Source organism: Ruminococcus sp. YE71, assembly GCF_900119155.1.
In the GTDB taxonomy this organism is placed as follows: Bacteria; Bacillota; Clostridia; order Oscillospirales; family Ruminococcaceae; genus YE71.
In genome coordinates, this window is sequence record NZ_FPIR01000006.1 from 1 (window position 1) to 174,022 (window position 174,022).

Sequence of the window (174,022 nt, forward strand, 5' to 3'; positions counted from 1 at the left end):
TGTTCGGAGTGCTGAAAGAAGATCATGGCTTCAGAAGATTCCTTTGCAGGGGCAAAAACAACATCAAAACAGAGTTCATTTTGCTCGGGCTGGCATACAACATAAAGAAACTTTTTACGAAGATCTCGGGAAACCGACTCGGAATATCTCTTTTTGAACTAAAATCGGCATAAAACCAACAGAACAAAACACCCCCGAGTTCTCTTTTTGAAGAGGGCTTGGGGGTGTGCGCGCTGAAAATGCCTATTTTACAAAGCATTGTATTCGACGGGTTAGATGTGCGGATATTGAGAGGGAGTGCTGATGGTGCAACAGCTCCTCCCCCAATTCAAGACCCGCACTCACCCCACGTAAAAAGCCGCAGCTGCGTGGGCGGCTGCGGGCATAATGGTCAGAATTCGTAGGGGGTGATCTGGTATACGAAATAGTTGAGCCAGTTGGAGAAGAGGAGGCTCGATGCGGAGATCCAGCGGCTGACGGGTTCCTTGTCGGGGTCGTCGTCGGGGAAGTAGTTGGCGGGGACTTCAGGGGAGATGCCCTTGTCGGTGTCACGGATGTACTCTTCGGCGAGACGGTAAAGATCATACTCGGGATGACCGTTGACAAAGACATTTTTGCCGCCGTCGCTGATGATATACGGACCTGTCAGCTCCGACTCGGCGATGACCGACAGTTCGGAGACTTTGCGAACATCCTCGCTCCTGATGCCCGTGTAGCGGGAATGGGGAGCGTAGAAATTCTTGTCGAAACCGCGGACAAGCTCGCTGGTCGGATCGGTCAGGACGTGCTCATAAACGCCCGAGAGTTTCTTGTCAAGCTCGTACTTCGGCACGCCGTAGTGATAATACAGACCTGCCTGAGCCGCCCAGCAGAGGTGCAGAGTGGATGTTACGTGTATCCTGCTCCATTCAAGTATCGAGGACAGCTCGCCCCAGTAATCGACGTCCTCGAATTCGAGCTTCTCGACAGGCGCACCCGTGATGATAAGACCGTCGAAATACTTGTGTTCTATCTGGTAGAATGGCTGGTAGTTTTTCAGCAGATAGCCCATCGGTGTGTTCTTGTACTGGTGGGTGACGAGCCTGATGAACGTGACCTCGATTTGCAGCGGCGAATTGGAGAGCAGCCGAAGCAGCTGCTGTTCGGTATTCTCCTTGTCTGGCATGAGGTTAAGGACCGCGATCTTGAGCTCTCTGATGTCCTGATGGCTTGCTCTTTCTTCGGTCATCGCAAAGATATTTTCCTTTTTCAGCTTTTCGATGACCGGTAACGTTTCTTTTAACCTAATCGGCATTACTCTTTCCTCCGTTTCCTTTTGATCGTGGATCGTGTTTCGGTGCTCCGACGCCCGCAGACCGAAACAGATATCAGATATAGTACATATAGGTTTTGCCGCTGCCCGAACTGTCCTTGTATTCCTTAATGAGGTCTGCAAGGGTCATCTGCTCGGTAAAGCGGCGCATATAGCTATTCATTTTGTCCCAGAGGCAGCTGTTGACAGACGAACGGATGTCGTTCGCCTGCGCTTCGTCAGCCTCGTAGGTGTCGGCAAGGATATTGTTATCGAGAGCGTTCAGGATCTCGGAGAGAAATATCTTTTCAGCAGGACGCGACAGAAGGTATCCTCCGTGAGAACCTTTCTGACCCTTCACGAAACCGCCCTGCCGAAGCCCGAGAATGATCTGTTCGAGATACTTCTGTGAGATATTCTGACGCTCGGCGATCTCTGCCGAGGAAACCGTGTTCCCGTTCTCGGAATTCACGGCGATGTCGGCAAGCGCCACGATCCCGAGCTCGACCCGAGTAGAGATCTTCATTTCAACTGTCACCCCCATCCAGCAGTTTTTCCATCGTATTCCAACTGAGAAGTGCGCACTTCACACGGGCAGGCATCTTCGAGACATTCTGCAAAGCGCCTGCTTCTTCAAGCTCTTCCAGCTCGTCCTCGGTGATCTCTCCGCTTATCATCCTGCGGAAAAGCGCTGTGTAGTACTTGGCCTGTTCGGGAGTTTTTCCGATTATCAGCTCAAGCATGATGTCCGCACTCGCCTGCGAGATGGCACAGCCGATACCCGTGAACGAGCCGTCGGTTATAATGCCGTCGTGGATGTCGAGGTGGAGCTCGATATCATCGCCGCAGGTAGGGTTCAGACCCTTACAGACATGAGTCGCACATGGCATATCATGCCTGTGCAGAGGGTGCAGATTGTGATCGGCAAGCACCTCGCCGTAAAAGCTATCCGTCATATCCCATACGCCTCCTTATCGTTTTCAGTGTAGCAATAAAACGTTCGATATCCTGTTCGTCGTTGTAGAATGCGAGACTCATACGGGTGGTGGACTGCACGCCGAGATGCTGGTGAAGCGGCTGTGCGCAGTGATGACCTGCACGGATCGCAACATTATCGGCATCGAAGATCGCCGCGATGTCGTGGGGATGCACGCCGTCGATGGTGAAAGTCAGGATGCCGTGATGGTCGGCGGCATTGTCGGCGCCGATGATGTGAATGTGGGGGATCTTCTTCATCTCATTGAAAGCAAGCTCGGTCAGCTCGTTTTCGCGCTGTTCGATGGCATCAAAGCCGAGCTCATTTATATAATCGATGGCCGCCGCAAGTCCGACCGCACCGCCGACATTGACCGTACCCGCCTCAAACTTGTGGGGCAGTTCGGCGTAAGTCGCGCCCTCGCGGGTCACGTACTCGATCATCTCGCCGCCCGAAAGGAACGGCGGCATTTTTTCGAGGAGCTCTTTCCTGCCGTACAGCACGCCGATGCCCATCGGCGCAAGCATTTTGTGTCCCGAAAACGCAAGGAAATCAACGTCCAGCGACTGCACATCCACAGGGATGTGGGGCACGCTCTGCGCACCGTCGCACACGATGATAGTGCCGTTTTCGTGGCAGATCTGCGCGAATTCCTTTATCGGGTTCACACGTCCGAAAACGTTTGAGATCTGAGCTATCGCAAAAAGCTTTGTCTTTGGTGTGAGCGCCGCTCTGAACGCGTCAATCGTGTACTCTCCGAACTCATCACACTCAAGATAATTAAGCTTTGCGCCCTTCTCTTTAGCAAGCAGCTGCCACGGGAGAAGGTCGGAATGGTGTTCGGAAACTGCGACCAGTATTTCGTCTCCTGTAATGATATTCGCACGGCCCCAGGAGTAAGCCACAAGGTTCAGGCTTTCCGAAGCGTTGCGGGTAAAGATTATTTCCTTAACACTTTTCGCACCTATGAAACCGCGGACTTTCTCCCTCGAATCCTCATACGCGTCAGTAGCCTTGACGCTGAGATCGTAAAGACCTCTGAGAGGGTTCGCATTCTGCTCATAATAGTAGGTATTCACCGCATCTACAACACTTTTCGGCTTCTGCTGAGTCGCCGAATTGTCGAGATAGACGAGGTCTTTATACACATCAAAGACAGGAAAATTTGACTTTGAAAGTAAAGCCTTATTCATCATCATCACCCCATCCGAGTTTATCAAGAATTTGTTTTTCAGTCTGTTCATCGCCGATCTTTTTTATGATCTGAGCGATCTTGGACTTAGCAAGTAATGTAGTAATTTTCTCCTCGGGAATTCCTCTAGACTGCATATAGTAGACCTGATTTTCGTCAAGTCTTCCGATAGATGCGCCATGACTTCCGTCAACATCCTCTTCTGCACAAAGGATCAGCGGAACCGTTTTATTAACAACGTCGTCGCTCAGAAGAAGGACTTCCTCTTTTTCAGCGCCCTTTGCGCCTACAGCTCCGTTACGAAAATCTATCGTTCCCTTAAAAGTTTTCGCAGACTTTCCGTTAAGAACGCCCTTGACATTGATCTCCGAATTGCTCTTTCTGCCTGTCTGGACAGCAACGAGATTGACATCGAGCTTGTCCTCGTTATAAAGAAGATACGCAATATCCGCAGTAAACTGCGATTTTCTGCCGCTCAGATCCGTAAGTATCTCGCTTACGGTGTCTCTGCCGAGGTAAAGCTGAACAAGTTCAAAATTAGCATCGTCGGCAACATTTGCAGTGATTTTCGCAATCGTTTTCGCTTCCGAATCGAAGATCTGAACGAGCTTCACCTTAGAACCGACAGCCGCGTTGACCTGCACCTCTACATTCTCCGAAGAATCAATATATATCAGCGAATTCTTGCTTTCGCCCTCTTTTGCATTTATTTCATGCCGTGCCGCAGCCCTCTCTGATGTTTCATTTTCTTTCACATCAAGCTCAACGCCATTGACTTTGAGCCATGAAAACGTAGGCACAGGCAAAATATTCAGTTTATTGTTTTGCATAATTTTCACCCTATACTTCCGTGCATCTCAAGACCGATAAGGTTATTCATCTCCATCGCGTACTCGAGCGGAAGTTCCTTTGAAACGTTGTCCGCAAATCCGCGAACGATCATCGCTTTCGCTTCCTCTTCGCTCAGACCGCGGGACATCAGATAGAATACAGACTCGTCACTGATGCGTCCGATCTTCGCCTCATGCCCGATATCACAGTGTTTTGTGCGGATATCCATCGCAGGCACAGTGTCCGAACGCGAGATCCTGTCGAGCATCAGCGACTCGCAGCTTACAGAGCTCTTGCTGCCGTGAGCGTTTTCGTTTACGACCACCGCACTTCTGAACGTGCTCGTCCCGCCGCTTTTCGAGATGGACTTAGTGTTCATATACGAGGAGGTATCGGGAGCATTGTGAACGATTTTCGCACCCGTGTCAAGATTCTGACCCTCACCTGCAAAAGTGATTCCCGTGAACTCAGCGCTCGCTCCTCTTCCGTTTAATATACTCATAGGATAGAGATAACTTACGTGTGAACCGAAGCTGCCCGACACCCACTCTATTCGTCCGTTTTCTTGTACTAATGCACGCTTTGTGTTCAGATTGTACATATTCTTCGACCAGTTTTCGATAGTCGAATAACGCAGCGTCGCGCCCTTTCCGACAAACAGCTCGACACAGCCCGCGTGAAGTCCCGCTTCGTAATATTTCGGAGCTGAACATCCCTCGATAAAGTGCAGATATGCGCCTTCTTCAAGGATTATCAGCGTGTGCTCGAACTGTCCTGCGCCCTTTGCGTTGAGTCTGAAATAGGACTGGAGCGGAATATCCAAGTGTACATTTTTCGGTACATACACAAACGAACCGCCCGACCAGACTGCTCCGTGCAGTGCCGCAAACTTGTGGTCTGTCGGCGGTACGAGCTTCATAAAATGTGATTTTATTAAATCGGCATAGCGCTCATCGTGCATCGCACTTTCGAGGTCGGTGTAGACGACTCCCGACTCTGCCACTTCCTGACGCACGTTGTGATACACCAGCTCGCTGTCATACTGCGCTCCGACGCCTGCCAGCGATTCACGCTCAGCCTGCGGTATTCCGAGCTTTTCAAAGGTCTGCTTGATGTCGTCGGGAACGTCGTTCCAGTCGGTGTTCATGCGGCTCTTCTGACGGATGTAGGTCACGATGTTGTCAACGTTCAGACCCTCTATCGACGGGCCCCATTCCACCATCGGAGTTTTGTTGTAAATTTCAAGTGATCTCTGACGGAATTCTCTCATCCATTCGGGGTCGTTTTTCTCATCGGAGATCTCGGAGATTATTTCGGGAGTTATACCACTGTCCAAAAAATCTCTCTCATTTTCATCGTATCTGAAATCGTAGAGCGAGCGGTCGATCTCGGCTACCTGTGTTTTCTCTTTCATTCGCTCACTCCCTGACAATATATTTCTCGAAACCGTTTTCGATGACCTCGTTCACAAGCTCGCCGCTGCCCTCTGCAACGACCGTGCCTGCCGCAAGAATGTGGGTCTTGTCCACGTTCAGCGCCTCGAGGATCTTCGTGTTGTGTGTGATGACCAGCAGCGAACCGTTCGTCCTGCTTCTGTATTCCTCAATGCCCTTCGAGACCGTCTTGACCGCATCCACGTCCAGACCCGAGTCGGTCTCGTCGAGGATCGCCAGCTTAGGTTCGAGGATCAGCAGCTGCAAGATCTCAGCCTTTTTCTTCTCACCGCCCGAGAATCCCACGTTCAGGTCGCGGTCGGCGTAGGATGTGTCCATCTCCAGCAGCTCCATCGCCGCCTTGAGCTTCTTCTTGAAATCCCACAGCTTGAGGTGCTTGCCCGTCACCTGTTCGAGAGCGTTTCTCAGGAACTCCGACAGGGTGATGCCCGGTATCTCGATTGGGTTCTGGAACGACAGAAAGATGCCGAGTTTCGCACGCTTATCCGCGCTGAGTGCGGTGATATCGTTACCGTCGAACAGGATGCTGCCGTCGGTGACCTTGTATTCGGGGTTGCCCATTATCACCGAACCGAGGGTCGATTTTCCCGCGCCGTTCGGTCCCATGAGAACGTGAGTCTCTCCCTCACCGATGGTGAGTTCCACCCCGTGGAGCAGTTCCTTTTCCTCGGCAGAAGCCGTGAGCCCGTTTATTTTAAGTAATTCTGACATAGTATCTGTCCTTTCATATATTCATAGCATCAAGTGCTGTGATGTATTCAAGATTCGGCACGAAGACCCCTTTGTGGACCGTGCCCCTGTACACGGCCTTCCCGTTCCTGAACGCCGTGACCTGCGCTATCGGGAACGGTATCCAGCCGTCGCCGTCAAGCGGTGTCGTCGAAAACAGCAGTCCGTTTTCGAGCTTTTTATAGCTGAGTGTATTTTTCAGGTTCTTGTGGATGTACATGAGGTCGCCGTCGAAGATCATCAGGTTGAGCTTGTTTCTCGGCGAGTTCTCGGTGATGAAGCCGTTCACCGCCGCGAACCTCTCACGCTCGCTCAGTTTTCCCGACGCGAGCTTCTCGTTCATCATGTCGATGAACGCCAGAAACAGCCTCTCTGAATCGGTGTCTCCCCGCTGCTCTCTCAGGTATTTGTACGTCCTTTCGCCCGAATATATCGTTCCGTTGTGTATCATCGTCCAGGTCCTGCCCGAGATATCCGCTGCCGTGAAAGGGTGGCAGTTCTCGGTCTTTATCGAACCTATCGTCGCGTATCTGATGTGCGCGAGCATATTTTTCTGAGGCGTGAGCTCTTCGAGCACTTCGGGAAGAAGTTCGCTGTCCGAAGCCTTCACAGGCTCCTTGACGATATGCCTGCTGCCGTCCTCATACATTATGCCCCATCCGTGAGGGTTAGTCTCACTGTGGCTGAAAAACACCTCCGCATACTGCCGAAGGTCGGTGGGCGCCGCCCCCGAAAAACCTAACAGTTCGCACATTGAAAATCATCCTTTATCCGTAAATATCACCCGGGTCTATCCTTTCACACAAGCGATCATTCAGTTTCGTTTTTTCATATCCGAGCACTGCCAGCGCCGCCTCGTCCCCCTCGAAGAACTTCTCCATTTCGCCGATCACCTGCGAAGCCTTCTCCAGTATCGGAGTACCGCCGATGGTCACACCTTCGAGCGAATAGAGCGAAGCGTTCTGATGGTCGATGACCGCCTGTTCCTGACGTTCTTCCGTGAAGTCGAGATCGGGCTGTGCCGACAGATACATCATCAGCAAATGCGCGAATCTCAGGTCGTCCTCATTCACGCCTAGCGGTTCGGTGGGGTCGAGATCGAACATTCGCAGCTCGATGTGGCTCACGCCGTTTTTGAAGCTCGACAGGTCGTTGACGCCGCAGGGTTTCAGTCTTACGGGCAGGTAAAGCTCACTCGCGGAGAAAAGCATTCCCTTATCGACGTGTTCCCTGATGCTCGCGATGAAGTCATCGAGACTGCCGAATCTCAGCTTCGGTCTGAAGGAGTTCCAGTAGCCTCTCTCGCCGCTGCGGATAGAAGCGTATCTCGTTCTGAACGCTCCCGACGCGCCGTCCTCGTACAGCGAAGCGTCGCATATCGGGCTCGAAGCCGTCAGCAGCACCAGCAGCCAGCTGTGCGCCGAGATCTGCTTGTAGAGCCGCAGATAAAACGCGTCCCTGAATCTGCCGAAGTCCTCGCCGCCGCTTATGCTGCGCAGGTACTCGTCATCGAATGAGAAGTTGAAATGTATCCCCGAGAAGAGCATCAGGCGCTTGCCGTAACGGCGTTCGAGCTGTTCGCGGTACAGGCGTTTTCCCGAATGCTCGCCCGTGAAGTTCGCAACGGGGATGTCGCCCTCGTTCTCGAAGTGCGGAGGATTACTGTACAGCCAGATGGACTCATTCATCTTCGCCAGCTTTTTACGTGCGGCGTGGTCGAGCTTTTCCAGTTCATCCATAACCTCATCGATACTGTGACAGACAGGCGTTATCAGCTCGATCTGATTCTCGCAGAAGTCGCGGGTCATATGTTCATCATCGCCGAAGGGATGCGGCGTCTGTGCAAGTCTGCCGTCGCGGTCAACACGCAGCGTCTCACGCTCAAGTCCGAAACATCCTTTATAAAAAAGCCTATTATCCATCTTTCCTCCTTGACATCCCGCCGACTTTTGTCTATAATTAAAACGGAGGTGTCATTCATGCCTGAAACTGTTATCGAACGTCTTGCCGCCGCAGGACTTGACATCCACGGCTTAGAGGTGTTTTACCGCGGCGAGACGAGCCGTCGGCTCTTCGCCGATGATGTCCGCCGACCGATATATTCGGTCACGAAATCCATCACGTCCGCCGCCTTTGCGCTTGCCTGTGATGACGGTCTGCTCGCTCCCGAACTGCCCCTTGCCGACTATCTCGACAAGAGCGTCCGTCCGCTCGCATCCGCCGCTTTCCGCGGACTGCCTTTCAGCCGTTTTCTCACGATGACGGCGGGCAAATATCCTTTCCGTCCCGAGGGCGGCAACTGGCAGGAGCATATCCTGTCGCTCCCCGCCAACCATTCCGACACCGCTTTCCACTACTCGAACATCCCCGCCTATCTTGTGGGGGCGGCGGTGGAAAACGCTTTCGGCGGCGACCTCATGTGCGTGCTGAACGAGCGTATCTTCACGCCCCTCGGCATACCCGAACCGCCTTTCGTAAAAAGTCCCGAGGGACATTTCTACGGTGCGACGGGTGTCGGGCTCACGCTTCACGAGCTGACTCTTCTCGGCCGTTTCTTCCTGCAAAAAGGCAGATGGAACGGCGAACAGCTCATTTCTGAAGCTGCCGTTTCCCGTGCGGTCTCGCCTGCCGTTGAGACAGGTTCGGGTGACTGCTACGGTTATTTCTTCCGCGTGTCGGACAACTGCTTTGCGATGTGCGGCAAGTGGGGTCAGCGCTGTCTGGTCTATCCCGAGCAGGAGCTCGTCGCAGCCTATCTCTCGCACCAGCCCGACCGCTCCGAGGAGCTTCACGGCATCATCCGCGAGTTTACCGACAGTATCGCGGAGCAGGGTGTATTCCTATAAGTCCGCTATGAATTAATGCTATTGTATCATATATTTCCTACTATGTCAATAGGCTTTATTACTTTTTATGAATCCCTACAACGTAGATAGGTTTTATTTAAAAGTATTTGTTCAACATTTCCTATTGACTTGCTATGCTTTTCTAAGGTATAATTTTATTAGTTCTTGATTATTTTTATAAGTCGGGTGATGTTGATGAAAAGAGTAATAGTCGGGCTTTCGGGCGGTGTGGACAGTGCTGTCGCGGCGTATCTGCTGAAACTCGCAGGATACGACGTGATAGGCGTCACCCTTCGGACATGGGTCTCGGCGGACGGAAAAGAAAGCCGCTGCTGCGAGATAGATGATGCGCGTGAGGTCTCGGCACAGCTCGGGATACCCTACTACGCCGTCAACTGTCAGGCGGATTTCCGCAGGTACATCACCGAGCCCTTTGTCAGCGAATATGTCAGCGGCAGAACACCTAATCCCTGCATAATCTGCAACCGCGCGATAAAATGGGACAAGATGCTGGAGTTTGCCGACGTCATGCAGGCTGACCTCATCGCAACGGGACACTACGCCTGCGTCGAGCGCCTGCCGAACGGTCGGTTCACGGTCAGACAGGCAGATCACACGGAAAAAGACCAGACCTATATGCTCTATCGGCTGACACAGCAGCAGCTCGCCCGCACGATGATGCCCCTCGGCAGGCTTTCCAAGCAGGAAGTCCGCGGCATCGCAGAAAAAGCGGGTCTGTCGGTCGCCGACAAGCCCGATTCACAGGAGATATGCTTCGTCCCCGACGGCGACTACATCGGCTACATCGAGGAACACGTCGAAACGCTCCCGCCCGAGGGCAGCTTCGTGGACACTTCGGGCAAAGTCCTCGGCACCCACGGCGGCATCCACCGCTACACGGTGGGACAGCGCAAGGGGCTCGGGCTGTCCCTCGGCTACCCTGCTTACGTCAGGGAGCTTGACAGCGCATCCGACACGGTGGTGATAGGCGATGAGAGCTCGCTCTACTCGTCACAGATCCGCTGTTCCGACGCGGTCTTTATGGGGATGGAGGAGCCTTCCGTCGGCGAACGTTTCAGCGGTCTCGCAAAGATACGCTACCACCACTCACCCCAGCCCGCCGAAGCCGAACTTCTCCCCGACCGCACCCTCTCCCTCACATTCCGAACGCCCGTCCGCGCCGCCGCACGCGGTCAGTCCGCAGTCCTCTACTCCGAAAACGGCTCCGTCCTCTGCGGCGGCGTCATAATGTAGACCGCTGCGCACAAGATTTAGCGCAAAACAATCGTTTTTTGTCGTATTTCCAATAGTTTTTGTTTATAATATACAAGTGCTGTTTTATACGCTTTCTGAAAGCTATGCGAATTAACCGTTGATATTTCTTCATTTTTATGTTATAATTTTACCATATAGTAGAATACTATATCAATTTTTTACAGGAGAAATGGAGATGAGCTTATGAAAAAATTCGCAGCTATGGTGCTGGCACTCGTGATGTGCCTCGGAATGACGTCCTGCGGCGACAGCGGCTCGGAAAGCAAGGACAAGGAGGATACCTCTTCCGTTTCGGCTAAATCCGACAGTGAAAAGCCTGCCGAGACATCGGCAGCGGACAGCGCCGACAATGCCGAGACCGAAGCTACAGAACCCGCCGAACCCGAAGTCGAGGTACAGTCTGTAGAGGCGGCCAACGAACTGCTCGGCATCAAGTGCTCTTTCGATGTCCCGAAGTTCGAGGGATGGGAACAGGAAAAATACGAGGAAGACGGCGACCAGACAAGGGTAAAACTCAAGTATTCCTTCACGGCAGATGACGGAAGCAATTCCTACTGCACGATAGACGTATACCTGCTCGTAGACAGCACCAACGGTCTCGACTGGTTCATGGAGAAGAACGAGAACATCCCGAACACCGAATATATGGGCTATATCAACGGCCACACAAGGTCTCAGGACTGCCCGATGTACTTCTACGGCGAGGACTATCTCGACGGCAAGGTAAGAGTCGACGTCAACGTTTCGTGCATGGATGAGAATATGCCTCAGGACAAGTACGAGGAGATGCTGACCACCATCCAGAAATCCCTCAGAACAGAAGTCCTCGACACCAATAAGATCTACGACAGCGACGGAAATCTTCTGACCGTTGACGGCAAGTTAAAGATACCCCCTGTCGTTGAGATCGCGGGCACAAAGGCTGAAGTTCACTTTGCAACATATAACAGGACCATCGACGCACAGACCGAGTTCACGGCGGACGGCAACAACGTTGAGATGCACGAGAGCGGTCTTGTGAGGAGCGACATTTTCGATAAGTTCATCGAAAGCTACGCAAAGGATCAGCCCTACGACTGCGAGGTCAACGGACACGCCGCAAAGGGCAGACTCTGGAACGATTTCGGCACCCTGACCGCCGAATACATCGTTCAGTTCGACGACGAGACATTCTACCGTTTCTATGTCAGCTCGAAGGGTTCCCTCGACCTTGCCGCCATCAACGAGATGATGAACGGTGCAGAGCGCGGAACTCTCGAAGCTCAGCTGAACGGCTATCTCAGCGATTTCGTATCTTCTATCGAAACGCTCTGATAAACCGCATATCTTCAAGGCATAAAAAAAAGCACAGCGCGATTCATATCCGCTGTGCTTTTTGCTGTCTGCTTTTTTGTACAATATCAATAGCTTCTCCACTTCTTCTCGGGCTCGGCGATATCGACCTTGACCTCGTTGCCGTCGTACTTGTGGACAGCGTCTTTGAACCCCTCCTCGGCTTCGTCGAGATCTCTGTATCTCTCATTCTCCGCGTCGAAGTTGTGGACTGCTTCCTCGTATCCGTCATCGGGGTCGTCAAACTCGGGCATTTCGAGCTCCGCCTCGCCGTCGGATCCCGAGAGCTTGTCGGTATACTCGTCCTCGGGAGTGTCGAACTCGCCGTGCTTGATGTGGAAATCCTCCAGATGGCGTTCAGGCAGCTGAGAGAGCAGCTCCTCAGCCTGCGAACCGTCGTATTCCTCGTGGGGCTTCTGCGGCATCTTGTCCTTTGCGAGGGTCTGATTCGCCTTCTCGCTGTAAAGCAGGGTACGCTCATACTCCATCCGCTCAAGCTCCACCCTCTCAAGAAACGGGAAATCGGGCAGCTGCTTCATGAAAAGCACCTGCTCGGCGATGGGCTTCATAAGTACAGCCGCCACGGTATAGTAGCAGACCATTATCACTGCCACAACCGATACCGAGCCGAACAGCACGAACGGTATAAGCGTGAACGCGCCCATGAGAACGGGTGCCGCAACAAACCGCTCGGTATGCTCCACAGGCAGAAAAGGAACGCACAGCATGATGCAGACCCAGGTCGCCATATCAATGGTATTGTTGGCAAGGATGCCTGTCATCGGTCCGTCGAATAACTGCGCCGTTAATGACGCACCCATCGAGATGGATGTGAACAGTATCCCCGCCACCGCAAAAAAGAACGGAAGACTGAACCATATCTTCTGCCTGCGTCTCAGCATCGCATAGTATTCGCGCAGTTGTTTGAAGGTCATGAATTTGTGGTGGCTGTAGATGTCTCTCATTTCTTTTCTCCTTGTTGTTTATTTACCCGAAACATGAACGCTGACGATCTCGGGCGGATCGAACACCCTCACGGGGATGACGCTGTTGCCGAGTCCGCGGCTGACTATCATCGCAGTCTCGCCGTCAGTGAACTTCCCTTCCGTGTACTTCGGGAAAAAGCCCTGATCGGGCGCGACAAGTCCGCCGATGAAGGGCAGCCGCACCTGTCCGCCGTGAGCGTGACCCGTCAGCACCAGATCGGGCGAGTAAGTGCAGTAATCCGAAAAATACTGCGGCTCGTGCGCAAGAAGTATCACGGGCATACTGCGGTCAAACTCCGCCGAAAGGTCGCGCAGGGTATCGGTATAGAGGCTGTCGTCGTCCAGTCCGCAGAGCTGCACCCTGTCGCCGTTTATCCCGACAGTCACCGTCTCGTCATCGAGGATGACGGTGCCGCTGTCCCTTATCCCGTCGAACAGCTGACGCTTCTCATCGTCGCTGAGCCAGTGCTCGTGATTACCCGTGACGTAGTAGGTCGGGCAGATCGCCGCCGCCTGCTCACAGAAGTCCACTCCCACCGAAACGTTAGTGAAGCTCCCGTCCACAAGGTCGCCCGTTATCGCGATGATGTCGGGCGAAAGGGAACGTATCCGCTCGATGAGCCTGCGGTTCCCCCTGCCGAAACGTGCGTTGTGCAGGTCGGACACCTGCACGATGGTGAACCCGTTTTCTATGCGGCTGTCGGTAAAGTCATACTCGCTGACGGTCAGCCACTTGTTGTTCAGAACGCTGAACACGAACAGCACTGCGAGCACTATGCCCCAGACTTTCAGCCGTTTTTTCAGCTTTGTTTTCTTGTCCATATTTTTGTACTGTCAACCCTTTCCGAGCATACGTCCGAGCTGTTCCTTCACCCGTCCGAGATCGGAGTCGGTGAGTATCGGGATGAGCCTGTCTATCTCCTCGATGCTCCTGTCCCACCAGCGGAACTCCAGCAGCAGAGCGGTCAGTTCGTCGTCGAAACGTCTGCGCAGTTCCCTTGCAGGGTCGCCTGCAACGATGGTATAAGGCGGCACATCGCTGCCCACCACACTGCACGCCCCGATTATCGCACCGTCGCCGATGTGAACTCCCGGAAGTATCGTTGCATTCTGACCTATCCACACGTCGTTGCCGATGATGGTGTCGCCCTTTAGCGGCAGGTCGGAATGTTCGGGCGGCTCGGCGTTCCAGCCTTCGAGGGTGTAAAAAGGAAAGGTCGTTACCGCGTTCATCTGATGGTTCGCGCCGTTCATCACGAACTCCACCCCAGCGGCTATCTGACAGAACCGCCCGATGATGAGCCTGTCCCCGATGAAGTCGTAGTGGTGGGTCACATGGCTCTCAAAATCCTTGTCGGCAATATACGTGAAGTCCCCGACGATAATGTTCCCCCTCGTCACGGCAGGCTTGACATATATCTCGTTCTCGTACCCCTCTATCGGATAAAGGGTATTCGGATCAGGTGTCTTACCGTTCTTCATTTTCTGCTCCTTTTTCTGCGGGTATTAACCGGGGGAAACCCGCCTTAGCTTCGCACGGCTTGAAGAAAGGTTCTCCCCTTGCCGTGCGTAGCTAAGGCGGCCCCCATTCCAAAGACTTTTAATATGTTGGACGATAGTTGTGTTTTAGTAGATAGTCCCTTGACATTTCAAGAGATAACATCTGATGAATACGCTCCAGCGTCCGTCTTTTTGGCAAGGTCAAGCCATATAGTAGAAGAAATACAATCTTCCCGACCTATACAAATTTAGGAAGAAACACCACAAGCCAAAAAGTATTAAAAGTTTTAGTGAGGGGGTTTGGGGGAAGACCCTTTTTCAAAAGGGTCTCCCCCAATGCTATTTATGGTACTTAGCGTTCGCCGCGATGGAAAAAGCGCGGTAGACTTGTTCGCAGAGCATCACTCTTGCGAGCTGGTGGGGGAAGGTCATGGGCGACATGGACAGGCGGAAGCCGCAGGAGCGTTTCACCCTGTCCGCGAGCCCGAAGGACGACCCGATGAAGAGGTTCACCGCAGAGTAACCCCCGACAGCCGCGTCGGTCAGTTTCTTCGACAGCTCTTCCGAGCTGATAGTCTTGCCCTCGATGCACATGGCGATGTTGTACGCGCCCTTTGCGGTCAGGTACTTGTCCATCAGGCAGGCTTCCTTTTCGAGCGCCGCCGCTATCTCCTTGTCGGAGGGCGAGTCTGGCAGCCGCGATTCGGGCAGTTCCGCCACCGAGAAGGTGCAGTACGCCCCGAGCCGTTTGGTGTATTCGCTCACAGCGTCGCGCCAGTAGCCCTCTTTCAGCTTGCCGACGCAGACGATAGTCACTTTCAGCATAGTCTCCCTCCCGTCAGAATGCGATAGCCGAACCGCCGCAGGGCTTTGCCACCGTCAGCAGATAATCACGCCCGAAGGTCAGCGGCAGAAGCGCGTTCTTCGCCGAACGCTCGGCAAGCTCGGGAGTGTTGCTCTCCTCACTCAGGTGCCCCAGCACGAAATGCCGCGTCCCGTTCTGCGCAAGCTCCGCGAGCATACGTCCGCAGTCGGGGTTCGAGAGATGTCCGCACTCCCCTGCTATGCGCTGCTTGAGGTAGGGCGCGTAGCTGCAAGTCCGCAGCCTGTCGGGGTCGTAGTTCGACTCTATCATCACAAGCTCGCAGCCGATGATGCCCGTCCGCACTTCCTCGGTGACTCTGCCGAGGTCGGTGCAGACCGCCGCCGTCTTGCCGTCGGGGAACACCACCCTGTAACCGCAGCTCGCCTCACAGTCGTGGGGCGTGACGAAAGGCACGACCGTAAACCCCTCGACGCTGACGCTTCCGTTAAGGGTGCGGCAGTCGGCGCCGTCGGGCAGCTTGCCGCCGCTCATCAGCGAAGCGATGTTGTCCGCCTGCGCATAGAGCGGCACTCCGAGCTTTTTCACAAGCGTTTTAAGCCCTGAAACGTGGTCGGAGTGGGTATGGGTCACGAACACAGCCTTTACCGCTTCAAGCGGCAGACCGTTCGCACTCATCGCCTCAGACGCGCGCTTGAAGGAAACGCCGCAGTCTATCATGATGCCCGCGTGAGCGTCCCCGAGGTAAATGCAGTTCCCCTTGCTGGAGGAAAACAGCGGATATATCCTTGCCAAGAAAATCAACTCTTTCTTAAATGTTCCATTTGAATAAGAATTTGTGGTGCTGACTGCGGGTGCTCTCTTGAGGGAGACCCTTTTGAAAAAGGGTCTTCCCCCAAACCCCCTCACTAAAACTTTTAATACTTTTTGGCTTGTGGTGCTTCTTCCTTAGTTTGTACAGATCGGGAAGATTGTGATTCTTCTCTTAGGTAGCTTGCCCATTGCCAAAAAGACGTTCATGAGTGCATAACGCATTATTGAGCGTATTCATCAGATGGTCTCTCTTGAAGCGGAGAGAGTCTGTCTTCCCGACCACAACAAACTGCCAACATATTAAAAGTCTTTGGAATGGGAGCCGACTTAGCTACGCACGGCAAAGGGAGAACCTTTCTTCAAGCCGTGCGAAGCTAAGGCGGGTTTCCCCCAGTAAGATCCGCAGACAGCACCGCATAAAATGAGGTTATAAAAATTATATCACACTCTGCGGTGAAAGTCAAATTTCGCGCTTTACAATCCGCGCAAAACGTGTTATAATAATAAGGTACCCCATTTAAAGGAGAGAAGATATGAAAAAACAACTCGCCTGCTGTACGGCTGCGCTCCTGCTCACCGCCTGCGGCACCGATATAGAACAGAAGTCCTCGATGCCCGAGCGCGGCACGGAGAAATCGGCGGTCGCGGCTGTGACACCGATGACGGACACCTCGGAAGTGCCCGACATCTCCGAGAGCACCCCCGACGAACCTGCGGTCACTCCCGATTCGGCTTCGTCTGCCGCGGACAGCAAGACCGACGATAAAAAAGCTCTTCGCAAAAAGCTCCGCAAGGAGATAACCCTCGATTATCCCAAGACTGTCGAGCAGTTTGCGGAGATAAAGCTCTCCGATGCGGTAACGACCAACGCGAAGCTCACCGCTCCCGACACCCTGCTTGAGACCGACAAGGCAGGCGAGCACGAACAGAAGATAGAGCTTGAATACGAGGGCGAGAAATTCAGCTTCACTCTGAAATTCACCGTCGCCGATACTCAGCCCCCCGTCTGCCTGCTGGACGGCTCGGGAAACACCATCCTCACAGGCTCGGATCTCGACCTGAACAGCCTTGTCAGCTACGCCGATTACTGCGACCCCGAGCCGACGCTCAGCTATGCGGGCTTCGTGGACACCTCCACGGCGGGCGTTTACCCGATAACCGTCACCGTCACCGACCACAGCGGCAACTATATCAGCTGGGACCTCGACATCAACGTCTCGGACAGCAAGCCCGAACCCTACGTTGACGCAGGCGACCAGATAGAGTTCTCCGACTTCATGCAGATGTATGCAGGCGCCGACCGCAGTTTCGGCATCGACGTTTCGCGCTGGCAGGGAGATATTGATTTCGAGAAGGTCCGCGACGCAGGCTGTGAATTCGTAATTCTGCGAATGGGCTTCTCCTCCGACGGCACCGTCACCACCGACGAGTGCTACGACTACAACATACAGGCTGCCCGTGCAGCAGGGCTGAAGGTCGGCATCTACGTCTACAGCGAGGACACCGACCCCGCCGACGCGTTCGGAGTCGGCAAGTGGGTCGCGGCAAAGCTCGGCGGAACGGCTGTGGATATGCCGATAGCCTTCGACTGGGAGGATTTCTACAACTTCCAAAACTACAAACTCAGCATCCACGACATGGAAATGGTGCTCGACTCCTTCGCGGCGGGTCTGCGCGAGAGCGGCTACAGCACCATGCTCTACAGCTCGAAAAACTTCCTCGAACGCTTCTGGGTCAACCGCGACAAGTACCCCGTGTGGTGCGCGGCTTACCTTTCCTCAGACACATATGACGGAGCGCACATACTCTGGCAGCGCTGCGGAAACGGCATTATTGACGGTATAAACGGCGCAGTTGACCTGAATATATGGTACAAGTGACCAAACCGCGGCACCATATGTGGCGTATACGTGAAAAGAAACGGAACGTTCGGGAGCGGGCGCAAAATATTTGCCGAGTTTTGACAGAAAACTTTGTCAGACTTGCACAAATTCTTAATTTTTTTGAAATCAGGGAGAAAAAATGTACTCCAATTCGTTACAAAACGATAATAGTGTTACATAAAGGTTTCAACTGTCCGTTATTATTGCCACTGTAGATAACAAAGCGGTTACAAATTGTGAACTTTTTTAATAATGATGGTCGTGTGACAGCTTGACGAAAAATACTGTACGCAAAAAAAAGACTTGCAATTTTTAGTATAATATGTTAGAATAATAGAGGCGCGAAACTTAAATGAACTTTAAATTTGCCGCCTTTATTTTTTCTCAAAAAATACCGCCGTTTTTTTACTGTTATGAGATCACGCTTTGACGGCAAGAATAATAAGGCGCTTCAAAACTTACAGACGCCTGAAAAAAAGCTCAAGGGATGTGGACGACATTGGAAAAAATAGTCATTAAAGGTGGCTCGCCTCTCAAGGGAGAGGTGCATATCAGTGCGGCTAAAAACGCTGTGCTGCCGATAGTTGCTGCTACGATCCTCTGTGACGAACCCGTCATTCTGGAAAACGTTCCGCAGATAAGCGATATCACCTTTTGTCTGAAAATATTACGCTCGATGGGCGCAGAAGTCAAGCTCATCAATAAAAACAGGGTAATGTTCGACACTCGCTCGATCACTAACCCCAAGGTGCCCTACGAAATGGCGACCAAGATGAGGGCTTCCTCATACTTCCTCGGCGCTCTGCTCGGAAGGTTCCATGAGGCACACGTTGCGATGCCCGGCGGCTGCGACCTCGGCGACAGACCGATCGACCAGCACCTCAAGGCATTCAGGGCTCTCGGCGCGACCGACACCCTCGAAAGCGGCGAGGTAAGCCTCTACGCCGACGAACTCATCGGCTCGCTCGTATACTTCGATATGAACAGCGTCGGTGCTACCATCAACGCTATGCTCGCAGCCGTAAAGGCTGAGAGTCTGACAGTGCTCGAAAACTGCGCTAAGGAGCCGCACATCGTTGATGTTGCGAACTTCCTCAACAGCATGGGCGCTGACATCATGGGCGCAGGCACCGATACCATCAAGATAAGAGGCGTCAAGAAACTCAAAGGCATCGAGTACTCGGTCATCCCCGACCAGATCGAGGCAGGCACTTTCATGGCTGCCGCTGCGATCACAGGCGGTGATGTCCTCGTCAAGAACGTTATCCCGAAGCATCTGGAGAGCATCACTCAGGCTCTCAGAAAGATCGGCGTTACCGTTGACGAGTTTGACGACTACGTAAGGGTTCATGTTGAGGGCGAGCTCAAGGCAGCTAAGCTCAAGACCATGCCCCACCCGGGTTTTCCCACCGATATGCAACCGCAGATCTCCACTCTGCTGACGCTCGCAAACGGCGCAAGTGTTGTTACCGAAGCTATCTTCGACAACCGCTTCGCATATGCAAAGGAGCTTCGCAGGATGGGCGCTGACATTACCGTGAGCGGTAAGGCAGTACTGATAAACGGCGTTGATAAACTCAAGGGCGCACCCGTAAACGCGTCCGACCTCAGAGCAGGCGCGGCTCTCGTTATCGCAGGTCTTGCCGCAGACGGCACGACCGAAATAGGCAATATCCACTTCATCCAGAGGGGATATGAAAACATTGTGGAAAAGTTCAAGGAACTCGGAGCTGACATCAAGTACTCTCACTACCCCGACCTCGGCGAAGGCGAGATCAAGAGAGAGGCGTAAGATAAACGCTCGCAGGCGCGTAAATGCGCTATTGATTTGAAAACTATTTACCCGACTTACAGGGTATCGGATCATAATGCACCGACATCGCAGAGATGTCGGTGTTTTTGTTTTTTGCGGCAAAAAAAGGCGGCGTGGGAAGCCTGACATTGCTTTGACACGGTACCTTCTTTTACGGCTGCTCAATTGTCATTCGTCAACTTCCATATTTTATCCACTTAATGTTAATAATTGTTGGTTGATTTTAGTGACTTTTCGTGTTAATATTATGCTATAATGTTACGTAAACGATTGCATTCAATATTTTAGTCGCTTTATATTAATAAGAAGAGGAGAATCATAATGAAAAAATTTTTTTCGGCAGTTACAGCGGCGGCGCTGACAGCCGTGACGCTCTGCACATCAGCACCAATTGTTACGCAGGCAGATAATCCTATCGTCCAGACCTCGTTCACCCCCGACCCCGCACCCGTCGTCATCGGCGACGAGCTGTACGTGTTTACGGGCTGCGACCGTGAGGGCGATAACGATTTCTACTACATGACGGGCTGGCAGTGCTTCTCAACAAAGGACATGAAGAACTGGACAGACCACGGCAGGATACTCGAAGACACATCCTTCTCATGGTGCAACAAAAACGACGCATGGGCTTCCCAGTGCATCGAGCGCAACGGCAAGTACTACTTCTATTTCACGACCACCAACAAGGGCGGCGGCGGAAGAGCGATCGGCGTCGCAGTCGCCGATTCGCCGGCAGGCCCCTACCGCGACCCCATCGGCAAGCCCCTCTGCGGCCCCAACTGGGACTATATCGACCCGACCGTCATCCTCGACGACGACGGACAGGCATGGCTCATGTTCGGCAACCCCAAGTGCTACTACGTCAAGCTGAAGGAAGACATGGTGACCCTCGACGGTCAGATAAAGCAGTTCGACATGAACGCACAGCAGTTCGGCTCAAGCCAGAAGGGCACCACCTACGGCGAGGGTCCGTGGATATACAAGCACGACAGCCTGTACTATCTCGTGTGGGCGTCCTTCGTTGACGGCTTCGGCGGCGAGAGCCAGTGCTATGCGACGGGACCCTCCGTAACGGGGCCGTGGACGTACCGCGGCGTGATACAGGAAGGCTCAAACTGCTACACAACTCACGGCGGTATCATCGATTATAAGGATCATTCCTACTTCTTCTACCACAAGAACGGCATCCCCGGCGGCGGCGCTTTCAACCGCAGCGCTTCCTGCGATGAGTTCACCTACAACGCCGACGGCACTATCCCCGTCGTGAAGCTCACCAACAGCGGCCCCGACCAGCTGGAACCCCTCAACCCCTTCGAGAGGGTCGAGGCTGAGACCATCTGCTGGAGCGAGGGCATCAAGACCGAAAAGGATGACAACAATTCGGTGAACATCGGCTTTATCCAAAAGGGCTCCTACGTCAAGGTCGCGGGCGTTGACTTCGGTGAGGGCGCGGATAAGTTCACGGCTTCGGTCGCTTCTGCGGGAAGCGGCGGAACCATCGAGCTCCACCTCGACAGCAAGACAGGTAAGACCATCGGCACCCTCAAAGTCGGCAGCACGGACGGCTGGCACGACTGGGAGGAGCTCACCTGCGACGTTTCGGGCGCAAGCGGCGAGCACGACCTCTACCTCGTGTTCAACGGCGGCGACGGTTACCTCATGAACGTTGACTGGTGGAAGTTTGACGGCGCAGGTGCAAGCGCGGCGGCGACTGACAAGACCTACATCTTCAAGAACACCTTCGAGGGCAAGCTCGACGGCTGCACAGACCGCGGCGGCGCAAAGGTCGCGCTGACCATCGACGAGGCGTATGAGGGCAGCGGCTCCGTTTACTGCTCCGACCGTTCGGCGTCCTGGAAGGGCGTGGGCAAGAGCCTGAACTACAAGTTCAAGGCTGGCGAAAGCTACAGCTTCTCGACCGTCGTCAAGTACAACGAGGGCGCACCGACGACTAAGTTCCACTTCACGCTCCAGTACAAGGGCTCGGACGGCGAGATCTACTACGACAAGATCGACACCAAGACTGTCAAGAAGGGCGAGTGGACGCAGCTTGCGAACACAAGCTACAAGATACCCGCAGGCGCCAAGGAGCTTCTCATTTACGTCGAGACCGAGGGCGACTCGGACGACGACACCCCCGCAACGAATTTCTATGTGGATAATTTCTTCGCGGCGGTAAGCGGCACAGTTATCGAGGGGCCGACGGTAAGGACCACGAACTGGGGCGACGCAAACGTTGACGGCGTCACGGACATGAGTGACGTTATCCTCATCATGCAGTCTGTCGCCGCTCCCGACAAGTACAAGCTCACCGAACAGGGCAGGTACAACGCGGACGTGGTCGGCACCGACGGCAGTATAACAGAGGACGACGCGCTCGCTATCCGCAAGCACCTCGTTTCCATGCCCGAATGACCCGCAGACCGCACGCCGTATTTCTCAAATCAACAAAGTGCTTATCGGCACTTTCAAGAACAGAATATTATTTCTGAAAGCTCAACAACCTCAACTCAGATCGGAGGAAAATGAAATGTCAAGATCAAAAACGATTACCAAAAGATTATTGTCAGTACTGTCATCAGCAGCCCTGACCGCGTCCTGTCTGGCAATTGCGCCTGCGGCTCCCGCCATCACCGTCGAAGCGGCAGGTTACGCAGCCGCATACAATGCAGGCAGCTACCTGTTCCACGACACCTTTGAAAGCGGAACGGACGGATGGACGGCAAGAGGCGGATGTACGGCAGCCGTAAGCGGCAACGCTAAGTACGATGGTTCAAAGTCGCTGTTCCTTTCGGGCAGAACTTCTGCATGGAACGGCGGACAGAAATCGCTCAGCACCGACACCTTCGTGCCGGGTCAGAGCTACGCATTCAGCGCCTGCTTCACGAACCTGACAGGTTCCAACCCCACCGAGTTCAAGCTCACGCTCCAGTACAACCTGAACGGCGACCCGAATTATGACAAGATCGCTCAGGAGACTGCGAACCGCGGCGAGTTCGTTCAGCTGTACAACGCTGAATACACCATCCCCGCAGGTGCTGCCGACCTCGTTCTCGTAGTCGAGACCACCAAATCGACCTGCGACTTCTATGTAGATGAAATCATCGCCGCTCCCGCAGGAACTAAGATCGACGGACCCGTGTCGGTAGTTATTACCGCAGAGGATATCAGAAGAGGCGACGTCGATTTCGACGGCGAGATCACAGTGGCAGACCTCGTCAAACTCCGGAGAGTGATCCTCGAAGGCACAGACGACAAGTTCATCGCACAGAATGCCGACGTTGACCGGAGCGGCGTTATCGACGAAGCAGACCTTGCCGCGCTCCATTCGTACATTGTCGGCGAGATCACCGAATTCCCTGTTGTATCGGTATCCAATCATCTTTCGATGGCAGACTTCACCGCCCAGGTACAGCCCATCATCGTCGAGAAGGAGCCCGATTCCGCAAACTGGGCAAAGAGCGGCGTAGCTTACGGCGAGATCCAGAAGAAGAGCTACTATTCGACCACCTGCAACAGACAGAAGGATGTAAATATCCTGCTTCCTCCGAACTACGACCCCAACAAGCAGTACCCCGTAATGTACATCTTGCACGGTTACTATGAGGGCATCGACAGAATGCTCACAAAGGGCAATGCCGAGATGCACACCCGTGAGATGATCGGAAACGCTATCGCAGAGGGCGCGGCAAAGGAAATGATCTGCGTATTCCCCGATGTATTCTCAAGCCCGACTCTCAAATCCTGCACAGCCATGGACGAGACCAACAATCAGGCATACGACAACTTCATCAACGACCTCACCAAGGATCTCATGCCCTATATCGAGAACAATTACAGCATCAAGACGGGCAAGGACAACACCGCTATCACAGGCTTCTCGATGGGCGGACGCGAGTCTCTCCTTATCGGCATGAAGAGACCCGACCTCTTCGGCTATATCGGCGCTATCTGCCCTGCTCCGGGAGTTACAGGCTCCTTCAACTGGAGCGCTGACGAACAGCCCTACTTCCTGATGATAACCGCAGGAAGTGACGACAGGACCGTTTACGACAACCCGAAGAACTACCACAACAACTTCGAGAAGAACGGCGTTCCGCATATCTGGCACTATGTAAACGGCGGCTACCACGGTGACAACTGCATAAGAGCTCACCTCTACAACTTCTTCCGCATAGCTTTCCAGAACTAAGAGTTATTTCATCTGAAAAATAAGGCTGCGTGACCTGTACGGCTACGCAGCCTTTCTCTTTTTCAGTGCTTCAGCGGCAAAAAAAGACTGCGGATCGCTCCGCAGTCTTGATGTATATTTGAGTAGTAATTATTCCTTGACAGGGGTTCCGAGATCCATATCCTTGTAGGAAGTGATGATACCGTTCTCGTCGCGGGTGATAACGCCGTCGGGGAGAAGGTCGGAGTTGTCCTGCTGCTCGTAGGAAGCGCCGCCGGGGATGTTCTCAGCGGGAACAGGGATGATGTTGCCGTCCTCGTCCTCGAATACGATGTCAGCGATGTACCAGTCGATGTGGCTCTTTACCTGCCATGCCATAATGGTCATGAAGTTCTTTTCATAGTCCTTCTTGAACATAGCGCTGTCCTTGAGACCCGGACGAGCCATTACCTCGGTATAAGCCCACTGGTTTGCCCACTCAACTTCGCTGTCCTCGCCGCTCATGAGGGATGCGCAGCTCCACTCGATAAGGTTGCCGTCCCACTTGTCGTTGTTGTTGCAGCCGAATGCGCCGCCGTACCATGCAACGGTAACAGGGCCGAGACCTGCGTCGCCGTCAGCGTTCTCGTCATATACAGCCTGATCTCTTGCGATGCAGACAATATCCACCTTCATGGTGAAGATCTTCTCCATATCCTCTTCGTGACCCTTGAACATCTTGTTCATATCGAAACGGATCTTCGGAGTCCAGTAGAAAGGTCTGCCTCTCTTGAACACGTTCTCCTTCTCGAAAACTTCGTTCATCTTGAGCATGGGGATGCCTGCAACGTCCTCAACGGAAAGCTCCATATAAGCTTCATCGCCGTAATCATAGTAGCCCTCATCACCAGGCTTCTTGCCGTTAACTTCCTCGTTGAACATCTCAACGAAAGCATTTACATCGGTATCAGCATTAAACTTGAGCGAGCAGTTGTCGTAGTTCTTGAGTGCATCAGCAACGCCCGAAATAGGAGTGAACTGTGTGCCCGCAGAAGCAGTCTCATCAGACTTAGACTCGTCAGCGGTGCTCTCTTCGGCCTTGGACTCCTCTGCACTGTCAGCTGCGGACTCCTCAGCGCTGTCAGCCTTGGACTCCTCGGTGCTCTCAGCTGCACTCTCAGCAGCCTTGGTGGTGGTAGTGGTGCTGCCGGAAGAGGACGAATCGTCCGAACCGCAGGCAGTCATCATGGAAGCAGCAAGGATAGCAGCAACCGTGCAAGCTAAAATTTTCTTCATAATAATAACCTCCGAATTTTAAACAAAAGAATATTGCTTCTTTATAGTCAATTATAGCATAAAGCACGTATTTTTTCAATATGCGCTTTTCACAATAATAAAAAATGCTTTTGTTAAATTCACACAGATAACGTTTACAAAACCGTGCAGATTACACAAAAGATGCAGCGCTCCTCGGGGGTGTTTTTTCCCGGTGGAGAACCTTTCCAACGACTTATAAATATGTCATAAGATAGATGTGTTCGGGAAGATCGTGATTCATTTTATATATTGTTGCTCATTGCCAAAAAGACGGTGATAAGCACAAAAGACCGCGTCCGAAGACACGGTCTTTCTCGTTTTAAGCGAATTACGCAAATATCCGAAAATTACTTCTTGCGGGATACAACGATTGCTGCACCTGCGAGAGCTGCGATAGCGAGACCTACGCCTGCTGCTGCACCGCTTGCTGCGTTCTCGGTGTTGTCGGAAGCAGCGGTAGAAGCAGATGTGCTGGTCGAACCGCCTGTTGTAGAAGCCTTGCTGGTAGTGGAGCTGCCGGACTTGCTGGTAGTGCTCGTCGTAGAAGAAGTGGACGAGGAGTTGCTCGAAGTGGTCGAGCTGTTGCTGTCAGTAGTGCTGCTGGAGCTGTCACTCTTGCTGTCTTCCTTGCCGCTGGTCTTGCCGCCGGGGATCTGCTTGTTGATCTCGTCGGAAGAAACTACAGCCCACTTGCCTGTATCAGCTTCCTGAGTCTGGGAAGCGTCAACGTTGTTCGGCAGTACGGTACCTGCTGTCATGCTGAATACCTGATAGATGTTGCCGTTCTCGTCAGTCTCTTCGTAGGGGTGATACTCCCATGTAGACTCAGAGCAGTCAACGTGTACGGTAAAGGTAAGAGCGGAAACGTTGGTGTCGGTCAGAGTGATCTGAGCCCATTCACCGTTGTACTTGCTCGGGCCGGTGGACATATTGTTGATGTCGCAGGCGCCCCAAGCCATCTTCTGAGAGCCGTCATCCTCATACTCGAACTTCTTCCAGCCCTTCTCGTCATCCTTAGGCGAGTCTTGGTTCCAGGAAGTCTGAACGGTGTACATATAGCCCGAACCTACGCCGCCGTTGCCGTCGTAGATGTTGTTTGCAGAGCTGGTTACCTCGATAGTGAGCTTAGCGTTGGTAACATGACCTACCTGAATGTTGAATCCGAGGTTGTAGGTATCAACAGTACCGGTCTCCGTATTGGTATAACCAACGAGCTGAGCCTTCTTGTCCTTGAGTGCATTTGCATCAGGGTCAACAATAGCATCGCCTGCGATAGCAGCGATGTCAGCGCCGGAATAAACATAGGTAGCATCATAAGTAGCAGGATAGAAGCTGCCCGATACTGCTTCTTCCGCGGAAACGGTCATAGCAGTCATAGATGCAGCAAGTGCTAATGCAGACATACCTGCAAAGATCTTTGCAACTTTCATTTAAATCTCCTCCATATTATAAAGATCGAACCTAAAAGATACGGAAAAACCATGATAAATACAGTTATCCCGTTGATTCATATATCATTATAGCAGAATCCCGCCCGAAAATCAAGCTTTTTTCAAAAAAATCTTTTGCCATTATCGTCGAATTTGTCACAAACTTTTCACATATTTTTTGTGCAACAATTATAGAAAACGATTACCTTCCCGCCTGCGAGGCAAGAAAAAAAGAGGGCAGAAGCGCCCTCTTTCAGGATATTTTTTTCTGCATTATACCGCAACATCCGAGAATTCCACGCCGACCTGCTTGCCTTCATACTCGCAGGTGTACTTGCAGCCGACGTTATGGATGATAACGTTGTCCGAGTCATCGATCTCGAACACGCCCTCGACCGTCTTTGTGATATACAGCTTCTTTTCCACTCCCGGATAGTTGCTGTCATAAACGGTCAGCACGTACTTGCGGTGGTCTGTGCTGTCCTGTATCAGACCCGTAGCGTTAACGGTATGTGAGCCGTCAATCATGGTAACGACAGGCTCGCCCACCGCCAGAAGATGTTTCAGGTTCTCGAAGCCCTGCTCCCCGTTCCTGAGGTCGAAGGTCGCGCCCTCGTCCGCCCACTGCACGGCGTTGAGCCTGTAGAGCGCCTTGTAGAACTCGGTCTCCCACTCGGAGCACGAGGCTCTTATCTTTTCCTCGGAGCCCGCGATGTCCAGCGAAAGCAGTTCAACGCGCTTCCAGTGCAGGTTATTGGAATTGAGCTTATACTCCCTGACCTTCCAGCCCTCTTTCGCCACCTTGGCGTCAAGTTCGGAAGAAACTCTGAGGGTATTGCCCAGCGAATTGTAGTCGAGATAGCGCTTGACATCTGCAAGCTCGCCATTCTGGAGCGTCGGCACGAGGTTCGAGAGCGGCTGATGGTCTTTGAAACGCTTTTCGACATCAGTACCCTTGAAGCTGTAGCCTGCCGCCGCGTACTTTTGGGCGCTCTCCTCGAAGGGTTCGATATCGCCGAGCTTCATCGGCAGTCTGCCGACGTACCAGTCTCTCGCCATTATCGCGATGCCGTAGTCAAGGCTCGGGGTCTCGGAAGCGCGGAAATTCTTCACCGCAAGACCGTTCTTCACGGGGTCGAAGCCCGTATTGTACAGCGAGTAGCCGTGAAGCGCCTCGTCGCTCTCCGAGTAATCAACGATATCGTAATTAAGTGTGGTCACTATCTGCAAATAAACGTTTTCCAGCGCGTCCGCGTCGGAAGCCGAGTAGTACTTTCCGCCCGTTTCCGCCGAAACGTTCTGGAGCCAGTTTCTGTCAGCCTCACGTCCGAGGCCTACGGTCATGATAATGATATTCTTCTCGTCCGCTATCTTCGCCAGCTGTGCGATGGTCTTTGCGTTAGACTCATCCGAAGCGCCGTCCGAAAGCAGAACGATTATGTTTCGTGTATTCGTGGACTTGGTATTGTCGAAGGATTCCATACACTGCTGCAAAGCCGACTCGATATGTGAGCCGTCGAACACCTCATCCTCGTTCCGTATGCGTTTGAGCGCGGAGTTGAGCTTGGTGGTGTCCGTAGTAAAGCTCTGCATCAGCTTATACGAGCCCGTGAATTTCGCGATGGAGTATTTGTAATCCCCCTCGCCCTCTATCTTGCTGATAAGCCCCCTTGTGAAATCAAGGCGCTTGAAGTTGACGTCGTTCTCGGGGGATACCGAGCATTTCTCGACGGGGTACATCGAGCCCGAGTTATCCAGCAGGAACGCTATCCTCGTGAGGGGCGTCTTGTTTGCCGAGCCCACCACGCCGACCACATACGTGCCGTATTCCGTGATCTCCGCGTTGACTGTAGCCTTTTCGCTGTCGCAGGTGCTGTCTATCTTGGCATACTGCTGATTCGCGGGGTTGAACCTGAGCACCGAGAGGTCGCTCATGTCTATGCCCTGCTTCCTCAGCCTGTTCTTGTCGATCTGGAACGAAAGCGACGCGGTCTCAAACTTATAGTCGGACATTATATCGTAAGCCTTGCTGACGATGCCCGAGTTCGAGCTGATGCCGAAAAGGTTCAGCTCCGTCATCGAAATATTCGCAATATTTGCCGTACCCGTGACGTGCATCGACAGCTGCCCTTCCTTCAGCGTGTGATCCATCATACGCACGATATCACGGGTGGTGCCGTCGGTACGTTCTTTTTTGGGGTCGAGCCCCACGATGAGCTCGTAACCGTCAAGCAGAGTATCGCCGTCGGTATCGGGGTTCAGCGGGTCGGTGCCGAACTTGTTCTCTATCCCGTCCGACACGCCGTCCGAATCGCTGTCCTCATCGAGCGGATTGGTGCCGAGCTCCTTTTCCTCACCGTTTGTGAGCCCGTCGCCGTCGTTATCGTCATCATCGGCAAGCTCGGGTTCGCGGTAGGTGGTGTTTATCTCAAACTGAGAAATAAGGTTCTGTGCGAGAAGGATGGAATCGTTCTTTTTAAGCCTGCTGATAGTCACCGCGCTGACAGCGCCTGCGCCGACTATCGCGATACCGGCGACGACCGCCAGTATTTTCCTGCCCCGATCACGTTTCAACTGTTTCCCTGCCAGAGCCTGTGCCGCAGAGCGTTCGTTTTTCATCAGTGGCGTTCCTCCTTGACATCAGGCGGTTTTTTCCATAAAAAAAGCCGCACCAATAAGAATGTATTAACCTTTTATCAATTATATCATATATTGCGAAATATTTCAAGGCTTTTTTCACATATTTTTATTACAAACATATAAACTGGATAAGATATCGGATAAAATAATAAAAAATTCGTATATCCGTATTGCATTGAAAGAAAAAAAATGTTATAATAAAGGTTATAATAAAAATCGCGGTCGGAAGCGCGTTCTTTCCGCCGCACCCACCCCCTCAGCAAGGAGAAAAAAATGTCACAACCGATAAAAAAGCCTGTGACCGTCAGGCATATAAGAAGCAGGATGACGATGTTCTATACCGTGCTTATACTCACGATAGTCATCATCGGGAGCCTGCTGCTGTATTTCCATATCAGACACACCGTAGAGAAAAAACTGCGTTCAGAAGTCACCTCGCTCGCTTTGCAGATGGCTACCACCGTCAACAACTTCACCGCGTCCGCCGAGCTGGACTGCACCGAAGCCTTCAGGAGCGGCTGCGCCACCGACTTCGACCCCATCAGCGGTCAGATAGAAGAGTATGAGGCTCAGGCAGCCAAGACAGAGATGAAAAACCGCCTGCTGGGACTTTCGGCAGGCAAGAACTACAACGACTTTTTCTTCATCTACTCCGACTCGGAGACGGTGGGAAAGGTCAGCTCGGGCACGTCCGAACTTATCTCAAGGCTCGGGTATGAGCTTTTCAGCGACCGCCTCGGAAGTCAGGGCGACTGCTGGCTCTACTCCCCTGCCGTAAGCTCGGGAAAGGTGTTCTACCTCAGACGCGCCACCGACCATTCGCTCTTCGTGCTGTCCTTCTACGCCGAGAAGATGGAGACCCTCTTCCCCGACGCCGAGCTTATCAGCAACACCTACGCAGTGGCGACCGAGAAGAACGTCATCATCCTTTCCAACGAGGCGGGACTCGCAAGAGGAACAAAGATCCCCTCGGATATCTCCGAACTGTTTGACGACCAGAACGGCGAGTCGGTGCTCAAAAACAGCACCCTCGGCGCAAGCGTCGCCGTTGACGCAGGCTGGCACGTTATCGTTACCCTGCCGTCGCCCATCCCCGACCTGCCCACAAGGGCTGTACTGCTGGCTCTGGTAATGTACGTGGCGGCAGCGGCATCGCTCAGCTGGCTCGTCGGACTTGTGGCAGCCGCACCTTTCAGACGCGATGAGATAAAGGCTGAGGGCAACGAGTTCATCGACCCCATCACAGGCAAGCTGAACGAATACGGACTCGATGAGAACATAAGCGAGAAGATCGAGACTTCGCTGGTGGGCAGCACCTACGCGTTCATCGTACTCGGAGTCAAGGACCCCGAACAGGTGCGCTCGGCAGTTTCCTCAAAGTACTGGAACGATATCCGCTCAAAACTGATAGCCATGTCCGAGGAGTTCTTTGCAGAAAAGGAAAAAGAGATCCTTATCGGAAGGACGCAGGGCGACAGGATCGTTGTCTTTGCCGACTTCTCGGAATTCGATATTTTCAAGGCACACCGCACCCTCGAAATGACCTGTGCGGACTTCTGCTCATCTTTCAGCGGCTTCTCCGCAGGTGAGGACGGGGCGCTCAAACTCCACGTCAACGTCGGAGTCAGCGTATACCCCGACAGTGCCGACGATTTCGATTCGCTGCTCGAAAAGGCTTCAAAGGCATTTCTTGCAGCCAACAGACTGGACGGCGACAGCTTCGTGCTGTACGACCCCGCAAAGCACGAAAGTGAGGCGCTGTAAGACATTGAAGCTATCATTACGAAAAAAGATGCTCTGCCTGCTGTGCTCGCTGACACTGACGCTGACAGGCTGCATCATGGACGACGACGAGATACATGAACCAATAGTACAGCCCCAGAAGATAACCTTCTCATGGTGGGGCAGCGAGATGCGCAGCGACTACACCATCCAGGGGCTCGAAGTGTTCGAGAAGAAGAACGACGAGATCTCGGTAGTCCCCTACTCCAACGAGTTCACGGGGTACAAGGAGAACCTTGACGCTCTCATGATGTCGGGCAACGAGTACGACGTCATGCAGATAAACTCAGCGTGGCTGGATGAATACTCCCCCAACGGCGAGGGTTTCTACGACCTGTTCGAGCTGAGCGACATCATCCACCTGAGCAATTTCTCGGATGACGAGCTGAAATACGGCATCCGCAACGGAAAGCTCAACGCCATCCCCATTTCGCTGAACGCACAGACCTTCTACTACAACGAGAAACTGCTGAAAGACAACGGACTCTCCGTGCCGCAGACCTGGGACGATCTGTTTGCCTGCGCGGAAGTGCTCAAAAACAAAGACGTGCTGATGCTGGACGCGGCTCCGAAATCGCACTGGATAGCGCTGGTGGCTCACGAAGAACAGGTGTCGGGCAAAAAAGCCTTCGGCGGATTCAGCGAGGAAAACGCGAAGAATATGTTCGAGTTCGAGGCGGAGCTTGTTGACAAGGGCGTGTTCTCCCGCAGCGAGTATGTCAAGGAGAACTTTCTGAATAACAAGTCGGCAGGCGTCATCATGTGGGTCTCCGACGCACAGTACTACGTGTCCCCCATCAACGACCACGGAGGAAAAGCCGTCATCGGAGACTATGTCTGCGAGCCTAACTCGAAAAGGTTCGGCTGGTACGTTAAGCCCACCAGCCTTTACGCCATAAGCCGCACCAGCAAAAACCCTAAACAGGCGGCAAAGCTCGTTGACTTCCTGCTGAATAACGAGACTATGGCAATGTTACAGGGCACGGAAAAGGGCGTTCCGCTGTCACGCTCGGCTATCGAGACGCTTGACGCCTGCTCGAAGCTGTCGGGCGTTTCCTACGAAGCCAGCATGAAGATATCCGCGACACAGGAATTCGAGCTGATGGATCCCGAGCTTGAAGATACCGCACGCATCGAGGAGTTCTTCAGGCTGTTCGACCTGTACCACTACGGACATATAACAGCCGAGGAAGCCGCGGCGCAGTTCACGGCGGCATATCCGTTCAGCTGAGATATTACAGATATATAAAGGAACAACAGAATGAACAATATCAGACCTGCACGGGAAAGCGACGCTTCGAGAATCGCCGAGATGCTCGTCACCAATTACCGTGTGAATTTCTACAAGTTTTTCAAAAACGATGAATACTACTTCGGCGAGCTGAACGTCATCGACAAGGCTGCCGAATTCACAAACGACCCGTCGGCTGTCCGCGAGACCTTCGTCTACGACGACGGAGCGGTCAAGGGCTTCATCCGCATCAGCGGCACCGAGATAGTCAAGCTGTACGTGGAACCGACTTTTCAGAGCTGCGGCATCGGCGGCGCTCTGGTCGAATACGCCATCGGACAGTTCGGGGCAGACCACCTGTGGGCACTCGAATACAACGAACGCGGACAGGCGTTCTACCGCAGGCACGGCTTTGAGCTTACGGGCGAAAAAATGACTGAGGATGAGTGGGTACCTCTCCTCATGATGAGAAGAAAGTGAGGGTGAGCTTATGGGCTTCAATTTCAGGAAAAGCATCAATCTCGGCAACGGAATGAGACTTAACCTCGGCAAAAAGAGCGCTTCGGTGTCGGTGGGCAAAAAGGGAGTGCGCCATTCGATAAGCACGACGGGCAGACAGACCACGACGGTCGGCATCCCCGGTACGGGAGTTTCCTATACCCACACCACAGGCACGAAAAAGGCTGCTGCCGAAAAGAAGAAAAAAGAAGCCGCAAAGCAGAGCGCGAAACTCACCCGCGAACAGGAAAAGCTCGCAAAGGAAAGACAGCAGCTTGAGGCGGAACGCGCCGAGCTTGAACGTATGAAGCTCGAAAACGAACGTGCGAAGATAGCCGAGGAAAAGGCGGCTCTCGAACGTGAGCGCAGGGGCGAGACCGCAGAAACGCAGGAGAAGAGGCGCTTCTCGTTCAGAAAGCGCGAAGAAACTGCCGAGGCGACACCTCAGCCGCAGCCTGCACCGCAGACCCCTCAGCCCTCGAACCCGTATTCGAGCGGCAGAGCGAAAAAGAGCTATTGAACGGAGTGTTGGAGATATGAACATAGATAAGGCAAAGGTAAATGCCGCTGTCAAAAAAGTCAAGGAGATACGCGCCGAGAGCGAGCGCAAGAAGCGTGAGCCGAAAAAGGCGGATTTCCCCTATCAGGTTGGCAGCGAACGCGAGATGACCCTCATCGGGCTCGGACTTGCGATGGCTCTCGCTGTCCTCATGCCGAACAAGAAGAAAAAGCCGTTTGCCAAGCGCGTGAAGAAATGGTACGGCAGACTCGGCGGCATCCTCGGCGCGACTGTGGGTCAGCAGCTGAACATCGACAAGGAACAGGTCTACAAGGACGCTAAGCTCAACGCCCTTGAGATAGAGAACGCCGTGAAATTCGAGCTGTGAGGTAACTCTCATGAAAAAATATTTTCTCGAATACATAGCCTTCCTCGATGCGGCGCTGGCAGACCCCGACACCGACTACGCAAGGCTGATGCGCATACACAAGGAAAAAACACGCTATTTTCAGCATGAGCGCTTTGTGCATCTGTTCGTGATGATACTGTTCGCACTGTGTACGGTCGCCTGCTTTTTAGTCATCGCGGTGACCGAGCTCATCATGCTGATACCGCTTACTGTACTTTTTCTTGTACTGCTGATACCATACATAGCACACTACTATTTCCTCGAAAATAATGTGCAGAAGCTGTACAAATACTACGATACCATCGCGGAAAAACTCCCGAAGGAGGACTTATGACCGAAGTCAGCGACAAGCAATTTGAAAAAGAGGTCTGGAAAGGCAGCGTCATCACCTCGCCCATACCGCCGACCCTCGTCAGCTGCGGCACCGTGGACGCGCCGAACGTGCTGACCGTTGCATGGACAGGCATACTCTGCACGCGCCCGCCGATAGTCTACATCTCGGTGAGACCCGAGCGGTATTCCTACGACCTGATAAAACAGACGGGAGAGTTCGTGATAAACCTGCCCACCGAGCGCCTTGTGAGAGCAGTGGATATGTGCGGCGTGAAAAGCGGCAGGAACTGCGATAAATTCGCGCTGACGGGACTGACACCTCAGCCCTCTTCGCAGGTGAGCGCTCCGCTGGTGGCGGAATGCCCCGTCAACATCGAATGCAGGGTGCGCGATACCGTGCAGCTGGGCTCCCACGATATGTTCATCGCGGATGTGACGGCGGTCAATGCCGCAAAAGAGCTCATCGACGAAAAGGGCAGGCTCGCACTCGAACGTGCGGGGCTCATCGCATATGCACACGGGCAGTATTTCGCGCTAGGGAAGGTGCTGGGCAGCTTCGGCTGGTCGGTGAAGAAAAAGCTGCGGAGAAACAGAAAATAACGGATAATTATTGTCAAAGGCGAGTGCGGAAAATGTGAGCCTTTTTTCATAATATGATGAAAAAAGCCAAAAACCCTTGCAAAAAAAGTGCAGATGGGTTATAATGTAATAGCGTATAAAATCATATCATCTTGACAGAATAAAAAAAGAGGAAGCTATGATACTGAAAAAAACAGCCGCTATACTGTCGGCGGCAGTGCTGCTCACTGCCTGCTCGAAAGGTTCGGGCGGCGGAAATGAGAGCCGCGGCCTTTCGCCCGACTCCAGTAAGTCGAGCAAGGACAGCAGCGTGAGGATGAACGAAAAACACGCCGAGTTTCCCGAATCGCTGAAAGGACTGACAAAGGCTGACGTGCTCAGAAACGTCGTGTTCACGACCTTCGACGCGGCGTCGCTCATCGTTGAGCCCGAAAAACAGCCGTTCAACGGGTATAAATGCACGGCCTGCTTCAACGGGAGCTACTACATCTTCAAGGACGACAAGGGCTTCGGTCTGCTGGATCAGAGGGGCAGTGAGCTCATCAATTCCGACAGAGTGAAGAAGATAACCGCTGTTTCGCCCGACATGATAAGCGTGAAATACAGCGATAATACAACAAAATATTTCAGGACCGTCAACGGCGGCATCAAAGAGGAAAAGGTATCCTTCGACAAGAACAGGATAGCCTTTGAACCGCTGACGGGCGGCGAAGAGGATATGTACGACACTCAGCACTACGTCGTGACTCTCGACGGCAACATCCTCTACGAAAGCAAGTGGATAGGCTACGAGGAGACTGACCTGAAGTCGCTGGACACGTCTGAGGATTACGAGACGGTATACAAGGCGTGGAACGGCAGAGGGCTGTATTACCTCGCCTTCGACAGGTTCTGCAATCTGACCGTCTGTGAGGCCGAGTACGCAAAGGTCGAGCTGAGGATCGGCGAGGACTACTGCGAATGCTACATTACCGACCCCGACGAATACGACGACCTCGAAACGCTGATAAGCTCCTTCGGTTCGGAGGAACGCACCGACGCCCCAGGCAAGGCTTCGGGCTCGGATTACATCAGGATAGAGGGCGGACTTGCTGAGGGCAGCCGATGGGTGCGCACTATTTCCCCCGACGGCTACTGCTTCACAGAGCTTGCGCCCGACAAATCGGACGCGGCAAATGCGGCTTTCCCCGATATGTACTTCACCGTCATGAACCCTAGGACGTTCACAGACCTGGTCTCCTGGACGGCAGGGGCAGTCAAATAAGACAACATAACAGACAAAAGATAAAGGATTTCAGTTTTTGATTGGAGATAGATAGACCAATGAGCGAAGAAAACAAGTCGCAGAAGCTCTCGAAAGAAGAGCTGGCGAGGAAGATACAGGGTGCTGCCGCTCAGCGCAGCAACGCAGAGATGCGGTTCGCGGATGTCTCATCCGTTGCAGGCAGACTGCCGAAATACCCCGATTTCAGCGCCGCCCCGAAGTTCACCGATAACAACGACTTCGGATATGACGACACCTACTACGACGAGGTGTACAGAACTCCCCCTCCGCGCAGCTCCGCACAGCCGCACCGTCAGCAAAGCGGCGCAAACAGCGGCGGTCAGGGCGGTCAGAGACGCAGACCTCCTCAGCAGCAGAAACAGCCTCAGCACAGGAACGGCAGCAAGAACAGCCGCTCCGCTGCCGACCGCAGACGCGCTCAGCAGGAACTCGCAAAAAAGCGCAAGAAGCAGAACGCAAGACGTCTCGCGGCGGCAGGCATAACCGCAGCTATAATGCTGGTGGGCGCAGGCGCAGGCGGTCTTTTCTGGTTCACGCAGGGCAAGGCCAAGTATGAGGGCAGGTTCCTTGAGAACACCTCGATCAACGGCGCCAACGTCAGCGGCATGACCCCCGAGGAAGCCGCAGAAGAGGTTCGTCAGACAGGCGATTCACCCGACGTTATCACTCTCACCCGTCCCGACGGGACAGACGTCCGCATAGCCCTCAAGGACATAGGCGGCACCGACAATATCGACAAGAGCGTCGAGAACCTCTATAACGATCAGGATCACAACGGCTGGTTCAAGGCCAAGACCCAGAAATCGGTGTACAACTTCAACATCGAGTTCACTTTTGATGAGAAGAAATTCTATCAGGAAGTGGAGAACAAGATCGTCAACGTCAAATCGAAGAATACTTCCAAAAACGCCTATATCGAAAAGACTACCAGCGGTTTCCAGATCGTGCCCGAGGTAGTCGGCACCAGCATCGACGCAGACAAGGTGCAGGCACTCTACGACTATATACAGGGCTTCCTCGACAGAGGCAAGTACTCCATCGACCTGTCAAACTGCAACTGCTACGAGCTTCCGAAGGTCAGAGAGGCCGACCTCAGAGAACAGCTTTCGACTCTCGACGCCCTCTATGACGTGCAGTTCACTTTCGATTTCGGCTACACCACCGAACGTCTCGACGGTTCGGAGTGCATCAACTGGATCACCTTCCAGACCGAAAATCCCCTCGACGGCTGGACTGTTGACGAGGAAAAGGTCATGCAGTACGTCGAACAGCTCGGCACTAAATACGACAGCTACGGCAAAGAACGCGCCTTCCATTCCACAACCCGCGGCGATATTACCGTCGAACAGGGCGAGGGCGACTACGGCTGGTGGATAGACCGCGACAAGACCGCCACACTGCTCGCAGAGCTCGTAAAGGACGGCATCTCGGCTACCGTTAAGCCGTACTACTACAAGAATCCGAGCACGGGTTACGAATATACCTGCAATTGCGACAGAACTCCTACATCGGATATCGGTGACACCTACTGCGAGATAGACCTCGAAAAACAGCACTTCTGGTACTATAAGAACGGTAAGAAAAAGTATGAGTGCGACATCGTTTCGGGTCTGCCTACCGCCGCAAGAAATACCCCAGGCGGCGTGTATAAGATTTGGTACAAGGAAAAGGATAAGGTGCTCAGAGGCTCGACTACCGACGGCGAGTCATGGACAACTCCCGTTACCTACTGGAACAATATCTCGACCTTCGGTATCGGTCTGCACGACGCTACCTGGCACAGCTACTTCGGCGGCTCCGCTTACACCGTAAACGGCTCGCACGGATGCATCAATATGCCTTTTGATGCCGCGAAGTACGTTTTCGAGAACATCGAGATCGGCACTCCCGTTGTAATGTATTGGTAAAGACAGGTCATAAATATTTCGGGACGCTGAAAATAATACAGCGTCCCTTTTTTTTTAGTCCGAGTGAGATTTACGCAGAAAGTCAAGAACGATCGGCGCGGATATGTTATACTTATATCAGAAAGTACTTTCAGAATTATTTAGGAGCGGATAAAATGAAGGATCTTTACATTTTTGTCAGCGCACTTGAATACATCGAGGCACATCTCGGTGACAAAATAACGCAGGAGGACATAGCCGCGCACAGCTGCTGCTCGCTCTCCGCACTGCAAAAAACGTGGAAATACTGCACTCACACGGGCGTGATGACCTACATCAAGAGACGCAGACTGACCCTTGCGGCAAGAGAGCTTATGGCAGGGGCAGGCGTTCTCGATACGGCTGTCAAGTACGGCTACGGCTCGAACGAAGCGTTCACAAGGGCGTTTCGCTCACTGTGGGGCGTGAATCCTTCAGAGTTTGTAAAAACGCGCAGCTTTACAGACATATATCCGAAAATGAACAAGCATTACATGGACGGAGGTATTGATATGAGGATAAAATTTGACCTTACAGAGCTTTACGACAGGCTCACCGACAAGAAAGACACATACATAGTTTGTTTCGACATAAAGAATCTTGACTACATCAACAAGCAGCTCAGCCGCGAACTCGGTGACGAGGTGATAAAGGCTTGCGTCAGACGCATCGACAAGGCTCTCGGCAAGGATATGTTCGTATTCAGAGTCGGCGGAGATGAATTCGCGGCAGTCACGGGCTACACCGATATCGCTGATGCCGAGCGTTTCCGCGCCGAGGTGACGGCAGGCAACGATGAGGAAGTGAGCATCGGCGGCAAGACCGCAAAGGCGTATCTTCACAGCGGCATAATGCTCTACAACGGGAGCGGCGACCTCTATGACGAGTTTGAAAAAAGCATAGTCAGATAAAACAACAGCGGCAGGGACAACTTCCCTGCCGCTCATGCTTTTTATTCGTACATACCGAGCGACATGAGGATGCCGCCTGTTACCTGCTGCATCAGGGACACGAGGAGTTCGTGGCCGATGCTGACGAGGTCGCTGCGCTGTGCAACGGCAGCTTCTTCAAGTTCTTTCGCCTTGTCGTGGAGTCTGACCGCGCCGACAGTCAGTGCCGCGCTTTTGAGCGAATGGACGTAATTGCGGTACTTTTCCATGTCGCGGTTTTCCATGCTTATCGTCAGCCTTACCTCACGGTCGGAGATGTTGGACACGAACTCATGCAGCATCTCCTTGTAGAATTCCACGTCGTTCATGCAGTATTTCATGCCCACCGCCGTGTCGATGCCGCCTGCTTCAAGCATCGAGAGGAATCCGAATACGGTATCATCCTCGGGGTTGTCCGCTTCGGACGCAGCCTCACACATACGGTAATCCTTGTCCTCCTCGATCATTTCGAGCATTATCTCGGCGAATGCGGGGTCAAACTGAGTGCCCCTGCACTTCATGAACTCGCCCCTGATGTATTCCTGCGCGAACATCTCGTGATAGCTTCTGCGCGAGGACATAGCGTCATAAGCGTCAGCCACCGCGATTATCCTTGCTTCAACGGGTATCTCCATACCCTTCAGACCGTCGGGATAGCCCTTGCCGTCGTAACGCTCGTGATGCCACCTTGCGCCGATGGCGAGCTTCGGCATCTCGCTTATGTTCTTCAGAATGTTGTAGCCCACCACGGGATGAGACTTTATCAGCTCGAACTCCTCTTCCGTGAGCTTCGAGGGCTTGTTGATAACGGTATCGGGAACGCCTATCTTGCCCACGTCGTGCAGCAGACCCATCATATAGATATCCTCGCACGCCTTCGCGGACATCCCCGACCTCTTGGCTATCTCCTTCGCGTACTTCGCGACTCTTGCCGAGTGACCCTTGGTGTAGGTATCCTTCGCGTCGATCGTTCCTGCGAGGGTCTGCACTATCTGCAAGGACAGCCGCTCGTTCTTTTCAAGCTGACGCAGGACCTCATCGTTTTTCTCCCTGACCTCTTCTTTCAGACCGTTTTGCAGTCTGAAAAGCTCGATGGTATTGCGCACCCTCAGCAGCAGCACCGTCGCCACGAAGGGCTTTGCCACGAAGTCCATAGCGCCTGCCGCAAGAGCCTTCGTCTCGGTCTCGGCGTCGTCATCCGCCGTCAGGAAGATAACGGGCACGCTTCGGGAGTACTTGCCGCTCTTGAGCTGTCTCATCGTCTCGAAACCATCCATGCCCGTCATGTGAACGTCGAGCAGTATCAGGTCGGGAGTATTTGATTTCATATATTCCACCAGCTCTTCGCCCGAGCTGATGCAGACGACCTCGTACCCGTTAAAGCTCAGAATGCGGTCTGCCGCCTTTCTGTTGAGTATGTCGTCATCCGTGACTACTATGCGATACATATATTTCCTCCGCTCTGAAAATTAACCAAACTGCTCTATGATCTTGCGTATGTTCTCAGCAGTTTCTCTGAACGCCGCGATGAGCTCCGCGTGTTCCTGTCTGATGCGTTCCGTGTCTCCTGCCTTTGCCGCCGTTTCGAGGACTCTCGCCTTCTCCGACAGCACCAGTGCCCCGACGGTCTTTGCGGCGCTCTTCATCGAGTGAACCGACACGCCGTAGCCGTGGATATCATTCTCCGCAAAGCACTTTTCAAGCGTTTCGGCGCGCTCCTCGTTTGCGAACTCGCCGAGCATCTCCATGTAGAAATCGCGTTCCCACATACAGTACCCGAGACCCGTGATGACATTCAGTTCGGGGCATACCGCGCTAATCTGCCTGAGTTCTTCATCGGTAAAAGCGCTGATATTCTTCTCTTCCATATCCGTCACCTGCTCAGTTCTGTTCTCATTCTCTGTCGGGTGCTCATGATAGCTCACGAGTTCCGCGGGCAGATACCTTGCAAGCATTTTCTCCAGCTGTTTCGGCTCGATGGGCTTTGAAAGGTAGTCATCGAAGCCTGCGTCGATGTAGCTCTCACGGGCACCGACTATCGCGTTTGCGGTCAGTGAGATCATCTTCGTGTCGCCCACAAGGTCTCTTGCGCGAAGTATCTTCAGCGTGTCGATGCCGTCGAGCACGGGCATCATGTGGTCGAGGAACACGATGTCGAACTTCTCTCTGCCGAGCAGTTCAATCGTCTCCTCGCCCGACACCGCGAGTTTCGGCGTGATGCCGTGCAGCTTCATAAGCGCCGCCGCGACCTTGCGGTTCATCTCATTATCATCGGTCACGAGCACTCTCGCATCGGGAGCGTAGAGATAGCCCGTTTCCTCCTCTTCTGTCTCAAAGCTCGCGGCACGCTTATGGTAATCGCCCATAGGCTCGCCCCTGACTATCTTCTGCGGCAGCAGGAACGAGAACGCCGAGCCCTTGCCGTAGGTACTCTCGATATTCAGTTCGCTGTCCATCATCCTTAGCAGCTTCGTGACTATCGACATACCGAGACCCGTTCCCTCAACATTCCTGTTGCGCCTGATGTCGAGCCTTCTGAAGGAGACTTCGAGCTTGTCGATATCCTCTTCTTTGATGCCGATGCCCGTGTCCGCGATCTCCACGAACAGCTTCACGCTGTCGTCGGTGCGTTCCTCAGCCCTGACGGTGAGGGTCACGGAACCCGAATCGGTGTACTTGACCGCATTGGTCAGCAGGTTCGAGATGACCTGCTTGATACGCACGTCGTCGCCCATCAGTGAAGTCGGCAGGCTGCTGTCTATCCTGAGTCTCAGCGCAAGCCCCTTCGCCGAAGCCCTCGGCGAGACAGCGGCCACAAGGTCGCTTATCATCAAGGCGGTGTCGTATTCGGCAGGGACTATCTCCATCTTGCCGTCCTCTATCTTCGAGAAGTCGAGGATGCTGTTTATCAGCGCCAGCAGAGTCCTGCCCGCGCTCTGAATATTCCGCGAATATTCGCGTATCTCGCTGTCGGTGCATTCGCGGAGAATCATCTCGTTCATGCCGAGTACAGCGTTTATCGGTGTGCGTATCTCATGGGACATCTGCGCTAAGAAGCTGCTCTTCGCCTTGTCGGCAGCGATAGCGGCGTCCGCAGACTCTTTCAGTTTGAGGTTCGCATTTTCCTGAAGCTCGATGAGGTTGGTCATCAGCTTATATATCATTATGATGCAGAATGCGAAAGCGGATGCGCAGACGAGCACGTATAATATCGTGCTGCCGTATATCATCCACAGGCTGCTGACAACGTACACCGAGAACCTTGAGCTGTCGCTCGTGGTGGCGATGAGCGCTTTCAGACTGCCGTCGTAGTCCTTGATTATCCTGACGGTGTGACCGTCGGGCTGCACCTTGTTGTAGTTCAGTTCGTTGACGTTGGTCTTGATATTCTCGGTCATCTGGTATCTGCCGAAGGGATGGTTGATGATGTCGCCGCTTGCGTCGGCAAGGAAGGCGTAACCCGTATCGGTGTTCGACTTGCCGAGGATATCCACCAGCTTGTCCATATAGAAATCTATGCCGAAATTCCCGAGAAACTCGCCCGTTCTGGCGTCGTAGACCTTCTCGCAGAAAGTCACGCAGTAAAGACCCGTCTGCTCGTCATAGTATGGCGAGGAAATGCTCCAGTCCTTGTCCGAAGCCATGAGCTCCTTGTACCAGTCGCGGTCTTCAACGTGCCAGTCTTCATCGGGCTCCCAGCCGTTGTTCATGTAGACGGTATGTTCAAGGTCGGGATTGGTCATGTAGCTCACCGAAATTTCGGGGAACTGCTTTGTTATCTCATCGAGATACACGACCGTGCCCTCGTAATCGTCCAGCATTTCGGGGTGAGTCGAGAAAATCGAGCAGAACATATCGAGTATGCTCTTCTGGGTGTTTATCCACTCGCCCAGCTGATACTCACAGCTCGCCACCTCGTTTTGCAGCCGCGATTCTCCCCAGCTGTAGACGGCGTTGACGTTCGTATAAAGGCTGACCGCCATGACCGCCACGAGTATGATAACGATGATAGTCCTGAAATGTCTGTTGACTTTCAGACCCGAGCTGTTGCTCAGAGGTGTGTCGAGCTTTTCCGTCCTGACGATCGACTGATATGACAGCATCTCGCCTATCATGTGTGAGAGTTTTCCCGCCTGTTCCTTTATCCCCGTGAGCCTGTCGGCGAATTCATCGGGGTCGGAAATGTTCGGGTCGGATGAGCTTTTCAGTATCGAGCGTATGGGAACTTGCAGCTCTGCCGTGACGTTCGATATGAACTCTTCCTTGTATTTCAGCGCTTCCGCCGCCTTTTTCGCGGTGCGGTCGGAGCGTATGAAAAGCACGATTATCACAACGTAAACTGTGAGCGACAGCACCGTTATCGCGAGAAGCTGAACGTACAGATTTTTGTACAGCGACATATTGCTCTCGTTCACGATAAGGTACCAGCCGAAGTCGGACGACGCCGCAAAAAGGTTCTCACCGCGGCGCTTGATATGCACGCTGCCGTCTGAACTCTTCGCAAGAGAGAAAATGCCTGCGTAATCGGGCATCTCGTAAACGAGACTTTTGCCGATGAGGGATTCATCGGTGCAGCCTGCGATTATGCCTTCCTGAGTCACGATAACGGCGTTTCGCTCGTCGTCGTGGTACATCTGTGAGATGTGCTGCTGAATCGCGTCCATCTTGAAGTCGATGGCGACGACAGTTCTTCGGTCGGGCAGCATGACCGCCACCGAATAACAGAAACCGCCCGTCAGCGCGTCAACATACGGGTCGGTGACGTAGGGGGTACCGCCGTTTCTGACTGCGCCCACATACCACGCACGCTTCGTGACATCAAAACCGCCCTCGGGCTCGTTAAAATCGGGGATTATGTACCAGTCGGGAGCGCCGATGTAGGTGTTGAAACATATCTCGTTGGTCTCTTCGAGAAGTTCGGTCTTTCTGCGCCTGATGAATTTTTCAAGCTCGTTCTTGTCGTTGAGGTACATCTGGACCTCAATCGAAAGCTCAAGGGCTGTGCTCCTCGCGTCGGAAATGCTGTCTTCAAGCTCGCCGCTGATGGCTTCGAGCCTGTTTGCGCCTGACTCAACCGTCTGCTGAGTGGTCACACGGTATACGAGCATTATCTCGGCTGTCGCTGATACGAACAGAATTATCCCGACGATAAGCACGATAAGAAAATCACGTCCCTTTTTAACCAAGAGGAAACCACCTCCGCAAACGAGATATCTACAGGTACAACATATCTTATAATATTATATCACATTAGGACAAAATAATCAAGAGTTTATTAAAAAAATGTAACTCATTTTCTACGGAAGTGAGTTCTGAACTAATTGGCGGAGACCCCGCCTTTGCTGCGGCGTTCTCAAAGCATAAAAAAGCGACGGGAGCAAGCCCACGTCCTACAAATGTTCATCTCTTGAAATGGAGAGAGTCTATCTTCCCCTCCGCAACAAACTGCCAACAATATCAAAAGTCTTTGGAAGGGGGTTCTTCCCCCAGAAAAAAGCGCACAAAAAAGAGGGTATGCAGCATATAATGGAAAAGAGCAACACGGCTCAGGCAGAAAGAACGGAGCGGCTTATGAAGCAACTGATTGGGATGACCTCGATAACGTATGCTGTGAAGGCGCAGAAGCTGCTCGGGAAAAAAGGCATCCGAGTGCGGATAGTCCCGACGCCGAAGAATGTCGGCAGCGGGTGCGGCTACTCGCTGGAGACGGACGGGAACGCCGACCGTATCACGCGGATACTCGCCGAGAACGGCATCAAATTCAAATCGGTCTACACCTGAAAAGCGGACCCGTCCGAAGGGAGACTTTCGGGCGGGTCTTATTCATTCGATCCTCAGCGAAGTGCCGTTTCGAGCATTTCGATGGTGATGCAGCTGTCAAGGCCGATCTTGTACCAGTCGCAGCTGCTTATATCGTCACGCAGTACATACAGCCGCCTGTTTTCCCTGTCGAAGTACACCTTGTCGGTGGTCAGATACGGCTCGGGAAGCTCCCTGAAGATCATGTCCTCGGGTCTGTAAAGATCGTGTATCTCAAGCCTGTCCATGTCCTCAAGCTCGGGGCTTTCAGGCGAAAGAAACACGCCGCTGTCCTTCGTCAGGTCTAAAACGCTGCCAAAGCACAGCCCGAACATATCGTTGACGGCATTTTTGCCGATATCATAAGTCACACCGCCCGAGGTGAACTGTGCGCTGTCAAAATAGCGATCATATTTTATCTTATTGCCATTGTAGGACAGGTGCTTTGAATGGTGCATCTCATAGGCGATATTCAGCTGGTCATCGACCATGACCCGATAGATATCCGCGCCGTAATAATAGTCGCCGCCACCGAGCAGATCGACGAGGATATACGTCTCCCCTGCCGAGACCGCCCTGAAATCCCAGCCAAAGCGTAGCTCGTTGTAGTGAGATGCAGCGTGTCTCCTGCTTTCCTCGATCACGCCCGAAACGGTGAGCCTGTATTCGCCGCGGTCGCCTGCGGAACTTGTTCCGTTGTTAATGATGCGAAGCTCGCCGCTGTCGGTGATCTCTGTTTTCAGGCTTTCGAGCTTTTGCTTATCTGCCCGATCCTGCTTTTCGGAAATAGCGAACATGACAGCAAGTATCAGTACAACTCCGATAACTAACGCAAGCACCACAAGTCCTATCCACCGAAATATCGCTTTAAGTGCATTTTTCATTCTACCGCTCCCTTTTGTTCTTTTGTCTGATACTATTATATCACCCTCGACCTGACAATGTCAACAAAAAAGCGTCCCTGCCCAAAAGCAGAGACGCTCATATTGTTTAACTTGCGATTTAAGCTATTTGATTAGCCCAGCTCAGCGAAGTACTTGATGGTTCTAACCATCTGGCTGGTGTAGCTGTTCTCGTTGTCGTACCAGGAAACAACCTGAACCTCGAACAGATCGTCAGCGATCTTGGAAACCATGGTCTGGGTTGCATCGAAGAGAGAACCGTATCTCATGCCGATAACGTCAGAAGAAACGATAGGATCGGTGTTGTAACCGAAGCTCTCGGAAGCAGCAGCCTTCATAGCAGCGTTGATGCCCTCAGCGGTAACGTCAGTACCCTTTACAACAGCGGTAAGGATAGTGGTGGAACCGGTCGGAACAGGAACTCTCTGAGCGGAGCCGATGAGCTTGCCGTTCAGTTCGGGGATAACGAGGCCGATAGCCTTAGCAGCACCGGTGCTGTTAGGAACGATGTTAGCAGCGCCAGCTCTTGCTCTTCTGAGGTCGCCCTTTCTGTGAGGACCATCGAGGATCATCTGGTCGCCGGTGTAAGCGTGGATGGTGCTCATGATACCGCTCTGGATAGGAGCATAGTCGTTAAGAGCCTTAGCCATAGGAGCGAGGCAGTTGGTGGTGCAGGAAGCAGCCGAGATGATCTTGTCATCAGCGGTCAGGGTGTTCTCGTTTACAGAGAATACGATGGTCTTGAGGTCCTTGCCTGCGGGAGCAGAGATAACGACCTTCTTAGCGCCTGCGTCGATGTGAGCCTGGCTCTTCTCCTTAGAGCAATAGAAACCGGTGCACTCGAGAACAACGTCAACGCCGATCTCACCCCAAGGAAGCTCAGCAGCGTTAGCCTTAGCATAGATCTGAAGGGTCTTGCCGTCTACAGTGATGGTGTTAGCCTCGTCGTCAGCCTCTACGGTGTGAAGATTCTCACCGATCTTGCCGCAGTAGCCGCCCTGAGCGGTATCGTACTTGAGAAGATCTGCGAGCATGGAGGGCTTGGTAAGATCGTTGATAGCTACGACCTCGTAACCCTCAGCACCAAACATCTGTCTGAATGCGAGACGACCGATGCGGCCAAAACCATTGATAGCAACTTTAACTGACATATTAAGTCAACCTCCTAAAAGTATTTAAGGAATCCGGATGCGTCGGCACAACATCTGCCGCGCTCCACATTACCATTATACTACAACTCGATTTTTTTTTCAAGCCCTTATTCCGTGAAATTTGTGATAAAATTGTCAATTTACATTTTATTTACACTGCGTTCATTCTGTGTAAACATCAGCCGTTGACCTGTCTGAGATATTCGAGGACGCTTTCGGGCGAAAGTGCGATGGATGCGCCCTCCGCAAGCAGCTCCGACTGTCCCCAGAAATGCTTGTCCGTCAGGTCGGAAGGCGGTATCACGAACACTTCCTTCCCCATCTCAGCCGCCAGCGAAGCCGTGTTCAGCGCACCGCTTGGGATGCCTGCCTCAGCCACCAGTACGCAGTCTGACACGCCCGCGATAAGGCGGTTGCGCACCTTGAAGTTCTCCTTCGCGGGCAGCGCCGTAGGCAGATATTCCGAGACGACCACGCCTTTTTCGGCGATGCGTTTTCTCAGCGCGAGCGAACCTTTCGGGTAGTCGCAAAGCAGTCCGCAGCCGAGGAATGCCGCCGTGTACCCTCCCGACGCCAGTGCCGAATCGTGCGCCGCCGTGTCGATACCGACTGCCGAACCGCTGACGGTGCAGACGTTCTGAGCGGCGAACGCCCGCGCAAAGATAGCCGCCATCGCCGCGCCGTACCTTGTGCAGTCCCTCGAACCGACTATCGCCGCCGAAACGAACCTGTTCAGAACCCCGATGTCCCCTTTCGCAAAAAGCACCGCAGGCGGCGCATCAAGGAACCGCAGATCATACGGATAATCCTCGGAGTCGATGGTCGTCACAGTTATCCCGTGCCTTTCGCAGATGTCAAAGATACTGTCAAGTTGTTCGTTTGACACAGATTTATACTTACGAACATAACTATCATACTGTAAAGTCTCATCACTTAACAGTCTTCTGATACACTCATCGGGCTCATCGGGACGGATGTATTCCCAGAGTTTGCCGTTTCCTGCGCCGAAAGCTATCGCCGCCCGAAGCCAGTCACGGGTCTCCATTTTCGTCCCCGAGTATCGAACAGATAACGGTGGAAAGTTCATTCACGGGCAGACCGACGATGCTGTTGTAATCGCCGTCAACATTTGAAGCCAGCAGACCGCCCAGCTCCTGAATGCCGTATGCGCCCGCCTTGTCCATCGGCTCGCCTGTTGAGATGTAGTAGCGCAGCTCCTCGTCGGTGTGAGCGCTGAAGGTCACCCACGCGTCGTCATACGAAGTGTGGTACCTGCCCTTGTACCAGACGCAGAGACCGCTCACCACCTGATGAGTCTCGGCGCACAGCGAGGACAGCATCCTGAAAGCGTCCTCCTCGTCCTTCGGCTTACCGAGGATCTCGTCGCGGAGTATCACGACCGTGTCACATCCGATGACGATGGTGTTATCGTCGGGCTGACAGCGGCTCACGACGTCGCGGCACTTCTGCTCCGCAAGGCAGATCGGCACCTCGACCGCAGGCACCCCCTCGGGCACTATCTCCTCGCATTGTGAAGGCTGCACCTCGAAATCGTCCGTGAGCAGGTGCAGAAGTTCCCTGCGTCTCGGGCTCTGCGAACCCAGCACCACGCGTTTTCCCTTCAAAAGTTCTCTTACCAAAACCGACATAGCCATCCTCCTGATATGTAAACCGTCCGAACTTGACAGAGCCGTCAGCCCGTCAAGTTCAAAAAAGGACTGCCTGAGCAGTCCCTTATTTTCAATCCGATAATCTCGTTCCGCACTCCGAGCAGAAAACCGCTTCGGGTGCTTCTTTGCTGCCGCAGCTCGGGCAGACCTTCTCGGTCGGCTCGGGAGCGGGCTGAGCCTGTTCTTCCTGCTGCGCAGTCTCCTCAACGGGCTTGACCTCTTCGGCTGCCGCTGTCTCTTCGGCGCTCTTCACAACATTCACGCGAACGACTTTCGGCTCGGTCGGCTTCGGTATCTCGTTGCGAGTGCCGCACTCGGGGCAGAACAGCGAATCCGCGGATATCTCAGCGTTGCAGTTCACGCAGAACCTGTTCCCTCGTATAGCCACAAGCTCCTTTTCAAGATCGGCGTTTCTTTCAAAAAGCGCGTCGATCTTAGCCGAGATCTCGTCAGCCTCATCTATCCCGAAGCTGCCGTTTTTTGCTTCCTTGAGAAGCATTCCGAGCTTCATGTAAAGCTTGTCGGCTTCACGCTTGTTCTGCGTGATCTCGTTGTTTATCTTTGCAGTTTCTCCCGTCTTTCTGACCGAATTCGATATCGAATTCGCTCCCGACGTGATCTTATCCATTATCGACATGATTCATCGCCTCATTTTTTGCAGACATCATCATCGTTCTGTCAGCCCTGACCTCTCGCGACCGCTTTTGAGCTTTCCTTCGAGAGTGCGACTGTCGTATTGAGATAATAATGTCTCAGGATCTGATCGTAAGTAAAACCATGCTCCGCATAGTAGCAGGCGCCCCACTGTGACATTCCGACGCCGTGACCCCATCCGAAGGTGTGGAACACTACCTTGCCGTCGCTCACGCTCACGGTGAACGCCTGAGAGGTCATATCGAAAGCGTCCTGTATCTCTCTTGCAGGAACGCGCTTCTGTCCGTCGAGGGTGATGTAACCGACGTATCTGCCGCTGTAGATATCATCCATCACGAACCAGTTGTCGTAGTTGTCCGAAAGGCTGATGCCGAAAGCCGTCGCGATGATCGACTTGCACTCGTCGTAGCTGAAGGAGTACTCCAGTCCGTAGTTCGGGTCTTCGTAGTCGTATTCGCTGACTACCGCTCTGAGGTACGGGTAATAAACGTCCCAGATGCGCTCGCTCTCGACCGTGTAGCCTGCCGTCGAAGCAGAGTATACGGCGTTGATGATCTTGTTATCGTAGAAAACAGCCTGTCCCTCGACAGCGGAAACGCATTTCTCGATCTTGCTGTTGTAATCCGACTTGAGCCCGACCTCGGGAGTCAGACCGATAGTGTCGTTATACCGCAGGAAAGAGTAAGCCGCAACGATCTGAGCCTTGATAGCTTCCTCGTTCCATTCGCCGCCGATCTCGTTGTTCACGATACGGCAGAGCATCTCGTGGGCGTTCATGGTTACAGTGCTGCCCGAAATGATGTCATGGACTGTAAAATATTCATTCTTGACACTTCTTGTAGCCGTCAGATTGAGCGGTTCGGGCTTCGGATCATAGATCTCTGTCGAGCAGTTCTCATAGACCTTATCGAAAGCCTCGCCCTTTGCGAGACCTGTCTGTGTGCCCTTGCTCTTCATGGACCTTGCGGGTACAGCGCCGTTCATTTCGGCAGCCGCGGAAGTTCTTCCCGCCTTCTCCGCGTCCTTTTCAGCCTGAGTCTTTTTCTTGTCGATCTTGATGAGCATCTTGTAATCGTCAAGAGACGCCTTAGTCCCCGAGCTTCCCTTAGGGAGCTGAAGATCCGCGGCGCTGAGCGTTGTCACAGACACAGAACCCACGCTGTCCACAGCGTGTTCAGCCATTACGGAGCCAAGCTGCATATCGGCAGAGCGGATATGCAGGGAAGGTATCGGCTCATTATGTGCTATCTGCTGAGGTGCGGAGGGAGTAAACACATACTTTCCGCCAACGGCTATCAGACCTGCGCCCAGCACGACAGAACCCACAGAAGTCAGAACTCTTTTTGCAGTTTTTTTCATGATAAATCCTCAATGATCGTCCGCAGTCGGATACGAAAAAGCTTATCCAACGCCTAATTTTCATTATACCATAAAACACCGAAAAGTCAAGGAGATAAAACTGCTGCCCTGACTTTTCATTATTTTACACAACATCGTCCGACGCATCATGTGTAATACGCCGAACGACATAACTTTACTTAAAATATCTCTGTCCGTCGATCTCGGTGCAGAATGTCAGCGTCTCGAACCAAGCCGCAGTAGAGCTTCCACAGTAAGCGGGAGCGTAGTAGTAAACAGCTCCGTTGGAGTTGTCCTCACCGCCAAGGGCACGCTTAGCGCACTCGATGGTGTTCTCGTTCGGAACGGTGGTGCCGTTGTAGTAGCCGTAGATAGCGTCGAACTGTCCGGGAGAAGTGAGCACCTCGGAGATGCTGTTGGGGAAGAGGGGGGACTTTACGCGGTTGAGAATCACGTTTGCCACCGCGATCTTGCTCGCCTCGGAGCAGTTGCCGACCTCACCCTGAAGAACATAGCAGAGCATATCGAACTCTGTCTCGGTGTAGTCAACGGTGGGATTAGTTACCTTCTTTTCGTCCTCGGGCTTTGTATCGGTGAGATACTTCTTGAGGCAGTAGCCTGTCTCGCCGTCAGCCTTGATCCTGTACCAGTCGCTGTTGTAGCCTGTAACGATGACCTCGGAACCTGTGCCGAGCACTCTGAGGACATCACCGCTGAGGGAAGGCTGCTCTCTGAGGTTAACGCCCTCGGAGGTGTACATGGTCTTAACGCCGCAGCTCTTTATCTCGTCGGTCACTTCCACGGTAGCGGGCTCGGTCTGAGCTGCTGTTGTGGTAGTGGTCTCGGCAGCGGTGGTAGTCTTAGCTGCCGCAGTCTCTATCTTGTTGGAAACTGTAGTCTCGCTCTTTGTGGTGGAAGAAGTCCTGAGAGTAGTCTTAGCAGCCGAAGTAGTGGTCTTAGACTTTGAAACAGCCGCAGCCTTCTTGACCGCAGCGCCTGCGCTGCTCTTTGTTGCCTTGACGGTCTCTACAACGAGGTCGTACTCGTCGATGCCAGCCTTGCGCCATGTTTCGGCAGCCTGTGAGGAAGTCTGAGCGGTCTCTTCGGTGATGACGGAGGACTGCTCCGCAGCAGTCTGAGTTACCGAGAACTTGGGCAGAGCCTTGTTTTCGATATTGGTGGGGATAGCGCGTCCGCCGAGCATCGCATAGACGCCCACAGCGCCGACTGCAACAACAGCCGCAGCTCCCAGTCCCAGAACGCTGCCTGCTCTCTTTACGAAAGTGACCTCACGTTCGTCATTATTCTCTTTAAGCGATTCGTTGAAGTTTTCCTGCTTCATTTCAGTATCACATTACCTTTCCGACGGTCAGACCGTCATTATCCGTGCCGTGAACACACGGACTAAAAAAATTCAAGTACCTTTTGGCTTTATCAGTAAGCCCAGCCGAGATACTTTCTGCTGTTTCCCCAGACGTTTCTCCACACCTGCGGGAAGTAGATATCCTTATCTTTCTTGTCCTGATAGGAGGCGATGACCGCTTCCTTATCGTCATCCTCGTCGAGCTTCTTGGCGATTATTACCCATCTCATATTCGCGACCTCATTTGAGCAGGTCGAGAGGGTGATATAATCGTCTTCGGGGTCGCACTGGATGTCTACCGAGTACCAGGAAGCCTTCGCGATGTTATCGAGCCATGTGCTGAACTTGTAGTCGCCGTCGTCGAAGTTGCGGTAGCGCCAGTAATCGAAGAGATGACCGTTGTCCTGCGACTCGTTGATAGCAGCCACGAAGCAGCTGATTATCGCATATTCCTGATTGCTCTCGTAGATGGTGTTGAATTCGATTATCGGATGTTTTCTGAGAAATTTGATGCCGCTCTTATACTCTGCCAGATGTGTGAAGGAGGTACCGAGCTTTCTCATATGGTGTCCGTAGATCGTGATATTGTCAGCCTGACCGTCCGCGTTTATCGGGATAAGGTAGTCGGCGTAAATGCTGCCCGACTCGTAAGGCTGATTGTCAATGTTGTGTGTGAGGTACCAGTCGTTGTCCTCATGCTGAAGTACGGGGAAGTTTATGTATTCCTTGCCGTCCGAATTGCAGAAGCCCGGGATCTTTATCCAGCCCACGACCTCTTTGTTTCTTTTCTGCAAGTCCTTCGCCCATTCCTGGACTTGTCTCTTCTGAGCCTCGGGAGCATCGGAACCGTCCTTTCCGCCCGTCTTCGCACCGACGATGTTCACCTCATCGGAAAAATCGGGTTCAAGTGACTGTATCTGAGCCGAGTACTCAAGAGTTTCCTTATCGGTCTCAAGGAAATCCGTCAGCTGGTTTATCGAGCTGCAAAACAGTACGATAGAACCAACGAAGATTATCTTTCTTATGACCTCGCCAGCTCCGTCGCCCTTCCAGGGAACGAAGTACTTGAAGAACCTGACGAAGAAATTTGAATTATCTCTCTGCTTCTCAAGTCCGAGGGTTTCGTTAGTCATAGACATATTCAGTTACCGTTCCTTTCTTCTTTCTTAAATTCATCCTCAAGCATTTCAAGGCTTTTAAGAACTGTCAGCTCACGGATACTTCTTCTGTCTAACTTTTCATATTCTTTATACAGTGCAAGGTCACGGGTAACAGTGCCGTTCTTTCCGCTCACCGAAACGTAGACGGTCCCGACGGGCTTTTCGTCAGTGCCGCCCGAGGGTCCTGCGATCCCCGTTATCCCGATGCCGAAGTCGGAGCCTGTGAGTTCCCTCACGCCCTCGCTCATCTCAGCGGCGGTCTCCGCGGAATACACGGTGAACCGTTCAAGCGTCTCACGCCTTACACCCACGAGCTTCATCTTCATCTCCTCGGTGTATGTCACCGCACCGCCGAGGAATACCGCCGACGCCCCCGCCACCGAAGTAACGGCTGCCGCAAGCGCTCCGCCCGTGCAGCTTTCCGCGCAGGACAGACTAAGCCCGTGTTCTGTCATATATTTTACAACACAAGCCGCTGCGCTGTCAATACTTTTTGTTACCGATTTGTTATCTTCGTAAAAATTCATAAAACTGCCCTCAAACTTTATGGGAATTATGCACATACAAAAACGACCAAATCAGGTCATTCTATGAATTTAATTAGGAATTTTAACCATAATATCATCTGTCCAAATGCTCGTACACGGTGAAACGTAATACTCGCGTAACATTTTTGCATTTTACTTGACATCCTCGAAAAATGTCGGAAACCCACGGAATACCGCAAAAAGAAGATGTTTTTTATCAAGCGTCAGCTGTACGTTTTTTTACACATATGTGCAAAGAACGGGATGAAAAAGTTACAGTTTGATACGGTTGTCATTTCTCTGTAACCGGCTGTAATTGTACAGAATTTGCGACAGAAAGAACTGTCCAAAAATGCCCGTTCGTAAAGTACATAGACTTGTCAGAGACATTTTTTCGTTATTCTGTCCTAAAAAAGACCCGCTGCCGAATTATGGCAAAAAAGCGGTGAAATGTCGCTATTTTTGTACTGTAAAGCCTTACAGGTTTACAGTTTCTTCGCCGCATCTGAACAGCTTAAACTGCGTATTTTCAACGGCTTTTGCGATCATCGGCTCGAAATCGAAAGAGGTCTGAGCCTTCACAACATCGTCAAGCTGCGGCTTGGTCTTCGGGTGCTTCGGCGTGAATACCGTGCAGCAGTCCTCGTAAGGGAGTATCGACGTGTCGAAGGTGCCGATGTCGCGCGCGATCTTTACGATCTCGGATTTGTCAAGTCCGATGCAGGGACGGAACACGGGCATACGGCAGGCCGCGTCGGTGCAGACGATCGCACCCATTGTCTGACTCGCCACCTGTCCCATGCTCTCGCCCGTGATAAGGCAGGAGCAGGTCTCGCGCTCGCAGATGCGTTGAGCGATTTCCATCATCAGACGGCGCATGATTATCGTGAACAGTTCCTCGGGGCAGTTGTCGCGGATCGCCACCTGAATGTCGGTGAAGGGCACGCAGTGGAAAGCGATGTCGCCGCAGTAAGCCGAGATCTCCTCGGCGAGTTTCTCGACCTTGAGTCTCGCGCGCTCGGAGGTGTAGGGCGGCGCTTCAAAGTGTATCGCCTGAAGCTGAACGCCGCGCTTTGCCATCATGTAGCCTGCAACAGGCGAGTCGATACCGCCCGACAGCAGGAGCATACCGCGTCCGCTGGTTCCGATGGGCAGACCGCCTGCACCGTCGATGTTCTGCGCGTGAACGAAGGCGTGCTTTTCGCGGATCTCGACCATGACCAGCACATCGGGATTCTTCACGTCAACGGTCAGGTGCGGGAACTTTTCAAGGAGCTTTCCGCCCAGCTCGGCGCAGATCTCGGGGGACTTCGCAGGAAACTGCTTGTCAGCACGCTTTGCCTCGACCTTAAAGGTTTTCGCGTCTTCGAGGGCGTCGGTCAGGTACTCGATCGGGTCGCGGAGTATAGACTCCATCGACTTCTCGACCTCCAGCGCTCGGCAGAGCTTCACGATGCCGAAAACGTGCTTCAGCTCTTCGAGCACCTCATCCATATCGGTATCCTCGGAATTGGGGTAAACGTACAGCGTGGACTGTGCTCTCCAGAGCTCGAAGCTGCCATACCTGCGCAGACGTCTTTTAACGTTCTTGACGAGCACGCTCTCGAAGGTGGACTTGTTCAGACCCTTCAGCGCGATCTCGCCGAATTTACAAAGTATGATCTCTTTCATTATCTGAGTTCCTTTCAAGAAATTGTCGATGTATGTCGCCTTATATATTATATATAGTACAGAACATTTGTTCTCCTGCTTTATTTGCTGACAAGTTCCCTGCCCGCGTCGTCGAGAGCGGCAAGAAGTGTGTTAACCTCATTTACTTGATTCATATATGAGAAGCTTATCCTGAGCGTTGAATCTGCAAGCTCATCGGGCACTCCGAACTCGCCGAGCACCGAACTTTTCTTTCCCTTCGAGCAAGCAGAACCACTTGACACGTATATTTCGCGCTTTTCGAGGTAGTGGAGAAGAACTTCCGAGCGAAGCCACTTGACAGCGATGCTGTTGACGTAGGGCGAAGCGCCGTCGGGCGAATTGAACAGGATGTTCGGGTGAGCTTCGGCGATCTGACTGCGGAGATAAGATGACAGCTCGCTGACGTGTTTGTATCTTTCGTCCAAATTTGCGGACAGTTGCTCGACAGCCGCGCCGAACGCCGCAATCAGCGGAACGCTCTCGGTACCCGAGCGGAATCCCCTTTCCTGACCGCCGCCGAACACCAGCGACGGAAGGTGCACGCCTTTTCGCACGTACAGCCCGCCGATGCCCTTGAGCGCATGGACCTTATGACCGCTGACCGAGATCATGTCGGCGTTCAGCTTTTTCGCCTTGACAGGCAGCTTCATAAAAGCCTGAACCGCGTCACAGTGGGTCAGGGTGTCGGGATGAAGTTTCTTGACGCGGCGGAAAACCTCGGCAACAGGCAGGACCGCACCCGTCTCATTGTTGCAGAGCATCATCGTGACCAGGCAGGTCCTGTCATCCACCTCGCGGACGAAATCCTCGGCAAAGAACACACGTTCGCCGTGCTCGTTCTCCCGCGGATGGACTCTAACGACCTCGAAGCCGCGTTCTTCGAGCACACTGCAAGGCTCGGCGACCGAAGGGTGCTCGACAGAGGAGACAACGATCTTCGGCTTGCGTTTGCCGAGCGAATTTGCGGCGCCGAAAATTGCGGTATTATTCGATTCTGTCGCCCCCGAAGTGAAGAAAAGCTCTTGATCCGTCACACCAAGCGCTCCCGAAATGATCTTGCGGGCGTAAGAGACTTTCTGCTGAGCAGTCAGCCCGAGACCGTGAAGCGAGGACGGGTTTCCGAAATCCTCCATCGCCTCGGCGACCGCCTTTTTAACTTGTTCGATCGGCGCAGTTGTCGCCGCATTGTCAAAATAGATCATGTTCTGCCCCTTTCCGAAGATTATCATTTTATTTTATCACATTTTTGTGAACAAAAAGCGTTACTTTGGAATAATTTTTAGTAAACGAACAATAATATATTTGCGATACGTTTTTATGTACAGATATTAACATTTGACCAAGTTTTTGCACATATAACAAGAAAGGATATATAAGCATATGAAATTCAGAAAAAGAACATTGATCCGCATAATGCTGTACGGAATAACCGCGCTCGCGATATTGATGACGCGCAACATCTCACTGATGCGTGAAAACAAAGCCAAGCAGACCTTCATAACAAACAGCTACCTTCGGGCGCTCGAGGACCTCGCAGTCGCCGCTGACAACATCAACTCAACTCTCGAAAAACAGCTTTACGCAGGTACCGCCGAACAGCAGGCAGCCCTCGCGAATAAACTGTTCAACGAAGCGTCTAATGCCAAGCTCGCGATGTCGCGCCTTCCCGTGACTCAGCTCAATCTTGAGAAGACCAACAAGTTCCTGTCTCAGGTCGGCAACTACGCGCGAGCCGCCGCCGATAAAAGCGCCTACGGTCAGGAACCCGATAAAGAATACTATAATAATTTGAAGAAGCTCCACAAGTTTGCAGTCAAACTTTCAGACGATCTATGGAAGCTTGAAAAAGAGATCTCATGCGGCGAGGCGTCGTTTGATGAAATTTCAGATAACTATATGGAGATCGAATCCGCTGACGTCGCTGAAAGCTTCACAGACTACGAGAAGGGTTTCACATCTTACCCAAGACTCATCTATGACGGTCCATTTTCTGACCACATCATGGAAAAGCAGCCCGAAATGACAAAGAGTGCCGATACGATATCTAAGAAAAAGGCGCTTCAGATAGCGTCATCAGCCGTCGGGGTTTCTTCAAACGATCTGACAGTGATCTACAATCGCGACGGGAATATGCCCGCATGGATATTTTCCGATACAGACGGAACCGTAAGCTGTGCTGTGACTCTGCAAGGTGGTTATGTTTCATATTTTGTTAAGTCAAGACAGCCGAATAGCAGTGAGCTATCTCTGAACGATGCGATTGAGAAGTGTTCCGAGTACCTGAAAGAGTGCGGATATAGCAATATGAAAGTGACTTACTACGAGCGTTCAGGAAACACAGTCACAGTAAATTTTGCCTATACGATCGACGACATCGTCTGCTACACCGACCTGATAAAGGTCACAGCCGCACTCGACAACGGCGAGATTCTTGGCCTCGAAGCCGACGGATATCTGACAAATCACACCCGCAGGCAGTTCCCAGAAAAGACCATGTCAGTTGCCGCCTGCAAGCAGCTGCTGTCACCGTACCTCAAATGCGTTTCGAGCTGCAAGGCGCTCATTCCGCTCGAAGGCGGAAAGGAAGCCTATTGCTACGAGTACAAGTGTAAAACCGACGAGGGACGAAATGTCCTTGTCTATTTCAACGTCCGTACCGGCAAAGAAGAGCAGATTCTGATCCTGCTTGAAAGTGAAAACGGAACGTTGACAATATAATAATATTAATCAAAAATGAGGTGAATTTATGAGTACAGATTTCAGTACTTCTATTACAAAACAGAACCTTATGCGAGCATTCGCAGGGGAATGTCAGGCTCACCTGAGATACTCGTTTGCCAAACAGCTTTGTGACGCTCAGAAAGATTTCGTTATTGGTATGCTTTTCAAATTCACGTCCGCACAGGAGAAGGAGCACGCCGAGGTTTTCTATAACTATCTGAAACAGCAGAACATTTCTGATTGCGAGTTTACAGCCGACTACCCCGTCGTCACAGGCAGTGATATCTGCAAGTTGTTATCTGACAGCCTGCAAAACGAACTTCGCGAAGCAAACGACATCTACCCGTCTTTTGCCGCCAAAGCCCGTGAAGAAGGCTTTTCCGAGATCGCACAGAGCATTGAAAACATCGCTTCGATCGAGCGTTCGCACGCCGAACGGTTCCGCACCTTCATCGAACTTTACCAAAACGGCAGGCTCTATTCATCCGAACAGCCCGAGCGTTGGATCTGCATGAACTGCGGCTATATCCTCGAAAGCGACTCCGTTCCCGAGAAATGTCCCGTTTGCAGCGCCGACCGCGGTTACTATATCCGCCTTTCAATGTCGGGCTGGGGTTTGTAAGCGTACAAAAAGTTCCCTTCAAGCATAACTCGAAGGGGACTTTTTTATAATAATATTATCTTAATATTTCAAAGAGCTTCCGCCAATGAACTCTCTTACCAGCGAATCCTTCGGCATGATATCATCAGGTATCGGGTCAAGCACATTTATCAGTTCGCTTATCGGTGCAAAGCGTTTATACCCGTCATAGCTGTTTTTCAGCTCTGCAAAGTCATCAATGATGTAGTTTCTGTACAGACTCGGTTCAAACGCGTGGAAAGTATCAAACTGTATATGCGCACGCTGCTTGAACGGTGCTATATAAAGATTTTCACCTCTCTGCACGCTATTAAACATATCGAGCGTTTCCGTAGGCTTGCGTCCGCGGAAGTTTCTGTCGCGGATGATACGGCGCATCGCACGGATAAGCTCGGGGTGAACAAGCTCGCCGTTCGGGAGCTGTATCCTCGTTCTTACGCTCACATACATACAGGTCGAGATGTCGTCATAGCCCGTGACCTCGGGATTCAGCGCATGGATGCCTTCAAAAAGCACCAGCTCACCCTTGCGGCGTTTCAGCTCGTAGCCCTCGATCCTGTCCTGTTCCTTAAAATCAAACCCCGGAACATTCACCGTCTCGCATTTTGCAAGAGCGCGCATATGCTCCTGCAAAAGCGCAATATCGATCCGATGCGGAGACTCATAGTCGATCTGATTATTTTCATCATAGATCTTTATCTGATCCTTCGGCAGGAAGTAGTTGTCCATCGACACCGTGTGGGTCTCAAGCCCCATTTTGTCAAGATAGCCCTCGACCTTGAGGGCGGTGGTCGTCTTGCCCGAGCCGCTGGGCCCCGCAAGCAGGATTATCGGGTGTTCCTTCAGATGCGCCGCGATCTTTTCGGCAGCGTCCTTGCATTTTTGGTCATATTCGTAGCAGCATTCCTCCACGAACCCTTTCGGGTCGCGGGCAGCCGCATTTATCTCACTGTAGTGGATTATTCTCATGAAATTGTGCTCCTATCTCACTGCTCCCATTTGGCGCAGAGGTTGTTCAATGTGTCGGTCATCTGAGCGAGTTCCTTGTTACTCAGACCCGACGATCTCGCGATCAGTTTTTGCAGTCTGTCCGCCGCCGCTTTCAGCCGCAGGTAAGGCGTGCTCTCGAAGGCAGTCTTGGCGGCAGGTCTCGGCTCGGCGTTGACGAACTCATTGGTCAGCAGGTCGAGGGTCGCGCCGCTGTACGGGCAATCGACCGTCAGACCCATCTCCTCACGAAGATGCGCGGCGTATTCCTCCATGACCGTGTCCTCGCCGTGGTTCACGATGACGTGCTGCAAACCGCCGATGGCACTGATCCAGCGGTCGAGCCCGTTTTTGTCGGCGTGACCGCTCATTCCGGGCAGTTGCATGATGGTCGCACCCACCGCGATGTCCTCACCGAAGAGCTTGACAGTCCGCGCTCCCTCGATCAGCTTGCGGCCAAGAGTGCCGACCGCCTGATAGCCCACGAACAGCACAAGGCACTCACGCCGCCAGAGGTTGTGCTTGAGGTGGTGCTTGATGCGGCCTGCCTCGCACATACCGCTCGCCGAGATGATGACCTTCGGCTTCTTGTCGAAGTTGATGGCTCGCGATTCGTCGCTGGTGACCGCGATCTTCAGACCGTTGAAGCTGATGGGGTTGACCCCTGCGGTGACGTACCTGAGCGCCTCCTCGTCGTAGCAGGAATCCTCGTTGCGGTTGAAAATGGCGGTGGCTTCGATGGCGAGGGGCGAGTCCACGTACACGTCGAAATCGGGCACGCTGGTCACCAGCATCTCCTGCTTGATCTGCCTGAAATGGTAGAGCAGTTCCTGAGTCCTGCCCACCGCAAACGACGGTATCACAACGTTTCCGCCGTTCCCGAGCGTTTCATCGACCACCTTCGCCAGCGCTTCGGCGTAGTCACTCGGCTTGTCGTGCAGCCTGTTGCCGTAGGTCGATTCCATCACTGCATAGTCTGCCTTCTCGAAGTACTGCGGCTCACGAATCAGCGGGATGTGTTCGTTGCCGATGTCGCCCGAGAACACTATCGTCCGCGTCTCGCCGTCCTCGGTCAGGGTCAGTTTTATCCCCGACGACCCCAGCAGATGTCCCGCGTCGCGGAACATCACGCGGATGCCCTCCGAAAGCTCGGTCTCATCCTCGTAGGCGTGAGGGCAGAGTGCCTCGATAGCCTTTTCCGCGTCAGCCATCGTGTAGAGCGGCGTCACTTCCTTGACGCCCTTACGCTTGCCCTTACGGCTGCGCCACTCGGCTTCAAACTCCTGTATGTGCGCCGAATCGCGGAGCATTATCGAACAAAGGTTCGCGGTCGCTTTCTGGCAGTGTATCTTCCCTGCGAAGCCGCCTGCGCAAAGCAGCGGCAGCAGTCCGGAGTGATCTATATGAGCGTGCGTCAGCAGCACGAAGTCTATCTCCGACGGAGCACAGGGGATCTGGTCGTTCTCATAAACGTTTATGCCCTGTTCCATACCGAAATCCACGAGGAATTTCTTCCCGCACGCCTCGATGAAGGTGCAGCTTCCGGTGACCTCATGTGTCGCACCGATAAAAGTCAGTTTCATAACATCATCGCCTTTCCGAGAGAGTTACCTCTCCATGTAATATTCTACCATATTTCACAGCTTTTTTCAATAGCTTTTTGTCATTTTTGTGCATTTTCACGAATCTTTTCGTCGATATTTCGTCATTCCGTTTCCGATTTTTCACACCGGACAAAATGAACCGCTCCCACATTATATGCAGGAGCGGATAATTTCATTTTTCAGCTTTTCACGCTGTCAGCTCACGGAACTTTCTCCTCGGAGGAAGAATCAGCCTTGCTCTCAGCAGCGGACTCAGCCTTGCTTTCGTCTGCCTTGCTGTCAGCTGCGGACTCATCAGCCTTGGACTCGTCTGCCTTGCTCTCGTCAGCCTTGGATTCATCAGCCTTCGACTCGTCAGCCTTGGACTCGGTAGAAGCCTCGCCGCCGTTGCCGAATGCATTTACAGTGTAGCCTGCGAGACCCTCAACAGCCTCGATAGCGTCTCTGTTCTTCTCATAGAAGGTGTAATCAACATCTTCGGTGCTCGAATAGGTACCGTCGGTATTGATAATGTTGTCAACGTAAGCAACGATGTAGAAGCTCTGCTTGCCGCCGTTATCGAGTGTAACATCGACCTTGTATACTCTGCTGATCCTGTTAACAGCAGCACCCCAGCCGAGGGACGAATAATCGGTGATATCGTTCATGCTGTAGTAGTTGGAAACAGCCTTGAGCGATACAGACTTAGCCTTATCGTCGAGCGAAACGCCGTCTCTCAGGTACTTATTGCCCTGGATGTACTGCTTGAGGGTTGTCTCGGCATTGGCGAAGGTCTCTTCAAGAGCAGCGTTAGCGTCGGGAGCCTCAGCAGCGGTAGCATAGTGAGGAGCGGTCTCGGGAATAGTTATGTCAACATAGCTGTAACCGTCGTCGTCAACATCCTTGAGCTTGTAGCCTGCTTCCTTGAGGCTGTAGTAGCCGTATACTCTTACCTTGATGGTGTCGCCTGCCTTGTATCGGTCATTGTAGCTGTCTTCGATACCTACGGAGATGTAATCAGCGTACTTGGAGCCGCTCTTTACCTTAGCGGTAACATCGAGGAACGGAGAAGCTCCCGAGTACTCAAGCTCGATCTCCTCTGCGGGATCAACAACTTCAAGACCCTTCAGACCCTCAACGGTGTATTCCTTTGAAACATTGGATGACTCGTAAGGCCATACATAGAGCTTGCCGTCATTAGCGAACCAGAAGCCCTTCTTCTCGTCCTTGTTGTCGAGGTAGTGGATGTCGTAAGTCTCGCAGCTTGCGGTGAACTTCAGCTTGTCGCCGTTGCTCAGACCGTAGTTGGAGCCTTCGTTGTAGATGTAAACGAACTTGTAGTCGCCGCCGTAGGAGTCGTAACTGCACGAACCCTCGCTGTCAAGACCCTCGAACTTGGGCTTGAAGCCTGCGAAAGCGTCGTCGATGGTGATAGCCTCTGTAAGACCCTTTACCTCAACTTCCCAGGAAGTGTTCTCAAGCTTGATCTTGTTCTCCTTGAGGTATTCCTCATCGAAATCTACCTCTAAGGTGACCTTGTCGCCATTCTTCAGACCGTTCTCCTTGGAAGGCTTTACCTTGAGCGTGAACTCATTCTTCTTCTTATCTACTTCGAGAAGAGCATCTCTCTTATCCTTAGCGTCGCTCTTGTCCTTGGACTTCTTGTAAGCCTTGAGCAGGTCTTTTCTGTCGTCCGAGAAGTAGTTGCTGTACTCGACCTTTTTCTTCTTGGTGAGCTCATCGTCATCGTCGCTGTCGTTCTTGATAACGAAAGCCTTGGTCTGGGAGTAGTCCTCCATCTCAACCTTGTACTCAGTGTAAGCGAGAACAGGGTCGATATCGAGCTGTGCGTAGCAAATACCGTAGCCGTTAGGACCCGAGAACGAAACATCGAACAGATCCTTGGCGTCGATCTTCTCGTAGCTGAATACCGACTTCAGGATCACCGCGATAACGATGATAACTACGAGAGCTGCTGCTGCGATTATCAGCGGGATCGGATTCATTTTCTTCTTATCTGCTGTACCGCCGCTCACGCCAAAGCCCGACTGTGTCTGCTCCTGAGCGGGAGCGCTGTAAGCAGGCTGTGAGTAATCTGTCTGGATCTGCTCGGCGGGAGCTGCCCCTTCGAGCTGAGCGCCGCACGACTGACAGAACTTATCTGTATCAGAGTTCTGTGTGCCGCATTTCGGACAAAAAACTGCCATATCTGTGTACCTCCATCTTTTGGGATAACTGTAAAATAATAAATGAGAGAGCCGAAACGGTCGCAAACCGCCTTATTTCGCAACTCTACTCTTCTAAATTATAATATATTTTTACAATAAAGTCAATAGAAAAAAACACCTAATTATCACAAACGAATCAATCTCACTTTATGGTATTATAACCAAATGTATTTTCGGCATATATAATTGTATATTCCCCGTTTTGGCAGCAAAATATCACCCGAAAACGCGTTCTGCGGCGTTCACGGGTGATGATGCCGATATCGTTTTCGCAGCCCCTCAGAGCACTCCCGAAAGGCGCGGACGCTGTTCCTCGAAGATGATACGCGCCCTCTCACGCAGCGCCCGAAGCTCTGCCGCAAGTTCCTCGCCGTATTTATGCCGTATCACAGCCACCGAAACGCTCATGTCCTCCAGCGACTCCGAGCGCGTGATGAACGAGCTTTTTGAATAGTAGCTGTCCCAGTATTCCTCCAGTGCCTCCACCGCGGTCTCGCGGCTTTCGGAATCGTGCGCTTCGGCACAGCGTTCAATGCGGCGGCACAGTTCTTCCGTCGTCCCCTTCAGCACCCTCAGCGAACCCCACGATCCTGCCGCCACCGCAAAAAATATCACCGAGCAAAGTATCAGCCTTCTCATCTGTTCTTCTCCTTTTTCAGCACCGTTGTCTTTCCGCTCCCGTCGCAGGTCATGATGAAAACATCCTGCTCGGTCACACCCTCCTTCGCCAGCGTCCGTTTCAGCCACTTCCCGTCCCGCTTCACTCGCGAGAGTGCGCCCCTGACCAGCACGCCGTCCTCGATAAGCACTACGGGCGGGTCGCCGTCGTCCTCCTGTTCGCCCAGGTCGCCGAGGGTCACGGGCTGAAATTCCTTCTTCACGTACACCGAGATCTGACCCGTGGTCTCCACCATCGCCAGCTGCACCTGCGATATGTCGAACACCTGCTGCGCCCTGAGCGCTTCAAACAGGTCGTCCACCGTGAAGCGGAGCCTGCGCATCGCGTTCTGGTCGAGCTTGCCGTTCGAGATCAGCACCTTCGGCGAACCGCAGAGCAGCCTTCTCACCGCCCCCGACTTCATGGTGAGATACGAGAAGAACACGTCGAGACAGACTATCGTCAGTATCGGTATCAGCCCCATCGCCAGCGGGATGTTCACGTCCTCGATGGGCAGCGTCGCGATGTTCGAGAGCATGATGGTCACCACCAGCTCGCTGGGTTGCAACTCCCCCAGCTGACGTTTTCCCATCAGCCGCACGCAGAAGATTATCACGATGTACAGCAGCACCGCACGTATATACACTATGAGCAAATTTATCACCTCACGGTTAGTATCGCCGATACCGCCGCGAATATTCACACGCCGCTCTGTCAATAATACGCTAAAAGGAAGTGAACGAAATGAATGACATCACCAAGGACACTCGTCTCCTGCCACCTCTGAACAGCAACCTGCTCGCACTGCGCACCCACCTCGGGAACACTGCCGACCTTTCCGCCGTCACCGTCACGATAAACGGTGTTCGCTGTGCCGCCGTCACCATCGAGGGCATGGTCTCGTCCGATTCGGTGGGCGAGCTGGTATTCCGCCCCCTGATGAAGCTCGAAAACGGCAGCCGCATCTCCCCCGACGAGCTCATGCGGCTCATCACTGAGCATTGTCTCATGTCCGCCGACCGTTCAAACGCCTCGACTGTCGGGGCAGCCGCTGACCTGCTCTTCTCGGGATTCGTGCTGCTTCTCGTGGACGGCATCCCGACCGCCGCCGCCCTCGGCATACAGGGCTACCCCTCGAAGTCCATCTCCGAGCCCACCTCGGAAAACGACCTGCTATCCTCACAGGAAGCCTTCACCGAAACGGTGCGCACGAATATGTCACTCGTCCGCAGACGTATGCGCACCCCTAAGCTGCGCTTCGAGCTGGTCAGGTGCGGCAAGCTCTCCTCCACCGAAGTCGCCATAGCCTACATCGAAGGCAAAGCCGACAGCAGGATGCTCGAAGAGGTGAGAAAGAGGCTCGGCTCAGTGGGTCTCGACAGCGTGCTGGGGCCTGCTTTCCTGCTGCCCTTTCTCGAAAAACAGTCGGAAAAGCTGCTCTTCTCCGAGGTCGGCACCACCGAACGCCCCGATATGCTCTGCGCAGGACTCGTTCAGGGACGCATCGGCATCCTCATCGACGGCGCACCCTTCGCGCTGGTCTGCCCCTACATCTTCGCACAGGGCTTCGACAGCATCGACGACTACGCCGCAAAGACCTACTTCGCCGTGTTCATCAAGCTGATACGCTGTCTGTCCTTCATCCTCGCGGCGGCGTTCCCGGGGGTGTACATCGCGGCGGTGAACTACGCCCCCGAGATGCTGAATTTCAAACTGCTGCTGAGCCTTTCGGCAGGCGAACGCTCTACCATGCTCTCGCTCTTCACCGAGATGCTGACCGTCATGCTCCTGCTGGAGATACTCCGCGAAGCGAGCATTCGCCTGCCCCACGCCATCGGCACTGCCGTCTCGATAGCGGGCGGTCTGATAATCGGCGACGCGGCGGTAAAGAGCGGCATCATCTCTTCTCCCCTGCTCATTGTGGTGGGCATCACCGCCACCGCGTCCTATGTTCTGCCTGCCTTCGCACAGCAGCTGACCGTCCTGAGACTGCTGTTCATACTCTCGGGCGGCTTCGCGGGGTTCTTCGGGATAAGCGTCTGCGCCGTCATGGTCACCGCGAACATCTGCTCACAGAGCTTCGTCGGCATCCCCTACACCTCGCCCTTCTCGCCGCTGAAGCGTGACCGTCTGATGAACGTCACGGGAAGAAAGAACTTCGCCGACCTCGCCCGCGAATCCCCCACGATAAACGCCCTTAGACCCGACGGTCAATAACCTCTGCACGAAAAGGACTTTTCCGAATGAACTCACTTTCACCCTATCAGACAGCGGCGATACTCATCCTTGCGCGGATGCTCTCGCTGTCCCTCTACGAACCGCTCCCGAACGAGAACACGGTGCTGACCGCCGCAGCAGCGCTCATCCTCTGCGCCGTGAAATGGCTCCTGCTGATGCCTGCTGTCCGCGTCATCTCGTCGCGGCAGCTCTTTTGCAGCCGTGCCGCCGCGAACATCATCTCCCTCATGACGGTGGCCGGAGCGGCTGCGCTGCTGCTCGTCATCACCGACAGTTTTGCGTCGCTGCTCGAAGCTGTCTCGCCCGAACGCTACTCACGCTTCGGCATCACAGTCGTGCTTCTGCTCGTCTGCGCCTACACCGCCTCGATGGGAAGGCAGGGTCTTGCGCGGACCGCTGTACTGATGCTGCCCGTCTTTCTCGGCATCCTCGCGGTCATATTCTTCGAGCTCCGCGGCTCGATGCTCCCCGACCGCATGAGCCTTTACTCCCCCGACCCGCTTAGCGAAGCCGCGGTCTCGGCAGTGCGGCTGTCGGGCGGTTCTGCCGACCTGTTCCTCGCCGTGACCCTCATCCCCTTCACCTCGAAGCCGAAGAGCCGCTCCGCCGCCATATACCTTGCCGCCGATGCTGTCATGTCGCTGATATTCTTTCTCATGTGCGGTTCGGTGCTGGGCAGGTGGCGGAGCCGTTCGGGTAGCCTATGGTTCACCCTCGCCGACTGCACCCGAGGTTCGGTCATCGACCGCTCGGGAGCGATGTTTCTCGCGGTATCCACCTCCTGCGCGGTCATCACCTGCGCGGCTCTGCTGATGGTGCTGACCCGCTCACTGAAACTCCTCACCGGCGCAAAGTCCCCGAACATCCTGATGGGCGGTACCGCCGCCCTGCTGTCCGCACTTCTGCTCGCGCTCGGGGCAAGAGGGCTGTATCCGCGGCTCGTCTCGCTCCCCGTCTGCACGGGCGTATCCGCAGCCGCTGCCGCCGCGGCACTGACTTCACCGCTCTACGCCCTGCGAAAGGAGCGTGAAGGATGAAAAGAGCTTTCCTGTTCATGATGATAGCCCTGCTGGGGCTCGGATACTATTCAAAAAGCCGACCCACCGAGATAGCCGACCGCGTGCTCGTCCACGCCGTCGGCATCGACGAAACGGAGGATGGCTACAGCGTCACCATGCAGGTGTTCGCACCCGACGGCAGCGGCGGCGACACTCCCCTCGACCCGTCACAGCCGAACGTCAGACTGGTGAGCGGCAGCGGCGAAACGGTCGCGGAAGCTGTCAGCGAATGCCGCGGAAAACTCGGCGGCGAGCTGTTCTTCGGGCAGGACCGCGTCATTCTCTTCGGCAGGGACACCGACCTCTCGCGCACCGACGAGCTCTGCGGATTCTTCCTCTCGACGGGAGAGACCTTCCTGAACATCGACTGCGCCGCCGCTTACCCCACCGCCGAGAAGATACTCTCGCTGCCCGTCACCGCAGGCTCGGTCGCGTCAGAACGGTTCGTGAGGATGATACGCTCGGGCGAGGATTCGGGGAGCTGCTGCCGCTGTACCTTCACCGAGCTTCTCGCCGCTATGGACACCCCCTCGCAGACGGTCATCCTGCCCGAATTCGCAAAGACAAAAGCCGAAAAAAAGAAGGACGGCAAGACCATCGAAGCCGAATCACCGCTGACCCTCGGCGAGGGTGCGGAGTTCGTCGGCGGCAGGTACTCCGCGAAGGTCTCACCCAACGATATGGCGCTCATCGCCGCAGTCAGCGGCAGGGGCAGGCATTTCCGTTCGGGCAGAAAACAGCCCGACGGCACCGAGATGCTCTTCCGCGTCCGCTCACGAGAGGTCACGGCTGTCACCGACGGCGACGTCCTCATCGTCAGCGTAAAACTTCGGGTGGCACCCGCTTCGGCAAAGCTCTTTTCAAGCCCTTCCGAACGGGAACTCACCGACAAGACCTCAGCCAAAACCGCCGAACGCCGCATCAACGCCCTCTGCGAACGTGTCTGCTCCGAAGGCTGCGCCGACCTTCTCGGCGCGGATATGCACCTGCGGCGCTTCGCACCCTCGCTCTATCGCTCGCTCACGCCCGAAGCACGCCGCCTGTCCGTCAGATATTCCGTCACAATATGCTGATATTCCACAGAATTCCATAAAACCCACTTGACAAATCGGAAAAGTTATTATATAATTAATGTAATAGCAAACTGGAGGATATCGGAATGTATATTTCAACCAAGGGCAGATACGCTCTGCGTCTCATGCTCGACCTTGCGGAAAATGCGGAAGCCGAGCAGAATATACCCCTGAAAAAAGTTGCCGAGCGTCAGCAGATCTCACTCAAATATCTTGAGCAGATAATCACAGCACTGTGCAAGGCAGGTTTCATCAAAAGCATACGCGGTTCTCAGGGCGGCTACAGGCTGGCTCACGAACCCGAATATTATACCGTCGCCATGATACTTCGGCTGACCGAGGGAACGCTGGCACCAGTCTCCTGCCTTGAGGATGAGGTGAACCAGTGCCCGAGAAGCGCTCAGTGCGCCACCCTTTTCGTATGGCAGAAGCTGTACGATTCCATAAACGATACGCTGGAGAGCATCACCCTCAAAGACATCGTCGATAATAAAATAGCCCTCGACAGCACCGCTGCCGACGACTACGTGATATGACCCGATATGCAGGAGACACGCTCCTGCATTTTTCTTCTGCTATACCGCAGAACAGACCATCTTTCATATGGAGTAAAGCATGACAGATAAAGAAAAAAAAGCACTTCTTGAAAAAGCCGAAGAGCTCCGCAGACAGGGCGATCTGCATGAGGTCGTAAGGCTGCTGTTCAGCGAGCAGCGCGACCCGAAGGCAGACCCCGATATTATGCTGCCCCTTGTCCGTGCCATGCTCGACATCTCGGAATCTTCGCAGGGAAATGACCTCTCCGAGACTGCCGAGATATTCCTGAACGCCCTTGACAACATGGACAGCTCCGCCGAATGGCACCTGCTCGCCGCACGCGCCGATTACCTCAGGAACAGGTACTACGCCGCTTACGCCGAGCTGCTCAAAGCCGAGGAACTGAACAAGTCATCCGACCGCCCCGTTTCCGAGGAGGAGCTTTCGGAGCTTCTCGCCGTATGCAGGCAGGAGCTGAAAAGCATGAACGCACGCTACGCCCCTAACGACCACCGCATCGTGCTGTCTCACATCGGCACGTATTTCGGCAAGATAACGGGCGTTATCAGAGGCAGAGACCTCACAGGCATCACCCCTCACCGTCCCGAGCTGGATGTGTTCCCCGACATCGCCGTCATCGACCCCGACGACGAGCATGAATGGCGAACCTTCGTGACGGTAGGTTCGGGCGCTACCGAGATGAACGTCCCCGACGAGCTGAGACCCTACAACTGCACACGCTGCGAATACGTGATGTACCTGCCAGCCTCATGGACGCCTGCCGAGTCGGCGTGGGCGATAAACCTGATGAAGAACATCTCCGCCATCCCGAAGGAGCGCAACAGCTACGCAGGCTTCGGACATATCTTCTCCTCGGGCTCGAACATTACCGAGGATACCGACCTCTTCGGCACGATGCTCATCGACGTTCAGGAAGCCCCTCAGGGCGCGGAACAGCTTGAGCTCTCCGACGGCAGCAGAGTCGTGTTCTATCAGCTCTTCCCCGTCTACCGCGAGGAATTTGAGTTCAAGCTCTCTCACGGCTACAGTGCCCTCATCTCGCTGATGCCGCACATCAGCGCGGTCTTTGACCTGCACCGCGAGAACGTCTGCAAGAATACAGACGACGAACATCCCGTTGACGAGCTTCTGCTCGCACCCGAGTTCGACTACACGGGAAAGCTCGGCGTCGGAGAGTTCTGTGCTGTCAGCCGCCGCATCGTCGAGCAGGGCGAACGTGTGGGCTTCATGCGGCGTTTTCTCCCCGAAAGCGGTCAGCCCGCCGCCGAGACCGACAGCGGATGGCTGTTCCTCTCGGGCGCCGAGTCGATGAGTTCGCTGGCGATGCCCTACACCCTCGAAATATGCAGGCTGAACACCGTCTGCAACATAGACCCTGACGTGGTGCCGTTTCTTACGAGCCCCTACGAATCCACATTTTTCCGCGGTGAGGATGACAGGTTCATACCACTGCTGCCCGACCCGGACGAAACGCGTCCGCCGATGTCATAATCTCAGACGAACAGGCATAAAATCAGAGAGGAAAGCGCAGTACACGCTCTCCTCTCTCTTTTTTTCATATCAGGACGGCTCTTATCCGCGAGGGCGCCGTCGGTCATTTTTTCAGTTCGCTGAGACACTTTGCGCAGACTGCCTTGCCCATGTACTCGGTGAGGTCGTCGGGGCTCTTGCAGAAAATGCAGCTCCTCTGGAACTTCTTCAGAACGATCATGTCATTATCGGTGTAGATCTCGACCTGATCCTTAGTGTCTATATCGAATGTGCGTCTGATCTCGATCGGAAGAACGATACGTCCAAGATCGTCGATGTTTCTCACAATACCTGTTGATTTCATAGCATAAACTCCTTTTGACAAAGATTCTTGTTTGGTACTACTTTAACGTTATTATACATCAAAGCGTTGTCATTTGTCAATAGTTTTCCAAGAATATTAACATTTGCAACTGGAATAGACATAAAAAACCATTTTTTGCATAAAGAAAGGCTAAAAAATGCTCTGTTTTTTGCTCACTTTGCTAATAATCTCGTCTGTCACTTATGCTGTCTCTTTCGGAGACACACACGCCCTCTCGCAGGCTGCCATGGACGGCGGCAGCCATGCAATTACGTTGTTTTTAACGCTTTCTGCGGCGATGGCGCTGTGGGGCGGAGTGATGAATATTGCAAAACACTGTGGTGTCACACAAGCTGTCACACTTATTGTAAAACGTCCGCTCTCACTCTTATTCCACAACGTTGACAAAAGTGTGACAGAAAGCATCTCCGCCAACGTCACAGCCAACCTTCTCGGTCTCGGGAACGCCGCCTTCCCGACTGGCATCGCAGCCGCAAAACAGCTCTCCCGACAGGGGGCGAGCCTTCGGACGAAGACCTTTTTCCTGGTGCTGAACACCGCTTCCATCCAGCTGATACCTCTGACAACAGCCAAAATGAGGGGTCAGCACGGCGCTGCCGATATCTGGGACTGCACCGTTCCCACGCTGATAGTCAGCGCGGGGGCGCTGGCGGCAGGTCTGCTGACCGCCGCCGCGATCTGTCCGAATAAACGTACATATGAAAATATTATTCTTCCGAAAGACGGAGAAAGGACTCCCGATGGAACTTGCCATGCCCCTGATACTCGCCGCCGTGCTGCTCTGCGGACTGATACGCAGAACTGACGTTGTGACGTTATTCTGCGAAGGCGCCGCCGAAAACCTGCGCACCGCGGTCTCCCTCCTGCCGATGCTGATACTGCTCATCACCGCCGTGGAAATGTTCACCGCATCGGGGGCTGCCGATGCGCTCTCACGGGCAGTCGCGCCACTTGCCGCACGGCTCGGTTTCCCTGCCGAATGCACGCCGCTCATGCTCGTCCGACCCATTTCGGGCAGCGCGTCCCTCGCCGTGCTCGAAGGCATACTGTCCAAAAATCTGCCCGATTCCTTCGCAGCGCGGACTGCGTCGGTCATGATGGGCGCGACCGAGACCACCCTCTACACGATAGCCGCCTACTCCGCCGCCGTCGGCGAAAAGCCCCGCCCACAGATGTTCATAGCCTCATTCGCAGCCGACATCACAGGCTTCATCCTCGCGCCCCTCGTCACAAGGCTGTGGTTCGCATAAAACAATTCGGTTGTGTACTGCTATAAATGATGGTTTACCATACGGATTGCGTGACTTATTGGGTGAGACCCTTTTGAAAAAGGGTCCTCCCCCAACCCCCCTCCCTAAAACTTCTGATTCTTTTTGGCAGGGGGCAGACGTTCTTTCAAAATGCGGCGTATGACCCCATTTTGCCATCCTTTTGAAAAAGCAGCTGCCCCATGCCAAAAAGATTTAAAAGTCTTTGGAAAGGGGTCTGGGGAAGAACCTTTCTTCAGAAAGGTTTTTCCCAGCAGGTCAAGCAGTCAGCACAGTAACTCATCATTTGCAGCAATACATAACGAAATTGGGAATAAAACAAAAAGGCACTTTTGTCACCGAACCGACAAAAGTGCCTTGACTAATTATTCTGTTATGCAGCGTCAGTCCGTGATGACGGCGCTCACCTCATCGAATATCTCGGGCGCGTCGGCGCTCTGTGCCTTTATGACCACCAGTCCCTCGGGCATAGTCACCAGAAAATCGAACGCTCCGCGGTCGCTCTTCTGTCTGCACGCAGTGATGCCGTTTACCGAGAGCTCAACGATGCTGCTGTCCGAATACACCGCGATATCGAGCTGTCCCTCCAGCGCTCTCACCCCATAGATATGAACATAAGGCGCAGTGAGTTCGTTCTGATCTTTGTCGTTCAGATAATAAACTTTTTCTCCCATACTATCTCCTCCTTACCCAGAGGCCACCCCTTTGTTTATATTTTATCGGCTCACTTCTGCTTGAAAGCGTAGTTGAACCATGCAAATCTGTCTTTGAACCACCCGTCGAGCAGCTGATACGCGCAGTCAACAGCCCACTCGTCCTTGCGGTTGAATTCTTCCCTGTATTCTTCGAGCATTTCTTTTTCCTGCCCGATGATCTTTTCTATCTCGCCCGAGCTGTAGAGCCCGTTCCATTTCGCAGCCGCCCTGTCGCGGAACCAGTCCTGCTTGATGAGGACGATGAACCACGGATTCGAGCGGTCGCCCTTATCCTTCGCAAAGCTCTCCTCGCAGAACGCGCCTGCCCAGTATCTTGAGGGGCTGTCGTAATAAGCCCAGTTGAAGTCCCATGGCGAAGTGAACTGCAATTTGTCTATCTTTGCGCCCTCCGCGAAGTCCACGCACATGAAGAAGCTGCCCTCGCCGCAGTCGTAGTCATGGACAAGCTCGTACAGCAGATACATATCCACCACCGAATCTATATCCATCACCACGCCGACCGTTTCCTCGGCGGTCGTGAAGTCGGCTTTCACAAGTTCGTGATTCTCGTCAAAGGTGTAATACTCGCCCTTTTCACAGGCGCGGTAAACTATCTCGAACACATTGTTTATGTACTTTTCGATGAAATCCAGCTGTTCCTGCGTATACACATCGTTCTTGACGCTGTAGCCCGCAGGCTCGAAAGCCCTCGTCTCACCCTCGATGTCGGTGACCTCATAGCCGCCGTAATCCACTTCAACAAAGTAGTCAAAGTCCTCGGACCCTGCGTAGTTGTCTATCTCAAGATACCAGCCGATATCGGTCCCCGAATAATTTTCCCCGGGCTCCGTTATATCAACGCGGTTTTTGTTGACCTGACACTGTTCGCAGAGCAGATACAGACCCTTATATTCATCGTTGACGTACACATCCACGTAACGCGCATCCGAACAGAACGCATCGTCCCCGAGGAACAGTCTGCCGTATCTCAGCGCTATGTCGTTGCGGATTATATCCCAGTCGGGTTTGAGAAGCACCCAGCTTTTGCACTCGGCGCCGCCGTTGAGTCCGAGCATACTCGTCTTGCTGTCGAACTTTATGCGGTAAGGCACCTGATTTTTCAGTATCTCATTAACGTCGCCGTAGTACGCGCTGGAATTTCCGCGCACCTTTATCCCTGCGGAAGCCTCGTCGATTACCTGTCCCTCATCGCAGTTGAAAACATCCACGACGCATGAGGTGTAAAGCTCGCGCGAGGTCACATCCCCGCCGCCTGTCGTCACGCTGATGACTGGCAGTTTCGTCTTTTCGGCAACGCCCTCTTCAAAGGCTTTTTTCGCGGTCTTGTCAACGCCGAACGCTTCATAAGTAGCGGGCGTTTCGTTTATGACCTGCCTGTCCTTCTGCTGTAGCCATGTGTGGCTGATAAGCTCATGAGAGCTTGTGTCGGCAGATCCCTGCTGTGAAGCGGTCGTTTCGGCAGCCGTGCTTTCCGAGCTGTTGTTTTTCGGCGATGAGCCGCATCCGACCAGCGAAGCGGCAAGCGCAGACACCAGTGCGAATATCGTGATCTTTATGTTCATGCGCATACCTCATGTCAAAAAACACATACTTTCTCATCTTCATTATATCATACAGCACAACCGATTGCATGAACTTTTATCATATGAGCTCGAACACTTTTTTTACAGAACAGCGCCCGTTTTTAATAATTCACACATAATTCACACATCTTGACAATCAGGGCACGATACGGTATAATTATTAGTGGAGCGCATCCTTTTTGCGCCCCAATCTGAATATATTCACAGAGGATACATCATGAGGATAGCATTCATCACAGACATACATTCAAACCATGTTGCTCTCGAAGCCTGTATGCGCCGCATCGAGGAGGATGACATCGACGGGATAGCCTTTCTCGGCGACTACGTCACCGACTGCCCCTATCCGCAGAAGACCATGCGCATACTCACTCACATCCCCGAATGGTACGAGACATGGTTCATCCGCGGCAACCGTGAGGATTACCTGCTCGGACACCGCTACAACACCGCCGAACAGTGGAGTTATTGTTCACAGTCGGGTTCGCTGCTGTACACCTACGAGGAGCTGCGCGGTTCCGACCTGCGCTTTTTCGAGGATATGCCCATCGGCATGGAGATCAAGCCCGAAGGTCTGCCGCCCATATCCATCTGTCACGGCTCGATGCAGGACAACCGCCTGCTTTTCGACTATCAGTGCCCCATCATCGACGAGGTGCTCGCCGAAACGAACACACAGCTCACCGTCTGCGGCCATTTCCACACCCCCTACACCTACAGAAACGGCGGAAAGACCATCGTGAACGTGGGCTCCTGCGGTCTGCCCGAACACGGTTCCACCGAAGCGACGATACTGATCGCCGAGTCGGACGGCGGCGACTGGGAATTCGAGCATATTTTCGTGCCCTTCGATACCGAGAGGGTCATCGCAGAGTTCGACAAGAGCGGACTTGCGAAGAAAGCTCCCGTCTGGTCGAGGTGCGCGATAGCCACTCTCCGCACTGGCACGAACAGGATACTCCCCTGCGTCAACCGCGTTCGTCAGCTGTGCCTTGAAACGGGAAAGCCCTTCGACGCGGAAGAGCTGTGGCTGCAAGCCGCCGAAGAACAGGGCGTGTGAGAAGGAGATACTATGGATAAGAAAAGAGTCCTTTGCGCACTCAGCGGAGGCGCGGACAGCTCGGCGGCGGCGAAGCTGCTGCTCGAAGAGGGCTATGAGGTCGAGGGCGCGTCGATGTTCCTCTGCCTGCCCGACTGCATCGACGACGCGAAAAAGGTCGCCGAAAAGCTCGGCATCCGCTTCCACCCATTCGTGCTGATACACACCTTCGAGCAGAAGGTCATCGAAGATTTCATCGTGACATATCTCCGCGGCGGCACCCCGAACCCCTGCATCGAGTGCAACAAATACCTGAAATTCGGGAAGTTCCTCGACATGGCGCTGGAACTGGGATTCGACTACATCGCGACGGGGCATTACGTCCGCCGCGAGTTCGACGAAAAGCTCGGCAGGTGGCAGCTGATGCGCTCCCCCAACCGCGAAAAAGACCAGAGCTACGTGCTCTACGGGCTGACTCAGGAACAGCTCGCACACACCCTCTTCCCCGTCGGCTGCATGAACAAGTCGGAGATACTCGACATCGTTCACGGGGACGGTCTCGTCAGTGAGGACAAGCCCGAAAGTCAGGACATCTGCTTCATCCCCGACGGCGACTACGCAGGTTTCATCACCCGCCGCGTCGGCGAGCCCCCTCACGGCGACATCCTGCTGACCGACGGCACAAAGCTCGGCGAACACAAGGGTCTGATGAGGTACACCATCGGACAGCGCAAGGGCATCGGGGTCAGCTATAGCGAACGTCTGTTCGTGGTAGACAAGCGCCGCAGGGATAACACGCTGATACTCGGGCGCGAGGACGAGCTTTGCCGCAGCGAACTCACCGCCTGCGAGCTGAACCTTGTGAGATACGCCGACCTGCCCGACGGGTTCCGCTGCACCTGCCAGACACGCTACCACCAGAAAGACGTGCCCTGCACCCTCCACCCCCTTGGCGAAGGACGCATCCGCGTCGAGTTCGACCTCCCGCACCGCGCGATCTGCCGCGGCCAGTCGGTCGTATTCTACGATGGCAACTACGTCGTGGGCGGCGGTAAGATAGAGTGAGTACGCCTTCAGAGGGTTTTCACGGGGGAAACCTTTCTGAAGAAAGGTTCTCCCCTTGCCGTGCGCAGCTAAGGCGGCCCCCATTCCAAAGACTTTTAATATGTTGTTCGTTTGTTGTGGTGGGGATGATAGACTCTCTCCGCTTCATGTGATACCAACTGACAAATACGCTCAAATGGTGCGTTACGCTCTATTCAACGTCTTTTTGGCAAGGGGCAAGCAATATAACAGAAGAATTACAATCTTCCCGACCTTCACACACTTAGAAAGAATCACCAAAAAGCCAAAAAGTATTAAAAGTTTTAGTGAGGGGGTTTGGGGGAAGACCCTTTTTCAAAAGGGTCTCCCCCAAGAAAGAAACCCCGCCGACGAGCGCATCACTCATCGGCGGGGTTTTCACTATCCTCTTTTTTGGACATTTCTTCTATCAGCATCAGATCTTCGCGGTGTTTTCGGGTCTTTTTGTCCATGGTGATCAGCAGCGGCAGAAGCACTACCATCATCACGATGACGATGCCCATTCCCTTGAGAAGTCCGCCTGTCTGTTCTGTACCGAAGTCAAAGCGGTCGTTTTCGGAGGTCTGAGAGCTGACTTCCTCCTCGCTCTCGGCGGTAAACAATTCAAGCTCCATTTTGCACACCTCACACGTCGATATACTTTCGGCAGCGTTCGGCGAGCATACCGAGACACGGCTCGAAGCGTACAGCGTACCAGTGTTCTTCACGTATCGGAAGAGTCGCTTTTATGCAGTCGTGAGTGAATTCGGCGGCAAGGTCGAGGGCGGTCTGCATATCCATGCCGAGGGTCATGCCCCCCGACAGCACGCTCGAAAAAATATCCCCCGTGCTGTGGAAGCTCCCCGAGATATTCTCACAGGAAGCGGTCACGAATTCGCCCGTGCGTGCGACGTAAGCCATCGCGCCGTTGTGAGCCTTATCGGTGCTCGCGCCCGTCATTATCGCGGTGCCGCAGCCGAGAGCCGTCAGCCGCATGAGCATACTCTGTATCTCATCGGCGGTGAGGTCGTTGCGGTAATTCTGTCCCAGCAGCAGAGCCGCTTCGGTGGCATTCGGGAGTATCACATCCGCGTCAGCGCAGAGCGACTTCATAGCGGTAACGAACTTGCTGTCAAAACCCGAGTACATCCGTCCGCCGTCGCCCATAACGGGGTCAACGACCACGAGGGTGTCCTCGGTGCGGAAATCGGCGATGAGCTTTCTGATGATAGACACCTGTTCCAGCGAGCCGAGGTAGCCCGTGTAGATAGTGTTGAAGGTCAGCCCGAGCCGTTTCCAGTGAGCGGTTATCCCCTCGATATCGTCCGTGAGGTCGCGGAAAGTGAATCCCGAGAAACCGCTGCCCGTGTGAGTCGAGAGAACAGCCGTCGGCAGGACTATCGTCTCGACGCCCATCGCCGAAATGACGGGCAGAGCCGCCGTCAGCGAGCATTTGCCGAAGCAGGATATATCTTGTATCGTCAGCAGACGTTTCATGCCGAGCTCCCCTTTCTCACGAATTTAGCAGCCTATATTATAGCACTAAAGCGCTGAAAAGTCAATGCACAAAATGTTAAAAGAGCTTCTGTACATTTTACTGTACAGAAGCTCTTGCTTGTTTCGGTTTAGTCAGTGAGGTACTTCTTGGTGGGAGCGGGGGAAACGACCTTCTTGGGAGGTTCGGTCACAACGCCCTTGATACCTGCTGCCAGACCTGCAAGACCCTGGATCTCGCTCGGGATAATGATCTTGGTAGCCTGACCGTCAGCAGCCTTAGCGAACGCCTCAAGGCTCTTGAGCTGGATAACAGCGTCGTTCGGGTTAGCAGCATTCAGCTTTTCGATGGAGAGCGCCAGAGCGTTCTGAACCATCTCGATAGCCTGTGCTTCACCCTGTGCTTCGAGGATCTTCTGCTGCTTGAGAGCGTCTGCCTGAAGGATCTTAGCTTCCTTGTCAGCCTGAGCGCGGAGGATCTTGGACTCCTTCTCACCCTCTGCGATAAGGATCTGGGCCTTCTTTTCAGCCTCAGCCTGAATTACCTTTTCACGTCTCTCACGGTCTGCCTTCATCTGCTTCTCCATCGAATCCTGGATCTCCGGAGGCGGGATGATGCTCTTGAGCTCAACTCTGATGACTTTGATGCCCCAGCGGTCGGTAGCCTCGTCGAGCACGCGGGTGATGTTGGTGTTGATGAGGTCACGGCTGGTGAGGGTAGCTTCGAGGTCGAGGTCGCCGACGATGTTACGCAGTGTGGTAGCGGTGAGGTTCTCGATAGCCTTTATCGGGCGCTCAACGCCGTAGGTGAACTGCATCGCATTGGTTATCATGAAGAAGATTACGGTATCTATCTTCATGGTTACGTTATCCTTTGTGATAACGTCCTGCGGCGGGAAGTCGATTACCTGTTCCTTCATGTTTACCTTCTTCGAGATGCTGTCGATGAAAGGTATCTTAACGTGAAGTCCGGTGCCCCACGAAGCGTGATACGCGCCGAATCTCTCGATGACCCACACATATGACTGCGGTACGATCTTGATGTTCGCGATGATGAGTATTACCAGCACCGCTACGATGATGAGAAGAATTACGATTCCATCCATGCTATATTTTCCTCCTTAGGTCGGACATCTGTCCGAAAATTCACCTTGTTGTGATATTTTTGAGCTCAGCTTTTTCGATCCTGATACCCCAGATACCGACAGCGCCGCCGAGCACATCTGTGAGCTTTGCGCCGACAGTTCTGCGTTCACTGCGGAGTTTTTCAAGCTCCATGCTTCCCGCAATATCGTGCAGCGCAGTCAGCGCCAGACTCCTGACCGACTCAACGGGACGCTCGATGCCGTAGGTGAACTTCTCTGCATCAGTCACAGAAAAGAATACCACCGCGTCGATGCTGACCGTCTGACCGTCCTTTGTCTCAGCCGTCTGCATCGTGATCTCGGCGAGCTGCTCACGCATATCTATCTTCCTGACGACACGGTCAAGAAAAGGCACTGCGTAATGTATCCCCGTCTCCCACGAAGCGCAGAACTGACCCGTTCGCTCGACCACCCACACCTGAGATGGCGGAACTTTCTTTATACTGCCAAAGATAAATACGATTATTACCGCCGCAGCGATGAGAACGACCGACATACCGAGATCTGCTCCTTTATAATGGATATCAAGTCAAGCTGTCCAAAAAAATCACCTTGTAACAATAAGCTTCGAGCCGTCTATCTTTCTAACTGTTACGACCGCGCCTTCGTTTATCTCTCCGCCGTCTGCCGAGCGTGCAGCCCAGTCAACGCCGTCGAGCTTGACTCTGCCGAGACCCTGCTCGTTATCAATACCCTCGATAACGATGGCAGTCTTGCCGATGTCATAGTCCTCAGTAGGATCGGAAGTGCGGCTCTCTCTGATGCGCTTAACGATCGACTTTGTAGCGAAGAGAAGCACCACGCTCGCAGCAACGAATATGAGCAGCTGCCAGATGAATGCCAGACCTGCCACAGCAGCGATCATCGCCAGCACAGCGGCAATAGCGAACCATATCGACACGAGAGCGTGCAGTGTTGCGGCTTCGGCGACAAGAAACATCAGAAACGCTATGAACCAGCCGAATACATACGGATCGGATACCAGAGCTTCAAGGATATCTTTCATAACATACAACTCCTTTCCTAAAACTCTTTTGTTCTTACTGTGTGTCCTGCGGACACAGATAGGGGTCGGCTTCCTATATAATGATTATACCATATCTTTTCTCATTTTTCAAGAGTTTTTTACGATATATCAATATTTTTGCCCGATTCCTTGAAATAGATTATATCACGCCCCCTTCAAAAAATCAAGCAAAAATATGAAACTGTAATCCAACTGTAAATTGTGCGGTTAGCGATAACGCATGACCCGTTTCGCACTAACCCGACAAGCGGTTATCAATACCCTGTGGGGCGGTTTTCAGGGTCGCGGGAGCGGTTCGGCATTCATACAAAAATGCGCGGAAACTATTGACATCACAGCGTTTTGGCGGTATAATACATACATGAACAAACAAAGAAAGGAGCCGTAGGGATATGGCAGATTTCATTATAGAGTTCTTGTGCGGCCTCTTAGAGGGCGCGCTCGAAAGCCTGTCCGACGGTGTCGGTGTCGGTTCAAAGCGCAAAAAACGCTGAAAGATAATAAACAGGAGGTTCAACATTATGAATATGGACAAGAATTTTTTTGATATGATCCACTTCACCTTTAATATAGGTTCGGTGATCGTTTCGTTCATCATCTGGACGCTGATAGCCTACTTCATCGCACGCTACGCGAAGAACATCGGACAGGACCCGAAACTGCACTTCGTGCTCACATTCTTCGGTCATCTTGTAGGATTTGCGGTGTCGCTGATACTCATCACCTCGAAGAAGAACGAGAACGGACAGAACCCGCAGAACGGCATCTTCAACAGCCGCAATAACGGCTTCGGAAATCAGGGATTCAACAATCAGAACTTCGGCAGTCAGGGCTACGGCTCCGATATGCAGTACAACACTCAGAACAGCTGGAACTCAACCACAGGCGGCGGTCATGTATGCCCTTCCTGCGGAAACGTTCAGGATCACGGCGGCTTCTGCAAGATGTGCGGTTCTCAGATGAGATGACACCCCTACGGCTGACGAAATAATATGAAATAAAACGATATTCCCGCGACCGATGGCTGTAAAGCTGTCGGTCGTTTCATATGTTTACATTTTAGGGAAATTAACTCTTGATAACCGCCGAATAATATGATATAATCAGCTTAGAAAGAAATGGCACCTTGTTCATATAGGAGGAGAGCTCTATGATAGATTACATCGACCTGAGCGGCGAATGGAAAGTCTGCCTTGACAAGGACAGGCTCGGTATGCCTGCCGATTTCCCGGACAGGATATGTCTGCCCGACACCACCTCTCACGCAGGTCTCGGCGAGGAGAACACCAAGCGTGAGGACGGCTTTCTCACCGACACAAGACTGTTCGAGGGGGACGCATGGTTCATGCGCGAAGCCGACCTTTCAAAGGCTGTCGGCAAAAACGCGGTGCTGATACTTGAGCGCACAAGACTCACGAAGGTATTCATCGACGGCGAGGAAGTCGGCTCGCAGGACAGCCTGAACTCTCCCCACATCTACGACATCGGAAATTATATCCGCGGCGGCGTTCAGAAGATACTGATATGCGTGTCGAACGTCGGCTACCCCACAAAGGGCGGCCACCTGACCTCCCAGGACACCCAGACAAACTGGAACGGCATCACGGGAAAGATAGGTGTACAAATTTTAGAACAGACGTATGTGAGCGAGCTCCGCGTCGATCCCGTGCTCAGCGAGAAGTCCTTCCGCATCTGCGCGAAGATAACGGGCGAAACAAGCGGCAAAGCGACCGTTTCGGCGGTGAGCTTCAACGCTCCCGAGGGCAAGGCTGTCCACGCCCCGAAACCCGTCGAAGCGGTATTCTCGGGCGGCGAACTGCTCGTGACCCTGCCCCTCGGCGCCGACGCGAGGACGTGGGACGAATACAGCCCAGAACTGTACAAAATTTCAGTCAGGATAGCTGATGACGTCACCGAGACCACCGCAGGTCTCCGTGAATTCAAGACGGTGGGGGACAAGTTCTGCATCAACGGCAGAGTGACTTTCCTCCGCGGAAAGCACGACGGAATGATATTCCCGAAAACGGGCTTTGCCCCCACCGACGTGGATGAATGGCTGCGCGTGTTCCGCATCTCGAAGTCGTACGGCATGAACCACTACCGCTTCCACACCTGCTGCCCTCCCGAGGCGGCGTTTGAAGCGGCTGACCTCGCAGGCGTATACCTTGAACCGCAGCTTCCCTTCTGGGGCACGATCCACGCCCGAAACGAAGAGGGCTTCGACGAGATAGAACAGAGCTACCTCATCTCCGAGGGTTTCAGGATGCTGAACGAGTTCGGCAACCACCCCTCCTTCTGCATGATGTCCATGGGTAACGAGCTCTGGGGCAGTCCCGAGCGCATCAACGACATCCTCGCCATGTACAAGCACGCGGACAACAGGCACCTCTACACCCAGGGCTCCAACAACTTCCAGTGGTACCCGAACGTCGTGGAGAACGATGATTTCTTCGTCGGCGTGCGCCTTGCATCTGACAGGCTCCTCCGCGGTTCGTATGCCATGTGCGACGCTCCGCTGGGTCACATCCAGACCGATAAGCCCTCCACCACCCATAACTACGACAGCGTCATCCGCCCCGTACACTCGGCGGTATCCACCGAAGCGTCCGAGGACGGCACGGTGCAGATACAGTACGGCACCACCATGAAGACCGTCAAAGCCACCGAAGCGAATGCGGACTTCATCCCAGAAGTGCCCATCGTCACCCACGAGATCGGTCAGTTCGAGACCTACCCGAATTTCAGCGAGATAGAAAAATACACGGGTTCCATCAAGGCTTACAACTTCGAGATATTCCGCGACAGGCTCGAAAAGGCAGGCCTGCTGCCCCTCGCCCGCGACTACTTTGAGGCGTCGGGCGCACTGGCGGTGCAGTGCTACAAGGAAGAGATGGAGTCGGTGTTCCGCTCGAAGCTGCTGGGCGGTTTCCAGCTGCTCGACATCCAGGATTTCAGCGGTCAGGGAACGGCGCTGGTCGGTGTGCTCGATGCTTTCATGGACGAAAAAGGCACCTGCTCCCCCGAACAGTGGCGTGAATTCTGCAACGACTGCGTGATACTCGCGGAGTTCGGCGGCTACTGTCTCGAAGCGGGCAGCGATTTCCGCGCGGTCATCAGGCTCACGAACTTCCGCCCGACGGGCATCACAGGCAGGAACTTCTCCGCGAAGCTGATATGCGGCTGCGGAAACGTCAAGGCGGAGCTGACAGGCGTCATCCCCGACACGAAGGACAACTACCTCACCCTCGGCGAGCTGACGGCGGTCATCCCCTCACCCAAAGTGCCGAAGCGTTTCAGGCTCGAACTCGAAGTCGAGGGCACCGACGTCCGCAATCACTACGAGCTGATGGTCTACCCGAAGCAGCAGCCCTCCCTCCCCGAGGGAATGGTCTTCGCAAGCGCCGAGGACGCAAAGGACGCGCTGGCGCAGGGCAAGACGGTGCTCATCCTGCCCGACCTCGACAAGCTCGAAAACTCCATCGAGGGTTTCTGGTGTCAGGATTTCTGGTGCTACCCGATGTTCAGGACCATCTCCAACATGATGAACAAGCCCGAACCCGTGGGCACGATGGGTCTGCTCATCGACACCGAGCATCCTTCGCTGGCGGCGTTCCCCTGCCGCAAGTACAGCGAGCCGCTGTGGTGGGACATCGTGATGAATTCCCGCAGCGAGATACTCGACGGTCATTCGGAAGGCAAGCGCGTCATCATCCGCTCCATCGACAACGTGGAGCGCAATCACGACCTTGCGCTGATGTACGAATACGAGGTCGGCGGCGGTACGGCAGTGGTGCTGAACGCCCGTGCCGACAAGCTGAAGGACTCCCCCGAGGGACGTCAGTTCCTTTACTCGGTGGGCGAGTACATCCGAAGCAGAAACGCATAATGTACAAAATAACGGACTCGTGGCAGCAAAACCGCAAGTCCGTTTTTACGTACTGTTATACAGGTTCGAGTATTGCCATAGCCGCATAGTGCAGCACGTCGAACTCCTCGGGAGCGGTCTTTTCCAGCAGCTCCCTGTGCTCACGCTCCCACTCGGCAAGCTCCGCGCCCGAGAGCGAAGCGCCCACTCCGCGGCAGGCTCTCATCCTGCCGTGCCAGCTCTCACGGGTGAAATGCACCATGCTGTCGAACCCGATGCGCTCCGTGACGCGGAAATGTTTCAGCACCGCCTCGTCGATAAACACGGGCTTTCGGGTGAAGCCTGCGCCTGTCCAGTTCGGGCTGAATCTCAGCACGAGCTCTTCCGACCTGCCCGCGATCTCGTCGTCGGCAGGCAGCCACGCCAGCTGCATGACCGCGAGTTTTCCGCCGCTTTTCAGCATCCGCGCCAGCATCGGCGAGGTGCGCTCGTGGTCGAAGTACCAGAAGCACTGGCAGGCGGTGATGAGATCGAAACTGCCGTCGGGAAAGTCGATGTCCTCGGTCGGCGAGGTGATGAAGGTGATGTCCATCCCCTGCTCGGCGGCGAGGCGCTTCGCCTCGGCTATCTGCCCGTCGGAGATGTCCGCGCCCGTCCATTCCGCGCCGAAGCGGTACATATTCCTCGGCAGCACGCCCGTTCCCGTCCCGAGATCAAGGCATTTCTGACCGCCGACTCCCAGCCCTCTCTCGGTGAGCTGACGATAGAACTCCTCGGGGTAAATATCGCGGTATTTCGCGTAATCGGATGATGTACGTCCCCAGTCGAAGGGCTTTCCGCCGTCTATGTTTTTGTCTGTGATAAGCATATGCGTCTCCTTTTCTGTACAGTTATTTCAGTTCTACGATGGTCACACCGTCCTCGCCCTCGCCGTAAACTCCGCGTCGGGAGCTCTTCACGCTCGGATGGTGCTTGAGGTGTGCGCGAACGGCATTTTTCAGCACGCCCGTACCCACGCCGTGAATGACGGTCAGCATCGACACGCCCGAAAGCACCGCCTGGTCGATGAACCCGTCCAGCTCATAGATGCCCTCGTCGCAGGTCATGCCGCGGATGTCCAGTTCTCTGGACAGTTTGCGCGTAGCCCTGCTCTGGACACCCTTGGTGGTGACTCTGCCGCCTTTTTTCTTTTTGTCTTTTGTGTCCGTTTTTTTAGACTCATCCAACCGCAGGTTCTTCACGTCTGCCTTCATCTTCATGGCGCCCAGCTGCACGAAACAGATGCCCTTCGCATCGGGCTCGGACACGACGATACCCCGCCGTCCCGAATCCGCCAGCGTCACCCAGTCGCCCTTGACGAGCGCCCTCGGCAGCACGTAGTTATCCACTTTCTTCACAACGGGATTGGCTTCCATGTACAGCTTGTCGATGGTCTGCTTCTGCTTGTGGCGTGCGTCGATCGCCTTGTTGGTGAAGTTCGGCTTTTCCTTTTCGCGGCGCAGTGCATCCAGCTCGTCGATAAGCTCCTGCGACTGCTTCTCCACGCTGCGCAGCATCGACTGTGCCTCGCGCTGAGCTTGTTCGAGGGCGGCTACGCGCTGTTCCTCGAAAGCCTTGCGCTCCTCCGCCAGCTGTGTGCGGAGCTGTTCGGCTTCGGCACGCAGGCGCTCGGCTTCGGCGTTGTTCTGTTCGAGCTGTTCGCGGGCGGCTTCGAGGCGTTCGATTATGCTCTCGAACTTCCTGTCCTCGTCGCTGACCAGCGACTGCGCCTTCGCGATGATGCTCTCGGGAACGCCCAGCTTCCGCGAGATAGCGAACGCGTTCGACTTGCCCGGGGTGCCGATGATGAGCCTGTAGGTGGGGCTGAGTGTCTCCACATCGAACTCGCAGGCGGCGTTCTCGACACCTGCCGTATCCAGCGCGTACATTTTCAGCTCCTGGTAGTGCGTGGTGGTGATGGTGCTCGCCCCCTGAGCGCGGAGCTGTTCGATTATCGAGACCGCCAGCGCCGCACCCTCGGCAGGGTCGGTACCAGAGCCCAGCTCGTCCATCAGCACAAGGCTGTCACAGTCGGCCTGAGACAGTATCTCGACCACCCCTGTCATGTGTGCCGAGAAGGTCGAAAGGTCATTCTCGATGGACTGGGAATCGCCGATGCTGACAAGTATGCTGCCGAACACCGAGATGCGGCTGCCGTCCGAGACGGGTATCAGCAGACCGCACATGGTCATGAGGGTCAGCAGTCCGACGGTCTTGAGCAGCACCGTCTTACCGCCCGTGTTCGGACCCGTGATTATGAGCGTTTCGTAGCCCTGACCCAGCGTGATGCTGACGGGGACTATCTTGTTCCTGTCGATGAGCGGATGACGCGCCTTGTTGAGCAGTATCACCCTTTCGTCGCTTATCTCGGGCTCGCAGGCTGCCATTTTCGCGCCGAGGTTCGCCTTCGCGAAGTAAAGGTCGAGGTCGCAGACCGCATTGAAGCCCGATTCGAGCTGTTCGCGTATCGCGGCGCAGTCGAAGGAAAGAGCCTTGATGATGCGGTTTATCTCGTCAAGCTCGCGGCCTTCGAGAATCTTGATGTCGTTGTTCGCCTCAACTACCGCCGCTGGCTCGATGAACAGCGTCGCGCCGCTGGAAGAGGTGTCATGCACGAAGCCCTGCACCTGACCCTTGAACTCGCTCTTGACGGGCAGAACGTATCTGCCGTCACGGACGGTCACGATGCTCTCCTGCAAATACTTGCTGACCGTCTGGGACTTTATCATCTTCTCCAGAGTGTCGCGTATCTTCTGACCGCAGGCGGTTATCTTGCGCCTGATGGAAGCGAGCTCGCTGCTGGCTTCGTCGGCAAGCTCGTTCTCGTCGATGATGGAAATGTCGAGCCTGTGTTCGAGGTACTTGTCGGGGAACAGGCTGTCGAAAAGGTACTCCAGCTCGGGCCGCTTGACCTCGCACTTCGCGTACCAGTCGGACAGCGAGTTTATCTGCGTCAGCAGCTTTCGGATGGCGATAAGCTCCGCCAGCGACAGCACGGCGTTATTTCCGAGCCTGCCTATGGCCTGAGCCGCGCCGTCGAGCCCGTAAAACATCGGCGTGCCGTACCTCGACGACATATCCAGCGCCGCCGAAGTCTTCGCAACTTCACGCTTCACAGTGAACAGGTCGGTCGATGGCTGTATGTTCAGAGCGGCACTCTTAGCACGCGCCCCCGTACACTCCTCCGACAGCATCGCCAGTATCTTCGGAAGCTCCAACGCATCCGTGTATTTCTTATCTATAGTATTCATTCTGACTCCTTTTGTCTCATATTCTTTCTATATTCGTGCGGGGATTATTGGGGAAAACCCTTTTGAAAAAGGGTTATTCCCCAAACCCCTTTCCTAAAACTTTTAATATGTTGTTCGTTTGTTGTGGTCGGTAAGATAGTCCCTTGACATTTCATGAGATATCATCTTAGAAATAACGCAATTGAAGCGTAACCCACCATTGAACGTCTTTTTGGCAAGGGGCAGGCTATATCGCAGAAGAACTACAATCTTCCCGACCTGCACAAATTAATGAAGAATCACCCAATAGCCAAAAAGTATTAAAAGTCTTTGGAAGGGGGTCTGGGGGAGAACCTTTCTTCAGAAAGGTTTCCCCCGGTAAGACCCGCACTCACAGCATCTTATAAAACCGAAGTTTCTGAAAGCGTCTGCCGTAGTGGTATTCGGCGAAGCGTTCGGTGAACTCGCCGAGGCGTTTTTGGTATTTCTCGCTTATGCTGATGTTGAACAGCTTTTCGTACTCCACCAGTGCTATGAAGCGCACTATGTACAGCAGCTGCCTGTCCAGCACGAAGTCGTAGAGACCCTCATCGCCTGTCGTGCAGTCAGAGCAGGTGAGACTGCCTGTTGCGAGGTTCAGGTGCATCGCGTCGTCCTCGACCTTGTAGCAGTTGCAGCACCCGATAAGATTCGGTCTGTAGCCAGTTTCGCACAGCAGGCGCAGCTCGAAGATGCTTTTGAGCGTCGCTTCGCCGCGGCTGCCCTTATCGAGATAATACAGCGTGTTGAGTGTCAGGCGCATCACGTCCTCGGCTCCCTCGCCGCTCTCGGCTGCAAAAAGAAGCAGCTCGGCAAAGTAGCACGCCAGTGCGAGCCGCTTGGCATCGAGCCGCAGTTCGTAGAACAGCTTTATCGGCTCCGAACTGTTGTAATAGTAATGGGAAATGCCGCGTGCGTCGCGCTTTTCCTCCAGCGAAAAATGCGCATAGCAAAAAAGCTGCGTGGAGGACAGACTTTTCTTGCTTTTCCGTCCTCCGCGTACATACACGTCTATGCAGCCAAGCTCTTTGGTGAGCAGCGTGACCGATTTGCCTGTCTCGCCCGTATCGCGCTCTGCGATAACAAGCCCGTCAAGCGTTATCACTCGTCCCTCATCCCCAGTGCGTATCTCAGGTAATCCTTGACCTTGCCCGTGCGGACAAACTCCTTCCAGTATCTCTCGGTACTTTCGTCGGTCTCCTTGCGGTCGTCATCGTCCATCTCGGAAGCTCCTTTCCATCGTGATACTCATATTGTACCCGAAAAGAGCGCGATTATCACGAAAGACCGAAGTTTTTGATGAGAGCCTCCTTGTTTCTCCAGCCCTCCTTGACCTTCACCCAAAGGTCAAGATTCACCTTTATCTCAAAGAAATTCTCAAGCTCTGTCCTTGCCTCGCTGCCGATGCGTCTGAGCATAGCGCCGCCCTTGCCGATGACGATACCCTTGTGGGAATCGCGCTCGCAGTAGATGGTCGCCCTGATATCGAGTATCGGCTCGCCCTTTGAGGTGTCGCGCTCTTCGAGCTGTTCTATGGTGACAGCGATACCGTGCGGCACTTCGTCGTTCAGGCAGTTGAGCGCCTTTTCGCGTATCATCTCCGCCATCAGCACCTTTTCGGGCTGGTCGGTGAACTTGTCGTCGGGGAAGTAATGAGGCCCGACTTCGGCGCGTTTTGCAAGGTATTCCATTATAAGGTCAAGACCGTCGGCATTCAGCACGCTCACGGGGATGACCTCCTCAAACTCGGCTATCTGCGAATACTCCGCCAGCCGTTCGAGCAGTTTTTCCTTCTCGATGAGATCGGTCTTGTTGACCACCAGCACAAGATGCGCCCTGCGTCTGAACGCCGCCGCAAGCTCGCGCTCAGCGTCGGAAACGGGCTTTGTGCAGTCGCACATGAGCAGTGCGACCTCGGATTCCTGTACAGTTTCCTGTACAGTTTTCATCATGTGCTCACCGAGCTTGTTCTTCGCCTTGTGCTTTCCGGGCGTGTCGATGAACACGTACTGTGTCTCGTCCTGCGTCAGCACGCCCGTGATGCGCGTGCGGGTAGTCTGCGGCTTAGCCGAGACCGCCGCTATCTTCTCGCCCACAAGTGCGTTGAGAAGCGAGGATTTTCCCACGTTCGGTCTGCCGACTATCGTTACGAATACGTTTTTAGTTTCACTCATATTTACTTTCCTTTTCTATCTCACATCATAATAAAAGCTGTCCGCCGCTTCGCGGTCTTTGCCCGTGAAGATGCGTTTTGTCAGCCTGCGGTTCTTTATTAAGTACCAGTCGCCGAACTCATCGAATTTGCGCGACGAGGTGGTGACATACGAACGCTTGAGCGTGCCGTATTTTCTGCCGCTCTTTTCGCCGTGCTTTTTCAGGCGGCAGGCAAAGTCCATATCCTCAAGGCTCACGAGCGTCTCATCGAAGCCGCCTATTGTATAAAAGTCACGCTTGTAGCACCAGAACATCGCACCGCTGAGATAACCGCCGTTTTTCATCATGATCGGCAGGAGATTTACCGCGACGTATATTGCCGAAGCCGCTATTCCCAGCGACATTCTGTCAAATTTCGGGTTCGTGCCGCCGCCGACATATTTGCCGCTGTTCAGCAGCTCTCTTATCTCGATGAGCGAATACTTCGTCATAAGGCTGTCGGCATCGACGGTCACGATTATCTCGCCGTTTGCAGCCCTCACGCCAGTGTTTCTTATCGCGGCGATACACTTGTCGTCATTCGCGAGCACCCTTGCGCCGTAATGCTTTGCTATTTCGGCAGTTCTGTCGGTGCATCGGTTCGCGACAACGATGATCTCCACGCTGTCGGGAGCGGCATATTTTGCGGCGCTCCTGACGGCACGCAGGCATTTTCCGATGTATTTCTCCTCATTATGTGCTGGAATTATAACAGAAAACAATGGTTTATCCATTTTACACCTCCGACAGAAGGTCTGTCATTTTTTCACATCATTATCGGCGCTGTGATTATCGAGCAGCTCCTTGCCCGAAGGTCTCGTGATAGCGAACACCCACAGCACAGCAGAACCCACCAGTCCCGCTATCGCGACAGGATGGGCGATATACCATCCCACCGCTTCACCGAGGGCGTCAAAGTCGATATAAAGCATTATCCCGACTGCCGCCGCGGCTATCGCGGTCAGCAGCACCGCACCTGCGGCCGCGTCCTTTGCGCACTTTGCGAGCTTATGTTTTTCCTTGCAGACCATATCGACCACCGCTTCGATAGCCGTGTTGAACGCTTCGGCTGCCATGACAGCCCCGATACACAAGAATACCGCCGCCTTTTCCCCTCTCGAAAAGTCATAGAAGGGCATGAGCAGCAGGACGTAGAAAGTGAAACAGAGATGTACTCTCATGTTGCGCTCAGTCCTGACGCAGCTCACGATGCCGACGGCGGCATAGTAAAATCCTTTAAGAAATTTATTCATTCGGGTGCGAGTGCTCCGAAACTACAAATGTTTCATCCCTCGAAATGCCGAGCTCCGCAAGGATAGCCTCTTCCTTTTCACGCATGATGCGCTCCTGGAGCGAGCTTTCCTCGTGGTCGTATCCCAGCAGGTGCAGCATGGAATGCACCGTCAGGAAACCTACCTCACGTTCGAGCGAATGACCGTAGACCTGCGACTGCTTGAGCGCGGTCTCCAGCGAAATAACGATATCTCCGAGCATCTTTGCGCCGGTCTCGGGGTTCTCATCATAAACTCCGTTCTCTCCGAGCGGGAAACTGAGTACGTCGGTCTCCCTGTCGATGTCGCGGAACTCCTTATTCAGTTTGTGTATCTCTTCATTGTTGACAAGAAGCACGCTTATCTCTGCATCATACCCGAACTTTTCGTATTCGAGCACTGCGTGGCAGCTCTTGCGGATCAGCAGGCGAATGCCTACGGGGATCTTAACTTCTGTCTGTTTATTGGTTATCAGAACCTTTACCTTATCCATTTTTATGATTGCTACCCCTTTCGTAGTATTTTTCATACGCCTTGATGATGTCCTGCACCAGTCTGTGGCGTACAACGTCTTTTTCCGTGAAGCGGTTGATAGAGATATCGGGCACGTTTTTCAGCACCTTCATCGCCTCTATAAGTCCCGAACGTCGGGCATCGGGGAGGTCTATCTGTGTCACATCCCCTGTTATTACCGCCTTTGAACCGAAACCAAGTCTCGTCAGGAACATCTTCATCTGTTCGGGCGTGGTGTTCTGCGCCTCGTCGAGTATGATGAAGCTGTCATCGAGGGTGCGTCCTCTCATATAGGCGAGGGGTGCGACCTCGATACTGCCGCGTTCGAGCTGTTTCTGGAAGTTTTCCGCCCCCAGCATCTCGAACAGTGCGTCGTACAGCGGTCTGAGATACGGGTCTACCTTTGTTTGCAGGTCGCCCGGCAGGAATCCCAGCTTCTCACCCGCCTCAACAGCGGGACGGGTCAGGATTATCCTGTTGACCTCATGCGCCCTGAACGCCTTGACCGCCATCGCCACCGCGAGGTAGGTCTTGCCCGTACCGGCAGGACCGACTCCAAGCACGACGGTATTGTTCCGTATCGCGTCGGTATACTTTTTCTGTCCGAGGGTCTTGGGTTTGACTATCTTGCCGCCGAGGGTCACGCATATCCCGTCGTCGGAGAGCTTGTTCAGCTCATCCTGCAAGTCCTCCTCGACCAGCGAGAAAACATACCTCAGGTTCTGGTCGCTGATGCGTTCGCCCTTATGCGACAGCGTGAGCAGTGTCTCCACCGCCTTGACCGCTTTTGTGACGTTATCCTCGTCCCCCGTGATGCGTATCTCGCCGCCGCGGTTGACTACCGTAACGTTATACTGCTTTTGCAGCGTATTGATATTCTCATCGTAACTGCCGAAAAGGTTGAGCATATGCTCGACTTCGGCAACACTGACTGACTTTTCGTACATTATGTTTGCTCCGTGGATCAGTTCTTCGGAGATGAACTTCACAAATGCACATCTCCTTACGATATTATACCACAATTTAATTTAAATTGCAAGAAAAATAAAGATTTTTTTATTACTTTTTTATAAAAAATTGCTTTTCTTCGCTTATCAGACCGTAAATTTCATAGGTCACGGTCAGCCTGACCCGATCATCGGCAGTTTCGAGCTGTTCCGAGCAGGAACGGATCTCACATTCCGAGAGAAAATTCTGCTCGTAGAGCTGTTTCAGCCGCCTTGTCCGCTCGACCGCCTGTTCGGGGGTGTAGCGCACCGTCGAGAAGCTGCACAGCTCGCATTCTTCGGAAGCGACTCCGACGGGGGTCTCCTCGCCGAACAGCGTCAGCGGCGAATACCCCTCCGAAACTGTGCTGTACCCCTGAGGACGCTCGGCATAGAGCGGTATCTCCATCCCGAACACCCTCAGCCTTTTCAGCGTGAGGGTGCTGCCCGTGTGTACGAGGGATGTCTCGGCGAGGGGCTGCTCGAAGGTCTGCACGTCGGTGTAGACGCCGTATATCTTCCCGAGGGAGCGGACGTACTTCTCCGACTGTTCCTCGGCGATGACCCTGCCGAGGACGGGGTCGTCCTTCACGACCTTTTTCGTGACGGGTATCCTGCCGCTCACCAGCTTGTCTCCCCTGACCACTCCGCTGCCCATCGTCGTGACCAGCTGACCGTCCAGCACCTCTATCTTCCCGACGACCGCGTCGCGGGTCGCCACCAGGTCGGAGGGCATACGGTCATAGAACATCTGCGGCTGAGGGTCGTCCCCGTAGACATCGACGATGAGGGTGCTGTCGGTGATGCTGATGCCCGCCCAGGACACCCCTTCCGCCTTCTGTTTCAGCAGGCGCTCCAGCCCCGCCTTGTCCAGGTCGGGGATGTAGGCACCCGTCGGGCAGCCGTTCTCGGCAAGCAGCCGCAGTACGTCCGCACGGATGCGCTCGTCGTCGGTCAGCACCCGTATCGACAGGGCATAGTCCTTCGCGACGAACACGAACGCCGCCCACGCCGCCGCGCCTATCAGCAATCCCGAGCGTGGAAGCACGCCCTTCACCGCCGCCGCGAGAAAACCCCGCTCGGTCTCGCGCAGCTCCGCGCCCAGCGATGCCGCGAAGCGTCTGACCGCCCGAAGCTGTATCATCCTGACCGAGAAGGTCACGCGGTCGCCGTCGGCTGTTATCTCACGCGCCGTGATGTGGCTCTTCGCAAGCTCGGTCAGCACCCTCGCCGACGGCACCCCCGTCATCTCAAGCGATATGTACCATGCCCTCATCTGCCGTCATCCTCCCTGCCGCGCCTGCGCGAAATGCTGATGCTCTGTACCCTGCCCGTGATGCAGGCGCTCCCGTCGGCAAAGCTCGATGCCGAAAGTCCGCTTCCCCATACCTCGATAAGATAGCCCGCCGAGATAAGTCCGCACTTTATGTCGCCGCATTCGATGAGCCGTTTGCAGTTTTCTATCCGTACTTCGCTGTCGCCCGAAATGGTCATCATCGAACGCACAGGCTTGAAGTCACGCGCCATGCCCGAAAATCCGATCGTCGGAGCCCTCATAGGATGCCTCCTTCTGTCAACTCACTATATTATAAGGATATTATATGCCCGATGCGCGACAGATATGACAATATTATTGCCTGACGTGAACCGTCAGAAAACCTCATTTTCGCTCCTAATTGGACTTTTTTATTTTCAGAATTTGATATTTTTGTAAATTGCCACAATTTTTTTCAAAAAACGGTTGACAGAACGAACATATTGTGATATGATATTATCATAATATATTACACTTTTTAAATAAGGTATATGATTTTTTTATTCTCGGAAAGGAGATTACTATATGACAGACTTTTATTATCCCGTACTCAGTGATGAGGTCAATCTTCCGATGTACATCCTCGGGATAGGCGCAAGAGATACCGAGTTCCATTTTATAAGAGAAGAAGGCTACCCGAACCATCAGATAATCTACTGCGTAAGGGGCAGCGGCGTCCTGCGCGTCGGCGGCGAGGAATACTCCATCAACGCGGGCGACGGCTTCTACCTGCCGCCGAAAGTCCCCCACGAATACTTCCCTACCGAGGAGATCTGGGAGACCCACTGGATAACCTACGAAGGCAGAGAGATCGAAAATATGATGAACTACATCAAGCTCGACCGCGCAAAGGTCTTCCGAATCCACGACCTCAGCTCTCTCGATGCCATCTTCAAGAAGATGCTCCACCTCATGCGCACCAACTACTACTACGGCGGTCAGCAGTGCTCGGTACACCTGTACCAGTTCTTCGTTGAGTTCAACCGCGTGGTGAATATGCAGAACGGCTCGCAGGACAGCGCAAAGCTCAACCAGCTCAAGCCCGTTATCGACTACATCAACACCAACTACCGCAAGGACATCACCCTCACCGAGCTGAGTGAGCTTATCGGGCTCAGCCCGCAGTATCTGTGCAGACTATTCAAGGAATGTCTCAACCTGCGTCCCTTTGAGTACCTTGCGAGAAAACGCATCCAGCAGGCCAAGCTGCTCCTGCTTGAGGACAAGCGCAATATCAACGAGATCGCCAGCGAGGTCGGCTACAACGACTGCTCGTACTTCTGCGCGGTGTTCAAGCGCCACGAGATGCTCTCGCCTGCGGAATTCCGCAACCTGAACAAGAAATCCAACTGACGAAGGGGGCTTACGCATGAACATACTTCACGACATCTCGCCCAAGGAGATAAACCCCGAACATTTCACGGCGGTCATCGAGATACCCAAGGGCTCGAAGGTAAAGTACGAGCTTGACAAGAAAACGGGTCTGCTCCGCATGGACAGGATACTCTACACCTCCACCCACTACCCTGCCAACTACGGCTTCATCCCCCGTACTCACGCCGACGACGGCGACCCTCTCGACGTTCTCGTGCTCTGCTCCGAAACGCTCGCGCCCATGTCGCTGGTGAAGTGCTACCCCATCGGCATGATACGTATGCTCGACAACGGCGCTTCGGATGAAAAGATAATCTGCATACCCGAAGCCGACCCGAGCTACAACGGCTACACCGACATCGCAGAGCTCCCGAAGCATATTTTCGACGAGATGAGCCACTTTTTCTCGGTCTACAAACAGCTCGAAAACAAGGACACGGTCATCGACGATGTGAGCGGTCCTTCCGAGGCAAAAAAGATCATTGCACAATGTATCGACAACTACATTGAAAAATTTTGTAAATAAGCAATAAAATTGATGAATATCAAAGGTGTTGTTAACAGTAATGTTACAAAAGAGATATAATTACAACATCTTCGTGTGCTATAACGTAATTATCAAACGAAAGGAGGAAGCCGCAGAAAAAAAATAACTGCGGCGGATTAATCATGAAAAAGCTTAACAAACTTGCAGCAGCTGCTATCGCTGTTCTGATGGCAGGCACTATGTTCGCTGTTTCGGCATTCGCTGAGATGTACGGTGACTACGATGTACAGGGTACTGTTGTAGTTGCTGAGGACGGCAGCAAGACTATCGACGGTGTTGCACTCGACGAGTGGATCGCTGCTCACGAGGGTCAGTCCGTTTACTACATCGAGGACGAGGCTATCTACGACCTCGAGGGCAAGAAGGTTGCTGACGTTGCAGATTTCACCAGCAGCGAGAGCTTCAATTCCGAGACCAGCGCTACTGACTCCACCGAATCTACTGAGTCTACCGAGTCTACTGAATCTACCGAGTCCACAGAGTCCACCGAGTCTACCGAGAGCCAGACCTCTTCCACTGAGTCTGCTGAGACTCCTACCACCTCTTCCGAGACTGCTTCCGTAGATCCTACCACCAGCACTACTTCCAGCACTGCGACCACTTCTACTACTTCGTCCACTGCTGCAACTACTTCCACCACCTCTTCCAAGGCTGCTACCGCTTCCACTACTTCGTCCAAGGCTTCCACTACCAACAAGGATGCTAACCCGAAGACTGGTGCTGCTGTAGGTCTCGTAGGTGCTGTTGCACTGCTCGGCATCGGCGCTCTGACTGTTTCCAAGAAGTCCAGAGACTGATCCAAAAACTGAACTGAAACGGCTTTAACAGCCGCGAAAAAAATCCTCTCGTTTCTGACGAGAGGATTTCTTTTTTATTTCAGTATAAGCTCGATGGGACAGTGGTCGCTGCCGAGTACGTCGGTGAGTATCCGCGAATCCTCGACCCGCTCCATCAGCCGCTCGGACACCACGAAATAGTCGATGCGCCAGCCCGCGTTGTTCTTTCGGGCGTTGAAGCGGTAGGACCACCAGGAATACACGCCCACCTGTTCGGGGTAGAGCCTGCGGTAGCTGTCGGCAAAACCCGCCGCCAGAAGCTCGGTCATCTTACCGCGCTCCTCGTCCGAAAAGCCCGCGTTGCCCACGTTGGACTTGGGATTTTTCAGGTCTATCTCGTTGTGCGCGACGTTCAGGTCGCCGCAGTAGATCACGGGCTTTTTGCTGTCCAGCTTCACGAGATACGCCCTCATCGCGTCCTCGAATTCAAGTCGGTAGCCGATGCGTTTCAGCTCGTTCTGAGCGTTGGGAACGTAGCAGCAAACGAAGTAAAAATCCTCATATTCACAGGTGATGACCCTGCCCTCGTCAGTGTGTTCACCCTCGATACCGTAGGCGACCGAAAGCGGCTCGGTCTTCGAGAACACCGCCGTACCCGAGTAGCCCTTCTTCACCGCCGAATGATAGTAAATGTGGTAGCCATCGGGCGAAAAATCAGCCTGGTCGGGCTGCATCTTCGTCTCCTGAAGGCAGAAGATATCAGCGTCCGCCGCCGCGAAAAAGTCGCCGAAACCCTTTTGCAGACAGGCGCGGAAGCCGTTTACGTTCCAAGAGATAAGTTTCATATATTTTTATCCTCCTTAACAGGTCTGTGCCGCTGACGGGCATACAACACCAGCGATATCACGCACAGCACCGCGAACAGACCCACCGAATAGTACTCTATCATGCCGACAGCGTCAAGACTCAGATTCCACCAGAAAAAAAAACAGACCGCAAAGCAGTTTCAGCCTGTCGGCAAGCAGGACAAGCGCAGGCTTGTCCGCCTTGACCGCCCTCACCGAAACGATCTCCGATACCGCCACCGCCGCGACCGCCATCGCCTGCGGCACCAACAGCAGTCTCATGTCGAGATAAGCGTCAAAATTCCCGAAATACAGCTTGCGGTCTTTTAAGGACTCCATCGCCCAGCAGGCGATAAGCACCACGATACCCGACACGGTCAGCATCCACGCCGCAAGTCGGCTGACCCTGTGCATCGTGCCCGTGCGCTCCTTCTTTTCGGTTTTCAGCCTGTGCCTTCGGCAGGTCACGACCTGCACGATAATGCCGAGCACCACTATCAGAAACGGCACTTCCATACAGCCGACGACAAGCGCGGTATTCAGAGGCACTTGCAGAGCCACCGACCGCGACCAAAGCGTAAACACGGTACTCGATATGAACAAAACGACATCAAGGTTCAGCAACAGCTCCGAACGGAAAAGCAGCTCTCCCCTTTCGGTCAGCTTCAGCCCCGTATTCTTCTTTCTGACGAGACGGTCGGCAACAGCTATGCCCGCGATGAACAGCCCTCCGACAACGTGAGGATAGAACCCGAATATCTTTGAATCGACCACATCAAACGCACCGCTGCCGTCGAAGTGTACGCCTATCTCATCGGGCAGCGAGCTCCACTTTATCAGAAAGAACACAAGGCTCGCCGCAAGCATCAGCACGTCGGCTGAGAACAGTACGCGGTGCAACCATATCACCTTTTTGCTCATCATCATCACCCCTTATATCCTATTATATCATATCCTCACGAGCCGTGTCAAGCAAACAAAAGACCGCCTGCCCGAAAGCAGACGGTCTTAATTCTTACCTGACTAAAAGAGTATCGGCTTATCAAACCGAGCTGTGGGATTTCACGTAGTCAACAACAGCATCAACAGTGGTGAACGCCAGCGATACGCAGGTGTCGGCACAGCCGTAATAGATAGCGATGCGTCCTGTATCCTTGTCGCAGAGGGTCGCGCAGGGGAATGTAACGTTCTGAACGTCGCCTACGCACTCATAGATCTCCTGCGGACTGAGCAGGTATTCAGCGCATCTGTACTTGACCTTCCAGGGCTCGTTGATGTCGAGGATGCAGGCGGAGAAGCTGTAAACGAAGCCGTTGCAGCTCTCAAGCACGCCGTGATAGAAGCAGAGCCAGCCCTCAGAGGTCTCTATCGGGATAGGACCTGCGCCGATCTTCTTGGACTCCCAAGCCTTGAGGGGTCCCATAACGTGTCTGTGCTCGCCCCAGTACTTCATGTCGGGAGACTGGGAGATGTACATATCGCCGAAAGGTGTGTGGCCGCTGTCGGAAGGACGGCTGAACATCACGAACTTATTGTCGATCTTTCTCGGGAAGAGCACGCCGTTTCTGTTGAAGGGCAGGAACGCGTTCTCACACTGATAGAAGGTCTTGAAATCGAAGGTGTAGCCAACGCCGATGGTGGGCTTCCAGCCGTAAGCGTTGCACCAGGTCACCCAGTATCTGTCCTCGATGAAGCATACTCTCGGGTCATAGCCGTAGCCCCACTGGTTTACTTCCTCGGTAGCCTTGTCAGCCTGCTCGAAAACGATGCGGTCGGGATTGATCTTCCAGTTTACGCCGTCCTCGGAGAAGCCTGCGTGAAGCTCCATGTTTCTTGCCTTGTCGTCAACTCTGAACACGCCTGCGAACTTGCCCTCGTAAGGAACTACCGCACTGTTGAAAATAGAGTTGGATGTGGGAAGAAGATTTCTCGGGATGATGGGGTTTGCATTATATCTCCAGATGACTTCTGTGCAGCCCTCGGGCTTGTCCTGCCAGGGCATATTGGGAATAGACTGACCGTTGATTATTTCTACGCTCATAATTAACTCCGCCTTTCATTTTAATATTCTCGTATCATTTACGGCTATTTCTTCCGTTGAATCTATCTTACCACAAAATCAAAAATATTGCAACCCCCTCAAAAATCATGAAAACGTTTAATCCGAAAATGTAAACGTTACCTTGTGCTTCTTAATAAAAATTTTACAAACTGCCGTTTTTGCGAGGGCTCTGCCCTCCCGCTCCCCCAGACCCCCTCCTAAAACTTTTGATATAGGGTGAACTTTGATTTGAAAGTCTCATTTGACCGCTTACGACGGAAGAGCGCATTCCCCAAACGCCAAATGAGGCGTTCCGCTCTCACTAACGTCTTTTTGGCAAGGGGCAAACAATCTAAGAGAAGAACTCCAAACTCCCCGACCCGCACAATGCCAGAAAGAACAACTGCCCCTTGCCAAAAAGTATTTAAAGTTTTAGTGAGGGGTTCGCCTTAGCTATGCACGGCAAGGGGAAGACCCTTTTCTTTCTTCGATACATCCTTTTTCCAATCTGACAATATGATCACAGCAGGAAAGAATAAACTCATTATCGTGAGTAACAACAATAATTGTCTTGCCTATTTCTTTCAGCTTTTTTAGCTGGTTTGAAACCTGTTTCATATGTGCAAGGTCAAGACCGCTGGTGGGTTCGTCAAAGATTATAACAAGCTTGCTTGATGCGATACCCGAAGCAATAGCAGTGCGCTGTTTCTGTCCGCCCGAAAGCGCCATGGGATGCGTATTGGCATACTCCAAAAGATCAAGCTGTGACAGTATCTCGTCGGCTCTCTGTATCTTCTGCTCGTCAGTCAGCGACTTGTCCGTCATACTCAGCATCACCTCGTCACGAACGCTCTCGGTGAAAAGCTGGTGGTTCACGTCCTGCATTATCATATAACAAGAATGCAGACGGTCTTTCGCTTTTAGCTTTTTGCCGTTCATTGTGAGAGTGCCTTTGCACCTGCGTTCAAGTCCGCAGATATTTCTTGCAAGGGTGCTTTTACCTGCGCCGTTGTGACCGATTATTGCAATGATACGATTTGCAGGCAATTCGAGCCGAGGAATATTGATACCGTGTTTGCCGTCCTTATAGGTAAAACGGAAATCCTCCAGTAACAGAACATCGCCTTGCAGGTCTACTTTTGAGTTTGAACAGTGTATTTCGGGAAGCGTCATCGGACGTATACCCATTTTTTGGGTATCGTCAGCAGTAAGGTTTTTTATCTCTTCGGCAATCAGTTCTTTTGCAATTCTGCCGTTTTCAAGTATCAGCATTCTGTCCGCCAGCTCACGCAGAAAATACAGCCGGTGCTCTGCAATAACGATTGTTTTTCCCTGCGACTTCCAATCTGTCAGCACAGTTTTCAGCTTCTCTATCGCCTCGCTGTCAAGATTAGATGACGGTTCGTCAAGTACGATGATATCAGGCGACAGAACATTGATGCCTGCACAGGCTATGATCTGCTTTTCTCCGCCCGAAAGCTCAAATATATTGCGGTCGAGCAGCTTTTCTATGTGCATGGAAGCTGCTGTTGCAGTTATCGCTTTTGATATTTCAGCAGGCTCACAGCACTGATTTTCAGCGGCAAATGCGATCTCGTCAGTGGTATTCACATTGAAAAACTGCGAACGTGGATTCTGGAAAACACTTCCGACTTTTTTAGCAGTCTCAAATATTGGCGTATCGGGAACGCTCTTCCCGTCTATAAGCACTTCACCGCTTAGACTTCCATTGTAATAATGTGGAATAAGCCCATTGATAAGCCTTGTGATCGTTGTTTTTCCGCAGCCTGAGCCGCCTGTCAGAACGACAAACTCGCCATTCTGTATCGTAAGGTCAAGACCGTTGATACTGCCTTGTTCGATCGCCCTGCCGTCGGCATCTGTCGAGCTGTATGCAAATGTTACATTCTTGAATTCTATCATGTTCTCACCTTAAAATACGAAGAATAAAACGATCATAGCCAACGTGCCGAGCATCAGCACCCAGTCATAAAGTCTGATACTGATCTGACATATATGCGTCCGTCTGCCGCCTGCACACAGTCCCTTTGTCAGAGATGCGGCGGAAAGTTCATCTGCAATGCGGACAGTTGACATCATGATCGGTACAAGCACATACTCGATATATGTAAATGGATTCTTCACGCTCTGCCCGATCTCACGCATTTTCATGGCATCGTGGACACTGCGGTATTCCTCGCTGAGTGTTGGAAAATAACGGAACATCACAGAAAACGGTATCGTGATAAAATACGGTACGTGCATCCTGTCCATTGCAGTCATAAACTCGCTGACAGAGGTTGACCGTACTGTGTACCAGCCATCATATAGCCGGGAACAAACCTTGATATGATACCACATAATATCATCAGTATCAGATTAGGCGCTCCGCTGATATTTGGGATCACACTGCCTTCACAAAATACAGAAAAAGCAATAAGTACGACATAAATAAGTGCGGATTTTATGTGCCTGACTGTCAGAAGAAGCACAAACGGAATTGCTGCACATATCACTCTAAGAATGTATTCCACGCCGACTGTTTTTCCGCCCACCATAATAAGACTTATCGCTATCAGCAGACAAAGTTTTGTTCTCGGATCAAGTTTCAGTACACTTTTGTCCGAAATTGATGAAAGTCCGAACTCCATCAAGCCATACCTGCCTTACGAAAGTGCTTTTTGAGTACCTTTGCGCCAAGCAGACCGCCGATCAGTCCCCCGATGATACACATAGCTATCATAGTGAAGAATACCCATGTCGGAGTATATCCCGACATTTTATCGACGTATTCCTGACCGTATCCGTCAGCGAGCGAATTGAGATATGATTCACGGAATCCGAAGAAGAAAGCAATGACCATACCGAGCAGCCATAGACTGAATGTCGAAGAACCGATCACGCACGACTTGATGCTCTGATAATCACCGAGTTTCAGTACGATCTCTGTCAGCAGTCCTGCACCGATACAGAAGATAAAAATCGGATAAGGGTGTCCTGTAATGAACATGAGAATTGCAATGATTACACTTGTAATTGTGACCATTCCGAAATGATTTATCTTTGAAAAATACAGCATAAGCGGTATTCCTGCGAAAATCGGAACAAGCAGCGGCATAAATACCATGAATATCGGGATAAATCCGATGCAAGCGACCGCAAATGTTATCGCAAAATACAGTGCGGTAAAAATACCCACCGTGATAAGATCTTTGACCTCAAATTTCTTTTCCATAAATATACTCCTTCAAACTTAATTTTTCCAACCCGTGCTGACTGCACGTTTTGTGACCATGTTATGATAGATGCCGCCCATATCCATAAGGCTCTGATGATCACCCGATTCTGCGATCTGTCCGTCCTTGATGACCATAATGTTATCGGCATGAGCGATTGTATTGAGCCTGTGTGCGATGACGAGCAAGGTCTTGCCCTTGCAAAGTTCTGAAATCGCCTGCTGTATGTAGCTTTCGTTGTCTGCATCAACACTTGCAGTCGCTTCATCGAGAATGACAATGGGCGAATCTTTCAGTATACACCTTGCAATAGAAAGCCGCTGTGCCTGACCGCCGGAAAGACTTGCGCCGCCCTCTCCGATGACTGTATCAAAGCCGTCAGGCAGCTGCATAATGAAATCATAGCAGCGAGCTTTCTTTGCAGCTTCGATGACTTCTTCACAGCTTGCATCGGGTCTGCCGAGGGCAATATTGTTGTAGACTGTATCCTGAAACAGATACACCCTCTGGAATACCATACTGATGTTATCCATAAGTGTTGCAAGCGGTATCTTTCGTATATCCGTACCGCGCAGAAATATCTCTCCGCTTTTCACGTCCCAGAAGCGTGTCAGCAGACTTGCAATTGTGGATTTGCCGCCGCCGGACGGTCCAACCAGAGCGGTCATCGTGCCTTTGCCTGATTTGAATGATATGTCTTTCAGCACGTCCTTTTCGCCGTAGGCAAATGTGACATTGCGGTATTCTATTTCGGGAGCATTGTTGTTTTTGAGCATTTCTGCTCCGTTGTCAGAAAGCTCCTTTTCAGCAAACAGTGATTCAATTCTGTCCATACAAGCGTTCATTACCGTCAGCCTTGCGATCTGTCCGTAGAATGACTTCATCGGTACAAACAGATCAAACAGAAACAGCAGCATACCGATATAGAAATTCAGCGGCATAGCTCCCGAAAAATACAGATATGAGGATACTGCAAGGACTATAACGGTTCCGAAAGTGTATATCAGGTTCACTCCTGTCTGCCACGGTGCATGGTCGAACTCAAAATCAAGATTGACTTTGCAGTTGCGCTCAAAGCTGTCGGTCAGCTCCTTTGATTTATCGCCCATGAGATTAAACGTCTTGATGATACCGATACCCTCTGTGAAGTCAAGCACAGACTCCGTCAGCTTTTCTGAAGCCTCCTGACGCTCGTCAGAGTGGTGAAGTGTACTTTTTTTCATGGCAAAACCGAGAGCGAGCATTCCCAATGTCACAATCAGGGAAATAAATCCTAAACGCCAGTCAAAGAAAAACATGAACAGCACCATGATCGCCTGTGAAAACAGGTAACTCATCATATCGGCTAATGTCATCATGCAGTTTTCCTCGATGAAGACCATATCCGTTGACAGCACCGAGCTTATCTTGCCGATGTTGCCTTCTGTGAAGTAACCCATAGGCAGACGGCGCAGATGCTCACCCAGTTTCATGCGCATATCCGCAAAAATCATGTAGCCTGATGCACTTTGCAGTCTGTCGGCGAAATACTGGAGCAATGCCTGCACAGCAACGCTTGCCACAAGTGCAGCAGCTATGTAAACACAATGCGTTTTTGTGACCGTTCCCTCTATGAATGCCGTAACAACGAAATATGCCAGCATAATTGGAACTTTCATCAGCATACCTTTCAGAAATGAAAGGAACATAGCACCGTATATTCTGCCTTTGTATTTTCCCGAAACACCAAGGATTCGTCCGATAAGTCCTATCATGCTCTCACCTCATTTCCGATAGTCCAGTTAGCTCTTGCTTCACTGCTGTTCCATAACTTCTGATACTCCACACAGCTTTGCAGGAGCTTTTCGTGAGTGTCGGCGGCGATGATATTTCCGTCCTTCATCACGCAGATCTTATCGGCGTTCACGATCGTCTGCAAGCGGTGCGCAATGACAAGAACGGTCTTGCCCTTTATTATCTCAGCAATAGCAGAGTTCATTTTCTCCTCGTTTTCGGGATCAATAAAGGCTGTCGCTTCGTCAAGCACGATGACAGGTGCATTTTTCAGTATCGCCCTTGCAAGAGAAATTCTCTGTCGTTCACCGCCTGACAGCATCTTTCCGCCGTCGCCTGCCATAGTGTCGATGCCTTTTGGAAGACGTTTGAGGAACTCTCCACATTGTGCTTTTTCTGCTGCCGCCATCACTTCTTCACGACTCGCACTGGGCTTGCCGATGAGGATATTCTCATACAGCGTGGTGTTGAACAGAAACTGCTCCTGCGATACATAGGAGATGTTGTCGTTCAGCGCTTCAATGCTCATATCGGTGATGTCCTGACCACCCAGTGTGATACGTCCGCTACTGAGGTCGTAGTAGTGAACAAGCAGCTTTGCCAGTGTGGACTTACCGCTGCCGGATTCTCCCACAAGAGCTGTGAGCGTCCCCTCACCGAGTTCAAGGGATACACCGTGCAAGACTTCTTTTTCCTTGTAAGCAAAACGTACATCTTCAAATTTTACGATATGTGAATTACCGATAAACGAATTATCATTAGTTTTTAAAGGTTCACTATCCATAGCTTTTTCAATTTCATCTATCTTATAGCCAAGCTGTGGGAATTTGCCTGCAAAGCTCAGTGCTTTCAGCAGCGGTACACCAATCGACAGCGACAGGCAGAACACAAGTACCAGATTGGCAAGCGTTGATGTGCCATTGATAACAAACAGTGTTCCGACAGGCAGCATGACAAGAGCCGTACATGGAAGTATCGCACTGTAAAGAGCCATCCAGCCCCAGCAAGCTTTATACCACGCAAGGGTAAAGTCACGATAGCTTCGGATATCGGTTTCATAGCGCTGATAGGATTCGCCGTCCCGCCCGAAAACCTTGACGACCTCCATACCGTTGACGTATTCGATTATCGTTGCGTTCATTTTTGCAGATGCGGCATAGTAGGCGTTCATGCGTGCCATACCCGCCTTGAACATCATTCCCATTGCAAACAGTCCCAAAGGCAGAGAGCAGAGTGACAGCAGCGCCAGTTTCCAGTCTGCAAAGAACATACATATAATTGCTATCAATGCCATTGCAAGGTTGGAAATACCTTCGGGAATTGCGTGAGCCAGCAGAAGTTCCACCTGATCTATATCATCGGTAAACAGCTTTTTTATTCTGCCGTTACCCATATCCTGTATTGTGCCGAGAGGCTGACGCTCCAGATTTTTTTGCAATGAAATACGGATATTTTTTAGTGTGTTGTATGCGGAAATGTGCGAGTATTTCAATCCCAGTACATATAAGATAGCGTAGACTAACTCGCAGGCAAAAATAACAGCTATATGCACTGCATAATAGCCGGCGGATAGTGTTTCACCGCCGATCAGCGGCTTTATGATTCGGTAAACCATAAAAAACGGTACTGCAGAGGCGATCAGTCCTGCGAACATGACCGCCAGAGCCGCATAGGTATACTTGATGTAGTCGCCCATATAGGGCTTTATCTTGTTAAACATTGTTTTCATCGCCTTTCTTTAGCATTATGACCTCCTGCCAGTTGAAGAAACGACAGACGATACGGCAATGCTCCTCGATCTGCTTCCATGACATATCGTGAATGATCGGTTCACAGACGCAAGTCCAGAAAGACGAGATCAGAACATGAAATTCTTCTCTGGTAACTTCTGCATGAGCAAGTCCTCTTTTGTACGCCTCTGCGTAGAACTGCTCATAAGCATAGCTCATTTTCGTGACATATTCATGGTTGAAATTTTCGTAGCGCGTGCCGGCAGCCTTGTCAATCAGCAAAGAGACAGTCTCACGATTATTGTAGAGAAGCTTGAAGAGAGGCATCATAGATTCATACGACATCACCCATGAATTGTATATTTCTTCGTCCGATAGTGCAGAAAAATCTATATAAGAACGGCTTTCAACGAAATGATTCAGCTCATCTGCTATATCCTCCACAACAGCGCTGAACAGGTCTTCCTTGCCTTTGTAGCGCTTATACACCGCCCCTGTTGTAATGACTGCGTTCTCGCAAATAGTTTTTAGTTCTGCTTTGAGGTAGCCGTGTTTCATGAATTCTGTCTGCGCACTGGCAAGAAGCCGCGGATCGATACTTTTATCAGGTACTGCCATTTTATCCCTCCTGTGAAAATGTGATTATCAATAATCCGTTTATCATTGTAACATATGCTAACCATATTGTCAAGAGGTTATTCTTGTGACTTGTATAAACAAACAAAAAACGACGGCGCGTTGATTCGATTTTGAACGCATCGTCGTTTCTTTTCTTCTATTCATATTACAAATAGCTGCACAGTTAATTATAGCAAAATCGTCTGTTTATCGCACTTTTCAAATGTTCGTAAAGTGTTTAGGTAGGTTCTCCCCCAAGAAAACCCGCACTCTCCCCCCCAGTAAAAAAGCCGCAGGCACGAACCTGCGGCTTCAAAGTTTACAGATGATGTCAGATCATGGATGCTTCCCAGCAGTCGGGAGCTTCGAGACCGAGCAGCTTTGCTACGGTCGGTGCAACGTTTGCAAGGCCGTACTTGGTGCTGTCAGCGTCGATGATCTCGTGGCGGGTCTCCTTGTCCCAGATGATGAACGGAACGCGGTTGAGGGAGTGAGCGGTACGAACCTGGACCTCACCCTTCTTGTTCTTCTCAAGCATCTCATCAGCGTTGCCGTGGTCAGCGGTGACGAGCAGCGTGCAGTTGCACTCATCGCAAACCTTGATAAGGCGTGCAAGACCAAGGTCTACCGCCTCAACGCCTGTGATAGTAGCGTCCATGTTGCCTGTGTGGCCTACCATGTCGCCGTTCGGGTAGTTGCAGCGGATAAAGTCATACTTGCCTGAGCGGATAGCAACGATCAGATCGTCGGTGATCTCAGCAGACTTCATCCAGGGGCGCTCGTCGAAGGAAACGCGGTCGGAGGGGATCTCCTTCCATGTCTCCAGCTCCTCGTCGAAGCGCTCGGAGCGGTTGCCGTTCCAGAAGTAAGTAACGTGGCCGTACTTCTGGGTCTCGGATACAGCGTAGCTGTACAGACCGTTCTTCACGAGCAGCTCGGAGAGGGTGTTCTTGATCTCGGGCGGATTTACGAGGTAGTGCTTCGGGATCTTGAGGTCGCCGTCGTACTCAAGCATACCGGCGTAGATAACGTCGGGGATAGTGCCTCTGTCGAAAGCGGTGAACTCGTCGCCGCCGTCGAATGCCATCGAGATCTCGATAGCGCGGTCGCCGCGGAAGTTGAAGAGGATAACGCTGTCGCCGTCCTCGACCTTGCCTACAGGCTTGCCGTCCTTAGCGATAACGAACTCAGGCAGATCCTGGTCGATAGCGCCTGTCTCGTCGCGGAGAGTCTCAACAGCAGCAAGAGCGTTGTCGAACTGTCTTGCGGTGCCGTGAACGTGGGTGTTCCAGCCGCGCTCTACCATGCCCCAGTCAGCCTGGTATCTGTCCATGGTGATCTTCATTCTGCCGCCGCCCGAAGCGATCTGAGCGTCGAAGGAAGAGTCGTTGAGCTGTGCGATGCAGTCCTCAAGCTCCTTGATGTAGATGGGAGCGGAGGTAGCGGGAACGTCACGACCGTCCAGCAGGATGTGGCAGCGAACCTTCTTCACGCCCTCTTCCTTAGCCTTTGCGAGCATCTTCTCAAGGTGGTGGATGTTCGAGTGAACGTTACCGTCGGAGAGCAGACCGAGGAAGTGCAGGGTGCTGTTCTTGTCCTTAACGTTGCCGATGAGCTGCTTCCAGGTCTCGGAAGTGAACATCTTGCCGCTCTCGATGGACTCGTTAACGAGCTTAGCGCCCTGCGAGTAGATCTGACCGCAGCCGAGTGCGTTATGACCTACCTCAGAGTTGCCCATGTCGTCGTCGGAAGGCAGACCAACTGCGTCGCCGTGAGCCTTGAGCGAGGTGTTGGGATAGTTCTTGAGGAGCATATCCAGAGTAGGAGTGTTAGCCTCGGTAACAGCGTCGCCGAGACCCGTAACGGAGAAGCCGACGCCGTCCATTACGACTAAAACTACAGTTTTTTTCTTAGACATTGTTTTTGTCCTTTCTATATTAAGTTGTATCAGATCGTTTGATCGTTATAAGTCATACGCTTGTGCCACATCATTGCAAAAGCCATGAATACAAGTATCAGCGCCGCGAAGTGGATATTGCTGAGAAATGACAGCATCTGATTAAAGACCGAGCGTGCCGCAAGAGCCCTTGAACCGTTTTCCGAAGCCGCCGTCATCTCGATGCGGAACAGCAGCTTTTCCAGAACTACGCGCAGGATGCAGAACAGTGCCAGCACCGCGCCGCCCTCGGGGCAGAATTTCTGCTGGTCGGTCATCTTGCTGATGTAGCTCCAGACCAGATAGAACACCGCTCCGCTTGCCAGCACGAACAGTATCGTAGGAAAGAAGATCTTCATCGTAAGCTCCGTATCGCTTCCCGTTGTGTAATCCTTGCTCTGTATCTGCCAGAGGATAGGGTCAAAAAGCTCAAAGAGCGGTCTCATTAAACAGTAGGCAATAATATACAGTCCGCAGTAGATACCCTCACAGATAAGACTTGCGTTCAGTACATTTTTTATCAGCTTGTCGGATCTTGTCATTATCATATCCTTTCCGAATCGCGGTCACCTGTACATCATGACCTCTCCTGTCTGTGCATTCATCAGATAGCACGGGCTGTGAAGCTTACCTTCCGCAGGAAAGATGAACACCCCAGTGACCTCGAAGCGTCCGTCCGCCCTTTTTTCGGCTTGTTCTCGGAGATAAACTATCCCCTCGCCGCAGGACGTCGCAAGAGCTCTCTGTACCAGAAGGTAAACTGCCCCTGCTGCGGCTGCGAGCGGTACCAGCCTTGAATACACACCGAAGCCTAAAAACGGCAGAGCAAGGATCAGTCCGCCGATGAGCTTGTCAGCCGACGTCCCGATCTTTTCCTTTAAAGCCATTTCATGTCCCTGCAACAGATCGGACGTTATCAGCCCTCTACAGCAGCCTGTACGATAACGTTGAAGTCAGCAGCCTTGAGCGAAGCGCCGCCGATAAGACCGCCGTCGATGTTGGGCTTAGCAAGCAGCTCAGCAGCGTTCTTAGCGTTCATGGAACCGCCGTACTGGATGGTAACAGCCTCAGCAGTAGCCTCGTCATAGAGCTTAGCGATGGTAGCACGGATGAATGCGCAAACCTCCTCAGCCTGCTCGGGAGTAGCGGTCAGACCTGTGCCGATAGCCCATACAGGCTCGTAAGCGATAACAACGTTCTTAACCTGCTCAGCGGTAAGACCCCACAGGTCAAGCTTGATCTGGCGGGCAACTACCTCGTCGGTGATGTTGCACTCGCGCTCCCACTTGAGCTCGCCTACGCAAACGATAGGCTTCAGACCTGCGTTCAGAGCAGCAACGGTTCTCTTGTTTACAGTCTCGTCGGTCTCACCGAAGTACTGTCTTCTCTCGCTGTGGCCGATAACAACGTACTCAACGCCTACCTCAACGAGCATATCAGCGGAGATCTCGCCTGTGAAAGCGCCGCTCTTCTCGAAGTGAACGTTCTCAGCACCTACCTTAACGTTGGAACCTGCGGTAGCAGCAACAGCGGTCTCAAGGTTGGTGAACGGTACGCAGGCGATTACCTCTACCTTACCCTCAGCGTTAGCAACGAGGGGCTTGATGCCCTCAAGAAGCTCCTTAGCCTCGGGACGGGTCTTGTTCATTTTCCAGTTACCTGCGATTATAGCCTTTCTTACATCCTTTTTCATGATAATTACTCCTTATTATTTGATAAAATAAAAATCGTACAAAAATGCCGCTCCCAGTCCGAACAGCACGATACCGAAGCCCAGCATAGCGATGAACGCATTGTTGGTCTTGGGTGTCTCGGTGAGTTCATCACCCTCGTCGTCTGTATCGGGAACGTCTGTTTCCTCAGCCTTCACCTTATCGGCGATGTAGAAATCCTTCGGATTCACGGGGTCATACTCGATAGCGACCTTTCCCTCGAAACCTAAGTCGGGGGTCCAGTTGCTGTAAGTGATGCCGTTCACCTCGAACTCCACGAGCATCTCCTTCAGTGTCATGGTCGAGAGCTTAGTGGTTCTTTTGCTGACTATCTCAGCTTCGGCGGGAACGTAGTTCGTCTCCTTGATGACGGGGTCTTTATTGGTCATTTCAAGGTAAAAGCTGCCCATCTTTCTGACCTTGCCCGCGAATGCGAGCATGATCACTCCGAACACGCAGAGTATTATTCCAAGAATGTTGCCGTACTTATCCAGCACGCCTGTTTTTCCGAACGCATTGTCTGCGGTGAAGAGTATCGGGAGATAATGATATATTCCTGTCATTTTTCCTTTTTCCTAACTTGTCCTAATATTCCGTAAAATCAATCAACGGGGCGGACGTGAAGCCGCCAGCCCCGTTTTATTGAATATTGCTATTACTTGTCAGCGATAACATCGATGCCGGGAAGTACCTTGCCTTCGAGATACTCGAGGGAAGCACCGCCGCCGGTGGAGATGTGGCTCATCTTGTCAGCGAAGCCGAGCTGGATAACAGCCGCAGCCGAGTCGCCGCCGCCGATGATGGTGGTAGCATCGGTCTCAGCCAGGGACTTTGCAACTGCGATAGTACCCTTAGCGAGAACAGGATTCTCGAACACGCCCATAGGTCCGTTCCAAACAACGGTCTTAGCGCTCTTTACAGCCTCAGCATAGAGAGCAGCGGTCTTCTGACCGATGTCAAGACCCATCTTGTCAGCAGGGATAGCGTCAACGTTCTCAACAGCGATCTCAGCGTCGATCGGATCAGGAAAAGCTGCCGCAACGGTGGTGTCAACAGGGAGAAGGAGCTTCTTGCCTGCTGCCTCAGCCTTAGCGAGCATCTCCTTGCAGTAGTCGATCTTGGTGTCGTCTACGAGGGAAGTACCAACTTCCTTGCCCTGAGCCTTCAGGAAGGTGTAAGCCATGCCGCCGCCGATGATGAGAGTGTCGCACTTCTCGATAAGGTTGTTGATAACGTTGAGCTTATCAGCTACCTTAGCACCGCCGAGGATAGCAACGAAAGGACGAACCGGATCTTCAACAGCGTTTCCGAGGAAGTTGATCTCCTTCTGCATCAGGTAACCAACAGCGGTCTCCTTAACGAACTTGGTAACGCCTGCGGTAGAAGCGTGAGCTCTGTGAGCCGAGCCGAAAGCGTCCATAACGAATACTTCGCCGTCAACGAGATCAGCAAGCTCCTTAGCGAAAGCCTCACCGTTCTTGGTCTCCTCAGCGCCGCGGAATCTGGTGTTCTCAAGAACAACGATCTCGCCGTCAGCCATCTCAGCAACAGCCTTCTTAGCGTTGTCGCCTACAACGGTGTCGTCCTTAGCGAAGGTGACCTTGGTGGAAACGAGCTCAGCGAGTCTTGCAGCTGCGGGAGCGAGAGAGAACTTGTCCTCCGGACCGTTCTTCGGCTTGCCGAGGTGCGAGCAGAGAACTACCTTTGCGCCGTTCTCAACGAGCTTGTTGATGGTGGGCAGAGCAGCGGTGATACGGTTATCGTTGGTGATAACACCGTCCTTCAGCGGAACGTTGAAATCTACGCGAACGAGGACCTTCTTGCCCTTAACGCTAATGTCGTCAACTGTGACCTTGTTTAATCCTGCCATGATAATGACATCCTTCCTGTAATAGATTTTCGGGGGCAAGCCCCAATTGTTACCTGTAATTACGGATAAAAATATCCGCCACTACATATTATACATCATATCTCTCGGAAAATCAAGAGATTTTTTCAAAATTGATATTATTTTCACAAAATGCACTATCTCCGCATCTTTCGCAGATATTCCTTTGTATCATCGGGTACGCGGAAGCTCTCGCAGGCTTTCTGTATCGCCTTGTTGTGGGTCTTTTTATCGAGCTTCTGCTGTTCGATGTAAGGCAGGGCGGCTTCGGGCTGTTTGACAAAAGCCTCGGCGAAATACCATGCCACCATCATGTGAAGATAGTACTCCTCCGTCGGGGTCTTGCTGACGAGCTCCATATATTCGGGCTTGAAATCCTCGCCGAGATAGTGGCCGAGCAGCATCCCGATGGCAAAGCGTTTTGTGAACACCTCGTCCGAGGAATACCACCTCATGACCTCGCCGATAAGTCGGTCGCGGTTCTTCCTGAAGCACTTCGGACGGAGCTGGTCGCAGGTCGCCCAGTTGTTGACGTAGGGCAGCACACGGTCGCACTCGGCTATGACGGTCTCGTAGTCCTTCAGCTCGGAGAGAATCATGACGTGCAGCTGATACTCGTCGTAATACTCATGGGGCAGCTCTGCGATGAACTTCCCTGCCCTGCCGTCCTTTATCAGTTCCTTCGCAAGGGCGCGGAGCACAGGGGTACGCACGCCGAAGAAATGTTCGGTATCCATCTCCTTGAACAGCCCCTTGTGGAACTCCTTGTACTTCGGGTCGGCAAGCTCTTTCAGTCGTTCGGTTATCTCTTTCATGTGTGTCACCTCTTATACAAAACAAAAACCGCCGCACCAAAGTGCAGCGGTTGATTGGCGCGCTTGCAGGGACTCGAACCCCGGGCCTACTGCTTAGAAGGCAGTTGCTCTATCCAGCTGAGCTACAAACGCAAAGGGTGGGTAGAGAGATTCGAACTCTCGATCTTCAGGACCACAATCTGACGCGTTAACCGACTACGCTATACCCACCATATTTAATTTAAAAGAGCGGGTGATGAGAATCGAACTCACGTGGCCAGCTTGGAAGGCTGGAGTTCTACCATTGAACTACACCCGCATATAGCGCCTTTCGAGCTCCCTTTCGAGTCATCGGCTCAATCGACGTTATATATTATATCACAGCAAAACAGCTTTGTCAAGACATTTTTTTCATTTTTACACGATTTGTCGCTTTGGCAGAAACTTATCATGTTTCAGTTATCAGATTTGTGCATTTTGCTTTTATGATGATGCTCGCCGAGCTTTGCGAGTATCTTCTCGCGGAACATCAGCCCCAGCACGGCTATCACGGCTATCGCCGAAACAACAGCGATAGCGGCGCCGTAATTGCCCTTCGCCGCACTGCTTCCGAACGCCGTCGAAAGAAGTATAGCAGGCAGACGGAAAGGCATCACATACATCAGGAAATCCCTCAGCCTTACCTTCGTCAGCGGCACGAGATAGGTGATTATGTCCTTCGGCACCCCGGGGATGACGTAGAGTATGATGAGGATGAATATCAGCCTGCGCTCATCTTCAAGGAAACTGAACTTTTTCAGATGCTTCTCGCTGACCACCGCTTCCACCAGCGGCGCACCCATCAGCTTCACCACGCCCCACACGGCAAGCGCTCCGAGGACTATCCCCGCAAAGGACAGCAAAGCCCCGAAAAGCCATCCGTACAGCAGTCCGCCTACCACCTGCACAGGCGGTATGACCGCGACTATCACCTGCAAAGCCTGTATCACCACGAACACTATCGGGCCGCCGACCGTTCCGTAGTCGTCAATGGTATCCTGAACCTTCTCGAAGTAACCGTCCTTGCCGACGTTTTTCAGAAATGGCAGCACAAGATAGGTTATCCCTGCGACCGCCAGCAGAAAAAACACCAGCCCGACAATGCGTATCCTCTTTCGGACAGCATCGCGCTTCGCAAGCTGTTCCGCAGTCAGACCGCCGTCCGCACGCTCGAAAATGCTCTTCTCTTTCATTTCGGATATCGCTTCCTTTGTTTGTCTCGCTTTAACGGGGAGTTTTTCTCTTGGGGGAAACCCTTTTGAAAAAGGGTTTCCCCCAAGAAAACACACTCCCAAACACCGCACACCCCGATACGGCGGGGTCATTTCTTTGTCAGTATCTTTTTTCTGAACCACATGGTGTACAGCTGTATCAGGCTGCCGAGCAGCCTGTCGTATATCATGAAAAACACGTTTGCCATCGCAAGCATCGCGGGCGCTGCCCACTTGCCGAAGTTCTCCATCCCCTCGAACAGATCCACCGACGTGAACAGGAACTTGAACACCAGCGCGTAGGTTATTATAGCGGCGTTGAATATCAGCACCTTGCACAGCCTGCGTATCCGTACACTATTCAGGCGCTGCAAATACACATACAGTATCGGATAGTACCCCATAAACAGTATGAACAGAAGATTTGCCTGATAATCGGGGGTCATCAGCATACACAGCACCGCACAGGCGGCGTAGGTCATGAACGCCCAGCCCGAGCCTGCTTCGGAGATGACCACCACCATCAGAAATCCTGCGTAGGTGGGTATCGCGTAGTCGAGCATCGGGAAGACGGTGTTCATGAACATGAGCAGCAGCACCAGCGCTGATATAACTCCGCCGAGCGCCACGCAGAAAGCTCTGCTGCGCTTTGGTCTTTCGGCTTTTTCGTTCAGCAGCATGGTATCAGGTCTCCGCCCAGACACTCACAGCAGCAGTCGGCAAGGCACAGACCGTTGAGTATATCGCACACGTCGGGCGAGTTCACCATCGGGGAATTCGGCTGATAGGCGCTGCCCGTCATATAGCCGCTGCGCTGGCGGTTCATCTGGCGGAACGCCTCGGAGTACTCCTGATTTCCGGGAGCAAGACGAGTCGCCTGAGAGGTATAGTGATACGCCTCATTGAACCAGCCGCGTCTGTAGCTTATCATGCCCTTGAGGTAGTACCATTCGGCGTCGCGCTGATTTTCGGGCACGCCCGCAAGGATGCTGTCCGCAGCGTTCAGGTCGCCGCTCGCCAGCAGCTGCCTTACGCTATATGCGTCGAACGCGGTCTCGGGATTGAAATCGCTGTACTTGTTATAGGTATTTCCGCTGGAGCTGTAATTCCTGCCCGTGCTGTAGCTTGTCTGAGAGGAATAGCTGTCATAGCTGACGCCGTTGCGCCTGTCCTCCATTATGCGGTCATATGCGGTGTTTATCTCCGACATCTTCTCGTTCGCGAGCTTTGCCATGTCGGGGTCGGGATAGCGGTCGGGATGATATTTCCTGACGAGCTGTTTGTATGCTGATTTTATCTCTGCCTCGGAAGCGTTCCTCGCAACTCCGAGTATGCTGTATGGGTCATTCATTGTTATAGCCTTTCAGTCCTGTTTTCATATTCTTTTTTCTGCCGCTGAGGGCATTCTTTTTCACTTCATCAAATGTATGTCTCAGCCCGAGATAGATGATATTGTCCGTCATGGGCTTCACGCCGCCTAGATCAAGCCGAACGTAGACCTCCGCCAGCGCCCCGAGGGTCAGCATGACGCTGTTCTCGGCGAGCGCCGCCGCCTTCTCGCGCTGTTCCTTCGGGAGTATCTTGCTGTTCCGACGCAGTTTATACGCCGCTTTCGGTATCAGCGGATCAAAGCTTCCCGACGCGAAATCTTCGTTGAGGTCGTCGAGGGCGTCGCAGATATAGACATACCGTCCGAGCATATACCCGAACTGTCCGAGCAGGTCGCGCTTGTCGGGGTCGTAGCGCCCCAGCTCGCGGAACACGGCTCTCATCATAGCCGCTGTCGGCTCAGCCGCGCGGTCGAGCGACACCGAGCGTTTGCGTTCGGTACGCCACTGACGTTCCATCGCCCGCTCCACCGCCTGTGCGAGGGTCGGGTATTTAGCCGCCGCCTTTTTATAGTCGGCTCCTGCCCTGTGTATAAGAGCGAGCGCTCTGAGGCGGTGTTTCAGACCTTTGTCGTGCAGGTCGTCCCGCAGCTTGTGGTACACGAGTATCACCTGTGCGCAGGCGGCGTACTCGAATGCCGAACCGCTGCATTTCAGGCATTTCGCCTTTCTCACGGGATGCACGGGGCAGCGTTCATGAGTGATCTCAGGTCTGTATGAATTGATGCCGATGTCCGCCAGCACAAGAAACGCGAGGTCGTAGCTCAGCGTCAGTGTCGGAACGAACCCGAAGCTCCTGTTCAGCTCGCGGCAGAGACCGCAGTACGCCGCCCTGTAGAGCTCGTTCTCGTACACTCGCAGGAAGGGTTTATACGGCTTTACATATCCGAACAAAAGATCACCTCCGTATCAGTTTACCCCACCATTGTGAAAAAATAATGGTAACATTCGGAAATATACGCGCTGTTATTTTATTATAACATATCTTCCCTCACCTTGTCAATTTTTCCGACGGCAAAACAAAAATCGGCACCGCCCCGAAGGACGGTACCGATGATATTTTGGGGAGAAAAAGCGCTCTGAGCCGCCTATCAGTTGGTAGGAGTATCGGAGATCTTGGTGTTAGCTTCCTTAACGATGAAGTCAACCTGCTTGCCGTACTCACCTACACACTCGGTCCAAGTGGTAGCTCCGCCGCCTGTGAGCATGGTAGCCTGAGAAACGTTGAGCATAGCAGCGTCCATCTCAGCGGAAACGCCGTCAGCGAAGCTGAATACAGGATGCTCGGCAGCCATCTGGTAGATGCGCTGTCTCATCTCGTACATCTCGTCGGTCCACTTGTACTCTTCCTTGAGGGTCTTCTCATAGATAGAAGCCGCGTTGTCCTTAGCAACCATCAGGCAGGACATATAAGCCGCGAAGCCCTCGGGGTTGGGTGCGTTGTGGCAGAGGTTGTAGCCGTCAACACGCGAAGAGATGTAGTATGTATCGCTGTCGGGATCCTTAGGCATCGGAACGAACATGATCTCGCCCGCTTCCATATCGCCGAAAGGCTTGGTGGTAGCAAGCGGAGCCTCGATGCCCCACAGACCTACAGGGATGAACAGGGTCTGGTAGTCGCCGAGACCGTTGCCTGTTGTGCCGTCGCCTCTGGTCTGCCAGCCGTTGGTGGAACGGTCGAACATAACGCCGTTCTTACCGAGCTCGTACATGAAGTTCTGAACCTTTTCAACGTCGGGGTCGGACATATTGTTAACGAGCATACCGTTATCAAGACCGATGAGCGGCTTGCCGCAGGTCTCGGAGATAGCCTTAACGTACCAGTAGCCGTCGAGAGCGTACTTGTCGTTATCGGCATCGGTGAATTCGGTACACATGGTCTTGAAAGTATCCCAGTCCCACTTTCCGTCTTCAAGGAGCTGAGCGGGATCGTCAAAACCGTTCTGCTCAATAGTGGTCTTGTTGTATACGCATACATAGTTCGGCGAAACGTCGATAACAGCAACATAGTGCTTGCCGTTGAAGACGAAATTGTCGCTGGACTCCTTGGTGGAAGCCCACAGGTCGGAGCCCAGGTCGATAACGTCGTCGATCGGGTCGAACATTCCCTTGATAGCGCCCTTCGGGAAGGTATCCATATCGGATGCGGGGAAGAAGTCGGGGGAGTTGCCGCCCATTACAGCGTTCGCAAGGTCATCGTAGCGGGTGTTCCAGGTAGTCTGTACCCACTTTACCTTACCGTCATACTTCTGCTCGAACAGCTCAAGTCCCGGGGACTTTACAGCGCCCTCGCTGGGGTTGATGTCATAGTGAGCCATCCACTTGATCTCTTTGTTAGCAAGCTCCTTATCCTCAAGCTGATCCTTGAGTTCGGAGATGGTTGCCTTATCCTCCTCGTCGAGCTCCTTGCCGCCCTGCGGCTTGGACTCGCTGGACGAGCCGCCGGACTTTCCGCAGGAAGCCACAGCAAAAGCCATAGTCAGTGCGAAAGCTCCCGCGAGTATTCTCTTGATTCTCATGATAATAACCTCCTAAAGTGACAAACATTTTATCCTAAGCGTATTTCCATAATAATACCGTCATGTGACTACATTTATTATACCAAAACCGCAATTTAATTTCAATCGGCATTTTGCAATATATCAAATACCTCTTTTGTACAATCTGAACAAATCGCATTCTTGCAGGTGTGAGAATACGTTTTCAGTAAACGATTACCAATCAGTCATTTGCGCAATTCAAAAAAAATTTACACGCGTACTGTTTTGTAGCCTTTTTGTAAGATTTGCACATATACCGTATTTTTTCTCACAGAATAAGCGAGTTAATATCTTCATAGGTCAGTGTCGGGTGAAGGTAGAGGTTGACCGCCGCCGCGATGATCTCCGCCGCCCGAAGGACGAGTCTGTCCACGGGTTTCGGCGTGACCAGCAGACCCTCGAACCGCTCATCCCCCGACATGATGCGCGAAACGGTCGGCACGCCGATTGCGGCGCAGGGTACTCCGAGGGTGCGTTCCGACAGTTCCGCGCGGGAGTTGTCAACGCCGCTTCCCGGGGAGATGCCCGTCGAGCAGAGCTGTATCGTGCGTCCCATGTGTGACGGCTCACTGCACGCGAGAGCGTCGCAGACGATGACCTGTGCAGGTTTTAGCCGACGGCAGAGTGCCGCCGCGAGCTCTGCCGATTCGATGCCCGTCTGAGCGAGTACCCCTGCCGCCACGACCGCCGAATCCCCGAGTTCATCCGTGTCGAGCCCCTTTGCAAGGCGCTTGATATGCCGCGTCGCAAACACCCTGTCGGCAGTCAGCGCACCCACGCAGTCGGGCGTTATCCGTCTGTTGCCGAGCCCGAAAAAGAGGGTCTCTCCCCTGCCGCCGCACACCTTTTCCAGCGCCTGTGAAACGGCGCGGCACTGTCCCTCAAACTTCGGCGACCATTCATAAAGGGGCGCGTCCGCTTCGAGGGTGATGTATCTGCCCGCAGGCTTGCCGAGACGCTCAGCCGCCGCTTCGGTCAGCACCTCTATCTCGGTGACCTCGAAGCCCGAATCCTCATCGCGGTATTTTCCGCACCTCACCCCCGAAAGCTCATCAGCCCCGTCCTCCATGCTGTCAAAAACCTCCAGCGCAAGGTCTGTATCTATCGCCATAGTTCCTCCTTTTTGTATATCCTGCACAAAACCGCTCCCGAGTATTTTCCGAAATTTTCCCCCGATACCCCTTGAAATCTGCGCGGAGATGTGCTATAATATTCACAATGCTTGTTTAAGCACTACCGTATGTTCCCTCTCAGTCATACGGATAGTCTGCACGAATAAGTTGATATTATTCATCACAAGGGAGGTAAAGACCAACATGGCAAACATCAAGTCCGCTAAGAAGAGAGTTCTCGTTAACAACGCTAAGGCTGCAAGAAACAAGGCTGTCAGAAGCGACCTCAGAACCGCTCTCAAGAAGGCTAATCTCGCTGTTGAGAACAACGCTGACGATAAGGAAGCAGTTGTAAAGGCAGCTATCAAGAAGGTAGACAAGGCTTGCGCTAAGGGCATTATCCACAAGAACAATGCTTCCAGAAAGAAGGCTTCGCTCGCTAAGTCCCTCGCTAAGTAATTCAAGGCTATTCACATAAGACGTTCGCTTTTTAACCCGAAGCGGACGTCTTTTTTTGCTGTCTTTTGTTTTTGGGGCTTTTAGGGAGAATCGCTGGCGCGATTTTTTGGTTTCACTCGAATCGCTTCGCTCTCTCGCGAAAATAAAATCGGCAAATCGGTTGGTTCTTGATTTGTTGGAGTGGGCTTTTCTTTTGGCGCCTTTCGGGACGGGTTTTCGGGATTTGCCGATTTTATGTTGGTGGGGACGATGGATCTCTTTTTTCTTCAAAGCCCCTGCCGGGGGACCCTTTGTAGCCGTGCGTAGCTAAGGCGGGGGTCTCCCTCCCTCCTAAACTTTTTGATCCCCTGGCGAACACGCTTCATTTGTTTTGCGGAACATTTTTGTAAATAATGAGTTTTTTTACAAAAAAATGATGACAAACGGCGAATAATGTGGTATAATATCTTTGAAGTTCTGATGAACCAAAACTTCTCGCTATTTCATCAAAGGGGAACATCTATGGCTAAGACCTGTAAGTCATGCGGTAAGGAATATAAGGGTGAGTTCTGCGAACACTGCGGTTACGGTGACCCGAACCTTAAAACTCACTCGGCTGATAAGTATAAGTCCGCAACTCCCGTCCGCTTCATGACTCCCGAACAGAAAAAAGAATACTACGAATCCCTAAAGAATAAAGAGGAAGACCGCATTAAAAAAGGCGGTAAAAAAGAACGCGACCCTAAACAGGTCCGCCTGCTTATCGTTATCGCCTGCGCTGTCGTTCTCCTCATCCTGGGTACCCTGTTCGGCTCGGGACTCCTCGGGGTCGGCGAGAAAAGCACCGACGTCGTCGAAAAATACTTCCACGCCGTCAACGACCGCGATTTCGACAGCTACGCTTCCTGCTTCCCGAAAGAGATGAAGGCTGACTATGAGAAGGATCTCGCCGATACAGGCTTCACCGAGAAACAGTATATGGACGCTTTCTGCGCCGATTTCGCAGAGGAATACGGCGATGACTTCAAGCTCGAATACAATATCATCAACTCCAAGCCCCTCGAAGAATACACCATGAACGGCTATAAGGAACAGTACGGCACAGTCCCGAATATCAGCGAGGCTGACCTCGTCGTGGCGGAAGTCACCTACCGCGGCTCGAAAAAGACCGAGATGTTCAGATACAACTGCTACGTCGGCAAGGTCGGACGGCACTTCAAGCTGTTCTACGTTGAGTACGACCCGGGTATCGTGACCACCGATATGTTTGACAGCTCGTCCGAAGACAGCGCCGCATGACTCGGTATACTATAATAAAAATAAAATATCAGGAGAGATAAGCATGGATCTGGAAATCCTCAAAAGTATGGCTGCCGCCACGGGGCGGGACACTTTCATCACCGATAACTCCTTCAACATCCTCTGGACGAACTCCAAAGAGGATCTCACGTCCCTTCTTGTCCGCAACTCGCGATGCGTTTTCAACGGCAGACCGACGTCCGAGACCCTCGTGAAATGCGGTCCGCACTCCCTCAGGATGCTCCCTCTTACCAACGGTGACGAGACATACTACCTCTTCGAGCTTATCGACGCCGAATACGCCACCGAGCTTTTCACCAAGACCTCGGCTCTGGGCGCTTTCAGGGACAGGCTTGAATCCAGCGTCACCAGATACACAGACCTTGCTTTCCGCGCCGCCGTTTCCGAACAGGGGCTCATGACCGAGCTCAGCAAACAGCGCATCGCCGACTCGAACACCTCCGCTCTGCTGCAAATGCTTACAGGCAACACAGCCGACCTGATAATCGACCTCGGCGAACACATCCGACACCTGATACATAACCTGCTGCCTTCGCGTTTCGACAGCGTGACCGCAAATTGCAGTTTCGATATAACGAAAGGTATCGTCTGCATCGTCAACACCGCAGACCTCGACTACACGGTGATAAATATGCTCTCGAACGCGGTCCGGCACGCCCAGCCGAAAGGGTTCCTGGCAACGAAGCTCACCGTCACTGCCAATGATGAATACTGCATCATGATAGTCGAGGACAACGGCACGGCTGCCGACCTGAAGAGGATAGAAAAGTTCCGCAGCGTCTACTCCGACGAGGCTGTCCTCGCCGATGACCAGTCGCCGTTCGAGAACCTCGGCATCACGCTGATATACACGTTCGCAGAAAAGTACGGCGGCTACGTCGAGACTTCGCTCACCGAAACAGGCGGTCTGCGCATGGCGGTATACTTCAAGCGCCCCAGACAGCGGAATATCGTGACCCTCTACTCCCCCGAGACCGACGAGGGTCACACCGAAACCGCCAGACTGCTGGTAGAAAAAATGCTCTCAAAACCCAGCAAAGAATAACAAACGATCGGATCGGTACCGCCGTGCCGCTTATCAGCTTCGCACAGCATTCGGACGATGGCTTCTGCTCCCAATAATATATTCGCCAATAAAAAAAGACCCGAACACCTTGTCGATCACAAAGGTGTTCGGGTCATTCTGTTATTATAAAATCCGCAGAAACGTCTTTTTGGCAAGGGGCAAGCGATCAAGCAAAAGAACGCCCATCTTCCCGACCACCACAAAGTCAGGAAGAACAACCCCCTTGCCCAAAAGTATAAAAAGTTTTAGGAAGGGGGCTCCCCCAAGCAATTCCCGCACTATTTAACTGTTATATCACTTTACAACGACCTTGTGGAATACCTTTTTGCCCTTTTTGATGATGACTTCCGACGAGAGGTCAACGCTGCCCTTGGGGTCGGTGAACTTGGCGTCGTTTACTGCGATACCGTTCTGGGTAACGAGTCTTCTGCCCTCGCCCTTAGAGGGAGCGAGTCCGCAGCGGACAAGCAGGTCGAGGATGTTCATGCCGCCGTCGGTCAGCTCGGAAGCCTCGATCTCGGTGGTAGGCATATCAGCCGAAGAGGTGTTTGCAGAGAAGAGAGCCTTAGCAGCGTCGAGAGCCTTCTGAGCCTCTTCCTCGCCGTGAACGAGCTTTGTCAGCTCGAACGCGAGCAGCTCCTTAGCCTTGTTGAACTGTGCGCCTTCCATCGTGCGCTCCATCTCCTCGATCTCCTCGATCGGTACGAAGGTGAGCATCTTGAGGCACTTGATAACGTCAGCGTCGCCGACATTTCTCCAGTACTGGAAGAAGTCGTAGGGGCTGGTCTTTTCGGGGTCGAGCCATACAGCGCCCTTTTCGGTCTTGCCCATCTTTTTGCCCTCGGAGTTGAGCAGCAGGGTGATGGTCATAGCGTAAGCGTCCTTGCCGAGCTTCTTTCTGATAAGCTCGGTACCGCCCAGCATATTAGCCCACTGGTCGTCGCCGCCGAACTGCATATTGCAGCCGTAATCGGTGTACAGCTTGTAGAAGTCGTAGCTCTGCATTATCATGTAGTTGAACTCAAGGAAGGTCAGACCGCGCTCCATTCTCTGCTTGTAGCACTCGAAGGTCAGCATCTTGTTTACCGAGAAGTGTGCGCCTACCTCGCGGAGAACGTCAACATAGTTCAGGTCGAGCAGCCAGTCGCCGTTGTTTACGACCATAGCCTTGCCGTCCGAAAAGTCGATGAAGCGGCTCATCTGCTTCTTGAAGCACTCCACGTTGTGATTGATGGTCTCCTTGGTGAGCATCTTTCTCATGTCGGTCTTGCCCGAGGGGTCGCCGATCATAGCGGTACCGCCGCCGATAAGTGCGATAGGCTTGTTGCCCGCTTCCTGAAGTCTCTTCATCAGGCAGAGAGCCATGAAGTGACCAACGTGAAGGCTGTCGGCAGTCGGGTCGAAACCGATGTAGAAGGTCGCCTTGCCCTCGTTGATAAGGTCTCTGATCTCAGCCTCATCGGTCAGCTGTGCGAGTAGTCCGCGTCTTTTGAGTTCTTCAAATAATGTCATTGTTTTTTCCTCCGTTCAAAATCTTTCAAAATCCGTTATTGCTTCGGGATGTTTTTCGTAGTAGTCGTTTTTATCCTTCACGAGCCTTTGTGCAAGCTCGTTCTGTACGTTCGTATTCTCATCCGCCTTTTCCGAGCAGATGAATCTGTCCGAGCTGTTCGCCGCCCTGAAAAGCGAATCTGCCAGCTCGTCGAGCTTTTCGGGAGCGCTGTACCCGAGCAGGTATTCCTCCTCCGAAACGGAATAGTACCTGTCGTAGTTCCCGAGCCAGCCGACAGTCACCGCAAGCACGTACCCGCCCAGCACGGGCGAATAGCCGATGGTGTACCACCTTTCGGTACGGACGCGCCGTTTTTCAAGTCTCATGGTTTATCCGTGCATCATTTCCCGCTGTTCGTGCGGCACGCCTACCATAAAGAATGAGATCGTCGGGCGATTTCATGTATATCACGACCTTTCGCTTTGTCGGGTCATTTCAGTTCCTCACGGGGGATGTGCGTCTCAAGGTCTGCGAACCGTGTCAGAACAGGGATATGACTCTCTTTATCAGTGAGCGGCAGCGACAGCGCCGCCGTCCTTCAGGCAGGCAAGATCGACGCCCGCGGCTGTTTTGAGCTCATTCGGGTCGAAGCGGTCGGTCAGTGAAAGCTGACACGCAAGCCTTATCTGCTCCTGCTCGTAACGCCTGCACAGTTCATCCGTACATTCGATGCAGCTCATGACCATATCTCCGAATAAAAAAAAATCCCCCGAAGAGCGTCTGCTCTCCGAGGGCGTTGAAAACGCGGTACCACCTCGTTCATCGGAATCACTTCCGACCTCATTATCCTTAACGCGGAAAAAACGCCGTGTGCTAATCGCTCTCGCCTTTCTCACACACGATACTCGGGGAGGTAATTCACCCCGACCGACGCTTATCTGCTCTCACCCACCGCAGACTCTCTGAAAGCCGTATCAGCCGCGCTACTTGTTCCCGTCACAGCATTTATGTTCAGATAGAATAAACGCCCCTGATGTTGAACAAGGGGCTTTTAAGAGCGGATTACGAGGCTCGAACTCGCTACCTCCACCTTGGCAAGGTGGCGCTCTACCAGATGAGCTAAATCCGCAAATGTAAGTGCCTCCGGACGGAATCGAACCATCGACACGGGGATTTTCAGTCCCCTGCTCTACCTACTGAGCTACAGAGGCAAAGAGCAAGCAACTCTCGTCGCCCCGACCACAAGGATCGAGACAAGCGACCGGAATGGGGCTCGAACCCACGACCTCCAGCGTGACAGGCTGGCGTTCTAACCAACTGAACTACCCGGCCTGATCGGAATTGATCCGTAATGGAAACTATAGGGCTCGAACCTATGACCCTCTGCTTGTAAGGCAGATGCTCTCCCAGCTGAGCTAAGCTTCCTTGTTTCAGGCTTTATTTCTCACTTGCTCTTTTCAACGTATTCTATTTTATCACAAAATCGTGGTCTTGTCAACCCTTTTTTCTCATTTTTTTCGGTTTCGGACAACTTTGTAGAACATGACAAAAACTCAACTGTATTTTTCGTGAGTATTGTTAATATCATAGTCACATCAAATATGGTATAATATTTATTAAAGGGTATTTAAAACTTTATTACGCAAAATCAAGGACGATCCCGAACTGTTTTTTCTGTTTTTTGTTTTAAGAGGAGTTGGTCATATGAGGAAAAAACTGTTTTCATTCATTTTATTGATGTGCATGGCTGTCGGTCTGACAGCTATTTCCGCTTCGGCGGCGATCACCTATGAGGTCTATTCTCAGGGCACGGTCAGATACGACATGGCTTACGACACGCTGAACCTTATAAATACCGAGCGCAAATCCCTCGGAAGAGGTCAGCTTGTCATGGACAAGACCCTGATGGGCTACGCAGTACAGCGTGCCGCGGAACTCAGCGTCAATTTCGCCCACACCCGTCCCGACGGCAGAAGCTGTTTTGAAGGTTTCAGCTACTCGGGTTCGGCGGCTGAGAACATCGCCTACGGCTACGGTTCCGCGAACGATGTCTACAAAGCCTGGAAGAACTCCACGGGTCACCACAATTCCTACATCAACGGTATCTACACCCGCACAGGTCTCGGTTGTATGTACATCAACGGCACTTACTACTGGGCACAGGTGTTCGATTCTTCGTCGTCCATCACCGCCCTCTCGAAGCCCAGCAACTTCAAGGCGACCAAGAACGTCAAGGTAACGAAGGAGATCTACGATCAGTACGCGCCTTCCGCTACCCCCGTCCTCAGCAACCTCACCTACAACAGCAACGCGGAAGTCACCCTGAAATGGACTCCCACGGGCAACACCACCAGCTACAGGATCTACCGCTTCAACAACACCTACAACGGCTACGAAGTCATCGCCGAACTGACAGACCCTTCCGTTTCAACATACGTCGATTCCAAGATCAAGGGCGGCACTACCCCGAAGTACAAGGTTCGCCCCATCACAAAAAAGGGCGACATCACCGCTATGGGCTACTACTCGTCCTGCAAGTCGGTGCTCGTTAAGCCTGCGACGCCTTCCTTCACCGCTTCGTCTGCGGACGCGACTTCCGTATACCTCAAGTGGTCGCGTGCCAACTGCGACGGCTACAGACTGCTCGTCCTCAATCCCGCCACGAACAAATACTCACCGGTAAGCATGATCTCGGGCGGCACGAACAATTCATTCACCGTTACGGGACTCACGCCGAACACGACCTACACCTTCAAGGTAAGGGCGTACTACAAGCCTTCCAACACCGTCATCACCTACAGCGCTTACTCGCCCGAGATAGTCATCACGACCAGCGCGGCAGCGGCGGACACTTCGGAGATCGCCGCTTTCACGGCCGAGCCCGAACTTCCGAAGACCGACCTGCCCGACGAGACCGCGTCGGAAGAGACCGACACCGAGACAGACGAAAGAGTCTCCGACGAAACTGCGGCAGCATGACCCCGAGCTGACGGAATATCCTCCGCACAGTCTCCGTAAAAAGAGACTGTGCGGTTATTTTTCCGCTGCGGAGCCTGTGTTTCCCGACAGGCCGAGCCGTTCTTCCCACTGTGCGGCAGTCATGTCGCCGCCCGAAGGCACAGCCCCCGTCATCTCGTTCGCCGAAACGGTATCCATCATCGGCTGACGGGTATCCGCGACGCTGTAAAGCTGTTCGAGCGTGCGGACTTTTCGTTTGTAGAGCTGCTGCTGTGCGGACATGGGCAGCGAGTTGTAAAACGCCATCGCACGGCTGTCCGATTCGAGCAGCTCGGACATATCATTGTATTTCTGCATGGATCTCACCTCCGAAGCTCATGATATTATTATGCTGAACTTCGTGCGGAATATTTCAGGCAAAATTTGAAAAATACGGAGAAAATAATGACACTGACAGACATACTCCTCGCGGCGGAATTTTTTCTGCTGATACTATTTCTCAATCCCCTGCCCGACCTGAACGCAGGCAACGCGCTCGGCATCGCAGGGACGGCGGCCGCCATGCTGCTGACCGTTTATCCCGACCGATACCCGACGCTGACGGTGGTGTTCGTCTGCGTGACGGCAGCCGCGGCGGTCGCGGGCTTCGTCCTGACGCGGATAATGTACCGCGCCGCCGATAATTCGCCGCCCACAGACAAGCCTGTCACCCTCATAGTGCTCGGCTGCCGCGTCAAGGGCGACCGCCCCACCCGTATGCTGCGCCGCAGACTGAACGCCGCCGCAGAGTACCTGAACGCCGCTCCGCAGGCGGTCTGCATCGTGTCGGGCGGCAAGGGGACGGACGAAAAGATTGCCGAGGCGCAGGCGATGTACACCTACCTCACCGCCCGCGGCATCGCTCCCGAACGGATACTCGTCGAGGACAGGTCGCGCACGACCGCCGAAAACCTCGCGTTCTCAAAGGCGATGATGACAGAACACTCGCTCCCCGAAACGACCGCCCTCGCCACCGACTCCTTCCACCAGTACCGCGCCGCGATGCTCGCAAAACGCGTCGGCATCCGCCCCTACGCCGTCTCCGCCCACACCGAGCCGCGCTACCTCCTCACCTACCTCGTCCGCGAATGGATAGCCATCATCGCCTACGCGACAATAAAAAGCAAATAAAACAACTATAGCGCGTTTACGGGATGTTTGCGCTCGTCTATTGGGGGAAACCCTTTTGAAAAAGGGTTCTCCCCCACCCCCCCTTCCTAAAACTTCTGATATTTTTTTGGGGCAAGAGGTATCTTCCTTCTGTAGAAAGCAACAGCTTCAGGATATTGCTTTTCTACTTTAGCAAGATACCCCTTGCCCCAAAAATATTAAAAGTCTTTGGAAAGGGGTCTGGGGAAGAACCTTTCTTCAGAAAGGTTTTCCCCAGTAAGACAGGCACAAACGCCCCGTATACGCGCTAATGCTGTTTATTTTGCTTGTTTTATCGACAGGGAGATGCGTTTTTTGACCTTGTCGAGTTTGATTATCTTGACCTTGACGGTCTGACCGATGGTCAGGACTTCGGAGGGGTGCTTGATGAACTTGTTGGCTATCTCGGAGATGTGAACGAGGCCGTCCTGATGCACGCCGATGTCCACGAAGGCGCCGAAGTCGATGACGTTGCGGACGGTGCCGTCGAGCACCATGCCCTCTTCGAGGTCGTCGATGCCCATGATGCCGCGCTTGAACACGGGTGCAGGCATACTCTCACGCATATCGCGGCCGGGCTTGCAGAGTTCCTTGCCGATGTCTATCATCGTCTCCTTGCCTGCGCCGCAGGTCTCGGTTATCTCACGCACAGAGAATTTCTTCGCACGCTCCTTGAAATCGCCGAGTCGCTCGTTCGCCACGTCGTCGAGGGTATAGCCCAGCATCCCCAGCAGCTTTTCGGCAGCCTCGTATGACTCGGGATGGATGCCCGTGTTGTCGAGTATCGTGTCACCGCCCGACACGCGCAGGAAGCCCGCGCACTGCTCGTAAGCCTTCGCACCCAGGCGCGGAACTTTCAGCAGCTGCTTACGCGACCTGAACGCGCCGTTCTCGGTGCGGTACTGCACGATGTTCTTCGCAGTCGTGGCGTTGAGACCCGAGATATGCTCCAGCAGAGCCGCCGACGAAGTGTTCACGTTCACTCCGACCGCATTCACGCAGTCCTCCACCACGCCATCGAGCGCTTCGGTAAGCTTCTTCTGGTTGATGTCGTGCTGATACTGACCCACGCCTATCGACTTCGGGTCTATCTTGACAAGCTCCGCGAGGGGGTCCTGCAAGCGCCTTGCGATGGAGATAGCCGAACGCACGTTGGTGTCGTAGTCGGGGAATTCCTGCTCGGCGAGCTTCGACACCGAGTAGACCGACGCGCCCGCTTCGGACACGATAACATAGTCAACGCCCAGCCCCGCAACAGCTTCCTCGCTCTCGCGCGACGCCGTGCCGTTGCCTATCGCGATGCAGTCCACCTTGTACTTGTCGCAAAGCTGCTTGATGCGATTGGTCATGCGGTCTTTCTGGTGCAGGTACACCACGTCGGTGGTCAGCACCTTGCTCTCCGCGTCGATGATGCCTATCTTGCAGCCGTGCGCAAATCCCGGGTCGAGACCCATGATGACCTTGCCGGGAACGATAGCCTGCATCAGCAGCGCCCGAAGATTCAGCTTGAAGTTGTGTATCGCGCCGTCCTCGGCAGTCTCGGTCAGTGCCGAGCGGATGTCGCGCTCGATTGACGGCTTGATGAGACGGTCGTAGCTGTCCTCGGCAGCCGCTTCGAGTATCTCACGGTAAGCGGACTTCTTCGGCAGGGTCATCCTGCCGATGCGGTCAAGGATGCGCCCGTCATCGACTTCGAGCTTCACCTTGAGTGCGCCCTCTTTCTCGGCGCGGTTGATGGCAAGGCACTGATGACCCTGTATCTTCTTCGGCGAAGTATGGAAATCGTAATAGTTGTCGTAAACAGTCTCCTCCTCGGTGGAGCGCACCGAAGAGACCGTTCCCGTCTCGAAGGTCAGGTCGCGGACTGCGCTGCGCACGTCGGCATTCTCGGAGATGCGCTCGGCGATGATGTCGGACGCGCCCTGCAAAGCCGCCGCCGCGTCGGGAACTTCATCGTTCAGGAAATCCGCCGCCAGAGTTTCGGCAGGCTTTGTCTCCTTCGAGAGCAGCAGGTCTGCCAGCGGCTCAAGTCCCCTCGCCTTCGCTATGGATGCGCGGGTCTTTTTCTTCGGCTTGAAGGGCAGGTACAAGTCCTCCACCTGGGTCAGCAGGGTCGCCTCTCCTATCTTCGCCCTCAGCTCGTCGGTCATAGCGCCCTGTTCCTCGATGGAAGCGATGACGGTGTCCTTTCTCGCTTCGAGGTTCTTCATGTACTCGTAGCGCTCGCTGAACGAACGCACGTCCATATCCCCGTGCATCTCCTTGCGGTAGCGCGAGATGAACGGCACGGTCGCACCCTCATCCAGCATGGTGATAACATTCTCGACGTACTCTCGCTTTGTAGCAAACTCCTCCGTGAGTCTGCCGACTATCCTTTCCATATCCATTTCTTTTCACCTTTTCCTTTTACTTTTTCCGTCCTGCCGAACGCTCACAGCAGAACATGGCCGCGTATCCGCTCGATGTCCGCAGCCGTGATGACCTCCGTGTAGAGCAGTTCCTCGATCGCGCTGAAATACTGTATCTTCTCCCGAAGCTCAACTATCGCCTGTGCCTGTTTGTCGGTCAGCAGCAGAGCCTTTGCTATCTCTTCGGCGGTCGCGGTATTGATGTTCACATCGGTCATCTGCGGAGGCTCGGGCTCGGTCGGCTCGGCAGCGTCGGGCTGTTCATCCGCGGGCTCGGTGCCGCAGACAACGGCAGCCTCTTCCGCCTCGTGCAGTTTGTCGGCATCACTGACATAGAAATACTCGCACAGCACCGCCAGCGTTTTCTCGCCTATGCCGCTGACTTCCAGCAGCTGTTCCATGCTGTGTATCACGCCCGCCTGTTCACGGTAGGCAAGTATCGCCGAAGCGGTACTGTCACCGATACCGCTCACCCCGACAAGATCCTCATAGACCGCAAGGTTTATGTCAACGGGATAGACTGTCTCTGTCATCTCGGGCGCGGGAGCGGCGGTCTTTGCGGTCTTTGTCTTCACGGTCGTGACCCGTTTGGTGGTCTCGGTCTTTTTGCGGGTGGTGCTCGCCTTTGTGACCTTACCCGACCTGTTCTCCTCCGCAGCCGTGACCGACGTTTCGGGCACGCTGTAGGACAGACCTTCTCCGTCGTCCCTTCCCAGCAGCGCCGTCATGAGCAGTGCTGCCGCAAAAACAAGAAAAGCCGCCAGCAGAGACAGCTCAAGCTTACGGGGACGGGTCTCCGTTCCCTTTTTGTGCTCGTTTTCCGAATCGGGCATGGCAGCACCCCCTTTCACAGCGGCTACAGAGCGTTATTCGACCACCCTGTAGTTTTCCGCAGCGTTTTCTTTGGTCGCATATTCGGTCACGTTCAGCACCTCGACCCTGATGGGTCTCTGACCCATGTTTATCGCGATGACATCGCCGACCTTAACGTCGTAAGAAGCACGGGCGACCTTGCCGTTTACCTCTATCCTGCCTGCGTCGCAAGCCTCATTCGCGACTGTGCGCCGCTTGATAAGCCTTGTGATCTTCAGATATTTATCAAGTCTCATAAAATCCACACTTTCCCTTAACGAAATAAAATGGGGCACACCCGAAAAGTATGCCCCGTAGAATCAGCATTACTTGTTTACAGCGTCCTTGAGAGCCTGACCCGGCTTGAATACGGGAACAGTCTTTGCGGGGATGAGCTTCTCCTCCTTGGTGCGTGGATTTCTGCCCATTCTCTCAGGGTTTTCCTTGGTCTTGAAAGTGCCGAAGCCCACGAGAGTAATCTTGTCGCCGGATACCATAACGTCGGTCAGCGAATCGATAACTGCGTTGAGAGCCTTCTCAGCCTCTTTCTTAGTGTAACCGCCCTTATCGGCGATAGCATTGATAAGTTCTGCCTTTTTCATTTCAAAAACCTCCAGATAATTGTTTATAACAAGCCTAAACGCTTGGATTGTCAATAGTCGTACAGCTCTGCGGCGGCGACCTCCGTAAGTGTCCTGCCCGAGCTCTCAAGCTCCTCGAAGCGTTCGGTGAAGCTGTCGCACGCCCGTGCCAGCTCTTCCTCCGCATCGCCTCCGCGGAGTCTCACGGCATTTGCGAGCACCAGCATAGCCTTCGCGGTCTCGCCCCTGTCAATAAGCTGTTTCGCCAGCTCGTTTGCATCGTCTGCGGAAGCAAGCTCGATGCCTGCCCTTGAAGCCCTTTTGCCGAGCTTCTGCGCCCTCATCGCCGAGGGGAATACCTTCGGCACGCTCTTTAAAGTATCGGCGAAAGTCTCCTGCTGTTTCTCGTCCTTTTTGATGGCGTCCCAGTTGGAGAGCACCTTATCGACGGTATCAGCCTTCACATCGCCGAAAACGTGGGGATGTCTGAGTATGAGTTTTTTGCACACCTCATCGGCGACATCGTCGAGGGTGAACGTCCCCCTCTCGCGCTCGATATCGGTATGGAAAAACACCTGCAGCAGCACGTCGCCCAGTTCCTCACGGAGCATTTCGGGGCTTGCGCAGTCGATCGCCTCAAGCACCTCGTAAGTCTCTTCAAGGAAGTCGCGCCTTATCGTTTCGTGAGTCTGCACCTTATCCCAGGGACAGCCCCTTTCGCTTCTGAGCAGGGTAACTATCTCTGCAAGGTCTGTCAGGCCGTACTCCGTCTTTGCGAGAAGTGCGGCGGCTCTTTGTTCAAATTCACTATCGGTCAAAGCGTTTCAACCTCCAACGTTTCAGAAAACTAACGGTTATACTACTATTTTAACCTATATCCGAAAAAATTTCAAGGGTTTTCGGCGATTTTTTTCAATAAAAACGCCGAATCCTCGTTTTTTGGCGATATGCACAAAACCAGCAGCATGACGCTGTACACTATTACCCCGACAAATATCGAAAAAACCACTCCGAACCTTGAAAACACACCATCCGCAGGGTCGATCAACTCCGTCTGACAGAGTTTTGCGGCGAGAATGCACCCTGCCGCAGGCAGAAGCGGCAGGGCAAGCACTCGCAGACACGACCGTTCCGCACCCGTTCCGCGTATCAGCGCCGCCGCTGCCATAACGAGCACCAGCCCCTGCGAGACCGCCGCCGAGACTGCCGCTCCCGTCAGTCCGAACTGCGGCATCGGTATCAGCAGAAGGTTCAGTCCGAGCTTCACCGCCGTCCCCACGAGGGTCATCACGGCGGCGCTCAGCTGTCGGTCGCAGGCCTGCAAAGCGGTGAGGCACGGCAGTGAGACCCCCATGAACACCGCCGCGATGCCGAGAAACGCCAGCGGTCTGACGCAGAGCGCGGCTTCACAGGGCGCCCCCGCGAAGAACAGTCTCAGCAGCTGTTCGGGGAACGCGCAGATGCACGCTCCCGCAGGCATCGCGATGGCCGCCGACAGCAGCATCATCGACCGCACCGAGTGCCGCACTTCCGCGGAGTCGCCGCCTGCGCACGCCGAGCTCAGCTGCGGAAGTATGCTCTTTCCCAGCATGGCGGTGAAGGTCGGCACCAGCCCGAAGATGGTCAGCGCAAGCCCCGTGTACGAACCGTAGATGAATCCCGACCGCTCCGACAGGGCTATCCCCTGCCCGCCCAGCTGCGAGAACAGCGTCGGCTGTGCTCTCATCGCCCTGTCGAGCATGGGCGGTACGGTCACGAGGTCAACCGCCGAGGTCAGGGTCGCCGCCACAGCCGTCATCGACGCAGGCACAGCCGCTCTGAGCAGCCGTCTGCCCGCCTGTCGGAAGGTGGTAACGCGCTCTCCCGTTTCGTCGGCGGGGTCGTGTGCTTGCCGTTTCGAGCCTGCCGACAGGTAAACGAGGGCGACAGCCGATGCCGCTGCCACTCCCAGCCCCGAAGCCGCCGCCGCATAGGGCGCGGCCGTCCGCAGAGCCTGAGCGCGGTCGGTGCAGTACTCCCCGAAACAGCCGTGATACTTCGCGAAGCTGTTCTCGGCGTACTTCAGCACCCCGTAAGGCAGCGCGAGCCCCAGCACCAGCTTCACAGCCGTCTCGATTATCTCCGACGCGGCTGTGGGGTTCATGCTGCCCATCCCCTCCGCCCATCCGCGGTGGACGTTCATTACGGCGGCAGGCATCAGCGTCAGCGACACGGCAGCCACCGCGAACCTCGCGTTCGGGATATGGATGACCCTCTCCGCGAGTATGCCGCTTGCAAGCACCAGTGCCGCCGTCAGCACTGCCGCGAGCGTGCCGTAGATGACGAATGCTGCCCGTCGGTACATCAGTGCGCTTCGGTATCTTCCGAGGGACATCTGCTCCGAGACCAGTCTGCACAATGCCGACGGCAGTCCTGCCGCCGCAGCCGCGAAAACGGGCGTGAACACCGCGAACGCCCCCGAATAGCAGCTCATACCGCTGCCGCCCAGCATGGATGTCAGCGGTATCCTGTAGACAAGCCCCAGCGCCTTCGTGATGAGCACCATCCCCAGCAGCACCGCCGAGCCTTTCAAAAAGCTCTGTCTTTTCATAGTATCCCTCCGTCGAACGTATTCCTGCTATAATATGCCCGTCCGACGCGGAATATTCACAAAAAACTCCCGAAGAGTATCACCTCTTCGGGAGCGTTGTTTTTTAGATGAGCTTCTTTACGGTCTGCTCGGTGTGGATGTCGGGAGCTTCGATATCGGGGGGGATAGTGATCGTCTCACTTGCTCCCTCTTCGCCCTTGCTGTCGTCGTCCTTGCTGTCCTTATCCTCAGAGCTTTCGTCTTCAGCCTTGGAACTGCTGTCCTCGTCCTCGGAGCTGTCCTTGCCGGACTCGGTCTCGGTATCAGCCTCGGAGCTTTCATCCGCGCTCACATCGGAAGCGGATGCAGCAGTAGTTGTTGTCTCCGCAGCAGACGCATCTTCGCCGCTGCTGTTGCTGTACTTCTCCTTGCCGCAGGAGACTGCGGACATTGCGAGCGCCGTCAGGAGCACCGCAAGTATTATTTTCTTTCTCATTACAGTTTACCCTTCCTGTATTTTCTTTCTTTGACTGAAATGAGATCAGGCAGTTACCTGGGAGCTGCTGCTCTCGGAACCGAAATCATACTCGCTGAAATCGGAGCTGCTGAAATCATTGTCGTCATACTTGGTGTTGTTGTCATAAACGCTTGCGGTCGAACCGAAGATCTGCGAATACAGCTCGTCGCCGAGTGCGCTCTTGATGGTGTTCATCCAGCCCTCGGTATCGCAGCTCTCAGCATACTTCTGGAGCTCTTCCTCGTTGCCGAAGTTGTACATTGTGCCTGTAGGAACAGTGATATCGGAAGCATTGGTCTCCTCAACAGAAACGGTAAGAGTACCGATGTTCTGACCTTCAACGTTGCCTGTGTAGCTTACAGTACCTGTATTGCCCGAAACGTCGAGAGTGCAGGTCATATCCATAACGCTTTCGCCGCCCTTGCTTGCGGTAACGTTGATGGAGCCGCTTGCGCTGTCCTCGGTGATCTTGATGCTGTTGTAGTTCATAACCATGCTGATCTTCTCGCCGTCGTCGTCAGCGTCAACGTTGATGGAGCCGTCGAGAGTGTCGTCGGTGTAGGTGAGCAGACCGCTCATAACGAAAGTAGAATCGTCAACAGAAGACATATCGCAGTCAACGATGATGTTCTTTGCATCGGAAGCAACGATCATGTGGAAGTCCTCACCGTCGGAGGTGGAAGCCTTGAAGCCGCAAACGTCGTCGCCTGTGTAGTAAAGGTCAACGGTAACGCTCTTGTCCTCGGAGTCAGCGTCGTCTACGTTGAGCTCATCCCACATGGAAGCGTACTCGGAATCATCCATGCCTACCTGAGACATGAAGTCCTTGAGAGCGGAGTCATTCTTGCCCTTCTCAACGATAGCCTCAGCTACCTTCTTAGCGTCAGCGGAGGTAACGGTATAGGACTTGGTGGTGAGTTCGATGGAAACGCCGTCCTTCTCTACCTTGTAAGCCTCGCCGTCGGTAGGAGCGGGCAGGTTGTCCTTAACGGTGTCACCGTAGGTCATGAGGTCTTCGATCAGAGCCGAGAAGTCATAGTTCTCAAGAGCCGAGAGGTCGGGAGTATCCTGGGAACCGCCGATGCCTGCTGCGGAAGTGTAGGCGCCCAGCGAGGAACCTACCAGCTTCTCGATGTCAGCAGCAGTACCTGTGAGGTAAGCGTCAGAGAGCTCGGGAACCCTTACATAGGCAGTCTCATTATTATTATCGTATACAACATTGAGGGTCAGCAGACCTGTGCCACCGTAGCTGATGGTGTAATCCATGCCCGACATCTTGTCCTTCTGCTTTGCCTCTGCGGACATTGAGATCTCCTTGAGACCGAGCTGTCCGATCTCGCCGTCGGTAGGAGCAGCGTAAGAGATAGTAGCCTTGCAGCCTGTATCGGTCTCGCCCTTAGCTACCTGCTGAGCCTTGTCGAGGGTAGTGCCGAGGGTCTTTGCAGCCTCATCAACGGTGAGTACAGCGGTCTTGCTGTTCTTGCCGCTCTTCTTAGCTTCTTCGCCTGCATCGCCCTTGTCCTTGACGAATACATTGTAATAACCAACACCCGAGCCTACTACTGCAACAGCGAGAACGCCCGAGAGTGCGGGGGTAAGTACGGATTTCTTTAACATAGTTGTTTCCTCCTAAATATAGTTCAAAAAGCCTGTCTTTCTTAACGGACGTCTCAAACAAATATCGCGTCCATGTGTATAATATACCACATTCCGAGCGTTTTGTCAATCATTTTTATTGATAAACAAATGATAATTTCGAGGTAGTTTTTTTTGCATATTCCTTAACACCTCACAGGGTTTTGATTCCCTGTAACGCGTAAAAGGCGACCTGTGACGCGGATTTTTGGGCAGATTCGGCTGTTTTTACTAAAAAAAATCAGCTTTTCAGGCGAATTTATTATCGAAAAGGTGTTGATTTTATCTGTGAAATGTGTTATAATATAGAGGAATATAGACATGAATATATAACAAAGGCGGAGGAATAAGTAAGAAATGGAAATCATAAATAAATCTGACAGACAGCTTTTGAAGGAATATGAGGATTTTGCCGAGCATTCTGAATACGGCAACTTCATGCAGTCGCTCAACTGGCCGAAGGTCAAGGACAACTGGGGCTGGGATGCGGTAATCTCCCGCGACAGCGAGGGAAAGATCAGGGGCACCTGCCTCTGCATCATCAAGAAGATACCCTTCTTCGGATGCACATTCCTGTACGCTCCCCACGGACCCGTCTGCGACTGGTCTGATAAAGAGGTCATGGCAGACCTTTTCGAGGGCGTGAAGGTCCTCGCCAAGAAGTACAAGGCTTACCAGTTCATGTGGGATCCGCCGTATGAGGAAAAGGATACCGAGATCACCGCGGCTATCAGGGCTATGGGCTTCTCGCACATCGACGACGCTCCCGAACTCACCACCATCCAGGCAAGAAACAACTATATGCTCCGCAATATACAGGGCAAGACACCCGATGAGGTGATGGCTACCTTCAAGTCCGACTGGAGGAACCGCATCCGCAAGGCAGGACGCAAGGGCGTTGTCTGCAAGGCGTGCGGCAAAGAGGCGCTCGACGACTTCTATCCGATGATGCAGGCTACGGGCATCCGCGACGGATTCTCCATCAGAGGCAAGGAGTACTTCGCAAAGATGCTCGACGCACTGGGCGAAGATCACTGCCGCCTGTTCGTCTGCTACCTTGAGGAGGAGGGCAAGGATCCGATCCCCGTTTCGGGTGCGCTGACCACCCGCTACGCAGGCAAGACCTGCTACGTTTACGGTGCATCCTCTAACCACCACCGCAACACCTACCCCAACTACCTCATGCAGTGGACCATGATAAACTGGGCTCTTGAGGACAACAATTTCATCTACGATTTCATGGGAATACCTTTTTATAAGGACGAGACTCACCCGAACTACGGCGTTTACAAGTTCAAGAAGGGCTTCAACGGCGAGGTAGTGACCTACGTCGGCGAATTCTTCTACACCTTCATGCCCCTGCGCAAAAAGCTCATCGACTTCGCACAGAGCATCGTCGAGAAGCGCCACATGAAGCACACAGAAAAGCTCATCGAGAACAGGAACGCCGATACCGACGCATGATGTTTAAGGAGATAATGATATGACTGAAAGAGCGATGAAAACAATATTATTTGTCGGCGCTCTTGCTGCGGCTGCGGGACTTACGTCCTGCACCGACATTTCCTACTCGGAGTTTGAAAGCGAAAGCACCGATGAAGCGCCTGCTGCTGTTGCATCCGCACCCGATGAGACAACTTCTCTCACCGAGAATATCAGCAGACCCGACGCTTCGGCACCCGATGTCCCCGATTCGGTGACAGTGCTCGACGGCATCGACAGCTCTTCCGAGACGGTTACAGAGGTCACCACCGAAGTTACCGAAGAGATAACGGAAGAATCCCCGCAGACAGATGCAAGCAGCGAAGAACCTGGCGGCGGCGGAGACGGCTCCTTCGAGATAACTCCGCAGTATGTTGCGTTCTGCGGCATAATCGAGGAATACCGCTCACACTTCGGCGCAGGCACCGACCTCAACAGCGAGTTCTGCCGCTACTACATAACCGATATCGACGGCGACGGAGTGTACGAGCTTATCGCGGAAACGGGCACTTTTGAAGCCGACAGGACCGCGTATGTGTTCGTGTTTGACGGCGAGCACGCTATCCTCTGCGGCGACTTCATCACATGGCACGCAGAGATAGGCGGCGGTAACGGTTGCCTGTACAGCGAAACTCAGGCTATGGGCTCGAACATTTTCTACAAAGTGAAGCTCGAAAACGGCACGGTCACCACCGAACGCGCCGACGACAGCATCACGGAAATGCCCGTCGGACTTCTCGACTACCACACCTACGACGACCTTTCGGGTCTCGACGTTCTGCTTGAGAAACCGCCCGCATCCTGGCTCGACATCTACAACTGATAAAACAAAAACGGCAGTTTTCGGACTGCCGTTTTCTTATGTCAGATTATTTTGCCCTCGAAATGATCCATCTCGTGCTGGATTATCTGCGCTTCAAAACCCCTGAAAGTCTTTTTGTGCAGCTTGAATTTCTTGTCGCGGTACTCAACGGTTATCGCTTCGTAACGCTTGGTCTGACGCACTCCCGTCAGCGAGAGACAGCCCTCCTCGGTCTCGTAGACCTGCTTCGAGCGGTCGGTTATCACGGGATTCACCATGATGAGTATCTCATCGCCGATGAACGCCGCGAGGGCGGTCTTGTGAACGCCTATCATGTTCGCCGCGATGCCGACACAGCCGTCGGCGTGCGCCGCCAGAGTGTCCTCCATGTCCTTGAAAAGCTGCCTGTCGTTCTTCGTACACGGCTCCGAATGCCGCCCCAGCACAAGCACATCCTTCACTATTTCTCTTACCATATCATCTCAGTCCTATCTCGCTGACCCTTACACCGCCGGGCAGCATTATTTCCAGCTTGTCACCCGACGCGCCCTCGGGTATCGGCAGCGTGTATTCGTCGAAGCAGTCGAGCCTGTCGGATGCGGTGACGGTCATCTTCGACCCGATGCCGCCTATCTTCAGACCCACCTCCGTCTTTCCGAGCACTCCCGAAGCGGTGATGACGAGCTCGGTCTTTCCGCCGAAGTCCAGTCCGCCGTATACGGCTTTTCCGCTCCAGCCCGAAGCGTAGATGCACTCACGGGTCGGTGAAAGCAGCTTTCGGATTCGGATGCTTTCGGCAGTGTCGAAGTCGGCTGCCGAGAAATCATCCTCTCGCGGCGCTATGGTCTCGCCCTTGACCGTCACTGCGCACTCACATCGCACATCGGCGCTCGAAGCCGCGAACATGAAGCTGTATCTTCCCTCTTCGACTATCATCTCGCGGCGGCGCACGTCGTACACGCGCAGAACGTGCAGCGGAACGTCTATCATGACCATCCTGCTTTCGTGAGCGGGCACGCTGACCCTCTCAAAACCGCAGAGCTTTTTCGTCGGGCGTGAGAACGCCGAATTCTTCACGGTGAAATACACCTGCACCACGTCGGTGCCGTCGCGGTCGGAGAGATTCTCAACCGTCACCGAGGCTTTCAGACCCTCGGAAGTGCGCAGTATCTCGGGCTCGCTGTAGGCAAACTCCGCGTAGCCCAGCCCGTACCCGAAGGGATAAAGCGGATCGCCGTCGAAGTACATATACGTGGTGTGCGCCTTCTCGATGTCGTACTCGTGGATGTCGGGCAGGTCAAGCTCCGACCTGTACCATGTCAGCGGCAGCCTTCCCGTCGGTTCGGTTCTGCCCGTCAGCATATCCGAGACGGCGTTCCCAAGCTCCGCGCCTGCGTGGCTCGACCAAAGCACCGCTGCCGCCGCCTCGGATTCTTCCGCGATACCGTAGGGATAGCTCGAAATGACCGCCAGCACCGTGTCGGGATTCGCCGCCGCGAGCACCTGCGTCATCCCCGTCTGAACGTTCAGCGCGAGAGTCTTTCGGTCGTAGCACTCCTTCGCGGTCTGTACGGGGTGATTTCCCGAGCAGTAGATGACAATGTCGTTGTTCTTCGCGATTACTTCCGCCTTGTGCCTGCCGCTTTCAAACAGCTCGACCCCGAACAGCATTTCGGGCTTGACGGCAGTCCCCTTCACAACGGTCAGACAGCCGTCCTCACCCACGACCACGCGGCTGTGACCGAGAAATTCCTCGATGAGGGTGCCGCCGCCGTATTTTTTCAGGTTGAAGGTCTCCCTCGTGAACCAGTCGTAGACTTCCCTGTTATGCAGGCGGATGCCGTCGTCGCACAGCCGCAGGTATTTCCTGTGTTCGAGGGAGAAGAAATTGCACCAGTTCTCGCCCCAGTCCTGAAGCTCGAACAGCGCGGCGTTCTCCTCGTCGGCGGTCGCGGCCGCCCTGCCCTCGCTGTCGATGGCGATGTACCTGCCGTTCGGGGCTTTTATCTTCACCACGTCCCACAGCGAGTCGAAGGTCGTCCCGATGTCGGGGAAACGCTCACGTAACGCCGAAAGCACCGTCGTCCTGCAGCTGAAATACCCCGTGTACCAGTCGCGCAGGCACTCGTCCGCGAGAGGTCCGAGTATCGCTATGCGCTTGTATCCCTTTTTAAGCGGCAGGATACCGTTGTTTTTGAGCAGGACTATCTGTTCGGCGGCGGCGCGGCGGTTGACCTCGCGGTGAGCCTCGCAGTCGATGACCTCCTTGCCGATGCCGTCAAGGGGCGTCTTGTCCGTCTGACCGAGCCGCAGTCTTGCGTAGAGGGCGTTCGTCACCGCACGGTCGATGCTGCGCCATGTCACAAAACCCTGTTCAAGCGCGGATTCGGCGGCGTGACGCACCATGCCGTCCTCATCGGTCATCATGTCGCAGCCGCCCTTGACTGACAGCTCGTATGCCTTGCCGAAGCTCTCGGTATAGTGATGCGCCGTCACGTTCTGTGAGAAATCGCCGCCGTCGCTGACCGCGAACCACAGCCCCCACTGACGTTTCAGCACCTCTTCAAGGTCTGGCTCCATGACCGCAGGCACGCCGTTCAGCTCGTTGTAGGCAGCCATGATGCTTCTCGCGCCGCCGAAACGGATGGCATACTCGAAAGGCGCGTAGTAGTACTCGTACCGCAGGCGCGGCGGCAGATAAGCGTCGCATTCGGCGCGGTCCTCCTCGTTGTTGTTGGCGCAGAAGTGCTTTAGGGTCGGCACCGAGGTGTAGTAGCCGTCCTCAGTCTCGCCTGCCATGCCGAGGGTGTAAGCGGCAGTCAGCTCGCCAGCAAGGAAAACGTCCTCGCCGTAAGCTTCCTCCGTCCTGCCCCAGCGGGGGTCGCGGACGGGGTCAACGGTCGGCCCCCACAGGCACAGCCCCGAACGTTTGTTTTCGTTATAGTATGCGCGGGCTTCCCTGCCTGCGATCTCGCCGAGGGAGCGCATGAGCTCACGGTCGAAGGTCGCTGCAAGTCCTACGGGCTGAGGAAAAACGGTGGAGACCTTCTCTGGCTCTCTGCCCACGTAGCCGCGTGCGACCTCCGTCCCGATAAAGAACTCGCCCAGCCCCAGCCGTTCGACGGCGTGGTGATGGGTAGACAGCAGACCGAGCTTTTCGTCCTCAGAAAGCGCGGCACACAGCTCTTTTGCTCTTGCAAGGAATTCCTTGTGTTCCATAATTTCACCCCAAAACTATTTCATTTAGAATATGATAACACATCCCGAAGGGCAAGTCAATAGGTAACAGGAATTATTTTTGTGTTAATTATTTTATAAACATTTACATAATATTAATATATTTATGGTATACTGTATTTGTGCTGTATCGGAAAACAAATTGTCCGAACGGTAACATTTATAATAGGAGTGACAGCTCTATGAAAAACACGGCAGCTACCCTTATGCAGCAGAAACAGTCGGGCGAAAAGATAACCATGCTCACCGCTTACGACTACACTACCGCTCATATCATGGACGAGTGCGGGGTAAACTCCATCCTTATCGGCGATTCCCTCGGGATGGTGATGCTCGGGTATGAGGACACGCTTGCGGTCACGATGGAGGATATGATACATCATACCAAAGCGGTCGCAAGGGGCGCGAAAAATGCGTTCATCGTGGCGGATATGCCCTTCATGTCCTACCAGACCGGCGTTTACGACGCGGTGGTCAACGCAGGAAGGCTCATCAAAGAAGGCGGTGCGAACGCCGTCAAGCTCGAAGGCGGTGCGGCAGTATGCGAACAGATTCGGGCGATAGTCGATTCGTCGATACCCGTTGTGGCGCACCTCGGTCTTACACCACAGTCGGTCAACGCTTTCGGCGGCTTCAAGGTACAGGGCAAGGACTACGACAAGGCAAAGAAGATACTTGACGACGCGATGCTCATTCAGGAGGCAGGCGCGTGCGCGGTAGTGCTCGAATGTGTGCCTGCGGCTCTTGCACAGCTCATCACCGAACGTCTGACGATACCGACCATCGGCATCGGCGCAGGCGCAGGCTGTGACGGTCAGGTGCTGGTTTATCAGGATATGCTCGGACTTACGTCGGGTCACGTCCCGAAGTTCGCAAAGCGCTTCGCGGAGGTGGGCGACCTGATGAGAGAGGGCATAAAGGCTTATATAGACGAAACTCAGTCGGGTACTTTCCCCGCTGCCGAGCATACATACAAACTCGGCGACGGCGTGCTCGAAAAGCTGACGGAAGAATAGATCAAAAATACTATAGAATATGAGGGAGGATCACGAAAATGAAGGTAGTTAAGACGATAGCAGAGGTTAGAGAGCAGGTAAAGGCATGGCGTGCCGAAGGACTTACCGTTGGTCTTGTTCCGACGATGGGTTATCTGCACGAGGGTCACGCTTCGCTCATCGACGCTTCGGTCAGAGATAATGACCGCACGGTAGTATCCGATTTCGTGAACCCGATGCAGTTTGGTCCGAACGAAGATCTTGCGACCTATCCGCGTGACCTTGAGCGCGACTCCGCGCTTGTGGAGGAACACGGCGGCGACCTCATCTTCAATCCCGAACCCGACGAGATGTATCACAAGAACTTTTCGTCCTTCGTGGACATGACCGTGCTGACCGAGGAGCTTTGCGGACTCAGCCGTCCCGTGCATTTCAGGGGCGTCTGCACCGTTGTGAACAAGCTGTTCAACATCGTGAAGCCCGACCGCGCTTACTTCGGCAAGAAGGACGCGCAGCAGCTCGCAGTCATCAGACATATGGTCGATGACCTGAATATGGATATACAGATAGTCGGCTGCCCCATTATAAGAGAGGCAGACGGACTCGCTAAAAGCTCGCGCAACAGCTACCTCAGCGATGAAGAGCGTCAGGCGGCTACCCTGCTGTACCACACTCTTCGCTACGGCGCATTCATGCTGAAAAACGGCGAGCGCAACGCAGTCAAGATAACTGCGGCAATGAAGGAAAAGATCGGAAAAGAACCGATGGCAAGAATAGATTACGTGAAGATAGTAGACGCTGCTACCATGCAGCAGATCACCGAAGTTGACCGCCCTGCACTCTGTGCGCTGGCGGTGTACATCGGCAGGACAAGGCTTATCGACAACTTCTTCACGGAGGATCTCTGGAATAACGCCGATTAAGGAGAAATAATGACGATTAGCGTACTTAAAAGCAAGATTCACCGCGCTGTTATCACACAGGCGGAACTCAATTATATAGGCAGCATCACCATTGATGAGGATCTTATGGAGGCTTCGGGACTGTATGAGTACGAGCACGTACATATCGTGAACGTGAACAGCGGCAGCCGTATCGAGACCTACGTCATCGCGGGCGAGCGCGGAAGCGGAGTCATCTGCCTCAACGGTGCAGCCGCAAGATGCGGTCAGAAAGGCGATACCGTGATAATCATGTCCTACGCCGACATGACCCCCGAGGAATTCAAGGAAAATCCCCCGAGAGTGGTGTTCGTGGACGGCGGCAACAAGGCTGTAAGAGTCACAAGATATGAGGCTCACGGCAGGCTGGAGGATCTGGTATGATACTTGCGGTAGATATCGGAAACTCGAATATCGTGATCGGATGCTTCGACAAGAACGAGATACTCTTCGTCGAGCGGCTCTCGACCAATCAGCAGAGCACCCAGATGGAATACACGGTCATGATAAAGAACATACTCGAACTGAACAACCTCGGCAGCGAACATATCGACGGCGGTATAATCTCGTCGGTAGTGCCGCCGCTTACCGAGATAGTCAGGAGCGCGATGGAACGGCTCGGCTGCGGCGAAGTGCTGGTGGTCGGTCCGGGAATAAAGACAGGTCTGAGGATACTTCTCGACAACCCTGCACAGCTGGGCAGCGACAGGGTCGCGGACGCTGTGGCGGCGGTAAGTCTCTACCCCGCACCACTGATACTCATCGACATGGGAACGGCGACCACCGTTTCGGTCATCGACCGTGAGAAGAATTTTCTCGGCGGTCTGATAATCCCTGGACTGAGGGTGTCGCTGGATTCGCTGACGACGCGGACTTCCCAGCTGCCGAAGATAAGCCTTGTACCCGCAAAACGGGTCATCGGCACAAACACGGTGGACTGCATGAAGAGCGGCATCATCCACGCTACGGCTTCGAGCATCGACGGCGTGGTGGAGCGCATCGAGGAAGAGCTGGGGGAGAAATGCACGGTAGTCTCGACGGGCGGACTTGCGAACGTTGTAGTTCCCTACTGCAAGCGCGACATCATCCTCGACGACACGCTGCTTCTGAAAGGTCTGCGGATAATCTACACGAAAAACAGACCCAACTAAACACACAAAAAATAAAAACGGTATCGTTACGATACCGTTTTTCGTTTATATCACATATTTTGCGCTGTATTCCTCGAAAGCCTTGCCCTCGTTGTTGTCCTTCAGCGACGCCTTGATGGCGTTCGCAGCGTGGATGCCGTAGCTGTTTGGGTTAACTTCCTGAAGTGCGCGGATTATCTTCGAGCAGTGAACTGCCATACGTTCAAGGTTCGTGAGCAGCTCGCCGAAGCCTGCGCCCTGTCTGAGGGAACATTCGCCTGCCTGCAAACGCTTTACGTGGTTCAGCTCGGCTGCACCGCAGAGATTGTGTATCGAAGCGGTCAGAGCGACGATGCGTCCGTCCGACTTCCAGTCTTCCTGAGTGTAGGCTTCGATGGTAAGGTCAAGAGCCTCGCGCACAGCTGAAGTTATAACGTCGAGCTCCTTGCCTGCCTGTTCGGAGTAGATGATGTTTTCCTCGTGGTTGTCACGTGCTATGAACGCGATGTTCATCGCACGGTCGGTGATACGCTCGAAATCCGCGAGGGTGTGCAGGTACTTGAACACGTCTGCGTTCTGTTCCTTGGTCAGCGACCTGCGGGAAATGCGCATGAGGTAAGTACCGATGTCGTTCTCGTAGCGGTCTGCGAGCTTTTCGTACTTCGCCGTTTTCTCGAACATCTCGGTGGAGTAGTTGTTCAGCGCCTCGAAGCAGCAGTAAACGCTCTTGACGGCCTTCTTCGCCATATCAAAGATAGCGCTCTTGCTCTGGGAGATAGCCAGCGGCGGATAGGGCAGAAAACGTTCTTCGAGCGGCAAAAGCTGTTCGTCGGGTTCTTCCGCGGTCTTATCCTTGATGATAAAGCAGGTGAATTTCTCGATGAGCCCGATGAACGGGAACAGCACGATGATAACTACAAGCCTGTACAGAGTATTTACAGCAGCGATAGACACCTTGCTCATTGTGATGCTCATGAAGCTGAAGCCGCCGGTCGAAGCGTTGATTATATAGAACATCGAACCAACGACAACTACACCGAGTACATTTATGAGCAGATATACACATGAAGTACGCTTGCCCTCAACACTGGCTGCTAATGCCGTGAGAAGCACCGGTACAGCCGCACCTATCGAGATGCCGAGAAGTATCGGGAATGCTGTGCTGAAAGTGATAACGCCCGTTGCGGTCAGGGTCTGTAAGATTCCGACAGATGCCGAAGCACTTTGCAATACCGCCGTGAAAGCCGCTCCCACAAGTATTCCCAACAAAGGGTTGGAGAACATCGTCAGGATGCTCACGAACTTTTCGCTCTGGGAAAGCGGAGCTACCGAGCTTGACATAAGGTCGATGCCTACCATCAGCACTACAAAGCCGAGCATTATATCTCCGACGTTTGAACGGCGCTTTGAGAATGTCCGGAGCAGAATACCCGCAACAGCGACTATTCCCATCATCGTGGCGGTCGATAGAAGAGCGGCGATGCCGCTGCCGCCTTCAAGCGAGGATAAAACTATCACCCAGCCCGTTATCGACGTGCCGAGTATAGCACCCATGATGATGCCGATAGCCTGCCTGAACTTCATCATGCCCGAGTTTACGAAGCCGACCGTCATGACCGAAGTCGCCGATGACGACTGGATGACCGCGGTGACTCCCGTACCGAGCAGAATGCCTTTCAGCGGTGTGTTGGTAAGCTTTGCGAGCAGCGTTTCCAGCTTGCTGCCTGCCACTCGTTTCAGTCCGTCGCCCATGAAAGCCATACCGAACATAAACAGAGAGATGCCGCAAAGCAGGTCGAACAGGTTTGAAATATCCATAGTGATTCCCACCGTATCCTTATTTCGGGCAGTCCGCCCGACTTTTCCTATCTAAAACTTCCCATTTATCGCCATTATAAGTATAGCAAAAACCGACTCTCTTGTCAACGCTTTTTTCTCAACTTTGATAAAATAGTTACAGAATCCTTACAGTTGGCGCTGTCAATTGTAACTTTTACACAGTAAAGTCCCGAAAAGTTGACAGGTGTGGATTATTGTGGTAAAATAATTCGTGACGGAAGGAGGAATAAATGTGAACATCGAAAAAGAACTCGCCGAGCTGGAGCGCCGCGAAAACGTCCGCGTGCTCTACTGTGCCGAAGCAGGCAGCCGTGCATGGGGTTTTCCCTCGCCCGACAGCGATTATGACGCACGTTTCGTCTACGTCCGCACCGTGGAGGACTACCTGAAACTCGGTTCCCAGCGTGACGTCATCGAGTGGAAGCTGGACGACACCCTCGACATCAACGGCTGGGATCTGCGCAAGCTGCTGAGGCTGCTGTACAACTCGAATCCCGTCATCTTTGAGTGGAGAGGTTCGCCAATCGTCTACCGCACCACCGACTTCTGGGAAAAGAATGCGCCCCTTTTCGACGAATATTTCTCCGAAAGAGCCGTCATCAACCACTACCTCAGCATCGCCAGAAGCGATTTCAGCAATAATCTCTCACACGACAGAGTGAAGCTGAAAAAATATTTCTACATCCTCAGAGCGATATGGGCGTGCAGGTGGGTCATCGAGAAGCACTCGCCGCCGCCCGTACCCTTCGATGTCCTGTGCGGCGAATACTGCCCCGAAGAGCTCCGCGGAACGATCGGCGCACTGCTTGAAAAAAAACTCGCTGGTCAGCTCGGCAGCGGAACGCACATCACCCCGCTGACCGCCTACGCAGAGCAAAGCATCCGCGAGCTGACAGAACTTGCCGCGGCATACGAAAAACTCCCCCCGAAGGGCTGGGACACCCTCGACCGCATCTTCCTCCAATCGCTGGACCGCTAAAAAAAGACCCGAAAGCATCACAACTGCCTTCGGGTCTTTGTGTTTTACAAATGTTCCTGTTTGCGCTGCTGACTGCGGGTTTTGCTTGGGGGAGACCCTTTTAAAAAAGGGTCTCCCCCCAAACCCCCTCACTAAAACTTTTAATACTTTTTGGCTTTTGGTGTTTCTTATGTAGATAGAATTGGTTTGAAAGATAGAGGTTCTATTCTTCAATGGTCAGCCCCTTGCCAAAAAGACGTTCATGAGAGCGTATCGCACCATTGAGCGTATTTATCAGGTGGTATCTCTTAAAATGTCAAGGGACTATCTTCCCGACCACAGTCAGTAGTTTAGATCTCAGTTAAAGAAAAGCTTGTATACGGGCAGGAAGACCACTGAGCCTAAGTTCTGAGGGGCGAATCTGCCGTCGCTCATGCTCTCTGCCGAGTGGACGATCAGTATCAGCAGGCCGACTTCGAGTGCGCCCTGTGCCGCTCCGAGAAGTCCGCCCTGAATGCGGTCAGCGGTCTCGATGGTGCTTCCGCCTGCGCGCAGGATGAGCGCGAAGATCGCGGACAGCACGAGTCTTACCAGCAGTGTTATCGCCGCGAACAGACCCATTCTCAGCACGCTCTCGATGAGGGGACGCGCATAGTGTTCCTCGGCGTAGACGGCTGCGTCCTCGGGCGACCTCGCCGCCGCCTGTATGACCTCGAAGGCTTCGGAATTTGAAAGCTCCGCCCCGAACAGCTTCGGCACGACTTCGGGCACAGCCGCTTTCACCGACTCGGGCGCGGCGGACAGCAGCTGCTCACTGAGGTCTGCGGAAAACTTTTCAAGCTGCTGACGGTCGAGCCCCGACTCCTCAGCCAGTGATTCCGCATAATGCACCGCGTCCGCAGACTCCGCGACCGCCTGACGTATCTCGTCCTCGCTCATCTCGATGCCGTACTGCGCCAGCGCATCGCTCGACAGCCGCACAGGGTCGAACTGCTCCGCTTTTCTCAGACAGACTTCCTGCACCCTGTCCCTCAGATACTCGTCGTAGACCGACGGCGTGAGCGCGGCCGACCCGAAATATCCAGCCGCCGCCGCCGCAATCAGCACGGCAATAGACACCAGCCGCCTGACAAGCCCCTTGCGTATGCCTGCCGCCACAGGAAAAAATACCAGCGCAAGCACAAGCACATCAAGTATGATCGATATAGCCATGTTTGTATTCATTTGCCTCTCCTTTTTCTGCATCTCCCCTTGCCGTGCGTAGCTAAGGCGGCCCCCATTCCAAAGACTTTTAATATGTTGGACGATAGTTGTGGTTTGGAAGATAGACTCTCACCGCTTCAAAAGAGACCGTCTGACAAATTCCGCAAAAGATGCGTTACGCTCTCATGAACGTCTTTTTGGCAAGTGCGCACTAACGAGAAGAAGAATTACAATCTTCCCGACCTGCACAAGCTAAAGAAGAACCACCACAAGCCAAAAAGCATTAAAAGTTTTAGGAAAGGGGTTTGGGGGAGAACCCTTTTTCAAAAGGGTTTCCCCCAAGAAGACCCGCACTCAAAAAAAACAAACGTCGGGGATTTTTTTGATAAAGTTATTATAGCACAGTACGGATGAGATTTCAATGTATATTTTGCGAAAAAATGCAGATAATATTTTCAGCCATTCGGCAATTCTTCGACGAAAGGAACTGATAACATGAAGAAGTCAATCGTATCGGCCATGCTTTCGGCGGCTGTGATAGGCAGCGCGATGCTCACGGGCTGCGGCTCGATGGAGGACGGCAAGGTCGATGACAGCAGAAAGGACAGCCGTTCGGACACCGCGTCTTCCGCGGTTACGACCGAGCGCCGCACCGAGACCACCACAACGAGAAAAGAGACCTCCCGCGTGACCGAGAGCCGTCCCGTCACCTCAAAGCGTGACAGCCGCACCGATTCGGAGACCCTCGGGGAGAAGGCTGATTCGGCGGCCGACAAGGCTGCGAGCAAGGCCGACGAGATAACCGACGATGTTGCGGACGGCGTGAACGGCGGTCTCAACGCTGCCGAGAGCATTGTTGACGACGTGCTGAAGTGACATCTCTGTCATCCGCAGTGACAGACTATCCGCAAGCGGAAATATCGGTATCGCCCGAACGGGATACCGATATTTTTTTGCGCATCTGCCGCAAACGGGCTTGATTATCCCGACGGAATGTGCTATAATTATAGAGTATATGTTCAATGGAATGGGGAGCCTTTATGACCGCAAATTACAGGATGGCAGACATTACTTTTTCCGTCACTTCCGTCTACGAGAGTGTACATCGGTACTGCTCGGACTACCGCACGGACGCGCCTGCCGAATTCGAGATAGTCATCGGCCGCGGGGATATCGAAGCTGAGCGCATCCATAACGAGCGCACCGCAAAGGCTGAGGGAAGAACGCCCATAGACGCTCCGCCCGATTACCTTGAGGCGCTTGCGGTCTACCGAAAGTTCTGCACGCTGTCGGTGGACAGGGATGTGATGCTGTTTCACGGGTCGGCTGTGGCGGTGGACGGCGAGGCTTACCTGTTCACAGCGCCGAGCGGGACGGGCAAATCCACGCATACGCGGCTGTGGCGGGAATATCTCAGTGACAGAGCCGTGATGGTAAACGACGACAAGCCCCTCATCCGACTTCCCGAACAGGGTACGCCCTTAATCTACGGCACGCCATACAACGGCAAGCATCGGCTCGGGTGCAATATGTCGGCGCCGCTGAAAGCGGTCTGCGTGCTGACGCGCTCGGCGGAGAACCGCATCAGACCCGTGAAAAAATCGGAAATATACCACATACTCTTGCAGCAGACCTTCCGTCCTGCCGACCCTGTGCAGCTGGCGAAAACGCTCACGCTCATCGACAGGCTCGCCGCAGGCACGAAATTGTATCTGCTCGGCTGCAACATGGATATCTCGGCGGCAGAGACCGCATACAATACAATGAGAGGAGAATGACTGATGAAGCTCAGCAACGGATTTATCGCACATACGGAGGATGGAGAGAGGGTGCTCGTTTCGACGGGCGCGGCAGATTTTTCGGGGCTCGTGAGGGCTAACCCCACCGCCGCATTCATCATCGACAGGCTCATCGAAGGCACTACCGAGGAGGAGCTCGTGGACAAGCTCTGCGAAAAGTACGACGCACCCCGTGAGGTCATCGCTGCTGACGCCGCAAAGATGATCGCACAGCTCCGCGAGATAGGTGCTGTCGAGGACTGACAGGATGACCTACGAGGAGTATCTCGAAGAGAACGGCAAACTGACCTACTCGAACGTGGGGGTGAGTATGCTGCCGCTGCTCAGACAGGGCAGAGACCTCTTCACCGTTGAGAAAAACGACGGGAAACGCTTCAAAAAGTACGACGTGGTACTCTATCGCCGCTATTCAAGCAAGAAAAACCGCACCGAATACGTTCTTCACCGCATCGTCGGGGTCAGACCCGACAGCTACGTGATAATCGGCGACAACTGCGTGAACTACGAATACGGCATCAGGGACTGCGACATCCTCGGCAGGATGGTCAGCATCACCCGCGAGGGCGGCAGGGTCATCACCGCCGATTCCTTCGGGTTCAGGGCGTTCAGCGTGGTATGGGTCAGGCTCACACCTGTGAGGATATTCCTGAAAAAAGCGCGAATGCGTTTCAGACGCGCGGTCAGGAAGGTGCTCCAATGAAGAACGAAAACGCTGTAAAATGGCTGTGGAGAACGGCAGGTCGAAAAAAATGGCTGGTCATCCTACAGACCGCCATTCAGAGCCTGCTGAGCTTTTCGGGAGTGCTGTACGCGCTGCTGCTGAGAAACATCGTTGACCGCGCGGCAGACCACGACAGGAACGGTTTTATCGTGAACGCCCTGCTGACGGTGACGCTCATCACGGCGCAGATAGCCGTCAGAGCCGCATACCGCCGCTTCGATATGCTCACTCGCGCGTCTGTCGAGAACCTTTACAAGGGCAGGCTGTTCGGCTGTCTGCTGAGAAAGGACTATCAGGCTGTCAGCGCGGTACACTCGGCGGAGTGGATAAACCGCCTGACCAACGACACCACGATAATCGCCGACGGCTTCGCGGAGATACTGCCTGGGATGATAGGTATGCTCGTGAAGCTCGTGAGCGCGGCGGTGATGCTGACGGTGCTCGACCGGAGATTCGCCTGTCTGGCTGTTCCGCTGGGACTTGTGATGACGGTGTTCACCTACGTTTTCAGCAAAAAGCTCAAACGGATGCACAAGGACATTCAGGAGAGGGACGGAGCGCTGAGGATATTCTATCAGGAGCGCCTTGCCAGCATGATGATGATACGCTCCTTCACGGCGGAAAAACAGGCCGAGCGGGAGAGCGCCGAGAAAATGAAGGCGCACCTCGATTCGCGGATGAAGCGCAACCGTATCGCGACCTTTGCACACGCCTGTTTCGGCTTCTCGATGCATGGGATGTACGTGTTCGGCGTCTGCTGGTGCGGCTACGGGATACTGACGGGCAGGATAACCTTCGGCACACTTACGGCGATAACACAGCTCATCGCGCAGATACAGATGCCCTTTGCGAACCTTTCGGGGTATCTGCCGAAGTACTACGCCATGACCGCTTCCGCGGAAAGGCTCATCGAAGCCGAAATGTTCGATGACGACATGACGGGCACCCCCATGACCCTTGAGGAAGCGAAGGATTTCTACCACTCGAAACTGGAGAGCATCGGGCTGGACAATGTTGATTTTACTTACTACGCGGCTGTTTCGGAAACGGACGGGCTCACGAAGGACAGCTCCCCTGCCGCCGTCAGAGGGCTGAGCCTTGAGATACGGAAAGGCGAATACGCGGCGTTCACGGGGCACAGCGGCTGCGGAAAATCCACCGCGCTGAAACTGCTGATGTGCGTTTACCGACCCGACAGCGGCGAGCGGTACGTCACCGACCGTGAAGGCAGGCGCATCGTTATCGACCCGAGGTGGCACAGGCTCTTCGCCTACGTGCCCCAGGGAAATATGCTCATGAGCGGGACCGTCCGCGACATCGTGAGCTTTTCCGATAAGAACTGCCCCGAAGAGAAGATACGTCAGGCTATACGCATCGCCTGCGCCGATGAGTTCATCGGAGAGCTTGAACAGGGGCTGGACACGATGCTGGGCGAACGCGGCTCGGGTCTCTCGGAGGGGCAGATGCAAAGGCTCGCCATCGCGAGGGCTGTCTGCTCGGAGAGCCCCGTACTGCTGCTGGACGAGGCGACCAGCGCACTTGATGAGCAGACCGAACGTCGGGTGCTCGAAAACCTGCGCAGCATGACCGACCGCACGGTGCTGATAATCACGCACCGACCCGCGGCTCTGGAGATCTGCGACAGGGTGATACCGTTTGAATGAGGTGCTATCATGAAAAAGGTCATTGTGATAAACGGACGCGGCGGCGCAGGCAAGGACACGCTCTGCGAGCTTGCCGCCGAGAAGTACAGGGTCAGGAACGTTTCTTCCATCACGCCCATCAAGAACATCGCCGCTCAGGTCGGCTGGAAGGGCGGCAAGGAAGACCGCGACCGCAAGTTCCTCGCGGATCTGAAACAGCTGGTCACCGAGTACAACGACTACCCGAATGAATACCTGCTGGAACAGTGCAGGGAGTTCATGCAGTCGGATGAAGAGCTGATGTTCGTCCACATCCGCGAGCCTCAGCAGATAGCGCACTTCGTCGGGTCTGCCGACTGCGGTGTGCTGACGCTCCTCATCCGCAGGGAGGGCAAGGAGGTCTTCGGGAATGCCGCCGACGACAATGTCGAGCAGTACAACTACGACCTCATCTACCGAAACGACAAGCGGCTGGAGGAAGCAGGCGAGGATTTCAGGCGTTTCCTGAGCGAAAATCTGTAACACAAAGACAAAGGGTCCGAAGGAGACGAACTCCTGCGGACCCTTTGCATATATTCGCAAAAATCGGTTTTTGAGATCAATATCACTCCGCGGCGGTGAATCTTGCCCACTGATACTCAGCAGTCAGCGGAGTAGTGCCGTCGTAATGTCCGAGCCAGCCGTCAACGCCCTTGCCGTTCCATGCGTTCATCATCAGCTTGCCAGGGGTGGAGGGCAGGTTCTCGGTGGCAGTGTAAACAGCCTCGCCGTCTACATACCAGGTGATGGAATCCTCTTTCCACTCGAAACCGTAGGTGTGGAACTCCTCGGAAGCGTCGAAACCGAGGTCGTAGAGGTACTCGTGGTTGCCCTTGCCGTCGGTGTAGTAGTTGAACTGCACCTTGGTGGTGTCCTTGCCGAGGAACTCGATGTCTATCTCATCCCAGGGATTGCTGTCGGTGGGACCCGTGTAGGTGAAGAAGGACGAAACCACGCCGATATTCTTGATAGGCTTCATGCTGACCTCGTAGAGACCGTAGCCGTAGAAGTCGTTGGTGCGATACTCGGCAGCGTTGTACTCATCGGGGATGAGGCTGTCGATTGTGAGCTTCATGACGCCGTCCTCAAAAGCGACGTTGTTCTTTTTCCAGGTGCAGTCGAAGGGCGAGCCGTTTGACCAGCCGTCGGAGCACATGAATTTATCCGAAGCGCCCTTGGAGAAATCGGCTTTGAGGGTGTAGCCGTCATCCTCTTCGGGCTGTTCCTCAGCAGAGGAAGCATCTGCGGGAACGCTCTCGGCAGCGGAAGCGGCGGTGCTGTTGCCGTTATCGGCGGAGGAAGTGTCCTCCGAACCGCAGCCGCAGGCAGCGAGTGCGACAGTGAATGCAGCGAGTGCAACAATAAATCTTTTCATACAAATAACCTCCTGTACTGAGCTTTTATCGATCGTCCGTAAGTATTTTCTTTACTATCCATATGATACCATATTTGTCAAAAATATTATATCAAATCCGTGTCATTTGTATCAAAGTGATATCCTATTTTCAGGCATAACAAAAGGCGGAGTATTCCCCGCCTCTCGTCTCGATATCTCTTAAAAACACCGAATCTTTAAGAAATGCCGATAATATCAACCGGAAGAACTATTGCCCTCCCTGATTCACTTGAATTGTCCGCCCTCATCGAGGAGCATTTTCATGAAACCCTTGTTCCTTTTCAGTATCGTCAGCAGGATAACTCCGGCCATCGACACGCACACGATCTCACCTGCGGCGACCCCTGCCATCGAAAGCAGAAGCGGCGCGTTCGCTATGAACTTCAGTTCAAGTCCGACGAAGACCGCGTTGAACAGAACGGGAAATATAGAAGCAGAGAGAGGTCTGAGCCTGTCGCGGAGCAGGTAGATACACAACCCCGAAAACAGAGTCGCGCCCGTTCCGACAGCGACGTCAACAGGTCCCACAAAGCTGAAAAGATTCGCTATGAAGCACCCGATAGTCGTTGCCACAACATAATCCTTGCTGTAAAGGCACAGCAGCATCAGCATCTCAGCGATGCGGAACTGCACGCTCCCGTAGGACATAAAGCTCAGGGCAAGCGTCAGCACAACGTATATCGCCGCGACTATGCCTGTCCTAACTATCCTGCGGGTGCTGACAGACTCCATGTACGTTCTCTCCTTATTATCCGATCTTTAAGATCAAGCCTTGCCAACAGAACCGAACAGCTCCATCTTCTCCTTGACCTTAGCCTTGATAGCCTCGAATCCGGGAGCGAGCAGCTTTCTCGGGTCGAAGCCCTTGCCCTGCTGATCCTTGCCTGCCTCGATGTATCCGCGGGTAGCCTCAGCGAATACGAGCTGGCACTCGGTGTTAACGTTGATCTTAGCAACGCCGAGGGAGATAGCCTTGGTGATCATATCGTCGGGGATACCTGTACCGCCGTGAAGAACCAGCGGAACCTCGCCTACAGCCTTGTTTACAGCCTCAAGAGTCTCGAAGCTCAGGCCTTCCCAGTTTTCGGGATATACGCCGTGGATGTTGCCGATACCTGCTGCAAGGAAGTCAACGCCGAGATCAGCGATCATCTTGCACTCTGCGGGATCTGCGCACTCGCCCTTGCCGATAACGCCGTCCTCTTCGCCGCCGATAGCGCCTACCTCAGCCTCGATGGAGAGACCGAGACCGTGAGCAACGTTTACGAGCTCAGTGGTCTTAGCAACGTTCTCGTCGATGGGGAAGTGCGAACCGTCGAACATTATGGAAGTGAAGCCTGCCTTGATGCACTTGTAGCAGCCGTCATAAGAACCGTGGTCGAGGTGAAGAGCTACAGGTACTGTGATACCGAGGGACTTGTCCATAGCCGCTACCATTGCAGCAACGGTCTCAAAACCGGTCATATACTTGCCTGCACCTTCGGAAACACCGAGGATAACAGGGCTATTAAGCTCCTGAGCGGTAAGAAGGATCGCCTTTGTCCACTCGAGATTGTTGATGTTGAACTGACCTACGGCATACTTGCCTGCTCTTGCCTTGTCGAGCATTTCCTTAGCTGATACTAACATCTTTGAAAGACCTCCGTTTACAAACTTTATTCATCCGTGCAAGCGTTTGATTCACGCTCACGTATGAACTTATTATACACTTTTTCCGAGCAGATTTCAAGTGCTTTTCTCTTTCTTTTACATTTGCCGAAACCATTTTTAACAAATTCTACACATTTATTTTGTGAATAATTCCGATTTGTATTGTATGAAAGGCTTGATCGTCGATAATTAACAGGTTCATATTTTACTATTGCTTTTTATTAAGAAATGTTGTATAATGTTAACAGTGCATTATCAAAAGCGAACGTATTAATGTATAAGGGGAAATGATTATGAGACATTTTGCAGCCGCTCTGCTTGCTGCTGTTATCGCTGTGTCCGCGCTTTGCGGATGTGCAGACAGGAGCGCCAATAACGTATCAAAGGCAACTTCCGCCGAGAGCGTCAAGGAAAAAGCGAAGACTCCCGTCGTTGAGGAGACCGACTTCATGGCGTGTTTTCTCGGTGGCGGCGAGACGAATTATCTCGGTCTGACCCTCGATGAGTTCAACAGTCTGACGGGGAATATCTACAACGAAGAGAACGCGGTGGAGTACGACCTGGACTTCGGTCAGCTGACCTACTCGCTGGGTGATCTCGATTCGATATTCTGCGGCAGAGCGAAGTTTGACAAGGCATACCCCGTCACCTGTATCATCAGCATCAAGGACAACAAGGTGAAGGAGATATTCTACCATATAGGCGACGACGACAGTCAGGGCGACCCCGGCGCGGTCTGCAAGGTCATCGCGGATTGTCTCGCGGAGAACCTGCCCGAGGACTACAACGGCGAATACGACTACCCCGTCGGCGGTGCCGATTCGGCGAGGTTCGCAAATTCCGTGGACGGCTACGTTTTCTCTGTCTGTCACTCGAACGTCGGCGGCTCGGACTACCCTGTCACCTTCTCACTTGAGAGCTACAAGGACAAATACGGCATGAAGTGATCCCCTAAAATTCCGACATAATTATTTCATAAAGGTCGTCTTTTCATAAGATGACCTATTTTCCGCTCCTAAAAGTCGGTCTTACATTAGTATATTCTATAGAAAAGCGTAAAAATATTATAGTTTTCGTCAAATATCATTGACTTATTGTGAACTTTGTGTTATAATAAAATATATCATCCGTGGGGTCACTGCGCCCTGCGTCGATATTTCACGGATAAACGAATTCAATTTCTTCATAGACAGGGTGGATTAGGATGAACAGATACCGCTTCGCTGATACTGAACAAGCTCATATCGAAGAGTCAAGAGTACCTTTTGCTATATATCAGTTTATTGACAAGCGCGTTGTCACCATCGCTCTGTCCGCAGGTTTCATGAAACTCTTCGGGTACGATGACGACCTTGAACGCGCATACTACGATATGGACAACGATATGTACAAGGAGACTCATCCCGATGACGTGGCACGCATCGCAGATGCGGCGTTCAGATTCGCGACCGAGAACACGAAGTACGACGTCATCTACCGCACGAGAGACTGCAACCATTCGGGCTACAAGATAATACACGCTCAGGGCGAACACATCTTCACCGATACGGGGGACAGGCTCGCGCAGGTATGGTACACCGATGAGGGCGTCTACAGCGAGGACGACACCCACGCCGACGCCACCCTTAACAGGTCGCTTCGGAACGCCCTTTTTGAAGAGAGCTTCATCAAGGCGAGCTACTACGACCACCTGACGGGACTGCCGAGCATGACCTACTTCTTCGAGCTGTCAAGCATTAAAATGAAGGAGATGCGCGACAAAGGCATCACCCCCGCGCTGATGTACATGGATTTCAGCGGCATGAAGTACTTCAACCACAAGTACGGATTTGCTGAGGGCGACTCTTTGCTTCGGTCTTTTGCGAGACTGCTGGCAAACAACTTCGGCAATGAGAATTGCAGCCGCCTCGGTCAGGATCACTTCGCGGTCATCGCCGACCACAACGGTCTTGAACAGCTGCTGGATAAGCTGTTCAAGGAATGTGCCGAGATAAACGGCGGACGCACTCTGCCCCTGCACGTCGGCATCTTCCTGCACTGGTTCGACGGAGTCGCCGCCAGCATGGCCTGCGACCGCGCGAAATTCGCCTGCGATACCTTGCAGAACGAGTATTCTTCAAAGTTCAACTACTACGACCTGTCCATGAAGGATACCGAGGAGATGCACCAGTATATCATCGCGAACCTCGACAAGGCTATAAAGGAACGCTGGATAAAGGTCTACTATCAGCCGATTGTGCGCACCGTTAACGGCAGAGTCTGCGACGAGGAAGCGCTGGCAAGATGGATAGACCCCGTCAAGGGTTTCCTCTCCCCTGCCGATTTCATACCTGTGCTCGAAGACCACAGGCTCATATACAAGCTCGACCTCTACGTGGTCGAGAACGTGCTGAAGAAGATAAAAGTCCTGTCGAAGGCGGGACTTCACATAATGCCGCAGTCGGTGAACCTCTCGCGCTCGGATTTCGATACCTGCGATATCGTGGAGGAGATACGCCGGCGCGTCGATGACGAGGGTCTGCCGAGAAGTATGCTGACCATCGAGATAACAGAGAGCATCATCGGCAAGGATTTTGAGTTCATGCGCTCGGAGATAGAGCGCTTCAAGGCGCTGGGATTCTCGGTGTGGATGGACGACTTCGGAAGCGGCTATTCCTCGCTGGATGTCTTGCAGAACATACAGTTCGACCTCATCAAGTTCGATATGCGTTTTATGAAGCAGTTCGACAAGAGCGAGAAGAGCAGGATAATCCTCACCGAAATGCTCAGGATGGCTGCCGCCCTCGGTATAGATACCGTCTGTGAGGGCGTCGAGACCAAGGAACAGGTGCAGTTCTTGCAGGAAACGGGCTGCACAAAGCTCCAGGGCTACTACTTCGACAAGCCGATACCCGTGGAGAAGATACTCGAAAAGTACGAAAAAGGCTTGCAGATAGGCTTTGAAGACCCCGCACAGTCAGAGTACTACGAGTCGGTCGGCAGGGTGAACCTTCACGACCTGTCGGTCATCGCACAGGAAAAACTCAACGAATTCAACAACTTCTTCAACACGCTGCCTATGGCGGTCATAGAGGTAAACAACGACCGCGTCCGCTTCGCACGGAGCAACCAGTCCTACCGCGACTTCATGCTGAGGAACTTCAGCTTCCAGATAAGCGATAAGTCCGAACCGTTCAGCGACAATCCGGGAGCTGTCGATTCGCCTTTCATGAAGGCGATGTTCCGCAGCTGTCAAGACGAGAGCACTCTGTTCGTTGACGAGATGCTGCCGAACAATACCATGCTCCACTCCTGCCTGAGACGCATCGCCGTCAACCCCATCACGGGAACTATCGCTTCGGCGGTGGCGGTGCTTTCGGTCTCCACGACGGTGGAGGGCACCAACTACGCAAACATCGCAAAGGCTCTCGCGGCGGATTACTTCAACCTTTATTATGTTGACCTTGAGGACGAGTCGTTCTATGAGTATTCTTCCGAGGTGGGCAAAGAGGAGCTTCTGGTGCAGCGCCACGGCGAGGAATTCTTCGCAAAGTGCCTTGAGGATATCCCGAAGGTCATCCATCCCGATGATTGCAGGATGTTCATCGACAATTTCAATAAGGAGAACGTAAAGCGCGAGCTCGAAGAGTTCGGAACGTTCACCATAAACTACCGCCTGAAAGTCAACGGCGAGTTCATCTACGTGAACATGAAGGCGATGTGTATGCAGAACGACACCAGACACCTCATCATCGGTGTCAGCAACGCCGACCAGCAGATGAAGCAGAAGCTCAAACTCGAAAAGGCGCGTCAGAACGAGCTCGTCTACACAAGCATGATGGCGCTGTCGGGAGAGTACTACTGCCTGTACGCCATCGACCCCGAAACGGGCAGCTACACCGAATACCACGCAAGCAGTTCCTATACGGACTACGGACTCGCGAAGAACGGCACCAACTTCTTTGAGCAGGCGAAGATCGACAGTGAGATAGCTATCGCCGAAGAGGACCGCGAGAACTTCCGCAGAGAATTCACCAGAGAGAACATCATGAACAGCATCCGCGAAAACGGACTTTTCATGATGGAGTACCGCCTGATAGCCGCCGACAAGAACGTACCCGTTATGCTGCGTGCGGCACTCACCCAGGAGAACGGCAAGGAAACGCTCATCGTCGGAGTGTGCAAGCACAGAAACGAATGATAACCATAATTAACGCACCGATGCGAGAAATAACGCGTCGGTGCGTTTTGCTGTTCATGAATTGTTTACACAAGGTTTTCCGATTAGCCTTGACAAACCCGATCGTTTCGATTATAATTTAATTGTACTCAATCGAATTTGGTACAAGATTATTTAGGACAATTATCAATAAACAAGGAGGTATTCTCATGACACTGTATGACATCAACGTGATCGACCGCAAAGGCAACGAAGTCTCGCTCGGAGAGTATAAGGGCAAGGTACTGCTCATCGTAAATACCGCGACGGGCTGCGGTTTTACTCCGCAGTACGAGGGGCTCGAAAAGCTCTACCTCGAATGCAGGGACAAGGGCTTCGAGATACTCGACTTCCCCTGCAACCAGTTCGGAAATCAGGCACCCGGCAGCGATGAGGAGATCACTCAGTTCTGCACCCTCAGGTACAACACCACCTTCCCGAGATTCAAGAAGATCGAAGTCAACGGCGAGAACGAGAGCCCCCTTTACACCTTCCTCAAAAAGGAACAGGGCGGCCTGCTCGGAAACAACATCAAATGGAATTTCACCAAGTTCCTCGTTGACCGCGAAGGCAGGGTCATAGAACGCTTCGCACCGACCGTTACCCCCGAAAAGCTTGCGGCAAAGGTAAAGGAACTGCTGTAAATAATCTGTAGATAGGAGATCCCCGAAATGACTGAAAAGAACAACGACAAATACGCGGCACTCTCGCTGAAAAACCAGATATGCTTCCCGCTCTACGCGGCTTCGCGAAGGGTCATCGGGCAGTACCGCAATCTGCTCGATGACCTCGGGCTGACCTACACACAGTACGTCACGCTGATGGTGCTGTGGGAGGAACGCTCGGTCAGCGTAAAGGAGCTGGGTCACAAGCTGTTCCTCGACAGCGGCACCCTCACCCCCGTGCTCAAAAGCCTTGACACCAAGGGCTACATCCTGCGGGAACGCTGCCACGACGACGAGCGTATCGTTATGGCGAGCATCACCGAAAAGGGCATGGAACTGCGCGAAAAAGCCCTCGCTATCCCCGGCGAGGTCGCGGGATGCATCTGCCTTGACGCGGAAGAGGCGCAGGATCTTTACAGACTTCTGTACAAAATACTCGGCGGATTTGAATGATCCGACCGTGAAATATGTATATAGTATCTGTAAATTGTGAACTTTTTATCAATTCCCTTGCATGATATTGAAATGTATGATATAATTTGTTTGTACATATTTATGTACAGAATTATTTAGAGTACATTTTTAAAGACATTACGATCAAGGAGAGAAGCCATGAAGTGTCCTTTTTGCGGCTTTGCCGACACTAAAGTGATAGATTCGAGACCGAGCGACGCAAAAAAGCGCAGACGCAGAGAATGCACCAACTGCGGCAAACGCTTCACTACCTACGAGATCGTGGAAAAACCCCTGCTCATGGTATACAAGCGCGACAAGAGCTTTGAACCCTTCGACAGGCTCAAGCTGTTCAAGGGTATGCAGAGCGCCATCAAGAAGCGTCCCGTCAGCGTTGACGACATGAACAGGCTGGTGGATAATATCGAGAACACCTTTGCGAACCGTATGCAGACCGAGACCACTACCGAAGAGATCGGTAACATGGTGCTCCAGGGGCTCAAAGACCTCGATTATGTAGCGTATGTGCGCTTCGCATCGGTGTACAAGGACTTCTCCGACGTGGATGAATTCATCCAGATAATTTCAGAACTTTCGGACAAATGATCTCAACAGAAGGGAAAGAGGATATCTTCGACAGAAGGTGTCCTCTTTTTTACGTCACAGCGCAAAAAAACGCCGGCGCAAAGCCGGCGGAAAAAGTTCATTTTCGTTTGGATGTCAGATGATGTTGCCTCTGAGCTTCTTGCCCTTGATGAGTCCGTTTATCGCATCGATCTGAGTCATTTCTGTCTTGCCCTTTGTAGAAGAAATCATCACGGTGATAGTGTACTCACTCGGAAAAGGCGTATCTTCCGTGAACGTGACATCGGTACCGTATGCGCTGATCCTCTTGGTATTGATGTACACGACCTCATTGGTATCGTTATTCACGAGATAGGTCTTGAGGGTGTACGTCTCTTCGCCGTCGCCGACACCCTTGTACTTCATTACCTTGACATCATAGGTCTTATCCTTCGTGGTGTAGCTCGCAAATTCTTCAAGCGAGGTATACAGACCATCCTGATAGTTGAAGTAGAAAATATAGATGCCTATCGGGAGAAAGATGAAGAGAATGATAAACGTGATAAGATAGGTTATTCTTTTGGACATAACGCCATCTCCTTTCATAATTCTATAAGTCAATAATACACCATTTTCAAAAAAAAGTCAATACTATAACAAAATATTTATAATATATTTTTACAAAGCAAGGTTTTATTTATCTAACAGCGAATCAATGACAGGAATAACATCTGCAAGAGTGCCGCAGACAGCGTGCAGCTTCTTTTTCAGCTCCTCGTCGGGCTGTGAGAGGTCGGGGATCATGACGGGTATGCAGCCTGCCCTGAAAGCCGACTCAATGCCGTTGGGCGAGTCTTCGAGGGCGATGCACTCTGATGGGTCAAGTCCGAGCCTTGCCGCACCCGTGAGGTAGGTATCGGGCTTCGGCTTGCCGTTTGCAATCATGTCGCCGCAAATATGGTCATCGAAGCGGTCGAAAACGCCCAGCATCCCGAGGTACCATTTGGTACGCTCAAGGTCGGTGGCGGTGCATACGGCGCATTTCAGTCCTCTCTCCCCGATATGGTCGAGCAGTTCGTAAAGCCCCGCCTTCGCCTCGACGCCGTGCTCGGTGATATGATCGTTCATGAGCTGTTTGCGGCGGACGCGGATAGCGTAGTAATCGAAGTCCTCACCGAAGATGCTCTGCAAATGCGGTGCGGCATACTTCGGCGACATCGAGCGGATAGCGAGGGCGTGTTCGGGGCGCATATCGAATCCGAACTCCTTCGCCGAGATGCACCAGAAACGGTTGAGCAGTTTCTCGGTATCGGTTATCAGTCCGTCCATATCGAACAATACGGCTTTGAGCATGAGTTTTTCTCCTTTGCGATCAGAGTCCGTCGGGGTTCTTCTGAGTGAAGTTCCAGCCGTCCTCGCACATTTCGTCGATGCCGTACTTCGCTTCCCAGCCGAAAAGCTCCTTCGCCTTGGATGCGTTAGCGTAGCACCATGCGATGTCGCCTGCGCGTCTCGGCATTATCTTGTAGGGCAGTTCCTTGCCGCACGCCTTCTCGAAAGCGTGGAGAACGTCCAGCACGCTGGAGCCCTTGCCTGTGCCGAGGTTCACCGCCTCAACGCCCGTGTGACCGAGGACATAGTCCACCGCACACAGATGGCCGTTCGCAAGATCCATAACGTGGATGTAGTCGCGGACGCCCGTGCCGTCGGGGGTGTCGTAGTCGTTGCCGAACACGCCGAGATACTCGCGCTTGCCGATGGCTACCTGCTGGATGTAGGGGAACAGGTTGTTCGGGATGCCGTTGGGGTCTTCACCCAGCAGACCGCTCTTGTGAGCGCCGATGGGGTTGAAGTAGCGGAGAAGAGCGATGCTCCACTCGGGGTCAGCCACAGCCACGTCCATGAGTATCTGCTCGATCATGACCTTGGTGTAGCCGTAGGGGTTGGTGGAGGTGTGGGTCGGCATGGTCTCGACGTAGGGCACCTGATTGTCCACGCCGTAAACGGTCGCCGACGAAGAGAACACGATGCGCTTTACGCCGTGGGATCTCATCGCCATAATGAGCATGAGAGTGCCCGTGATGTTATTATGGTAGTACTCGACGGGCTTCTGCACGCTCTCGCCGACCGCCTTGAGTCCCGCGAAGTGGATGACCGCGTCTATCTTGTGCTCGTCGAATATCTTATTCAGCGCGTCGAGGTCGAGGATGTCCGCCTGAACGAACTCGAAGTCCTTGCCCGAGATGGTCTTGATGCGCTTCAGCGCTTCGGGCTTGGAGTTGGAGAAGTTGTCCACTATCACGATCCGGTGACCTGCGTTAAGGAGTTCGACGCAGGTGTGGCTTCCGATGAATCCTGCTCCGCCCGTTACAAGAATATTTGCCATAATTGATTACCGCCTTTCTTTTTCACAACAAATAATTGCCTTATTTATTATACCACAATGCTCCGATGATTGCAAGTGTACGGACAAAATTTTCACATGCGTGGAACGATTTTCGCTTTTGGTTCGACGATAGTAACACTATCATCCGTGTTATAAAAAGTACACAAATTGGCGCATTTCTTTTTATAAAAAGATTACAAAAAAGCCGTTGTAAAATGGTCTGAAAAGATTTAAAATAGCATCTATGATGATGTTAATTATTTAACAATGGGGAGCTATAGATAATGACAAAAGACATGACAAGGGGTAATCCATTCTGGCTGATACTCGGTTTCTGCCTGCCTATGGTGTGCGGAAATCTGTTTCAGCAGCTGTACAATCTGGTCGATTCGATCATCGTCGGGCAGTACGTCGGGGTAAAGGCGTTCTCGGGAGTCGGGTCGGTCGGTTCGGTGTACTTTCTGGTGATCGGAACGGCTACGGGCATCTGCTCGGGTTTCGCGATACCGATCGCACAGAGATTCGGCGCCGAGGACTTCAAGGGCATGAGAAAAACGGTCTACAACGCCGAAATGCTGGCGGCAGTCATCTCGGTACTCATGATGATCGTGACGGTGCTGTTCTGCCGTCCTCTGCTGACGCTCATGAAAACACCCTCGGACACATTTGAGTATGCGCTGTCTTACATAAGGATAATCTTTCTCGGCATACCTATCACCGTGTTCTACAATATGCTTTCGAGCCTGCTGAGGGCGCTGGGCGACAGCAGGACGCCCCTCAGATACCTGCTCATATCCTCGCTGCTGAACGTTGTTTTCGACCTGTTATTCATCATCACCTTAGGGATGGGAGTGACAGGTGCGGCAGCAGCTACCGTCCTCTCGCAGTTCATCTCGGGACTGCTCTGCTTCAGATTCATAAAGACGAAGCTGCCGATACTCGGCTACGAGGAGAACGAAAAGGTCATCGACACCGCCCTGATGAAGAAGATACTTTCGCTGGGTCTGCCGATGGCGTTCCAGTTCTCGATCACGGCGATCGGCACTATCATACTCCAGACCGCAGTAAACACGCTGGGTTCGGGCATCGTTGCCGCTACCACTGCTGGCTCGAAGATACAGACCCTCGTTATCCAGCCGATGGAGACCCTCGGCGTAACGATGGCGACCTACGGCGGTCAGAACCTCGGTGCAGGCAAGATCGACCGTATCCGCGAGGGTGCGCGTCAGGCACTGTGCCTGCAAGTGATCTACACCGTGACATTCGCCGTGATAATCTATTTCTTCGGCGACCTTGCGGCGAATATCTTTATCAAAAACGATGAGCCCGAATACAAGATAATCATGATGAACGTCAAGCATTATCTGCAAGTGACGAGCGTGTTCTATCCCGTTCTGGGCGTTCTGTTCCTGTTCCGCAACCTTTTGCAGGGACTCGGCTTCTCGGCTGTGACGCTCCTCGCAGGTGTGGTCGAACTTATCGCCCGCAGCATAGTTTCGTTCGGCTTCGTGTACAGGATCGGCTTTGAAGCAGCCTGCTTCGCGTCCCCCGTGGCATGGACAGCAGCCGCTCTTCTCCTCGTATACCTCTATGTCTACGAGATCAAACGCCTTATCCACTGCTCACGACACGGGGAGCCGTTGCAGGCGTAGATCAACCGAGTGAGAACCTTCCAAAGACTTTTAATATGCTGGCAGTTTGTTTTGGAGGGAAATATGGACTCTCGACAAATTAATAGATCAGAACTGTATGGTGGGAGCCTGCTCCCACCTCTTTTTTATGCCCTCACAAACGCAAACTCCCCCCTCACGATGAGCGTTTGCCCCAAAAACATCGCAAGCGATCTACCCGCCCTACAAACAGACATTCTCTCTTGAAACGTTGAAAGCCTATCTTCCCCACCACATCTACCGTATAACAATATTAAAAGTTTTAGGAAGGGGGGTTGGGGGAAACCCTTTTTCAAAAGGGTTTCCCCCAAGAAAAAACGCCCCGGAGAAAAGGCGAGTACACATATAGAACTATCTCAGGTTTTAATTGAAAGGTTGTGCAGAGTTTGGCTCTACACAGCCTTTCTTCTTGCGTAATACTGTTTGAAATCAGCCGTTGCAGTAGCTGTCACCACATTGAAACGTAAGTGAATGTCAACCTGCTGTGTGCGGTTTCCTCTGCCGCCTTCGGGAGCGTGAACAATGATCCTGTCGATCAGCTCGTGCATGATCTCAGGGGTAAGCTCCGTGAACTCCTCATACTTCTTGACGATACTCACAAAGCTCATCACATCGTTATTCTGCTGCTCCTTGCGGCTGATCGTTTCGGAGAGCTTTGCGGCATCGGCTTTCAGTCGGCTCTGCTTCGCTTCATATCTTGCAGACATTGTAGCGAAACGCTCATCGGAGATTTTACCCGAAACATTGTCCTCATACAATCTCTCAAACAGATCGTCAAGCTCGTTGATACGCTTCTCAGCCTGTTTCAGAGCTTTCTTTGCGGTCTGTATTTCACCGCCCTGCACCGTTGCCGTGTTGCTCATTGCTCTGCTAACAAACTCTCCCTCATTGTCCCTTACAAACTGTGAGAGCTTATTCAGCTCACCGAGGATAATCTCCGTCAGAACACAAGTCCTGATATAGTGGGCAGTGCATTCGTCTGAATCGTGTGCATAGGTGGAACACATCATATGCTCCTGATTAGGTGTCATAGTCTGCGCCCTGCCGACATAGAGGGTGTTACCGCAATCCGCACAATAGACCATACCTGTAAACGGACTTACCGTACCGCTTTTCTACCTTCTTTTCTTATGGCTGCGAATCTCCTGTACCAAGTCGAAGTCGTGCTGAGAAATGATAGGCTCGTGAGTGTTTTCAGTGATAAGCCAGTTCTCTTTCGGATTTTCATACAGCTTCTTATTCTTGTAGGACTTACGATAGGTCTTGAAGTTGACCGTGTGTCCGAGGTATTCCATACGCTCAAGAATATGCACAACTGTTGCCATACCCCAACGCTTTGTTTTAGCATTATGATAACTTACACGCATACCTTTGGAACGGTAATATGCTGTCGGTGTAGGCACACCGTCTGCTGTCAGGATATTAGCGATCTGTGTCGGACCATTACCCTCAATGCAGAGCTGAAAAATCCTCTTGACCACAGCGGCAGCTTCATCATCGACTACCCATTGGCTTTTATCGGTGTCGGACTTCTTGTAGCCGTAAGGCGGGTGCGTGGCAAGGGGCTTGCCAGCCTGTGCCTTTGCTCTCTGGACGGCACGAATCTTTTTACTTGTATCACGAGCGTACCAGTCATTAAAAATGTTCTTGAATGCCATTAACTCGTTCTCGCTCTTGAAAGTATCCACACCGTCATTGATAGCGATATAGCGGACATCGTAATCAGGGAATATCAGCTCAATAAGTTCGCCTGTTTTCAGATAATCACGCCCAAGTCTTGAAAGGTCTTTGGTAATGACCGTTGCAACCTTGCCGTCCTCAATGTCAGCCATCATTGCTTTGAAGCCGTCACGCTCCCAAGTAGTGCCACTCACACCATCGTCCACATAGAATTTGGTGTTATGGAAACCGTTGTCAGCGGCGAATTTTGAAAGAATCGCCTTTTGATTAGTAATACTATTGCTTTCTCCCTGAAGCATATCGTCTTGCGAGAGTCTGCAATAGAGTGCTGTTATTTTGTCTGTCATATATTCCTCACTTTCCGACAAAAAACAGCAGGCTATGATATACACAGAAAGTCTGGAATACACAGCCTGCCGTTATCTGTTCATGCAGACTTCTCTATCTCACGGGCAATAAGCCGATTGATAATATATTCCATACTTTCCTCAGTATCAGAGTTGAAAATGATCTTGACACGATAAGTAGTCAGACCGATACGGTACTCCGAATAGGAGTTGTACCCGAATATAGGCTTTTTAATGTTTGATAAAGAATATATCTTTTTTCTGTATTATTATCTAAATCAATGGTAGGTAAAAATGATTTCTAAAAAATGCCACTTTATTTGTAACATTTGTTGGTTACTGTGCCTAATTTGTTTGCGTTAATCATTACAATCAACAAAAAGTAAATGCTGTTGCTCTGAGCATTATCCCAATTACATAAGAATAATGCTCCTAAATATTATTGACTTTATGAACTAATAAATGTTAAGACATAAAACAGAGGAACAGTACCATTTGACTGTTCCTCTTTATTCATAGCCTGCCTATTCGTCTTGCATTGGAGATACTTCTTTATGGAGCATCACCGAACCCCCAAGGCGTTTTGCGTATCAAAGTGAGTTCAGTTTTTTTTGCAGTTCTATCATGTGGTTGCGGCAGGCGGTTATTTCGCCCGTGTACTTGTTGAACCACTCGACGTCGTTCTCGTCAGGTTCTTCCTGCAAGAGCACTGCCTGAACGAGTGCGGACTGAGATCGTGATCGTTTGCGTTCGATCTCTTCGATCGTCTGCCTGCAAATCTTTATTTCCTTTTTCAGCTTTCTTTTTTCCGAAAGACTGCTCATTATTCATCACACCCCTTTAATGCCCCTTTTTGTTGATAGACTTCACAAGAGCGTCTGCTTCGTCATAGCCCTTGTCGAGTCCTGCGATGATGTCGTCGGATGCTGTTTTCAGCTCTTTCATCTTACCGCTCATCTGCTCGGGATACTTTATCAGACAGGTCTTGACTTCGTTGATGATGATCTGTTCCTTCTCGTGCCCGTTCAGCAGGAAAAGGTAGTCGTCCGCGCAGCTCGCGTCGCTGATAATCATTCTGTACCTCAGCTCGTGGTCGCCCTCGGCGTCGAGGTACGCCCCTGCGTCACGGCTCAGGTGTCCCATCTCCGTGATGTACTGTCTGTAGTAAGTCTCCTGTATGGTATTCATCGCGTTGATATACAGCGCGATAAACACCAGAAGAGAGATAACGGTCACAATTGCAATAACGATGGCGAACACCATACGTCTTTTCATCAGTTTTTCCTGACCCAATCGCCGTCACCTCTCTGTCTTATGTTTCTTCTGTCTCTTCGGATGATTCGGCTTCCTCGGTCTCCTGAGGGGTCTCATCCCCGTCGTCGGTGGCTTCGGTCTCAGCGTCATCGGCAGTTTCAGCCTCTTCGGCTTCTTCCGCCTCCTCTGCCTCGATCTCGTCGCCCTCCTGATAGTTAGCCTCGGCGAGCCTCTTCTTTTCCTTTTCGATCTCTTCGCGAATGAGTTTCTGCTTCATTTCTTCGGCAGTCTCTTCGTTCTGCTCGGCGATCTGTCTGCCAAGTTTCAGAAGTGATCTGACTTCAAGCAGTGCTATCACCGATATCGGCAGCATCGCGAGCAGTATCAGCAGCTTCCGTGCGTCTGCGAAGGTCCCCAGCCACATGAAGAATCTGTTCTTGCCCGTATATCTGCCCACTATCCTGTCATCGGTAACGGTAGTGCTGTCGGACACGGGGTTTGCGTCTCCCCTTGTCTCGAAGCTGCCGTCTCCGCAGATCTTGACTATTCTGTGTGTCACCAGCAGACCCTCGATATCCGCGTCCTCCGAGTAGAAGGTGATGATATCGCCCACTCTGAGCTGTGAAGGATCTGTAGTTTCAACGTTGATGTAGTCGCCCGTGTGTATCGAAGGCTCCATGCTTCCCGTCACTACCTGTAACATCGTCTTGCCGAAGATGACGGTAGGCTTGCCCTTTGACGACCTCACCATCACCACAACGGTGAAGATGACTGCCGCCGCGAGTATCACGGTCGCCGCGATGTTCACGGCTCTGCCTGCGGGCGATTCGGCCTTGGCGGGCTTGCCCGTTTCAGCCGCCTTCTGTGCAGCGCGTTCAAGTTCGTGCTTGCGTTCAAGTTCGCGTTCACGCTTAGCCTCACGTCTCATGCGGGCGCGTTCGTCAGCCTTTCTGTGCAGCCGTTCTGCCACGCTTACATGGTATTCGGCGTACAGACGCCTCATCTCGCGGTCGATCTCAAGCTGCTGCTCGGGAGTACGTTTCGGCGGCGTATATGCAGGTTTCGGTTTGTTCTTTAGATCCTTGCGCTTTTTCTTCTTGAACTTGTAGTCGGCCACAGCGCGCAGGAACGAGTACTTGAAGGTCTTTGCGTACTTCTTGTAGTAGACCTCCATCTCGTGCTTCTTCTGAAGCTCGGCTTCCTTGCGGCGTCTTGCCTGAACGATCTCTTTGCGCTTCTGTTTGAATGCGGGATTGTCGGTATCCTCCGGTATGATACCGAATACCATCGCGAGTATCCACCTTATCAGGCGCGGTATCACGTATATAGGATTCTTCGAGTACTCCCTGCGGATCTCCTCGAAGGGCTTGTTCTGGAAGTATTCCCTTTCCGCCTTCAGGCGCTGTGCGCGTTCGCGTTCTATGCGCTCCTTTTCAAGACGCTGCTGTTCGAGCTTGTGTCTTGCGGCGATAGCCCTCGGGTCTTCAAACGAGGCTTCCTGACCTGTTTCCTCGGCAGCCTCTTCGAGTTCTGCCTTGACATCTTCGATCTCCGCCTCGGTAACTTCCTCGTATGCCTGACGCTGAAGTTCTTCCTCGGACTGTTCCTCGATAGTCTCAACGCCCTCGGCTTCACCGAGCTCGCTGCGCATCTTCTGCTTGTTCTGGCTTACGCGCTCACGCTCCGCAGCGATACGTTCCTCTTCCTCGCGTCTGAGGCGTTCTTCCTCTCTGCGGCGGGCTTCTTCTTCCTCGCGCCTTCTGATCTCTTCCAGTCTTGCGAGGCGTTCCTGTTCAAGACGCTCCCGCTCGCGTTCCTGAGCTTCGATCTCGGCACGTTTCTGAGCGATAAGCTCCTGACGCTGTCGTTCCTCTTCCTCGCGCTGACGCTGGATGCGCCGCAGTTCTTCCTGCCGCGCCTCTTCGATCCTGGCGATCTCTTCGAGGCGGCGTTCCTCCTCTTCCTCGGCTCTGATACGTTCCTGACGTTCCAGTTCCCGTTCTTCGAGGTAGGCACGCTCTATGTCTATTACCTGGTTTATCTCATTGAGCACGCCCTTGATGTCGTTAGGCAGACGCTTCTCCAACTGGAAATCGCCGTCAACGCTGATATAGCCTGCCACCGCGTCAACGGTAACATCGTAATCAGACGACAGTTCCTTATCGAAGCGTTTGATTATCTTGGGCGCCAGCGCCTTGCTGCGCTGTGTTTTCAGCTCTGTATAGTCCGTATCCGCAGTCGTATAGGAGCGGAACAGAAGTATGTTCAGCACCGCCAGCCTGTAGATATCGGCGATATATTCGTCCTGTGGTTTAAGGATAGTATCCTCGACGTTTATCGAGTAACCCACCTTGTCGTAGCTCTCGATATACTGCCAGAGTGTCAGGCAGGCTTTGAGGTCTACGTTTTTCATGATAGCGTTGGTACGCATTACAGGCGGTCTGATGTAGGTATTTCCGAGGGTCATGCAGAGTTCGCAACCCTTGTAGCCCTCGACAGCCGTTTTCAGCTTTTCAACTCGCTGCCATACGGTATAGCCGTTCTCGTTATAGGCTTCGATACCGTCTGCCGTCTCTATTTTCAGCGACAGCTTTGTCGTTCCTCTCGGAGCGGTATCGAACACCGATTCGTAGCTGATGGTATGCACCAGCTCGTCACGGGGCACGATCGCGAGCTTTTCGTAACGCCTGCTGATAAAAATAAACAGTCTGTCCACGAGAGTGTTCACGAACTTGTTCTCGTAGGTGAACATACTCTCTTCCTTATGGATATTGAGTATCTTTGACGGGGTTATCTTTCCCGTCTTTTTGTCGATGCTTTGAATAAGGTCGGTGTGCTGTGCAAGATGCTTGACAGAGTCCACCGTTATCTTTCTTGAAAGAGCGATGGGGACTATCTCTTCGACATCCTCGATGGTCTTACGCGGATTGCGCAGCACGTTGTCGAGATGTACGAGACCGTTTTCAATGGCTTCTACCCAGGATACGTCGATAGCCTTCGCCATTATCTTGCGGTTCATGGCAAAGGAATTTTTTCCGCCTTTGAGCACCTGATCGAGTGCCGCGTAGAGTTCGTCCTCACCGAACATTTCCGCCAGGTCACTGAACTCCTCGTACCATTTCCCGTAATCGTCCTTCAATAGTCCTCACCTCCTTCTCAAAAAAATCATGTTAGGGGGTATCAGAACAGCTTCTGTAATCTTTCGAGATATGCGATAGATTCGTTCATCTTGTTCTTACCGAAGGATTTGTTCATGTATACGCAAAGTTCTCTGAGTTCCTCACGGAGCATAGCAAGGTTAAGAGACTCGAACTTTCTGAATATCTTGGTCGCGAGAACGTAGTCGATACCGTCAAGCTCGTCGCCGCCGCAGGCAACGTAAACAGGTACGAACAGACCCATCTGCTTGAGGATACGGTTACCGAACGCAACTCTGAGTTTTTCGATGACCCACAGGTCAAGCTGCTGTATCTTCCTGAGGTTCTCCTGAGAGATAGGATACTTGTCGAAAGCCTCCTTGAACATCTTGTCGAGGTGATCGAAGCCAAGGTTGATAGGCGGTGTGTCGGGTGCTTCAAAGGGCACGCCCTTCGAGTCGAGGTTGATCGGCTGAGCACGGTCGTATACCTTATCGGAGATAGCGTAGGTCGAGTCATCGTTATTCGCCGTACCGATGTACCATACGTTCTGCGGGATAACGAGCTTGCCCTTATTGAGCTTCTCAGGGTCGGTGGACCATGTATTCGGCACGATGTCGAGCTCCCACTCGTCGGCGTTCGGCATTTCGAGTATCGACAGCATTTCCGCGAAGTAATACTCGATACGTGCGATGTTCATCTCATCGAGGAGGATGAGGTTGACGTCGTTGTTGTAGCCCGACGAGTAGATACGTTTCAGAACTTCCGTTTCGTTGAAGTTCTTCGTGAATTCGTTGAAGTATCCGAAAAGCTCGGTACGGTCACGCCATGACGGCTGTACCGATGCGATGGTGGTGTCTACCTGAAGGAACTTACCGAAGGAGTAAGGCAGGGACGTTTTACCTGTACCTGAGATACCCTGTAGGATGATGAGCTTCGTGGAAGCCATACCTGCAAGGAACAGACGTATCGTCTTATGGTCGTAGAAGAGGTTCATGCGGGAGCAGGCGAAATTGCGGTACCTGTCCACGATCCCCTCAAGGGTGATCTCGTTGTCGTACTCAGGCGGCGTGTAGTTTCTGTAGAAGCTGTCCACTTCCATGAGTTTGGAGAAACGGCGGTCGGCAGTCTGTACGATGCCGTCCTCGGTGACTTCGACAGCGGTTTCGGCGCCTGCCTCGGCTGCTTCTCCGCCAGCCGCGAGAGCTGCCATACTGCCGTCGGCGAGCGACAATCCTGCCGCACCTGCCGCAGACGCGGGCAGACCCATCTGAGCGACCTTCATCGCCATTATCTCGTCCTTTTCCTTCGTCATTTTCAGGACCTGACGCTGCAAAAGCGCGATCTCTTCAAGAAGATCCTCGTTGCTGACGATGGAGTGCCTGAAACGCAGATACTTACGCACTGCGAGCACGATAAGGAACACGATGAGCGCATATACCGCTATGACAAGCACTATCGCGAGCACCGAAAGCACCCACCCGAGCGCACCGAAGTTTGTCGAGTAAGCCTTGAAAATGCTTATGTAATTCTTGATGTTGAATATCTGTTTGAGACCCTTCCACAAGCCTCCGAAAATAAGTCCGAAGCCTTGAAGCATCTCAGATATAAATACAAAAAACCATTTAAGAAATCCGCTCATAGCCTCTCTCCGTTCTTATGAGCTTCAAGCGAGTTATTCTCCTTCTTCGGGAGCGCTCTCTGTCTGCTCTGTTTCGTTCGGGGTATCCGTAGTTTCGGTCACTGCCGACTCAGCAGGTGTGTCTTCGGTCGGGGTCTCCGCAGTCTCGGGAGCTGCCGCCTCGGCAGGTGTACTCTCGGTCGGGGTCTCCGCAGT

The 174,022-nt window shown here is 53.1% G+C and carries 160 protein-coding genes, 7 tRNA genes, 1 pseudogene and 1 other annotated feature; of the genes and pseudogenes, 59 read left to right on the plus strand and 109 right to left on the minus strand.

What is annotated here, in order from left to right:
• Nucleotides 1-173, plus strand: a 173-nt coding sequence (locus tag BT142_RS06930; RefSeq protein ID WP_175444925.1) for a transposase, incomplete at its 5' end; no start/stop codon positions are given.
• A 218-nt stretch (nt 174-391) separates the two neighbouring features.
• Here the strand turns inward: BT142_RS06930 and metA are convergent.
• The 9 genes from metA to BT142_RS06975 form a co-directional block, all read right to left on the minus strand.
• Nucleotides 392-1,294 carry a homoserine O-succinyltransferase gene (metA, locus tag BT142_RS06935; protein ID WP_072417486.1) on the minus strand — a complete coding sequence of 301 codons (903 nt, stop codon included), beginning with the start codon at nt 1,292-1,294 and terminating at the stop codon, nt 392-394.
• A gap of 73 nt (nt 1,295-1,367) precedes the next feature.
• The gene (locus BT142_RS06940) at nt 1,368-1,817 is read right to left on the minus strand and encodes an RrF2 family transcriptional regulator (RefSeq protein ID WP_072417675.1); all 450 of its coding nucleotides are present in this window, start codon (nt 1,815-1,817) and stop codon (nt 1,368-1,370) included.
• A 1-nt stretch (nt 1,818) separates the two neighbouring features.
• Nucleotides 1,819-2,247: a Fe-S cluster assembly sulfur transfer protein SufU gene (sufU, locus tag BT142_RS06945; protein ID WP_072417487.1), complete on the minus strand. Its 429-nt coding sequence runs from the start codon at nt 2,245-2,247 to the stop codon at nt 1,819-1,821.
• Nucleotides 2,237-3,463, minus strand: a complete 1,227-nt coding sequence (locus tag BT142_RS06950; protein WP_347497645.1) for an aminotransferase class V-fold PLP-dependent enzyme — start codon at nt 3,461-3,463, stop codon at nt 2,237-2,239. The genes sufU and BT142_RS06950 overlap by 11 nt, the downstream gene beginning before the upstream one ends.
• Nucleotides 3,453-4,289, minus strand: coding sequence for a SufB/SufD family protein (locus BT142_RS06955; RefSeq protein ID WP_139182197.1), 837 nt, complete (start codon nt 4,287-4,289; stop codon nt 3,453-3,455). Before BT142_RS06955 ends, BT142_RS06950 begins: the two co-directional genes overlap by 11 nt.
• A gap of 5 nt (nt 4,290-4,294) precedes the next feature.
• The gene (gene sufB / locus BT142_RS06960; protein WP_072417490.1) at nt 4,295-5,704 is read right to left on the minus strand and encodes a Fe-S cluster assembly protein SufB; all 1,410 of its coding nucleotides are present in this window, start codon (nt 5,702-5,704) and stop codon (nt 4,295-4,297) included.
• Nucleotides 5,705-5,708: 4 nt separating this feature from the next.
• Nucleotides 5,709-6,455 (minus strand): Fe-S cluster assembly ATPase SufC, encoded by a 747-nt coding sequence (sufC, locus tag BT142_RS06965; RefSeq protein ID WP_072417491.1) that lies wholly within the window; start codon nt 6,453-6,455, stop codon nt 5,709-5,711.
• A 13-nt stretch (nt 6,456-6,468) separates the two neighbouring features.
• A complete protein-coding gene (locus BT142_RS06970) occupies nt 6,469-7,227 on the minus strand; it encodes a class II glutamine amidotransferase (protein ID WP_072417492.1) in 759 nt (252 codons plus the stop codon).
• Between the two features lie 13 nt (nt 7,228-7,240).
• Complete coding sequence (locus BT142_RS06975; RefSeq protein ID WP_072417493.1) at nt 7,241-8,395, minus strand: glutamate-cysteine ligase family protein; 1,155 nt, start codon at nt 8,393-8,395, stop codon at nt 7,241-7,243.
• 57 nt (nt 8,396-8,452) lie between these two features.
• On the opposite strand from BT142_RS06975, the gene BT142_RS06980 reads away from it, so the two are divergent.
• From BT142_RS06980 to BT142_RS06990, 3 genes are all read left to right on the plus strand, one after another.
• On the plus strand, nt 8,453-9,319 hold the full coding sequence (locus BT142_RS06980; RefSeq protein WP_072417494.1) for a serine hydrolase domain-containing protein: 867 nt from the start codon (nt 8,453-8,455) through the stop codon (nt 9,317-9,319).
• Nucleotides 9,320-9,514: 195 nt separating this feature from the next.
• Entirely contained in the window at nt 9,515-10,573 is a 1,059-nt protein-coding gene (gene mnmA, locus BT142_RS06985; protein WP_084659369.1) for a tRNA 2-thiouridine(34) synthase MnmA, read from the plus strand.
• Nucleotides 10,574-10,777: 204 nt separating this feature from the next.
• The gene (locus tag BT142_RS06990) at nt 10,778-11,908 is read left to right on the plus strand and encodes a hypothetical protein (protein WP_072417496.1); all 1,131 of its coding nucleotides are present in this window, start codon (nt 10,778-10,780) and stop codon (nt 11,906-11,908) included.
• A gap of 86 nt (nt 11,909-11,994) precedes the next feature.
• Here BT142_RS06990 and BT142_RS06995 read toward each other — a convergent pair whose 3' ends face one another.
• From BT142_RS06995 to BT142_RS07015, 5 genes are all read right to left on the minus strand, one after another.
• Complete coding sequence (locus tag BT142_RS06995; protein ID WP_072417497.1) at nt 11,995-12,891, minus strand: hypothetical protein; 897 nt, start codon at nt 12,889-12,891, stop codon at nt 11,995-11,997.
• Between the two features lie 18 nt (nt 12,892-12,909).
• On the minus strand, nt 12,910-13,734 hold the full coding sequence (locus BT142_RS07000; RefSeq protein WP_072417498.1) for a metallophosphoesterase: 825 nt from the start codon (nt 13,732-13,734) through the stop codon (nt 12,910-12,912).
• 12 nt (nt 13,735-13,746) lie between these two features.
• Nucleotides 13,747-14,394: a CatB-related O-acetyltransferase gene (locus BT142_RS07005; protein ID WP_072417499.1), complete on the minus strand. Its 648-nt coding sequence runs from the start codon at nt 14,392-14,394 to the stop codon at nt 13,747-13,749.
• Nucleotides 14,395-14,751: 357 nt separating this feature from the next.
• On the minus strand, nt 14,752-15,237 hold the full coding sequence (locus BT142_RS07010; RefSeq protein WP_072417500.1) for a 23S rRNA (pseudouridine(1915)-N(3))-methyltransferase RlmH: 486 nt from the start codon (nt 15,235-15,237) through the stop codon (nt 14,752-14,754).
• Between the two features lie 13 nt (nt 15,238-15,250).
• A complete protein-coding gene (locus tag BT142_RS07015) occupies nt 15,251-16,030 on the minus strand; it encodes an MBL fold metallo-hydrolase (protein WP_072417501.1) in 780 nt (259 codons plus the stop codon).
• A gap of 551 nt (nt 16,031-16,581) precedes the next feature.
• Here BT142_RS07015 and BT142_RS07020 point away from each other — a divergent pair.
• The 4 genes from BT142_RS07020 (at nt 16,582) to BT142_RS07035 (ending at nt 23,936) form a co-directional block, all read left to right on the plus strand.
• Nucleotides 16,582-17,928: a GH25 family lysozyme gene (locus BT142_RS07020; protein WP_072417502.1), complete on the plus strand. Its 1,347-nt coding sequence runs from the start codon at nt 16,582-16,584 to the stop codon at nt 17,926-17,928.
• A 502-nt stretch (nt 17,929-18,430) separates the two neighbouring features.
• Entirely contained in the window at nt 18,431-19,723 is a 1,293-nt protein-coding gene (locus BT142_RS07025; RefSeq protein WP_072417503.1) for a UDP-N-acetylglucosamine 1-carboxyvinyltransferase, read from the plus strand.
• A gap of 342 nt (nt 19,724-20,065) precedes the next feature.
• The gene (locus BT142_RS07030) at nt 20,066-22,159 is read left to right on the plus strand and encodes a family 43 glycosylhydrolase (RefSeq protein WP_072417504.1); all 2,094 of its coding nucleotides are present in this window, start codon (nt 20,066-20,068) and stop codon (nt 22,157-22,159) included.
• Nucleotides 22,160-22,274: 115 nt separating this feature from the next.
• Entirely contained in the window at nt 22,275-23,936 is a 1,662-nt protein-coding gene (locus BT142_RS07035) for an alpha/beta hydrolase-fold protein (RefSeq protein WP_084659370.1), read from the plus strand.
• Nucleotides 23,937-24,065: 129 nt separating this feature from the next.
• Here the strand turns inward: BT142_RS07035 and BT142_RS07040 are convergent, their stop codons facing one another.
• From BT142_RS07040 to BT142_RS07050, 3 genes are all read right to left on the minus strand, one after another.
• Nucleotides 24,066-25,190: a hypothetical protein gene (locus BT142_RS07040; protein ID WP_072417505.1), complete on the minus strand. Its 1,125-nt coding sequence runs from the start codon at nt 25,188-25,190 to the stop codon at nt 24,066-24,068.
• A 368-nt stretch (nt 25,191-25,558) separates the two neighbouring features.
• A complete protein-coding gene (locus BT142_RS07045; protein ID WP_072417506.1) occupies nt 25,559-26,641 on the minus strand; it encodes a hypothetical protein in 1,083 nt (360 codons plus the stop codon).
• A gap of 273 nt (nt 26,642-26,914) precedes the next feature.
• Entirely contained in the window at nt 26,915-29,260 is a 2,346-nt protein-coding gene (locus BT142_RS07050) for a vWA domain-containing protein (RefSeq protein WP_072417507.1), read from the minus strand.
• A 294-nt stretch (nt 29,261-29,554) separates the two neighbouring features.
• Between BT142_RS07050 and BT142_RS07055 the strand changes: the two genes are divergently transcribed.
• The 10 genes from BT142_RS07055 (at nt 29,555) to BT142_RS07100 (ending at nt 38,733) form a co-directional block, all read left to right on the plus strand.
• The gene (locus BT142_RS07055) at nt 29,555-31,045 is read left to right on the plus strand and encodes a nucleotidyl cyclase domain-containing protein (RefSeq protein WP_072417508.1); all 1,491 of its coding nucleotides are present in this window, start codon (nt 29,555-29,557) and stop codon (nt 31,043-31,045) included.
• 4 nt (nt 31,046-31,049) lie between these two features.
• The gene (locus BT142_RS07060) at nt 31,050-32,294 is read left to right on the plus strand and encodes an ABC transporter substrate-binding protein (RefSeq protein ID WP_139182196.1); all 1,245 of its coding nucleotides are present in this window, start codon (nt 31,050-31,052) and stop codon (nt 32,292-32,294) included.
• A 30-nt stretch (nt 32,295-32,324) separates the two neighbouring features.
• Entirely contained in the window at nt 32,325-32,774 is a 450-nt protein-coding gene (locus tag BT142_RS07065) for a GNAT family N-acetyltransferase (RefSeq protein WP_072417510.1), read from the plus strand.
• Between the two features lie 10 nt (nt 32,775-32,784).
• Entirely contained in the window at nt 32,785-33,312 is a 528-nt protein-coding gene (locus BT142_RS07070; protein ID WP_072417511.1) for a DUF4236 domain-containing protein, read from the plus strand.
• Nucleotides 33,313-33,328: 16 nt separating this feature from the next.
• A complete protein-coding gene (locus tag BT142_RS07075) occupies nt 33,329-33,679 on the plus strand; it encodes a hypothetical protein (RefSeq protein WP_072417512.1) in 351 nt (116 codons plus the stop codon).
• 10 nt (nt 33,680-33,689) lie between these two features.
• Nucleotides 33,690-34,034 carry a hypothetical protein gene (locus BT142_RS07080; protein WP_072417513.1) on the plus strand — a complete coding sequence of 115 codons (345 nt, stop codon included), beginning with the start codon at nt 33,690-33,692 and terminating at the stop codon, nt 34,032-34,034.
• Nucleotides 34,031-34,633, plus strand: coding sequence for a flavin reductase family protein (locus BT142_RS07085; protein WP_072417514.1), 603 nt, complete (start codon nt 34,031-34,033; stop codon nt 34,631-34,633). The genes BT142_RS07080 and BT142_RS07085 overlap by 4 nt, the downstream gene beginning before the upstream one ends.
• 157 nt (nt 34,634-34,790) lie before the next feature.
• Nucleotides 34,791-35,876, plus strand: coding sequence for a hypothetical protein (locus BT142_RS07090; RefSeq protein ID WP_072417515.1), 1,086 nt, complete (start codon nt 34,791-34,793; stop codon nt 35,874-35,876).
• A 59-nt stretch (nt 35,877-35,935) separates the two neighbouring features.
• Nucleotides 35,936-37,804: a L,D-transpeptidase family protein gene (locus BT142_RS07095; protein ID WP_072417516.1), complete on the plus strand. Its 1,869-nt coding sequence runs from the start codon at nt 35,936-35,938 to the stop codon at nt 37,802-37,804.
• A gap of 155 nt (nt 37,805-37,959) precedes the next feature.
• Nucleotides 37,960-38,733: a helix-turn-helix domain-containing protein gene (locus tag BT142_RS07100; RefSeq protein WP_072417517.1), complete on the plus strand. Its 774-nt coding sequence runs from the start codon at nt 37,960-37,962 to the stop codon at nt 38,731-38,733.
• Between the two features lie 41 nt (nt 38,734-38,774).
• Here the strand turns inward: BT142_RS07100 and BT142_RS07105 are convergent, their stop codons facing one another.
• Together BT142_RS07105 and BT142_RS07110 are read right to left on the minus strand one after the other, a co-directional pair.
• Nucleotides 38,775-40,199 carry an HD domain-containing phosphohydrolase gene (locus tag BT142_RS07105; RefSeq protein ID WP_072417518.1) on the minus strand — a complete coding sequence of 475 codons (1,425 nt, stop codon included), beginning with the start codon at nt 40,197-40,199 and terminating at the stop codon, nt 38,775-38,777.
• Between the two features lie 21 nt (nt 40,200-40,220).
• Nucleotides 40,221-43,937 (minus strand): hybrid sensor histidine kinase/response regulator, encoded by a 3,717-nt coding sequence (locus tag BT142_RS07110; protein ID WP_072417519.1) that lies wholly within the window; start codon nt 43,935-43,937, stop codon nt 40,221-40,223.
• 385 nt (nt 43,938-44,322) lie between these two features.
• Here BT142_RS07110 and BT142_RS19020 point away from each other — a divergent pair, with 385 nt between their 5' ends.
• Nucleotides 44,323-44,532 carry a putative Se/S carrier protein gene (locus tag BT142_RS19020; protein WP_175444909.1) on the plus strand — a complete coding sequence of 70 codons (210 nt, stop codon included), beginning with the start codon at nt 44,323-44,325 and terminating at the stop codon, nt 44,530-44,532.
• A gap of 53 nt (nt 44,533-44,585) precedes the next feature.
• Here BT142_RS19020 and BT142_RS07120 read toward each other — a convergent pair whose 3' ends face one another.
• The 11 genes from BT142_RS07120 to BT142_RS07170 all read right to left on the minus strand — a co-directional run bounded on the left by BT142_RS07120 (nt 44,586) and on the right by BT142_RS07170 (nt 56,230).
• Entirely contained in the window at nt 44,586-45,434 is an 849-nt protein-coding gene (locus BT142_RS07120) for a hypothetical protein (RefSeq protein ID WP_072417521.1), read from the minus strand.
• 131 nt (nt 45,435-45,565) lie between these two features.
• Entirely contained in the window at nt 45,566-46,603 is a 1,038-nt protein-coding gene (gene gap, locus BT142_RS07125) for a type I glyceraldehyde-3-phosphate dehydrogenase (RefSeq protein ID WP_072417522.1), read from the minus strand.
• A 178-nt stretch (nt 46,604-46,781) separates the two neighbouring features.
• Nucleotides 46,782-47,648, minus strand: coding sequence for a DNA-processing protein DprA (gene dprA / locus BT142_RS07130; RefSeq protein WP_072417523.1), 867 nt, complete (start codon nt 47,646-47,648; stop codon nt 46,782-46,784).
• Nucleotides 47,635-48,252 (minus strand): Maf family protein, encoded by a 618-nt coding sequence (locus tag BT142_RS07135; RefSeq protein ID WP_072417524.1) that lies wholly within the window; start codon nt 48,250-48,252, stop codon nt 47,635-47,637. The genes dprA and BT142_RS07135 overlap by 14 nt, the downstream gene beginning before the upstream one ends.
• 91 nt (nt 48,253-48,343) lie before the next feature.
• Nucleotides 48,344-48,910 carry a zinc ribbon domain-containing protein gene (locus BT142_RS07140; RefSeq protein WP_072417525.1) on the minus strand — a complete coding sequence of 189 codons (567 nt, stop codon included), beginning with the start codon at nt 48,908-48,910 and terminating at the stop codon, nt 48,344-48,346.
• 41 nt (nt 48,911-48,951) lie between these two features.
• Nucleotides 48,952-50,286 carry a SpoIID/LytB domain-containing protein gene (locus BT142_RS07145; RefSeq protein ID WP_072417526.1) on the minus strand — a complete coding sequence of 445 codons (1,335 nt, stop codon included), beginning with the start codon at nt 50,284-50,286 and terminating at the stop codon, nt 48,952-48,954.
• Nucleotides 50,287-50,461: 175 nt separating this feature from the next.
• On the minus strand, nt 50,462-51,628 hold the full coding sequence (locus BT142_RS07150) for a cell wall hydrolase (protein ID WP_072417527.1): 1,167 nt from the start codon (nt 51,626-51,628) through the stop codon (nt 50,462-50,464).
• A gap of 92 nt (nt 51,629-51,720) precedes the next feature.
• Nucleotides 51,721-52,782, minus strand: a complete 1,062-nt coding sequence (locus BT142_RS07155) for a class B sortase (protein WP_242871941.1) — start codon at nt 52,780-52,782, stop codon at nt 51,721-51,723.
• Between the two features lie 8 nt (nt 52,783-52,790).
• Nucleotides 52,791-53,372 (minus strand): CinA family protein, encoded by a 582-nt coding sequence (locus BT142_RS07160; protein WP_347497643.1) that lies wholly within the window; start codon nt 53,370-53,372, stop codon nt 52,791-52,793.
• A gap of 441 nt (nt 53,373-53,813) precedes the next feature.
• Nucleotides 53,814-55,007: a tRNA uracil 4-sulfurtransferase ThiI gene (thiI, locus tag BT142_RS07165; RefSeq protein WP_072417530.1), complete on the minus strand. Its 1,194-nt coding sequence runs from the start codon at nt 55,005-55,007 to the stop codon at nt 53,814-53,816.
• Nucleotides 55,008-55,087: 80 nt separating this feature from the next.
• Nucleotides 55,088-56,230, minus strand: coding sequence for a cysteine desulfurase family protein (locus BT142_RS07170; RefSeq protein ID WP_072417676.1), 1,143 nt, complete (start codon nt 56,228-56,230; stop codon nt 55,088-55,090).
• Nucleotides 56,231-56,408: 178 nt separating this feature from the next.
• On the opposite strand from BT142_RS07170, the gene BT142_RS07175 reads away from it, so the two are divergent.
• On the plus strand, nt 56,409-57,746 hold the full coding sequence (locus BT142_RS07175; RefSeq protein ID WP_072417531.1) for a PepSY1/2 domain-containing protein: 1,338 nt from the start codon (nt 56,409-56,411) through the stop codon (nt 57,744-57,746).
• A 28-nt stretch (nt 57,747-57,774) separates the two neighbouring features.
• Nucleotides 57,775-58,371, plus strand: coding sequence for a rubrerythrin family protein (locus tag BT142_RS07180; protein ID WP_072417532.1), 597 nt, complete (start codon nt 57,775-57,777; stop codon nt 58,369-58,371).
• Nucleotides 58,372-58,431: 60 nt separating this feature from the next.
• On the opposite strand, the gene BT142_RS07185 is transcribed toward BT142_RS07180, so the two are convergent.
• The 5 genes from BT142_RS07185 to BT142_RS07205 form a co-directional block, all read right to left on the minus strand.
• Nucleotides 58,432-59,358 carry a uridine kinase family protein gene (locus BT142_RS07185; RefSeq protein ID WP_072417533.1) on the minus strand — a complete coding sequence of 309 codons (927 nt, stop codon included), beginning with the start codon at nt 59,356-59,358 and terminating at the stop codon, nt 58,432-58,434.
• A 17-nt stretch (nt 59,359-59,375) separates the two neighbouring features.
• Nucleotides 59,376-60,959, minus strand: coding sequence for an MBL fold metallo-hydrolase RNA specificity domain-containing protein (locus BT142_RS07190; protein ID WP_072417534.1), 1,584 nt, complete (start codon nt 60,957-60,959; stop codon nt 59,376-59,378).
• Nucleotides 60,960-61,180: 221 nt separating this feature from the next.
• A complete protein-coding gene (locus BT142_RS07195) occupies nt 61,181-63,166 on the minus strand; it encodes a zinc ribbon domain-containing protein (RefSeq protein ID WP_072417535.1) in 1,986 nt (661 codons plus the stop codon).
• A gap of 300 nt (nt 63,167-63,466) precedes the next feature.
• Complete coding sequence (locus BT142_RS07200) at nt 63,467-63,826, minus strand: DUF4363 family protein (protein ID WP_072417536.1); 360 nt, start codon at nt 63,824-63,826, stop codon at nt 63,467-63,469.
• Nucleotides 63,823-64,491, minus strand: coding sequence for a DUF421 domain-containing protein (locus BT142_RS07205; protein ID WP_242871942.1), 669 nt, complete (start codon nt 64,489-64,491; stop codon nt 63,823-63,825). Before BT142_RS07205 ends, BT142_RS07200 begins: the two co-directional genes overlap by 4 nt.
• A gap of 98 nt (nt 64,492-64,589) precedes the next feature.
• Between BT142_RS07205 and BT142_RS07210 the strand changes: the two genes are divergently transcribed.
• From BT142_RS07210 to BT142_RS07230, 5 genes are all read left to right on the plus strand, one after another.
• Entirely contained in the window at nt 64,590-66,062 is a 1,473-nt protein-coding gene (locus BT142_RS07210) for a spore germination protein (RefSeq protein ID WP_072417537.1), read from the plus strand.
• 26 nt (nt 66,063-66,088) lie between these two features.
• Entirely contained in the window at nt 66,089-67,120 is a 1,032-nt protein-coding gene (locus BT142_RS07215; RefSeq protein WP_072417538.1) for a GerAB/ArcD/ProY family transporter, read from the plus strand.
• Nucleotides 67,117-68,214: a Ger(x)C family spore germination protein gene (locus BT142_RS07220; protein WP_072417539.1), complete on the plus strand. Its 1,098-nt coding sequence runs from the start codon at nt 67,117-67,119 to the stop codon at nt 68,212-68,214. The genes BT142_RS07215 and BT142_RS07220 overlap by 4 nt, the downstream gene beginning before the upstream one ends.
• Nucleotides 68,215-68,300: 86 nt before the next feature.
• A complete protein-coding gene (locus BT142_RS07225; protein WP_072417540.1) occupies nt 68,301-68,750 on the plus strand; it encodes an RrF2 family transcriptional regulator in 450 nt (149 codons plus the stop codon).
• 79 nt (nt 68,751-68,829) lie between these two features.
• On the plus strand, nt 68,830-70,263 hold the full coding sequence (locus tag BT142_RS07230) for an immunity protein Imm33 domain-containing protein (protein ID WP_072417541.1): 1,434 nt from the start codon (nt 68,830-68,832) through the stop codon (nt 70,261-70,263).
• Between the two features lie 103 nt (nt 70,264-70,366).
• Here the strand turns inward: BT142_RS07230 and BT142_RS07235 are convergent, their stop codons facing one another.
• Nucleotides 70,367-70,606, minus strand: coding sequence for an AbrB/MazE/SpoVT family DNA-binding domain-containing protein (locus tag BT142_RS07235; protein WP_072417542.1), 240 nt, complete (start codon nt 70,604-70,606; stop codon nt 70,367-70,369).
• A 157-nt stretch (nt 70,607-70,763) separates the two neighbouring features.
• On the opposite strand from BT142_RS07235, the gene BT142_RS07240 reads away from it, so the two are divergent.
• Nucleotides 70,764-71,432 carry a hypothetical protein gene (locus BT142_RS07240; RefSeq protein WP_072417543.1) on the plus strand — a complete coding sequence of 223 codons (669 nt, stop codon included), beginning with the start codon at nt 70,764-70,766 and terminating at the stop codon, nt 71,430-71,432.
• On the plus strand, nt 71,368-71,877 hold the full coding sequence (locus BT142_RS07245) for a nucleoside recognition domain-containing protein (RefSeq protein ID WP_072417544.1): 510 nt from the start codon (nt 71,368-71,370) through the stop codon (nt 71,875-71,877). The genes BT142_RS07240 and BT142_RS07245 overlap by 65 nt, the downstream gene beginning before the upstream one ends.
• Nucleotides 71,878-72,278: 401 nt before the next feature.
• On the opposite strand, the gene BT142_RS07250 is transcribed toward BT142_RS07245, so the two are convergent.
• The gene (locus BT142_RS07250; protein ID WP_072417545.1) at nt 72,279-72,569 is read right to left on the minus strand and encodes a hypothetical protein; all 291 of its coding nucleotides are present in this window, start codon (nt 72,567-72,569) and stop codon (nt 72,279-72,281) included.
• Nucleotides 72,570-72,619: 50 nt separating this feature from the next.
• Entirely contained in the window at nt 72,620-74,173 is a 1,554-nt protein-coding gene (locus BT142_RS07255; protein ID WP_072417546.1) for a CotH kinase family protein, read from the minus strand.
• Nucleotides 74,174-74,411: 238 nt separating this feature from the next.
• Here BT142_RS07255 and BT142_RS07260 point away from each other — a divergent pair, with 238 nt between their 5' ends.
• Together BT142_RS07260 and mnmA (BT142_RS07265) are read left to right on the plus strand one after the other, a co-directional pair.
• Nucleotides 74,412-75,254, plus strand: coding sequence for a metallophosphoesterase family protein (locus BT142_RS07260; RefSeq protein WP_072417547.1), 843 nt, complete (start codon nt 74,412-74,414; stop codon nt 75,252-75,254).
• Nucleotides 75,255-75,266: 12 nt separating this feature from the next.
• A complete protein-coding gene (gene mnmA / locus BT142_RS07265; RefSeq protein ID WP_072417548.1) occupies nt 75,267-76,298 on the plus strand; it encodes a tRNA 2-thiouridine(34) synthase MnmA in 1,032 nt (343 codons plus the stop codon).
• Between the two features lie 377 nt (nt 76,299-76,675).
• Here mnmA (BT142_RS07265) and BT142_RS07270 read toward each other — a convergent pair whose 3' ends face one another.
• The 5 genes from BT142_RS07270 to BT142_RS07290 all read right to left on the minus strand — a co-directional run bounded on the left by BT142_RS07270 (nt 76,676) and on the right by BT142_RS07290 (nt 79,940).
• The gene (locus tag BT142_RS07270; RefSeq protein ID WP_072417549.1) at nt 76,676-76,930 is read right to left on the minus strand and encodes a hypothetical protein; all 255 of its coding nucleotides are present in this window, start codon (nt 76,928-76,930) and stop codon (nt 76,676-76,678) included.
• A 10-nt stretch (nt 76,931-76,940) separates the two neighbouring features.
• A complete protein-coding gene (locus BT142_RS07275) occupies nt 76,941-77,792 on the minus strand; it encodes a pyridoxamine kinase (protein WP_072417550.1) in 852 nt (283 codons plus the stop codon).
• A 128-nt stretch (nt 77,793-77,920) separates the two neighbouring features.
• Nucleotides 77,921-78,895, minus strand: a complete 975-nt coding sequence (locus BT142_RS07280) for an SPFH domain-containing protein (RefSeq protein WP_072417551.1) — start codon at nt 78,893-78,895, stop codon at nt 77,921-77,923.
• A gap of 40 nt (nt 78,896-78,935) precedes the next feature.
• A complete protein-coding gene (locus BT142_RS07285; protein ID WP_072417552.1) occupies nt 78,936-79,430 on the minus strand; it encodes an SPFH domain-containing protein in 495 nt (164 codons plus the stop codon).
• A 51-nt stretch (nt 79,431-79,481) separates the two neighbouring features.
• A complete protein-coding gene (locus BT142_RS07290; protein WP_072417553.1) occupies nt 79,482-79,940 on the minus strand; it encodes an NfeD family protein in 459 nt (152 codons plus the stop codon).
• Nucleotides 79,941-80,482: 542 nt separating this feature from the next.
• Between BT142_RS07290 and BT142_RS07295 the strand changes: the two genes are divergently transcribed.
• On the plus strand, nt 80,483-80,929 hold the full coding sequence (locus BT142_RS07295) for a hypothetical protein (RefSeq protein WP_072417554.1): 447 nt from the start codon (nt 80,483-80,485) through the stop codon (nt 80,927-80,929).
• Nucleotides 80,930-81,111: 182 nt separating this feature from the next.
• The gene (locus BT142_RS07300; protein WP_072417555.1) at nt 81,112-83,847 is read left to right on the plus strand and encodes a glycoside hydrolase family 2 protein; all 2,736 of its coding nucleotides are present in this window, start codon (nt 81,112-81,114) and stop codon (nt 83,845-83,847) included.
• 55 nt (nt 83,848-83,902) lie between these two features.
• On the opposite strand, the gene BT142_RS07305 is transcribed toward BT142_RS07300, so the two are convergent.
• The 10 genes from BT142_RS07305 to BT142_RS07350 all read right to left on the minus strand — a co-directional run bounded on the left by BT142_RS07305 (nt 83,903) and on the right by BT142_RS07350 (nt 93,654).
• A complete protein-coding gene (locus BT142_RS07305; protein WP_072417556.1) occupies nt 83,903-84,694 on the minus strand; it encodes a class I SAM-dependent methyltransferase in 792 nt (263 codons plus the stop codon).
• Nucleotides 84,695-84,716: 22 nt separating this feature from the next.
• A complete protein-coding gene (locus BT142_RS07310; RefSeq protein ID WP_072417557.1) occupies nt 84,717-87,116 on the minus strand; it encodes an endonuclease MutS2 in 2,400 nt (799 codons plus the stop codon).
• A 370-nt stretch (nt 87,117-87,486) separates the two neighbouring features.
• Nucleotides 87,487-88,239 (minus strand): DNA repair protein RecO, encoded by a 753-nt coding sequence (recO, locus tag BT142_RS07315; RefSeq protein WP_072417558.1) that lies wholly within the window; start codon nt 88,237-88,239, stop codon nt 87,487-87,489.
• A gap of 172 nt (nt 88,240-88,411) precedes the next feature.
• The gene (gene era / locus BT142_RS07320; protein WP_072417559.1) at nt 88,412-89,308 is read right to left on the minus strand and encodes a GTPase Era; all 897 of its coding nucleotides are present in this window, start codon (nt 89,306-89,308) and stop codon (nt 88,412-88,414) included.
• Nucleotides 89,309-89,323: 15 nt separating this feature from the next.
• The gene (locus tag BT142_RS07325) at nt 89,324-90,061 is read right to left on the minus strand and encodes a glycosyltransferase (RefSeq protein WP_072417560.1); all 738 of its coding nucleotides are present in this window, start codon (nt 90,059-90,061) and stop codon (nt 89,324-89,326) included.
• Between the two features lie 24 nt (nt 90,062-90,085).
• Nucleotides 90,086-90,580 (minus strand): diacylglycerol kinase family protein, encoded by a 495-nt coding sequence (locus tag BT142_RS07330; RefSeq protein WP_072417561.1) that lies wholly within the window; start codon nt 90,578-90,580, stop codon nt 90,086-90,088.
• Nucleotides 90,573-91,091 (minus strand): rRNA maturation RNase YbeY, encoded by a 519-nt coding sequence (gene ybeY / locus BT142_RS07335; RefSeq protein ID WP_072417562.1) that lies wholly within the window; start codon nt 91,089-91,091, stop codon nt 90,573-90,575. Before ybeY ends, BT142_RS07330 begins: the two co-directional genes overlap by 8 nt.
• The gene (locus tag BT142_RS07340) at nt 91,084-92,058 is read right to left on the minus strand and encodes a PhoH family protein (RefSeq protein WP_072417678.1); all 975 of its coding nucleotides are present in this window, start codon (nt 92,056-92,058) and stop codon (nt 91,084-91,086) included. The genes ybeY and BT142_RS07340 overlap by 8 nt, the downstream gene beginning before the upstream one ends.
• A gap of 112 nt (nt 92,059-92,170) precedes the next feature.
• Nucleotides 92,171-93,373, minus strand: coding sequence for a sporulation protein YqfD (locus BT142_RS07345; protein ID WP_072417563.1), 1,203 nt, complete (start codon nt 93,371-93,373; stop codon nt 92,171-92,173).
• Nucleotides 93,370-93,654: a YabP/YqfC family sporulation protein gene (locus BT142_RS07350; RefSeq protein WP_072417564.1), complete on the minus strand. Its 285-nt coding sequence runs from the start codon at nt 93,652-93,654 to the stop codon at nt 93,370-93,372. The genes BT142_RS07345 and BT142_RS07350 overlap by 4 nt, the downstream gene beginning before the upstream one ends.
• A 283-nt stretch (nt 93,655-93,937) precedes the next feature.
• Between BT142_RS07350 and BT142_RS07355 the strand changes: the two genes are divergently transcribed.
• The 3 genes from BT142_RS07355 to BT142_RS07365 all read left to right on the plus strand — a co-directional run bounded on the left by BT142_RS07355 (nt 93,938) and on the right by BT142_RS07365 (nt 96,130).
• Entirely contained in the window at nt 93,938-94,765 is an 828-nt protein-coding gene (locus BT142_RS07355; protein ID WP_072417565.1) for an AraC family transcriptional regulator, read from the plus strand.
• A 16-nt stretch (nt 94,766-94,781) separates the two neighbouring features.
• Nucleotides 94,782-95,312 (plus strand): inorganic diphosphatase, encoded by a 531-nt coding sequence (locus BT142_RS07360; protein WP_072417566.1) that lies wholly within the window; start codon nt 94,782-94,784, stop codon nt 95,310-95,312.
• A gap of 143 nt (nt 95,313-95,455) precedes the next feature.
• Nucleotides 95,456-96,130 (plus strand): hypothetical protein, encoded by a 675-nt coding sequence (locus BT142_RS07365; protein ID WP_072417567.1) that lies wholly within the window; start codon nt 95,456-95,458, stop codon nt 96,128-96,130.
• Nucleotides 96,131-96,204: 74 nt separating this feature from the next.
• Here the strand turns inward: BT142_RS07365 and BT142_RS07370 are convergent, their stop codons facing one another.
• The 25 genes from BT142_RS07370 to gpr all read right to left on the minus strand — a co-directional run bounded on the left by BT142_RS07370 (nt 96,205) and on the right by gpr (nt 118,971).
• The gene (locus BT142_RS07370) at nt 96,205-96,954 is read right to left on the minus strand and encodes an exodeoxyribonuclease III (protein ID WP_072417568.1); all 750 of its coding nucleotides are present in this window, start codon (nt 96,952-96,954) and stop codon (nt 96,205-96,207) included.
• A 114-nt stretch (nt 96,955-97,068) separates the two neighbouring features.
• Complete coding sequence (locus BT142_RS07375; protein ID WP_072417569.1) at nt 97,069-97,881, minus strand: DUF1648 domain-containing protein; 813 nt, start codon at nt 97,879-97,881, stop codon at nt 97,069-97,071.
• Between the two features lie 115 nt (nt 97,882-97,996).
• Nucleotides 97,997-98,995, minus strand: coding sequence for a glycoside hydrolase family 130 protein (locus BT142_RS07380; RefSeq protein WP_072417570.1), 999 nt, complete (start codon nt 98,993-98,995; stop codon nt 97,997-97,999).
• A gap of 453 nt (nt 98,996-99,448) precedes the next feature.
• Nucleotides 99,449-100,918, minus strand: a complete 1,470-nt coding sequence (locus BT142_RS07385; RefSeq protein ID WP_072417571.1) for an ABC transporter ATP-binding protein — start codon at nt 100,916-100,918, stop codon at nt 99,449-99,451.
• A 9-nt stretch (nt 100,919-100,927) separates the two neighbouring features.
• Nucleotides 100,928-101,356 carry an energy-coupling factor transporter transmembrane component T gene (locus BT142_RS18430; protein WP_084659376.1) on the minus strand — a complete coding sequence of 143 codons (429 nt, stop codon included), beginning with the start codon at nt 101,354-101,356 and terminating at the stop codon, nt 100,928-100,930.
• 289 nt (nt 101,357-101,645) lie between these two features.
• Entirely contained in the window at nt 101,646-102,230 is a 585-nt protein-coding gene (locus BT142_RS07395; protein ID WP_072417572.1) for an MptD family putative ECF transporter S component, read from the minus strand.
• Nucleotides 102,231-102,248: 18 nt separating this feature from the next.
• The gene (locus tag BT142_RS07400) at nt 102,249-103,985 is read right to left on the minus strand and encodes an ABC transporter ATP-binding protein (RefSeq protein ID WP_072417573.1); all 1,737 of its coding nucleotides are present in this window, start codon (nt 103,983-103,985) and stop codon (nt 102,249-102,251) included.
• Nucleotides 103,982-105,724, minus strand: coding sequence for an ABC transporter ATP-binding protein (locus tag BT142_RS07405; RefSeq protein ID WP_072417574.1), 1,743 nt, complete (start codon nt 105,722-105,724; stop codon nt 103,982-103,984). The genes BT142_RS07400 and BT142_RS07405 overlap by 4 nt, the downstream gene beginning before the upstream one ends.
• The gene (locus BT142_RS07410) at nt 105,717-106,352 is read right to left on the minus strand and encodes a TetR/AcrR family transcriptional regulator (protein WP_072417575.1); all 636 of its coding nucleotides are present in this window, start codon (nt 106,350-106,352) and stop codon (nt 105,717-105,719) included. The genes BT142_RS07405 and BT142_RS07410 overlap by 8 nt, the downstream gene beginning before the upstream one ends.
• 331 nt (nt 106,353-106,683) lie before the next feature.
• Nucleotides 106,684-108,270 carry a 2,3-bisphosphoglycerate-independent phosphoglycerate mutase gene (gpmI, locus tag BT142_RS07415; RefSeq protein WP_072417576.1) on the minus strand — a complete coding sequence of 529 codons (1,587 nt, stop codon included), beginning with the start codon at nt 108,268-108,270 and terminating at the stop codon, nt 106,684-106,686.
• 29 nt (nt 108,271-108,299) lie between these two features.
• On the minus strand, nt 108,300-108,836 hold the full coding sequence (locus BT142_RS07420; RefSeq protein ID WP_139182195.1) for a hypothetical protein: 537 nt from the start codon (nt 108,834-108,836) through the stop codon (nt 108,300-108,302).
• A gap of 18 nt (nt 108,837-108,854) precedes the next feature.
• Nucleotides 108,855-109,175: a hypothetical protein gene (locus BT142_RS07425; protein ID WP_072417578.1), complete on the minus strand. Its 321-nt coding sequence runs from the start codon at nt 109,173-109,175 to the stop codon at nt 108,855-108,857.
• A gap of 29 nt (nt 109,176-109,204) precedes the next feature.
• The gene (gene tpiA, locus BT142_RS07430) at nt 109,205-109,981 is read right to left on the minus strand and encodes a triose-phosphate isomerase (RefSeq protein ID WP_072417579.1); all 777 of its coding nucleotides are present in this window, start codon (nt 109,979-109,981) and stop codon (nt 109,205-109,207) included.
• Nucleotides 109,982-109,996: 15 nt separating this feature from the next.
• Nucleotides 109,997-110,563, minus strand: coding sequence for a hypothetical protein (locus BT142_RS07435; RefSeq protein ID WP_072417580.1), 567 nt, complete (start codon nt 110,561-110,563; stop codon nt 109,997-109,999).
• A gap of 92 nt (nt 110,564-110,655) precedes the next feature.
• Nucleotides 110,656-111,870, minus strand: coding sequence for a phosphoglycerate kinase (locus tag BT142_RS07440; protein ID WP_072417581.1), 1,215 nt, complete (start codon nt 111,868-111,870; stop codon nt 110,656-110,658).
• 155 nt (nt 111,871-112,025) lie between these two features.
• Nucleotides 112,026-112,703: a DNA alkylation repair protein gene (locus tag BT142_RS07445; RefSeq protein ID WP_072417582.1), complete on the minus strand. Its 678-nt coding sequence runs from the start codon at nt 112,701-112,703 to the stop codon at nt 112,026-112,028.
• A gap of 55 nt (nt 112,704-112,758) precedes the next feature.
• Nucleotides 112,759-112,835 (minus strand) — tRNA-Arg (locus BT142_RS07450).
• 4 nt (nt 112,836-112,839) lie between these two features.
• A tRNA-His gene (locus BT142_RS07455) sits at nt 112,840-112,913 on the minus strand.
• A gap of 17 nt (nt 112,914-112,930) precedes the next feature.
• Nucleotides 112,931-113,001, minus strand: a tRNA-Gly gene (locus tag BT142_RS07460).
• Nucleotides 113,002-113,137: 136 nt separating this feature from the next.
• Nucleotides 113,138-113,914 carry a TVP38/TMEM64 family protein gene (locus BT142_RS07465; RefSeq protein ID WP_072417583.1) on the minus strand — a complete coding sequence of 259 codons (777 nt, stop codon included), beginning with the start codon at nt 113,912-113,914 and terminating at the stop codon, nt 113,138-113,140.
• A 128-nt stretch (nt 113,915-114,042) separates the two neighbouring features.
• Nucleotides 114,043-114,612, minus strand: a complete 570-nt coding sequence (locus BT142_RS07470) for a hypothetical protein (RefSeq protein WP_072417584.1) — start codon at nt 114,610-114,612, stop codon at nt 114,043-114,045.
• Nucleotides 114,603-115,283, minus strand: a complete 681-nt coding sequence (locus tag BT142_RS19850; protein WP_072417585.1) for a J domain-containing protein — start codon at nt 115,281-115,283, stop codon at nt 114,603-114,605. The genes BT142_RS07470 and BT142_RS19850 overlap by 10 nt, the downstream gene beginning before the upstream one ends.
• A complete protein-coding gene (locus BT142_RS07480) occupies nt 115,276-116,214 on the minus strand; it encodes a DUF5685 family protein (protein WP_072417586.1) in 939 nt (312 codons plus the stop codon). Before BT142_RS07480 ends, BT142_RS19850 begins: the two co-directional genes overlap by 8 nt.
• 197 nt (nt 116,215-116,411) lie before the next feature.
• A complete protein-coding gene (locus BT142_RS07485; protein ID WP_242871940.1) occupies nt 116,412-117,839 on the minus strand; it encodes an ABC transporter substrate-binding protein in 1,428 nt (475 codons plus the stop codon).
• A gap of 289 nt (nt 117,840-118,128) precedes the next feature.
• The gene (gene gpr, locus BT142_RS07490; protein WP_072417588.1) at nt 118,129-118,971 is read right to left on the minus strand and encodes a GPR endopeptidase; all 843 of its coding nucleotides are present in this window, start codon (nt 118,969-118,971) and stop codon (nt 118,129-118,131) included.
• A 205-nt stretch (nt 118,972-119,176) separates the two neighbouring features.
• On the opposite strand from gpr, the gene rpsT reads away from it, so the two are divergent.
• The 3 genes from rpsT (at nt 119,177) to BT142_RS07505 (ending at nt 121,775) form a co-directional block, all read left to right on the plus strand.
• Complete coding sequence (gene rpsT, locus BT142_RS07495; protein WP_072417589.1) at nt 119,177-119,431, plus strand: 30S ribosomal protein S20; 255 nt, start codon at nt 119,177-119,179, stop codon at nt 119,429-119,431.
• A gap of 501 nt (nt 119,432-119,932) precedes the next feature.
• Nucleotides 119,933-120,709, plus strand: coding sequence for a hypothetical protein (locus BT142_RS07500; RefSeq protein WP_072417590.1), 777 nt, complete (start codon nt 119,933-119,935; stop codon nt 120,707-120,709).
• Nucleotides 120,710-120,752: 43 nt separating this feature from the next.
• Nucleotides 120,753-121,775, plus strand: coding sequence for an ATP-binding protein (locus BT142_RS07505; RefSeq protein ID WP_072417591.1), 1,023 nt, complete (start codon nt 120,753-120,755; stop codon nt 121,773-121,775).
• A gap of 315 nt (nt 121,776-122,090) precedes the next feature.
• On the opposite strand, the gene tyrS is transcribed toward BT142_RS07505, so the two are convergent.
• The 7 genes from tyrS to BT142_RS07535 form a co-directional block, all read right to left on the minus strand.
• Nucleotides 122,091-123,308: a tyrosine--tRNA ligase gene (tyrS, locus tag BT142_RS07510; protein WP_072417592.1), complete on the minus strand. Its 1,218-nt coding sequence runs from the start codon at nt 123,306-123,308 to the stop codon at nt 122,091-122,093.
• 15 nt (nt 123,309-123,323) lie between these two features.
• Nucleotides 123,324-123,674 (minus strand): hypothetical protein, encoded by a 351-nt coding sequence (locus BT142_RS07515; protein ID WP_072417593.1) that lies wholly within the window; start codon nt 123,672-123,674, stop codon nt 123,324-123,326.
• A 180-nt stretch (nt 123,675-123,854) separates the two neighbouring features.
• Nucleotides 123,855-124,028 carry a hypothetical protein gene (locus BT142_RS19030; protein WP_175444907.1) on the minus strand — a complete coding sequence of 58 codons (174 nt, stop codon included), beginning with the start codon at nt 124,026-124,028 and terminating at the stop codon, nt 123,855-123,857.
• 46 nt (nt 124,029-124,074) lie between these two features.
• Nucleotides 124,075-124,297, minus strand: a binding site (T-box leader).
• A 47-nt stretch (nt 124,298-124,344) separates the two neighbouring features.
• Nucleotides 124,345-124,417: transfer RNA gene (locus BT142_RS07520), tRNA-Gly, on the minus strand.
• Nucleotides 124,418-124,426: 9 nt separating this feature from the next.
• Nucleotides 124,427-124,499 (minus strand) — tRNA-Phe (locus BT142_RS07525).
• A 47-nt stretch (nt 124,500-124,546) separates the two neighbouring features.
• Nucleotides 124,547-124,620: transfer RNA gene (locus BT142_RS07530), tRNA-Asp, on the minus strand.
• Nucleotides 124,621-124,640: 20 nt separating this feature from the next.
• Nucleotides 124,641-124,713 (minus strand) — tRNA-Val (locus tag BT142_RS07535).
• Nucleotides 124,714-124,992: 279 nt separating this feature from the next.
• Between BT142_RS07535 and BT142_RS07540 the strand changes: the two genes are divergently transcribed.
• Nucleotides 124,993-126,267, plus strand: coding sequence for a CAP domain-containing protein (locus tag BT142_RS07540; RefSeq protein WP_072417594.1), 1,275 nt, complete (start codon nt 124,993-124,995; stop codon nt 126,265-126,267).
• Nucleotides 126,268-126,321: 54 nt separating this feature from the next.
• Here BT142_RS07540 and BT142_RS07545 read toward each other — a convergent pair whose 3' ends face one another.
• The gene (locus tag BT142_RS07545) at nt 126,322-126,603 is read right to left on the minus strand and encodes a hypothetical protein (protein WP_072417595.1); all 282 of its coding nucleotides are present in this window, start codon (nt 126,601-126,603) and stop codon (nt 126,322-126,324) included.
• Nucleotides 126,604-126,690: 87 nt separating this feature from the next.
• Here BT142_RS07545 and BT142_RS07550 point away from each other — a divergent pair, with 87 nt between their 5' ends.
• Nucleotides 126,691-127,416, plus strand: a complete 726-nt coding sequence (locus BT142_RS07550; RefSeq protein WP_072417596.1) for a YdcF family protein — start codon at nt 126,691-126,693, stop codon at nt 127,414-127,416.
• A 296-nt stretch (nt 127,417-127,712) separates the two neighbouring features.
• Here BT142_RS07550 and BT142_RS07555 read toward each other — a convergent pair whose 3' ends face one another.
• From BT142_RS07555 to BT142_RS07590, 8 genes are all read right to left on the minus strand, one after another.
• Complete coding sequence (locus BT142_RS07555; protein ID WP_347497644.1) at nt 127,713-129,821, minus strand: Tex family protein; 2,109 nt, start codon at nt 129,819-129,821, stop codon at nt 127,713-127,715.
• Between the two features lie 44 nt (nt 129,822-129,865).
• Nucleotides 129,866-130,675 carry a ComEA family DNA-binding protein gene (locus BT142_RS07560; protein WP_072417597.1) on the minus strand — a complete coding sequence of 270 codons (810 nt, stop codon included), beginning with the start codon at nt 130,673-130,675 and terminating at the stop codon, nt 129,866-129,868.
• Between the two features lie 33 nt (nt 130,676-130,708).
• On the minus strand, nt 130,709-130,951 hold the full coding sequence (locus BT142_RS07565; RefSeq protein ID WP_072417598.1) for an RNA-binding S4 domain-containing protein: 243 nt from the start codon (nt 130,949-130,951) through the stop codon (nt 130,709-130,711).
• Between the two features lie 69 nt (nt 130,952-131,020).
• Nucleotides 131,021-131,296: an HU family DNA-binding protein gene (locus BT142_RS07570; RefSeq protein WP_072417599.1), complete on the minus strand. Its 276-nt coding sequence runs from the start codon at nt 131,294-131,296 to the stop codon at nt 131,021-131,023.
• Nucleotides 131,297-131,346: 50 nt separating this feature from the next.
• Nucleotides 131,347-132,093 carry a MazG family protein gene (locus BT142_RS07575; RefSeq protein ID WP_072417600.1) on the minus strand — a complete coding sequence of 249 codons (747 nt, stop codon included), beginning with the start codon at nt 132,091-132,093 and terminating at the stop codon, nt 131,347-131,349.
• A 71-nt stretch (nt 132,094-132,164) separates the two neighbouring features.
• Nucleotides 132,165-133,865 (minus strand): oligosaccharide flippase family protein, encoded by a 1,701-nt coding sequence (locus BT142_RS07580; protein WP_072417601.1) that lies wholly within the window; start codon nt 133,863-133,865, stop codon nt 132,165-132,167.
• A gap of 103 nt (nt 133,866-133,968) precedes the next feature.
• Complete coding sequence (locus tag BT142_RS07585; RefSeq protein ID WP_072417602.1) at nt 133,969-134,340, minus strand: hypothetical protein; 372 nt, start codon at nt 134,338-134,340, stop codon at nt 133,969-133,971.
• A gap of 45 nt (nt 134,341-134,385) precedes the next feature.
• Nucleotides 134,386-135,978 (minus strand): hypothetical protein, encoded by a 1,593-nt coding sequence (locus tag BT142_RS07590; protein ID WP_072417603.1) that lies wholly within the window; start codon nt 135,976-135,978, stop codon nt 134,386-134,388.
• 375 nt (nt 135,979-136,353) lie between these two features.
• Between BT142_RS07590 and BT142_RS07595 the strand changes: the two genes are divergently transcribed.
• Nucleotides 136,354-137,460, plus strand: coding sequence for a lipid II:glycine glycyltransferase FemX (locus tag BT142_RS07595; RefSeq protein WP_072417604.1), 1,107 nt, complete (start codon nt 136,354-136,356; stop codon nt 137,458-137,460).
• A gap of 19 nt (nt 137,461-137,479) precedes the next feature.
• Entirely contained in the window at nt 137,480-138,301 is an 822-nt protein-coding gene (locus tag BT142_RS07600) for a hypothetical protein (protein ID WP_072417605.1), read from the plus strand.
• A gap of 41 nt (nt 138,302-138,342) precedes the next feature.
• On the opposite strand, the gene BT142_RS07605 is transcribed toward BT142_RS07600, so the two are convergent.
• Nucleotides 138,343-138,756 (minus strand): peptide deformylase, encoded by a 414-nt coding sequence (locus BT142_RS07605; protein ID WP_072417606.1) that lies wholly within the window; start codon nt 138,754-138,756, stop codon nt 138,343-138,345.
• 1 nt (nt 138,757) lies between these two features.
• A complete protein-coding gene (locus tag BT142_RS07610; protein WP_072417607.1) occupies nt 138,758-141,499 on the minus strand; it encodes a beta-glucosidase in 2,742 nt (913 codons plus the stop codon).
• A gap of 200 nt (nt 141,500-141,699) precedes the next feature.
• Between BT142_RS07610 and panB the strand changes: the two genes are divergently transcribed.
• Genes panB through BT142_RS07630 form a run of 4 tightly spaced genes read left to right on the plus strand, consistent with a single transcriptional unit; the run spans nt 141,700 to nt 144,604 of the window.
• Nucleotides 141,700-142,533 carry a 3-methyl-2-oxobutanoate hydroxymethyltransferase gene (gene panB, locus BT142_RS07615; protein ID WP_072417608.1) on the plus strand — a complete coding sequence of 278 codons (834 nt, stop codon included), beginning with the start codon at nt 141,700-141,702 and terminating at the stop codon, nt 142,531-142,533.
• 38 nt (nt 142,534-142,571) lie between these two features.
• The gene (gene panC / locus BT142_RS07620) at nt 142,572-143,435 is read left to right on the plus strand and encodes a pantoate--beta-alanine ligase (protein WP_072417609.1); all 864 of its coding nucleotides are present in this window, start codon (nt 142,572-142,574) and stop codon (nt 143,433-143,435) included.
• A 9-nt stretch (nt 143,436-143,444) separates the two neighbouring features.
• On the plus strand, nt 143,445-143,837 hold the full coding sequence (panD, locus tag BT142_RS07625) for an aspartate 1-decarboxylase (protein WP_072417610.1): 393 nt from the start codon (nt 143,445-143,447) through the stop codon (nt 143,835-143,837).
• Nucleotides 143,834-144,604, plus strand: a complete 771-nt coding sequence (locus BT142_RS07630) for a type III pantothenate kinase (protein WP_072417611.1) — start codon at nt 143,834-143,836, stop codon at nt 144,602-144,604. Before panD ends, BT142_RS07630 begins: the two co-directional genes overlap by 4 nt.
• A gap of 45 nt (nt 144,605-144,649) precedes the next feature.
• Here BT142_RS07630 and BT142_RS07635 read toward each other — a convergent pair whose 3' ends face one another.
• Nucleotides 144,650-146,401 carry a Na/Pi cotransporter family protein gene (locus BT142_RS07635; protein ID WP_242871939.1) on the minus strand — a complete coding sequence of 584 codons (1,752 nt, stop codon included), beginning with the start codon at nt 146,399-146,401 and terminating at the stop codon, nt 144,650-144,652.
• Between the two features lie 253 nt (nt 146,402-146,654).
• Between BT142_RS07635 and BT142_RS07640 the strand changes: the two genes are divergently transcribed.
• Nucleotides 146,655-147,401 carry a nucleotidyltransferase domain-containing protein gene (locus BT142_RS07640; protein WP_175444906.1) on the plus strand — a complete coding sequence of 249 codons (747 nt, stop codon included), beginning with the start codon at nt 146,655-146,657 and terminating at the stop codon, nt 147,399-147,401.
• A 336-nt stretch (nt 147,402-147,737) separates the two neighbouring features.
• Here BT142_RS07640 and BT142_RS07645 read toward each other — a convergent pair whose 3' ends face one another.
• Nucleotides 147,738-148,592, minus strand: a complete 855-nt coding sequence (locus BT142_RS07645) for a hypothetical protein (protein WP_175545486.1) — start codon at nt 148,590-148,592, stop codon at nt 147,738-147,740.
• Between the two features lie 486 nt (nt 148,593-149,078).
• Here BT142_RS07645 and BT142_RS07650 point away from each other — a divergent pair, with 486 nt between their 5' ends.
• The 6 genes from BT142_RS07650 to BT142_RS07675 all read left to right on the plus strand — a co-directional run bounded on the left by BT142_RS07650 (nt 149,079) and on the right by BT142_RS07675 (nt 153,268).
• Entirely contained in the window at nt 149,079-149,459 is a 381-nt protein-coding gene (locus BT142_RS07650) for a hypothetical protein (RefSeq protein WP_072417615.1), read from the plus strand.
• A gap of 164 nt (nt 149,460-149,623) precedes the next feature.
• Nucleotides 149,624-150,361: a hypothetical protein gene (locus BT142_RS07655; protein ID WP_072417616.1), complete on the plus strand. Its 738-nt coding sequence runs from the start codon at nt 149,624-149,626 to the stop codon at nt 150,359-150,361.
• A 3-nt stretch (nt 150,362-150,364) separates the two neighbouring features.
• Complete coding sequence (locus BT142_RS07660) at nt 150,365-150,625, plus strand: PqqD family protein (RefSeq protein ID WP_072417617.1); 261 nt, start codon at nt 150,365-150,367, stop codon at nt 150,623-150,625.
• A complete protein-coding gene (locus tag BT142_RS07665; protein ID WP_139182193.1) occupies nt 150,609-151,082 on the plus strand; it encodes a S26 family signal peptidase in 474 nt (157 codons plus the stop codon). Before BT142_RS07660 ends, BT142_RS07665 begins: the two co-directional genes overlap by 17 nt.
• Nucleotides 151,079-152,767 (plus strand): ABC transporter ATP-binding protein, encoded by a 1,689-nt coding sequence (locus tag BT142_RS07670; RefSeq protein ID WP_072417619.1) that lies wholly within the window; start codon nt 151,079-151,081, stop codon nt 152,765-152,767. Before BT142_RS07665 ends, BT142_RS07670 begins: the two co-directional genes overlap by 4 nt.
• A gap of 9 nt (nt 152,768-152,776) precedes the next feature.
• Nucleotides 152,777-153,268: a hypothetical protein gene (locus BT142_RS07675; protein WP_072417620.1), complete on the plus strand. Its 492-nt coding sequence runs from the start codon at nt 152,777-152,779 to the stop codon at nt 153,266-153,268.
• An 82-nt stretch (nt 153,269-153,350) separates the two neighbouring features.
• On the opposite strand, the gene BT142_RS07680 is transcribed toward BT142_RS07675, so the two are convergent.
• The 3 genes from BT142_RS07680 to fba all read right to left on the minus strand — a co-directional run bounded on the left by BT142_RS07680 (nt 153,351) and on the right by fba (nt 155,810).
• Complete coding sequence (locus tag BT142_RS07680) at nt 153,351-154,160, minus strand: beta-glucanase (RefSeq protein ID WP_072417621.1); 810 nt, start codon at nt 154,158-154,160, stop codon at nt 153,351-153,353.
• A gap of 246 nt (nt 154,161-154,406) precedes the next feature.
• A complete protein-coding gene (locus BT142_RS07685) occupies nt 154,407-154,913 on the minus strand; it encodes a QueT transporter family protein (RefSeq protein ID WP_072417622.1) in 507 nt (168 codons plus the stop codon).
• A gap of 33 nt (nt 154,914-154,946) precedes the next feature.
• Entirely contained in the window at nt 154,947-155,810 is an 864-nt protein-coding gene (gene fba / locus BT142_RS07690; RefSeq protein WP_072417623.1) for a class II fructose-1,6-bisphosphate aldolase, read from the minus strand.
• 314 nt (nt 155,811-156,124) lie between these two features.
• Here fba and BT142_RS07695 point away from each other — a divergent pair, with 314 nt between their 5' ends.
• The 5 genes from BT142_RS07695 (at nt 156,125) to nrdR (ending at nt 161,753) form a co-directional block, all read left to right on the plus strand.
• Complete coding sequence (locus tag BT142_RS07695) at nt 156,125-156,778, plus strand: hypothetical protein (protein WP_072417624.1); 654 nt, start codon at nt 156,125-156,127, stop codon at nt 156,776-156,778.
• 257 nt (nt 156,779-157,035) lie between these two features.
• The gene (locus BT142_RS07700; protein ID WP_072417625.1) at nt 157,036-160,011 is read left to right on the plus strand and encodes a sensor domain-containing protein; all 2,976 of its coding nucleotides are present in this window, start codon (nt 157,036-157,038) and stop codon (nt 160,009-160,011) included.
• Nucleotides 160,012-160,199: 188 nt separating this feature from the next.
• On the plus strand, nt 160,200-160,673 hold the full coding sequence (locus BT142_RS07705) for a glutathione peroxidase (RefSeq protein ID WP_072417626.1): 474 nt from the start codon (nt 160,200-160,202) through the stop codon (nt 160,671-160,673).
• Between the two features lie 27 nt (nt 160,674-160,700).
• Complete coding sequence (locus BT142_RS07710; RefSeq protein ID WP_072417627.1) at nt 160,701-161,147, plus strand: MarR family winged helix-turn-helix transcriptional regulator; 447 nt, start codon at nt 160,701-160,703, stop codon at nt 161,145-161,147.
• Nucleotides 161,148-161,306: 159 nt separating this feature from the next.
• Nucleotides 161,307-161,753 carry a transcriptional regulator NrdR gene (gene nrdR, locus BT142_RS07715; protein ID WP_072417628.1) on the plus strand — a complete coding sequence of 149 codons (447 nt, stop codon included), beginning with the start codon at nt 161,307-161,309 and terminating at the stop codon, nt 161,751-161,753.
• Nucleotides 161,754-161,867: 114 nt separating this feature from the next.
• On the opposite strand, the gene BT142_RS07720 is transcribed toward nrdR, so the two are convergent.
• The 3 genes from BT142_RS07720 to galE all read right to left on the minus strand — a co-directional run bounded on the left by BT142_RS07720 (nt 161,868) and on the right by galE (nt 164,097).
• Entirely contained in the window at nt 161,868-162,299 is a 432-nt protein-coding gene (locus BT142_RS07720; RefSeq protein WP_072417629.1) for a hypothetical protein, read from the minus strand.
• 105 nt (nt 162,300-162,404) lie between these two features.
• Nucleotides 162,405-163,064, minus strand: a complete 660-nt coding sequence (locus tag BT142_RS07725; protein WP_072417630.1) for an HAD family hydrolase — start codon at nt 163,062-163,064, stop codon at nt 162,405-162,407.
• 19 nt (nt 163,065-163,083) lie between these two features.
• The gene (gene galE / locus BT142_RS07730) at nt 163,084-164,097 is read right to left on the minus strand and encodes a UDP-glucose 4-epimerase GalE (RefSeq protein WP_072417631.1); all 1,014 of its coding nucleotides are present in this window, start codon (nt 164,095-164,097) and stop codon (nt 163,084-163,086) included.
• A gap of 284 nt (nt 164,098-164,381) precedes the next feature.
• On the opposite strand from galE, the gene BT142_RS07735 reads away from it, so the two are divergent.
• Nucleotides 164,382-165,749, plus strand: a complete 1,368-nt coding sequence (locus tag BT142_RS07735; RefSeq protein ID WP_072417632.1) for an MATE family efflux transporter — start codon at nt 164,382-164,384, stop codon at nt 165,747-165,749.
• A 410-nt stretch (nt 165,750-166,159) separates the two neighbouring features.
• Here BT142_RS07735 and BT142_RS07740 read toward each other — a convergent pair.
• From BT142_RS07740 to BT142_RS07765, 5 genes and pseudogenes are all read right to left on the minus strand, one after another.
• A pseudogene (locus tag BT142_RS07740) lies at nt 166,160-167,794 on the minus strand (recombinase family protein).
• A 590-nt stretch (nt 167,795-168,384) separates the two neighbouring features.
• Nucleotides 168,385-168,618: a hypothetical protein gene (locus tag BT142_RS07750; RefSeq protein WP_072417633.1), complete on the minus strand. Its 234-nt coding sequence runs from the start codon at nt 168,616-168,618 to the stop codon at nt 168,385-168,387.
• 16 nt (nt 168,619-168,634) lie between these two features.
• Nucleotides 168,635-169,069, minus strand: a complete 435-nt coding sequence (locus tag BT142_RS07755) for a hypothetical protein (RefSeq protein WP_242871938.1) — start codon at nt 169,067-169,069, stop codon at nt 168,635-168,637.
• Between the two features lie 37 nt (nt 169,070-169,106).
• On the minus strand, nt 169,107-172,187 hold the full coding sequence (locus tag BT142_RS07760; protein ID WP_072417634.1) for a signal peptidase I: 3,081 nt from the start codon (nt 172,185-172,187) through the stop codon (nt 169,107-169,109).
• A gap of 41 nt (nt 172,188-172,228) precedes the next feature.
• Nucleotides 172,229-173,827, minus strand: coding sequence for a hypothetical protein (locus BT142_RS07765; protein WP_072417635.1), 1,599 nt, complete (start codon nt 173,825-173,827; stop codon nt 172,229-172,231).
• Between the last annotated feature and the right edge of the window lie 195 nt (nt 173,828-174,022).

What these genes read in the sequence shown, in the direction of transcription:
- metA (WP_072417486.1), bottom strand. Translation starts at nt 1,294, where the DNA reads ATGCCGATTAGGTTAAAAGAAACGTTACCGGTCATCGAAAAGCTGAAA.
- BT142_RS06940 (WP_072417675.1), bottom strand. Translation starts at nt 1,817, where the DNA reads ATGAAGATCTCTACTCGGGTCGAGCTCGGGATCGTGGCGCTTGCCGAC.
- sufU (WP_072417487.1), bottom strand. Translation starts at nt 2,247, where the DNA reads ATGACGGATAGCTTTTACGGCGAGGTGCTTGCCGATCACAATCTGCAC.
- BT142_RS06950 (WP_347497645.1), bottom strand. Translation starts at nt 3,463, where the DNA reads ATGATGAATAAGGCTTTACTTTCAAAGTCAAATTTTCCTGTCTTTGAT.
- BT142_RS06955 (WP_139182197.1), bottom strand. Translation starts at nt 4,289, where the DNA reads ATGCAAAACAATAAACTGAATATTTTGCCTGTGCCTACGTTTTCATGG.
- sufB (WP_072417490.1), bottom strand. Translation starts at nt 5,704, where the DNA reads ATGAAAGAGAAAACACAGGTAGCCGAGATCGACCGCTCGCTCTACGAT.
- sufC (WP_072417491.1), bottom strand. Translation starts at nt 6,455, where the DNA reads ATGTCAGAATTACTTAAAATAAACGGGCTCACGGCTTCTGCCGAGGAA.
- BT142_RS06970 (WP_072417492.1), bottom strand. Translation starts at nt 7,227, where the DNA reads ATGTGCGAACTGTTAGGTTTTTCGGGGGCGGCGCCCACCGACCTTCGG.
- BT142_RS06975 (WP_072417493.1), bottom strand. Translation starts at nt 8,395, where the DNA reads ATGGATAATAGGCTTTTTTATAAAGGATGTTTCGGACTTGAGCGTGAG.
- BT142_RS06980 (WP_072417494.1), top strand. Translation starts at nt 8,453, where the DNA reads ATGCCTGAAACTGTTATCGAACGTCTTGCCGCCGCAGGACTTGACATC.
- mnmA (WP_084659369.1), top strand. Translation starts at nt 9,515, where the DNA reads ATGAAAAGAGTAATAGTCGGGCTTTCGGGCGGTGTGGACAGTGCTGTC.
- BT142_RS06990 (WP_072417496.1), top strand. Translation starts at nt 10,778, where the DNA reads ATGAAAAAATTCGCAGCTATGGTGCTGGCACTCGTGATGTGCCTCGGA.
- BT142_RS06995 (WP_072417497.1), bottom strand. Translation starts at nt 12,891, where the DNA reads ATGAGAGACATCTACAGCCACCACAAATTCATGACCTTCAAACAACTG.
- BT142_RS07000 (WP_072417498.1), bottom strand. Translation starts at nt 13,734, where the DNA reads ATGGACAAGAAAACAAAGCTGAAAAAACGGCTGAAAGTCTGGGGCATA.
- BT142_RS07005 (WP_072417499.1), bottom strand. Translation starts at nt 14,394, where the DNA reads ATGAAGAACGGTAAGACACCTGATCCGAATACCCTTTATCCGATAGAG.
- BT142_RS07010 (WP_072417500.1), bottom strand. Translation starts at nt 15,237, where the DNA reads ATGCTGAAAGTGACTATCGTCTGCGTCGGCAAGCTGAAAGAGGGCTAC.
- BT142_RS07020 (WP_072417502.1), top strand. Translation starts at nt 16,582, where the DNA reads ATGAAAAAACAACTCGCCTGCTGTACGGCTGCGCTCCTGCTCACCGCC.
- BT142_RS07030 (WP_072417504.1), top strand. Translation starts at nt 20,066, where the DNA reads ATGAAAAAATTTTTTTCGGCAGTTACAGCGGCGGCGCTGACAGCCGTG.
- BT142_RS07035 (WP_084659370.1), top strand. Translation starts at nt 22,275, where the DNA reads ATGTCAAGATCAAAAACGATTACCAAAAGATTATTGTCAGTACTGTCA.
- BT142_RS07040 (WP_072417505.1), bottom strand. Translation starts at nt 25,190, where the DNA reads ATGAAGAAAATTTTAGCTTGCACGGTTGCTGCTATCCTTGCTGCTTCC.
- BT142_RS07045 (WP_072417506.1), bottom strand. Translation starts at nt 26,641, where the DNA reads ATGAAAGTTGCAAAGATCTTTGCAGGTATGTCTGCATTAGCACTTGCT.
- BT142_RS07050 (WP_072417507.1), bottom strand. Translation starts at nt 29,260, where the DNA reads ATGAAAAACGAACGCTCTGCGGCACAGGCTCTGGCAGGGAAACAGTTG.
- BT142_RS07055 (WP_072417508.1), top strand. Translation starts at nt 29,555, where the DNA reads ATGTCACAACCGATAAAAAAGCCTGTGACCGTCAGGCATATAAGAAGC.
- BT142_RS07065 (WP_072417510.1), top strand. Translation starts at nt 32,325, where the DNA reads ATGAACAATATCAGACCTGCACGGGAAAGCGACGCTTCGAGAATCGCC.
- BT142_RS07070 (WP_072417511.1), top strand. Translation starts at nt 32,785, where the DNA reads ATGGGCTTCAATTTCAGGAAAAGCATCAATCTCGGCAACGGAATGAGA.
- BT142_RS07075 (WP_072417512.1), top strand. Translation starts at nt 33,329, where the DNA reads ATGAACATAGATAAGGCAAAGGTAAATGCCGCTGTCAAAAAAGTCAAG.
- BT142_RS07080 (WP_072417513.1), top strand. Translation starts at nt 33,690, where the DNA reads ATGAAAAAATATTTTCTCGAATACATAGCCTTCCTCGATGCGGCGCTG.
- BT142_RS07085 (WP_072417514.1), top strand. Translation starts at nt 34,031, where the DNA reads ATGACCGAAGTCAGCGACAAGCAATTTGAAAAAGAGGTCTGGAAAGGC.
- BT142_RS07090 (WP_072417515.1), top strand. Translation starts at nt 34,791, where the DNA reads ATGATACTGAAAAAAACAGCCGCTATACTGTCGGCGGCAGTGCTGCTC.
- BT142_RS07095 (WP_072417516.1), top strand. Translation starts at nt 35,936, where the DNA reads ATGAGCGAAGAAAACAAGTCGCAGAAGCTCTCGAAAGAAGAGCTGGCG.
- BT142_RS07100 (WP_072417517.1), top strand. Translation starts at nt 37,960, where the DNA reads ATGAAGGATCTTTACATTTTTGTCAGCGCACTTGAATACATCGAGGCA.
- BT142_RS07105 (WP_072417518.1), bottom strand. Translation starts at nt 40,199, where the DNA reads ATGTATCGCATAGTAGTCACGGATGACGACATACTCAACAGAAAGGCG.
- BT142_RS19020 (WP_175444909.1), top strand. Translation starts at nt 44,323, where the DNA reads ATGAAGCAACTGATTGGGATGACCTCGATAACGTATGCTGTGAAGGCG.
- BT142_RS07120 (WP_072417521.1), bottom strand. Translation starts at nt 45,434, where the DNA reads ATGAAAAATGCACTTAAAGCGATATTTCGGTGGATAGGACTTGTGGTG.
- gap (WP_072417522.1), bottom strand. Translation starts at nt 46,603, where the DNA reads ATGTCAGTTAAAGTTGCTATCAATGGTTTTGGCCGCATCGGTCGTCTC.
- dprA (WP_072417523.1), bottom strand. Translation starts at nt 47,648, where the DNA reads ATGGAGACCCGTGACTGGCTTCGGGCGGCGATAGCTTTCGGCGCAGGA.
- BT142_RS07135 (WP_072417524.1), bottom strand. Translation starts at nt 48,252, where the DNA reads ATGTCGGTTTTGGTAAGAGAACTTTTGAAGGGAAAACGCGTGGTGCTG.
- BT142_RS07140 (WP_072417525.1), bottom strand. Translation starts at nt 48,910, where the DNA reads ATGTCGATAATGGATAAGATCACGTCGGGAGCGAATTCGATATCGAAT.
- BT142_RS07145 (WP_072417526.1), bottom strand. Translation starts at nt 50,286, where the DNA reads ATGAAAAAAACTGCAAAAAGAGTTCTGACTTCTGTGGGTTCTGTCGTG.
- BT142_RS07150 (WP_072417527.1), bottom strand. Translation starts at nt 51,628, where the DNA reads ATGAAGCAGGAAAACTTCAACGAATCGCTTAAAGAGAATAATGACGAA.
- BT142_RS07155 (WP_242871941.1), bottom strand. Translation starts at nt 52,782, where the DNA reads ATGACTAACGAAACCCTCGGACTTGAGAAGCAGAGAGATAATTCAAAT.
- BT142_RS07160 (WP_347497643.1), bottom strand. Translation starts at nt 53,372, where the DNA reads ATGTGCATAATTCCCATAAAGTTTGAGGGCAGTTTTATGAATTTTTAC.
- thiI (WP_072417530.1), bottom strand. Translation starts at nt 55,007, where the DNA reads ATGAAAGAGATCATACTTTGTAAATTCGGCGAGATCGCGCTGAAGGGT.
- BT142_RS07170 (WP_072417676.1), bottom strand. Translation starts at nt 56,230, where the DNA reads ATGATCTATTTTGACAATGCGGCGACAACTGCGCCGATCGAACAAGTT.
- BT142_RS07175 (WP_072417531.1), top strand. Translation starts at nt 56,409, where the DNA reads ATGAAATTCAGAAAAAGAACATTGATCCGCATAATGCTGTACGGAATA.
- BT142_RS07180 (WP_072417532.1), top strand. Translation starts at nt 57,775, where the DNA reads ATGAGTACAGATTTCAGTACTTCTATTACAAAACAGAACCTTATGCGA.
- BT142_RS07185 (WP_072417533.1), bottom strand. Translation starts at nt 59,358, where the DNA reads ATGAGAATAATCCACTACAGTGAGATAAATGCGGCTGCCCGCGACCCG.
- BT142_RS07190 (WP_072417534.1), bottom strand. Translation starts at nt 60,959, where the DNA reads ATGAAACTGACTTTTATCGGTGCGACACATGAGGTCACCGGAAGCTGC.
- BT142_RS07195 (WP_072417535.1), bottom strand. Translation starts at nt 63,166, where the DNA reads ATGGCAGTTTTTTGTCCGAAATGCGGCACACAGAACTCTGATACAGAT.
- BT142_RS07200 (WP_072417536.1), bottom strand. Translation starts at nt 63,826, where the DNA reads ATGAGAAGGCTGATACTTTGCTCGGTGATATTTTTTGCGGTGGCGGCA.
- BT142_RS07210 (WP_072417537.1), top strand. Translation starts at nt 64,590, where the DNA reads ATGAATGACATCACCAAGGACACTCGTCTCCTGCCACCTCTGAACAGC.
- BT142_RS07215 (WP_072417538.1), top strand. Translation starts at nt 66,089, where the DNA reads ATGAACTCACTTTCACCCTATCAGACAGCGGCGATACTCATCCTTGCG.
- BT142_RS07220 (WP_072417539.1), top strand. Translation starts at nt 67,117, where the DNA reads ATGAAAAGAGCTTTCCTGTTCATGATGATAGCCCTGCTGGGGCTCGGA.
- BT142_RS07225 (WP_072417540.1), top strand. Translation starts at nt 68,301, where the DNA reads ATGTATATTTCAACCAAGGGCAGATACGCTCTGCGTCTCATGCTCGAC.
- BT142_RS07230 (WP_072417541.1), top strand. Translation starts at nt 68,830, where the DNA reads ATGACAGATAAAGAAAAAAAAGCACTTCTTGAAAAAGCCGAAGAGCTC.
- BT142_RS07235 (WP_072417542.1), bottom strand. Translation starts at nt 70,606, where the DNA reads ATGAAATCAACAGGTATTGTGAGAAACATCGACGATCTTGGACGTATC.
- BT142_RS07240 (WP_072417543.1), top strand. Translation starts at nt 70,764, where the DNA reads ATGCTCTGTTTTTTGCTCACTTTGCTAATAATCTCGTCTGTCACTTAT.
- BT142_RS07245 (WP_072417544.1), top strand. Translation starts at nt 71,368, where the DNA reads ATGGAACTTGCCATGCCCCTGATACTCGCCGCCGTGCTGCTCTGCGGA.
- BT142_RS07250 (WP_072417545.1), bottom strand. Translation starts at nt 72,569, where the DNA reads ATGGGAGAAAAAGTTTATTATCTGAACGACAAAGATCAGAACGAACTC.
- BT142_RS07255 (WP_072417546.1), bottom strand. Translation starts at nt 74,173, where the DNA reads ATGAACATAAAGATCACGATATTCGCACTGGTGTCTGCGCTTGCCGCT.
- BT142_RS07260 (WP_072417547.1), top strand. Translation starts at nt 74,412, where the DNA reads ATGAGGATAGCATTCATCACAGACATACATTCAAACCATGTTGCTCTC.
- mnmA (WP_072417548.1), top strand. Translation starts at nt 75,267, where the DNA reads ATGGATAAGAAAAGAGTCCTTTGCGCACTCAGCGGAGGCGCGGACAGC.
- BT142_RS07270 (WP_072417549.1), bottom strand. Translation starts at nt 76,930, where the DNA reads ATGGAGCTTGAATTGTTTACCGCCGAGAGCGAGGAGGAAGTCAGCTCT.
- BT142_RS07275 (WP_072417550.1), bottom strand. Translation starts at nt 77,792, where the DNA reads ATGAAACGTCTGCTGACGATACAAGATATATCCTGCTTCGGCAAATGC.
- BT142_RS07280 (WP_072417551.1), bottom strand. Translation starts at nt 78,895, where the DNA reads ATGGATGGAATCGTAATTCTTCTCATCATCGTAGCGGTGCTGGTAATA.
- BT142_RS07285 (WP_072417552.1), bottom strand. Translation starts at nt 79,430, where the DNA reads ATGTCGGTCGTTCTCATCGCTGCGGCGGTAATAATCGTATTTATCTTT.
- BT142_RS07290 (WP_072417553.1), bottom strand. Translation starts at nt 79,940, where the DNA reads ATGAAAGATATCCTTGAAGCTCTGGTATCCGATCCGTATGTATTCGGC.
- BT142_RS07295 (WP_072417554.1), top strand. Translation starts at nt 80,483, where the DNA reads ATGAATATGGACAAGAATTTTTTTGATATGATCCACTTCACCTTTAAT.
- BT142_RS07300 (WP_072417555.1), top strand. Translation starts at nt 81,112, where the DNA reads ATGATAGATTACATCGACCTGAGCGGCGAATGGAAAGTCTGCCTTGAC.
- BT142_RS07305 (WP_072417556.1), bottom strand. Translation starts at nt 84,694, where the DNA reads ATGCTTATCACAGACAAAAACATAGACGGCGGAAAGCCCTTCGACTGG.
- BT142_RS07310 (WP_072417557.1), bottom strand. Translation starts at nt 87,116, where the DNA reads ATGAATACTATAGATAAGAAATACACGGATGCGTTGGAGCTTCCGAAG.
- era (WP_072417559.1), bottom strand. Translation starts at nt 89,308, where the DNA reads ATGAGTGAAACTAAAAACGTATTCGTAACGATAGTCGGCAGACCGAAC.
- BT142_RS07325 (WP_072417560.1), bottom strand. Translation starts at nt 90,061, where the DNA reads ATGGATAAACCATTGTTTTCTGTTATAATTCCAGCACATAATGAGGAG.
- BT142_RS07330 (WP_072417561.1), bottom strand. Translation starts at nt 90,580, where the DNA reads ATGAATAAATTTCTTAAAGGATTTTACTATGCCGCCGTCGGCATCGTG.
- ybeY (WP_072417562.1), bottom strand. Translation starts at nt 91,091, where the DNA reads ATGGATAAGGTAAAGGTTCTGATAACCAATAAACAGACAGAAGTTAAG.
- BT142_RS07340 (WP_072417678.1), bottom strand. Translation starts at nt 92,058, where the DNA reads ATGTACGAAAAGTCAGTCAGTGTTGCCGAAGTCGAGCATATGCTCAAC.
- BT142_RS07345 (WP_072417563.1), bottom strand. Translation starts at nt 93,373, where the DNA reads ATGAGGGCATGGTACATATCGCTTGAGATGACGGGGGTGCCGTCGGCG.
- BT142_RS07350 (WP_072417564.1), bottom strand. Translation starts at nt 93,654, where the DNA reads ATGAGGGCTCCGACGATCGGATTTTCGGGCATGGCGCGTGACTTCAAG.
- BT142_RS07355 (WP_072417565.1), top strand. Translation starts at nt 93,938, where the DNA reads ATGACAGACTTTTATTATCCCGTACTCAGTGATGAGGTCAATCTTCCG.
- BT142_RS07360 (WP_072417566.1), top strand. Translation starts at nt 94,782, where the DNA reads ATGAACATACTTCACGACATCTCGCCCAAGGAGATAAACCCCGAACAT.
- BT142_RS07365 (WP_072417567.1), top strand. Translation starts at nt 95,456, where the DNA reads ATGAAAAAGCTTAACAAACTTGCAGCAGCTGCTATCGCTGTTCTGATG.
- BT142_RS07370 (WP_072417568.1), bottom strand. Translation starts at nt 96,954, where the DNA reads ATGAAACTTATCTCTTGGAACGTAAACGGCTTCCGCGCCTGTCTGCAA.
- BT142_RS07375 (WP_072417569.1), bottom strand. Translation starts at nt 97,881, where the DNA reads ATGATGATGAGCAAAAAGGTGATATGGTTGCACCGCGTACTGTTCTCA.
- BT142_RS07380 (WP_072417570.1), bottom strand. Translation starts at nt 98,995, where the DNA reads ATGAGCGTAGAAATAATCAACGGTCAGTCTATTCCCAATATGCCCTGG.
- BT142_RS07385 (WP_072417571.1), bottom strand. Translation starts at nt 100,918, where the DNA reads ATGATAGAATTCAAGAATGTAACATTTGCATACAGCTCGACAGATGCC.
- BT142_RS18430 (WP_084659376.1), bottom strand. Translation starts at nt 101,356, where the DNA reads ATGTGGTATCATATCAAGGTTTGTTCCCGGCTATATGATGGCTGGTAC.
- BT142_RS07395 (WP_072417572.1), bottom strand. Translation starts at nt 102,230, where the DNA reads ATGGAAAAGAAATTTGAGGTCAAAGATCTTATCACGGTGGGTATTTTT.
- BT142_RS07400 (WP_072417573.1), bottom strand. Translation starts at nt 103,985, where the DNA reads ATGATAGGACTTATCGGACGAATCCTTGGTGTTTCGGGAAAATACAAA.
- BT142_RS07405 (WP_072417574.1), bottom strand. Translation starts at nt 105,724, where the DNA reads ATGTTTAACAAGATAAAGCCCTATATGGGCGACTACATCAAGTATACC.
- BT142_RS07410 (WP_072417575.1), bottom strand. Translation starts at nt 106,352, where the DNA reads ATGGCAGTACCTGATAAAAGTATCGATCCGCGGCTTCTTGCCAGTGCG.
- gpmI (WP_072417576.1), bottom strand. Translation starts at nt 108,270, where the DNA reads ATGTCTAAGAAAAAAACTGTAGTTTTAGTCGTAATGGACGGCGTCGGC.
- BT142_RS07420 (WP_139182195.1), bottom strand. Translation starts at nt 108,836, where the DNA reads ATGATAATGACAAGATCCGACAAGCTGATAAAAAATGTACTGAACGCA.
- BT142_RS07425 (WP_072417578.1), bottom strand. Translation starts at nt 109,175, where the DNA reads ATGGCTTTAAAGGAAAAGATCGGGACGTCGGCTGACAAGCTCATCGGC.
- tpiA (WP_072417579.1), bottom strand. Translation starts at nt 109,981, where the DNA reads ATGAAAAAGGATGTAAGAAAGGCTATAATCGCAGGTAACTGGAAAATG.
- BT142_RS07435 (WP_072417580.1), bottom strand. Translation starts at nt 110,563, where the DNA reads ATGACAGGAATATATCATTATCTCCCGATACTCTTCACCGCAGACAAT.
- BT142_RS07440 (WP_072417581.1), bottom strand. Translation starts at nt 111,870, where the DNA reads ATGGCAGGATTAAACAAGGTCACAGTTGACGACATTAGCGTTAAGGGC.
- BT142_RS07445 (WP_072417582.1), bottom strand. Translation starts at nt 112,703, where the DNA reads ATGAAAGAGATAACCGAACGACTGAAAGAGCTTGCCGACCCGAAGTAC.
- BT142_RS07465 (WP_072417583.1), bottom strand. Translation starts at nt 113,914, where the DNA reads ATGAAAGAGAAGAGCATTTTCGAGCGTGCGGACGGCGGTCTGACTGCG.
- BT142_RS07470 (WP_072417584.1), bottom strand. Translation starts at nt 114,612, where the DNA reads ATGCTGCTGAACGAAAAAGCCGAAAGACCAAAGCGCAGCAGAGCTTTC.
- BT142_RS19850 (WP_072417585.1), bottom strand. Translation starts at nt 115,283, where the DNA reads ATGAATGACCCATACAGCATACTCGGAGTTGCGAGGAACGCTTCCGAG.
- BT142_RS07485 (WP_242871940.1), bottom strand. Translation starts at nt 117,839, where the DNA reads ATGAGAATCAAGAGAATACTCGCGGGAGCTTTCGCACTGACTATGGCT.
- gpr (WP_072417588.1), bottom strand. Translation starts at nt 118,971, where the DNA reads ATGGCGATAGATACAGACCTTGCGCTGGAGGTTTTTGACAGCATGGAG.
- rpsT (WP_072417589.1), top strand. Translation starts at nt 119,177, where the DNA reads ATGGCAAACATCAAGTCCGCTAAGAAGAGAGTTCTCGTTAACAACGCT.
- BT142_RS07500 (WP_072417590.1), top strand. Translation starts at nt 119,933, where the DNA reads ATGGCTAAGACCTGTAAGTCATGCGGTAAGGAATATAAGGGTGAGTTC.
- BT142_RS07505 (WP_072417591.1), top strand. Translation starts at nt 120,753, where the DNA reads ATGGATCTGGAAATCCTCAAAAGTATGGCTGCCGCCACGGGGCGGGAC.
- tyrS (WP_072417592.1), bottom strand. Translation starts at nt 123,308, where the DNA reads ATGACATTATTTGAAGAACTCAAAAGACGCGGACTACTCGCACAGCTG.
- BT142_RS07515 (WP_072417593.1), bottom strand. Translation starts at nt 123,674, where the DNA reads ATGAGACTTGAAAAACGGCGCGTCCGTACCGAAAGGTGGTACACCATC.
- BT142_RS19030 (WP_175444907.1), bottom strand. Translation starts at nt 124,028, where the DNA reads ATGAGCTGCATCGAATGTACGGATGAACTGTGCAGGCGTTACGAGCAG.
- BT142_RS07540 (WP_072417594.1), top strand. Translation starts at nt 124,993, where the DNA reads ATGAGGAAAAAACTGTTTTCATTCATTTTATTGATGTGCATGGCTGTC.
- BT142_RS07545 (WP_072417595.1), bottom strand. Translation starts at nt 126,603, where the DNA reads ATGCAGAAATACAATGATATGTCCGAGCTGCTCGAATCGGACAGCCGT.
- BT142_RS07550 (WP_072417596.1), top strand. Translation starts at nt 126,691, where the DNA reads ATGACACTGACAGACATACTCCTCGCGGCGGAATTTTTTCTGCTGATA.
- BT142_RS07555 (WP_347497644.1), bottom strand. Translation starts at nt 129,821, where the DNA reads ATGGATATGGAAAGGATAGTCGGCAGACTCACGGAGGAGTTTGCTACA.
- BT142_RS07560 (WP_072417597.1), bottom strand. Translation starts at nt 130,675, where the DNA reads ATGCCCGATTCGGAAAACGAGCACAAAAAGGGAACGGAGACCCGTCCC.
- BT142_RS07565 (WP_072417598.1), bottom strand. Translation starts at nt 130,951, where the DNA reads ATGAGACTTGATAAATATCTGAAGATCACAAGGCTTATCAAGCGGCGC.
- BT142_RS07570 (WP_072417599.1), bottom strand. Translation starts at nt 131,296, where the DNA reads ATGAAAAAGGCAGAACTTATCAATGCTATCGCCGATAAGGGCGGTTAC.
- BT142_RS07580 (WP_072417601.1), bottom strand. Translation starts at nt 133,865, where the DNA reads ATGAAAAGACAGAGCTTTTTGAAAGGCTCGGCGGTGCTGCTGGGGATG.
- BT142_RS07585 (WP_072417602.1), bottom strand. Translation starts at nt 134,340, where the DNA reads ATGAGAAAGAAAATAATACTTGCGGTGCTCCTGACGGCGCTCGCAATG.
- BT142_RS07590 (WP_072417603.1), bottom strand. Translation starts at nt 135,978, where the DNA reads ATGTTAAAGAAATCCGTACTTACCCCCGCACTCTCGGGCGTTCTCGCT.
- BT142_RS07595 (WP_072417604.1), top strand. Translation starts at nt 136,354, where the DNA reads ATGGAAATCATAAATAAATCTGACAGACAGCTTTTGAAGGAATATGAG.
- BT142_RS07600 (WP_072417605.1), top strand. Translation starts at nt 137,480, where the DNA reads ATGACTGAAAGAGCGATGAAAACAATATTATTTGTCGGCGCTCTTGCT.
- BT142_RS07605 (WP_072417606.1), bottom strand. Translation starts at nt 138,756, where the DNA reads ATGGTAAGAGAAATAGTGAAGGATGTGCTTGTGCTGGGGCGGCATTCG.
- BT142_RS07610 (WP_072417607.1), bottom strand. Translation starts at nt 141,499, where the DNA reads ATGGAACACAAGGAATTCCTTGCAAGAGCAAAAGAGCTGTGTGCCGCG.
- panB (WP_072417608.1), top strand. Translation starts at nt 141,700, where the DNA reads ATGAAAAACACGGCAGCTACCCTTATGCAGCAGAAACAGTCGGGCGAA.
- panC (WP_072417609.1), top strand. Translation starts at nt 142,572, where the DNA reads ATGAAGGTAGTTAAGACGATAGCAGAGGTTAGAGAGCAGGTAAAGGCA.
- panD (WP_072417610.1), top strand. Translation starts at nt 143,445, where the DNA reads ATGACGATTAGCGTACTTAAAAGCAAGATTCACCGCGCTGTTATCACA.
- BT142_RS07630 (WP_072417611.1), top strand. Translation starts at nt 143,834, where the DNA reads ATGATACTTGCGGTAGATATCGGAAACTCGAATATCGTGATCGGATGC.
- BT142_RS07635 (WP_242871939.1), bottom strand. Translation starts at nt 146,401, where the DNA reads ATGGATATTTCAAACCTGTTCGACCTGCTTTGCGGCATCTCTCTGTTT.
- BT142_RS07645 (WP_175545486.1), bottom strand. Translation starts at nt 148,592, where the DNA reads ATGGCTATATCGATCATACTTGATGTGCTTGTGCTTGCGCTGGTATTT.
- BT142_RS07650 (WP_072417615.1), top strand. Translation starts at nt 149,079, where the DNA reads ATGAAGAAGTCAATCGTATCGGCCATGCTTTCGGCGGCTGTGATAGGC.
- BT142_RS07655 (WP_072417616.1), top strand. Translation starts at nt 149,624, where the DNA reads ATGACCGCAAATTACAGGATGGCAGACATTACTTTTTCCGTCACTTCC.
- BT142_RS07660 (WP_072417617.1), top strand. Translation starts at nt 150,365, where the DNA reads ATGAAGCTCAGCAACGGATTTATCGCACATACGGAGGATGGAGAGAGG.
- BT142_RS07670 (WP_072417619.1), top strand. Translation starts at nt 151,079, where the DNA reads ATGAAGAACGAAAACGCTGTAAAATGGCTGTGGAGAACGGCAGGTCGA.
- BT142_RS07675 (WP_072417620.1), top strand. Translation starts at nt 152,777, where the DNA reads ATGAAAAAGGTCATTGTGATAAACGGACGCGGCGGCGCAGGCAAGGAC.
- BT142_RS07680 (WP_072417621.1), bottom strand. Translation starts at nt 154,160, where the DNA reads ATGAAAAGATTTATTGTTGCACTCGCTGCATTCACTGTCGCACTCGCT.
- BT142_RS07685 (WP_072417622.1), bottom strand. Translation starts at nt 154,913, where the DNA reads ATGGAGTCTGTCAGCACCCGCAGGATAGTTAGGACAGGCATAGTCGCG.
- fba (WP_072417623.1), bottom strand. Translation starts at nt 155,810, where the DNA reads ATGTTAGTATCAGCTAAGGAAATGCTCGACAAGGCAAGAGCAGGCAAG.
- BT142_RS07695 (WP_072417624.1), top strand. Translation starts at nt 156,125, where the DNA reads ATGAGACATTTTGCAGCCGCTCTGCTTGCTGCTGTTATCGCTGTGTCC.
- BT142_RS07700 (WP_072417625.1), top strand. Translation starts at nt 157,036, where the DNA reads ATGAACAGATACCGCTTCGCTGATACTGAACAAGCTCATATCGAAGAG.
- BT142_RS07705 (WP_072417626.1), top strand. Translation starts at nt 160,200, where the DNA reads ATGACACTGTATGACATCAACGTGATCGACCGCAAAGGCAACGAAGTC.
- BT142_RS07710 (WP_072417627.1), top strand. Translation starts at nt 160,701, where the DNA reads ATGACTGAAAAGAACAACGACAAATACGCGGCACTCTCGCTGAAAAAC.
- nrdR (WP_072417628.1), top strand. Translation starts at nt 161,307, where the DNA reads ATGAAGTGTCCTTTTTGCGGCTTTGCCGACACTAAAGTGATAGATTCG.
- BT142_RS07720 (WP_072417629.1), bottom strand. Translation starts at nt 162,299, where the DNA reads ATGTCCAAAAGAATAACCTATCTTATCACGTTTATCATTCTCTTCATC.
- BT142_RS07725 (WP_072417630.1), bottom strand. Translation starts at nt 163,064, where the DNA reads ATGCTCAAAGCCGTATTGTTCGATATGGACGGACTGATAACCGATACC.
- galE (WP_072417631.1), bottom strand. Translation starts at nt 164,097, where the DNA reads ATGGCAAATATTCTTGTAACGGGCGGAGCAGGATTCATCGGAAGCCAC.
- BT142_RS07735 (WP_072417632.1), top strand. Translation starts at nt 164,382, where the DNA reads ATGACAAAAGACATGACAAGGGGTAATCCATTCTGGCTGATACTCGGT.
- BT142_RS07750 (WP_072417633.1), bottom strand. Translation starts at nt 168,618, where the DNA reads ATGAGCAGTCTTTCGGAAAAAAGAAAGCTGAAAAAGGAAATAAAGATT.
- BT142_RS07755 (WP_242871938.1), bottom strand. Translation starts at nt 169,069, where the DNA reads ATGAAAAGACGTATGGTGTTCGCCATCGTTATTGCAATTGTGACCGTT.
- BT142_RS07765 (WP_072417635.1), bottom strand. Translation starts at nt 173,827, where the DNA reads ATGAGCGGATTTCTTAAATGGTTTTTTGTATTTATATCTGAGATGCTT.